Origin of the sequence: Actinoplanes oblitus, assembly GCF_030252345.1 — a bacterium.
GTDB lineage: Bacteria > Actinomycetota > Actinomycetes > Mycobacteriales > Micromonosporaceae > Actinoplanes > Actinoplanes oblitus.
Map to the genome: position 1 here is coordinate 2803903 of NZ_CP126980.1, position 230686 is coordinate 3034588.

General features: G+C 71.7%; 193 protein-coding genes, 2 pseudogenes and 1 riboswitch (1 of these 196 cut by a window edge). Of the genes and pseudogenes, 102 read left to right on the forward strand and 93 right to left on the reverse strand.

Annotation, left to right across the window (positions count from 1 at the left end; all coding sequences use genetic code 11):
- The 3 genes in view from Actob_RS12580 to Actob_RS12590 are tightly spaced (at most 2 nt apart) and all read left to right on the forward strand, a layout consistent with a single transcriptional unit that may run on beyond the window.
- Positions 1-1158 carry the 3' portion of an NtaA/DmoA family FMN-dependent monooxygenase gene (locus Actob_RS12580; protein WP_284920324.1) on the forward strand. Its footprint begins 117 nt before the window's first position, so only the last 1158 of its 1275 coding nucleotides appear in the window; its start codon lies beyond the left edge, outside the window; it ends in the stop codon at positions 1156-1158.
- Between the two features lie 2 nt (positions 1159-1160).
- Positions 1161-2249, forward strand: coding sequence for an LLM class flavin-dependent oxidoreductase (locus Actob_RS12585; protein ID WP_284920326.1), 1089 nt, complete (start codon positions 1161-1163; stop codon positions 2247-2249).
- Positions 2246-3124, forward strand: a complete 879-nt coding sequence (locus tag Actob_RS12590; RefSeq protein ID WP_284920327.1) for an LLM class flavin-dependent oxidoreductase — start codon at positions 2246-2248, stop codon at positions 3122-3124. The genes Actob_RS12585 and Actob_RS12590 overlap by 4 nt, the downstream gene beginning before the upstream one ends.
- Positions 3125-3184: 60 nt before the next feature.
- Here the strand turns inward: Actob_RS12590 and Actob_RS12595 are convergent, their stop codons facing one another.
- A complete protein-coding gene (locus tag Actob_RS12595) occupies positions 3185-4126 on the reverse strand; it encodes an NADP-dependent oxidoreductase (protein ID WP_284920328.1) in 942 nt (313 codons plus the stop codon).
- Between the two features lie 86 nt (positions 4127-4212).
- Here Actob_RS12595 and Actob_RS12600 point away from each other — a divergent pair, with 86 nt between their 5' ends.
- The gene (locus tag Actob_RS12600) at positions 4213-4572 is read left to right on the forward strand and encodes a winged helix-turn-helix transcriptional regulator (RefSeq protein ID WP_284920330.1); all 360 of its coding nucleotides are present in this window, start codon (positions 4213-4215) and stop codon (positions 4570-4572) included.
- Between the two features lie 47 nt (positions 4573-4619).
- Here Actob_RS12600 and Actob_RS12605 read toward each other — a convergent pair whose 3' ends face one another.
- Together Actob_RS12605 and Actob_RS12610 are read right to left on the reverse strand one after the other, a co-directional pair.
- Complete coding sequence (locus Actob_RS12605) at positions 4620-6035, reverse strand: glycoside hydrolase family 43 protein (RefSeq protein WP_284920332.1); 1416 nt, start codon at positions 6033-6035, stop codon at positions 4620-4622.
- A 15-nt stretch (positions 6036-6050) separates the two neighbouring features.
- Entirely contained in the window at positions 6051-6989 is a 939-nt protein-coding gene (locus Actob_RS12610; protein WP_284920333.1) for an aldo/keto reductase, read from the reverse strand.
- A 78-nt stretch (positions 6990-7067) separates the two neighbouring features.
- Between Actob_RS12610 and Actob_RS12615 the strand changes: the two genes are divergently transcribed.
- The 4 genes from Actob_RS12615 (at position 7068) to Actob_RS12630 (ending at position 10694) form a co-directional block, all read left to right on the forward strand.
- On the forward strand, positions 7068-7952 hold the full coding sequence (locus Actob_RS12615) for a LysR family transcriptional regulator (RefSeq protein WP_284920334.1): 885 nt from the start codon (positions 7068-7070) through the stop codon (positions 7950-7952).
- A 113-nt stretch (positions 7953-8065) separates the two neighbouring features.
- The gene (locus tag Actob_RS12620; RefSeq protein ID WP_284920335.1) at positions 8066-8914 is read left to right on the forward strand and encodes an ABC transporter permease; all 849 of its coding nucleotides are present in this window, start codon (positions 8066-8068) and stop codon (positions 8912-8914) included.
- Between the two features lie 12 nt (positions 8915-8926).
- Entirely contained in the window at positions 8927-9946 is a 1020-nt protein-coding gene (locus Actob_RS12625) for a taurine ABC transporter substrate-binding protein (protein ID WP_284920336.1), read from the forward strand.
- On the forward strand, positions 9933-10694 hold the full coding sequence (locus tag Actob_RS12630; RefSeq protein WP_284920337.1) for an ABC transporter ATP-binding protein: 762 nt from the start codon (positions 9933-9935) through the stop codon (positions 10692-10694). Before Actob_RS12625 ends, Actob_RS12630 begins: the two co-directional genes overlap by 14 nt.
- A 262-nt stretch (positions 10695-10956) precedes the next feature.
- Here Actob_RS12630 and Actob_RS12635 read toward each other — a convergent pair whose 3' ends face one another.
- The 4 genes from Actob_RS12635 to Actob_RS12650 all read right to left on the reverse strand — a co-directional run bounded on the left by Actob_RS12635 (position 10957) and on the right by Actob_RS12650 (position 18150).
- Positions 10957-13242 carry a putative bifunctional diguanylate cyclase/phosphodiesterase gene (locus Actob_RS12635; protein ID WP_284920338.1) on the reverse strand — a complete coding sequence of 762 codons (2286 nt, stop codon included), beginning with the start codon at positions 13240-13242 and terminating at the stop codon, positions 10957-10959.
- A 144-nt stretch (positions 13243-13386) separates the two neighbouring features.
- Positions 13387-15066 carry a glycoside hydrolase family 13 protein gene (locus Actob_RS12640; RefSeq protein ID WP_284920339.1) on the reverse strand — a complete coding sequence of 560 codons (1680 nt, stop codon included), beginning with the start codon at positions 15064-15066 and terminating at the stop codon, positions 13387-13389.
- Positions 15067-15148: 82 nt separating this feature from the next.
- Positions 15149-16141 carry a LacI family DNA-binding transcriptional regulator gene (locus tag Actob_RS12645; RefSeq protein WP_284920340.1) on the reverse strand — a complete coding sequence of 331 codons (993 nt, stop codon included), beginning with the start codon at positions 16139-16141 and terminating at the stop codon, positions 15149-15151.
- A 110-nt stretch (positions 16142-16251) separates the two neighbouring features.
- Complete coding sequence (locus Actob_RS12650; protein ID WP_284920341.1) at positions 16252-18150, reverse strand: glycoside hydrolase family 15 protein; 1899 nt, start codon at positions 18148-18150, stop codon at positions 16252-16254.
- A 108-nt stretch (positions 18151-18258) separates the two neighbouring features.
- Here Actob_RS12650 and Actob_RS12655 point away from each other — a divergent pair, with 108 nt between their 5' ends.
- Positions 18259-18432 (forward strand): CsbD family protein, encoded by a 174-nt coding sequence (locus Actob_RS12655; protein ID WP_284920342.1) that lies wholly within the window; start codon positions 18259-18261, stop codon positions 18430-18432.
- A 66-nt stretch (positions 18433-18498) separates the two neighbouring features.
- Here Actob_RS12655 and Actob_RS12660 read toward each other — a convergent pair whose 3' ends face one another.
- Positions 18499-19734, reverse strand: a complete 1236-nt coding sequence (locus tag Actob_RS12660; RefSeq protein ID WP_284920343.1) for a sulfite oxidase — start codon at positions 19732-19734, stop codon at positions 18499-18501.
- Positions 19735-19781: 47 nt separating this feature from the next.
- Between Actob_RS12660 and Actob_RS12665 the strand changes: the two genes are divergently transcribed.
- Positions 19782-20924 (forward strand): LLM class flavin-dependent oxidoreductase, encoded by a 1143-nt coding sequence (locus tag Actob_RS12665; RefSeq protein WP_284920344.1) that lies wholly within the window; start codon positions 19782-19784, stop codon positions 20922-20924.
- Here the strand turns inward: Actob_RS12665 and Actob_RS12670 are convergent.
- On the reverse strand, positions 20921-22915 hold the full coding sequence (locus tag Actob_RS12670) for an MMPL family transporter (RefSeq protein WP_284920345.1): 1995 nt from the start codon (positions 22913-22915) through the stop codon (positions 20921-20923). The genes Actob_RS12665 and Actob_RS12670 overlap by 4 nt on opposite strands.
- A 74-nt stretch (positions 22916-22989) precedes the next feature.
- On the opposite strand from Actob_RS12670, the gene Actob_RS12675 reads away from it, so the two are divergent.
- Entirely contained in the window at positions 22990-23478 is a 489-nt protein-coding gene (locus tag Actob_RS12675) for a MarR family winged helix-turn-helix transcriptional regulator (protein ID WP_284920346.1), read from the forward strand.
- 66 nt (positions 23479-23544) lie between these two features.
- Positions 23545-24399, forward strand: a complete 855-nt coding sequence (locus Actob_RS12680) for a tetratricopeptide repeat protein (protein ID WP_284920347.1) — start codon at positions 23545-23547, stop codon at positions 24397-24399.
- A 1279-nt stretch (positions 24400-25678) separates the two neighbouring features.
- On the opposite strand, the gene Actob_RS12685 is transcribed toward Actob_RS12680, so the two are convergent.
- Complete coding sequence (locus Actob_RS12685; protein ID WP_284920349.1) at positions 25679-26083, reverse strand: MarR family winged helix-turn-helix transcriptional regulator; 405 nt, start codon at positions 26081-26083, stop codon at positions 25679-25681.
- Positions 26084-26201: 118 nt separating this feature from the next.
- Between Actob_RS12685 and Actob_RS12690 the strand changes: the two genes are divergently transcribed.
- Positions 26202-27947 (forward strand): ABC transporter ATP-binding protein, encoded by a 1746-nt coding sequence (locus Actob_RS12690; protein WP_284922302.1) that lies wholly within the window; start codon positions 26202-26204, stop codon positions 27945-27947.
- A 3-nt stretch (positions 27948-27950) separates the two neighbouring features.
- Here Actob_RS12690 and Actob_RS12695 read toward each other — a convergent pair whose 3' ends face one another.
- Positions 27951-28715, reverse strand: a complete 765-nt coding sequence (locus Actob_RS12695; RefSeq protein ID WP_284920351.1) for a class I SAM-dependent methyltransferase — start codon at positions 28713-28715, stop codon at positions 27951-27953.
- On the reverse strand, positions 28712-29818 hold the full coding sequence (locus Actob_RS12700) for a citrate synthase 2 (protein WP_284920352.1): 1107 nt from the start codon (positions 29816-29818) through the stop codon (positions 28712-28714). The genes Actob_RS12695 and Actob_RS12700 overlap by 4 nt, the downstream gene beginning before the upstream one ends.
- Before the next feature lie 67 nt (positions 29819-29885).
- Between Actob_RS12700 and Actob_RS12705 the strand changes: the two genes are divergently transcribed.
- From Actob_RS12705 to Actob_RS12715, 3 genes are all read left to right on the forward strand, one after another.
- Complete coding sequence (locus Actob_RS12705) at positions 29886-31106, forward strand: citrate/2-methylcitrate synthase (protein ID WP_284920354.1); 1221 nt, start codon at positions 29886-29888, stop codon at positions 31104-31106.
- Between the two features lie 112 nt (positions 31107-31218).
- Positions 31219-31887 carry a hypothetical protein gene (locus Actob_RS12710; RefSeq protein ID WP_284920355.1) on the forward strand — a complete coding sequence of 223 codons (669 nt, stop codon included), beginning with the start codon at positions 31219-31221 and terminating at the stop codon, positions 31885-31887.
- 10 nt (positions 31888-31897) lie between these two features.
- On the forward strand, positions 31898-33133 hold the full coding sequence (locus Actob_RS12715; RefSeq protein WP_284920356.1) for an alpha-amylase family protein: 1236 nt from the start codon (positions 31898-31900) through the stop codon (positions 33131-33133).
- A gap of 39 nt (positions 33134-33172) precedes the next feature.
- On the opposite strand, the gene Actob_RS12720 is transcribed toward Actob_RS12715, so the two are convergent.
- The 6 genes from Actob_RS12720 to Actob_RS12745 form a co-directional block, all read right to left on the reverse strand.
- Positions 33173-33811, reverse strand: coding sequence for a nitroreductase family protein (locus tag Actob_RS12720; RefSeq protein WP_284920357.1), 639 nt, complete (start codon positions 33809-33811; stop codon positions 33173-33175).
- Between the two features lie 325 nt (positions 33812-34136).
- Positions 34137-34976, reverse strand: a complete 840-nt coding sequence (locus Actob_RS12725) for an alpha/beta fold hydrolase (protein WP_284920358.1) — start codon at positions 34974-34976, stop codon at positions 34137-34139.
- Positions 34973-35842 carry an SDR family NAD(P)-dependent oxidoreductase gene (locus tag Actob_RS12730; protein WP_284920359.1) on the reverse strand — a complete coding sequence of 290 codons (870 nt, stop codon included), beginning with the start codon at positions 35840-35842 and terminating at the stop codon, positions 34973-34975. The genes Actob_RS12725 and Actob_RS12730 overlap by 4 nt, the downstream gene beginning before the upstream one ends.
- Entirely contained in the window at positions 35843-37294 is a 1452-nt protein-coding gene (locus tag Actob_RS12735) for a flavin-containing monooxygenase (protein ID WP_284920360.1), read from the reverse strand.
- Positions 37287-37589, reverse strand: coding sequence for a DUF4873 domain-containing protein (locus tag Actob_RS12740; protein ID WP_284920361.1), 303 nt, complete (start codon positions 37587-37589; stop codon positions 37287-37289). Before Actob_RS12740 ends, Actob_RS12735 begins: the two co-directional genes overlap by 8 nt.
- Positions 37589-38266, reverse strand: coding sequence for a TetR/AcrR family transcriptional regulator (locus Actob_RS12745; RefSeq protein WP_284920362.1), 678 nt, complete (start codon positions 38264-38266; stop codon positions 37589-37591). Before Actob_RS12745 ends, Actob_RS12740 begins: the two co-directional genes overlap by 1 nt.
- A gap of 150 nt (positions 38267-38416) precedes the next feature.
- Here Actob_RS12745 and Actob_RS12750 point away from each other — a divergent pair, with 150 nt between their 5' ends.
- The 11 genes from Actob_RS12750 to Actob_RS12800 all read left to right on the forward strand — a co-directional run bounded on the left by Actob_RS12750 (position 38417) and on the right by Actob_RS12800 (position 51781).
- Positions 38417-39319 carry an AurF N-oxygenase family protein gene (locus Actob_RS12750; protein ID WP_284920363.1) on the forward strand — a complete coding sequence of 301 codons (903 nt, stop codon included), beginning with the start codon at positions 38417-38419 and terminating at the stop codon, positions 39317-39319.
- 300 nt (positions 39320-39619) lie between these two features.
- A complete protein-coding gene (locus tag Actob_RS12755; protein WP_284920364.1) occupies positions 39620-40672 on the forward strand; it encodes a hypothetical protein in 1053 nt (350 codons plus the stop codon).
- Positions 40673-40711: 39 nt separating this feature from the next.
- Positions 40712-41569, forward strand: coding sequence for a class I SAM-dependent methyltransferase (locus Actob_RS12760; protein ID WP_284920365.1), 858 nt, complete (start codon positions 40712-40714; stop codon positions 41567-41569).
- A 369-nt stretch (positions 41570-41938) separates the two neighbouring features.
- A complete protein-coding gene (locus Actob_RS12765; protein WP_284920366.1) occupies positions 41939-42121 on the forward strand; it encodes a hypothetical protein in 183 nt (60 codons plus the stop codon).
- Positions 42122-42607: 486 nt separating this feature from the next.
- Complete coding sequence (locus Actob_RS12770) at positions 42608-43708, forward strand: uroporphyrinogen-III synthase (RefSeq protein WP_284920367.1); 1101 nt, start codon at positions 42608-42610, stop codon at positions 43706-43708.
- A 456-nt stretch (positions 43709-44164) separates the two neighbouring features.
- Positions 44165-44842, forward strand: a complete 678-nt coding sequence (locus tag Actob_RS12775) for a sirohydrochlorin chelatase (protein WP_284920368.1) — start codon at positions 44165-44167, stop codon at positions 44840-44842.
- A 95-nt stretch (positions 44843-44937) separates the two neighbouring features.
- Positions 44938-47028: a molybdopterin oxidoreductase family protein gene (locus Actob_RS12780; RefSeq protein ID WP_284920369.1), complete on the forward strand. Its 2091-nt coding sequence runs from the start codon at positions 44938-44940 to the stop codon at positions 47026-47028.
- Positions 47025-49487 (forward strand): nitrite reductase large subunit NirB, encoded by a 2463-nt coding sequence (gene nirB / locus Actob_RS12785; protein WP_284920370.1) that lies wholly within the window; start codon positions 47025-47027, stop codon positions 49485-49487. The genes Actob_RS12780 and nirB overlap by 4 nt, the downstream gene beginning before the upstream one ends.
- Positions 49484-49807 carry a Rieske (2Fe-2S) protein gene (locus Actob_RS12790; protein ID WP_284920371.1) on the forward strand — a complete coding sequence of 108 codons (324 nt, stop codon included), beginning with the start codon at positions 49484-49486 and terminating at the stop codon, positions 49805-49807. Before nirB ends, Actob_RS12790 begins: the two co-directional genes overlap by 4 nt.
- A 1-nt stretch (position 49808) precedes the next feature.
- Positions 49809-51158 carry an MFS transporter gene (locus Actob_RS12795; RefSeq protein WP_284920372.1) on the forward strand — a complete coding sequence of 450 codons (1350 nt, stop codon included), beginning with the start codon at positions 49809-49811 and terminating at the stop codon, positions 51156-51158.
- 242 nt (positions 51159-51400) lie between these two features.
- The gene (locus Actob_RS12800) at positions 51401-51781 is read left to right on the forward strand and encodes a hypothetical protein (RefSeq protein WP_284920373.1); all 381 of its coding nucleotides are present in this window, start codon (positions 51401-51403) and stop codon (positions 51779-51781) included.
- A 190-nt stretch (positions 51782-51971) separates the two neighbouring features.
- On the opposite strand, the gene Actob_RS12805 is transcribed toward Actob_RS12800, so the two are convergent.
- Together Actob_RS12805 and Actob_RS12810 are read right to left on the reverse strand one after the other, a co-directional pair.
- On the reverse strand, positions 51972-54041 hold the full coding sequence (locus Actob_RS12805) for a hypothetical protein (protein ID WP_284920374.1): 2070 nt from the start codon (positions 54039-54041) through the stop codon (positions 51972-51974).
- Entirely contained in the window at positions 54038-54799 is a 762-nt protein-coding gene (locus Actob_RS12810; RefSeq protein ID WP_284922303.1) for an ABC transporter ATP-binding protein, read from the reverse strand. The genes Actob_RS12805 and Actob_RS12810 overlap by 4 nt, the downstream gene beginning before the upstream one ends.
- A gap of 89 nt (positions 54800-54888) precedes the next feature.
- Between Actob_RS12810 and Actob_RS12815 the strand changes: the two genes are divergently transcribed.
- Genes Actob_RS12815 through Actob_RS12830 form a run of 4 tightly spaced genes read left to right on the forward strand, consistent with a single transcriptional unit; the run spans position 54889 to position 62010 of the window.
- Positions 54889-57768, forward strand: a complete 2880-nt coding sequence (locus Actob_RS12815) for an FtsX-like permease family protein (protein ID WP_284920375.1) — start codon at positions 54889-54891, stop codon at positions 57766-57768.
- Positions 57765-60407, forward strand: a complete 2643-nt coding sequence (locus tag Actob_RS12820) for an FtsX-like permease family protein (RefSeq protein ID WP_284920376.1) — start codon at positions 57765-57767, stop codon at positions 60405-60407. The genes Actob_RS12815 and Actob_RS12820 overlap by 4 nt, the downstream gene beginning before the upstream one ends.
- A complete protein-coding gene (locus tag Actob_RS12825; RefSeq protein ID WP_284920377.1) occupies positions 60404-61336 on the forward strand; it encodes an ABC transporter ATP-binding protein in 933 nt (310 codons plus the stop codon). Before Actob_RS12820 ends, Actob_RS12825 begins: the two co-directional genes overlap by 4 nt.
- Positions 61333-62010 carry an ABC transporter ATP-binding protein gene (locus Actob_RS12830; protein WP_284920378.1) on the forward strand — a complete coding sequence of 226 codons (678 nt, stop codon included), beginning with the start codon at positions 61333-61335 and terminating at the stop codon, positions 62008-62010. Before Actob_RS12825 ends, Actob_RS12830 begins: the two co-directional genes overlap by 4 nt.
- A 78-nt stretch (positions 62011-62088) precedes the next feature.
- On the opposite strand, the gene Actob_RS12835 is transcribed toward Actob_RS12830, so the two are convergent.
- Complete coding sequence (locus Actob_RS12835; protein WP_284920379.1) at positions 62089-62460, reverse strand: MerR family transcriptional regulator; 372 nt, start codon at positions 62458-62460, stop codon at positions 62089-62091.
- Positions 62461-62523: 63 nt separating this feature from the next.
- On the opposite strand from Actob_RS12835, the gene Actob_RS12840 reads away from it, so the two are divergent.
- On the forward strand, positions 62524-63144 hold the full coding sequence (locus Actob_RS12840) for an NADPH-dependent FMN reductase (protein WP_284920380.1): 621 nt from the start codon (positions 62524-62526) through the stop codon (positions 63142-63144).
- Positions 63145-63706: 562 nt separating this feature from the next.
- On the opposite strand, the gene Actob_RS12845 is transcribed toward Actob_RS12840, so the two are convergent.
- The 4 genes from Actob_RS12845 to Actob_RS12860 form a co-directional block, all read right to left on the reverse strand.
- The gene (locus Actob_RS12845) at positions 63707-64618 is read right to left on the reverse strand and encodes a carbohydrate ABC transporter permease (protein ID WP_284920381.1); all 912 of its coding nucleotides are present in this window, start codon (positions 64616-64618) and stop codon (positions 63707-63709) included.
- Positions 64618-65601 carry a carbohydrate ABC transporter permease gene (locus Actob_RS12850; protein ID WP_407653623.1) on the reverse strand — a complete coding sequence of 328 codons (984 nt, stop codon included), beginning with the start codon at positions 65599-65601 and terminating at the stop codon, positions 64618-64620. The genes Actob_RS12845 and Actob_RS12850 overlap by 1 nt, the downstream gene beginning before the upstream one ends.
- Positions 65602-65691: 90 nt before the next feature.
- Positions 65692-67065: an ABC transporter substrate-binding protein gene (locus Actob_RS12855; RefSeq protein ID WP_284920382.1), complete on the reverse strand. Its 1374-nt coding sequence runs from the start codon at positions 67063-67065 to the stop codon at positions 65692-65694.
- A 359-nt stretch (positions 67066-67424) separates the two neighbouring features.
- Complete coding sequence (locus Actob_RS12860) at positions 67425-68789, reverse strand: UDP-glucose dehydrogenase family protein (protein ID WP_284920383.1); 1365 nt, start codon at positions 68787-68789, stop codon at positions 67425-67427.
- Positions 68790-69121: 332 nt separating this feature from the next.
- On the opposite strand from Actob_RS12860, the gene Actob_RS12865 reads away from it, so the two are divergent.
- The 5 genes from Actob_RS12865 (at position 69122) to Actob_RS12885 (ending at position 79108) form a co-directional block, all read left to right on the forward strand.
- Positions 69122-71785 (forward strand): cellulose binding domain-containing protein, encoded by a 2664-nt coding sequence (locus tag Actob_RS12865; protein ID WP_284920384.1) that lies wholly within the window; start codon positions 69122-69124, stop codon positions 71783-71785.
- An 11-nt stretch (positions 71786-71796) separates the two neighbouring features.
- Positions 71797-74718 carry a glycoside hydrolase family 48 protein gene (locus Actob_RS12870; protein WP_284920385.1) on the forward strand — a complete coding sequence of 974 codons (2922 nt, stop codon included), beginning with the start codon at positions 71797-71799 and terminating at the stop codon, positions 74716-74718.
- 4 nt (positions 74719-74722) lie between these two features.
- On the forward strand, positions 74723-75799 hold the full coding sequence (locus tag Actob_RS12875) for a lytic polysaccharide monooxygenase auxiliary activity family 9 protein (RefSeq protein WP_407653624.1): 1077 nt from the start codon (positions 74723-74725) through the stop codon (positions 75797-75799).
- 59 nt (positions 75800-75858) lie between these two features.
- Positions 75859-77208 (forward strand): SGNH/GDSL hydrolase family protein, encoded by a 1350-nt coding sequence (locus Actob_RS12880; protein WP_284920386.1) that lies wholly within the window; start codon positions 75859-75861, stop codon positions 77206-77208.
- Between the two features lie 148 nt (positions 77209-77356).
- The gene (locus Actob_RS12885; protein WP_284920387.1) at positions 77357-79108 is read left to right on the forward strand and encodes an AfsR/SARP family transcriptional regulator; all 1752 of its coding nucleotides are present in this window, start codon (positions 77357-77359) and stop codon (positions 79106-79108) included.
- Here the strand turns inward: Actob_RS12885 and Actob_RS12890 are convergent.
- Positions 79105-79728 carry an L-threonylcarbamoyladenylate synthase gene (locus tag Actob_RS12890; RefSeq protein WP_284920388.1) on the reverse strand — a complete coding sequence of 208 codons (624 nt, stop codon included), beginning with the start codon at positions 79726-79728 and terminating at the stop codon, positions 79105-79107. The genes Actob_RS12885 and Actob_RS12890 overlap by 4 nt on opposite strands.
- A gap of 45 nt (positions 79729-79773) precedes the next feature.
- On the opposite strand from Actob_RS12890, the gene Actob_RS12895 reads away from it, so the two are divergent.
- Positions 79774-80223 carry an NUDIX hydrolase gene (locus Actob_RS12895; RefSeq protein WP_284920389.1) on the forward strand — a complete coding sequence of 150 codons (450 nt, stop codon included), beginning with the start codon at positions 79774-79776 and terminating at the stop codon, positions 80221-80223.
- 565 nt (positions 80224-80788) lie between these two features.
- On the opposite strand, the gene Actob_RS12900 is transcribed toward Actob_RS12895, so the two are convergent.
- Together Actob_RS12900 and Actob_RS12905 are read right to left on the reverse strand one after the other, a co-directional pair.
- Positions 80789-81658, reverse strand: a complete 870-nt coding sequence (locus Actob_RS12900; RefSeq protein ID WP_284920390.1) for an NAD(P)-dependent oxidoreductase — start codon at positions 81656-81658, stop codon at positions 80789-80791.
- An 87-nt stretch (positions 81659-81745) separates the two neighbouring features.
- On the reverse strand, positions 81746-83200 hold the full coding sequence (locus Actob_RS12905) for an alpha-amylase family glycosyl hydrolase (protein WP_284920392.1): 1455 nt from the start codon (positions 83198-83200) through the stop codon (positions 81746-81748).
- Positions 83201-83265: 65 nt separating this feature from the next.
- Between Actob_RS12905 and Actob_RS12910 the strand changes: the two genes are divergently transcribed.
- Both Actob_RS12910 and Actob_RS12915 read left to right on the forward strand, forming a co-directional pair.
- Entirely contained in the window at positions 83266-84693 is a 1428-nt protein-coding gene (locus tag Actob_RS12910) for an NAD-dependent succinate-semialdehyde dehydrogenase (RefSeq protein ID WP_284920393.1), read from the forward strand.
- A gap of 597 nt (positions 84694-85290) precedes the next feature.
- Positions 85291-86430 carry a sugar ABC transporter substrate-binding protein gene (locus tag Actob_RS12915; protein WP_284920394.1) on the forward strand — a complete coding sequence of 380 codons (1140 nt, stop codon included), beginning with the start codon at positions 85291-85293 and terminating at the stop codon, positions 86428-86430.
- Here Actob_RS12915 and Actob_RS12920 read toward each other — a convergent pair whose 3' ends face one another.
- The 3 genes from Actob_RS12920 to Actob_RS12930 are packed head-to-tail and all read right to left on the reverse strand — an operon-like array spanning position 86431 to position 87949.
- Entirely contained in the window at positions 86431-87156 is a 726-nt protein-coding gene (locus Actob_RS12920) for an alanyl-tRNA editing protein (protein WP_284920395.1), read from the reverse strand.
- 11 nt (positions 87157-87167) lie between these two features.
- Positions 87168-87647 (reverse strand): SsrA-binding protein SmpB, encoded by a 480-nt coding sequence (smpB, locus tag Actob_RS12925; protein ID WP_284920397.1) that lies wholly within the window; start codon positions 87645-87647, stop codon positions 87168-87170.
- Between the two features lie 29 nt (positions 87648-87676).
- Positions 87677-87949 (reverse strand): hypothetical protein, encoded by a 273-nt coding sequence (locus Actob_RS12930; RefSeq protein WP_284920398.1) that lies wholly within the window; start codon positions 87947-87949, stop codon positions 87677-87679.
- A gap of 174 nt (positions 87950-88123) precedes the next feature.
- Between Actob_RS12930 and Actob_RS12935 the strand changes: the two genes are divergently transcribed.
- Positions 88124-90241 (forward strand): MMPL family transporter, encoded by a 2118-nt coding sequence (locus tag Actob_RS12935; RefSeq protein WP_284920399.1) that lies wholly within the window; start codon positions 88124-88126, stop codon positions 90239-90241.
- A 379-nt stretch (positions 90242-90620) separates the two neighbouring features.
- Positions 90621-90947: a putative quinol monooxygenase gene (locus tag Actob_RS12940; protein WP_284920400.1), complete on the forward strand. Its 327-nt coding sequence runs from the start codon at positions 90621-90623 to the stop codon at positions 90945-90947.
- Positions 90948-91037: 90 nt separating this feature from the next.
- On the opposite strand, the gene Actob_RS12945 is transcribed toward Actob_RS12940, so the two are convergent.
- Positions 91038-91628, reverse strand: coding sequence for an SGNH/GDSL hydrolase family protein (locus Actob_RS12945; RefSeq protein WP_284922306.1), 591 nt, complete (start codon positions 91626-91628; stop codon positions 91038-91040).
- Between Actob_RS12945 and Actob_RS12950 the strand changes: the two genes are divergently transcribed.
- The gene (locus tag Actob_RS12950; protein WP_284922557.1) at positions 91606-91908 is read left to right on the forward strand and encodes a hypothetical protein; all 303 of its coding nucleotides are present in this window, start codon (positions 91606-91608) and stop codon (positions 91906-91908) included. The two genes, Actob_RS12945 and Actob_RS12950, sit on opposite strands and share 23 nt — an antisense overlap.
- Here the strand turns inward: Actob_RS12950 and Actob_RS12955 are convergent.
- From Actob_RS12955 to Actob_RS12970, 4 genes and pseudogenes are all read right to left on the reverse strand, one after another.
- Positions 91800-92183: pseudogene (locus Actob_RS12955) on the reverse strand (cellulose binding domain-containing protein); the annotation flags it as partial. The gene Actob_RS12950 and the pseudogene Actob_RS12955 overlap by 109 nt on opposite strands.
- A gap of 284 nt (positions 92184-92467) precedes the next feature.
- Positions 92468-93988, reverse strand: a complete 1521-nt coding sequence (locus Actob_RS12960; RefSeq protein WP_284920401.1) for a (Fe-S)-binding protein — start codon at positions 93986-93988, stop codon at positions 92468-92470.
- Positions 93988-95163, reverse strand: coding sequence for an FAD-binding oxidoreductase (locus Actob_RS12965; RefSeq protein WP_284920402.1), 1176 nt, complete (start codon positions 95161-95163; stop codon positions 93988-93990). Before Actob_RS12965 ends, Actob_RS12960 begins: the two co-directional genes overlap by 1 nt.
- Positions 95163-96623 (reverse strand): FAD-linked oxidase C-terminal domain-containing protein, encoded by a 1461-nt coding sequence (locus Actob_RS12970; protein WP_284920403.1) that lies wholly within the window; start codon positions 96621-96623, stop codon positions 95163-95165. Before Actob_RS12970 ends, Actob_RS12965 begins: the two co-directional genes overlap by 1 nt.
- Positions 96624-96797: 174 nt before the next feature.
- Between Actob_RS12970 and Actob_RS12975 the strand changes: the two genes are divergently transcribed.
- Together Actob_RS12975 and Actob_RS12980 are read left to right on the forward strand one after the other, a co-directional pair.
- Entirely contained in the window at positions 96798-97487 is a 690-nt protein-coding gene (locus tag Actob_RS12975) for a hypothetical protein (RefSeq protein ID WP_284920404.1), read from the forward strand.
- Positions 97488-97822: 335 nt separating this feature from the next.
- Complete coding sequence (locus Actob_RS12980) at positions 97823-98233, forward strand: helix-turn-helix domain-containing protein (protein ID WP_284920405.1); 411 nt, start codon at positions 97823-97825, stop codon at positions 98231-98233.
- Here Actob_RS12980 and Actob_RS12985 read toward each other — a convergent pair.
- The gene (locus Actob_RS12985; RefSeq protein ID WP_284920406.1) at positions 98181-99284 is read right to left on the reverse strand and encodes an MAB_1171c family putative transporter; all 1104 of its coding nucleotides are present in this window, start codon (positions 99282-99284) and stop codon (positions 98181-98183) included. The genes Actob_RS12980 and Actob_RS12985 overlap by 53 nt on opposite strands.
- Entirely contained in the window at positions 99281-99751 is a 471-nt protein-coding gene (locus Actob_RS12990) for a hypothetical protein (RefSeq protein WP_284920407.1), read from the reverse strand. Before Actob_RS12990 ends, Actob_RS12985 begins: the two co-directional genes overlap by 4 nt.
- 193 nt (positions 99752-99944) lie before the next feature.
- Here Actob_RS12990 and ppdK point away from each other — a divergent pair, with 193 nt between their 5' ends.
- On the forward strand, positions 99945-102623 hold the full coding sequence (ppdK, locus tag Actob_RS12995) for a pyruvate, phosphate dikinase (RefSeq protein WP_284920408.1): 2679 nt from the start codon (positions 99945-99947) through the stop codon (positions 102621-102623).
- Positions 102624-102769: 146 nt separating this feature from the next.
- Here ppdK and Actob_RS13000 read toward each other — a convergent pair whose 3' ends face one another.
- Positions 102770-103687 (reverse strand): class I SAM-dependent methyltransferase, encoded by a 918-nt coding sequence (locus tag Actob_RS13000; RefSeq protein ID WP_284920410.1) that lies wholly within the window; start codon positions 103685-103687, stop codon positions 102770-102772.
- Positions 103688-103807: 120 nt separating this feature from the next.
- Here Actob_RS13000 and Actob_RS13005 point away from each other — a divergent pair, with 120 nt between their 5' ends.
- The gene (locus Actob_RS13005) at positions 103808-104215 is read left to right on the forward strand and encodes a VOC family protein (protein WP_284920411.1); all 408 of its coding nucleotides are present in this window, start codon (positions 103808-103810) and stop codon (positions 104213-104215) included.
- A 613-nt stretch (positions 104216-104828) separates the two neighbouring features.
- Here the strand turns inward: Actob_RS13005 and recQ are convergent.
- From recQ to Actob_RS13020, 3 genes are all read right to left on the reverse strand, one after another.
- Complete coding sequence (recQ, locus tag Actob_RS13010; RefSeq protein WP_284920412.1) at positions 104829-106841, reverse strand: DNA helicase RecQ; 2013 nt, start codon at positions 106839-106841, stop codon at positions 104829-104831.
- Between the two features lie 135 nt (positions 106842-106976).
- The gene (locus tag Actob_RS13015; protein WP_284920413.1) at positions 106977-108890 is read right to left on the reverse strand and encodes a SpoIIE family protein phosphatase; all 1914 of its coding nucleotides are present in this window, start codon (positions 108888-108890) and stop codon (positions 106977-106979) included.
- 41 nt (positions 108891-108931) lie between these two features.
- Positions 108932-109573, reverse strand: a complete 642-nt coding sequence (locus tag Actob_RS13020) for a GTP cyclohydrolase II (protein ID WP_284920414.1) — start codon at positions 109571-109573, stop codon at positions 108932-108934.
- A gap of 86 nt (positions 109574-109659) precedes the next feature.
- Between Actob_RS13020 and Actob_RS13025 the strand changes: the two genes are divergently transcribed.
- A complete protein-coding gene (locus Actob_RS13025) occupies positions 109660-110349 on the forward strand; it encodes a RibD family protein (RefSeq protein ID WP_284920415.1) in 690 nt (229 codons plus the stop codon).
- Between the two features lie 11 nt (positions 110350-110360).
- Here the strand turns inward: Actob_RS13025 and Actob_RS13030 are convergent, their stop codons facing one another.
- The 5 genes from Actob_RS13030 to Actob_RS13050 are packed head-to-tail and all read right to left on the reverse strand — an operon-like array spanning position 110361 to position 114784.
- The gene (locus tag Actob_RS13030; protein ID WP_284920416.1) at positions 110361-111467 is read right to left on the reverse strand and encodes a lysylphosphatidylglycerol synthase transmembrane domain-containing protein; all 1107 of its coding nucleotides are present in this window, start codon (positions 111465-111467) and stop codon (positions 110361-110363) included.
- A gap of 59 nt (positions 111468-111526) precedes the next feature.
- On the reverse strand, positions 111527-112279 hold the full coding sequence (locus tag Actob_RS13035; protein WP_284920417.1) for a class I SAM-dependent methyltransferase: 753 nt from the start codon (positions 112277-112279) through the stop codon (positions 111527-111529).
- A complete protein-coding gene (locus tag Actob_RS13040; RefSeq protein WP_284920418.1) occupies positions 112276-113442 on the reverse strand; it encodes a glycosyltransferase family 4 protein in 1167 nt (388 codons plus the stop codon). The genes Actob_RS13035 and Actob_RS13040 overlap by 4 nt, the downstream gene beginning before the upstream one ends.
- Positions 113439-113840 carry a 6-pyruvoyl trahydropterin synthase family protein gene (locus Actob_RS13045; protein WP_284920419.1) on the reverse strand — a complete coding sequence of 134 codons (402 nt, stop codon included), beginning with the start codon at positions 113838-113840 and terminating at the stop codon, positions 113439-113441. The genes Actob_RS13040 and Actob_RS13045 overlap by 4 nt, the downstream gene beginning before the upstream one ends.
- Positions 113841-113899: 59 nt before the next feature.
- A complete protein-coding gene (locus Actob_RS13050) occupies positions 113900-114784 on the reverse strand; it encodes a zinc-dependent alcohol dehydrogenase (protein WP_284920420.1) in 885 nt (294 codons plus the stop codon).
- 171 nt (positions 114785-114955) lie between these two features.
- Here Actob_RS13050 and Actob_RS13055 point away from each other — a divergent pair, with 171 nt between their 5' ends.
- On the forward strand, positions 114956-115726 hold the full coding sequence (locus Actob_RS13055; RefSeq protein ID WP_284920421.1) for a CDP-alcohol phosphatidyltransferase family protein: 771 nt from the start codon (positions 114956-114958) through the stop codon (positions 115724-115726).
- A gap of 7 nt (positions 115727-115733) precedes the next feature.
- Here the strand turns inward: Actob_RS13055 and Actob_RS13060 are convergent, their stop codons facing one another.
- Positions 115734-116615 carry an ABC transporter substrate-binding protein gene (locus Actob_RS13060; RefSeq protein WP_284920422.1) on the reverse strand — a complete coding sequence of 294 codons (882 nt, stop codon included), beginning with the start codon at positions 116613-116615 and terminating at the stop codon, positions 115734-115736.
- A gap of 135 nt (positions 116616-116750) precedes the next feature.
- Here Actob_RS13060 and Actob_RS13065 point away from each other — a divergent pair, with 135 nt between their 5' ends.
- Positions 116751-117347, forward strand: coding sequence for an HAAS signaling domain-containing protein (locus tag Actob_RS13065; protein ID WP_284920423.1), 597 nt, complete (start codon positions 116751-116753; stop codon positions 117345-117347).
- 1 nt (position 117348) lies between these two features.
- Here the strand turns inward: Actob_RS13065 and Actob_RS13070 are convergent, their stop codons facing one another.
- Positions 117349-118221 carry an alpha/beta fold hydrolase gene (locus tag Actob_RS13070; RefSeq protein WP_284920425.1) on the reverse strand — a complete coding sequence of 291 codons (873 nt, stop codon included), beginning with the start codon at positions 118219-118221 and terminating at the stop codon, positions 117349-117351.
- Between the two features lie 131 nt (positions 118222-118352).
- Here Actob_RS13070 and Actob_RS13075 point away from each other — a divergent pair, with 131 nt between their 5' ends.
- Entirely contained in the window at positions 118353-118685 is a 333-nt protein-coding gene (locus Actob_RS13075) for a hypothetical protein (RefSeq protein ID WP_284920426.1), read from the forward strand.
- Between the two features lie 66 nt (positions 118686-118751).
- Here the strand turns inward: Actob_RS13075 and Actob_RS13080 are convergent, their stop codons facing one another.
- A complete protein-coding gene (locus Actob_RS13080; RefSeq protein ID WP_284920427.1) occupies positions 118752-119117 on the reverse strand; it encodes a hypothetical protein in 366 nt (121 codons plus the stop codon).
- 189 nt (positions 119118-119306) lie between these two features.
- On the opposite strand from Actob_RS13080, the gene Actob_RS13085 reads away from it, so the two are divergent.
- Positions 119307-119576 (forward strand): hypothetical protein, encoded by a 270-nt coding sequence (locus tag Actob_RS13085; RefSeq protein ID WP_284920428.1) that lies wholly within the window; start codon positions 119307-119309, stop codon positions 119574-119576.
- A 181-nt stretch (positions 119577-119757) separates the two neighbouring features.
- Here Actob_RS13085 and Actob_RS13090 read toward each other — a convergent pair whose 3' ends face one another.
- On the reverse strand, positions 119758-122646 hold the full coding sequence (locus Actob_RS13090; RefSeq protein ID WP_284920429.1) for a discoidin domain-containing protein: 2889 nt from the start codon (positions 122644-122646) through the stop codon (positions 119758-119760).
- A gap of 201 nt (positions 122647-122847) precedes the next feature.
- Between Actob_RS13090 and htpG the strand changes: the two genes are divergently transcribed.
- A complete protein-coding gene (htpG, locus tag Actob_RS13095; protein WP_284920430.1) occupies positions 122848-124692 on the forward strand; it encodes a molecular chaperone HtpG in 1845 nt (614 codons plus the stop codon).
- A gap of 289 nt (positions 124693-124981) precedes the next feature.
- Here the strand turns inward: htpG and Actob_RS43990 are convergent.
- Positions 124982-125584 (reverse strand): annotated as a pseudogene (locus tag Actob_RS43990) (hypothetical protein); the annotation flags it as partial.
- A 64-nt stretch (positions 125585-125648) separates the two neighbouring features.
- The gene (locus Actob_RS13100) at positions 125649-125807 is read right to left on the reverse strand and encodes a hypothetical protein (protein WP_284920431.1); all 159 of its coding nucleotides are present in this window, start codon (positions 125805-125807) and stop codon (positions 125649-125651) included.
- Between the two features lie 133 nt (positions 125808-125940).
- Between Actob_RS13100 and Actob_RS13105 the strand changes: the two genes are divergently transcribed.
- Both Actob_RS13105 and Actob_RS13110 read left to right on the forward strand, forming a co-directional pair.
- Positions 125941-127452, forward strand: coding sequence for an MFS transporter (locus Actob_RS13105; protein WP_284920432.1), 1512 nt, complete (start codon positions 125941-125943; stop codon positions 127450-127452).
- A complete protein-coding gene (locus Actob_RS13110) occupies positions 127449-128051 on the forward strand; it encodes an acyl-CoA-like ligand-binding transcription factor (protein WP_284920433.1) in 603 nt (200 codons plus the stop codon). Before Actob_RS13105 ends, Actob_RS13110 begins: the two co-directional genes overlap by 4 nt.
- Here the strand turns inward: Actob_RS13110 and Actob_RS13115 are convergent.
- Positions 128022-128651: a TetR/AcrR family transcriptional regulator gene (locus tag Actob_RS13115; RefSeq protein ID WP_284920434.1), complete on the reverse strand. Its 630-nt coding sequence runs from the start codon at positions 128649-128651 to the stop codon at positions 128022-128024. The genes Actob_RS13110 and Actob_RS13115 overlap by 30 nt on opposite strands.
- Before the next feature lie 70 nt (positions 128652-128721).
- On the opposite strand from Actob_RS13115, the gene Actob_RS13120 reads away from it, so the two are divergent.
- The gene (locus Actob_RS13120) at positions 128722-129405 is read left to right on the forward strand and encodes an SDR family oxidoreductase (protein ID WP_284920435.1); all 684 of its coding nucleotides are present in this window, start codon (positions 128722-128724) and stop codon (positions 129403-129405) included.
- A gap of 530 nt (positions 129406-129935) precedes the next feature.
- Here the strand turns inward: Actob_RS13120 and Actob_RS13125 are convergent.
- The gene (locus tag Actob_RS13125) at positions 129936-130568 is read right to left on the reverse strand and encodes an FMN-dependent NADH-azoreductase (RefSeq protein ID WP_284920436.1); all 633 of its coding nucleotides are present in this window, start codon (positions 130566-130568) and stop codon (positions 129936-129938) included.
- A gap of 105 nt (positions 130569-130673) precedes the next feature.
- On the opposite strand from Actob_RS13125, the gene Actob_RS13130 reads away from it, so the two are divergent.
- The 7 genes from Actob_RS13130 to Actob_RS13160 are packed head-to-tail and all read left to right on the forward strand — an operon-like array spanning position 130674 to position 137059.
- The gene (locus Actob_RS13130; RefSeq protein ID WP_284920437.1) at positions 130674-131108 is read left to right on the forward strand and encodes a MarR family winged helix-turn-helix transcriptional regulator; all 435 of its coding nucleotides are present in this window, start codon (positions 130674-130676) and stop codon (positions 131106-131108) included.
- A 29-nt stretch (positions 131109-131137) separates the two neighbouring features.
- A complete protein-coding gene (locus Actob_RS13135; protein ID WP_284920438.1) occupies positions 131138-132580 on the forward strand; it encodes a GntP family permease in 1443 nt (480 codons plus the stop codon).
- A gap of 52 nt (positions 132581-132632) precedes the next feature.
- Positions 132633-133172, forward strand: coding sequence for an RNA polymerase sigma factor (locus Actob_RS13140; protein WP_284920439.1), 540 nt, complete (start codon positions 132633-132635; stop codon positions 133170-133172).
- On the forward strand, positions 133169-133969 hold the full coding sequence (locus tag Actob_RS13145) for a hypothetical protein (RefSeq protein ID WP_284920440.1): 801 nt from the start codon (positions 133169-133171) through the stop codon (positions 133967-133969). The genes Actob_RS13140 and Actob_RS13145 overlap by 4 nt, the downstream gene beginning before the upstream one ends.
- Positions 133966-134844, forward strand: a complete 879-nt coding sequence (locus tag Actob_RS13150) for an ATP-binding cassette domain-containing protein (protein WP_284920441.1) — start codon at positions 133966-133968, stop codon at positions 134842-134844. The genes Actob_RS13145 and Actob_RS13150 overlap by 4 nt, the downstream gene beginning before the upstream one ends.
- A complete protein-coding gene (locus Actob_RS13155; RefSeq protein ID WP_284920442.1) occupies positions 134841-136433 on the forward strand; it encodes a hypothetical protein in 1593 nt (530 codons plus the stop codon). The genes Actob_RS13150 and Actob_RS13155 overlap by 4 nt, the downstream gene beginning before the upstream one ends.
- On the forward strand, positions 136430-137059 hold the full coding sequence (locus tag Actob_RS13160) for a hypothetical protein (RefSeq protein ID WP_284920443.1): 630 nt from the start codon (positions 136430-136432) through the stop codon (positions 137057-137059). The genes Actob_RS13155 and Actob_RS13160 overlap by 4 nt, the downstream gene beginning before the upstream one ends.
- Positions 137060-137062: 3 nt before the next feature.
- Here the strand turns inward: Actob_RS13160 and Actob_RS13165 are convergent, their stop codons facing one another.
- Both Actob_RS13165 and Actob_RS13170 read right to left on the reverse strand, forming a co-directional pair.
- Positions 137063-137833, reverse strand: coding sequence for an LLM class F420-dependent oxidoreductase (locus tag Actob_RS13165; RefSeq protein ID WP_284920444.1), 771 nt, complete (start codon positions 137831-137833; stop codon positions 137063-137065).
- Between the two features lie 9 nt (positions 137834-137842).
- Positions 137843-138274, reverse strand: coding sequence for a hypothetical protein (locus Actob_RS13170; protein WP_284922307.1), 432 nt, complete (start codon positions 138272-138274; stop codon positions 137843-137845).
- Between the two features lie 209 nt (positions 138275-138483).
- Between Actob_RS13170 and Actob_RS13175 the strand changes: the two genes are divergently transcribed.
- Complete coding sequence (locus tag Actob_RS13175) at positions 138484-140190, forward strand: LamG domain-containing protein (RefSeq protein ID WP_284920445.1); 1707 nt, start codon at positions 138484-138486, stop codon at positions 140188-140190.
- Between the two features lie 29 nt (positions 140191-140219).
- Positions 140220-140849 (forward strand): DUF4241 domain-containing protein, encoded by a 630-nt coding sequence (locus tag Actob_RS13180; RefSeq protein ID WP_284920446.1) that lies wholly within the window; start codon positions 140220-140222, stop codon positions 140847-140849.
- Positions 140850-141387: 538 nt separating this feature from the next.
- On the opposite strand, the gene Actob_RS13185 is transcribed toward Actob_RS13180, so the two are convergent.
- Positions 141388-142788: an MFS transporter gene (locus tag Actob_RS13185; RefSeq protein WP_284920447.1), complete on the reverse strand. Its 1401-nt coding sequence runs from the start codon at positions 142786-142788 to the stop codon at positions 141388-141390.
- Between the two features lie 80 nt (positions 142789-142868).
- On the opposite strand from Actob_RS13185, the gene Actob_RS13190 reads away from it, so the two are divergent.
- Positions 142869-143435: a TetR/AcrR family transcriptional regulator gene (locus Actob_RS13190; RefSeq protein ID WP_284920448.1), complete on the forward strand. Its 567-nt coding sequence runs from the start codon at positions 142869-142871 to the stop codon at positions 143433-143435.
- A gap of 520 nt (positions 143436-143955) precedes the next feature.
- Here the strand turns inward: Actob_RS13190 and Actob_RS13195 are convergent.
- From Actob_RS13195 to folP, 3 genes are all read right to left on the reverse strand, one after another.
- Positions 143956-145182 (reverse strand): transposase, encoded by a 1227-nt coding sequence (locus Actob_RS13195; RefSeq protein WP_284920449.1) that lies wholly within the window; start codon positions 145180-145182, stop codon positions 143956-143958.
- Positions 145065-145553 (reverse strand): transposase domain-containing protein, encoded by a 489-nt coding sequence (locus Actob_RS43995; protein ID WP_407653629.1) that lies wholly within the window; start codon positions 145551-145553, stop codon positions 145065-145067. Before Actob_RS43995 ends, Actob_RS13195 begins: the two co-directional genes overlap by 118 nt.
- A 511-nt stretch (positions 145554-146064) precedes the next feature.
- Positions 146065-146922 carry a dihydropteroate synthase gene (gene folP / locus Actob_RS13200; RefSeq protein ID WP_407653703.1) on the reverse strand — a complete coding sequence of 286 codons (858 nt, stop codon included), beginning with the start codon at positions 146920-146922 and terminating at the stop codon, positions 146065-146067.
- A gap of 211 nt (positions 146923-147133) precedes the next feature.
- On the opposite strand from folP, the gene Actob_RS13205 reads away from it, so the two are divergent.
- A complete protein-coding gene (locus Actob_RS13205) occupies positions 147134-147658 on the forward strand; it encodes a hypothetical protein (RefSeq protein WP_284920451.1) in 525 nt (174 codons plus the stop codon).
- Entirely contained in the window at positions 147655-149244 is a 1590-nt protein-coding gene (locus tag Actob_RS13210; RefSeq protein WP_284920452.1) for a methyl-accepting chemotaxis protein, read from the forward strand. The genes Actob_RS13205 and Actob_RS13210 overlap by 4 nt, the downstream gene beginning before the upstream one ends.
- Positions 149245-149276: 32 nt before the next feature.
- Here the strand turns inward: Actob_RS13210 and Actob_RS13215 are convergent, their stop codons facing one another.
- The 4 genes from Actob_RS13215 to Actob_RS13230 all read right to left on the reverse strand — a co-directional run bounded on the left by Actob_RS13215 (position 149277) and on the right by Actob_RS13230 (position 156092).
- Positions 149277-149819: a TetR/AcrR family transcriptional regulator gene (locus Actob_RS13215; RefSeq protein WP_284920453.1), complete on the reverse strand. Its 543-nt coding sequence runs from the start codon at positions 149817-149819 to the stop codon at positions 149277-149279.
- Positions 149820-149828: 9 nt separating this feature from the next.
- Positions 149829-153521: a thiol reductant ABC exporter subunit CydC gene (gene cydC / locus Actob_RS13220; RefSeq protein WP_284920454.1), complete on the reverse strand. Its 3693-nt coding sequence runs from the start codon at positions 153519-153521 to the stop codon at positions 149829-149831.
- Between the two features lie 167 nt (positions 153522-153688).
- On the reverse strand, positions 153689-154669 hold the full coding sequence (gene cydB, locus Actob_RS13225) for a cytochrome d ubiquinol oxidase subunit II (protein ID WP_284920455.1): 981 nt from the start codon (positions 154667-154669) through the stop codon (positions 153689-153691).
- A gap of 10 nt (positions 154670-154679) precedes the next feature.
- Positions 154680-156092 (reverse strand): cytochrome ubiquinol oxidase subunit I, encoded by a 1413-nt coding sequence (locus tag Actob_RS13230; protein WP_284920456.1) that lies wholly within the window; start codon positions 156090-156092, stop codon positions 154680-154682.
- Positions 156093-156167: 75 nt separating this feature from the next.
- Here Actob_RS13230 and Actob_RS13235 point away from each other — a divergent pair, with 75 nt between their 5' ends.
- The 3 genes from Actob_RS13235 to Actob_RS13245 all read left to right on the forward strand — a co-directional run bounded on the left by Actob_RS13235 (position 156168) and on the right by Actob_RS13245 (position 158657).
- Positions 156168-156518, forward strand: a complete 351-nt coding sequence (locus Actob_RS13235; protein ID WP_284920457.1) for a BlaI/MecI/CopY family transcriptional regulator — start codon at positions 156168-156170, stop codon at positions 156516-156518.
- The gene (locus tag Actob_RS13240; protein ID WP_284920458.1) at positions 156515-157432 is read left to right on the forward strand and encodes a M56 family metallopeptidase; all 918 of its coding nucleotides are present in this window, start codon (positions 156515-156517) and stop codon (positions 157430-157432) included. The genes Actob_RS13235 and Actob_RS13240 overlap by 4 nt, the downstream gene beginning before the upstream one ends.
- 113 nt (positions 157433-157545) lie before the next feature.
- Positions 157546-157679: riboswitch (cyclic di-AMP (ydaO/yuaA leader) on the forward strand.
- 15 nt (positions 157680-157694) lie between these two features.
- Positions 157695-158657, forward strand: coding sequence for a C40 family peptidase (locus Actob_RS13245; protein ID WP_284920459.1), 963 nt, complete (start codon positions 157695-157697; stop codon positions 158655-158657).
- Positions 158658-158713: 56 nt separating this feature from the next.
- On the opposite strand, the gene Actob_RS13250 is transcribed toward Actob_RS13245, so the two are convergent.
- Complete coding sequence (locus tag Actob_RS13250; protein ID WP_284920460.1) at positions 158714-159145, reverse strand: MarR family winged helix-turn-helix transcriptional regulator; 432 nt, start codon at positions 159143-159145, stop codon at positions 158714-158716.
- Between the two features lie 53 nt (positions 159146-159198).
- Between Actob_RS13250 and Actob_RS13255 the strand changes: the two genes are divergently transcribed.
- From Actob_RS13255 to Actob_RS13270, 4 genes are all read left to right on the forward strand, one after another.
- Positions 159199-160272 (forward strand): epoxide hydrolase family protein, encoded by a 1074-nt coding sequence (locus Actob_RS13255; RefSeq protein ID WP_284920461.1) that lies wholly within the window; start codon positions 159199-159201, stop codon positions 160270-160272.
- A 228-nt stretch (positions 160273-160500) separates the two neighbouring features.
- The gene (locus tag Actob_RS13260) at positions 160501-161811 is read left to right on the forward strand and encodes an AAA family ATPase (RefSeq protein WP_284920462.1); all 1311 of its coding nucleotides are present in this window, start codon (positions 160501-160503) and stop codon (positions 161809-161811) included.
- A gap of 46 nt (positions 161812-161857) precedes the next feature.
- Positions 161858-162850 (forward strand): tetratricopeptide repeat protein, encoded by a 993-nt coding sequence (locus Actob_RS13265; protein WP_284920463.1) that lies wholly within the window; start codon positions 161858-161860, stop codon positions 162848-162850.
- A gap of 344 nt (positions 162851-163194) precedes the next feature.
- The gene (locus tag Actob_RS13270; protein WP_284920464.1) at positions 163195-163974 is read left to right on the forward strand and encodes a phosphatase PAP2 family protein; all 780 of its coding nucleotides are present in this window, start codon (positions 163195-163197) and stop codon (positions 163972-163974) included.
- Positions 163975-164048: 74 nt separating this feature from the next.
- Here Actob_RS13270 and Actob_RS13275 read toward each other — a convergent pair whose 3' ends face one another.
- Entirely contained in the window at positions 164049-164300 is a 252-nt protein-coding gene (locus Actob_RS13275; RefSeq protein ID WP_284920465.1) for a hypothetical protein, read from the reverse strand.
- Between the two features lie 498 nt (positions 164301-164798).
- Between Actob_RS13275 and Actob_RS13280 the strand changes: the two genes are divergently transcribed.
- Positions 164799-164960 carry a hypothetical protein gene (locus tag Actob_RS13280; RefSeq protein ID WP_284920466.1) on the forward strand — a complete coding sequence of 54 codons (162 nt, stop codon included), beginning with the start codon at positions 164799-164801 and terminating at the stop codon, positions 164958-164960.
- A gap of 63 nt (positions 164961-165023) precedes the next feature.
- Here the strand turns inward: Actob_RS13280 and Actob_RS13285 are convergent, their stop codons facing one another.
- Positions 165024-165548 carry an Lrp/AsnC family transcriptional regulator gene (locus Actob_RS13285; protein WP_284920467.1) on the reverse strand — a complete coding sequence of 175 codons (525 nt, stop codon included), beginning with the start codon at positions 165546-165548 and terminating at the stop codon, positions 165024-165026.
- A gap of 108 nt (positions 165549-165656) precedes the next feature.
- Between Actob_RS13285 and Actob_RS13290 the strand changes: the two genes are divergently transcribed.
- Positions 165657-166859 (forward strand): trans-sulfuration enzyme family protein, encoded by a 1203-nt coding sequence (locus Actob_RS13290; protein ID WP_284920468.1) that lies wholly within the window; start codon positions 165657-165659, stop codon positions 166857-166859.
- A 22-nt stretch (positions 166860-166881) separates the two neighbouring features.
- A complete protein-coding gene (locus Actob_RS13295; RefSeq protein WP_284920469.1) occupies positions 166882-169212 on the forward strand; it encodes a transketolase-like TK C-terminal-containing protein in 2331 nt (776 codons plus the stop codon).
- 32 nt (positions 169213-169244) lie between these two features.
- Here the strand turns inward: Actob_RS13295 and Actob_RS13300 are convergent, their stop codons facing one another.
- From Actob_RS13300 to Actob_RS13310, 3 genes are all read right to left on the reverse strand, one after another.
- Positions 169245-169703 (reverse strand): DUF4265 domain-containing protein, encoded by a 459-nt coding sequence (locus Actob_RS13300; protein ID WP_284920470.1) that lies wholly within the window; start codon positions 169701-169703, stop codon positions 169245-169247.
- 708 nt (positions 169704-170411) lie between these two features.
- Complete coding sequence (locus Actob_RS13305) at positions 170412-170804, reverse strand: SCO5389 family protein (protein ID WP_284920471.1); 393 nt, start codon at positions 170802-170804, stop codon at positions 170412-170414.
- A gap of 125 nt (positions 170805-170929) precedes the next feature.
- On the reverse strand, positions 170930-172030 hold the full coding sequence (locus Actob_RS13310; protein ID WP_284920472.1) for an FAD-dependent monooxygenase: 1101 nt from the start codon (positions 172028-172030) through the stop codon (positions 170930-170932).
- A 109-nt stretch (positions 172031-172139) separates the two neighbouring features.
- Between Actob_RS13310 and Actob_RS13315 the strand changes: the two genes are divergently transcribed.
- Positions 172140-172739, forward strand: coding sequence for a TetR/AcrR family transcriptional regulator (locus Actob_RS13315; RefSeq protein WP_284920473.1), 600 nt, complete (start codon positions 172140-172142; stop codon positions 172737-172739).
- 148 nt (positions 172740-172887) lie between these two features.
- Here Actob_RS13315 and Actob_RS13320 read toward each other — a convergent pair whose 3' ends face one another.
- From Actob_RS13320 to Actob_RS13330, 4 genes are all read right to left on the reverse strand, one after another.
- Positions 172888-173589: a GntR family transcriptional regulator gene (locus Actob_RS13320; protein ID WP_284920474.1), complete on the reverse strand. Its 702-nt coding sequence runs from the start codon at positions 173587-173589 to the stop codon at positions 172888-172890.
- Entirely contained in the window at positions 173576-174400 is an 825-nt protein-coding gene (trpA, locus tag Actob_RS44000) for a tryptophan synthase subunit alpha (protein ID WP_407653630.1), read from the reverse strand. Before trpA ends, Actob_RS13320 begins: the two co-directional genes overlap by 14 nt.
- Complete coding sequence (trpB, locus tag Actob_RS13325) at positions 174397-175566, reverse strand: tryptophan synthase subunit beta (RefSeq protein WP_284922308.1); 1170 nt, start codon at positions 175564-175566, stop codon at positions 174397-174399. The genes trpA and trpB overlap by 4 nt, the downstream gene beginning before the upstream one ends.
- Positions 175567-175664: 98 nt before the next feature.
- Entirely contained in the window at positions 175665-176819 is a 1155-nt protein-coding gene (locus Actob_RS13330; RefSeq protein WP_284922309.1) for a LolA family protein, read from the reverse strand.
- Between the two features lie 154 nt (positions 176820-176973).
- Here Actob_RS13330 and Actob_RS13335 point away from each other — a divergent pair, with 154 nt between their 5' ends.
- The 5 genes from Actob_RS13335 (at position 176974) to Actob_RS13355 (ending at position 181541) form a co-directional block, all read left to right on the forward strand.
- On the forward strand, positions 176974-177660 hold the full coding sequence (locus tag Actob_RS13335) for a response regulator transcription factor (RefSeq protein ID WP_284920475.1): 687 nt from the start codon (positions 176974-176976) through the stop codon (positions 177658-177660).
- Positions 177661-177748: 88 nt separating this feature from the next.
- On the forward strand, positions 177749-179131 hold the full coding sequence (locus Actob_RS13340) for a sensor histidine kinase (protein WP_284920476.1): 1383 nt from the start codon (positions 177749-177751) through the stop codon (positions 179129-179131).
- Positions 179132-179236: 105 nt separating this feature from the next.
- Positions 179237-179971 carry a YcnI family copper-binding membrane protein gene (locus tag Actob_RS13345; RefSeq protein ID WP_284920477.1) on the forward strand — a complete coding sequence of 245 codons (735 nt, stop codon included), beginning with the start codon at positions 179237-179239 and terminating at the stop codon, positions 179969-179971.
- 203 nt (positions 179972-180174) lie between these two features.
- Positions 180175-180888: a Pr6Pr family membrane protein gene (locus Actob_RS13350; protein ID WP_284920478.1), complete on the forward strand. Its 714-nt coding sequence runs from the start codon at positions 180175-180177 to the stop codon at positions 180886-180888.
- Between the two features lie 140 nt (positions 180889-181028).
- Positions 181029-181541, forward strand: a complete 513-nt coding sequence (locus Actob_RS13355) for a hypothetical protein (RefSeq protein WP_284922558.1) — start codon at positions 181029-181031, stop codon at positions 181539-181541.
- 172 nt (positions 181542-181713) lie between these two features.
- Here Actob_RS13355 and Actob_RS13365 read toward each other — a convergent pair whose 3' ends face one another.
- The 3 genes from Actob_RS13365 to Actob_RS13375 form a co-directional block, all read right to left on the reverse strand.
- Entirely contained in the window at positions 181714-182607 is an 894-nt protein-coding gene (locus tag Actob_RS13365) for a hypothetical protein (protein WP_284920479.1), read from the reverse strand.
- A 268-nt stretch (positions 182608-182875) separates the two neighbouring features.
- Positions 182876-183568 carry an MOSC domain-containing protein gene (locus Actob_RS13370; RefSeq protein WP_284920480.1) on the reverse strand — a complete coding sequence of 231 codons (693 nt, stop codon included), beginning with the start codon at positions 183566-183568 and terminating at the stop codon, positions 182876-182878.
- Positions 183569-183612: 44 nt separating this feature from the next.
- Positions 183613-184149, reverse strand: coding sequence for a carboxymuconolactone decarboxylase family protein (locus Actob_RS13375; protein ID WP_284920481.1), 537 nt, complete (start codon positions 184147-184149; stop codon positions 183613-183615).
- 109 nt (positions 184150-184258) lie between these two features.
- On the opposite strand from Actob_RS13375, the gene Actob_RS13380 reads away from it, so the two are divergent.
- Positions 184259-184870, forward strand: coding sequence for a CGNR zinc finger domain-containing protein (locus Actob_RS13380; RefSeq protein WP_284920482.1), 612 nt, complete (start codon positions 184259-184261; stop codon positions 184868-184870).
- A gap of 140 nt (positions 184871-185010) precedes the next feature.
- Here Actob_RS13380 and Actob_RS13385 read toward each other — a convergent pair whose 3' ends face one another.
- Positions 185011-185904 carry a helix-turn-helix transcriptional regulator gene (locus tag Actob_RS13385; RefSeq protein ID WP_284920483.1) on the reverse strand — a complete coding sequence of 298 codons (894 nt, stop codon included), beginning with the start codon at positions 185902-185904 and terminating at the stop codon, positions 185011-185013.
- 153 nt (positions 185905-186057) lie between these two features.
- Between Actob_RS13385 and Actob_RS13390 the strand changes: the two genes are divergently transcribed.
- A complete protein-coding gene (locus tag Actob_RS13390; RefSeq protein WP_284920484.1) occupies positions 186058-186780 on the forward strand; it encodes an SDR family NAD(P)-dependent oxidoreductase in 723 nt (240 codons plus the stop codon).
- Positions 186781-186801: 21 nt separating this feature from the next.
- Here Actob_RS13390 and Actob_RS13395 read toward each other — a convergent pair whose 3' ends face one another.
- On the reverse strand, positions 186802-187374 hold the full coding sequence (locus tag Actob_RS13395) for a CGNR zinc finger domain-containing protein (protein ID WP_284920485.1): 573 nt from the start codon (positions 187372-187374) through the stop codon (positions 186802-186804).
- Between the two features lie 103 nt (positions 187375-187477).
- On the opposite strand from Actob_RS13395, the gene Actob_RS13400 reads away from it, so the two are divergent.
- Positions 187478-188398, forward strand: a complete 921-nt coding sequence (locus tag Actob_RS13400; RefSeq protein ID WP_284920486.1) for a DMT family transporter — start codon at positions 187478-187480, stop codon at positions 188396-188398.
- Positions 188395-189255 carry a GNAT family N-acetyltransferase gene (locus Actob_RS13405; RefSeq protein WP_284920487.1) on the forward strand — a complete coding sequence of 287 codons (861 nt, stop codon included), beginning with the start codon at positions 188395-188397 and terminating at the stop codon, positions 189253-189255. Before Actob_RS13400 ends, Actob_RS13405 begins: the two co-directional genes overlap by 4 nt.
- A gap of 13 nt (positions 189256-189268) precedes the next feature.
- Here Actob_RS13405 and Actob_RS13410 read toward each other — a convergent pair whose 3' ends face one another.
- Positions 189269-189538, reverse strand: coding sequence for a DUF2277 domain-containing protein (locus tag Actob_RS13410; RefSeq protein WP_284920488.1), 270 nt, complete (start codon positions 189536-189538; stop codon positions 189269-189271).
- 78 nt (positions 189539-189616) lie between these two features.
- On the opposite strand from Actob_RS13410, the gene Actob_RS13415 reads away from it, so the two are divergent.
- Entirely contained in the window at positions 189617-190144 is a 528-nt protein-coding gene (locus tag Actob_RS13415; protein ID WP_284920489.1) for a Pr6Pr family membrane protein, read from the forward strand.
- A 31-nt stretch (positions 190145-190175) separates the two neighbouring features.
- Here Actob_RS13415 and mycP read toward each other — a convergent pair whose 3' ends face one another.
- The gene (mycP, locus tag Actob_RS13420) at positions 190176-191225 is read right to left on the reverse strand and encodes a type VII secretion-associated serine protease mycosin (protein WP_284920490.1); all 1050 of its coding nucleotides are present in this window, start codon (positions 191223-191225) and stop codon (positions 190176-190178) included.
- Between the two features lie 286 nt (positions 191226-191511).
- Here mycP and Actob_RS13425 point away from each other — a divergent pair, with 286 nt between their 5' ends.
- From Actob_RS13425 to Actob_RS13440, 4 genes are all read left to right on the forward strand, one after another.
- On the forward strand, positions 191512-201075 hold the full coding sequence (locus Actob_RS13425; RefSeq protein WP_284920491.1) for a LamG-like jellyroll fold domain-containing protein: 9564 nt from the start codon (positions 191512-191514) through the stop codon (positions 201073-201075).
- A 70-nt stretch (positions 201076-201145) separates the two neighbouring features.
- Complete coding sequence (locus tag Actob_RS13430; protein ID WP_284920492.1) at positions 201146-202135, forward strand: hypothetical protein; 990 nt, start codon at positions 201146-201148, stop codon at positions 202133-202135.
- A gap of 679 nt (positions 202136-202814) precedes the next feature.
- On the forward strand, positions 202815-203687 hold the full coding sequence (locus Actob_RS13435) for an IS5 family transposase (protein ID WP_328518443.1): 873 nt from the start codon (positions 202815-202817) through the stop codon (positions 203685-203687).
- A gap of 19 nt (positions 203688-203706) precedes the next feature.
- A complete protein-coding gene (locus tag Actob_RS13440) occupies positions 203707-204249 on the forward strand; it encodes a DnaJ family domain-containing protein (protein ID WP_284920494.1) in 543 nt (180 codons plus the stop codon).
- Positions 204250-204343: 94 nt separating this feature from the next.
- On the opposite strand, the gene Actob_RS13445 is transcribed toward Actob_RS13440, so the two are convergent.
- A complete protein-coding gene (locus Actob_RS13445) occupies positions 204344-205963 on the reverse strand; it encodes a DUF6114 domain-containing protein (protein WP_284920495.1) in 1620 nt (539 codons plus the stop codon).
- 82 nt (positions 205964-206045) lie between these two features.
- Positions 206046-206693, reverse strand: coding sequence for a DUF6230 family protein (locus Actob_RS13450; protein ID WP_284920496.1), 648 nt, complete (start codon positions 206691-206693; stop codon positions 206046-206048).
- 485 nt (positions 206694-207178) lie between these two features.
- On the opposite strand from Actob_RS13450, the gene Actob_RS13455 reads away from it, so the two are divergent.
- From Actob_RS13455 to Actob_RS13475, 5 genes are all read left to right on the forward strand, one after another.
- Positions 207179-209092 (forward strand): ATP-binding protein, encoded by a 1914-nt coding sequence (locus Actob_RS13455; protein ID WP_284920497.1) that lies wholly within the window; start codon positions 207179-207181, stop codon positions 209090-209092.
- A 305-nt stretch (positions 209093-209397) separates the two neighbouring features.
- Complete coding sequence (locus Actob_RS13460) at positions 209398-210186, forward strand: FAD binding domain-containing protein (protein WP_284920498.1); 789 nt, start codon at positions 209398-209400, stop codon at positions 210184-210186.
- Complete coding sequence (locus Actob_RS13465; RefSeq protein WP_284920499.1) at positions 210183-212798, forward strand: molybdopterin-dependent oxidoreductase; 2616 nt, start codon at positions 210183-210185, stop codon at positions 212796-212798. The genes Actob_RS13460 and Actob_RS13465 overlap by 4 nt, the downstream gene beginning before the upstream one ends.
- Positions 212799-212836: 38 nt before the next feature.
- Positions 212837-214513 carry an L-lactate permease gene (locus Actob_RS13470; RefSeq protein WP_284920500.1) on the forward strand — a complete coding sequence of 559 codons (1677 nt, stop codon included), beginning with the start codon at positions 212837-212839 and terminating at the stop codon, positions 214511-214513.
- A gap of 46 nt (positions 214514-214559) precedes the next feature.
- Entirely contained in the window at positions 214560-216140 is a 1581-nt protein-coding gene (locus Actob_RS13475) for an amidohydrolase (protein ID WP_284920501.1), read from the forward strand.
- A gap of 232 nt (positions 216141-216372) precedes the next feature.
- Here Actob_RS13475 and Actob_RS13480 read toward each other — a convergent pair whose 3' ends face one another.
- The 4 genes from Actob_RS13480 to Actob_RS13495 all read right to left on the reverse strand — a co-directional run bounded on the left by Actob_RS13480 (position 216373) and on the right by Actob_RS13495 (position 221442).
- On the reverse strand, positions 216373-216735 hold the full coding sequence (locus Actob_RS13480) for a helix-turn-helix transcriptional regulator (RefSeq protein WP_284920502.1): 363 nt from the start codon (positions 216733-216735) through the stop codon (positions 216373-216375).
- Between the two features lie 90 nt (positions 216736-216825).
- On the reverse strand, positions 216826-217794 hold the full coding sequence (locus Actob_RS13485; RefSeq protein WP_284920503.1) for an RICIN domain-containing protein: 969 nt from the start codon (positions 217792-217794) through the stop codon (positions 216826-216828).
- 526 nt (positions 217795-218320) lie between these two features.
- Complete coding sequence (locus Actob_RS13490; RefSeq protein ID WP_284920504.1) at positions 218321-220789, reverse strand: VIT domain-containing protein; 2469 nt, start codon at positions 220787-220789, stop codon at positions 218321-218323.
- Positions 220786-221442: a MerR family transcriptional regulator gene (locus Actob_RS13495; RefSeq protein ID WP_284920505.1), complete on the reverse strand. Its 657-nt coding sequence runs from the start codon at positions 221440-221442 to the stop codon at positions 220786-220788. The genes Actob_RS13490 and Actob_RS13495 overlap by 4 nt, the downstream gene beginning before the upstream one ends.
- Positions 221443-221500: 58 nt before the next feature.
- On the opposite strand from Actob_RS13495, the gene Actob_RS13500 reads away from it, so the two are divergent.
- The gene (locus tag Actob_RS13500) at positions 221501-222223 is read left to right on the forward strand and encodes a cyclase family protein (protein ID WP_284920506.1); all 723 of its coding nucleotides are present in this window, start codon (positions 221501-221503) and stop codon (positions 222221-222223) included.
- On the opposite strand, the gene Actob_RS13505 is transcribed toward Actob_RS13500, so the two are convergent.
- The 3 genes from Actob_RS13505 to Actob_RS13515 form a co-directional block, all read right to left on the reverse strand.
- Entirely contained in the window at positions 222166-224253 is a 2088-nt protein-coding gene (locus Actob_RS13505; protein WP_284920507.1) for a M6 family metallopeptidase, read from the reverse strand. The two genes, Actob_RS13500 and Actob_RS13505, sit on opposite strands and share 58 nt — an antisense overlap.
- A gap of 113 nt (positions 224254-224366) precedes the next feature.
- On the reverse strand, positions 224367-225113 hold the full coding sequence (locus Actob_RS13510) for an ABC transporter permease (RefSeq protein ID WP_284920508.1): 747 nt from the start codon (positions 225111-225113) through the stop codon (positions 224367-224369).
- A complete protein-coding gene (locus Actob_RS13515) occupies positions 225110-226009 on the reverse strand; it encodes an ABC transporter ATP-binding protein (RefSeq protein WP_284920509.1) in 900 nt (299 codons plus the stop codon). The genes Actob_RS13510 and Actob_RS13515 overlap by 4 nt, the downstream gene beginning before the upstream one ends.
- A gap of 145 nt (positions 226010-226154) precedes the next feature.
- On the opposite strand from Actob_RS13515, the gene Actob_RS13520 reads away from it, so the two are divergent.
- Both Actob_RS13520 and Actob_RS13525 read left to right on the forward strand, forming a co-directional pair.
- Positions 226155-227381, forward strand: a complete 1227-nt coding sequence (locus tag Actob_RS13520; RefSeq protein WP_284922310.1) for a sensor histidine kinase — start codon at positions 226155-226157, stop codon at positions 227379-227381.
- Between the two features lie 56 nt (positions 227382-227437).
- Positions 227438-228031: a response regulator gene (locus tag Actob_RS13525; RefSeq protein ID WP_284922311.1), complete on the forward strand. Its 594-nt coding sequence runs from the start codon at positions 227438-227440 to the stop codon at positions 228029-228031.
- Here the strand turns inward: Actob_RS13525 and Actob_RS13530 are convergent.
- Both Actob_RS13530 and Actob_RS13535 read right to left on the reverse strand, forming a co-directional pair.
- Positions 228028-228198 (reverse strand): hypothetical protein, encoded by a 171-nt coding sequence (locus Actob_RS13530; RefSeq protein WP_284920510.1) that lies wholly within the window; start codon positions 228196-228198, stop codon positions 228028-228030. The two genes, Actob_RS13525 and Actob_RS13530, sit on opposite strands and share 4 nt — an antisense overlap.
- The gene (locus Actob_RS13535; protein WP_284920511.1) at positions 228195-228461 is read right to left on the reverse strand and encodes a hypothetical protein; all 267 of its coding nucleotides are present in this window, start codon (positions 228459-228461) and stop codon (positions 228195-228197) included. The genes Actob_RS13530 and Actob_RS13535 overlap by 4 nt, the downstream gene beginning before the upstream one ends.
- A 108-nt stretch (positions 228462-228569) precedes the next feature.
- On the opposite strand from Actob_RS13535, the gene Actob_RS13540 reads away from it, so the two are divergent.
- On the forward strand, positions 228570-230405 hold the full coding sequence (locus Actob_RS13540) for an amino acid permease (RefSeq protein WP_284920512.1): 1836 nt from the start codon (positions 228570-228572) through the stop codon (positions 230403-230405).
- Positions 230406-230686: the final 281 nt, after the last annotated feature.

Genomic DNA, 230686 nt, shown 5'->3' on the forward strand with positions numbered 1-230686 from the left:
ACCGCCGAGCGGGGCAGATTCGACTTCTTCTTCCTGGCGGAGGGGCTGCGGCTGCGCGAGCAGCGCGGCCGGATCCACGACCTGGACGTGGTCGGCCGGCCGGACACGCTGACCGTGCTCGCCGCGCTGGCCGCGGTCACCGAGCACCTCGGGCTGGCCGGGACGCTGAACGCCACCTTCCACGAGCCGTACGAGCTGGCCCGCCAGCTGGCCACCCTCGATCACCTCTCCGGCGGCCGGGCCGCGTGGAACGTGGTGACCTCGCACGGCGCGTTCTTCGGCGAGAACTTCCGGCGCGGCGGCTTCCTCGACCACGCCGACCGGTACCGCCGGGCCGGCGAGTTCATCGAGGCGGCCCGCACGCTGTGGGACGCGGACGGCGGGGACTTCGCGGTCAGCAGCTCGCAGTTCGGCATCCGGGGGCGGTTCGGGGCGCCGCGCAGCCCGCAGGGCCACCCGGTGATCATTCAGGCCGGTGACTCGGCGGAGGGCCGGGAGACGGCCGCCCGCTACGCCGACGCGGTCTTCTCCCGGCACCATCGGCTCACCGACGCGCGGCGGTTCTACCGCGACGTCAAGGACCGGCTGGTCCGTTACGGGCGTGCGGAGCACCAGCTCAAGATCATCCCGGGGGTGTCCTACGTCCTCGGCGACACCGACGCCGACGCGCAGGAGCGGGCCCACCACATCCGGCGCCAGCAGGTCAGCCCGCAGACCGCGATCCTGCTGCTGGAGCAGCTGTGGAACCGGGACCTGTCCGGCTACGACCCGGACGGCCCGCTCCCGGAGATCGACCCGCTGCTCGACGAGGACGACACGATCAGCAAGGGCCGGGCCGGGATGTACCCGGACCGGCTGCGGACCGCCGCCGAGTGGCGGGCCCTGGCGGAGGCGAAGCGGCTGTCGATCCGGGACCTGATCATCGAGGTGACCGGCCGGCAGAACTTCATCGGCACCCCGGATCGGGTCGCCGCCGAGCTGAACGAGTACGTGCAGAGCGACGCCTGTGACGGCTTCATCCTGGTACCGCACCTGACCCCGACCGGCCTGGACGACTTCGTCGACCGGGTGGTGCCACTGCTGCAGGAGCGGGGCGTGCTGCGTACCGCCTACACGACCACGACGTTGCGGGGCCACCTCGGCCTCGGTGGGGACTGACCATGGGCGTACCGCTCTCTGTTCTCGATCTCGCGCCGCTGGTCGCGGGCGGCGACACCGGTGACGCCCTGCGGCGCACCCTGGACCTGGCCCGGCGGGCCGAACAGTTCGGCTACCACCGCTACTGGGTGGCCGAGCACCACTTCACGCCCGGTGTGGCGTCGGCGCAGCCGGCGCTGCTGCTCGGCCAGATCGCCGCGGTCACCGAGCGCATCCGGCTCGGCTCCGGGGCGGTGCAGACCGGACATCAGACGGCGTTGTCCATCGTGGAGCAGTTCGGGCTGCTGGACGCGTTGTATCCGGGGCGGTTCGACCTGGGGCTCGGCCGATCCGGCCAGGCCCGATCCGAGCGGGCCGAGGTGGCGACGGCCGGCGAGCGGGAGGTCGACGGGCTGCTCATCCCGCGGCACTTCTCCTGGGCGCCGATCCTCGCCTCCGAGCGCAGCGCCCTGGCCGCCCGGCTGCTCCAGCAGCCGGGCGCGGAGTCGCCGCCGCTCGGCGAGGTCCTCGACCAGATCGAGACGCTGCTGGCCGGGCCGTACCGGGACGGCAGGGGCAACGAGGTGACGGCGGTACCGGGGGCCGGCGCCGACCTGCGGCTCTGGTTGCTGGGCAGCAGTGGTGGGGAGAGCGCGCGCACGGCGGGGGCACGGGGCCTGCCGTTCGTCGCGAACTACCACGTGGCGCCGGCCACGGTGCTCGACGCCGTGGCGGCGTTCCGGTCGGCCGGCGGGACGTACCTGATGGTCTCGGCCGACGTGGTGGTCGCCGAGGACGACGAGACGGCCCGGCGGCTGGCGCTGCCCTACGCCCTGTGGGTGCACAGCATCCGCACCGGCCGGGGCGCGATCCCGTTCCCGAGCATCGAGCAGGCGCTCGCCCACGAGTGGACCGACGCCGACCGGCCCCTGGTCGCCGACCGGGTGGACACCCAGTTCGTCGGCTCGCCGGCCACCGTCGCCGAGCGGCTGCGGACCCTGCGCAGGGTGACCGGCGCCGACGAGCTGCTGATCACCACGATCACCCACCGGCACACCGACCGGGTCCGCTCGTTCGAACTGCTCGCCAAGGAATGGGGCTCGCTGCGATGACGATCCTGCTGGCGGTGGCCCTGGACGGCGACTCGTTCGCGGCCCGGGACTGGATCCAGGCGGTGCGGCACGCCGACGACGCCCGGATCGACCTGCTCACCTTCGACGACGACTTCGGCCGGTACGGACCGGACGCGGTGCTCACCGCGGCCCGGGTCGCGCCGCTGACCCGGCACGTCGGGCTGGTCCCGGTCGCCACCACCACGCACACCGAGCCGTTTCACCTGTCCACCGCGCTGGCCACGCTCGACCACGTCAGCCACGGCCGGGCCGGCTGGCAGGTGCGGGTGTCGGCCGACCCGGCCGAGGCGGCGCTGCTCGGGCGGCGGGCGCCGCTGGACCGCGACGAGCTGTTCGCCGAGGCCGCCGACGTGGTCGAGGTGGTCCGGCGGCTCTGGGACAGCTGGCAGGACGACGCGATCATCAAGGACGTCGCCACCGGCCGGTTCATCGACCGGGACCGGCTGCACCACGTCGACTTCGCCGGCCGGTACTTCTCGGTGAAGGGGCCGTCGACGGTGCCGCGCCCGCCGCAGGGCCGGCCGGTGCTGGCGGTGGCCGAGGGCGAGGCGCCGGACGCGGCGGCCGATGTGCTGTTCGTTCCCGCCGAGCGGGCCGAGGCGCGAGCCGGCCGGAAGGTTTTCGCGGACCTGACGGTCCGTGCGGGCCGGCATCGGGACGCCATGGTCCGGATCCTGGCCGCCGCGCAGCGCGGGGTGGACGGGGTGCGGTTGCGCGGCGACCTGCTCACGGTGATCCGCGAGCTGGTGCCGGAGCTGCGCTGGCGGGGCCTGTTCCGGCCGTCCGGGGCCGGCACGCTGCGCGACCGGCTCGGCCTGCCGGTCGCCGTCAACCGCTACCGGACCGCGGGCTAGCGATCGGTCCGCCCCGGCTTCCGGCCGCCGCTTTCCGGTACGCCCACCCGGCGAGCCGACTCAGATCTCCAGGACCAGCTTGCCCCGGGTCCGCCCGGTGGCCAGCCGGCGGTGCGCCTCGCCGGCCTCGGCCAGCGGCAACACCCCGGCGACCTCGACGTGCACCCGCCCGGCGTCGATCAGCGCGGCGATCTCGGCCAGCGCCGGCCCGTCCGGCTCGACCAGGAATCCGATGGCCCGTGCCCCGGCCCGCTCGGCGGCCTGCGACACCGCGGCGGAGACCCCGGACGGTACGGCGATCAGCAGCCCGCCCGGCGCCAGGGCGGCCACCGAGCGCACCCCGGTGTCCTCGTCGCCGACCAGGTCGAGGACCACGTCGACGTCCTTGGCCACCTCCTCGAACCGGGTGGTGGTGTAGTCGATCAGCTCGTCCGCGCCGAGCGAGCGCAGCCAGTCGTGCTTCTCGGCGCGCGCGGTGCCGATCACCCGCGCCCCGAGGTGCTTGGCGAACTGCACGGCGAAGTGCCCGACCCCGCCGGCCGCCGCGTGCACCAGAACCCGCTGGCCGGCGGTGATCGTGGTGGCCGCGGTCAGCGCCTGCCAGGCGGTCAGCGCGGCCAGGGGCACCGCGGCGGCCGCGGCGTGCCCGATGCTGGCCGGTTTGCGGGCGAACTGCCGGGACGGCGCGGTCACGAACTCCGCGTAGCCACCGGCCTGCCGGGGGAACCAGGGCATCCCGTAGACCTCGTCGCCGACGGCGAGGGTGTGCACGCCGAAGCCGACCTTCTCCACCACCCCGGAGACGTCCCAGCCGAGGATGAACGGCGGCTCCCCGAGCACCCCGGCCATCCCGGCGCCGGCCCGGGTCTTGTGGTCGACCGGGTTGACCCCGGCCGCGATCACCCGCACCCGCACCTCGGTGGGCAGCGGCTCGGGGATCGGCACCTCGGCGATCCGGAGCACCTCGGGCCCACCGAACTCCTGCTGTGTCACTGCTCGCATGTTGTCTCGCACGTCGCCGAAGCTATCCCGGCGACGGTAGTTACCCGCAAGGGAGGCTACTATCCTTTGGTAACCAAGGAGGTCGGATGACTGTCACCTGCGCCACCGGCGAGCACGACAAGCACGACGTCTTCGCCGCGCTGTGTCCCTGCCGCGGCCTGCTCGACCTGATCGCCAACAAGTGGACCACCCTGGCGGTCGGTGCGCTCGAGTCCGGGCCGCTGCGCTTCGGCGCCCTGCAGCGGCACCTGGAGGGCATCAGCCCGAAGGTGCTGACCCAGACCCTGCGCCGGATGGAGGACGCCGGCCTGCTGACCCGCACGGTCTACCCGGCGGTGCCGCTGCATGTGGAATACGAGCTGACCGCCGTCGGCCGCAGCCTGACCGTCCCGTTGCGCGGGCTGCGCGAGTGGGCCGAGCATCACCTCCACGAGCTGACCGTCTGAAAGCGGATTTTGGTACGGCGGGCAGCGTCGCGCCGGGTGGCGCTCGTTCAGCCCTCGCCGCGGTAGGTGAACGAGACCAGGCGTGTCTCGGACGTCCCCAGCGTCCCGATGCCCAGCATCCGCCCGGTGAAGCCGCCGGCCACCTCGGTGGACAGGTAGCGGCCGTCGAGCCGGGCCAGCTCGGTGCCGGCCGCCGACAGGACGATGTCGTCGGGGCCGGACGCCGAGGCGCTGTCGTCGCCGGCCGGGGCCACCGCGGAGATCCGCAGCGGGCCGGCCGGGGCGGTGCCGACCACCTGTTCCAGGTCCCCGATCCGGGCGATCGCGGTGGCCACGCCGTCCGACACGTGCAGGGCGTACCAGTGGCGGTGGTCCAGGCGCAGCACGAGACGCCCGGGACCGGCGAAGGTGGCGGTGGCGGTCCAGGACCGGTCGGTGACGCGTACGCAAAGAAGATCGGCGGACCGCAACAGCGCGCCGCCCTCCGGATGCGGCGCGGCGATCGCGGCCGGGTCCGCGCCTGGCGCCACCCAGCGCGAGTCGAACACGCCGTCGGTCACGCCGAACGAGTGGTCGGCCGGACCGCCCGGCCGGGAGACGGTGGTCAGCGCCGGCCAGCCGTCCGCCCAGTCGACCCGGGCCAGGAACGTCTCCCGGCCCAGCACGTGGAAGTGCGGCGTCGTGCCGCGCGGCCGGACCCCGAGGTGCACCGCCCACCAGCCGCCGTCGGCGGCCTGGACCAGGTCGGCGTGCCCGGTGTTCTGCACCGGGTGCCCGGTGCTGCGGTGACTCAGGATCGGGTTGGCCGGGCAGGCGGTGAACGGTCCGGCCGGGCCCGGGCCGCGGGCGATGGTGACCGCGTGGCCGCGTTCGGTGCCGCCCTCGGCCAGCATCAGGTACCAGGTGCCGTCGATCAGGTAGAGGTGCGGGCCCTCGGGGTGGGCCAGGCCGGTGCCCTGCCACACCGGGTAGTGCTCGCTGAGCTCGGCGCCGGTCGCCGGTGAGATCCGCACCTGGGTGATGCCGGCCGGCGCCCGCATCCCGTAACTGGCGTAGGTCAGGTAGCAGTCGCCGGCCTCGTCCCAGGCCAGATCCGGGTCGATGCCCAGCGCGCCGGGCACGTACACCGGGTCGCTCCACGGGCCGGCCGGGTTGGTGGCGTGCACGATGAGCTGCCCGGACATCATCCGGCTGGTGTTCGTGGTGACCATCCAGAAGCGGCCGTCGTGGTACCGCAGGGTGGGTGCGAAGATGCCCCGGGACGGGGTCAGCTCGTCCGGGTCGAGCTGCTCGGGGCGGGTCAGGATGTGCCCGATCCGCCGCCACGACGTCAGGTCCCGGCTGTGGAACAGCGGCACGCCGGGGACGTATTCGAACGACGAGGTCGCCAGGTAGTAGTCGTCGCCGACCCGGCACACGGTCGGGTCGGGGTGGAAGCCGGCGATGATCGGATCGAAGGACATGCCTCCGATCATGGATCAGGTGGATCGGGAGGTTCCATAGGCGGCGAACGAGCGGCGGTCGCCGTGCCATGCCAGCCCGTCGAGAAAGGCCAGGTCGGCGGGGCGCAGCACCAGCTCGGCGGCGGCCGCGTTCGCGGCGATCCGGGACGGGTCGCGGGTCCCGGGGATCGGGACGACGTCGTCGCCCTGGGCCAGTAGCCAGGCGAGGGCCAGTTGACCGGGGCTCACGCCGTACGCCGAAGCGGTGGACCGCAACGCCTCGACGACGGTGAGATTGGCCGCCAGCGTCTCCCCGGCGAACCTGGGGTCGCCGGCCCGGAAGTCGCCGGGCTCGAACGGCCCGGCGGGCAGCGCACCGGTCAGCAGTCCGCGGCCGAGCGGGCTGTAGGCGACGATCGCGGCACCGCCGGCCCGGGCCGCCGGGATGATGTCCCGCTCCGGCTCCCGCCAGGCGAGGGACCACTCCAGCTGGACCGCGGCGATCGGATGCACCGCGGCGGCCCGCGCGAAGGAGGCCGGATCGACCTCGGAGAGCCCGAGCCGGCCGACCTTGCCGGCGGCGACCAGGGCGGCCATCGCCCCGACGGTGTCCTCGATCGGCACCGTGGGATCGATCCGATGCAGGTAGTAGAGGTCGATCACGTCGACGCCGAGCCGCCGCAGGGAGGCGTCGCAGTAGTCGCGGACCCGGTCCGGGTGGGCGTCCAGGCGCACCCCGTCCGGGCCGCGGACGATGCCGAACTTGGTGGCCAGCACGGCCTCGCCGCGGCGACCGGCGATGGCGCGACCGACCAGCCGCTCGTTGTGGCCGGCGCCGTAGCTCATGGCGGTGTCCAGCAGAGTGACGCCGTGGTCCAGCGCCGCCCGTATCGTGAGGATCGACTGCTCGTCGTCGGCCGGGCCGTACGCCTGGGAGAACCCCATGCAGCCCAGCCCGATGCGCGTGGTGAACATGCGTCCAGCCTGATCCCGCCGGATTGATATGTCCAAGACACATGCACGATGGCATTCATCGTGCGGCACGATGAACCGGTGGAGCTTCGACAACTCAGCTACGTGGAGGCGGTCGCCCGGTACGGCGGGTTCACCAGGGCCGCCGAGCGGCTGCACGTCGCCCAGTCGGCGGTCTCCGCGCAGGTCCGCGCCCTGGAGACGGAGCTGGGCGTGACGCTGTTCGCGCGCACCACGCGCCGGGTCGCGCTGACCCCGGCGGGGGAGATGTTCGTGGCGCGGGCCCGCCGGGTGCTCGCCGAGCTGGACGGCGCCCGGCTGGAGATGGGCGAGATCACCACGGTGGTCACCGGGCGGGTCAGCGTCGGGGCCACCGCCGTGCTCGGGCCGTACGACCTGGCGCGCGCCCTGGCCCGGTTCCACGACCGGTTCCCCGGCATCGCGCTGCGGCTGCGGTCCGGGCTGATCACCGGGCTGCTCGGTGCGCTCGACGGCGGCGAGGTGGACCTGGTGATCGGCCCGGTGCACGCCGACCTGCCGGCCCGGTTCGAGGCGCTGCCGCTGGTCGAGGAGCAGCTGGTGCTCGCGCTGCCGGTCGGGCATCCGCTGAGCGGGACCGGGCGGCTCACCCTCGGCGAGTTCCGCGACGAGGCGTTCGTCTGCCTGCCGGAGGGCAGCGGACTGCGCTGGATCCTGGACGACGCGGCCCGGACCGCCGGGTTCACGCCGCGGGTGCAGTTCGAGACGCACAGCCCGCAGAGCATCCGGGAGCTGGTCGCGGCGGGTCTCGGGGTGGCGCTGCTGGCCCGCTCGGTGGCGGAGGGACCGGACGGGCCGGCGATCACCGTACGGCAGCTGCACGCGGCACCGGCCCACCCGCCGATCGGCCTGATCCATCATCGGGACCGGCCGCTCACCTCGGCCGTCCAAGCCTGCCGGCACGTGCTGACCGCCGACCCGCGGTGAGCCCGGCGGCCTGATTCCAGGGGGCGGGACGACGGCACCCCGGTATTGCCATTAACTCCATCGGCACGATAGGAATACTGGGCATTGCCCGGTACCTCTGCCTGGAGTTCCCCGTGACCACCTTGCTCGCCCCGGCCGCCGCGCCGGAGAGCGCCGCCACGCCGGCGCTCGCGCCCGGCGGTGGGTTGCGCCGCCGCATCGCCCTGCGGTTGCTGGCGCTGCTCGCACTCGGCGTGCTCTGGGAGATCACCGCGCGCTCGGTCGGCAACCCGGCCTTCATCCCGTCGCCCGGCGCGGTCTGGCGGCAGCTCGTCCTCACCTCGACCACCCACGACGGCGTCCGCGGCTACAGCGGCCATCTGCTCGTCGAGCACCTCGGCGTCAGCCTGCGGCGGATCGTGATCGGCTCGGCCATCGGCGTGGCCGGCGGCCTGATCGCCGGCGTGCTGCTCGGCACCGTCGCCTGGCTGCGGGTGATCGCCGAGCCGGTGGTCACCTTCGTCCGGGCGCTGCCCCCGCTGGCCTACTTCAGCCTGTTCATCATCTGGTTCGGCATCGACGAGACGCCGAAGCTGTGGCTGCTCTCGATCGCCGCGCTGCCGCCGGTCGCGGTGGCCACCGCCGCCGCCGTGCACGGCGCGCCGGCCGGGCTGGTCGAGGCGGCCCGGGCGCTCGGCGCCGGGCGCTGGCGGACGATCCGGGACGTGGTGCTGCCCAGCGCGCTGCCGGAGATCTTCACCGGGATCCGGCTGGCGGTCGGCGTCGCGTACTCGTCGGTGGTGGCCGCCGAGACGATCAACGGGGTGCCCGGGATCGGCGGCATGATCCGCGACGCGCAGCGCTACTCGCAGACCGACGTGGTGGTGCTCGGCCTGTTCGCCATCGGCCTCTCCGGCCTGCTCATCGACGCCCTGTTGCGGATCGCCGCGGACAAGCTGATCCCGTGGCGCGGCATTAGTTGAAGGAAACGATCAATGAAGAGAATTCTCGCCGTCGTCAGCATGTTTCTGCTCGCCGCCTGCGGTAACGGCGCGGCCGCCGGGGGCGGCGACGCCTCGCGCAAGTCGATCCGGATCGCCTACCAGGCCTTCCCCAGCGGCGACCTGATCGTCAAGAACCAGGGGCTGCTGGAGAAGGCGCTGCCCGACTACAAGATCACCTGGACCAAGTTCGACTCCGGGGCGTCGATCAACACGGCCTTCGTGGCGAAGAGCCTGGACATCGCGGCCATCGGGTCCAGCCCCGTCGCGCGCGGGCTGTCGGCGCCGCTGAACATCCCCTACCAGGTCGCCTTCGTGCTGGACGTCGCCGGCGACAACGAGGCACTGGTCGCCCGCGACGGCAGCGGCATCACCGGCGTCGCCGGTCTCAAGGGCAAGAAGGTGGCCACCTCGTTCGCGTCCACCTCGCACTACAGCCTGCTGGCCGCGCTCGACCAGGCCGGCGTCAAGGAGTCCGAGGTCGACATCGTGGACCTGGAGCCGCAGGACATCCAGGCCGCGTGGGCCCGTGGTGACCTGGACGCGGCGTACACCTGGCTGCCGGTCCTCGACGAGATCGAGAAGACCGGCAAGGTGCTGATCAGCAGCCGCCAGCTGGCCACGGCCGGCAAGCCCACCCTCGACCTGGGCGTGGTCGCCACCCCGTTCGCGCAGGCGCACCCGGAGGCGGTCGACGCCTGGCGCAAGGCCGAGGCGCAGGCCCTGGACCTGATCGCGAACGACCCGGCGGCCGCGTCCCGGGCGGTCGGCGCCGAGCTCAACCTCCCGGCCGGCGACGCGCTCCACCAGCTCAAGCAGGGCGTCTTCCTGAAGCCGGCGGACCTCTCGTCGCCGGAGTGGCTGGGCACCGAGGGCAGCGTCGGCAAGCTCGCCGACAACCTGGTCAGCGCCGCCGAGTTCCTCGAGGCGCAGCAGAAGATCGACGCCGTGCCGGCCCTCGCCGACGTGCGGAAGGCGATCTACGTCAAGGGCCTGCCCGGTGTCCTCGGCTGAACCCGCTGTCGTGCTCGACGCGGTGACCCGCTCCTACGGCGACGTCACCGCTGTCGGGCCGGTCGGCCTGACCGTGCCGGCCGGCGAGTTCCTGGTGCTGGTCGGCGCGTCCGGCTGCGGCAAGAGCACGCTGTTGCGCCTGGTCGCCGGCTTCGAGCAGCCGACCACCGGCACGGTCCGCACGGCGGGCGCGGCGCCGGTGCCGGGACGCGGGGCGGGCCTGGTCTTCCAGCAGCCGCGCCTGTTCCCGTGGAAGACGGTCGGCGGCAACATCGCGCTCGCGCTGCGCTACGCCGGGCAGCCGGCCACCCCGGCCCGGGTGGACGAGCTGCTGGCCCGGGTCGGCCTGCACGACGTCGCGCGGCGGCGCACCTGGCAGATCTCCGGTGGCCAGCAGCAGCGGGTGGCGATCGCCCGGGCGCTCGCCGTCGAGAATCCGTTGCTGCTGCTGGACGAGCCGTTCGCGGCCCTGGACGCGCTCACCCGGGAACGGCTGCAGGACGACCTGCGCCAGGTCAGCACGGCCGCCGGGCGTACCTGCGTGTTCGTCACGCACAGCGTCGACGAGGCGGTCTTCCTCGGCAGCCGGGTCGTGGTGCTCACCCCGCGTCCCGGCCGGATCGCCCTGGACCTGCCGATCGACCTGCCCCGCACCGGCGTCCCGGCCGGCGAGCTGCGCGGCTCACCGGAGTTCGCCGCGCTGCGCGCCGAGGTCGGCCACGCGATCCGGGACCGCGCCCCCGCCTGACACCCCTTTCCGGTACGCCCGGAGCCCCGTCCCGCCCGCGGCTGGTCCCCACGGTGGTCTCGGCGGCGTGGAGACCACCGTGGTGACCAGCCCTGGGCCGGGTGTGGCCGTGCGTTTCGGCTGGCTGGTCGTGAGGGTGGTGTCGGGGGCGTGGAGACCACCGTGAGGGCCAGCCGGGGGCGGGCGCGGCTGGGCCGGGGGCGGGGGCGGCCTCGCGGCGGGCTCGGGCGGGACGGTGCTGCGGGCGTACCGTAAAGGTCTTTCAGTCGGGGACCGCGGCGGATTCCAAGGCCTTGTCGATCAGGGCGGCGGGGCCCGGCTTGGCGAAGAAGTAGCCCTGGGCGTAGCGGTACCCGAGGGCCTCCAGGCGAGCGGCCTGGGCCTGGGTCTCCACGCCCTCGGCTACCGCGCGCAGGCCCAGGGTGGCCGCGATGGTGCTCAGCGAGGTGGCGATCGCCTCCTGCTCGGCGGTGCCGTTGAGCTCGTCGATGAACGACTTGTCCACCTTGAGGGTGGTGACCGGGCAGGTGCGCAGCAGGGTGAGCGACGACTGGCCGGTGCCGAAGTCGTCCAGGGCCACCCCGACCCCGAGGTCGCGCAGTTCGTGGACGGTGCTCAGGGCGGCGCCGCCACCGAAGACCGACGTCTCGGTGATCTCCAGAGTGATCTTGTCGGGGTCCAGGCCGTAGCGGGCGATGGTCGAGGCGACCTGGTCCGGCAGGTCCGGGTCGAGCAGCTGCCGGGCCGAGACGTTGATGTTGACCCGGGGCGCGTCCTTGCCGTGCCGCAGCTGCCAGCGCGACGCGTCGGCGCAGGCCGTCTCGATCACCCAGAGGCCGAGGTCGAGGATCAGCCCGGTCTGCTCGGCGACCGGGATGAACTCGGCCGGCGACACCGGGTCGCCGCCCGCGGGATGCCAGCGGACCAGCGCCTCGACCCCGGTGATCCGGCCGCCGGGCAGTTCCACGATCGGCTGGTAGACCAGGCGGAACTCGCCCATGTCCAGGCCCCGGCGCAGCGCCGCGGCCAGGTCGGCGTCGTGCTGCGCGGTGCTGTCCAGCTCGGCGGTGTGCTCGGCGTACCGGTTCGCGCCGGCCCGCTTGGCCGCCTTGAGCGCCAGCTCGGCGCGGCGCAGCAGGTCGGGCAGCGCCTCGTCGCGGCCGGCCGCCACCCCGACGGTCGCGGTGACCAGCAGGTCGTGGCCGTCCACCCGCAGCGGCATGCGGAACGCCCGGATCAGGCGCTCGCCCAGGTGCTCCTGGTCGCCGTCGATCAGCACGCCGAACTCGTCGCCGAGCAGCCGGGCCACGAACGCGTCCGGGCCGAACGTCTCGGTGAGCCGGGTCGCCGCGGCGCGCAGCAACTCGTCGCCGCGCTCGTCGCCGAGCCGGTCGTTGAGGGTGCCGAAACCGTCCAGGTCGCAGACGGCGACAACGGCCGGCGCGGTGCGGGCCTGCAGGGTGGCGGCGAACATCCGGCGGTTCGGCAGGCCGGTCAGGTCGTCGTGGTTGGCCTGCTCCTCGAGCCGGTCCAGCAGGTCGGTGTTGTCGGAGAGGGCGGCGAGCTGGCGGATCACCACCAGGGTGATCAGCACGACCGAGCCGCCGGCCAGGCCGGGCGGCAGGTAACCCAGGTGCAGGGTGACGGTGACCAGCATGCCCACGGTGATCGCGACGGCGGCGTACGGCACCACGCTGATCCGGCGCCACCGGCGTACCCAGCGGGCGCTGACCGCGCGGGGCGGCCGGCCGGCGTAGCGGACCTGCGAGCGGGCGGCCAGCGCGAACAGCACCCCGAGCGGCTGCATCGCCATCGCGGTGACGCTCAGGTGCGGGTGGTCCTCGACGACCGGGTAGATCAGCCAGCAGGCCGGGGCGAGCAGGCCCAGCGGGGCCAGGTACCAGAGCGCCGGGCCGTGCACCGGGCCGGCGCCGGTGATCCCGACCCGGACCACGGCGACCACCGCGGTGATCGCGGTGACCAGCACGATCAGCATCAGGCCGGCGGCCAGCCCGGGTGTCGGATGCCCGCCGGGGCCGTCCGGGCCGCCCGGCAGCGGCACCGGGAAGCTCCACAGGAAGTGGGTGGTGACCAGCGCGGCGGCCACCCCGACCACGGCGATGTCCAGGTACATGGCGAGGCTGGCCCGCCACGAGCGGGGCGGGTGCGGCAGGCGCACCATCGCGTACGCGATACCGGCCACCGAGCCCAGGTAGCAGGTCGCGCTGACCGCGTTCATCGAGGTGGGGTGCCCGGCCAGGGCGGTGGCCAGCCCGTGACCGACGGTGCCCAGGGTGAGCAGGCCGACGGCGGCGGCGAGGCGCTGCCAGAACCGGCGGGCCATCCCCTCGCCGGCCGACGCGGCGGCGACCAGGGCGGCGTAGCCGGCGGTGCCGGCCGCGGCGATCCCGGCCGGCCAGAGCAACCAGGCCGGTGGCGCGTCACCGAGCAGGCCGGCCACCCCGAGCAGGACGCTCAGCACCGCCCAGACGACCGCCAGGATCAGCACGCGCCCGGCAGTACGCGCCGTTCCGTCCACCGATCGCATGCTCCACCGCCTTCAGGTCATGTGCCTGATCGGTGGGCGCGAGCGTGAGCTGAGAGAAAGTGCGGGCGTGACACGTGCCCCCCGGTCCGTGTCACGCCCGCATCGCCCGCCCACCCGCACCGTCCGCGGGTGGGAGGGATGGATCTAGCTCGGGATCGACCACCAGACGGTGGTGTCCGGCGGCAGCACGACCTCGTCCGGGCCGCCCTCGACCGGGCCGCTGGCCAGCAGCAGCTCGCCGGGCCGGCCGACGGCGACCGGCTGGTCGCTCATGTTGACGGTGCAGCGGAACACCGGCGCGCCCTCGACCACCCGGTCGAACGCCAGCACCCCGGCGGGCGCCGTCACCCAGCGCAGGTTGTCGATCGGCTGGAGCGCCGGGTGGCCGCGGCGCACCGCCAGCGCCTTGCGGTACAGCTCCAGCGTCGAGTCGGGGACGTCGGCCTGCGCGGCCACGCTGAGCTTCGCCCACGACGCGGGCTGCGGGAGCCAGCTGGCGCCGCCCTCCGGGCCGAAGCCGTACGGCGCCACGTCACCACTCCACGGGATCGGCACCCGGCAGCCGTCGCGGTACCCGTCCTGCCCGGTCGCCCGGTGGAACGCCGGGTCCTGACGTACCTCCGGCGGCAGGTCCAGGACCTCCGGCAGGCCCAGCTCCTCGCCCTGGTAGAGATAGGCCGAACCGGGCAGCGCCAGCATCAGCGCGCTGGCCGCCCGGGCCCGGCGCAGCCCGGCCGCCTCGTCGACGGCGACCGCCTTGCGGCCGGCCACCTCGCCCTCGGCGGTCTGCATCAGCCGGGTGGTGTGCCGGACCACGTCGTGGTTGGAGAGCGTCCAGGTGGTCGGCGCGCCGACAGCGCTCATCGCCTCGAGGGAGGCGTCGATGATCTGACGCTGCTCGTGCGTGTTCCACGCGGTGCCCAGGTAGCTGAAGTTGAACGCCTGGTGCAGCTCGTCGTCGCGGACGTAGTTGGCGACCCGGGCCAGGTTCGGCGCCCAGGCCTCGGCCACCGCGATCCGCTCACCGGGGTACTCGTCGAGGATCTGCCGCCACGAGCGGTAGATCTCGTGCACGCCGTCCCGGTCGAAGCACGGGCTCTCGCCGACGCCGAGCAGGTGCCACTCGGCGTCCGCGCCGACGTCCGGCAGGCCGGCCTCCTTGACCATGCCGTGCGCCACGTCCACCCGGAAGCCGTCGACGCCCAGGTCGAGCCAGAACCGCAGGATGGTCTTGAACTCGTCACGGACCGCCGGGTGGTCCCAGTTGAAGTCGGGCTGCTCGGGGGCGAACAGGTGCAGGTACCACTCGCCGTCGGCGACCCGGGTCCAGGCCGGTCCGCCGAAGATGGACGGCCAGTCGTTCGGCGGCAGCTCGCCGTTCTCGCCCTTGCCGGGGCGGAAGTGGTAGCGCTCGCGGAACAGCGAACCGGGGCCCTCGGCGATCGCCTTCTGAAACCACTCGTGCTGGTCGGAGGAGTGGTTGGGTACCAGGTCGACGATCACGCGCAGGCCGAGCGCGTGCGCCCCGGTGATCAGCTCGGAGGCGTCCGCGACGGTGCCGAAGATCGGGTCGACGGTCCGGTAGTCCGAGACGTCGTAACCCGCATCCGCCTGCGGCGACGCGTAGAACGGGGAGAGCCAGACCGCATCCACGCCGAGATCTTTGAGGTACGGCAGACGGCTGCTGATGCCCGGCAGGTCACCGATGCCGTCACCGTTGGAGTCGGCGAAGCTGCGCGGGTAGATCTGGTAGATGACCGCGTTGCGCCACCAGGAAGCCGGCGGCGCCTCGACGGTGGGCGGTGCGACCAATTGATCTGTCATGGCGAGGAACGGTAGCAGGCAACTAACACGTGTTACATAGCCCGGCGGATGATTTCTTTCAGCAAGTTCTTGCAGCGTTGGCTTATGCCGGATTTGTCGCTGACTCCCGCACGATCAACGAGGTGCCGAGCATCTGGTGCGGGTGCTGGTCCTCGCCGCGGATGGCGGAGATCAGGAAGTCGGCGGCCATCCGCCCCTTGGTCACGATCGGCTGCCGGACCGTGGTCAGCCGGGGGCGGAACCAGGCGGACTCGGCCAGGTCGTCGAAACCGGTCACCGAGACCTCGCCGGGGACGTCGACGCCGAGGTCCCGCAGGGCGTCGACCGCCCCGTAGGCGAGGATGTCGGAGAGCGCCAGGATCGCGGTGGGCGGCGGCTCCGGGCCGGACATCAGGGTTTTCGTCGCCTTGTAGCCGTCGGCCCGGGTCACTGGCGCCTCGGCCAGCCGCACGTCGTCGAGGGTCATCCCCACCTCGGCGAGCGCGTCGGTGATCCCGGCCAGCCGCCGGGCCAGGGGTCCCCGATGCCCGGCGTCGGCCGCCGGCCGCGGCCCGATGGACAGCACCGCGAGCCGCCGGTGCCCGAGTTCCAGCAGGTAGCGCGCCACGTCCCGGGCCCCGCCCCGGTCGTCCACCTCGACGTGCGGGGCGCCCTCGTGCCGGTCCGAGTCGATCAGCACGAACGGGATGCCGCGCCGATCCAGTTCGGCCACCTCGCCGCGGTCGATCTCCAGCCCGCAGACCACGAACCCGTCCACCGCCGCGTACGGGATCGCCTTGAGCACCGAGTCCTGCAGCGGCGGCGTCAGCAGCAGGGTGTAACCCTCCCGGTCGCACACCTGCCCGGTGCCCATCAGGAACCGCGCGTAGTACGGGTTCTCCAGGATCTGGGCGAGACCCTGCGGCAGCAGCACCCCGATCGAGTTGGTGGTGCCGGCCTGCAGCATCCGGCCCAGGGTGTTCGGCGTGTACCCGAGCTGGTCGGCGACCGCGAGGATCCGCTCCCGGGTGGCCGTCGAGATCCGCTGCGGGTTGTTGAAGGCGAACGACACCGCGGAACGCGACACACCGGCCATTTTGGCCACGTCGGTTGAGGTCGGCTTGCCGCTTTTGAAAGTTTTTGCAGAGGCGCTGCTCGGCTTCCTCGACGGCATGCACGCTCCCTGGTCTGAGCGCTCACCATAACTCAGGCGGGTGCGGCGTCCCCGAGGCGTGCGGCGGGCAGCACCGTGTGCCGCCGGGCGGCGGCGCGCGGGAACCGGTCCAGCTGCCGGTCCAGGGTGACGGCGGCGTCGATCAGCGACAGGTGGGTGAACGCCTGCGGGAAGTTGCCGAGCTGCTCACCGGTCAGCCCGATCTCCTCGGAGTAGAGACCGAGGTGGTTGGCGTAGGTGAGCATCTTCTCGAAGGTGACCCGGGCCTTGTCCAGCTGACCGGCGCCGGCCAGCGCGGTGACGTAGGCGAACGTGCACAGCGAGAAGGTGCCCTCCGCGCCGCGCAGGCCGTCCGGGGAGGCGGCCGGGTCGTACCGGTAGACCAGGCTGTCGGTGACCAGCTCGTCCTCCATCGCCCGCAGCGTCGACAGCCAGCGGGGGTCGTGCGGGGTGATGAACCCGACCGTCGGCATCCGCAGCAGCGACGAGTCCAGCACGTTGGTGTCGTAGTGCTGCCGGAACGCCTGCCGGGCCGGGCTCCAGCCGCGCTCCATGATCTCGTCGTAGATCGCGTCGCGCTGCCGCCGCCACTCGTCCAGCGGCGCCGGACGGCCGTGCTCGGCGGCCATCCGCAGCCCGCGGTCCAGGGCCACCCAGCACATCAGCCGCCCGTACGTGAAGTCCTGCCGCCCGCCGCGGGTCTCCCAGATCCCCTCGTCCGGCTGCGACCAGTTGCGCGACACCCAGTCGAGCATGTCCCGGATCGCCAGCCAGCCCTCGTGCCCGGGCGCCAGGCCGTTGCGCTGTGCCACGTAGATGCTGTCCATCGCCTCGCCGTAGATGTCCAGCTGCAACTGCCCGGCCGCGCCGTTGCCGATCCGGACCGGGCTCGAGCCGCGGTAGCCGGACCAGTGTGGCAGCAGCTCCTCGACCAGGTCGCTCGACCCGTCGACCCGGTACATGATGTTGAGCGGGCCGTGGTCGCCCTTCTCGTCGCGCTCGTGCACCCGGTCGCGCAGCCACCTGCCGAGCGCCGCCGCCTCGTCGGTGAAGCCGAGGGAGAGCAGCGAGTACACCGAGAACGAGGCGTCGCGTACCCAGGTGTAGCGGTAGTCCCAGTTGCGCTCGCCGCCGACCTGCTCGGGCAGTGCCGCGGTCGGCGCGGCCACCAGGCCACCGGTCGGCGCGTAGGTCATCAGCTTGATGGTGATCGCCGCCCGGTGCACCATCTCCCGCCAGCGGCCCTGGTACGTGCAGCCGCCCAGCCAGGACTCCCAGAAATCCACCGTCTGGTCGAGCAGCCGCAGCGCCTCGGCCAGCGGGAACTGGGTCAGCTGGCCGGCCGGCCCGGTCTCCAGCACCAGGCCGCGTCGCTGGCCGGCGCGCAGCCGCAGCTCGGCCCGCACGTCACCGTCGGCGTCCACCCACGACCGGCCGGGCTCCTCGAACGGCTCGCGGATCAGGCGTACGGTAAGCGCCTCCCGATCGGTCTCGAAGAGCACCGCCTGATCGCTCGCCCGGGTCCGGAACGGGTCGCGCCCATACCCGAACCGCGGCGCGATGTGCACCGCGAAGGCCATCTCCCCGCGCACGCAGCGGATCAGCCGGACCAGCCGGTGCCGGTCGGTCGCCGTGGTGCTGTCCGAGATCGGCATGAAGTCGACGATCTCGCCGACCCCGGTGTCGGTCATGAATCGGGTGACCAGCACCGCGCTGTCCGGCAGGTAGAGCTGCTTGGCGGTGAACGTGGGCGCGGCCGGGCGGGTGGTGAGGTGGCCGCCGCGCTCGGAGTCCAGCAGCGCCCCGAAGACGCTGGGCGAGTCGAAGCGCGGCGCGCAGAACCAGTCGACGGTGCCGTCGGTGGCGACCAGCGCAGCGGTCTGCAGGTCACCGATCAGCCCGTGGTCGGCGATGAGCGGGAAGTCCGGCATGAGGCCAGCATCCGGCGCGGCGACCGATCCGGCCTCATGCGTTACGGATGAGCCGGGGGCGGGTATCACCAGGACGAGACAGAGACCAGTAGCCCCCGGAGGTGTGCGATGGCTTTCGACGACAAGGTCGACAACAAGGCCGAGGAGATCGGCGGCAAGGTCAAGGAAGGCGTCGGCAAGGCCACCGACGACGAGCAGCTCGAGGCCGAGGGCAAGGCCGACCAGGCCGGCTCGAACCTCAAGCAGGCCGGCGAGAAGATCAAGGACGCCTTCAAGTCCTGAGTGAGACGTGCGAGTACCGAGTGAGACGGGCGCGGGCCGGGGCACAAGCCCCGGCCCGCGCCCGCTTCAGGCGGCGCTGACCGGCACTCGCACCACGGCGTCGAACAGGTAGCCCAGCGTGTTGTAGCGGGCCACCTCGGGCTGGGTGGTGTCGTGCACGTCGGTGGCCCGGGCCAGCAGTTCGTGGGCGCCGGCGGCGGGCCGCCAGTCCAGCTCCCAGCGCTGCCAGGCGCCCTCCCGCGACGGCCCGATGAACCGGGCGCGCCGCCAGGTGGCGCCGCCGTCAGTGCTCACCTCGACCTTGCGGATCGGCCCACCGGCCGACCAGGACCGGCCGGTCAGCGTCGTCCGGCGGCCGGCCGCGAACGTGGTCCCCGCCTCCAGCTCGAACGCGCTCTTGATCACCTGCCGGTCGAACGGCTGCCCCTCGGCGGGGAATTCCGGACCGAACAACCGGTACCACTGGGTGTTCCACGGAGAGAAGAGCGGTTCGGCGGACACCTCGATCCGCCCGACCCACTTGATGCTGGCGATGCCCACCCAGTGCGGGACGATCACCCGGACCGGGTAGCCGTGGTCGGCGGGCAGCGGCTCGCCGTTCATCTCGTAGGCCAGCAGGACGTCGTCGAAGGCCTTGGCGATCGGGAAAGGGCGGCGGACCGGGCCCAGGTCCACGCCGCCGGTGACGTAGTCCGGGTCCAGGCCGCTCGGCTGCACGTCGACAGCGTCGCGGCGGATCCCGGCGCGGCGCAGCACTGTGGACAGGCGGACGCCGCGCCAGCGGGCCACGCCGACGGCGCCGAGGCCCCAGGCCGTACCGGAAACGGTCTGGCCTTGCTGCGAGCTGTAGTAGCCGCGGCCGTTGCCGGCGCACTCGACGGTGACCGTGTGGGTTTCCGCCGGCAGGCGGCGCAGGTCGCGCAGGGTGAAGTGGGCGGCGGCGCCGCGCAGGCCGGAGCCGGCGACCTCGAGGCTCCAGGTCGCGGCGTCGATGATCGGCGTGCTGGTGTGGTTGCGCACGAAGAAGCGGTCGATCGGGACGAGGTAGCCCTGATCCCTCAGCGCCGACCACCTCGTCTCCGCGTTGGTGCCGAGGATCCGGAACAGCTCCGGCGGCAGCGGCTTGACGATCGGCGACCCGGCGGCCGTGGCCGGGCTCGGCGGCAGGCCGGCGGTACCCGCGGCACCCGCCGCGCCGACGGCCGCGGCCAGGGCGAACAGGTCGCGGCGGGAGAATCCCCGGGCCCGGCCGGCCAGCCAGTCGCGCAGTCGGGCCTCGTCGTACGCAGCCTCATCGATCATGGGGGGCATCCTATCGAGCCGATGGGACTTGTGGGTAGTCTCCGCGGATGGACTTCCACTGGTTTCTGCCCACCAACGGCGACAGCCGCGACATCGTCGGCGGCGGGCACGGCACGCCGGCCGGCTCGGCGGGCGGGGTGCGGCCGCTGACCATCGGCTACCTCGGCCAGATCGCGCGCGGCGCGGAGCAGCTCGGTTTCGTCGGCGCGCTCACCCCGACCGGCGCCTGGTGCGAGGACGCCTGGCTGACCACGGCGATGCTGACCGAGGTCACCGAGCGGCTCAAGTTCCTGGTCGCGTTCCGGCCGGGGCTGATCTCACCGACCCTGGCCGCGCAGATGGCCGCCACGTTCCAGCGGCTCTCCGGCGGGCGGCTGCTGCTCAACGTGGTGACCGGCGGGGAGTCCAGCGAGCAGCGCCAGTTCGGTGACTTCCTGGACAAGGACGCGCGCTACGCCCGCACCGCGGAGTTCCTCGGCATCGTCCGGCCGCTGCTGCGCGGTTCGCCGGTGACCTTCGACGGCACCTATCTCCAGGTCGAGGGGGCGCGTCTCGCGCGGGTGCCCGAGGTGCCGCCGGCGATCTACTTCGGCGGCTCGTCGCCGGCGGCCGGCCCGGTCGCCGCCTCCTTCGCCGACGTCTACCTGACCTGGGGCGAGCCGCCCGCCCAGGTGGCCGAGAAGCTGGCCTGGATCCGCGGCCTGAAACCGGACATGCGGTTCGGCATCCGGCTGCACGTGATCACCCGGGACACCGCCGAGGAGGCCTGGGCCGAGGCGGCCCGGCTGCTGCGCAACATCTCCGAGCGGGACATCGCGACGGTGCAGGCCGGCCTGCGGCGCAGCGAGTCGGAGGGCCAGCGCCGGATGCTCGACCTGCACGGCGGCAACCGCGACGGCCTGGTCGTCTCGCCGAACCTGTGGGCCGGCATCGGGCTGGTCCGCGGCGGCGCCGGCACCGCCCTGGTCGGCAGCCACGCCGAGGTCGCCGACCGGCTGCAGGAGTACGCCGCGCTGGGCATCTCCGAGTTCATCCTCTCCGGATATCCGCACCTGGAGGAGGCGTACTGGTTCGGCGAGGGTGTGCTGCCCGAGCTGCGCCGCCGCGGCCTCTGGCGGCACCCGGCGGGGGAGAGGGACACCAGCCCCGCGGCGATCCCGTTCGCCGGTGTCCCGTCCGCCGCACGCTAGGCGCCGATCGGCTCCGGGTTCTTCGCCGCGGCGCCGCGCTGCGCCGCGGCGGGCAGCCGGCCGGGCCACCAGAACCGGTCACCGAGGATGGTGGCCAGGGCCGGCACCAGCACGGTACGCACGAGCAGGGTGTCCAGCAGCACGCCGATCATCACGATCACCCCGATCTGGGTCAGCGTGATCACCGGCAGCACGCCCAGCACCGCGAAGACCGCGGCGAGCAGGATGCCGGCGCTGGTGATCACCGCACCGGTGACCGCGACGGCGTGCACCATGCCGTCCCGGGTGCCGCGCTTGCCGGCCTCCTCGCGGGCCCGGGTGACCAGGAAGATGTTGTAGTCCACGCCGAGCGCGACCAGGAACAGGAAGGAGAAGAGCGGCACCTGGTTGTCCAGCGCGTGGCCGAACAGGAACGAGCCGGCGCCGAGCGCGGCCAGGAAACTGACGATCACCGTGACGATCAGCAGCAGCGGCGCGACCAGCGCCCGCAGCAGCACCACCAGGACCAGCAGCACCACCAGCAGGATCACCGGGACGATCACCCGCAGGTCGTGCCGGGTGGCGTCGCGGGTGTCCAGGCTGGTCGCCACGCTGCCACCGACCAGCGCGGTGTCCCCGAGATTCTCCCGGAGCGCGCGGATCGCGTCGAACGCCGCGCCGGTGTCCGGCGCCGCGTCCAGGATCACCTGGATGCCGGCCTGGGTGTCGTCGCGCTCGGCGATCCGGGCCTGCGCCACCCCCTCCGTGCGGGACACCGTGGCCAGCACCGCGTCGGCCCGCTCCGGGCTGGTCAGCACCACGGTCGGGCTGGCCGCCCCGGCCGGGAAGTACTTCGACAGCGTCTCCAAGCCGGCCACCGACTCGGACTTGACCCGGAACTGCTCGGTCTGCGACAGGCCGAGCCGGGTGCCGAGGCCGCCGGCCGACAGCACGCCCAGGACGATCATCGAGACGACGGTGACGGCGACCGGCTTGCGGGCGACCGCCCGGCCGACCCGGGCCCAGACGCCCTTCTCCGCCTCGACGCCGGCCCGACCGACCCGCGGCACGAACGGCCAGAACAGCCCGCGCCCGCAGACCACCAGCGCGGCCGGCAGCACCAGCAGCGCGAAGAGCGCGGCGACCGCGACGCCGGCGGCCGCCGTGACACCCAGCGACACGTTGCTCTCCAGGCTGGCCAGCAGCAGGGTGAGCAGGCTGAGGATCACCGTGCCGGCGCTGGCCGCGATGGCCGGCCCGGCGCCGCGCAGCGCCCGGCGCATCGCCTCGAACCGGTCCTCGTGCCCGTGCAACTCCTCGCGGTAACGGGAGATCAGCAGCAGCGCGTAGTCGGTACCGGCGCCGAACACCAGCACCGTCACGATGCCGGTGGTGGAGCCGCTCACCGGCAGGCTGGTGTGCTGGGAGATCAGCGCGATGACGCCGGTGCTGACCCGGTCGGCGAGCCCGACCACGGCGAGCGGGACCAGCCAGAGCAGCGGGCTGCGGTAGGTGATCAGCAGCAGCACCGCGACCACCACCACGGTGACCAGCAGCAGCCGGGTGTTCGCCCCGGTGAAGCTGTCGGCCAGGTCGGCGGTGAACCCGGCGCCGCCGGTGACCTGCGCGGTCACCCCGGCCGGCAGCCCCTGCCGCGCCTTGGCGCGCAGGTCGGCGACCTGCTTGATCGTCTCGTCGGAGGAGAGGTCGGCCGGCAGCGGCACCGAGATGATCGCGGCCTTCCGGTCCTGGCTGACGATCGGCCGGCCGAGCGGCGTGACGGCGGCCAGATCGGCGTCGGTGAGCGCCCGGCCGTCCTTGGCGACCACCACCAGCGCGGCGTTGGTCCGCCCGGACGGCAGCTGTTTCTGCAGCTGAGCCACCCGGGTGGACTCGGCCGACGACGGCAGCGACGCGTTCGGGTCATTGGTGACCCTGGTCGACCCCGCGAGGCCGATCACCAGGCCACCCAGCACCAGTGCCAGGAGCAGGGACGCCCATGCGCGTCTCATGAATCCTCCAAGGTAAAGAATCTCTATAGTCGAGATTCTTACCCACATGGGTGGGATCTGCAACACTTACCCTCGTGGAGGACCTGAAAGACCCAACGGCGGAACGGCAGCGGTTGCGCTCCCGGCTCGTCGACCTGCTCAACTCGTACGCCAGCGAGGCCAATCACATCGGGCACGCCTTCGCCGGGCGCAACCAGCTGCACGGTCCCGACCTGCACGCGTTGCTCGCGGTGATGCACGCCGAGCGGGCCGGCGCGCCGCTGACCCCGGGCCGGTTGGGTGAGGTGATGGGGCTCTCCTCCGGGGCCACCACCGCGATGATCGACCGCCTGGAGCGGGCCGGGCACCTGCGCCGCCTCCGGGAGAGCAACGACCGCCGGGTGGTCCACCTGCGGTACGGCGACACCGGGATGGCGCTCGCCCAGGCGTTCTTCACCCCGCTCGCGCCGCGTACCGACGAGGTGATGGCCCGGTTCGACGTGGCCGAGCTGCAGGTGGTGGAACGGTTCGTGCAGGGCATGGTGGACGCGCTGACCGGTTACCGCGACGAGCTGCGCTCGTAAAGACGCAACCGGGCCGCAACACGTGGTTCGCCAAAGTCGGCCCGGACCGAGCCGATCAACAGGCTCGTGCGAACCGAGCCCCTGCTTTCCCAGGCCGACGACCTGCTCGCCCGCGGTCGTGCGGAGAACGCCGCCCACCTGCTCGCGCCGATCGTCGGCCGGCAACCCGAGAACGTCGACGCCTGGCACCGGATGGCCCGCGCGCACCTGGACATGGGCGACCCGGACGGTGCGCTGCGCTCGGCCACCGCGGCCTGGCAGCTCGACCCGCACGGCCCGGAGACGCTGTACTGGCTCAGCCGGGCCGCCACCGAGCTGGGCCGGCACCGCGAGGCGATCGACGCCGCGGCCGCCGCCTGCCGCCAGGACCCGGGCAACCCGCGCCTGCACAACCGGCTCGCCCAGGCCCAGCTCGCGGCCGGCCGGGTCGGCGACGCCCTCGACGGCCTGCGGATCGCCGTCGAGCTGGCCGGCTACGACGCCGACCTGCACGTCAGCCACGGCCGCGCGCTGTTCGCCGCCGGCCGCCCGCTGAGCGCCCGCGAGTCGATCAACCGGGCGCTCGCCCTGGAACCCGGCCACCAGGGCGCGCACCGCGCGCTGGCCCTCTTCGAGATCGCCATGCGGTCCGTGGTGGACGCGTCGTCACTGGCCCAGGCCGCCGACGAGTTCGCCCAGTCGATGCGCGTCGGACCCAGCGGCCGCGTCGACGAGCGGGCCGTGCTGGCCCGCGACGCGCTCGGCTACGCCGCCCGGGTCACCGTGATCTGGTGCCTGGTCTTCCTGCTGGGCCTGGGCGTGCTGAGCGCCACCTCGATCGTCGCCGTCCCGGCCGGTCTGTACGTGGTCCTGCTCGTCCTGGGCGCCTCCGCGGCCTGTGCCGCAGTCCTGTTCCGCCCCGCCCTGCGCCGCCGCTTCTGACCCACCGAACCGTCGATACCACCGCGAGCGCCAGCCGCAGTCCCCGGCTGGTCGTGGTGGTGGTGTCGGGGGTTGGGATGCCACCGTGAGTGCCAGCCGGTAGTGCTCGGCTGGTTGTGGTGGTGGTGTCGGGGGTTGGGATGCCACCGTGAGTGCCAGCCGGTAGTGCTCGGCTGGTTGTGGTGGTGGTGTCGGGGGTTGGGATGCCACCGTGAGTGCCAGCCGGTAGTGCTCGGCTGGTTGTGGTGGTGGTGTCGGGGGTTGGGATGCCACCGTGAGTGCCAGCCGGTAGTGCTCGGCTGGTTGTGGTGGTGGTGTCGGGGGTTGGGATGCCACCGTGAGTGCCAGCCGGTAGTGCTCGGCTGGTTGTGGTGGTGGTGTCGGGGGTTGGGATGCCACCGTGAGTGCCAGCCGGTAGTGCTCGGCTGGTTGTGGTGGTGGTGTCGGGGGTTGGGATGCCACCGTGAGTGCCAGCCGGCAGTGCTCGGCTGGTTGTGGTGGTGGTGTCCGGGGCCCGGATACCACCGTGAGTGCCAGCCACGGACCGTGGCTGGCGCTGGCGGAGGGCTTCGGCGTACCGGGATCGGGGGCTCCTCGGGCACCTGCGGACAGCAATCCGGATCGCGGATCGCAACCCGGACCACCGCGACCACTCACGGGCCTCGGGTGGCGGCTGCCACGGTGACCTGGAGTAGCCGGGCTTGGCGCCCCACCGCGACCACTCACGGGCCTCGGGTGGCGGCCGCGACGGTGACCGTCGGCGGCCGGGCTTGGCGCCCCCACGGTGATCGGCCGCGGGCCGTGCGGTGGCGGCCGGGACGGTGACCGTCGGCGGCCGGGCTTGGCGCCCCCACGGTGATCGGTCGCGGGCCGTGCGGTGGCGGCCGGGACAGTGACCGTCGGCGGCTGGGCTTGGCGCCCGGGCGGTAACCCAGTCACGGGCAGTAGGTTGCGGCGATGACCGTCGGCGGCCGGGCTTGGCGCCCCGGGCGGTGACCAGTCGCGGATCGTGGGTGGCGGTTGCGGCGATGACCGCCGGCGGCCGGGCTCGGCGAACCCACCGGCGGTGACGGCCGGCGGCTTGGCTTGGTGAACCCGCTGATCGTGACGGCCGGCGGCTTGGCTTGGTGAACCCGCTGATCGTGACGGCCGGCGGCTTGGCTCGGCGAACCCACCGGCGATGACCGCCGGCGGCTTGGCTCGGCGAACCCACCGGCCGTGACCATCAGCGACCAGGCCTGGCCGACCCGGAACCGCCACCGCCCACTGACCCCCCGGCTCAGGCGAGCTTGCGCAGGATCCGCCCCAGCTCCGCCCGATCCTCCGCCGACAGCGTGCTGAACAACCGCTCACTGGCCGCCGCCCGAGCCCCCCGGACCCCCTCCCCGGTAGCCCGCCCCTGATCGGTCAGCGCGACCAGCGTCGCCCGCCGGTCGGCCGGATCCGGCCGGCGCTCGGCCAGCCCCCGCTGCTGCAGGTCGTCGACCACCTCGGTGGCCGAGCGCGGGGCGATCCGGAGATGCTCGGCGAGCGTGCTGAGCCGCATCTCGCCGTGCCCGAGCAGCACGTTCAGCGCGCGGAACTGGGACGGGGCGATGCCCCACGGCTCCATCTCGCGCTTGGCGTGCTCCCGCAGCCGCCGGCTGACCGCCCAGAACGCCTCGTGCAGTGACTCTTCCTCCACGGGAACAAGGTAACAGCGATTACCGTTGCTCCCTCATGTTGAGGTAACCTCAGCTTATCGCGTACGAGAAAGGTTTCTGCTCTTGGCTGGAGGACTAGGCCGGGGCGCGGGACGCACCGTGACCCCGGCGGAGCGGGCGCAGGCCCGCACGGTTTCGCTGCGCCGCGTCGGCGCGCTCTTCATCGGTCACCGCCGGCAGCTCGCGCTGGTCGTGGCGATCATCGTGGTGTCGTCGGTGCTCGGCATGGCGACGCCGTTCCTGCTTCGCGAGATCATCGACGTCGCCCTGCCGCAGAGCGACCTGCGCCTGCTGTCCTGGCTGGTGCTCGGCATGATCGTGGTCGCCGCGATCACCTCGGTGCTCGGCGTGGTGCAGACCTGGATCTCGACCACCGTCGGCCAGCGGGTGATGCACCGGCTGCGCATCGACGTCTTCCGGCACTTGCAGCGGCAGTCGGTCGGCTTCTTCACCCGGACCCGCACCGGCGAGGTGCAGTCCCGGATCACCAACGACATCGGCGGCATGCAGGCAGTGGTCACCTCGACCGCCACCAGCATCGCGGCCAACCTCACCACGGTGGTCGCCACCGTGGTCGCGATGGTCGCGCTGACCTGGCAGCTCACCCTGATCTCGCTGGTCGTGCTGCCGCCGGCGATCTACCTGACCCGCCGGGTCGCCCGGATGCGCCAGCAGATCACCACCGAGCGCCAGCGGGAACTGGCCGAGCTCAACGTGATCATTGAGGAGGGGCTGTCGATCAACGGCATCCAGCTCAGCAAGACGATGGGCGCGGGCGCCGCCCAGGTCGAGCGGTTCACCGCCTCGTCGACCCGGCTGATCGACCTGGAGCTGCGCTCCGAGCTGGCCGGTCGCTGGCGGATGGCGGCGATGAGCGTGATCTTCGCGGTCATCCCGGCGACCATCTACCTGGCCGCCGGGCTGCCGTTCGCCGCCGTCGGGATGAGCATCGGCACCCTGGTCGCCTTCACCGCGCTGCAGGGCAACCTGTTCCGCCCGCTGATGAGCCTGCTCGACGTGAGTGTGACGATGACCAGCTCGCTCGCCCTGTTCGCCCGGATCTTCGAATACCTCGACCTGCCGGTCGAGATCGCCGACCCGGTGCATCCGGTCCGCCTGAGCGAGGTGCGCGGCCACTTGCGGTTCGAGGACGTCACCTTCGCGTACGACGGAAGCACCGCCGCCGCCCTGGCCGGGGTGAACCTCGACGTCCCGCCGGGCACCTCCCTCGCGCTGGTGGGGGAGACCGGCTCCGGCAAGAGCACCATCGCCGCCCTGATCGCCCGGCTGCACGACCCGACGTCCGGGCGGGTCACCATCGACGGGGTCCCGCTCAGCGACCTCTCCCTCGCCGACCTGTCGGACATCGTGGGCGTGGTCAGCCAGGAGACCTACCTGCTGCACGCCACGATCCGGGAGAACCTGCGCTACGCGAAGCCGGACGCCACCGACGAGGAGATCGTCGCGGCTGCCCGGGCCGCGCAGATCCACCCGCTGATCGCCTCCCTGCCGGACGGCTACGACACCATGGTCGGCTCGCGCGGGCACCGCTTCTCCGGCGGAGAGAAGCAGCGCATCGCGATCGCCCGCACGCTGCTGCGGGACCCGCGCATCCTGGTGCTCGACGAGGCGACCAGCGCGCTGGACACCGAGACCGAGCGGGCCGTGCAGCAGGCCTTCGACGAGCTGTCGCGCGGCCGCACCACGGTCACCATCGCGCACCGCCTGTCGACGGTCCGCGACGCCGACCAGATCGTGGTCATCGACCACGGCCGGATCCTGGAGTCGGGCACCCACGACTCGCTGCTGTCCGAGGGCGGCCGGTACGCCACCCTCGCCTCCTGACCGTCAGCTCGTGGCCACCACCGCCCACACCCGGTGCGGGACGGCGAGCGGCTCGGCCGGGAACCGGTCGGCCAGCAGGGCGGTCAGCGCCGCCGAGAACCGCAGGACCTCGGGCGCCGGGAGGCTGGCCGCCACCCCGGCGCTGGCCCGGATCCGGCCGACCCAGCCGGCCCGGGTGTACGGGACGTCGACGTCGTAGGAGAACGTCTCCACCCCGGTGAACCCGGCGGTGCGCAAGTCGGTGAGCCAGCGCGGGTGCAGACCGGTGCCGCCGGCCAGCGACCAGGCCGGATTGTGCGCCAGGATCAGGCGTTCGGTGGCCTCGACCACGCTGCCCGGCAACGGCAGCCAGTCGAAGTGCGCGATCACGATCCGGCCGCCCGGCCGCAGCAGCCGGCGGGCCTCGGCGGCCACCTCGCCGGCGCGGAACCAGTGCCAGCACTGGCCGGCGCTGACCACGTCGAAGGCGGCGTCCGGCAACCCGGTGCGCTCGGCCTCGCCGACGACGTAGGTGACGTCCACGCCGGCCTCGCGGTCCAGCAGGCGGGCCCGGTCCAGCAGCGGCCCGGCCGGGTCCAGGCCGGTCACCGCCGCGCCGCCCAGCGCGAACAGGCGAGCCAGGCTGCCGGTCCCGGTTCCCAGGTCGAGGACGGCCTGCCCGGGGCCGCCCACGCCGTACGCCGCGAGCCGCCGCACCAGGCTCGGCGGGAAGCCGGCCCGATGCCGCGCGTAGTCCGCCGCCGTGCGCCCGAAGTCGACGGCGCTCATCGGTTGCGGTGCACCGCGGCCGCCCAGCCGGGCACCTCGGCGGCCTCCCGCGCGCCCGGCCCCACGTAGTCGGCGGACGGTCGGATGATCTTCCCGAGGCGCTTCTGCTCCAGCACGTGCGCGCTCCAGCCGGCCGTACGCGCGCAGGTGAACAGCGACGTGAACAGCTCGGCCGGCACCCCGGCGAAGTCCAGCACCACCGCCGCCCAGAACTCCACGTTCGTCTCGAGCACCCGGTCCGGCTTGCGCTCGCGCAGCTCGGCGAGCGCGGCCAGCTCCAGCTCGCGGGCCACCTCGAAACGCGGCGCGCCCAGTTCGAACGCCGCGTCCCGCAGGATCCGGGCGCGCGGGTCCTCCGCCCGGTAGACCGCGTGACCGAACCCCATCAGCCGCTGCCCGGCGTCCAGCACGCTCCGGACGTAACCGGCGGCGTCGCCGGACCGCTCCACCGCCTCGATCATGCCGAGCACCCGGGCCGGCGCGCCGCCGTGCAGCGGGCCGGAGAGCGCCGAGATCGCCGCGGACAGGCAGGCCGGCACGTCGGCGCCGGTGCTGGCCACGACGCGGGCGGTGAACGTGGAGGCGTTCATCCCGTGCTCGGCGGCGGACACCCAGTAGCGATCGAGGGCGGCCACGTGCCGGGGATCCGGCTCGCCCCGCCAGCGGATCAGGAACTGCTCGGTGGCGTTGCGGCCGGCGTCGACGAGGCGCTGCGGGACCGGTGCCGCGGTGCCTCGGGCGGCCTGGGCGACGTAGGACAGCACCATCGCCGACGTACGGGCCAGATCGTCGCGCGCCCGAGCGTCGTCGATGTCGATCAGCTGGCGCAGGCCCCACCGGGGGGCCAGCAGCGACACCGCGGCCTGCGCGTCGGCGCGGGCGTCGCCGGAGCGCACCGGGAGCGTCAGCGGCTCGGCCGGCGGCAGCGGCTGGTCGAAACCGCCGTCGGCGAGCAGCCCCCAGACGTCGGCGAAGGAGACGTGGGCGGCCAGGGAACGGATGTCGACACCGCGGTAGCGGAGCGAGCCGCCGTCGCGGTCCGGTTCGGCGATCTCGGTGTCGAACGCGACGACACCGGCGAGTCCTGGATTGACAGTCAACATGACTCCACGATTCGACTTGATCGCATGGCGGTCAATGTTGATCCAGTCAACATGAGATGATGTGCACATGGTCGCTCAGCTGCTCACCACGGATCAGGTCGCCGAGCGGCTCGGGGTCAAGCCGGCGACGGTCTACGCGTACGTGAGCCGGGGTCTGCTGCCCAGCCGCCGCAACGCGGCGGGCAAGGGCAGCCTGTTCGACAAGGCCGACGTGGACGCGCTGATCGCCGGCCGCAAACGGGTCACGCCGAACATCCAGACGGGCATCACGCTGATCCGCGACGGCGGACTGTTCTACCGCGGCCGGGATGCCACCGAGCTGGCCCGGACCAGCGGTTTCGAAGCCGTCGCCGGCCTGCTGTGGACCGGCGAGCCGGGGCACGAGCCGTTCCCGCGCAACCCCGCCCAGGTGGCCCTGGCCCGCCGGATCGGCGCCGAGCTGCCACCGGCCGCCCGCCTCGTCGACCGCCTCCGGGTCACCGTCGCCGCGATCGCCGCCGCCGACCCGCTCCGCTTCGACACCACGCCGGCCGCGGTCCTGGCCACCGGCCGCGCCCTGATCGCCACCATGGTCGACGCCCTGCCGCCGCGCTCCGCGGGGCCCGGCCCGGCCCGGCCAGGGGACGTCGAGCAGACGGTCGAGGCCCCGGAGAGCGAGCCGACCACGCTCGTCGAGTTGCTCTGGCCGAGGCTGACCGCCCAGCCGATCGACGACGCCGGGCGGCGGGTCCTGGAGGCGGCGCTGATCCTGCTGGCCGACCACGACATCGCCGCGTCCACGCTGGCCGCGCGGGTGGCGGCGTCGACCCGGGCGCACCCCTACGCGGTGGTCAGCGCCGGGCTCGCCGCCCTCGACGGCCCGCTGCACGGTGCGGCCAGCGAGCAGGTGTACCCGTTGCTGGCCGACGCGCTGACCGGCGCCGACCCGATCGGGATCATCTCCGAGCGGCTGCGTACCGGCGGCGACCTCCCGGGTTTCGGCCACCCGCTCTACCCCTCCGGCGATCCGCGGGCCACCACGCTGTTCGCCCTGCTCGCCGGCCACCCGGCAGCCGACGCCGCGCTCCGGCTGGCCGACGCCGTGCGCACCCGGTCGGGCATCCCGCCCAACATCGACCTGGCCCTGGCCGCCCTCGCCCTGCGCCACGACATGCCCGCCGACGCCGGCGAGGCGATCTTCGCGGTGGCGCGGACCGCGGGCTGGCTCGCGCACGCCCTGGAGGAGTACGCCAACCGGCCCGCCCGTTTCCGTCCGACCGGCCAGTATTCCGGCCGCCCACCGCGGTGACCGGCCGGCCCGCTGTGATCATGTGAACGCGAGGGCCGGAAACGGGGCGACATGTGGCATTCTCCGTGGGCCCGGCAGCCCGGGCGAACACCGCGAGCACGGGGGAATGTCGATGGACGAGACGGCAGCCGGCCAGGATCCGGGGACGAGCCCGATCCGGGCCACCGGTCCCACCGCGGCGGCGATCGGCCTGCTCGGTCTGCTCGTCGCCGGAGCCGGCTTCGGGCTCGCCCTGCGCCACGCCGGCACCACCGCCACCGAGATCCTGGCCGCGACCGGGATCGGCGCCGGCACCCTGGCCACCGCGGCCGCGGTCCTCGGCGGGCTCCGCGCGCTGACCCGGCCCCGGTCCGTCGCGAGCACCGTCACCGCCGGTGCCCTGAGCGTCGCCGGACTGGTGCTGATCGTCGCGTCCGGGCTGGTGACGGCGCTGGACCGGCCCGCGCCGGTCACCGCGGACGGTCCGCGGATCAGCGCGCAGACCACCGGCAAGGGCGACCCGGGCGGCGTGACCGTCCAGGTGGTGACGCCCGGCCTGAGCCCCGGCCAGCCGATGGACGTGCTGCTCACCGGCTACGCGTTCGACGGCAGCTCGTTCGCTCTCGGCCGCTCGCTGAGCCCGGCCGGCGCGGACGGCGTGGCCCGGACGGCGCTCGCCGCCACCACCGAGAACGAGAAGATCACCGTCGAGGTGCTCACCAAGGGCCGGATCTGCAGCCAGGACCTGCCGCTGAGCGACCCGGACGCCGCCATTCCGGCACTGCGCTGCCGGGACAACTAACATGGTCGCGATGACCGACTGGGTGCAGCACGTGATCTGGTGGCACGCCCACCCGCTGACGTTCACCGGCGCCGAGCGCGACGCGCTGCCGCCCGGCACCGCGCCGGTGCCGCGGCTGCGCCGCTTCGAGCCGTGGCTCGACTACCTGGTCGAGCTGGGCTGCAACGGTCTGGCCCTCGGCCCGGTCTTCGCCTCCGCCACGCACGGCTACGACACGATCGACCACTACCGTGTCGACCCGCGCCTGGGCACCGAGGAGGACCTGCGCCGCCTGTTCGACGAGTGCCACCGCCGCGGGATCCGGGTGCTCCTGGACGGCGTCTTCAACCACGTCGGCCGGGACTTCCCGCAGTTCCAGGACGTGCTGGCGCACGGCCGCGACTCGGCCTACGCGAGCTGGTTCAAGCTGACCTTCCACGACGACGGCGGCTTCGACTACGCCGACTTCGAGGGACATCGCCACCTGGTCGCGCTCAACCACGACGAGCCGGCCGTCGCCGACTACGTCACCGATGTCATGCGGCACTGGCTGGCCTTCGGCGCCGACGGCTGGCGACTGGACGCCGCGTACGCCGTCCCGGTCCCGTTCTGGCGGGACACCGTCTCGCGCACCCGCGCCGCCCACCCGGGCGCCTGGTTCGCCGGCGAGGTCATCCACGGCGACTACGAGTCGTGGCTGCACGACGGCGCCCTCGACGCGGTCACCCAGTACGAGCTCTGGAAAGCCATCTGGAGCAGCCTCAACGACCGCAACTTCTACGAGCTCGCCTGGGCCCTGGACCGGCACGCCAAGCTGTCCGAGCCGCCGCTCACCTTCGTCGGCAACCACGACGTCACCCGCCTGGCCAGCGTCCTCACCGACGTGCGGCAGCTGCCGCTGGCCCTGGTCGTGCTCTTCACCGTCGGCGGCGTCCCGAGCGTCTACGCCGGCGACGAGCAGGCCTTCCGGGGCGTCAAACGGGACCGGGAGTTCGGCGACGACGAGGTCCGCCCGCCGTTCCCGGACACGCCGGCCGACCTGGTCCCGTACGGCTGGCCCACCTATCACCTGCACCAGCAGCTGATCAGCCTGCGCCGCCGGCACCCGTGGCTGCACCGGGCCACCATCGTCCCGGTCCAGCTGAGCAACGAGCGGTTCACCTACGAGACGGTGTCCGCCGACGGCGAGCACCGCCTCGTGGTCACGCTCGACGCGACGGGCACCGGCGACGACGGCCCGAGCTGGTCGATCCGCGAGCCGGACTGACCGCGTCGCGGCGTCCGGCCACGCCGCGGCCCGGCCTAGCTAGCGCGCCGAGAACTTCTCGAAGTGCACGACCTCCTCCAGGGGCCGCCGCTTCGGCTGCGCCCACCGTCCCCTGGCCGGGTACCCGAGCGGCACGATCGCCATGGTCAGCGCGTCCTCCGGCAGCCCGAGCAGCTCACGGACGTCCGCCTCGTGCCCGATGTGCAGCGTGGTCAGCGTGGACCCGATGCCGTAGGCCCGGGCCGCCAGCATCAGCTGCTGCACCGCGCCGTAGATCGACGAGCCCAGCCGCGGGTTCTTCGAGGCCGCCGCGCCGAGCACCACCGGGACGATCCAGACCGGCGCCTCCTCGATGTGGTTGGCCAGGTGGTCGGCGGCCAGGAAGCTGCGGCTGCTCATCGGCCCGTCGGTGGCGTTCAGGATCTCCTCCCGGCGCGATCCGTAGTGCCGCTCCCAGCCCTCCCGGTACCACCCGGCGATCCGCTTCTTGACCTCCGGATCGCGCACCACGATCCACGCCCAGAACTGCCCGTTGCCGGCCGACGGCCCGCGGATCGCGGCGTCCAGGATGGCCCGGATGATCTCGTCGTCGATCGGCCGGTCCGACAGGTAGCGGCGGGCCGGGGTGGAGTGCAAGGCCTCCAGCAGGGGCAGTTCGTGCGGCGCGGGAGTGGTCATGCCCGCAGCCTAGTGAGCCCACCCGGCCGCCGGCCGCGAACCCTCCGGCCCGCTCACGGCCGCCTCTTCCCCGGACCGCCGCTTTCCGGTACGCCCGTCCCCTCCGGACCGCTGTCATCGCGGCCACCGCTTTCCGGTACGCCGCGAGCCGCCTCCCGGCGAGCACGGTCAGCGGGTGAGCCAGGCGAGTTCCGCCCCGGGCGGCGTGGCGACCAGCAGCCGGGCGCCCCCACCGACGCCCACCCCGGCGTGCCGGGTGGGCACCGCGCGGGGCGCACCGGGAGGGGCCGGGCGGCGCCCCCTTACCGCCGCCCGGCCCGGCTTCTCAGACGGCCACCTCGGCGAGCATCGGCCGGACCAGCCCGGCGAACTCGTCCGGCCGCTCGATCTGCGGCATGTGACCGGTGTTGGGGAACATGTGCGACTTGGCGTGCGGGAACGCCGCCCGGGCCGCGGCCAGGTGGGTGCTGGGCAGAATCATGTCCCGGTCGCCCCAGACGATCAGGGTCGGCTTGACCAGCTCGGCCAGCGACGCCAGCAGGGCGGTACGCCAGGCCGGCGCGACGCCGCGGAAACCGCCGAGCGCCTTGGCGACCTCCAGGTAGACCGGCGCGAAGTCCGGCTGCCTGGCGATCTTGATGGCCATCGCCACCCGCTCCGGCGTGACCAGGGCCCGGTCGCGGAACAGGGTCCGTTCCACCCGCGGCGCGGACACCCGGTTGATGTTGCGCAGCATCGCCCGGCCCAGCCCGGGCAGGGCCAGCACGCGCAGTGCCCAGGTCACCTCCTTGCCGAACCCGGCGCTGTTCACCAGGGTCAGCGTGGACACCCGCTCGGGGACCGACGCCAGCATGGTCATCGAGACCGCGCCGCCCAGCGAGTTGCCCATCAGGTGCACCGGGCGGGTCTCGCCGAGCGCGTCGAGCGTCGCCCACACCCCGTCGGCCAGCACCGGCAGCGTGGTCGGCGCCGGCATCCGCTGGGACAGCCCGAAACCGGGCATGTCGAGGCTGATCACCCGGTACCCGTCGTCGAACCGGGAGTGCTGCGCCGACCAGTCCTCCAGGCTGCGGCCGATGCCGTGCAGCAGCAGCACGGGCGGGGCGGCCGGGTCACCGGTCTCGTGGAAGCGGATGCGGCTGCCGCGTACCGTCACGTAGTTCATCGCCCGGCACCGACCCTGGGCCGCGTCGCGGCCTTGACCGAGGCGGCGGTCAGCGACCGGAGCACGTTGGCGGTGAGCACCGGGGCCAGCCTGGCGAAGATGTCCGGGCCCTTGGCGTTGGCCGCGATCAGCAGCCGGGCCTTGCGCTTCGCGACGGCCCGCAGGATCTGCTCGGCGGCCCGGTCGGCGGGGAAGGAGAGCAGCGCGGCGAAGAGCTTGCGGGTCGGCGCGACCTCCGATTCCGGTACGCCGTCGCCGATCAGCGCGCTCTCCGCGATCCGGGTCCGGATCCCGCCCGGGTGCACGGTGGTGACACCCACCCGGTTCTCGATCAGCTCGCCGCGCAGCGACTCGCTCAGCCCGCGCAGCGCGAACTTGCTGGCGCAGTAGGCGCTCTGCCCGGGCGGCGCGATCAGGCCGAACAGGCTGGACACGTTGACCAGGTGGCCGCCGGACTCCAGGCTGGGCAGCAGCGCGTGGGTGAGCAGCAGCGGCGCCCGGAAGTTGACGTTCAGCACCTGCTCGAACTGCTCCATGCTGACCTGGTCGAACCGTCCGCCGAGGGCGATCCCGGCGTTGTTGATCAGCAGGCCGATGGCCGGGTGCTCGGCGCGGACCCGGGTCGCGACGCCCTGCACGGCGGTCCGGTCGGCGAGGTCCGCGACGATGGTCCGCACGTCGAGGCCGGGGTGCGCGCCGCGGATCCGGGACGCGACCGGGTCGAGCCGGGCCGCGTCGACGTCCACCAGCACGAGGTGGCTGCCGCGCTGGGCCAGGCCGTAGGCGAGCTGTTCACCGATGCCGCTGGCCGCGCCGGTGAGCACCGCGGTGCGACCGGCGAACCGGTAGGGATCAAGACGGGCCATTCAGACCACCTCTGTGTGGGGGATGGGAGCGGTGTGCCGGGCGAAGGTCATGTCCTGCGTGACGTCGGCACGTGGCGTGGACACCACGTCCCGCAGGTAGTTCTGCCGGACCAGCCACGGGTCGCGGTCGCCCTGGCGCGGGAACTTGTCCAGGGCGCGCTGGACGTAGCCGGAGGAGAGGTCGAGCAGCGGCCGGCCGGAGCCGGCCGGCCGGGTCGGCGTCGCGACGGCGTACCCGTGCCGTTCCATGTGGTCGAGCAGCTTGAGCACGTACCGGGTGGAGAGGTCGGCGCGCAGCGTCCAGGAGGCGTTGACGTAACCGATGCAGTAGGCCAGGTTCGGCACGCCGGAGAGCATCAGGCCGCGGTACGCGGAGAGCTGCCCGAGGTCGACGGGTGTCCCGTCGACGCTGACCCGCACCCCGCCGACCGGCAGCAGGGACAGGCCGGTCGCCGAAACGACGATGTCCGCCTCCAGGACCGTGCCGGACCGGAGCCGGATGCCCTCCGGGACGAACGTGTCGATGTGGTCGGTCACCACCGAGGCCCGGCCGGAGCTGATGCTCCTGAACAGGTCGCCGTTCGGGATCACGCAGAGGCGCTGGTCCCACGGCTCGTAGTGCGGCGTGAAGTGCTCCTCGACGTAGCCCGGGTTCTTCAGGAACCGGGCGGCCAGGCCCTGCAGGACCTTGCGCACCTGCTTCGGGCGCTTGCGCGCCACCTGGTAGAAGAGCTGGGTGACCAGGACGTTCTTGGCGCGGGCGACCCGGTTCGCGGCGCGCGCCGGCAGGACGCGCCGGGCCACGTTCGCGATCAGGTCCTGGTCGGGCAGCGGGATCACGTACGTCGGGGAGCGCTGCAGCATGGTGACGTGCTGGGCGTCGCCCGCCATCGCCGGGACCAGGGTGACGGCGGTGGCGCCGCTGCCGATCACGACCACCCGCTTGCCGGTGTAGTCCAGGTCGGCCGGCCAGAACTGGGGATGGACGAGCCGCCCCCGGTACTGGTCCAGGCCGGGGAAGTCGGGCTGGTAGCCCTCGGCGTAGCTGTAGTAGCCGGCGCAGGCGTACACGAATCTGGCGGTGTGGACATCGCCGTCAGCGGTGGTGAGCGTCCAGCGGTCACCGGCCCAGTCGGCGCTGACGACCTTCTTGCCGAAACGGATGTGTTCCGAGATCCCCGCCTCGGCGGCGGTCTCCTCGATGTACCGGCGGATCTTGTCGCCGGACGCCAGGGATTCCGGCTCCCGCCACGGCCGGAACGGGTAGGACAGCGTGAACATGTCCGAATCGGAGCGGACCCCGGGGTAGCGGAACAGGTCCCAGGTGCCGCCGATCGCGTCCCGCGCCTCCAGGATCGCGTAGGTGTCCCGCGGCCGCTGCTGCTGCAACCGCCACGCCGCGCCGATCCCGGACAGGCCGGCGCCGATGATCAGGACGTCGAAGTCACTCACCGGCCACCTCCGGGAACCACGGCGGCGTGCCGGCGCCGCTGATCCGGACGCCACCCCACGGGTCCGGCTCGCTGAGCTTCACCGCGGTCTCCGGCGCGCCGGGGATCGCGATGGTCGCCTGGCGCAGCCCGCCGCTGACCCGCTCCCGCAGGTCGTCGACCGGGTTGGTGCGCCCGGCCCAGCGGAACCGGCCCTCGATCGGCTCGAAGTGCGCGGACATCCGCACCTCGACCGCCACCGGGCCGTCCGCCAGCCGCAGCGTGGCCGGACCCCGATACTCCTCTTCGTCCGTCACTATCTCGCCCACCCTTCTTGAGCCGCCAAACCACCCGGGATGTCGGCGGCCCGGCTGATCCCGGAGACACCGCCCCACAGAAACGCCGTCAGGTACTCGCCGAGCGCCTCGCGGCTGATCGGCTGCTGCTGCCGGAGCCACCAGTCGCCGACCGACTGCACGTAACCGACCACCCCGTACGCCCACGGCAGCGAGGCGCCGGAGTCCAGCCCGCGGGCCCGCAACCGGTCACCGAAGATCCGGGCCAGGCCGCTGGCCACGGTGTCCACCACGTCGGCGACCACGTCGCGGTGCCGGGCGATGTCCGGCTGGTGCACCACGAACCGGTACAGGTTCAGGTCGGCCTCGATGTGCGTGAGGTAGACGTCGATGGCGGCGGCGATCGCGGCGCGCTCCTCGCGCACCGACGCGACCGCCGGGATCATCGCCTCCAGCACCATCGCGCCGGCCGCCTGCCCGACCGCCAGCCACAACTCGGACTTGTCGGAAAAATATCTATAGAGGACTGGTTTGCTGACGCCGGCGTGCGCCGCTATCGCCTCCATGCCGATCTCCGGCCCGTGCTGCCGAATCGCCTCTATCGCGGCCGCTGTCAATTCGGCGCGGCGCTGCTCACGATGGCCGTCCCAGCGATTGCGGCGGCCGTCGGTGTTGACGGGCGGAGTGACCGAGTTCATAGTACTAGAAGTAACTGTTACCGCCGGTAACGTCAAGCTTTTGCTGGCACGTCAAGCTTTTGCCGGCACGTCAAGCTTTTCCGGCAACGTCAAGCCTTTGCCGGCTACGTCAAGCTGTTGCCGGGAACGTCAAGCCTTCTGGAGGGCGCGATGACGACTGTGACCCCGCCTGACCGGGACCGCACCGCCACCAGGCTGCTGCGATCCTCGGCCGAGCACTCCTACGACCCGCTGATCGAGATCGATTGGGAGGCCCCGTTCGCCGAGGGGAAGTACTTCGTCCCGCCGCACCGCTCCAGCCTCTACGGCACCGCGCTCTGGGACCGGCTCACCGAGGACCAGCGCATCGAGCTGACCAAGCACGAGGTGGCCAGCATCGCCGGTCTCGGCGTCTGGTTCGAGACGATCCTGATGCAGCTGCTGATCCGCGGTTACTTCAAGCAGGACCCGACCGCCGCGCACGCGCAGTACGGGCTCACCGAGATCGCCGACGAGTGCCGGCACTCGATCATGTTCGGCAAGATGATCGCCCGGCTGGACACCCCGGTCTACCGCCCGCACGGCATCGACCAACTGCTCGGCAACTGGATCGCGCACACCGCCACCGGCCCGCGGATGTTCGCCGCCATCCTGATCGCCGAGGAGATCCTGGACACCCTGCAGCGCGAGGCGATGGCCGACGAGAGCGTGCAGCCGCTGGTCCGGATGGTCTCCCGGATCCACGTGGTGGAGGAGGCCCGGCACGTCCGCTTCGCCCGCGAGGAGCTGGCCCGGCAGATCCGGGTCGCGGGGCGGTCCCGGCTGGCGTTCGACAAGATCGTGATCGGGCGGGCGGCGTACCTGACCGGCACCCGGCTGGTCGACCCGCGCGTCTACCGGGCGGTGGGCATCGATCCGGAGGAGGGGCGCCGGGCGGCCCGGGCCAACCCCTACCACCGGGAGACGATGCGCTGGGCGGGGGAGCGGATCGTGGCGTACCTGTCCGATCTCGATCTGATCGGCGGTGGCCCGGCCAAGACCCTGTGGAAGGCGTCCGGCCTGCTGCCCCGCTGATTCCCCGACGTCCCGGGTGACCGGCCCGGGACAGCGCCGGCCCGCGTCCTCCGAAGACGCGGGCCGGTGCCTTTCCGGCCCCGCTCCACTCGCCGGCGCGGTTTCCGGCTCCGTCCCCGCCGCCGGCGTCGCTGCGGTCCCGGCCTGCTCGCCGGTGCCCTGTCCGGACTCGTCCGTACCGCTGATGCCTTGATCGTCGGTGGCCGATATCGTCCTGGATGCCTCTGTGGACACCGGAGGCCCGGGGCGCCGGCGGGACTCCGCTCGCTCCACCGATCACATCAGCCGTGGGGAGGGCGTGTGACCGACGGGGGACTGGCCGGACCGGCGTGGAGTGGCTTCTCCGACGCCTTCCACCGGGGCTGGCAGGAGATCCTGGTTCTCAAGCTGCTGCGCAACGTCCGCCGCGGTGAGCCCCGCACCTGGTTGCCGTGGCTGCTCGCCTCGGCCGGGCCGCTGGTCCTCGCGCTGCTGCTGCCGCTCCTCCCGTTCGGCTGGGCCTGCTCGTGGTCGTCGATCCGCTGGGACCTGCTGGAGATCCTCGCCCTGCTCAACGGCGGCGCCCTCGCGGCGGCGGCGCTCGCCTGGAGCTTCGCGATGAAGAACGGCGCGTCCGTCGACGCCCTGTTGTCGACCTGCGCGGTGCGGGACAGCGCGATGCGGCCGGTGTACCGCGCGATGTCGGTGCGGGCGCAGCTGGTGCTGCCCCTCGGCCTCGCGCTCATCCCGCTGGGTGTCCTGCTGGACGGCCTGCTGCGCGGGCGGGCGGACCTGGTGTTCTGCTACGAGTGCCTGGCCGTGGCGTGGACCCTGCTGATCGTCGGGAACGACATCTGGTGGCTGCTCGTCCCGCCGCTGATCATCATCCGGATCGCCGGCCGGGACGACCTCAACCTGATCTGGCACGACCCCGCGCGGACACCGGGCATCCGTACCTTCGCCGAGGGGTACGGGTTCTCCGCCCTCTTCCTGATCGCCGGTGCGGTGTTCGTGGTGCTCCCCGGCGTCCCCTGGCACCCGCTGTTCGACAACGCGTTCGCCAAGTGGGTCTATGCCGCCCTGCTCCTGCTGAGCCTGTGGATCGGCGCCATGACGCAGACTCTCATCTACATGCTGACGCGCCGCAAGAAGCTGGCGGTGATGCGCTACATGGAGGTCGACCAGGATCTGTTGTGGCCGCAGGAGAGGTTCATGCGGCCGGCGCGGCGGAACACCACCGAACTCGCCGATTCGCTGACCGCTTATGCCGCCGTTGCGGCCGCGCCGAATCTTCCGTACGGATCGGCGGTGGTGGTGCAATATGTCGCCGCCGTTGTCGGTTCGGTGGTCGGCTTCATTCTTCAGGCGCGCTAGAGGCCGCATAGTATAATTTGCGGTGAAACGGAGGGTTTTATGAATGATGATGTCGACTCGGGTAACCTGGCGAAAGTCCGGCGATATTATGACCGGACCGAGTCGAGATTAGGTTATAACTACATTCTCGGCGGTACCAAGCATTTCGGCTGGTACGACGGGCGCCTGTCGATGTGGTCCTTCCGCCGCGCGCTCGAGCGGATGGAGGACGAGCTGGCCAGGCGGCTCGGCCTGCCGTCGGGCGCCAAGGTCCTGGACGCCGGGTGCGGGACCGGTGCGGTGGCGCGGGCTCTCGCCTCGCGGGCCGGCCTGCACGTGACCGGGATGGACATCCTGGACTGGAACCTGCGGATGGCCAGGGAGCGGGCCGCCGCGGCCGGGCTCCAGGACCGCACCGAGTTCCATCTGGGCGATTATCACAAGCTGCCGTTCCCCGATGAATCGTTCGACGGTGTCTACACCATGGAGACTCTGGTGCACGCCGCGGACCCCACGGCGGTGCTGAAAGAATTCCACCGGGTGCTCCGGCCGGGCGGCCGTCTGGTCCATTTCGAATATGCTCACCCGCCGCAGAATGCGATGCGCGCGTCCTCGTGGATCGCGTTGCAGGACGTGTGCCGGCTCGCCGCCATGCCCGCCTGGCTCGAATTCGAGGACGGCGTGCTCGACGAGCTCGTGAAAGCCGCGGGTTTCACCGGTGTCACCACCGAGGATGTCACCAGGCGCATGATGCCGATGGTGCGCGCCTTCTACATCATGGGTGTCTTCCCCTATTTCGTCGGCCGGGCCATCGGCAAGGTGGAGAAAACCGTGAACGCGATGAGCGGCGTGGAGATGTTCCAGCACCAGGACGCCTGGAGCTACAACATCACGGTCGCGACGAAACCGGAGGCCTGACCCGGTCATCGCCGGCCAGTCGTGGGCGGAGGCCGCGGCGGCGGTCCCGGATGGGAGAACCCGCCGCGCCCGCTCGCATCGGCCCGCGGTGACCGAGCCGCCGTCCCACCGATCAGTCCCCGCACCGAGCCCTCCGTCACAGGCGGCCGGCACTGGTCGCGGCCCCCGGCTCGCCTCGCCGGCGGGCCGGGAGTGAGCGACGTCGCCCGGGTGCGGGACGGTTTCAGCTCGGTTGCCGGTTGGCGGGCGCCGAGCGGGGGAGGGGGACCATCCGGCGGGCGGAGCGAAGGGGGCCGAAGAGCGGTGGGCCCGGCGGCCGGCGGCGTGCGAGATTGTCGCCCGACGCATGCCGGATGGGGAGAGGGATCGATGGACGACGCGCTGGTGGCCTACAACGCCGGACGGGTGGACGGGGCAGCCGGATTCCGCGACCCGCAGATCGCCGAGGACCCCGTGCTGGGCGCCGACTACCGGATCGGCCTGCTGGACGGCCGCATCGCCGCCTTCCACATGAAGAAGCAACTCCGCGGCATCCTCGACGACCCGCGCTGAGGCGGGACGACGTGCTGGGCCGGGCGACGTGCTGGGCCGGGCGGCGTGCTGGGCCGGCCGACGTGCTGGACCGGCCGACGTGCTGGACCGGCCGCCGCGCCGAGCCGGCCGCCGCGCCGAGCCGGGCGACGTGCCGAGCCGACGACGCGCGGCGAGGGCACGACGCGTGGTGAGACGTGACTCACCCCAGGCGCCGGGTGCTGCTGATGGAGCGGCTCCGGCGCCTTTCGTGCGTCCGGCCAGGAGTGTCGGCGCGACTCGGGTTCGTAACACGCCGGGCATCGTGGCGAGGGACGATGTGCGGGGCGCGGCACTGCGTGGCGGCTCCGCCGGATCGGCTTGTGGCCAGGAGATGATCAACAAGTCACACGGTGGAGGGCGCCGGAAGTGAGTGGCCGTTATCAGGGCGGAAACATTCGCTTGCCGGTCCCGAAATGAGGTCTTAGGACTCTTGCAGCGGAAACGGTGACATGGGATGGAGACCGGATGACCGAGGGTGCACTGGCCGGCTTCACCGTGGCGGTCACCGCGGAACGACGCCGCAGTGAGATGACCGCCCTGCTGGAGCGGCGGGGCGCGCGGGTGGTCAGCGCGCCGGCGATCACCATCGTGCCGCTGATCGACGACGAGGCGCTGCGCGCCGCGACCGAGGCCTGCATCGGGCTGGAGCCGCACCTGGTGGTGGCGACCACCGGGTTCGGGTTCCGCGGCTGGCTGGAGGCGGCCGAGGGCTGGGGACTGGGTGACGCGCTGCGCGCCTCGCTGCGCGGCGCGAAGATCATCGCCCGTGGGCCGAAGCCGTGCGGGGCGATCCGGGCGGCCGGGCTCACCGAGGACTGGGCGGCCAAGACCGAGGCGTCCGAGGAGGTCCTGGAGCGGCTGCTCAGCGACGGTGTGGCCGGGCGGCGGATCGTGGTGCAGGAGCACGGCGAGCCGCAGACCGAGTTCGTCGACGCGCTGCGCTCGGCCGGGGCGGCGGTGGTCGAGGTGCCGGTGTATCGCTGGGCGCTCGCGCCCGACATCGCCCCGGTGCGCAGGCTCGCCGAGCAGGTCGCGGCCGGGCAGATCGACGCGGTGACGTTCACCAGCGCCCCCGCGGTGAAGGCGTTCCTGCGGGTCGCCGGGGAGGGCGGCGCCGACGTGGCCGCCGCGTTCCGGGACAAGACGCTCGCGGCCTGTGTCGGTCCGGTGACCGCGGCCCCGCTGCTCGACCTGGACATCCCGGTGGTGATGCCGGAGCGCTACCGGCTCGGCGCGCTGATCAAGACGGTCACCGACGAGCTGCCCCGGCGGGCGGTGCGGTTGCGGGTCGCCGGTACCACGCTGGAGGTGCGCGGGCATGCGGTGCTGATCGACGAGGTCCCGCACGCTCTCGCGCCGGCCGCGATGGCGATCCTGGCGTCGCTGGCCCGCCGGCCGGGCGCGGTGGTCTCCAAGGACCAGCTGGCGGCCGCCCTGCCGCGCGGCAACGACGGGCACGCGGTGGACGTGGCGGTGGCCCGGCTGCGGGCCGCGCTCGGCTCCGGCAAGCACATCGAGACGGTCATCAAACGCGGCTACCGCCTCCGGGTGGACGAGGCCGCCTGACCGCGGCACCACGGAGAGCCGGAGTGAGTGCCCGACCGCCAGTCGGGGCCGCTGAGAAAGTGAAAACGGAGAGCCGGGAGTGAGTGGCCTGACCGCCAGTCGGGGCCGCTGAGAAAGTGAAGACGGAAAGCCGGAGTGAGCGGCCCGATGCCTGTCCGGGCCGCTGAGCGAGAGAAAACCCGTGCGGCGGAGCCTGATGACGATGCCAGGCCCGCCGAGGACCCCGGCGACGAAGCCGGATTGTTTCCCCGACGCCCGATGAGTTGCCGGGTTCTGACGTTCGGGTTCAGCACGTCGTGACCACCCGCGGACGTCGCCCTTGCGGGCTGAGCGTTCTGGACGCGCAGCGGCCAGCTCAGACCGGAAGGGTCCCTGGCGGGAGCGGCGATCGGTGATCAGCGCGGATCCGAGTCATCAATGTCGTGAATGTGACCCTGAGTGAGACCTGGAGGGCCGATGCCTACCTTGATCGCTGTCGCCCATGGCACCCGTTCGGCCACCGGGCGGCGGGAATTGCGGGAACTCGCCGCCGCGGTGGCCCGGCGCCGGCCGGGATTGGACGTGCGGCTCTGTTACGTCGACGTGCAGGAGCCGAAGGTCGCCGACGTCGTGCCGGCGGTGACCGACGCGGTAGTCGTGCCGCTGCTGCTGTCCTGCGGCTATCACGTGCGGGTGGACATCGCCGAGGCGGTGGCCGGCACCGGCATCCCGGTGACCGCGCCGCTCGGACCGGACCCGGTGCTGCTGGACAGCCTGATCGGTAACCTGCCGGCGGCCGACGCGGTCGTGCTGGCGGCCGCCGGATCGTCGGATCCGCGGTGGCGCGCCGATGTGGCGGGTGTCGCCGCGCGGCTGCCCGGGCCGGCCCGGGTCGCCTACGTGTCCGGTACCGGGCCGCGTGTCCCGGACGTGGTCGCGCAACTGCGCGCCGCCGGCGCGCAACGGATCGCGATCGCCGCGTATCTGCTGGCCGACGGGCTGTTCTACAGGTCGTTGCGGGATGCCGGCGCGGACACGGTGACCCCGCCCCTGTGCCACGATGTTGCGGTGGCCGACCTGGTCCTGAGTCGATTCGATGGCGAGTTTGTAAACGGCGGGAAACAGGTTCTCACAACCGTCGGTAGCCGCTTGTAGTCACATCGGTGGCGGCCCGGTTGTAGGGATTTCCGAACAACAGCGTCACCGCAAGTGGTCTTCCGGGTTAACGCCGGGCCGACAGAGTTCCTCTCGTGACGGCGACCCAGACGCATTGCCCCTACTGCGCTCTGCAGTGCGGGATGACGCTGACGCCCGGGATCCCTCGGGTGCGGCTAGAGCCGGCCGACTTCCCGGTCAACCGGGGCGGCCTGTGCGCCAAGGGCTTCACCGCGGCGGACCTGCTGGACCATCCGGACCGGCTGCTGACGCCGCTGGTCCGTAAGGAGCCCGGCAACCGGGACTCGCCCCTGCGGGAGGCGTCCTGGGAGGAGGCGTACGACCGGATCGTCTCGGCGATCCGGGACAGTCAGGAGCACTACGGGCCGGACAGCGTCGGCGCGTTCGGCGGCGGCGGGCTGACCAACGAGAAGGCGTACGCCCTGGGCAAGTTCGTCCGGGTCGCGCTGCGCTCCTCGGCGATCGACTACAACGGCCGGTTCTGCATGTCGTCGGCGGCGACGGCGGCGAACCGGGCGCTCGGCATCGACCGCGGCCTGCCGTTCCCGCTCGCCGACCTGGCCGAGGCGCGGACCGTGCTGCTGGTCGGCGCGAACCCGGCGGACGCCATGCCGCCGTCCATGCAGTACCTGGACGCCGGCCGGGCCAACGGCGCCAAGCACATCGTCGTCGACCCCCGGCGCACGAACACGGCGAACGGCGCGTACCTGCACCTGCAGCCGCTGCCCGGCACCGACCTGGCGCTGGCCAACGGCCTGCTGCACATCGCGATCCGGGAGGGCTTCCTCGACGAGGACTTCATCGCGAGCCGCACCGAGAACTTCGCGGCGGTGAAGGCGGCGGCCAACGCCTACTGGCCGGAGCGGGTCGAGCGGATCACCGGCGTCCCGGAGGTCCAGCTGCGCGAGACCGTGCGGCTGCTGGCCACCGAGGGCCCGGCGATCATCCTGACCGCTCGCGGCGCCGAGCAGCACAGCAACGGCACCGACACCGCGCAGGCCTGGCTCAACCTGGCCCTCGCGCTCGGCCTGGTCGGCCGGCCCTTCGCCGGGTACGGCACGATCACCGGCCAGGGCAACGGGCAGGGCGGCCGCGAGCACGGGCAGAAGGCCGACCAGCTGCCGGGTTACCGCCGGCTGGACGACCCGGCGGCCCGGGCACACGTCGCGAAGGTGTGGGGCGTCGACGCCGACGAGCTCCCGCAACCGGGGCGTTCGGCGTACGAAATGATCGATGCCCTCGGCGCCGAAGGCGGCGTCCGGGTCCTCCTCGTGCTGGCCAGCAACCTGGTGGTCTCCGCCCCGCACAGCAACAACGTGATCGAGAAGCTGCGCGGCCTGGACTTCTTGGTGGTCTCCGACATCTTCCGGTCGGAGACCGCGGAGCTGGCCGACGTGGTCCTCCCCACCGCCCAGTGGGCGGAGGAGGAGGGCACGATGACCAACCTCGAGGGTCGCGTGATCCGCCGCAAGATGGCGCTGCCGCCGCCGCCGATGGTCAAGACGGACCTGACGGTGCTGACCGACCTCGCCGGCCTTCTGGGCCGCGGCGAGTTCTTCACCGACGAGCCGCGCGCGGTCTTCGAGGAGCTGCGCCGGGCCAGCGCGGGCGGCGTCGCCGACTACGCGGGGATCAGCTACGAGCGGATCGAGGCGGAGGACGGCGTCTTCTGGCCGTGCCCCAGCGAGGACCACGCGGGCACGCCGCGGCTGTTCGCCGAGACGTTCCCCACGGCCTCCGGCCGGGCCAGGTTCATCCGGGTCGATCACCGCGATCCCGCCGAGGTCCCCGACGAGACCTTTCCGTACGTCCTGACCACCGGCCGCAACATGCAGCAGTACCAGAGCGGCAACCAGACCAGGCGGGTGAAGGCGCTCACCGTGGCGCTGCCCGAACCCCGCGCCGAGATCCACCCCGACCTCGCCCGCCGGCACGGCATCGCCGACGGTGACCTGGTCGAGCTCCGCAGCCGCCGAGGCGCCGCGACGTTGCGCGCCCGGCTCTCCGACGGCATCCGCCCGGACACGGTGTTCGCGCCGTTCCACTGGCCCGGCGCGAACGCGCTGACCAATCCGGCCTTGGATCCGCACTCCAAGATGCCCGCTTTCAAGGTGTGCGCGGTGGCCATCGCGCGTGCCGGCACACCAGAAGGGACCGACCAGTGACTCAGCGTTTAGTGGTGATCGGCAACGGCATGGCGGGCGCCCGCACGGTCGAGGAGATCCTCGCCCGCAACGGCGACTTCACCGTGACGATGTTCGGTGACGAGCCGTACGGCAACTACAACCGGATCATGCTCTCCAACCTGCTGGCCGGGGTGGAGACCGAGGAGGGCATCTTCCTCAACGATCTGGCCTGGTACTCCGAGAACGGCATCACGCTGAACGCCGGGGTCAAGGTCGAGCGGATCGACGCGAAGAAGAAGCTGGTGCACGACAGCAACGGGGTGGCCACCCCGTACGACAAGCTGATCATCGCGACCGGCAGCTACTCGTGGACGCCGCCGATGAAGAACGTGCACAACCCGAAGCGCGGCTACCACCAGGGCGTCTTCGCGTTCCGGACGCTCGACGACACCCGCGGCATGATCCGCTACGCCCGGGACCACGAGCGGGCGGTGGTGATCGGCGGCGGCCTGCTCGGCCTGGAGGCGGCGCGCGGCCTGCAGAACCACGTCAGCCAGGTGACCCTGCTGCACGCCATGGGCCACCTGATGGAACGCCAGCTCGATCCGAAGGCCGGCCAGATGCTGCAGGCCAGCGTCGAGGGCAAGCTCGGGATCAAGGTGATCACCAACGCGATGACCACCGAGATCCTCGGCAAGGACCGGGTCACCGGGGTGAAGCTGGCCGACGGCACGGTCATCGAGTGCGACGTGGTGGTGATCGCCGCCGGCATCCGGCCGAACACCGAGATGGTGGCGAACAGCGGGCTGCCGGTCGAGCGCGGCATCGTGGTCGACGACCAGATGCGGGTGCAGGGCGAGCAGGACATCTACTCGGTGGGCGAGTGCGCCCAGCACCGGGGCAACCTGTACGGCCTGGTCGCCCCGCTGTGGGACCAGGCGAAGGTGCTCGCCGACCACATCACCGGGCGCAACCCGGACGCGGCGTACCACGGCTCGAAGCTCTCCACCAAGCTCAAGGTGGCCGGCATCGACGTCGCCTCGATGGGCCTGATCGCCCCGGAGACCGACGACGACGAGGTGGTCGTCTACAACGAGCCCAAGAAGGGCGTCTACAAGCAGCTGATCATCCGCGACGACGTGCTGGTCGGTGCGGTGCTGGTCGGCGACAACAGCAAGGCGGCGTCGCTGATCCAGGCGTTCGACAGGGGTACCGCCCTGCCGGAGGAGCGGGCCGGGCTGATCTTCGACATCGGCGGCCCGGCCGGCGAGGTGTCGCCCGCCGAGATGGCCGACGACGCGCAGGTCTGCAACTGCAACGGGGTCAGCAAGGGCGCGATCTGCGGCGCGGTCTCGTCCGGGTGCAAGACGGTCAGCGGCGTGATGGACAAGACCCGGGCCGGCAAGGGCTGCGGCACCTGCAAGCCGCTGGTCCAGCGGATCGTGGAGTGGGCCAACGGCGGCGCGGTCGAGGAGGACCCGGCGGCGTCCTGGTACGTCCCCGGCGTCCCGATGCCCAAGCCGGAGCTGATGGCCGCGATCCGCCAGTACGAGCTCAAGAGCGTCTCCGCGGTCTTCGACAAGCTGGTCCCCGGCGGGCAGCACGACGCGAAGAGCAAGATGGGCCTGGCCTCGCTGCTCAAGATGATGTGGGCCGACCAGTACGAGGACGAGCGCGACGCCCGGTTCATCAACGACCGGGTGCACGGCAACATCCAGAAGGACGGCACCTTCTCGGTGGTCCCGCAGATGAAGGGCGGCGTCACCACCCCGGCCGAGCTCAAGCGGATCGCCGAGGTGGCCGAGAAGTACCGGGTGCCGATGGTCAAGCTGACCGGCGGCCAGCGCATCGACCTGCTCGGGGTGCCCAAGGAACAGCTCCCGGCGATGTGGGCGGACCTGGACATGCCGTCCGGCTACGCGTACGCCAAGAGCTTCCGCACCGTGAAGACCTGCGTCGGCTCGGACTTCTGCCGGTTCGGGGTCGGTGACTCCACCGCGCTGGGCATCGCCATCGAGGAGCGGTACCAGGGGCTGGAGGGCCCCGGCAAGATGAAGCTCGCCGTCACCGGCTGCCCGCGCAACTGTGCCGAGGCGTACGTGAAGGATCTCGGTGTCGTCGCCATCGACGGCGGCAAGTGGGAGATCTACGTCGGCGGTGCGGCCGGCGCCCACATCCGCAAGGGTGACCTGCTCACCACGGTCGACTCGGCCGAAGAGGTGATCAAGTTGACCGGGCGGTTCCTGCAGTACTACCGGGAGAACGCCAACTGGCTGGAGCGCACCTACGCGTTCGTCCCGCGGATCGGCATCGACCGGATCCGGGAGATCGTCGTCGAGGACTCGGACGGCATCGCCGAGGCCCTGGACGCCGCCGTCGAGGAGGCCGTGCAGGCCTACAAGGACCCCTGGAAGGAGCGGGCCGAGCCGGTCACGCCCGGCCAGTTCCGTACCTCCCTTCCCCTGACCGTTCTCCCCCAGGTTCCGGTGCGCGCATGACCATCACCACTGCTTCCTCGACCCCGACCGTTCTCGGCCCGGTCGCCGACATCCCGCTCGGCGAGGGACGCACCTACGCCGTGGACGGGGACATGATCGCCGTCTTCCGCCTGCGCGACGGCTCCCTGCGCGCGGTCTCCGCGGTCTGCCCGCACAAGGGCGGCCCGCTGGCGGACGGGCAGATCGACAACTCGATCGTCGTCTGCCCGCTGCACCTGTTCGCCTGGGACCTCGCCACCGGGTGCTCCCAGTCCGGCCAAGCCCCGATCGACGTCTACCCGGTCCGGGAAGACGACGGTCAGATCCTTCTGGGAGAGTGACATGACCGCGACTGTGCCCACCATTGAGACCACCCGGCCGTCCGCCAGAACCCTGAAGGGCCACTGGATCGACGAGTGGAACCCCGAGGACCGCACGTTCTGGGCCAACGGCGGCGAGAAGATCGCCAAGCGCAACCTGTACTTCTCGATCTTCTCCGAGCACATCGGCTTCTCGGTGTGGTCGCTGTGGTCGGTGCTGGTGCTCTTCCTCGGCCCGGCCTACGGCTTCGCGCCGGCGGAGAAGTTCCTGCTCACCGCGGTGCCGACGCTGGTCGGTGCCGGGCTGCGGATCCCGTACACGTTCGCGGTGGCCAAGTTCGGTGGCCGCAACTGGACGATCATCAGCGCGACGATGCTGCTCGTCCCGGCGGTGCTGACCGCGTTCCTGGTCAAGCCGGGCGTCTCGCTGAGCACCCTGCTGATCCTGGGCGCGCTGGCCGGGGTGGGCGGCGGCAACTTCGCCTCCTCGATGGCGAACATCAACGCCTTCTTCCCGGAGCGGCGCAAGGGCTGGGCGCTCGGTTTCAACGCCGGTGGCGGCAACATCGGCGTCGCCACGGTGCAACTGGTCGGCCTGTTCGTGCTCGCCGTCTTCGGCGCCGGGCACCCGGGCATCGTGGCCGGTCTCTACATCCCGCTGATCGTGATCTCCGCGGTCTGCTCGGCGATCTGGATGGACAACCTGTCCCAGGCCCGCAACGAGAAGCGGGGGATGCGCGACGCGCTCCGGGAGTCGCACACCTGGGTCATGTCGCTGCTCTACATCGGCACGTTCGGTTCGTTCATCGGCTTCGGCTTCGCGTTCGGCCAGGTGCTGCAGGTGCAGTTCGCCACCCAGTTCAACACCCCGATCAAGGCGGCCTACCTGACCTTCCTCGGCCCGCTGCTGGGCTCGCTGATCCGGCCGCTCGGCGGCGCGCTCGCCGACCGGCTGGGCGGCGCGAAGGTCACCTTCGTCAACTTCATCGCGATGGCGGCCGGGGCGAGCGTGGTGCTGGTGGCCGCGCAGCAGCGGTCCCTGCCGCTCTACATCGCCGGGTTCATCAGCCTGTTCATCCTCAGCGGGCTGGGCAACGGGTCCACCTACAAGATGATCCCGGCGATCTTCAAGTCGAAGTACGCCGGCGACGCCCACCAGGCACGGCGGATCTCCGGCTCGGTGATCGGCATCGCCGGCGCGCTCGGCGGCATCGGCGGGGTGCTGGTGAACCTGGCCTTCCGGCAGTCCTTCCTGACATACAAGGACGCGGACGCGGCGTACCTGGCGTTCATCGGGTTCTACGCGCTGTGCGTACTGGTGACCTGGACGGTCTACCTGCGCCCCGGCGCCCGCGAGACGATCGCGGTCTGATCTTCCGCACACCGGTGCGGCCCGGCGCGCACGCGCCGGGCCGCACCTGTTGTCCGGCAGATTGCTTGACACTGGGAAACTATTGAATGAGCTGCGGAAATGCTTTGTCGATCACGAGGCATCGAAGATCGAATTAGTCTCCGCATCACTCGATCGTGGTCGTGTGTCGCCAAGCCGAAAGCCGCCCGATCCATATGATCAGTTTGTCCGAAATTACCTTTCTTACCGAAAAGGTGATCCCTATGAACAAGCTGATGCGCGGTCTCGCGATGTCCGGCTTCGCCGTCGCCGCCGGCCTGGCGATCAGCGCCGGCCCGGCCACCGCGTCCTCCGCGGCGCCGCAGCCGGCGGCCAAGGCCTCGGCGAACGCCCACCTCCGGGACCGCATCATCGACTTCTACCGCAGCCCGATGGCGTGCCACCGGGCCGGTCGGATCGGCGAGTGGCGCGACCGCTGGGAAGACCACGACTGCATCCCGATCCGGCACGGCTTCCGCCGTGGCTACTGGGCGCTGAAGGTCTACTACGGCTGGGGTGGCGACTTCCACGACCGTGACCACCGCTTCCCGGGCGACTTCCCCGACCACGACGGCCCGGGCCACGGTCCGTGGCAGAAGAACTGACCAGCGCTTTTTCCGGCCGAGGGCCGCATCCGCGAGGATGCGGCCCTCGGCCATTTCCAGGACCTTTCCCGGTACGCCGGGAACCGTTCCGGTGCATCACGGTTTAATGTGCCTAAATCAGGGAAAATAGTACTTTCTTCGACCAATTCTGTCCGAATGGCCGATGGGGCATCCGCCGGGCGGCGACGCATTACTTCACCGGGCGGCGGCCCCACAGCACCAGGCCGGCCAGCAGCATGCCGGCGCCCAGCGCGACCATTCCGAGCGCGACCCCGGTGCGGGCCCCGCCGGCCAGGTGCGAGGCGACGATCCAGCCCCCGTGCGCGTCGAGGACCAGCACCAGCAGACCCTGCGGAAGCACCGGCAACCAGCCGGCGGTCAGCAGGAGCAGGGCCCAGGCGGTGGCCCGGTTCTCCCGGTACCACTGCGGATCCCAGGTGAGCGGTACCGCCGGGGCCGGCGGCGCGCTGCGGTCACCGGCGGCGGCCAGCACCTCGGTGCCCCGCCGCGCGAGCCGGTCGTCGGCCAGCCACAGCGCGCCCCGGCCAACAGCGACACCGGCGACCAGACCCACCACCGGGCCGAGCCACCGCAGCCCGTCCGGTCCCCAGACCACCAGGGCGAACGCCGGCGCCGCGGCGACCAGCGGACCGGCCAGGGCGAGCAGCACGCTGACGATGTCGGTCGGGTTGTCGGCGGCGGTCGGGTGCCGGGCGTCGAGCACCGGCTTGACCCGCAGCACCCCGACCCAGACCGGGGTGCTCGCCCCGGCGGCCAGCAGGGCGGGCAGCACGGCGAGCACCGGGAGCGGATCGACGTCCGGTGCGATCAGCAGCCCGGCGACGGTCAGCAACCCGCCGATCGGCAGCGCGAGGACCAGCCAGGCCAGTGCCCGGCCGCGGGTCTCGGCGGTCTCCCCGCCCGGAGCGAGCAGCGGGATCCACAGCGCGGTGCCGTCCAGGCCGACCAGGCTCGCCGCCATCGCGGAGGCCCAGAGCACGGCGAGCGCGCCGGCCCAGGGCGCCAGCAGGGTGACGTGGGCGGCCAGCGGCAACAGGGCGAGCAGCAGGCCGTAGACGACGGCGAAGGTGAGGTACTGGAGACGGAGGGGATGGCGTACCCAGGAGATCAGCTCGCGGACGGTGACGGCGCGCAGCGGTCCGGGGATGGTGGAGTTGGAAGCGGTCCGGCGGGTCGGTCGGGCGGGCGTGAGCCGTCGTTTCTGGGGGCCGGGTGTGACTGGGCCGGCTGTGACCGCGTCGGGCGTGGCCGGGCCGGTCGTGACCGCGTCGGGCGTGACCGCGTCGGGCGTGATCGGGCCGGCTGTGACCGCGTCGGGCGTGACCCGCCCTCCCTGGGGGCGCCCCCGCAGAACAGTGTGCCCGGTGTTCCCGCCGTCCGCCGCGCCCTCTGTGGACACCCCGCCACTGTGGACAACCGCTGATCCGCCACCCCCGCGCCGCCGGAACGGCGTGCCCGCCGCCAGCACCCGCCGCACCTGCACCGCATACCCGCCCACCAGCGCGCCGGCCAGTACCGCCAACCCGATCAGCCGTCCGGCCGCCACCCCCGGCGAAGCGGTCGCCGCCGCCAGCGGCCAGTCGCTGGGCAGCCGTTCCAGCACGGCGACGGCGCCCGGCGGCGGGCCGGTCTCCAGCAGCCGGCCGATCCACGGCGCCACCGCCCACACCGAGCCGGAGACGCCCATGACCACGCCGGTGAACGTGCCGGTGAGTACCGCGCCGACCGGGCCGGCGGCGCGCCCGACCGCCTCGACAGCCACCGCCGAGCCGGCGAGGCCGATCAGCCAGAGCAGGAGCGCGCCGGCCGCGGCGATCGCGGCCGGGCCGGCTCCGTGCCGGACGGCGGCGTGCACCGGCAGCGACGAGAGCGCGACCAGCGACACGGCCGGGCCGATGCCGACAGCGGCGGCGGCGAGCAGGCCGGCGGTCATCGGGCCCGCGGTGATCGGCTCCAGGCGCAGCTGGGTGGGACGCAGGCGGCCACGGGTGCCGCCGAGCAGCAGCGGCAGCACGATCCAGCCGAGCACCCAGGCGCCGCCGAAGACGGTGAGGGTGTGCGGGTCGCCGCGTACCGCGTACCGGATCAGCCAGGCGGCCGCGAGCAGGCCGGCGACCGCGGCCACCAGCGGTGCGGGGTTCTCGCGCAGCGCGCGCCGCAGCATCGTCGCGCGCATCCGGACCAGTGTCGCGACCGCCGCCGGCGGGCCGGCCGGCCGGACCTCCACAGTGGCGGTCATCCGGCGATCAGCCAGTCCAGGTCGGCCGAGCCGGGCGCGTCGGCGCCGACCAGTTCGACGAACCGCTCCTCCAGGCCCGCCTCGCCGGCCACCTCGGCGACCGTCCCGGCGGCCACCACCCGGCCGCGGTGGATCACCGTGACGTCGTCGCACATCTGCTCGACCAGCAGCATCGAGTGGGTGGAGAGCACCGTGCTGCCGCCACCGGCGACGAAGCGGCGCAGCACCCGCCGGATCGCTGCCGCGGACACCGGGTCGACCGCCTCGAACGGCTCGTCCAGCACCAGCAGGCGCGGCGCGTGCAGCAGCGCCTGGGCCAGCCCGACCTTCTTGCGGGTGCCGGTGGAGCAGTCGGCCAGCGGGGTGGCGGCGCCCTTGGCCAGGCCGAGCACCTCGATCAGCTCGGCGATCCGGCGCCCCGGGGAGGCGACGCCGCGCAGTCCCGCGCAGTAGTGCAGCAGTTCGGCGCCGGTGAGCCGTTCCGGGAAGTCCAGCCCGTCCGGCAGCACGCCGGTCAGCGCCCGGGCCCGCGCCCGGTCGGCGAGCGCGTCCTCGCCGAGCAGCCGGATGGTGCCCGCGTCCGGGGTGATCAGGCCGACCGCCATACCGATCGTGGTGGACTTGCCGGCGCCGTTGGGCCCGACGATCCCGTGGAACGTCCCGGGCCGCACCGTCAGATCGACGTGGTCCACCGCCCGGTAGGACCCGAAGGTTTTGGTCAGGCCACGGATCTCCAAAGCCGCTTCATTCACGGTGATCACCCTAGGCAAAGGCGCGCCACTGGAGGGGGCACCCGCGGCGTGATCACGTCTGGCAAGATCCGGCGCATGCTCGAACCGGAGCGCCGATGGCGCTGATCCTCCGGCGTGCGGCGGCAGCTCGGGGACTGCTCGCCGCGGCGGCCGCGGTCATGTTGGCCGCGGTGCTCCTGCTCACGGGGCTGACCGCGTACGCCACCGCCTCGGCCGGCGCGGGACTGCGCGCCGCGGTCCAGGCCGCCGACCCGGACGAACGGTCGGTGCTGGTGCGCGGGGCGCTCGGCACCGATCCGCAGGCCCGCGACGCCAAGGTGCGGCAGGCGTACGCGCCGGCGCGGGTGAACTCGGCGCGGTACGGCTCCGGCTGGGCCGTGCGTGGCGCCACCGGGACCGCGGTGCCGGACGCGGACGGCATCGTCTACGCGTCCCTGGTCCAGCTCGACGACCTGCACGAGCACGCCGACCTGGTCAGCGGTTCCTGGCCGGCCGGGAACGGCGACGTCGCGGTGGCCCAGCCGGCCGCCACCGCACTCGGGCTCCACAGTGGCGCGACGTTGCGGCTGCTCGACCGGAACACCAAGCGGACCGTGGCGCGCCGGGTCAGCGGCGTCTGGCGGCCGCGGGACTCGGCCGACCCGTACTGGCTGCTCACCCCGGACCTGTTCGCCGGGCATCTGCCGCAGACCGCGACGTACGGCCCGATCGTCGCCGCCGACCCGGGCTTCTTCACCGGGGCGTCCGGCGGCTGGCTGATCCGGCCCGCTCTGGACAGCCCGACACTCGCGTCGGTCCGGCGGGCGGTGGAGCACGCCGAGGCCACCGGCACGACCCTGCCGGAGACGACCGGCCTGGGTACCTCGGCGACGGTGAGCACCGGGCTGCCCGTCCTGGCCGACCGCCTGGTCCGGGCCGACCTGGTCCGCCGCTCCACACTGGTCACCCCGCTGCTGCTGGTGGTGGTCCTCGGCGGCTACGCGCTGTCGCTGGTCGCGGTGCTGCTGGCCGAGTCCCGGCGCGGTGAGACCGCGCTGCTGCGGGCCCGCGGCGCGTCCCGCCGCCAGCTCGCCGGCCTGGCCGCGCTCGAGGCGTCCGGGCTGGTGCTGCCGGGCGTGCTGGCCGGGCCGCCGCTCGCCGTGGCGCTGGTCCGGCCGCAGGCCCCCGACGCCCGGCTCGATGCCGGCGTCTGGCTGGTCGCGGCCCTGGTCGGGCTGGGCGGCGTGCTCGCCCTGAGCCTGCCCGCGATGCGCCGCGGCGGCACCTACGTCGCGGAGACCGCCGGTCGCAAACGCCTGTCGACGGTCCGCCGCGCCGGGCTGGACCTGGTCGTCGTCGCCCTGGCCGTGCTCGGCTGGCTGCAACTGCGGCAGTATTCGGCACCGACCGGCGCGGGTGGCCTCGGCATCGACCCGCTGCTCGCCGCCGCGCCCACCCTCGGCGTGCTGACCGGCGCGGTGCTGGCCGTCCGGTTGCTGCCGCCGGTGGCCCGGTTCGCGGCCGGCCGGCTGAACCGCGGCCGGGCCCGCTCCGCGCTGTTCGGCACCTGGCAGGCCGGCCGGCGCGCGCACGCCGGCCCGATGGTGATGGTCGCCCTCGCGGTCGCCGCGGCCACCGTCTCCTGGTGCCTGGCCGCCACCGCCCAGCAGTCCCGCGTCGACCAGGCGGTCCAGCAGACCGGCGCGGACCTGCGGCTGGTCGAGACCGGCGGGGCCGCACCGGCCGGCCGGGCCGGCGAGCTGGCCGCACTGCCCGGCGTACGCGCCGTGGTGCCGGCCTGGCGCGACTTCGTGCCGCTGACCGCCGGCGAGGAACCGGCCGAGCTGATCGCCCTGGACGCGGCGGCCGGCCGGGACGTGGTGCAGGCCCGCGACGACGCCCTCGGCGGCCCGCCCGCCGAGCTGCTCGGCAAGCTCGCCGCCGCCGGTGGCCCGGGCCAGGCCGGCACCCTGCGGCCGGGCCGGATCAGCAGTTCCGCGCCGCTGCACACGATCGCGATCCTCACCGGCGGGCGGCGCGTCGATCTCGGGTTCACCGACCGCGGCCGGCCGCGGTCGTTCACCGCCGCCGGGCCCGGCCTGCTCGGCTTCAAGGTGGAGGGGACCGGCCGCTGGCGGATCACCAGCCAGGAGGGCACCTGGCGGGCGACCGACCAGGCCGGCTCGCTGGTCGACCCGGTGGACGGCGCGTACCAGGTCACCGGTGGCCTCACGGTGGCGTTCCAGGCGGCCTGGAAGCCGGTCCCGATCGCGATCACCCCGGCGGTGCAGGCCGCGTTCGGCAAGATCAGCTTCCTGAACATCGGCCGGGCCGGCGTGCCGGTCACGGTGGTCGCCGTGATCAACCGGATGCCCGGCACCGGCGGTGGCGCGGCGATCCTGGCCGACCGGGCCGCGCTCGACGCCCGGCTCTTCGGGGGCTTCGGCGTCGTGCACGACACCAACGAGTGGTGGCTGAGCGGGACCGCTCCGGACGCCGCCGGGCTCTCCGGCCTGCGCGTGCTGGACCGGCGGCAGCTGGCGACCACCGGTGACGCGTACGGGACGGCCGCCCGGATCGCGCTGTCCGGGGCCGCGCTCGGCGCGATGCTGCTGGCCGTGGCCGGCATCGCGGCCGACGCCCGGGCCACCGCCCGGCACCGCTCGGTGGAGCTGGCCGTACTGCACACCCTGGGCGCCGGCCCGCGCCTGCTGGCTCGCTCCCTGATCGTCGAACAGGCACTGCTGGCCGGGCTCGGCGCGCTCGCCGGCCTCGGCGTCGGGCTGCTGGTCGCCGCCGCGATGGCTCCGCTGCTGGTGCTCACGCCGGCGGCCGGGCGCCCGGAGCCGGCCGCGCTGTTGCAGATCCTCTGGGGCCGCACCCTGGGCAGCGCCGCCCTGCTGGTCGCCGTCGCCCTCGCGGTCAGCGCCACCACCGCGCTGGCCGCCACCCGCCGGCTGCCGGCAACCCGTCTGCGACTGGGGGAGGACCGATGAGCGTGCTGCACCGGGTCCGTGCGTTCGCCGGTCAGCTCGCCCTGCTCGCCGTGCTCGGCGCGCTGGCCGCGTTCCTGGTCTCCGGGCCGGTCCGGCTGGCCAACGGCCGCACCGACGACGGCCTGCGTGGCGACATCGGCAAACTGCCGGCGGCCAGCCGGGACCTCACCTACTCCGGGATCCGGATGATCGGCGAGCCCAACCGGGCGACCGGCGCCACCCAGCTGGAGCCGATCCGCCGGGGGCTGCCCGCCCCGCTGCCCGGCCTGGTCAGCGACGGCTGGTACATCGCCGAGACGGAACTGTCCTCGATCCGCCCGGCCGGGATCGAGCCCGGCCAGTGCCCGGACCTGGTCCGGGTGCGCTGGCAGACCGGCGCCGACAGGGCCGTCGAGCTGGTCGGCGGCCGGGCCCCGCGGTCGCGGGCGACGCCCGAGCTGATGATCGGGCGGGACGCCGCCGCGGCGCTCGGCATCAAGGTCGGCGACCGGGTCAGCCTCGGGTCCCCGCAGGGCACCGCCGAGGCCGCGGTGGTCGGCGTGTTCGCCCCGCTCGACGCGGCGAACCCGATCTGGGCCGACCAGGAGCTGGCCCCGAGCGCCTGCCCGGACCCGCGCGAGGGGCAGCGGAGCGAGGCGGTGCTGCTCACCGACCAGGGCGGCGCCGTCGCGATCGGCGCCAGGCTGGAGAACCTGGGCGACCGGTGGCGGTTCCGGCTCGACGAGCGGAGGATCACCGCCGACCGGGTGCGGGACCTGACCAAGGCGGTCGCCGGCGCCCGGCGCCGGCCGCCGGAGCGGACCTCCCTGCAGAGCAGCCTGGACACCACGCTGGCCCGGTTCGACGAGCAGGTCCTCGCGGTGCGGGCGCTGCTGGCCGTGGTGCAGGCCGGGATCCTGGCCACCGCCGCCGGCCTGGTGCTGCTCGCCGCGCGGCTGATGGCCGATCGGCGGCGGGCCGAGTTCGCGCTGGTCCGGGCGCGGGGCGGGGCGGTACGCACGGTCGCCGGCCGTACCCTGCGGGAAACCCTGATCGTGGTCCCGATCGCGGTGGCCGCCGGCTGGCTGGCCGGGACCCAGCTGCCCGGCCGGCCCGCTGACGGGGAGCCGCTGCTGGTACTCGCCGTCGCGCTGCTCGCCGTGCTGGCCGCTCCGGGGTACGCCGCGCTGGTCGCCAGGCATCCGTCGTTCTCCGGGCACCGCTCCGACGTGGCGTCGCTGCGGCCGGGCCCGCGGCGGCTCACCGCCGAGGCGTTCCTGGTGCTGCTCGCGGCCGGCGGGATCGCCCTGCTGCGGCGGCGCGGGCTGGACGCCGGGGCCGGGGTGGACCCGTACCTGATCACCGTGCCGGTCCTGCTCGCCCTGGCCGCCTCGGTGGTGGCGCTGCGGCTGGTGCCGTTCCCGCTGCGCTGGGCAGGCAACCTGGCCGCCCGGGCCCGCGGTGCGATCGCCTTTCTCGGCCTCAGCGGCGCCGGCCGCGCCCCGCTGCACTCCGGTCCGCTCGCGGTACTGGTCGTGGCGATCGCCACCGGGCTGTTCACCGGCACCGTGACCAGCACCGTCGGCGCGGCCCGGGACCACGCGGCGGAGCTGGCCATCCCGGGCGACGCGACGGTCACCGGTTACCGGTTCGCCGCCGACACCGCCCAGCGGATCGCCGCGCTGCCGCACGTGACCCGCGCCAGCTCGATGCTGCTCTACCAGGGTGCCAGGGTGCGCGGCGACACCACGCCGCTGCTCACCCAGACCCTGGCGATGGTGGTGGACGCGGCGACCGCCGGACTGGACCTGCCGGCCGCGCTGACCGGCGCGCGACCCGGCGGGGCCGCGGTCCCGGCGATCGTCTCGCCGCGGCTGGCCGCGCAGCTCGCCGGCGGCGGGTTCGTCGAGGTGCAGGGGCGGGAGTACCGGTTCACCGTGGCCCAGGTCCGCTCGGCGGTGCCCGGGCTGGGCACCGAGGCCCGCGACTTCATGGTGCTGCCGCAGCAGGCCATGCCGATCCCGGACTTCCAGCCGATCCTGCCCAACCGGATCCTGGTCGCCGGCGACGGGTTCGACCCGGATCGGGTGCGGCAGACCGCCGACGACGGTCAGCGTGCCCAGCTGGCCTCGCTGACCGGCAGCCCGCAGAAGGACGGGAAGCTGGCGGTGCCGGCGGTGGTGACCACCCGGTCCGACTACCGCGCCTCGCTGGAGAAGCGCGGCGTCAACGGCGCGCTCAGCTTCACCTTCGCGGCCGGCATGATCGCCGCCGCGGCGCTGTCGCTGACCGCCGTGGCGCTCGCCGTGCTGACCGGCGCGCCGGCTCGCGGCCGGACGCTGTCCCGGCTGCGGACCATGGGCCTGTCCGCGCGGCAGGGCCGGCGCCTGCTGGTCTTCGAGATCCTGCCGCTGATCGGGGTGGCCGTGCTGGCCGGTGGCCTGGCCGGGTTCGCGCTGCCGGCGCTGATCGGCCCGGCGCTGGGACTGGGCGGCTTCACCTCCGGGGTGGCCGCCGGGACCACCCTGGATCCGTGGTTCGCCGGTGGGGTGCTGGCCGTGGCGGCGCTGGCCGTGCTGGCCGCGCTCGCCGTGGAGAACGTCGCCAACCGCCGCCTGCGCCTCGGCACGGTGCTGCGGCTCGGAGAGGAGCAGTCGTGACCGATCTCGCCGATCTGGAACGGAAGGCGGCCGAGCGCGCCGCCGCCCGGGCCGGTGGACAGGACCGGCTCAGCGGGCACATCGTCTGCGACGGCCTCGTCCGGATCTTCCGTACCGAGGGCGTCGAGGTGATGGCCCTGCAAGGCCTCGATCTGGTGGTCGACCGCGGCGAGCTGCTGGCCGTCGTCGGTGCTTCCGGATCCGGCAAGTCGACGATGCTCAACATCCTGTCCGGGCTCGACGAGCCGACCGCCGGCATCGCCAAGGTGGCCGGTTTCGATCTGCTGGGCATGACCGCCAGGAAACGCCTCGAATACCGCCGGAAGATCGTCGGGTTCGTCTGGCAGCAGACCGCGCGCAACCTGCTGCCGTACCTGACCGCGCGGGAGAACGTCGAGCTGCCGATGCGGCTGGCCGGCAACCGCAGGCGCAGGCGGGCCGAGGAACTGCTCGACATGGTGGGGGTGGGCGGCAAGGCCGGTCGCCGCCCGGCCGAGATGTCCGGCGGCGAGCAGCAGCGCTGCGCGGTGGCGGTGGCCCTGGCCAACGACCCGGAGGTGCTCTTCGCCGACGAGCCGACGGGTGAGCTGGACGAGGCCACCGCGGACGAGGTGTTCGGCGCGCTGCGCACCGTCAACGCCGAGCTCGGCGTCACCGTCGTGGTGGTCACCCACGACCGGAACGTGGCGGAACAGGTCCGCCGCGCGGTCGCGATCCGCGACGGCAAGACCGCTTCCGAGGTACGCCGGTCCGCCCGGCTCGCCGCGGACGGCACCGAGCAGCACGTCACCGAGGAGTACGCGGTGCTGGACCGGGCCGGGCGGCTCCAGCTGCCGGCCGCGTTCGTCGAGGCGCTGAGCCTGCGCGACCGGGTCCGCCTCAACCTCGAACCCGATCACGTCGAAGTCCGTCCCGGGGAGTCCGCATGAGCGTCGTCGAGGTGTCCGGGCTGTCCCGCGACTACGGCTCCGGCGAACGGGTGGTGCACGCCCTCTCCGCCGTCTCGTTCAGCGCGGAGAAGGGCGAACTCGTCGCGGTCCGCGGCCGGTCCGGCGCCGGCAAGACCACCTTGCTCAACCTGATCGGCGGCCTGGACCGGCCGACCGCCGGGACCGTCACGGTCGCCGGCCGGGACGTCACCGCCGCCTCCGAGGCCGACCTGCTGGAACTGCGGCGGGACACCATCGGCTTCGTCTTCCAGTCGTTCGGCCTGATCCCGATCCTGTCCGCCGCCGAGAACGTCAGCGTCCCGATGCGCCTGGCCAGGCATGCCCCGGGCACCCGCGACGAACGGGTGTCGGTGCTGCTGGAACTGGTCGGCCTCGGCGGCCAGGCGAACCAGCGTCCCGGCGAGCTCTCCGGCGGCCAGCAGCAGCGGGTGGCGCTGGCCCGGGCCCTGGCCAACGACCCGGACCTGCTGATCGCCGACGAGCCCACCGGCCAACTGGACTCGGACACCGGTCGCGCCATCATGGACCTGCTGCGTGCCGTCGTCGACGCCCGCGGCATGACCGCCCTGGTCGCCACGCACGATCCGAACCTGATCGACCGGGCCGACCGCGTCCTCACCCTGCGCGACGGCCGCCTGATCGAGTCTGTTTGAGACCCGTTTCCGGTACGGCCGACGCGCGGCCCGCGTCGGTCGTACCGGAAACGGATCCTGATCGTGAAGGGCGTCTCGTCAGAGCTCGCAGAGTCGCGCTCCCGAGCCCATCTCGGCGAGCTGCGCCTTGAGCGCGGCGGTGCGGGCCTCCGCCTCGGCGATCAGCGTCTCGGCGACCCGGCCCCAGTCGGTGCAGGCCGGCTCGTCCGGCAGGCTCGCGAAGATCTCGGCGATCTCGCGCACGGTCAGGCCGACCCGCTGGGCGAGTTTCGCCACCTTGATCCGGCAGGCCGCGGCGTCGTCGAACCGGCGCTGGTCACCGGCGGTGCGCTCGGCCCGGATCACGCCGTGCTGCTCGTAGAAGCGGACGGCGGACGGCGCGACACCGGCCGCCGCGGCCACCTCGCTCACCGTCAGCACGAAACCGGGCGACGTCAGCGTGAGGCTCATCGCCTCATCCTGCCCCGGGCACCGCTTGACTTCAACATATATTGAAGGCCGAGTGTGGTCCGCATGAGCGAAACGAATCTTGCCACCCGCCCCACCGTCCCGACCGGTACCGATCACGACAGCACCGAGCCGCTGCACCTCGCGGTGATCGCCGGCAGCGTGCGTGACCAGCGGATGAGCCGGGCCGTCGCGGAGTGGGCGGCCTTCCGCGCGGCCACCGGGGCCGTCGAGGTGGACCTGATCGACTGCGCCGAGGCCGGCCTGCCCGACGACGGCGCGCTGCGCCCCGGCGGCAGCGAGGCGTCAACCGTCGCCGGTCGCCTGGACGCCGCCGACGCCTTCGTGATCGTCACTCCGGAGTACAACCACAGCTATCCGGCCGGGCTGAAGCGGCTGATCGACTGGCACTACCGGGAGTGGATGTTCAAGCCGGCGACCATCCTCAGCTACGGGGTCCAGGGTGGCCTGCTGGCCGCCGAGCACCTGCGCGGCGTCTTCGCCGAGCTGCACGTGGTGACCACCCGCCGGGGCGTCGGCCTGTCCCGCCCGTGGGAGCAGCTGGGCCCGGCCGGCTTCCAGCCGCCGGCCGCCACCGGTGCCGCCTTCGACGCCGCCCTGCACGAACTCGCCTGGTGGGCCACCACCCTGCGCACCGCCCGCCGCGACCGCCCCTACGCCCGCTGACGCCCGTCGAGCCCCGCCGGAGCCGGGCAGCCGCCGGCGCCGCCTGCCGCGGCAACCGGGCAGCCGCCGGCGCCGCCTGCCGCCGGAACCGGGCAGCCGCCGGCGACGCCTCCCGCGGCAACCGGGCAGCCGCCGGCGCCGCCTGGCGTGGGGCGGCTCGGCTCGGGCGGCTGGCGTCCGCACCCGCCGTGATCTCGGGCCCCGCCGGTGCGCCGCCACCCCCGGCTGGTCGTGGTGGTGGTGTCCGGTCGCCGGAAAGAACCCTGAGGACCAGCCTGGAGTGGGGCTCGGCTCCGGCGGGGGACCAGCCGGGGGTGGGTTTGGTTTTTGGCGGGTCGTCACCACCCGCGGGCGTCGCCCTTGCGGGCCGGGCGTTCTGGACGCGCAGCGGCCAGCCCGGCCCGGAAGGGTCCCTGGCGGGAGCGACGATCAGTGATCAGCGCGGATCCGAGTCAGCAAGCCCTTGAATTTGATCTTCAAAGGCCGGACAGCGAGTGACCGGCGCAGAAGAGGAACGGGGCCGCACCAGACGGTGCGACCCCGGGCAAAGCGGAAATACCGACTACCCCTTGACGCTGCCGGCCAGCAGGCCGCGGACGAAGTAGCGCTGGAGCAGGAGGAACACGGTGACCGGCACGATGATCGAGACGAACGTGCCGGACGCCAGCAGGTGCCAGGCGGTGCCCCGGGTGCCGGTGAGGTTCGCCAGCTGGAGCGTGATCGGGGCGACGGTGTCACCGCCGCCGGCGAAGACCAGGGCCACCAGCAGGTCGTTCCAGACCCAGAGGAACTGGAAGATGCCGAAGGCGGCCAGGGCCGGGGTGAGCAGCGGCAGCATCACCCGGAAGAAGATCGCCACGTGGCCCGCGCCGTCCACCCGGGCGGCCTCGATCAGGCCGGCCGGGATCTCCTTGATGAAGTTGTGCAGCAGGTAGATCGCCAGCGGCAGGGCGAACGTGGTGTGCGCCAGCCACAGCGGCCAGAACGTGCCGGCGATGCCCATCTTGACGAACAGGGTCAGCAGCGGGATCAGGGTGACCTGCAGCGGCACGATCTGCAGGGCGAAGACCGCCACGAACAGGATGTTCTTGCCGCGGAAGTTGACCCAGGCGAACGCGTACGCCGCCAGGGCCGCCACCGACACCGGGATCAGCACCGAGGGGATGCAGATGATCAGCGAGTTGACGAAGTAGGTGCCGAGGTTGACACCGGTGTCGTTGTCGAAGACCGCGCGGTAGTTGTCCAGCGTGACCTGGGGGTCGGTGAAGAACGTCCACCAACCGGTCCGCTTGATGGCCAGCTCCGGGCGGAACGAGGAGAGCAGCAGCCCGAAGGTCGGCAGCGTCCAGAGGATCGCGATCACGATCGCGGCCAGGGACGCCCACGGCGAGCTGAGCCGCTTCTTCGCGACTGCGGCGGCGCTCAGCTGGACCGGAGTGATCTCCGGCGTGGTCGTCAGCGGGGTGACCGTCATCATGCCTCCTGACGGACTTGGCGGATGTTGTACACGATGATCGGGATGACCAGGACGAACAGCACCACCGCGAGCGCGGCGGCGAGGCCCTGGTTGCTGGCCCGGATCAGCTGGCTGTAGAACTCGTTGGCGATGACGCTGGTCTTGAAGTTGCCGCCGGTCATCGTGCGGACCACGTCGAAGACCTTGAGCGTGCCGATGGCCAGCGTGGTCAGCACCACCACGACGGTGGTCCGGACGCTGGGCAGCGTGATCCTGATGAACATCGTCCACGGGCTGACGCCGTCGAGGCGGGCGGCCTCCACGATCTCGTCCGGGATCGCCTTGATCGCCGCCGACAGGATCGTCATGGCGAAGCCGGCCTGGATCCAGATGAACACCACGATCAGCAGCAGGGTGTTCAGCTTGCCGGTGTCGGTGATCATCAGCTGGACCGGCTTGCCACCGAGCCAGACGATGACCTGGTTGATCAGGCCGATCTGCTTCACCGTGGCCTGGTCGGGGCGGTACTCGTACATGAACTTCCAGATGACGCCGGCCGCGACCATCGAGATCGCCATCGGCAGGAAGATCAGCGCCTTGGCGAACGACTCGAAGCGCGACTTGTCCACCAGGATCGCGTAGATCAGGCCGATCCCGGTGGCCAGCGGCGGGACGATCAGCACCCAGACGACAGTGTTGCCCAGCACCGTGAGCAGATCGCCGTCGGTGAAGATGGTCTTGTAGTTGTCGACGCCGATGAAGGCCTTGCCCGACGCGTCGAAGAACGATTGGTAGATGGTGCGCAGGCCGGGGTAGACCAAGCCGACGGCCAGCAGCAGCACGACCGGCAGCAGGTAGAGGTAACCGACCCAGTTGTCGGAGCGCTTGCCGCGCACCCGGCTGGCAAAGAACAGGACGACACCCAGCACGGCGGCGAACAGCAGCAGCGCCGAGAGCATCTGCAGAAGTTTTTCTGGGGTGGTGCTCGCAGTTTGAAACACGCGGCCCGGACCTCCTTCGTGATTCCGAGGGGAAAGAGGGCGAGGGCCGGCCGGGACGTGGCGTCCCGACCGGCCTCGGAGAAACTCAGATCACTTCTTGGGCCATGCGGCTTCGATGTTGTTCACCGTGGTGGTGGTGTCCTGGCCGGTGATCCAGGCGGTGGCCTGCTTCCAGAACGCGTTCGAGCCGACCGCGGCGGGCATCATGTCGGAACCGTCGAACCGGAACTGCGCGTTCGGGTCCTGCAGGGTCTCGGCCGACAGCCGGTCGATCTCGCTGCTCAGGTTCGAGACCTGGAGGCCCTTGTTGGCGCTCACCCAGCCGGTCGACGCCTTGGCCTTGATGTTGGCCCAGGTGTCGGTGGAGAGGTAGTACTGGAACGCCTTGACCTCGGGGCGGTCCGCGAACGCGAGGGTGAACTCACCGCCGCCGAGCACCGGCTTGGTGCTGGCGTCCTTGCCGGGCAGGTAGAAGGCGAAGATGTCGCCGTCCTTGCCGATCTTGGTGCCCTTGGGGAAGTTGGCCGCGTAGAAGCTGGCCTGGCGGTGCAGCGAGCAGTTGCCCTCGAGGATCTGCAGGCCGGCGTCCTGGAACGTGGTGGACGCGACCGACTTGACGTCGCCGAGACCGCCGTTGACGTACTTGTCGTTCTTCAGGTAGCCGCCGACCGCGTCGAACGCGGCGGTGATCTCCGGGCTGTTGAACGGGATCTCGTGCTTGACCCACTTGTCGTAGGTCTCGGCGCCCGCGGTGCGGAGCACGAAGTCCTCGACCCAGTCGGTGGCCGGCCAGCCGGTGGCGTCGCCGGAGCCGATGCCCGCGCACCACGGCTTGGCGCCGGTGGCGGCGATCTTGTCGCTGAGCGCCTTCAGGTCGTCCAGCGTGGTCGGGACGGTGTAGCCCTTGTCCGCGAACTCCTTCGGCGAGTACCACACGAAGGACTTCACGTTGGCACCGAGCGGCGCGGCGTAGAACTTGCCGTCGACCGTGCCGTACGCCTTCCAGTCCTTGCCCCACCACTTGTCGACGTTGTCCGAGACCTCCTTGGGGGCCTCGACCGCCTTGCCGGTGGCGACGAGCTGCTGCAGCAGACCCGGCTGCGGCACGAAGGCGACGTCCGGCGGGTTGCCCGCCTTGGCCCGGACCAGGACCTGGGTCTCGAAGGACTTGTCACCCTCGTACTTGACCGTGACGCCGGTGCACTTCTCGAAAGGCTCGTACGACTTCTTGTGCGGGGTGTCCTCCGGGGTCACGATGCCGGTGTAGATCGACACCGTCTTGCCCTTGAGGTCACCGAACGAGCTGAACTGCGAACAGTCGATACCCGCCGCTGCCGCCGTGTCGGTGGAACCCGAGTCCTTGTCCTTGTCGCCGCCACACGCGGCGAGGCTGAAGACCAGCCCGACGCCGAGGGCACCTGCGAGCGCGACTCGGGATCGCGAACTCCCACGTAGACCGAACATGCTGCTCCCTATGTCTTGAGCGCCTCCGGCGTCTGGCGACGCCGCCGTCCGAAGCGCTTCTTGACCAACAGTCAAGAGGTAACCGCCACGTTGCGCAATGATTTCCGCGTGATCGAGTCGGTAACGATATAGCTGCGACGGGCCCGCACCTTAACCGGTTAAGAAGATTGGCGGAAGAGTCTATTGGACCGCACGCCCTATAGGCCGTTTTAACCGGACATAGCGGTCATGATACTGCGGGTGAGTCGGTTTTGTTGAGCTTCGCGGGAACCGGCAGAATCGGCCCTACTCCGCAAAAAGGAAACCGCCGTGGCGGTGGCCACGGCGGTTGATCGTGCAACGGGACGACGGGCGGGCGGTCAGCCCGCCACGGCGACGTACTTGAAGCCGAGGCGGCGCATCCGGTCGCCGTCCAGCGCGTGCCGGCCGTCCAGCACCAGCGGGTTGCGCATCAGGCCGACGAACTTGCCCCAGTCCAGCTCCAGGTACTGCGCCCACTCGGTGACCAGCACCACCGCGTCGCAGTCGTCGAACACCCCGTCGAGGGTCTCGCTCAGGTACGGCGCGAGCTCCGGGTGCTCGCGGCGGAACCGCTCGCCGGCGATCGGGTCGTGCAGTTTCACCCGGGCGCCGCGGGCCAGCAGCAGGCTCGCGATGTCCAGCGCCGGCGCGTCACGCAGGTCGTCGGTGTTCGGCTTGAACGCCAGGCCGAGCAGGCCGATCTTGCGACCCTTGAGGATCCGCAGCTCGTCCTGGAGGCGCTCCACGGCGATCGCCCGCTGCCGCTGGTTGACGTCGCGGGCCGCCTTCACGATCGGCATCTCGAGGTTGTACTCGCTCGCGGTGGCCACCAGGGCCTTGGTGTCCTTGCCGAAGCAGGAGCCGCCCCAGCCGACGCCCGGCTGCAGGAACCGGGAGCCGATCCGCTGGTCCAGGCCCATGCCGCGGGCCACCTCGGTGATGTCCGCGCCGACCTTGGCGGCCAGCTGGCCGATCTCGTTCACGTAGCTGATCTTGAGGGCCAGGAACGCGTTGGCCGCGTACTTGATCAGCTCGGCCGAGGCCAGGTCGGTGGAGACCAGCGGGACCGCCGTGGCGTCCTCCGGCCGGGGCAGGAAGGTGGGCGGGGTGAAGGTCTGGTTGATGATCGGCCGGTAGAGCCGGTTCAGCACCTCGAGGCTGCGCGGGTTGTCCGAGCCGATCACGATCCGGTCCGGGAACAGGGTGTCGGCGATCGCGTTGCCCTCGCGCAGGAACTCCGGGTTCGAGGCGACGGCGAACTCGACGCCGGCCGGCCGGGCCGCGCGCTGCGCGAACGACTCGCGCAGGATCGCGTCCACCCAGTTGCCGCTGCCGATCGGCACCGTCGACTTGTTCACCACGACGGTGAAGTCGTGGTCCAGCGACTGGGCCACGCTCTCCGCGGCCGAGCGCAGGAAGCGCAGGTCCGGGCTGCCGTCGGCGGCGGACGGGGTCTGCACCGCCACGAACACCACGTCGGCGCCGGGCACGCCCTCGGCGTAGCTGGTGGTGAACCTCAGGTTGGCCGCCGCCTCGGCGAGCAGCTCCTCCATCCCGGGCTCGTAGATCGGGCATTTCCCGGCGCGCAGCATGTCGACCTTGTGCTGGTCGAGATCGACGCAGGTCACCTCGTGCCCGAGGAAGGCCAGGCTGACTCCGGTGGTCAGACCGACATAACCGGTACCGACAACGCAAACCTTCATGCAATCTCCTCCACCGCTACACCTGGCCGATGTCACGCCGTGTACCGGTACCTCTCCCGCCGACTGGCTGCGGACCGGTCCGTGGAGCGCTGGCCCGCGCGTTCCGCCGAATGATACACAGCCGCCCCTCCAGCACCTTGTCGCTGCTCACGACGCCTCCCTGAGGGTTTACCCAGGTCACAAAGATCGAATCGCGTCGTTCTCGCCGATTGTCGCGCTGCGTAGCCGTGCGGCGACCGGTGCCTGTTGTTTCCGACTCTTGACAGACAGGTGACGGGGACAGACGCTTTGGGAGCGCTCCCAGGCTCACGGTTGTCTATGAAGGGTCCCCCATGAGGAAAACCGTCGGCGGTTCGCTAGCCGCCGCCCTGGTGGCCGCCGCCACCGCGGTCGCCGTCATCTCCCAGCCGATCTCCGCCACGGCTGCCGGCACCGACCCGTACGCCTGGAAGAACGTCCGGATCGACGGCGGCGGCTTCGTCCCCGGCGTCGTCTTCAACCCGGGCGAGAAGAACCTGATCTACGCCCGGACCGACATCGGCGGCGCGTACCGCTGGAACCAGGCCGTCCAGAGCTGGACCCCGCTGCTGGACTGGGTCGGGCAGGACGACTGGGGGCACAACGGCGTGCTGAGCATCGCCGCCGACCCGGTCGACACCAACCGGGTGTACGCCGCGGTCGGCATGTACACCAACAGCTGGGATCCGAACAACGGCGCGATCCTGCGCTCCACCGACAAGGGCACCACCTGGCAGCAGACCGGCCTGCCGTTCAAGGTGGGCGGCAACATGCCGGGCCGGGGGATGGGGGAGCGGCTCGCCGTCGATCCGGCGAACAACAGAAATGTGTACTTCGCCGCCGAGGGCGGTAACGGACTGTGGCGCAGCACCGACTACGGCGCCACGTGGGCCAAGGTGGCGAATTTCCCCAATGCCGGAAATTACGTGCAGGATGCGACCGACACGAACGGCTACCTGAGTCAGAACCAAGGGCTGACCTGGGTGTCCTTCAAGGGGACGCAAATCTATGTCGGTGTGGCCGACAAGGCGAACCCGGTCTACCGGTCGCTCGATTCGGGGGCGACCTGGGAACGGGTGGCCGGACAACCTACCGGGTATATCGCTCACAAAGGCGTAATACAGGGCAAGTATCTGTATATCGCAACAAGCGACACCGGCGGCCCCTACGACGGCGCGGCCGGCCAGGTCTATCGCCTGGACACCACCACCGGCGCCTGGACGGACATCTCGCCGACACCGGTCGCCGACCGCTACTACGGCTACTCCGGTCTGACCGTCGACACGCTGCACCCCGGCACGCTGATGGTGGCCACCCAGATCTCCTGGTGGCCGGACGCGATCTTCTTCCGCAGCACCGACTACGGCGCCACCTGGACCCGCGCCTGGGACTGGACCAGTTACCCCAGCCGCTCCAAGCGCTACGCCCTGGACATCTCCGCCGACCCCTGGCTGGACTTCAACAGCACTGCCCAGGCGCCGGAGGAGAGCCCCAAGCTCGGCTGGATGAACGAGTCCCTCGCGATCGACCCGTTCGACTCGAACCGGATGCTCTACGGCACCGGCGCCACGCTGTACGGCACCACCGACCTGACCAAGTGGGACTCCGGCGGCACCATCACGATCAAGCCGGCCGCCCGGGGCATCGAGGAGACGGCGGTCCTCGACCTGGCCAGCCCGCCCAGCGGTGCACCCCTGGTCAGTGCGCTCGGTGACATCGGCGGCTTCTACCACGCCGACCTGGACGCGGTCCCCGCCAACTTCCACGACACCCCGAGCCTGGGCAGCAACACCAGCCTGGACTTCGCCGAGCTGAGCCCGTCGTTCTTCGTCCGGGTGGGCAACGCCGACGCCGCGCCGCACATCGGCGTCTCCAACGACGGCGGGAAGAACTGGTACCCGGGGCAGGAGCCGTCCGGCGTGACCGGCGGCGGCACCGTCGCGGTCGGCGCCGACGCCAACTACGTGGTCTGGTCGCCGGCCGGGACCGGCGTCCACTACTCGACCACGCGGGGGAGCAGCTGGACCGCGTCCACAGGCCTGCCCGCGGGCGCCGTCGTGGAATCCGACAGGGTCAACCCCAAGACCTTCTTCGCGTACGCCGGGGGCAAGTTCTACACGAGCACCGACGGCGGCGCCACGTTCACCGCTCAGTCGGTGGCCCTGCCCAGCACCGGCCGGCTGCACCTGAAGGCCGTTCCGGGGATCGCCGGCGAGGTCTGGGTGGCCGCCGGCACCGGGCTGTTCCGCTCCACCGACTCCGGCAAGACGTTCACGGCGCTTCCCCGGGTGACCGAGGGCGTCAACGTGGCCTTCGGCAAGGCCGCGCCGGGCGCCTCCCACCCGGCCGTCTTCCTGGTCGGCACCGTCGACGGCGTGGACGGGGTGTTCCGCTCCGATGACAGCGGCGCGACCTTCGTCCGGATCAACGACGACAAGCATCAGTACGGCAACGCCGGCGACGCCCTGGCCGGCGACCCGCGCATCTGGGGTCGTGTCTACCTGGGCACCAACGGCCGGGGGATCCTCTACGCCGACCGGACCGGCCCGGTGCCGTCCGCGTCCTCCGCGTCGCCCTCCAGCCCGGCACCGTCCAGTCCCGTACCGTCCAGCCCGGCACCGTCCAGCCCGTCGCCGTCGGCCTCGTCCAGCTCACCGGCTCCCGCCGGGGGTTGCACGGCGACCTACCAGGTCACCGGCTCCTGGACCGGCGGCTTCCAGGGCGAGGTCACGGTGACCAACACCGGCGCCACCGCCACCACCGGCTGGACCGTCACCTGGGCCTACACGGCCGGCCAGACCGTCACGCAGAGCTGGGGCGGCACCGCCACCCAGTCCGGCGCCGCGGTCACCGTCACCAACGCGTCGTACAACGGCGCCCTCGCGTCCGGGGCCTCCACCACTGTCGGATTCCTCGGCGGCACCACCGGCACCACGAACCCCGTCCCGTCTCCCGTCTCCTGCTCCCGCGTCCCCTAGGAGGACTTTCCGTGAGACCGAAACATCAGCGCCTGCGACGCAGGCTGGCCGTCCTCGGCGTCGCCGTCCTCGGCGCCGGCGCGGTCTTCGTCGCCGGCGGCCCGCCGGCCTACGCCGCCGCCGGCTGCACCGTCGTCTACAAGGTGCAGAGCCAGTGGAACGGCGGCTTCACCGGCGACATCGCGATCACCAACTCCGGCGACCCGCTGACGTCCTGGAAGCTCGAGTACGACTTCCCGGACGCCGCGCAGAAGATCAGTCAGGGCTGGAACGGCACCTACACGCAGAGCGGCAAGCACGTCACCGTGATGAACGCGTCGTGGAACGGCTCGCTCGGCACCGGCGCCACCACCAGCACCGGGTTCAACGGCACGTTCGGCTCGGCCAACCCGGTACCGACCGCGTTCAGCGTGAACGGGGTGGCCTGCAACGGCGCCACCGCCGCGCCGACCGTGGCGATCAGCAGCCCGGCGGCGAACACCCGGTACACCGCGCCGGCGTCCATCCCGATCAGCGCCACCGCCACCGCGGCCGGCGGGCAGAGCATCGCGAAGGTCGAGTTCTACCACGACGGGCTGCTGCTGGGCACCGACACCAGCGCGCCGTACGCGTACACCTGGTCCGGGGTGCCCGCCCAGACCGCCGCCTACCACCTGCAGGCCATCGCGTACGACGGCACCGGCACCAAGAGCAGCACCGCCGACGTCCCGGTCTTCGTGGACGCCGCCACCACGCCGGCGATCGTCGCGGACGCCACCTCGGCGACCGTCGAGCCGGGCGCGAGCGGGTCGTTCAAGCTGGCGCTGAGCGCCGCGCCCAGCGCCAACGTCACCGTCGCGGTGGCCCGCAGCGCCGGCAGCACGTCGGTCACCGCCACCCCGGCCACGCTCACCTTCACCCCGGCCAACTGGAGCACCGGCCAGGCCGTGACGATCGCGGCGGCCAGCTCGGCGACAGTCGGCGACACGGCCACCATCACGGCCACCGCCAGCGGCTACACCGCGGCCAGCGTCGCCGTCAACGTGGTCAAGGCGGGCGCGGTGGACGCCCGGTTCACCCAGATGTACAACGACATCAAGAACCCGGCGAACGGCTACTTCAGCCAGGAGGGCGTGCCCTACCACTCGATCGAGACGCTGATCGACGAGGCGCCCGACCAGGGGCACGAGACGACCAGCGAGGCGTTCAGCTACTGGCTGTGGCTGGAGGCCGAGCACGGCCAGGTGTCCGGGGACTGGGCGCCGTTCAACAGCGCCTGGTCGACGATGGAGAAGTACATCATCCCGTCGCACGCCGACCAGCCCACCAACGCCAACTACAACGCGTCGAAGCCGGCCACCTACGCGGCCGAGTACCCGTCGCCGTCGCAGTACCCGTCACAGCTGGACAGCAGCGTGTCGGTCGGGTCGGACCCGCTGGCCGCCGAGCTGAAGAGCACCTACAACACCGACGACATCTACGGCACGCACTGGCTGATGGACGTGGACAACGTCTACGGCTTCGGGCACTGCGGTGACGGGACCAGCCGGGTCACGTACATCAACACGTTCCAGCGCGGCCCGCAGGAGTCGACCTTCGAGACCGTCCCGCAGCCGTCCTGCGACACGTTCAAGTTCGGTGGCCCGAACGGCTACCTCGACCTGTTCACCAAGGACTCGTCGTACGCCAAGCAGTGGAAGTACACCAACGCCCCGGACGCCGACGCCCGGTCCATCCAGGTCGCGTACTGGGCCAACCAGTGGGCCACCGCGCAGGGCAAGCAGTCGCAGATCTCCGGCACCGTGGCGAACGCCGCCAAGATGGGCGACTACCTGCGGTACGCGTTCTACGACAAGTACTTCAAGCAGCCCGGCTGCACGTCCACCTCGTGCGCGGCGGGCACCGGCAAGAACAGCTCCAGCAACCTGCTGTCCTGGTACTACGCCTGGGGCGGCGCCTACGACACGTCGGCCGGCTGGGCGTGGCGGATCGGCTCCAGCACCAGCCACTTCGGCTACCAGAACCCGATGGCCGCGTACGCGCTCTCCAACGCCACGGCGCTCACCCCCAAGTCGGCCACCGGCAAGGCCGACTGGCAGGCCAGCCTGAGCCGGCAGCTGGAGTTCTACCAGTGGCTGCAGTCCAGCGAGGGCGCCATCGCCGGTGGCGCGACGAACAGCTGGAACGGCAGCTACTCGGCCCCGCCGGCCGGCACGCCGACCTTCTACGGGATGGCGTACGTCGAGGCGCCGGTCTACGCCGACCCGCCGTCCAACCAGTGGTTCGGCATGCAGACCTGGTCCCTGGAGCGGCTGGCCGAGTACTACTACGCGACCGGTGACGCCAAGGCCAAGACGGTCCTGGACAAGTGGGTGACCTGGGCGCTGGCCAACTCCACCATCACCGCCAGCAGCTTCGAGATCCCGTCCGACCTGACCTGGTCCGGCGCGCCGGCCACCTGGAACGCGTCCAGCCCGGCGGCCAACACCAACCTGCACGTCACGGTGAAGAGCAAGGGCACCGACCTGGGCGTGGCGGGCTCGTTCGCCAAGCTGCTGACCTACTACGCCGCCAAGTCGGGCAACACGGCGGCGAAGACGGCGGCCAAGGACCTGCTCGACGCGATCTGGACGCACAAGGACGCCAAGGGTGTCTCGGTCACCGAGACCCGGGCCGACTACAACCGGATGGACGACACCTACAACGCCACCACCGGCCAGGGCATCTACATCCCCAACGGCTGGACCGGCAAGATGCCCAACGGCGACGTGATCAAGCCCGGGGTGTCGTTCCTCGACATCCGTTCCTTCTACAAGAACGACCCGGACTTCCCGAAGGTCCAGGCGTACCTGAACGGAGGGGCCGCGCCCACCTTCAACTACCACCGGTTCTGGGCTCAGGTCGACGTCGCCACCGGCTACGCCGACTACGCCCGGCTCTTCCCGAACGGGTGATCACATGCGCATTGTCCGAATCATCGCGGCGATAGCACTGACCGCGGCGGCGGGCGTCCTGGCGATGCCCGGTGCCGCCCAGGCGCACGGAGCGATCCAGGTACCGGGCAGCCGGACGTGGTTCTGCTACCAGGACGGCCGCAACCCGACGACCGGCGCGATCGAGCCGAAGAACGCGGCCTGCGCCGCGGCGGTCGCCCAGAGCGGCGTCACGTCGCTGTACAACTGGTTCGCCGTGCTCCGCTCGGACGGGGCCGGGCGGGTGTCCGGGTTCATCCCGGACGGCCAGCTGTGCAGCGGCGGGACCGGCGGTCCGTACAACTTCACCGGGTTCAACCTGGCCCGGACCGACTGGCCGACCACCCACCTGACGGCCGGCGCCACCATGGAGTTCCGGTACAACGACTGGGCCAAGCACCCCGGCACCTTCTCGCTGTACATCACCAAGGACGGTTACGACCCGACCAAGCCGCTCGCCTGGGGCGACCTCGAGCCGACGCCGTTCGACCAGGTGACCAACCCGCCCGCGAACGGCGGGCCGGGCACCGACGACGGGCACTACTACTGGACCGGGAAGCTGCCGTCGAACAAGACCGGCAAGCACCTGATCTACTCGGTCTGGTCCCGCTCGGACAGCACGGAGACCTTCTACGGCTGCTCCGACGTGGTGTTCGACGGCGGCCACGGTGAGGTGACCGGGATCGGCACCACGCCGTCCAGCCCGTCGCCGTCCAGCCCGGCACCGCCCAGCCCGTCACCGTCCGGCTCGACGCCCGGCGGCACCGGCTGCACCGCCATGTACAACGTCGTCTCCTCGTGGAGCGGCGGGTTCCAGGGCCAGGTGATGGTGCACGCCGGCACCACCGCCGTCAACGGCTGGCACGTCAACTGGACCTGGCCGGGCAGCCAGACGCTGGCCTCGGTGTGGAGTGGCAAGGCCACCGCGAGCGGCTCACTGGTCTCGGTGAGCAACGAGACCTGGAACGGGACGGTCGCCGCCGGCGACTACACCACATTCGGGTTCCTCGGCTCCGGCACGGCGCCCGCCACCCTGCAGAATCTGTCCTGCTCGACCGGGTGATCCCGGGATCCGGGGGGTGACTTCGCGTCACCTCCCGGATCACATTCGCGGCGGCCGACTTGACGGGACTTGACCCCGTTTCCTACGTTGCGGCTATCTCACGAAAATCTTTTCCCCCCGGCCTGGGGCGCGCCACCACCCGGCGCGCCCTGCTCTTCGGCAGTGCCGCGGCGGCCGCGCTGGCGGCCACCCCGGGCATCGCCGGTCCGCTCGTCCCGGCCCGCGCCAAGCCGCGCTGGACCGGCGCCTGGACCACCGCGAACACGGCGACCCCGGCCGGCGAGCCGGTGCTGCCGGCCGGCCGGACGGTCCGTCAGGTCGTGCACCTGAGCCTCGGCGGCGTCCAGCCCCGGCTCACCCTGACCAACGAGTTCGGCCCCACCCCGGTACGCCTCGGCGAAGTGGCGATCGGGGTACGCGCCGGCGGCCCGGACAGCACCGCGATGCGTCCGGCCACCATCCGCCGGGTCACCTTCGGCGGCCGCGCCGACGCCCTGCTCCCGGCCGGCGGCACCCTGCTCAGCGACCCGGTCCCGGACCTGCCCCTGCCGCCCGGCACCGACCTGGTGATCGCCTACTACCTGCCCGACCCGACCCGGATCGGCACCGTCGGCACCCACGCCTACCAGCTCAACCGGATCGTGCCGGGCAACACCGCTGCCGCCCCCGACCCGGCCGGCGGCGTGGCCGGCACGCGTTACCTGCTGCTCGGCGGGGTCAGCGTGCGCACCACCGGGCACAGCGCCGCGGTCGTCGCGTTCGGCGACTCGATCACCTGCGGCGCGAGCACCACGCTCGGCGCGAACCATCGCTGGCCGGACCGGCTGGCCGACCGGATCCGCGCCGCCGGGCTGCCGCTCGGCGTACTGAACACCGGCATCAACGGTAACCGGCTGGTGGCCGGCCCGGACCTGCCGGCCCCGGCCGGCGCCGGCGGATCCGGCGGATCCGCGCCGACCGCCGTGGTCGACAACGTCAGCATCGGCCCGGCCGGGCTGCGCCGCCTCGACCGGGACGCGCTGGAGCAGCCGGGCGCCCGCTATCTGATCACCCTGATCGGGATCAACGACATCCGGCACGGCACCGCCGCGCCGCCGCTGATCGCCGGGCACCGCGAGCTGATCGCCAGGGCCCGGCGGGCCGGGTTCACCGTGCTCGGCGGCACCCTGCTGCCGATGGGCGGCAGTGGCCGCGACGCTCCGGCGTACCGGCTCGCCCGCGGCGCGCTCAACGAGTGGATCCGCGGCAGCGGTGAGTACGACGCGGTGATCGACTTCGATGCCGCGATCCGGGACGGCGCGCACCCGGAGCGGATGTGGCCCGGCTACGACAGCGGCGACCACCTGCACCCCAACGACGCCGGCATGCTGGCCCTGGCCTCCGCCGTCCCGCTCGCGCTGCTGCGCTGAGGCACGCCGCCGCCGGACCGCACCCGCTCGGGCGCCCACGGCCCCCCGTGGCCCGTGGACGCCGCGACATCCTGCCCAAGATCGTTTGCAAAACCATTGCACCTGAGGAATCGTGTGCCGCGACGGCGAGGACTCTTTGCGGGGGAACATGCGGTGGCGGCTCCTGGGCCCGGTACGCCTGATCGGCGACGACGGCTCCGAGATCGACCCGGGCACCGGCAAGCAGCTCTGCCTCCTCGCCGCGCTGCTGATCACCCCCGGCCAGGTGGTGCCGGCCGGCGTCCTGGTCGACCGGCTCTGGGGTGACACCCCGCCGCGCTCCGGGACGCCGCTCGCGCCGTACGCCACCCGCCTGCGCCGCGTCCTCGACCCGCTGCTCGGCCCGGACACGCTGCGCTGGACCACCGGCGGCTACCTGCTCGACGTGCCGCCCGAGCAGGTCGACCTCTACCGGGCCCGGGTCCTGATCCACCACGCCCGGTCGGCCGCCGAGACCGGCGACCACCAGCGCGCCGGCGACCTGCTGCTGACCGCCCTGGACGGCTGGGAGCCGATCACCCTGGCCGGCGTGCCCGGCGCCTGGGCCGACCGGGTCCGGATCGGCCTGGCCCGGGAGTTCCTGGACGCGCTCGCCCAGCTCGGCCGGGCCGGGTTGGCTGTCGGCCGGGCCGACGAGGTGGCCGAGCGGCTCGCCCCGTTCGCCGCCGAGCACCCGACCGAGGAGGGCCTGGTCGCGGTGCTGATGGCCGCGCTGGCCGAGGCGGGCCGGCCGGCGCAGGCGCTGGAGGCGTTCGCCCGCACCCGGGACGCCGTCGCCGACCAGCTCGGCGCCGCACCCGGCCCGGAGCTGACCGAGCTGCACACCCGCATCCTGCGCGCCCCGGCCACCCGCACCGTGACCCCGGCCCAGCTGCCCGCCCCGGCGCCCGGATTCACCGGCCGCACCGCCGAGCTGGACCTGCTCGACCAGCGGCCGCGGCTCACCGTGATCACCGGACCGCCCGGCGTCGGCAAGTCCGCGCTGGCCGTCGGCTGGGGGCACCGGGCCCGCTTCCCGGACGGCCAGCTGTACCTGGACCTGCGTGGCTTCGACAGGTGCGCGACGGCGATGAGCACCGAGGAGGCGGCCGGCACCCTGATCGTCGCGCTCGACCCGGGATGCCCGGTCCCGGCCGGGCTGGACGCCCGTACCGGGCTGCTGCGCAGCCTGCTGGCCGGCCGCCGGGTGCTGCTGCTGCTTGACAACGCCCGGGACGCCATGCACGTCCGGCCGCTGCTGCCCGGCGCGGCCGGCCCCACCGTCGTGGTGACCAGCCGGGACCGGCTCACCGGGCTGATCGCCTCGCACGGCGCCACCCCGATCACGCTGGACGCCCTCGACGAGCGGCACGCCCGGCAGCTGCTCGCGAACCGGCTCGGCAGCCGCCTCGCGGCCGAACCGGCGGCCGGGGCGGCGCTCGCCGCGGCGACCGCCGGGCTGCCGCTGGCGCTGGTCACGGTGGCCGCCCGGGCGGCGCTGCGCCCCGGGCAGCCGCTCGCCGAGCTGGCCGCCGAACTGGCCGCGTCCCGCCTGGACGGGATGCGCAGCACCGACGCGGCCACCGACCCGCGGACCGTGTTCTCCTGGTCCTACCGGTCGCTGAGTTCCGGCGCGGCCCGGCTGTTCCGGCTGATCGGCGCGGTCACCGAGCCGGACCTGGACCTGGCCGCCGCCACCGCGCTGGCCGGCGAGGACGTCACCGCCGAACTGGCCGAGCTGGTCGCGGCCAGCCTGCTCACCGAGCACCGGACCGGCCGCTGGATGATGCACGAGCTGCTCCGCGCCTATGCGGAGAGCCTGCTCAGCCCGGCCGAACGCGAGCCCGCGCTGAGCCGCCTGGCGGTGCCGGAAGAAGGCTAGGCGCTGAATCGGTCCGGATCGCCGGCGCCCACCCGGAGGACCTCGGGCGAGCCCTCGGACAGGTCGATCACCGTGGTCGGCTCGGTGCCGCACTCGCCGGAGTCCACCACCGCGTCCACCGCGTGGTCCAGGGCTTCCTTGATCTCCCAGCCCTGGGTCATCGGCTCCGGCTCGCCGGGCAGCAGCAGCGTGCTGGAGACCAGCGGCTCACCCAGCTCGGCGAGGATCGCCTGGGCGGTGGTGTGTGCGGTGATCCGTACCCCGACAGTCTTCTTCTTGGGGTGCAGCAGCCGGCGTGGCACCTCCTTGGTGGCCGGCAGGATGAACGTGTACGGCCCCGGCGTGCTCGCCTTCACCGCCCGGAACAGCGCGTTGTTGATCTGCACGAACTGCCCGAGCTGCGCGAAGTCGTGACACATCAGCGTGAAGTGGTGCCTGTCGTCAAGGTGCCGGATCGCCCGGATCCGGTCGAGACCGTCCTTGTTCCCCATCCGGCAGCCGAGCGCGAAGCACGAGTCCGTCGGATAGGCGATCAGTCCGTCCTCCCGGATCAGCCCCACGATCTGCTGGATGCTGCGCGGTTGCGGATTGTCCGGGTGCACGTCGAAGTATTTCGCCACTCGTCGCAGCTTATGCCCCTTCCCCCGGGCCGTAGGGTCAGGGTCATGGAGATCGCTCGCCGCCCCGCCGTGCGCATCGTCTGTTTCGACGCGGACGGCCGCGTCCTACTGCTGAACTGGCAGGATCCGATCGACGGGCACCGCCTCTGGGAACCGCCGGGCGGTGGCATCGACCCGGGGGAGACGCCGTTGCAGGCCGCCCGGCGCGAACTCACCGAGGAGACCGGCCTCGACCCGGACGCGATCGACCCGGCGTTCGTCGTGGTGGAGCGGGAGTGCGTGTGGAAGGGGCGCCGGATGGTCGGCCCCGAGCAGTTCTTCACCGCCCGGTACGCCACCGCCGAGCCGGTGATCGGGCAGGACGGCCTGCTCCCCTACGAGCGGGAGGAACTGCTCGGCCACGCCTGGATCCACCCGGACGACTTCGCCGGCCTGCCGGATGTCCTGGAGCCCCCGTCGTTGCCCGAGCTCTGCCGAGCTCTGGCCGCCAGCTGACCGCCCCACAATCTCCCCATTTCCGGTACGCCCACGGCCCCGTCCCAGCTGTTCGTGGCGGTGGTCTCCAGCGTGTTGAGACCACCGTGAGTACCAGCCGCGCGCGTGCGGGCCGGGGCTGGTCGTGGCGGTGGTCTCCGGCGTGTTGAGGCCACCGTGGGTGCCAGCCGCAGGCGTGCGGGCCGGGGCTGGTCGTGGTGGTGGTGTCCGGGGTGTTGAGGCCACCGTGGGTGCCAGCCGCAGGCGTGCGGGCCGGGGCTGGTCGTGGTGGTGGTGTCCGGGGTGTTGAGGCCACCGTGGGTGCCAGCCGCAGGCGTGCGGGCCGGGGCTGGTCGTGGTGGTGGTGTCCGGGGTGTTGAGGCCACCGTGGGTGCCAGCCGCAGGCGTGCGGGCGGCGGCTGGTCGTGGTGGTGGTGTCCGGGGTGTTGAGGCCACCATGAGTGCCAGCCGAGTTGTGCCGGGGCGTGACTCGACCAGGTGGGGCGGTGCACGGCGAGCGTGCTGACCGGCGTACCGAAAACTGGTCTGACGCCGCGGCAGACGCCTGGTTGTCATCGGACACGGGTCAGCCGCAGCGTGACTCCAGCGCGTGGATCACCGCGGCCATGTCCTGGGCGGCGTGCCCGGCGGACGCGGTCTCCGCGAAAAGCTCCAGGCAGGTGTCGAGCAGCGGGGACGGGATGCCTGCGGTCTCGGCGGCCTCGACGATCAGGTGGTTGTTGTAGAGCACGTCGCGGATCGAGGCCTGCACCGAGAAGTCCCGGTCGAGCAGCTTGCGGGCCTTGATCCGGGAGACCGGGCTGGCCATCGGCCCGGCGTCCAGCGCGGCCAGCAGGGTGGCCTGGTCCAGGTGATGGCGGGCGGCGAAGTGGAACGACTCGGCCAGCCCGGTCACCATGCTGATCAGGAACGTGTTGACGGCCAGCTTCATCAGCAGCCCGTTGGGCACCGGACCGCACCTGACGGTCTCCCGGCACATCGGGGCCAGCAGCGGCGCGATCCGATCCAGATCCTGATCGGTTCCGGCCAGCATGGCCACCAACTGGGCCTGCTCGGCGGGCACCCGGGATCCGGAGACCGGCGCCTCGACATAGCTGCCCCCGGCATCCCGGACCTGCTCGTCCAGCCCGCGCGACCAGACCGGCGAGGTGGTGCCCATGTGCACCAGCGTCCGCCCGGCGACGAGCCGTTCGAAGCCGGGCCCGTCGCGGTCCAGCACCAGGTCGGCCACCCGGTCGTCGGCCAGCATCATCAGCACCACGTCGCAGCGGGCGAACACCCCGGCCGCGTCGGCGGCGACCTCCGCCCCGGCCTCCCGCAGCGTCTCGGCGGCGGCCGCGGAACGGTTCCAGACCACCAGATCCGTCCCGGCCCGGGCCAGGTTGAGCGCCATCGGCCGGCCCATCACGCCCAGCCCGAGAAATCCCACGGTCACCCAGCTCACGCTAGACGTCGCCGGGAGCGCGCGAGAGGTCCAATCGGGGAAGCGTGGCAGCGGATCGCCAGGCTCGGTGCCCGGCGGCTACGGCTCGGACCGCAGCCAGGCCGCCGCGTCGGCGGGGAGCCGGCCGTCGCCGGTCAACGGGTCGCTGGCCAGCAGCAGTTCGCCGGGCGGCAGCGGGACCGGCCCGCTGCCCATCGCCACCACGAGGGTGAGAAGCGGGCCGCGGACGACCAGCCGGGCGTCCCGGCCGATCGACCAGTCGACCTGGTCGTCGCCGGTGACCAGCCGGCGACGCAGCTCGATCGCGCGCCGGCAGAGGGGGAGCGAGGGCGACCGGAGATGACTCTCCCAGCCGGGCGGCACCGGCAACCAGGGTGGCGCGCCGCCCGGCGACGCGAAACCCGGGAGTGGCACCCGGCAGCCGTCACGGCACATGCCGGAGCGCCGCCAGGCGGGGTCCTGCCGAGCCTCCGGGGGCACGTCCACCTGCGGCAACCCGTACTCCTGGCCCTGGTAGAGGTACGCCGCGCCGGGCAGCCCGAGGATCGTCAGCAGCGCCGCCCTGGCTCGCGCCGGGTTGCCGTACCGGGTGGGTGCCCGAACCACGTCGTGGTTCTCCACCACCCAGGTCACCGGCCGGTGGCGCAGCTGCCGTTCCCCGGCCGCCCGCCAGGCCTCGGCGTCCCACGCGGCGGTCAGGAAGCCGAAGGCGAACGCCTGGTGGAGGCGATCCGGGCCGACGTAGCGGGCGGCCCGCTCCGGTTCCAGGTTGACCTCGCCGATCAGTACCCGCGGTGGCCGGTAGTTGTCGGCGATCGCCCGCCAGCGCCGGTAGACGTCGATCACCTCGGGTTGGTCGCAGGCGAGCGGATTGCCGCGCAGCCGGCCCGGCTCCGGCGTGCTGCCGGGCGGCAGCGGCGGCAGCCCGGGCGCCTTGAACAGGCCGTGCGCGACGTCGACGCGCAGCCCGTCCACACCCCTGTCGAACCAGAACCGCAGCACCTCGTCGAAGTACGGCGCGGTGCGCGGCTCCCGCCAGTTCCAGTCCGGCTGCTCCGGCGCGTACAGGTGCAGGTAGTGGGCGCCGTCCGGGGTCCGGCTCCAGGCCGGACCGCCGAAGACGCTGGGCCAGTTGTTCGGCTCCGCGGCGAAGTGGAAGCGGGCGCGGGCCGACGGATCCCCGGCCAGCGCGGCCCGGAACACCGGGTGTTCGACGGAACAGTGATTCGGGACGATGTCGATGAGCACCCGCAAGCCGAGCCGGTGCGCCTCGGACAGCATCGCGTCGAAGGCGGCGAGATCGCCGAAAAGCGGATCGACGCCGGTGTAGTCGCTGACGTCGTACCCGTGGTCGGCCTGCGGCGAGGGCTGGAACGGCGTCAGCCAGATCGCGTCGACGCCCAGTCCGGCGAGGCGGCCGAGACCGGCGGTCAGCCCGGGAAGATCGCCTACCCCGTCTCCGCTGGCGTCCGCGAACGAACGAGGATAGACCTGGTAGACGACCCCGTCCCGCCACCAGGATCGATCGGCCATCAACGGGGTAAGTGCCCGGTCTGGCGCTTGCCAATCCCGGCGGAGCACTGCGTGAGGAGCATGTTGTGGAGACGGAACTTTTCATCGGCGGCAAGTGGGTTGCCGCCTCCTCCGGGAACCGGTTCGACGTGCTCGACCCGGCGACCGGCGACACGATCGCCTCGGTGGCCGACGGCGCCGAGGTGGACGCGATCGCCGCGGTGGACGCGGCCGCGGCCGCGGGCCCGGGCTGGGCCGCGACACCCCCTCGGGTACGCGGTGAGGTGCTCCGCAAGGCCTTCGAGCTGATGACCGAGCGGGCCGCCGAGCTGGCCGGGCTGATCAGCCTGGAGAACGGCAAGGCGCTCGTCGACGCCAAGGGCGAGGTCACCTACGCCGCCGAGTTCTTCCGCTGGTTCGCCGAGGAGGCGGTGCGGATCGACGGCAACCTCACCTCCGCGCCCGGTGGCACCAACCGGATCCTCGTCACGCGCCAGCCGGTCGGCGTGTGCGTGCTGGTCACGCCGTGGAACTTCCCGGCCGCGATGGCCACCCGCAAGATCGGCCCGGCGCTCGCGGCCGGCTGCACGGTGATCCTCAAGCCGGCCAGCGACACCCCGCTGACAGCGCTCGCGATGGCCGGCATCCTGGCCGAGGCCGGCGTACCCGAGGGCGTGGTGAACGTGCTGCCCTCGCGCAGCTCCGGCAAGGTCGTCTCGACGATGCTGCGGGACGCCCGGGTCCGCAAGATCTCGTTCACCGGTTCCACCGAGGTCGGCCGGATCCTGCTCGCCCAGGCCGCCGAGAACGTCGTGAACACCTCGATGGAGCTGGGCGGCAACGCGCCCTTCGTGGTCTTCGGCGACGCCGACCTGGACGCCGCCGTGGACGGCGCGATGATCGCCAAGATGCGCAACGGCGGCGAGGCGTGCACCGCGGCGAACCGGTTCTTCGTCGAGGCGAGCGTCGCCGACGAGTTCGCCAGGCGGCTGGCCCAGCGGATGTCCGCGCTGGTGGTCGGCCGGGGCACGGACGAGAAGACCCAGGTCGGCCCGCTGGTCAACGAGGACACCGTGGCGAAGGTGGACGCGCTGGTGCGGGGCGCCGTGGAGGCCGGGGCGTCGGCGCTCACCGGCGGCAGCCGCCCGGACGGGCCCGGGTTCTACTACCCGCCGACCGTGCTCACCGGCGTCGGCGCCGACGCGGCGATCCTGCGCGAGGAGATCTTCGGCCCGGTCGCCCCGATCGTCACGTTCACCGGCGAGGACGAGGCCGTCCGGCTGGCCAACGACACGGAGTTCGGCCTGGTCGCGTACGTCTACACCGGCGACCTGGCGCGCGGCCTGCGGGTCAGCGAGCGGATCGAGGCCGGCATGGTCGGGCTGAACCGTGGGCTGGTCAGCGACCCGGCCGCCCCGTTCGGCGGCGTCAAGCAGAGCGGTATCGGCCGGGAGGGCGGCCACGAGGGCCTCCTGGAGTACCTGGAGTCCAAGTACATCGCGGTGAACTGGTAGGTCAGCGGCGGCGGAGTAGCGCCTCCGCGTCGATCGCGAAGGGGAACGGCTCGGTCACGACGAGCCGTTCCCCGTGCATGTGCTCCTGCTAATGACTTCCGTCCAGACCGAACAGCCGCAGGTTGATCGTGTCCTGGTCCGGCTCCACCAGCAGGTACCACTCGATCCCGGCGGCGGCGTAAAGCGCCTGCCCCGCGTGGCGGGACCCGCAGCCGCTCCGTACCGAGCTGACCTACGTACCGGCCGCGAGGTGCTGGACCGTTCAGCGGCGTGGGTTCGGCCTTCTGGCGGCTCCGGCCTCGCCCTTTCGGCGTTCTCGCCCGGTTTGATCAGGCGCGGGTTGATCTGAGAGCGGATTCACGGCGGCCCGTGCGAGCGGGCCGCCGTCCCGGTTACCGCCCGGTTTCCCGGTTTCCGACAAAGGAAGTTGTCGATACCGACCGTGATGCCTTGCCGGTGACGCCGGGCCAAGTGAATAATCTTGCACTCAGGCCTACACCCGATGTTGCGGCCGCGGCGCGCTAGCCGATACTTGGCGGGCTTCCCGGCAACCCCCCACGCAGGTCGGGATCCACCCCTGAGAGGACTTCTACTGCCATGCGCAAGGCACTGCTCGCACTTGTCGCCGCCGGCCTGATGACGTCGGTCACGCTTACGGCCTGTGACGACGGCGGGGACGGCGGTGACTCCGGCGACAGCAGCACCACCTCGTCGAACGCGACCTCCTCGGGCAAGGGCCGGAACGGGGTCGGCGTGATCCTGCCGGACTCCAAGAGCTCCGCCAGGTGGCGGAACGACGACCCGAAGTACCTCAAGGCCGCGTTCGAGCGGGCCGGCGTGCCCTACGAGATCCAGAACGCCGAGGGCGACAAGGAGACGTTCAAGGGGATCGCCGACGCCATGATCAAGAGTGGCGTCAAGGTCCTGATGATCGCCAACCTGGACTCGGTCAGCGGCAAGGCCGTGATCGACAACGCCAGGTCGCACAAGATCCCGGTGATCGACTACGACCGGCTGACCCTCAACGGCGGCGCCGACTACTACGTCAGCTTCAACAACGAGACGGTCGGCAAGCAGCAGGCCCAGGGCCTGATCAGCTGCCTGAACGCGAAGAAGCCGGCCAAGGCGCCGGTCATCGCCGAGCTGAACGGCTCGCCGACCGACAACAACGCCACGCTGTTCAAGGCCGGCTACGACTCGATCCTGCAGCAGCAGTACGACAACAGCGCGTTCGTGAAGGGCCCCGACCAGTTCGTCCCGGCCTGGGACAACGACGAGGGCAAGGAGATCTTCGGGCAGATGATGAAGACCTGGCCGAACATCGGCGGGGTGCTCGCCGCCAACGACGGTCTCGGCAACGCGGCGATCGAGGTGCTCCGGGAGAAGGGCCTCAACGGCAAGGTCCCGGTCACCGGCCAGGACGCCACCGTCGAGGGCCTGCAGAACATCCTCACCGGTGACCAGTGCATGACCGTGTACAAGGCCACCAAGGACGAGGCGAACGCCGCCGCGGACCTGGCCATCGGGCTGGTCAAGGGCCAGAAGAAGGCGGCCCGGGACAAGGTCAAGGACCCCGAGTCGGGTGCCTACATCGCGTCCGTGCTGCTGGAGCCGAAGTCGATCACCGCCGCGAACATCATGAGCGTGGTCGTGGCCGACGGCTTCGTCACCACCAAGGACATCTGCACCGCCAAGTTCATTAAGGCCTGCAAGAGGTACGGCCTGCAAGCCAAGTGATCACGAGCGGGGGCCGGCGATCCGGATCCGTACCCGCCGGTTCTGCCGGCCCTTGCTCTCCACCTTCACCACCTCGACCCGGCCCACCTGGGCGGTCGAGGCCACGTGGGTGCCCCCGTCGGCCTGCACGTCCAGGCCGACGATGTCGATCACCCGGATCTCCGGGTTCTCCAGCGGCGGCAGCGCGTCCTGGGTACGCACCAGCGTCGGGATCCGCAGCGCCTCCTCCCGGGGCAGCACCCGGGCGACGATCTTGCGGTCCGCGACGATCTCCGCGTTGACCGCGTCCTCCAGCGCCTGCTTGAACCCGGCCGGCACCTCCGGCAGGTTGAAGTCCATCCGAGCCTCGCCGGGCTGCATGTTGCCGCCGGTCACCAGCGCGCCGAAGTCGCGGAACACCGCGCCGCAGAGGATGTGCAGGCCGGAGTGGGTACGCATCAGGCTGCTGCGGCGCTCGTCGTCGAGCGCGCCGCGCACCGTGGTCCCGGGTGGCGGCACCGGGTCGCCGGGTGCCGGGATCAGGTACTGGTCGTCGCCCTTGCGGGTGTCGACGATCCGGGTCTGCACGCCCTCCCAGAGCAGCACCCCGTGGTCCGGCGGCTGCCCGCCGCCACCGGGGTAGAACGCCGACCGATCGAGGACGATCCCGCCCTCGGGGTCGCTGGAGAGCACCGTGCAGTCCCACTCGCGCAGCGTGGGGTCGATCCAGTCGAGGCGTTCGGTCACCGGCTGATTATCTAGCGGCGGCCCTTCAGGCGGCGGCCCATCTCGCGGGCGATTTCCTTCTTGGCGTCCCGCTCGGCCATCACCTGCCGCTTGTCGTACGACTTGAGGCCACGCGCGATCCCCAGCTCGACCTTCGCCCAGCCGTCCTTGAAGTACATCGAGAGCGGCACCAGGGTCAGCCCGGTGCCGTCCCGCAGCGTGTTCAGGATCTTGACGATCTCGGTCTTGTGCAGCAGCAGTTTCCGGGTGCGCCGCGGGGCGTGGTTGGTCCAGCTGCCGAAGCCGTACTCGGCGATGTGCAGCCCGTACAGCATCAGCTCGCCCTCGTGCTCCTGGGCGAACGCGTCGACAAGCGACGCGCGGCCCAGGCGCAGTGACTTCACCTCGGTGCCGGCCAGCACCAGCCCGGCCTCGTACGTCTTGAGGATCGCGTAGTCGTGCCGTGCCTTCTTGTTCGAGGCGATCAGCTTGGTCCCGGTCTCCTTGGCCACCCCTAGAGGTTAGCGATCACCCGGGACCTTTACTCCAGGGGCGGGATCGGGCGGCGCATCGAATAGGTGACGCTGCTCAGCCGGTGTGGTTCGCCCTGCACATGGATCACCGCCCGGTTGTACGCCTGCCATCCGGCGGCGCCCGCCCGGTTCAGATGACGCAGGTCGTCGAAGCGTTCGTCGGTGCCCCACCGCAGCACCCCGCCCGGGTGATGGAACGTGGCCGTCCAGTCCATGAACCGGTCGGTGCCCAGAGTGCCCGCCGCGCGGTACTCCAGCCGCGCATACTCCCAATTGGTCACCCGATCGATTATGCCGCCCCGGACCGTACGCCGTCGTCCGTACTGGACACTCCGGCTCGTACGCCCGGTGGCTTACCCCGCCCCTGAGGTATCCCTGATTCGCCCGTCCCGGGGTTCTGATCGATCTATCGGCGTGCTTACGCTCCGCCCGTCAGAGTTGTTGGGGGGAAAGCGATGACAACCGGATCCTTCGCCCGGCTGGTCTGCGGGCGCCGCACCAAGTGGGTGGTGCTGGCACTGTGGATCGTGATTCTGGTGTTCGCCGGATCGCAGGCGGGCAAGCTCGGCAGCGTCGAGAAAAACGACAACGCCTCCTGGCTGCCCGGCGACGCCGAGGCCACCCAGGTGGCTGACCTGCAGAAACAGTTCCAGCCGGACGACATCGTGCCGGCCATCATCGTCTACGAGCGCACCACCGGGATCACCCCGGCCGACCAGCAGAAGGCCGCTGCCGACGCCCAGGCGATCGCCTCGGTGCCCGGCGTCTCCGGCCAGATCCAGGGGCCGTTCCCGTCGCAGGACAAGGCCGCGCTCCAGGTCATCGTGCCGATCAAGATCGACACCGACGGCTGGGACAAGATCGCCGGCACGGTCGACGAGATCAAGACCATTACCGGTACGGGGGAGAACGGTCTCGCCGTCCACCTCACCGGCCCGGCCGGCGTGGCAGCCGACTCGGCCAGTGCCTTCGAGGGCATCGACGGCACCCTGCTCTACACCACGCTGATCGTGGTCGCGGTGATCCTGCTGGTCACCTATCGCAGCCCGGTGCTCTGGCTGCTGCCCATCATCACGGCGGGCGTCGCGCTGACCACCGCCCAGGCGGTCATCTACCTGCTCGCCGAGCACGCCGGGCTGGTGGTCAACGCGCAGAGCGCCGGCATCCTCACCGTGCTGGTCTTCGGTGCCGGCACCGACTACGCCCTGCTGCTGGTCGCCCGCTACCGCGAGGAACTGCGCCGGCACGCCGACCGGCACGAGGCGATGATCTTCGCGCTGCACCGGGCCGGTCCGGCGATCATCGCGAGCGCCGCGACGGTGGCGATCGGCATGTCCTGCCTGATGCTCGCCGAGGTGAACTCCACCCGGGGCCTCGGTCCGGTCGCCGCGCTCGGCATCGCTGTCGGGCTGCTCGCCATGATGACACTGCTCCCGGCCATGCTGGTGATCTGCGGCCGGTGGCTGTTCTGGCCGGTCCGCCCGCGGTACGGCACGCCCGAGCCGACAGCGACCGGCCTCTGGGCGCGGATGGGCAACCGGATCGCCCGCCGCCCGCGCACCGTCTGGATCACTACCACGGTGGTGCTCGGCGCGATGGTGCTCGGCCTGCTCCAGCTGGACGCGAACGGCCTCAGCCAGGAGGACTCGTTCACCAGCGACCAGCCGTCGGTGACCGGCCTGCAGGTGCTGTCCCGGCACTTCCCGGCCGGGCAGGGCCAGCCGGTCGTGGTGATCGCGAACGCGCCGCACCAGCAGGCGGTGCACGACGCGTTCGCCGCGGTCCCCGGCATCACCGAGGTGAGCGACCCGGTGGTGAAGAACGACCTGGTCCAGTTCGAGGGGACGCTGCAGGCCGCGCCGGACAGCCAGGCGGCCGAGGACACCGTCGTCGCGGTCCGCGCGGCGGTCCATCCGATCCCCGGCGCGGACGCCAAGGTCGGCGGCATGACGGCGCTGACCCTGGACATCAACGAGGCGAACAAGCACGACAACCGGGTGATCATCCCGCTGGTGCTGCTGGTCGTGCTGGTCATCCTCGCGGTCCTGCTGCGCTCGCTGATCGCCCCGATCCTGCTGATCGCCACCGTGGTGCTGTCGTTCGCGGCGGCGCTCGGGGTCAGCGCGCTGGTCTTCCGGCACGTGTTCGGGTTCGCCGGCGAGGACACCGCGTTCCCGCTGTTCGTCTTCGTCTTCCTGGTCGCCCTGGGCATCGACTACAACATCTTCCTGATGACCCGGGTCCGGGAGGAGGCCCGCGAGCACGGCACCCGGCGCGGCGCCCTGATCGGCCTGGCCGCCACCGGCGGCGTGATCACCTCGGCCGGCATCGTCCTGGCCGGCACGTTCGCGGCGCTCGGCAGCCTGCCGCTCGTCGCGTTCGCCGAGATCGGCTTCGCGGTGGCCTTCGGCGTCCTGCTGGACACCCTGATCGTCAGGTCGGTCCTGGTCACCGCACTCAACCTGGACGTCGGCCGCTGGATGTGGTGGCCCAGCGCCCTGTTCCGCCACGATCCGGCCGTCGACGCGCCGGTCTCCCCGGCGCCGGCCGTCCTGACGCCGCACTCCGACTGACCCCGGAGACCGCCGGCCCGCGCGAGGTCCGCTCCGGCTTCCGGCCATCCGATTTCGGTACGCGCTGAGCGGCGTACCGGAAATCGGCGGCCCGAGCCGGAGCGGACCTCGCGCGTTGTCACAGTCTGAACGCGGGCTTGGACCGTGCGTGAGCGCCCAGCGGAGTCGCCGGAAGGGTTGAAGGCGGTCCGCGTACCCGCATACCGGAAACACCCCTCCGTCGACGACGTGCCGGAACCCGTGGTGGCCGGCCCGCTCGACGTGCTGGCCGAGGTCGGCGCCGCACCGACCCGCACGTCGTCGAGGGGCAGCCCGTCAGGCCGCGTCCGGGTCGATGATGGGGGAACCCGGGTAACCGATAGCGCGAAAGGACACAGCGATGATCTTCATTACCGCGAAGTTCCTGATCAAGCCGGAGCACGCCGACGAGTGGCCGCGGATCGCCGCGCCCTTCACCGAGGCGACGCGGGCCGAGTTGGGCTGCCTGTGGTTCGAATGGTCCCGCGGCGTGGACAACCCGCAGGAGTACGTGCTGGTCGAAGCGTTCAGGGACGGTGCCGCGGGCGCCGAGCACGTCGGATCGGCCCACTTCAAGCAGGCGCAGCAGGATCTGCCCCGCTACCTGATGTCCACCCCGAAGATCGTCAGCCAGTCGGTGGACCAGCAGGGGTGGGCCGAACTCGGCGAGATGGCAGTGGACCACTGACCCGGCCGCCCCCTCGACTCGCCCACGTCCCGGCAGCCCCGGCGGGTCTACGGTGGCCCGGCCGGGCCTCGCCGGGCCCGGCCGGGACCGTCAGGACAGGGCGGCGGCGACCGCCGGATACCAGCGGTTGGCGATCTTCACGTTGCCGGCGTCGTTGGGATGCACGCCGTCGTAGGTGTCGGTGGCCGTGTCGAAGCCGGTCCACTGGTCGACCACGGTGATCGGCGAGCCGGCCGTGGTGAGGCCGGCCGCCCAGGCCGGGATCGCGGCGTCGAGTTCGACCACCCGCTGGGCGCAATCGGCGCAGGTCGACGGGTTCATCGGAATGATCTTCGCGACCAGGATCCTCATGCCGGGGTTGCTGGCGCGCATCTGCCCGACCAGTGTGGTGTAGGCGGCCAGGATGGTCGAGGTGGGCAGGTTGCTCCACGCGTCGTTGGTGCCGAAATGCATCAGCACGACGTCCGGGTCGGTCGCCGCCAGCCAGCCGGCCAGCAGGTTCTGACTGGCGACGTTGGTGACCAGGTACCCGCCGTGCCCCTCGTTCTCCCCGTCGTAGGGAAAGCCGCAGCCCTGCCCCGGCAACGTCCCGACGAAGTCGACCCGCTCGGCCGGGAGTTTCTGCCAGAGCAGCGCGCGCCAGCAGCCGGGAGAGCCGGTGATCGAGTCCCCGAGCGCCATGATCTTGGTCTTCGTCGCGGGGGAGGGCGAGGTCGAAGCCGACGGCGAGGTGGCCGGTGAGGTCGACGGGGTGCCCGGGATGGAAGGCGACGACGGGGTCACCCCGCCGTTGCACGCCATGCCATTCACCGAAAAATCGGCAGGTACCGGATTCGACCCGGTCCAGGACCCGTTGAACCCGATCGAAGCCGTGCCGCCGGTGCCCAGCGATCCGTTCCAGGCGGCGTTGCGCACGGTCACCGCCGCGCCCGACTGGCTGACCGACCCGTTCCACAGTTGAGTGATGGTCTGCCCGCCGGTGAACCGGAACCCCAGCGACCATGAGGTCACCGGGTCCCCGAGGTTCGTGATCTCCACCGCGGCCCCGAACCCGCCCGGCCACTGACTGGACACGGTGTACTTCACCGCACACCCGGTCGCCGCCTCAGCCCTGGTGGCAGTGGCAAACAGCGAGCCGGCGAGAAGGACGCAGGCGCTGGCGAGGACAGCCAGCCGTCGTCGATGCATCGTCTTGACCTCCGCATTGCATGGCCTTGGGAGCGCTCCCATCAACATACATCGATGAGCGGACGTATCGCGCCTCCGCCGCAGCCCCGCGCGGCCAGCCGGTTTGCCGCCGGCCAGCTCTCAACGCCGGCCCGCTGAGTCGCCGGCCCCAACCGAAAGGCCCGATCGGCGGCCGGTGCCGAGCGGCAGGTCCGATGGACGGCAGGTCCGACGGGGCCGGTTCTGGCCGGTAGGTCCGATCGGCGGCAGGTCCGTCAGCCGCCGATCCGTTCGGCGGCAGGTCCGTTCGGCGGCAGGTCTGTCAGGGGCCGGTCCGTTCGGCGGTCGATCCGTCAGCGGCCGGTCAGGGCGGCCGCCCCCAGATTGCGCAGGGACGCGTCCAGGACCTGGGCGGTGTGCGCCAACGCGATCTCCCCGCCCCGCCGCCGGACCGCCGCCGCCACCTGCATGAGGCAACCCGGGTTGGCGGTGACCAGCACCGACGCCCCGGTGTCCAGGACCGCCGCGGCCTTGCGATCGCCCAGCTGAGCGGCCGGCTCGGGGTTCAGCACGTTCCACACCCCGGCCGAGCCGCAGCAGATCTCCGCCTCGGCGATCTCGCGCAGCTCCAGCCCCGGGATGCCGCGCAGCAGCGCCCGGGGCTGGGCCCGGATGCCCTGCGCGTGCCCCAGATGGCAGGCGTCGTGATAGGCCACGGTGACCGGCAGCGGATACCTCGTCGCGACCGGCCCCAGCTCATCGAGCAGCTCCGCCAGATCCCGCACCTTCGCCGCGAAGGCCGCCGCCCGCGCCGCGTAGGCCGGGTCGTCGGCGAGCAACTCGCCGTACTCCTTCAGCGACGACCCGCATCCGGCCGCGTTCACCACGAAGTAGTCCATGCCCGTGCTCTCGAACGTGTCGATCAGCCGCCGGGCGAACCGCTCCGCCTCGGCCCGCCGCCCGTTGTGCACGCTCAGCGCCCCGCAACACCCCTGCCCGGCCGGGATCAGCACGTCACAGCCCTCCGCCGAGAGGATGCGCGCGGTCGCCGAGTTCACGTCCGGGAAGAACGCCGACTGCACGCACCCGGTCAGCATCCCCACCACGGCGCGCCGGGTGCCCCGGGCGGCGACCCGGCGCGGCGGCCGTGGCACCCCGCGCAGCCGCGGCGCCAGCGCGTCCAGCGTGGCCAGGGTGGGTGCGAGCCGGTCCAGCAGACCGCTGCGCGCGATCAATTTCTGCAAACCCGATTTCTGGTACGCCCACAGCGGCCCCCGCAGAGCCCGCAGCCGCCGTGGGTACGGGAACACCGCGAAGATCGCCCCGCGCAGCGCCCGCTCCCGCACCGTCCGCGGATGCCGCCGCTCCACCTGCGCCCGGGTGTCCTCGATCAGCCGGTCGTACCGCACCCCGGACGGGCACGCTGTCACACAGGACATGCAGCCGAGACACCTGTCGAAGTGGGTGACCATCGACTCGGTCAGCGGCTCGCCCTCGATGCCCTGCGCGATCAGATGGATCCGGCCACGCGGGGAGTCCATCTCCTCCCCCCACAGGACATAGGTCGGGCAGGTGGTCAGGCAGAACCCACAGTGCACGCAGTCGGCGACCAGCGCGGCGCTCGGCGGATGCACGTCGTCGAACGCACCCACCCCGGCCCCCGCCTCGGCCGCCCGCAGCACGTCCGGTGCCGCCGGACCGCGGCCGGCCGCCAGCGCGTCCGATGGTGTCGCTCCGCTGCCGGTGGCTGCCGGCGTATCGGGTGGTGTCGCTCCGGTGCCGGCGGCGGCCGGCGCGTCCGATGGTGTCCGTCCGCCGCCGGTGGCCTCCGGTGGGATCGGCCCCGTGCCCCGGGTGGCGTCCACATCAGCCATCAGATGCCTCCCACGAAACGGCCGGGCGCGAACCGATGCCCCGGATCGAACTGGTCCTTCACCCGGCGCATCAGCGCCAGTCCGGGCACCGGCCCCCACATGTCGAGGGTCTCCCGCACCCCGGCCGGCGCGGTCAGCACCACCGCGTGCCCGCCGGCCCGGACCGCCGCCGCGCGCAGCAGCTCGACGGCTCGCCCGGCCTCGACACACGCGTCCGGGCAGGCGCCGCCGGGCGGGAAGCCGGCGTAGAGCACTCCGGCCCCGGCCGAGCCGCGGACCGTCGCGCCGGCCCCGACCGCCGTCGCCACCAGCGCCGGGACCTGTGACAGCGTGCCGGTCAGCTTGATCCCGACGCCGCCGGCGGGCCAGGGCAGCACGTCCCACCACTCCGGCCGGGTATCGGACACCTCGCCGCCGAGCACCGCGGCGACGGCGGCGGCCCGCTGCCGCACGCCGGTCGCGGTGCCCTCCAGGAGCACGGCGAGCTCCGGCTCCGCGCCGGGCGCCGCGTTCACCTCGCACGCGCTGGCGGCGAACTGGCCACCCAGGATCCGGGCGGCGTGGCCGGGCGGGGCGGTAGCGCGTACGAAAAGGGCGGCGGCCGGAACCGGATGCAACCGGAAGACGCACTCGGTGATCAGCCCGAGGGTGCCGAAGGCGCCGGTGTAGAGCTTGCCCAGGTCATAACCGGCGACGTTCTTGACCACCTTGCCGCCGGCCCTGGTGACGGTCCCGTCCGGGCGCACCACGGTGATGCCGATCAGCAGGTCGCGGGCCGTGCCGTAACGCAGGCGGCGCGGACCCGACGCGTTCGCCGCGACAGTGCCGCCGGCCGTCGCGGCGGGTGGCGCGTCCAGCGCGAGCTGCTGGTCGGGCAGCTCGTGCAGCTCGGCCATCGGGGTGCCGGCCCGGACCACGGTGATCAGGTCGCCGGCGGCGTGCTCGACCACCCCGGTCAGCCGCCGGGTGTCGATGATCAGGTCCAGCTCGCGGGGCGGGACACCCCAGTCCAGCTTGGTCCCGCCGCCGCGGATCACCACGCTGAGCCCTCGGGCGGCGGTGATCAGCGCGGCCGCCTCGGCGGTGTCCCGCGGCGCGGCCACCAGCCGGGCCGGCACCCCGCCGACCGTGTCGCCGGCGCCGGCCGGGGTGGTCAGCTCGTCCAGGGCCGGCATCAGAAGATCTCCGCGACGTCGGGGGTGTGCCGCGGATGGGTGCCCTGCCGGCGGCCGGGGCGCTCCCCGCACAGCCGGGGGGTGGGGAACACCTTGCCCGGGTTGGCGATCCCGTCGGGGTCGAAGGCGCACCGGAGCAGCTGCATGGTGTCCAGGTCGGCGTCGCTGAACATCCGCGGCATGAAGGTCGCCTTGTCGACGCCGACGCCGTGCTCGCCGGTGATCGAACCGCCGTGCTCGATGCACAGCTCGAGGATCGCCCCGGACACCGTCTCGGCGCGCTCGGCCTGGCCGGGCACGGCGTCGTCGAAGAGCACCAGGGGATGCAGGTTGCCGTCGCCGGCGTGGAACACGTTGGCCACCCGGACGCCGTGCTCGGCGGCGACCTCGCCGATCCGGCGCAGCACCTCGGGCAGCGCGGTCCGCGGGATCACCCCGTCCTGCACGATGTAGTCGGGGCTGATCCGGCCGACAGCGGCGAACGCCGACTTGCGGCCCCGCCAGATCAGCGCCCGCTCGGTGTCGTCGGCGGCGATCCGGGTCTCGAACGCGCCGTGCTCCACGCAGAGCGCGCTGACCTCGTCGAACTGGGCGTCCACCTCGGCGGCCGGCCCGTCCAGCTCGACGATGAGCACCGCGCCCGCGCCCGCCGGATAGCCACACCTGACGGCGGCCTCGGCGGCCTCGATGGCCAGCGCGTCCATCATCTCGATCGCGGCCGGGACCACGCCGGCCGCGATGATCGCCGAGGTGGCGGCGCCGGCCTGGTCGGTGGAGGCGAACCCGGCGAGCAGGGTGCGGACCGCCTCGGGCAGCCGGGTCAGCTTGACCGTGACCTCGGTGGCCACCCCGAGCGTGCCCTCCGAGCCGACGAACGTGCCGAGCAGGTCGTAACCCGGGACGTCCGGCGCGAGGCCACCGAGCCGGACCGACTCGCCGTCCGGGGTGACCACCTCGACGCCCGTGACGTGGTTGGTGGTGAAGCCGTATTTCAGGCAGTGCGCCCCGCCGGAGTTCTCCGCGACGTTGCCGCCGATCGAGCAGATCTGCTGGCTGGACGGGTCGGGGGCGTAGTAGTAACCGTGCGGGGTGGCGGCCTTGGTGACCTGCAGGTTGATCACGCCGGGCTGGACGACGGCACGCTCGTCGTCGGGCCGGACGTCGAGGATCTCGCGCAGCTGGGAGGTCACGATCAGCACGCCCTCGGCATGGGGGAGTGCCCCGCCGGACAGGCCGGTGCCGGAGCCACGGGCCACGAACGGCACGCCGGCCGCGGCGCACTCCCGGACCACCGCGGCGACCTGAGCGGCGGTGGCCGGGAGGGCGACCAGGGCCGGGATGACCTTGTAGTGAGCGAGGCCGTCGCACTCGTAGGTCCGCAGCTCCTGCCGGTCGGTCAGGACCCGGGACGAACCGATGGCGGCCCGCAGCCGAGCCGCCAGAGCATCGATGCTGGTCATCGCAGGCCTCCTCGCTGACGCCTACCGCCACGCTATCGGTGATCGCTGCGGCGCGCGATGGTCGTCTCGCGCTCTGTGGAAAACCCGGCAGCCCTCGGTGGGCGTGGCGTCACGCCGTGTCGAAGCTGTGGACAGGCTTTTCGCGGGGCGGCCGCGGTCTGTCACTATGGCCGGATGCTCGTGACCGCCAGACCGCTCCGGGTCGCCGTCGCCGCCGCCTTCGCCCTGGTCGCGGTGGCCGGCTGCAGCTCGGACGACGAAGCGCCGGACGCCGGCCGGATCGAGGTGACCACCATGCGGGGCGCGTTCCTGCAGGCGGCCGACGTCGGCCCGACCTGGAGTGCGCCGGAGACCAGCGCCGACCCGCAGCAGATGGTGAGTTTCTGCGGCGGCGCCAGCACCCCGCCGGCGCTGCCGCCCGGCGCCGACCCGGTGTCCTCGTCGCTCGCCGACGAGGGCGAGACCGGCGCGCAGACCCTGGAGCAGCTCGCCCTGGTCTATCCGGATCAGAAAGCGGCGCAGGCCGGGCAGGCGCTGCTGCGCGCTGTCGCCGACGGCTGCCCGCCCACCGTCTCGGTGCCGGCCACGGCGACCACCGGCAAGTCGGAGCCGGCCTATGCCGAGACGGTCGACGTGCAGGAGCTCGACGAGGGCGGCTGGTCCGGGTTCGTGCTGATCCGGCACAAGAAGTACGAGGCGGCCCACCCCGGCACCGCGGACACCGCGGTGGCCGTGCTGACCACCCGTAACGTGGTGCTCGTCGACACCTACGCGATCTACCAGCTGAACAAGTCGGTGACCGCGCCCGGCTTCGAGGCGGACTGGCGCAAGCTGGTCGGATCAGTCGTCCAGCGGGTGGGATAGACAGGCGGACGCGCTTGGTCTAATGTTCGCGGTGCGCCGTTGCGAGTTCTTCCCCCGTGGAATTCGCAGCGGCGCCCTTATTGTGCCCGCCGCCGGGCGCGGTGGCGAAACTTGGTGCCACCATCGGACACTCCGGTGAAACTTTTCCCTCTCCCGGGCACTTCCTCGCGGCGAACCTTGAGCAGCGCTCAACCGTCGCCTAGGCTCATGCCTGGCTCATCAACCTCAGTTTATGGGCGCCGGCATCGGGGGATGTGCATCAGCCCGCCCGCACAGGGCGTCGTTGCTGCTCATGGCGTCCATCTGGGAGAGTCACCGGTGGGGGGTGGTGCGGAGTGGCCGCTGCAGGGGGGGTCTTCTCGATCGCGGGGAAGCTGGACCGGCTCTTCCGCACCACGGGCGGTGCGGAGCCCAGCCACATGGCCGTCGCCGAGGCGATCCGGGACGGACAGGGTGTCCCGATCTCGCACACCTACATCTGGCAGCTGCGCACCGGCCGCCGCGACAACCCGACGGTGCAGCACCTGACCGCCCTGGCCACCTATTTCGGCGTCCCGGTCGCCTACTTCCTCGACGACGAGCTGGCCGAGCGGGTCGACGCCCAGCTGGAGCTGCTGCGCAGCCTGCGCGCCGCCGGGGTCACCGAGATCGCGTTGCGGGCCGCCGACGTGTCGCCGCGGGGCCGGGCCACGATCAGCGAGGCGATCCGGCAGGTCTGGGAGTCCGAGCACCCGCCGGCCGGCTGAGTTCGCGGTACGCCGTGCTCACCCGGGACAGCCAGGCCACCTCGTCGGCCATCTCGGGGCCGACCGCCGCCCAGGAACCGTCCGGCTCGGCCGGTGGTTCGCCGAGCGCCCGCCGGCGCAGCGCCTCGATCAACGCCCGGGCCTCGGTCACCGCCGGGTCCTCCCCGGGTGGCGCGGCCGGGCCGGCCGGCAGGTGCTCGCGCAGCGCCAGCATGCCGTCCCGGATCTCGATCACCCGGCGGTACACCCGCAGCCGGGCACCTGCCGAGCCCGGGAAGGTCAGCGCCGACCGGGCCGGGGGCATCAGCACCACCTGGGGGAACGCCTGCCGGATCGCGTTCCACAACGGCCGCAGGACCGCCAGTGACCGGTACGCGTCGAACGTCGCCCGCAGCCGTGCCATCGGTGGAGCGGTGCCACCGGCCACGAACAGCACCACCCCGGCGGCGCGCAGCGCGTCCGGGTACACCTCCCAGGTCCCGAAGTCCACCCGCACCCCGCAGCCCCGGCCCAGCACCAGCACCAGGGTGCCGACGGAGTACCCGGCCAGCAGCAGGCTGCCGGCGCCCATCGCGAGCAGCCCGTCGCGCAGTGCCCCGGCCGGCGCGGCCCGCCGGACCGTCGCGCACGCCCAGCCGGCCAGCAGCAGCACCAGCGTCAGATAGCCCTCGAACACCACCCAGTACGCCGTCTGCAGCGGGGTCACCCCGGCGGTGAGCCGGTCCGGGCTGGCCGGCATCCCATGCCACCCGGCGAGCCCCAGGAAGACCAGCACCGCCGCGGTCAGCGCCCGCTGCCGGGACGCCCGCCCCGACCCGGTGACCAGCGAGATCAGTCGCAGCAGCAGGTACGCGGAGAGCACCCCGAACAGATGCGCCGGCACCGGCACGTCCCGCCCGGCGTCCAGCGCCGGCAGCGCCGCGGTGACCGCCAGCGCGCCGGCCAGCAGGCTGCCCCAGAGCAGCCGCTGCCGCCGGTTCTGCCGGATCGCCGGCAACCGGGCCAGCACCCCCAGCCAGAGAACGGCGGCGAGTGCGCTGCCCGCTGTCACAACGGGTGTGCGCCCAGGGCGCCGGCGAACCGGCCGAGCGGATCGTCGCGCTCCGGCATGGCGGCCGTCCTGATCATCGAGGCCAGCATCTCGGCCTCCCGCTCGTCGGCGGTGGTGTGCCCGCTGCGGCCCAGCGCCCGGACCACCAGCTCCGGGTCCAGATCCGGGAAGAGGTGCGCGAACGCCGGGCCGGCCGAGTGGTCACAGAGGATGTGCGCGATCTCGTGCAGCACGATGTGCTCGGCGTGCAGCGGGGTGGTGCCCGGATCGTAGAAGACGTGGTCGGCCGAGGGCAGCGCCAGCCACAGTCCGCAGGGCGCGCCGGTGCCCAGCCCGGACAGCGGCCGCCGATGCAGCGGGCGGCCGCGCCGCGCCGCCACTTCAGCGCTGAAAAGGTCGAGGTCGAAGGGGTGCGGGACGCGGATGCCACGCAGCCGCCGTTCGCAACGCCGGCGCAGACCCTCCATTACCGAAACGGTACCCGGTGGGTGCTCGATGCTCGTAACTGCGCGGAGAGAGCGTGATCTGATCAGGGACCTTCGCAGGGGTGTGGAAAAGTCCACGCGACTGTTAACTATTCGCCGTAGACGTGCTTAGCCTTACGAATCTCGGGGCACGAACGTATTCGGCCGCGGATTCTTAGGTGGAGGTGGGTGCGGCATGAAGTTCGTCTACGACTTCCATGAGGGCAACAAGGACCTCAAAGACCTGCTGGGTGGCAAGGGCGCCAATCTCGCGGAGATGACGAACCTCGGCCTGCCGGTGCCGCCCGGTTTCACCATCACCACCGAGGCCTGCCAGGAGTTCCTGCGCCACGGTACGCACGTGCCCGGGCTGGCCGCCGAGATCGACGAGCACCTGGCCGCGCTGGAGCGGAAGATGGGGCGGCGGCTCGGTGACCCGGACGACCCGCTGCTGGTGTCGGTGCGCTCCGGCGCCAAGTTCTCGATGCCCGGCATGATGGAGACCGTTCTCAACGTCGGGCTCAACGACGCGTCGGTGGCCGGGCTCTCCCGGCAGGCCGGCGGGAACGACCGGTTCGCCTGGGACTCCTACCGGCGGCTGATCCAGATGTTCGGCAAGACCGTGTGCGACGTGCCGGGCGACGAGTTCGAGGACGCGCTGCACGAGGCGAAGGCGGCCAAGGGTGTCAAGGACGACGTCCAGCTGGACGCTGACGATCTGAAGGCGCTGGTCACGGCGTACAAAAAGGTCTTTGTGAAACACACCGGGCATGACTTCCCGCAGGATCCGCGCGAGCAGATGGATCTGGCCGTGGCGGCCGTCTTCCGGTCGTGGAACGCGGACCGCGCGGTGTTGTACCGGCGGCAGGAGCGGATCCCGGCCGACCTGGGCACCGCTGTCAACGTGGTCGCCATGGTCTTCGGCAACCTCGGCACCGACTCCGGCACCGGCGTGGCGTTCACCCGCGACCCGGCCAGCGGCGAGCAGGGCGTCTACGGCGACTACCTGGCCAACGCGCAGGGCGAGGACGTGGTGGCCGGCATCCGCAACACGCTCGCGCTGGCCGAGCTGGAGAAACTGGACAAGCGCAGCTACGACGAGCTGATGCGGATCATGGCCACCCTGGAGGGCCACTACCGCGACCTGTGCGACATCGAGTTCACCATCGAGCGCGGCAAGCTGTGGATGCTGCAGACCCGGGTCGGCAAGCGGACCGCGGCGGCCGCCTTCACCATCGCCGCGCAGCTGGTCGACGAGGGCGTCATCGACCTGGACGAGGCGCTCACCCGGGTCACCGGCAGCCAGCTCGGCCAGCTGATGTTCCCGCGCTTCGACCTCAGCGGCGATCCCGCGCCGCTGACCCGCGGCATCGGCGCGTCCCCCGGCGCGGCCTACGGCGAGGTGGTCTTCACCTCGAAGCGGGCCACCGAGGTCGCCGCCTCGGGCAAGGCGGCGATCCTGGTCCGGCGGGAGACCAACCCGGACGACCTGCCCGGCATGATCGCGGCCAACGGGATCCTGACCAGCCGCGGCGGCAAGACGTCACACGCCGCGGTGGTGGCGCGCGGCATGGGCAAGACGTGTGTCTGCGGCGCCGACGAGATGGAGGTCGGGCCGGACTACTTCACGGTCGGCGCACAGCGGGTCGACGAGGGCGACGTCATCTCGATCGACGGCACCACCGGCCGGGTCTACCTCGGCGAGGTGCCGGTGCGGCCCAGCGAGGTGGTGCAGTACTTCGAGGGCGACCTGGACCCGGCACAGGCCAACGACCCGCTGGTGGCGGCGGTGCACCGGATCATCACGCACGCCGACGAGAAACGCCGGCTCAGCGTGCGGACCAACGCGGACACCGGCGCCGACGCGGCCCGGGCCCGCCGGTTCGGTGCCCAGGGGATCGGGCTCTGCCGTACCGAGCACATGTTCCTCGGCGACCGCCGCGAGCTGGTCGAACGGCTGATCCTGGCGCGCACCGACGCGGAACGGGAGGACGCGCTGGCCGCCCTGCAGCCGTTGCAGCGGGCCGACTTCCTGGAGATCTTCCGGGAGATGAACGGGCTGCCGGTCACCGTCCGGCTGATCGACCCGCCGCTGCACGAGTTCCTGCCGTCCCTGGAGGAGCTCGCGGTCAAGGTCGCCGTCGCGCACGAGCACGGCCAGCGGGTCGAGCACGACGAGCAGATGCTCGCCGCGGTCCGCCGGATGCACGAGCAGAACCCGATGCTGGGCCTGCGCGGAGTCCGGCTCGGCCTGGTCATTCCCGGACTCTTCGCCATGCAGGTCCGGGCCATCGCGGAGGCCGCCGTGGCGCTCGCCGCGGAGGGCGGCAACCCGCGGCCGGAGATCATGGTGCCGCTGGTCGGCGCGGTGCAGGAGCTGGAGACGGTCCGCGCCGAGGCCGAGAAGATCATCGCCGACGTGATCGGGGACTCCGGCGTCGAGGTGCTGATCGGCACGATGATCGAGGTACCGCGGGCGGCGCTGACCGCCGGGCAGATCGCCGAGGCGGCCGAGTTCTTCTCCTTCGGCACCAACGACCTGACCCAGATGGGCTGGGGCTTCTCCCGCGACGACGTGGAGGGCGCGTTCTTCTGGCGCTACCTGGAGCTCGGCATCTTCGGGATCAGCCCGTTCGAGTCGATCGACACCGAGGGCGTCGGCCGACTCGTCCGGATCGCCGCCGAGGAGGGCCGGGCCACCCGGCCGGGACTCAAGCTCGGGGTGTGCGGCGAGCACGGCGGTGACCCGGACTCGGTGCACTTCTTCCACGAGGTGGGGCTGGACTACGTGTCCTGCTCGCCGTTCCGGGTACCGATCGCGCGGCTGGAGGCCGGGCGGGCGGCGGTCGAGTCGGAGGGTTCCGACCACCGCTGATCAAGACCGGGCGGCCCCGCGACCATACGCGGCGGAAGCGGGGCCGCTCTTCGAAAGGGATCTCACCCGCGTTTTGGCACCCACCAGGCGGGTGAGATCCCTTTTCCTTCCGGGCCTGCTTGCTTCCTTCCGGACCCGCTCGTTTCTTATCGGGCCTTCGCGCCCAGCAGGGCGAAGAAGAGGGGCAGGCGTGGCTGGTCGTCCGGCAGCCGCCAGAAACCGTCGCCGGCCGGGACCATGTGCGGCCAGCGCGGCCAGGGGATCCGATCGCTTTCGCGCATCTTGCGTACGCCGATCCCGGCACCCACCAGCGCCGAAACGATCTCCCCGAGCCCGTGCTCCCACTCGTAACTGGTCGTCGCGGCGGTCAGCGGCGGCCCGTCGGTGTAGGTGTACGTGGCGTCCAGCTCGATGGCGCCCCGTCCCTCCAGATAGTCGTTGCGCAGCACCAGCGCCCGGTCGTCCTCGCCGCGCGGGACCAGGCCGAGCGAGCGCAGCACCGGGTGGAACTCCACGACGTACACCCGGCCGCCCGGCTTGAGCAGCGCGGCCACCGTCCTCGCCCAGCGGTCCAGGTCGGGCAGGTAGCAGAGCGCGCCCTTGCCGGTGTAGACCACGTCGAACGTGCGCCCGTCCAGCGCCTCCCGGGCGTCGTACACGTTGGCCCGCACGTACTCGACGTCGACATCGGACGCGGCGGCCAGCCGGCGGGCCTCCCGGATCGCCGCCTCGGAGAGGTCCAGCCCGACCACCGAGCGGGCCCCGCGCCTGGCGAACGCGGCGGTCTCGGTGCCCAGGTGACACTGCAGGTGCAGCACGTCGGCATCGGTCAGGTCGCCGAGGTCGTCCCACTCGTAGTCGGCGAACCAGCTCTCCGGGGCGCGGTGCGCCACGTCGTAGAACCGGCTGTTCAGGTGGATGGGGGTGCGCTCGTCCCAGTTCGCGGCGATGGCCGCCATGCGTTGCTCGGTCGCCTCGTCGAAGGTCGCCTCGTGCTGGGTCACCTCGTGCTGGGTGGCCTCGTCGAAGGTCGCCTCGTCGTGGATCGTCTCGTCGTGGGCCATCCGGCCTCCCTGGTCTCGTCCGGGTTAGGGCTGCGTCGATCCGTCGAAAAATGTCGGGGGGTCGGTCTAGCGTCCGGGGTGACAGCGTTCGACGGCAACTTCTACGCAAAGGAGCCTGTGATGGCGTCACGCCTCAACCCGTACCTGTCCTTCGACGGCAACGCCCGCGAGGCCATGGAGGCCTACCAGCGGATCTTCGGCGGTGAGCTGCGGGTCAGCACGTTCGGCGAGTTCGGCGCCCCCGACGAGTCGATCAAGGACAAGGTGATGCACGCGATGCTGGAGACGCCGCAGGGCTACACCCTGATGGCCTCCGACACCCCGCCCGGCATGCCGTTCAACCCCGGCACCACCAGCACGGTCAGCATCTCCGGCGATGCCGGCGACAACCTGCGCCAGTTCTGGGACAAACTCGCCGAGGGCGCCACCATCAACGTCCCCTTCGAGAAACAGATGTGGGGCGACGAGTTCGGCCAGCTGACCGACCGCTTCGGCGTCCCCTGGATGATCAACGTGGTCGCCTCCTGACAGGAACCGCTTTCCGGTACGCCCGGAGCACCGCCCCACCCGCACCAGCCCGGTCCCGTGGCCGCCCACGCGAGGCCGCGCGCCCCCAGACCGCTCCACGCCGCATGCCCCACCCACGCCAGCCCAGTCCCGTGGCTGCCCACAGGAGGCCCGCGCCCTCAGACCGCCCGCGCCGCACGGCCCAGCCGCCGCCGGCCGGTGTGCGGTCCGTGCCCGCGGGGCCAGGCAGTCCGCAGGTGCGGCGGATCCGAGCGGTCTGAGCGTGCGGCGGATCCGGGCGGGTCTGGGCGTGCGGCGGATCCGGGCGGGTCTGGGCGTGCGGCCGGTCTGTGCGGCCTGCCCGTGCGTGCGGCCCGCACGCGCGCCTGCGTGCATGGGCGGCGGCGTGCATGCGTGCGGTCCGGCCCGGGCGTGTGGCCCGGCCTGGGCGTGCGGTCCGGCTCGTGCATGCGGTCCGGCCCGTGGTCTCGGCCCGCCCGCGCGCCTGCGTGCAGCGTGCCCGGGCGTGCGGCGTGCGCCTGCGTATGGCCCGGCCTGGGCGTGTGGCACGGCACGGGCGTGTGGCCCGCGTCGACCGGCCCTTCGGCCGAGCCGACGCGCGTGCTCGGCCGGGCTACTCCTCCGGGCCGTCGTAGTAGTCGTAAGGCTCCTCGGGCGGCGGGAACAGGTCGTCGGCCGGCTGGTCGTCGTCGCGGGCGTAGGAGAGCGAGCCGGGGGAGTCACTCGCGGCGTCGGCGGCCGAGGCGCCGGCCTCGGCCGGGTCGTCGCCGCGGATCACCGACAGGACGTCGTCGCCGAACTTGGTCAGTTTGCTCTGGCCGACGCCGCTGACGGTGCCCAGCTGGTCGAGGGTGGTGGGGGACAGGACGGCGATGGCTCGCAGGGTCTTGTCGTGGAAGATGACGTAGGGCGGGACGCTCTGCTCCTTGGCGGTGGCGGCGCGCCAGGCACGCAGGCGTTCGAAGAGGGGCTCGGCCTCGGCGGGGAAGTCGGCCGGGGCCACCGCGGCGGCCCGGGACGACGAGGACGAGGACGAACCGCGGGAGCCGGCGCGCAGGCGCTGGGCCGGGATCTCGCGGCGCATCATGACGGTGGCCTCGCCGCGCAGGATGGTGGTGCTGCGCTCGGTGAGAACCAGGGTGCTGTACTCGCCCTCGACGGCCAGGTAACCGCCGGCCAGCAACTGGCGGACCACGCCGCGCCACTCGGTGTCGCGCAGCTCGGTGCCGATGCCGAAGACCGAGAGCTGGTCGTGGCGGAACTGGACGACCTTGTCGGTGCGCTTGCCCAGCAGGATGTCGATGGCCTGGCCGGCGCCGAACTTCTGGTTCCGCTCCTTCTTCAGCCGGAAGACGGTGGACAGCAGTTTCTGCGCGGCGACCGTGCCGTCCCAGGACTCCGGCGGGGTCAGACAGGTGTCGCAGTTGCCGCACGACGCGGCCGGCGCCTCCTGATCGAAATACGCCAGCAGCTGCCCCCGGCGACAGGAAACCGTCTCGCACAGGGCGAGCATCGCCTCCAGATGCCGGGCCGCGTTGCGGCGGAACGCGAGATCACCCTCCGAGCTGTCGATCATCTTGCGCTGCTGCACCACGTCCTGCAGCCCGTACGCCAGCCAGGCCGTCGACGGGAGCCCGTCGCGGCCGGCCCGCCCGGTCTCCTGGTAGTAGCCCTCCACGGATTTCGGCAGGTCCAGGTGGGCCACGAACCGCACGTCCGGCTTGTCGATGCCCATCCCGAAGGCGATCGTCGCGACCATCACCAGGCCCTCCTCGCGCAGGAAACGGGCCTGGTTGCGCGCCCGGGTCCGCGGGTCGAGGCCGGCGTGATAGGGCAGCGCGGGAATCCCGTTCTGGGTGAGGAACTCGGCGTGTTTGTCCACCGACGCCCGGGACAGGCAGTAGACGATCCCGGCGTCGCCCGGGTGCTCGGTGCGCAGCAGGTCGAGCAGCTGCCGTTTCGGCTCGTTTTTCGGAACGATCCGATACTGGATGTTGGGCCGGTCGAAGCTGGCGGTGAAGTGCCGCGCCTCGGTGAGTCGCAGCCGGGACGCGATCTCGTCGCGGGTGGCGGTGGTCGCGGTGGCGGTCAGCGCGATCCGCGGCACGTCCGGCCAGCGCTCGTGCAGCATCGACAGGGCCAGATAGTCGGGCCGGAAGTCGTGACCCCACTGCGACACGCAGTGCGCCTCGTCGATGGCGAACAGCGAGATCTTGCCCCGGTCGAGCAGCCGCTGCACGCCCGGCGTGCCGAGGCCCTCGGGCGCCACGTAGAGCAGGTCGAGCTCACCGGCGACGAACTCGGCCTCGACCAGGCGGCGCTCGTCGAGGTCCTGGGTCGAATTCAGGAAGTTCGCCCGGACGCCGAGGGTGCGCAGCGCGTCGACCTGGTCCTGCATCAGGGCGATCAGCGGCGAGATCACCACGCCGGTGCCCGGCCGGACCAGCGCCGGAATCTGGTAGCACAGCGACTTGCCGCCGCCGGTGGGCATCAGGACGAGGGCGTCGCCACCGTCGATCACGTGCTCGACGATCTCGCGCTGCTGCCCGCGGAACTCGGGGTAACCGAAGATGCGGTTGAGCGCGTCGGTGGCACTGGACACGGGAACGGGGGGAGCCGAAGTCACCCCGCGATAGTAGAGAGCCGGACCGACATTCTGCCCAGCCCTGTGGATAACCCGGGAGAGTGACGGGACGCCCGTGGAGGAGGCCGGCCGGAGTGAGGGGATGGCGGCAAGCGGCGTCGAAGGCCCGGCCAGGCGTCACGGGCTGGCCGGCAGGCCGACCAGGTCGAGGATCTGGCGGGCGGGGCTGCCCGGCGCCGCGATCAGCGTCAACGGCGCCTTCTGCTCGTGGTGACGCTCGGCGATCTGGAACAGCGCCGCCACCCCGGCACTGGCCAGGTGGGTCACCCCGGTCAGGTCCACGGTCATCGGCACCGTCCCGCCCCGGCTGCGCCGCAGCAGATCCTGGCGCGCCAGCACCGCCGACTCGGCGTCCATCGGCCCGTCCACCCGCACCCGGGCCTCGTCGTCCCCGGGCAGCTCGGTGATCGACATCTCGGCCGGCAGCGAGGCGGTGCCCGGGGCGTCGCCGAAGCGGGCCAGCAACCGGGCCGGCCGGTTCAGCGGGTGCCGCACGGTGGCCACCGTCCCGTGCTCGCCCGGTTCCACCCGCAGGCTCTCCACCAGCTGCGCGGTCAGCGCCAGGCCCCGGCCGCGGATCGGCTGCCGTTCCGGCGCGCGCCACCCGCCGTAGTCGGTGACGGTCGCCTCGACGCGGCCCGCGGCGGTGAGCACCGCCCGTACCCTGATCTTGTCCGTGCTGCCCGCGTGCTCGATGGCGTTGGTGGTCAGCTCGCCGAGCGCGTGCTGCAGCACGAAGGCGTCGTGCTCGGCCGCGCCCAGCGCGCTCAGCCAGGCGCCGAGCTCGGCTCGCGTGCCGCGCAGGGCCGCCGGGTCCGCCGGCAGATCGACAACCAGTTCCGGTACGACCTCGACCCGCTGCGCCGCCAGCAGGGTGATGTCGTCGGCGTGCCCGCCGGTCCGCACCAGCAGCTCGATGGTCTGCCCGCAGACCCGTTCCGCGGCGGTCGCCCCGGGGTCGTGCAGCGCCCGGCCGACCGCCGCGTCGGTGGCCACCCGGGTCAGGTCGGCGATGGACGAGGCGCCGCCCAGCGGCCGCTCCACGATCCCGTCGCTGTAGAGCAGCAGCAGGTCGCCGAGCGCCAGCCGGTCCTGCCGCACCGGGAACACCCCGCCGGTCCCGAGCGGCGAGCCACCGGTGGGCGGCAGGAACCGGCTCCGGCCGGCCGCCGAGATCACCAGTGGCGGCGGGTGACCGGCGGTGCAGTAGGTGAGTTCGCCGCTGACCGGGTCGAGCAGCGCCAGGCAGACAGTGGTGGCGTGGGCGGCCCGGATCCGGCCGGCGAACCGGTCGGCCGCCGCGAGCGCCTCGCCGATCGACGCGCCGGAGTCCAGCCGTTCCTGGAGCACCGCTCGCAGCTGCCCCATCGCCCCGGACGCGGTGATCCCGTGCCCGACCACGTCGCCGACCAGCAGGGCGACCAGGCCGTCGGCGCGCGGTACCGCGTCGAACCAGTCCCCACCGGCGGCGGTCTCCGCGTCGGCGAGCAGATAGCTGGCCGCCAGCTGGAGCCCGGGCAGCACCGGCAGCCCGGCCGGCAGCAGCTCCCGCTGCAACTCGGTGATCACGTCGCGGCTCTGCTCGTAGCGCCGGCGCAGCTGGGACGCCTCGGTCTCGGCGGCCTGCCGGGTCCGGGCCAGCTCGGTCACGTCGAACGCGGCGCCGATCACCCCGCGCACCGACCCATCCGGGTCCCGCCAGGGCACGATGGTGAACGTCGCGAACATCTCGTGCACCGAGCCGTCCGGCTGGTCCAGGTGCGCCCGCCACTGCCGCCCGGCGATCGGCTCACCGGTGCGGTAGACCTCGTGGTACGCGTCCACGAACTGCTGCCCGACCAGGTCGGACAGCACCTCCTCGATCGGCCGGCCGATGGCGTCCCGACCCGGTACCACCGCCCGGGTGGCCGCGTTCCAACCGGCCAGCCGCAGCTCGTCACCCTCGAAGACCGCGACGATGAACGGCAGCTGGTCGACCGCGGCCAGCATGGCGTCCAGATCGCCCGCCTCCGGTATGTTCACCTCGGTCACGATGCCATCGTGCCGGAAATGCCGCTAGCCGGACCCAAGCGTCACTCTGCCAGGGGCAGTTCGATGGTGTGCGAGGTGTGCGACGCCTTGGTCCGCAAGTAGCGGACGTTGGCCGCCGACACGTGCACCCCGGTGGGCACCCGCTGGGTCACCTCGACGCCGAGCGTCGCCAGCTGCCGCGCCTTGTCCGGGTTGTTGCTCAGCAGCCGGATCCGGTCCGCGCCGACGGCCAGCAGCATCTGCGCCGCGGCGGTGTAGTCCCGCTCGTCCTCGCCCCGGCCCAGCGCCACGTTCGCCTGGTAGGTGTCCATGCCGTCGTCCTGCAGCGCGTACGCGTCCAGCTTCGCGTACAGCCCGATGCCGCGGCCCTCCTGGCGCAGGTAGAGCAGGAAGCCGCCCTGCTCGGTGATCCGCTCGGCGGCCTCGCGCAACTGCGGGCCGCAGTCGCAGCGCTGGCTGCCGAACACGTCACCGGTCAGGCACTCGCTGTGCGGGCGGACCAGCGGTGCCCGGCCACCCGCGGCGGACTTGGTCAGCGCCCGCCGCCAGTCACCGAGACCGAGCAGCAGGTGCTCCCGCCCGTCCGCGAGCGAGTCGAAGGTCATCACCTGCGCGGTGGTGGCGTACCCGTCGGAAAACCGCAGCGGAACGGTCACCTGCCGCCGGACGGTGGCCTTGATCATCGGTCCTCCCCATTCATTGATGCCGCAAGCGGAAGCTGTGCCCGAAGACCGGTCGCCGCACACCGCGGATTATCGTGGACGCCACGATGGCTGAGCGTCCTTACACCTTGTTGAGTTGTGGGATGTCGATCGACGGATATCTCGACGACACCACCGGGGAGCGGCTGCTCCTGTCGAACGATGCTGATTTCGACCGGGTCGACGAGGTGCGCGCCGGCTGCGACGCCATCCTGGTCGGCGCGGCCACGATCCGCCAGGACAATCCGCGCCTGCTGGTCCGCTCGGCCGCCCGCCGGGCCGCCCGGGTGGCCCGCGGCCTGCCGGAGAACCCGGTCAAGGTAACCGTGACCAGCCGCTGCGACCTGGACCCGGCGGCGTCGTTCTTCGGCGCCGGCGACGCGGAGAAACTCGTGTACTGCGCCACACCGGCGCTGGGGCAGGCTCGTGAGCGGCTCGGCGCGGTGGCCACCGTGGTGGACGGCGGTGACCCGGTCGACGTGCACCTGGTCAGCGCCGACCTGGCCGCGCGCGGGGTGCGCCGGCTGATGGTGGAGGGCGGCGGCACCATGCACACCCAGTTCCTCACTCGCGACCTGGCCGACGAGTTGCAGCTGGTGGTGGCGCCGTTCTTCGTCGGTGACTCGCGGGCGCCGCGCTTCGTGCACGACGGCGCCTTCCCGGCCGGGCCGCAGAACCGCGCGCGGCTGGCCGAGGTGCGCCAGATCGGCGACGTCGTGCTGCTCCGCTACGGGCTCTCCGACCGCTTCGAAGCCTGAGGACTCCCGGGTCAAACCGCGACCCGTTCGCGCGTCGAGGACCGGTGGAGGCGGCGGCGCGAGGCGGGCGCCGGAGTCCGTACCGGAAGAATGACCCGGACCGGGATCGGCGCGGACGCCGCGGCAACCGGCCGGACCGGGGCGGACGTCGCGGGCGTCGCCGCGGCCGGCGGTGTGGGGGCGGGCCGGCGCAGCCTGCCGGCGGCCCGGACGGCGACCACTATCGCGCCCGGCGCCGCCGCCACGAAGGCGCAGATCCCGTAGGCGACGGCGATCGTCACACCCTGCTCGGCGCTCAGCCCGGCCGCGCCGAACGCCCAGGCCAGCACGCCCTCGCGGGGTCCCCAGCCGCCGACGTTCAGCGGGATGCCCATCGCCAGCAGCGCCAGCAGCAGCATCGGGGCGAGCTTGAGCAGCGACGCGCCGTTGCCGGCCACCCGGGCCGCGACCAGGAACGTCGCCAGGTGCCCGGCGAGCACCACGGCCGAGGCGAACAGCACGCCCGGCCAGTTGCGCCGGGCCAGCAGCCCGGAGCGGATCTCGGCGGCACCGGTGCGCACGCCGCCGGACAGCTTCGAACCGCCGCGCCGCATCCGCTTCGTCACCGCGATCAGGGCCAGCGCGAGGACCGCGACACTCGCGGCGGTCACCGCGACCACCGGCCCGTGCTCCCCGATCAAGGTCAACACCGGCGACGGTACGGTCACCAGCACCGCCCCGCCGACGACCAGCAGCACGACCTGCCCGGCGGTACGCTCCAGCACCACCGCGCGCACCCCGCGCCCCACGTCGCCCTCCTCGCGCCCGTGCGAGACGGCCCGGCCGACGTCGCCGAGCACCCCGCCGGGCAGCGCCGCGTTCAGGAAGAGCGCCTGGTAGTAGTCGGCGGTCGCGTCCTTCAGGGACAGGCGCAGGCCGAGCCCGCGGGCCACCAGGCACCACCGCCACGCGCTGAGCACCGTGGTCAGCACGCCGATCCCGAAGGCCAGCGCGAGCGTGCCGGTGTCCAGCACCCGCAGCCCGGCCAGGAAGGCGCCGGTGCCCAGTCGCCAGAGCACCAGCGCGATGATCCCGGCGCCGCCGAGCAGGCGGACCCAAGCCCAGAACGATCGGCTCACTTTGTTTCGTCCCCTCGTCGATCCTCAGGGACTAGTACGCCCGACCGCCGGGCCTTGGTTCACTCGAAGATCGCTAAAACATCCTTGTGCCCGACCGTGACGTGCGGCAGGGCCGCCGACCGGTCCGCCAGGAACGCCTCGAACCCCTGGTCAGGGCGCTGCTCGGCGGCGGCGCCGACCCAGCCGCGCAGCCACTCGGCGGTCAGTTCCGGACACTGCGGGCCGAGCCGCCACGGGCTCTCCCGGATGGTCACCCGGGCCCCGGCCTTCTCGAACGCCGCCGCCGCGTAGTCCCCGGCGTCCGGCCCGAGCAGCGAGTCCCGCCGCTGGTGGGCGTTGAACGCGTCGCGCACCGCGGCGTCCCGGGGATCCTCCGGGGTGAACCGCACGTCGCCGGTGACCGATAGGGTGAACAGCGCGTTCGTCCGGGCCTGGGCGCACACCTCGACCAGCCGGTCGATCTGCGCGGCGGTCAGCAGGTCCAGCAGCGCCGAGCAGGTGACCAGGTCGGCGCCGGTCAGGTCGTCGCGGGTGAGCGCGGTGACGTCCCGCTCGTCGATCGCCACGTTGACGCCCTCGGGCATCCGGTCGGCGGCGATCTCCAGGAGGTCGTGGTCGCGGTCGGTGAGGATCCAGAACTGCGGGACCGGCAGCCTCGGCGCCAGCCAGCGGCCCAGCGAGCCGGTGCCGCAGCCCAGGTCCCGGATCACCTTGACCGGTCGCGGCAGCAGGCCGAGCAGGTCGAGGGAGCGGGCGTCGGCGTCGGCGGGCTCGCGCAGCGCTAGCCAGTCGGGGCTGAATTCTCCGGTCATGTGGTGCCTTTCTCGATGTCGTCCAGGATGACGGCCAGCCGGCGGGCGGTGTCGTCCCAGCCGGTGAGGGTCGCGCGGCGGGCTCTCGCCCGGGCTCGCCAGCGCGCGCGCAGGTCAGGATCGGTGAGCCAGGTCCGCAGGACGGCCGCGAGGCGGTCCGGGTCGTCCGGCGGCACGAGACTTCCCGGTACGGCGGGTCGCTCCCGGCCGGCGGCCGCGCGCGGTCCGCCGGATCGGGTCTCGCCGTGCGACCAGTCTGCCTCGCCGACGGCGCTGCCGGCTTCACCGTGCATCTCGTCGCGCACCTCGCCGAGCGCCTCCGGGACGCCGCCGACCGCCGTCGCGACGACCGGGAGGCCGTGGGCGAGGGCTTCGGTGATCACCATGCCGTAGGTCTCGGCGCGGGAGGGCAGCACGAAGAGGTCGGCGCCGGCGTAGGCGGCTTCCAGTTCGGCACCCGCCAGCGGTCCGGCGAACCGGATTCGTCCGTCCTCAGGGTGATCGGGGATGGTGCCGGCGCCGACGAAGGTGCATTCCCAGGCGAGGTCGCCCAGCTGTGCCAGCGCCTGGATCAGCAGGTCCTGGCCCTTGCGGTGGGTCAGCGAGGCGACGCAGAGCAGGCGGTGGCCGGCCGGGCTGGGCTCGGCCGGTTCGGCGAGGTCGACACCGGGCGCGGCCACGTGCACCCCGGTGCGGTCGTGCATCGCCGCCACGTGTGCCGCCGCCTGCGAACTGGTGGCGATCACGCCGGCCGCCAGGTGCACGGCACGGCGTTCCATGGCGCGCAGGCCGGCGGCCCGCTCGGGGGAGAGGCCGGTCTCGTCGCTGAGCGGCAGGTGGACCAGGATCACCAGGCGCAGGCGGGCGGCGTGCGGTTCCAGCACCTCCGGCACCCCGCCGGCCACCAGGCCGTCGAGCAGCACCGTCGCGCCGTCCGGACAGCCGGCGAGCACCCGGGCGAGGTGGTCGCGGTCGGCCGGGGCGGGGCTCGGCCAGGCGCCCGGGACGGTGCTCTCCGCGATCGGGCGGGGCCCGGCGCCGGTGATCTCCGCGAAGGCGGCCGGCAGGCGGTTGAGGACCTCGCGGTCGTAACGGTTGCCGCCGCTCGGTGCTGCCGGGTCGTCGACGCCGGCCGGCAGCACCACGTGGAGCGGAGGTCTCACCGCAGGGTTCGCTCGTAGCTGGCCCAGGCGATGTGCGACTCGTGCAGGGTGACCTGGAGGCCGGTCAGGCCGGTCGCGCCCGGGCCGAACTCGCCGGCCGCGATCCGCACGGCGAGCCGGTCGGCGATCACCTTGGCCAGGAACTCGGTGGAGGTGTTGACGCCGGAGAACTCCGGGTCGTCGTCCAGGTTGCGGTAACTCAGGCCGGAGCAGATGGTGTGCAGCTGTTCGCTTGCCTTGCCGATGTCGACGACGATGTTGTCCTCGTCCAGCTCCGGGCGGCGGAACGTGGCGTCGACCACGAAGGTGGCGCCGTGCAGCCGCTGCGCGGGTCCGAAGACCTCGCCGGAGAAGCTGTGCGCGATCATGATGTGGTCGCGGACGGTGACGCTGAACAAGGGCTCACTCCTCGATTGGCGGATCTCTACTGCACTAACGGGTACCCGTACCCGGAAGATCAATTCACTCCGGGGTAGTCGATCACGTGGCACAGCCCGGGCCGGCTGCCGTCGGCCAGCGCCGGCATGACCTCGGGCAACTCGTCGAAGGCGGAGCGGCCGGTGATCAGGGCGTCGAAGCGGTCGTCGCGCAGCAGGTCGAGGGCGAGCCGCAGGCGCTCGGCGTAGGAGCGGTCGCGGGCCGGGGCGATGCCGCCGACCTGGCTGCTGCGGATGGTGAGCCGGCGGGAGTGGAAGTTCTCGCCGAGCTGGAGCGGGACCGTCCGGTCGCCGTACCAGCTGAGTTCGACGACGGTGCCCTCGGTCCGGAGCAGGTTCAGCGAGGTGGCCAGCCCGGCCGGGTTGGCGCTGGCGTGGATCACCAGGTCGCGCTCGCCCGCCGCCCGTTCCGGTACGGCGAAGGCCACCCCGAGCGCCTCGGCGACCGCCGCGCGGGCCGGGTCGGCGTCCACGAGCTGCACGTCGGCGGCCGGGTAACCGGCCAGGATGGCGGCGACCGAGGAGCCCACCATGCCGCCGCCGACCACGGTGATCCGGTCGCCGAGCTGCGGGTTCGCGTCCCAGACGGCGTTCACCGCGGTCTCCACCGTGCCGGCGAGCACGGCCCGGGCGGCCGGGACGCCGTCGGGGACGACGGTGACCGACTCGGCCGGGACGACATATCGGGTCTGGTGCGGGTACAGGCTGAAGACCGTCCGGTCCCGCAGCTCGGCGGGGCCGGCCTCGACCACGCCGACGTTCAGGTAGCCGTACTTCACCGGGGCCGGGAAATCCCCTGCCTGGAACGGTGCCCGCATGGTGGCCCACTGGTTCTCCGGAACCCGGCCCTGGAAGACCAGCGTCTCGGTGCCACGGCTCACTCCGGAGTGCAGAGTGCGCACCATCACCTCACCGGGAAGGGGATCCGGCACCGATCCGGTGCGTATCTCCCCCTTACCGGGGGAAGCCAACCAAAAGGCCCTCGCGTCGAACACGAACCAACTCCTCTGAACCGAAAGTCCTCGACAAGCGTGTGAGTGGAGGACAGCGGTTAGACCCTATGTCCAGGAGGCACGGTGACCATCAGTACCGCCACCACGACCACCCCGTCCCGGGCGCCCTTCGCCGGGTTCGCGGCGCAGTTGGTGCTGCTCGCCGTGCTGGCCGGGACAGCGGGACTGACGCTGGGCGGGGGGATCGCCGGGATCGCGTACGGTGTGGTCCTCTGCGGCGTGCTCGGCGCCGCCCTGCAGCGCGCCGGGATGACCTTCCTCGGCTGGGCCAACCTGGTCACCTACGGCCGGGCGATCCTGGCCGGCGGGGTGACCGCGCTGGTGACCAGCGCGGTGCTGGGCCACCAGGTGCCGGTCTGGCTGCTGGTCACGCTGGCCGCCGTGGCGCTCGCCATGGACGGGGTGGACGGGCAGGTGGCCCGCCGGACCGGGACCAGCTCGGCGTTCGGCGCGCGGTTCGACATGGAGGTGGACGCGTTCCTGATCCTGGTGCTCAGCGTCTACGCGGCCGTGCAGTACGGCTGGTGGGCCCTGGCCATCGGCGCGTTCCGGTACGCCTTCGTCGCCGCCTCGTGGGTGTGGCAGTGGCTGAACGCCGCCCTGCCGCCGCGTTTCTCCCGCAAGGTCGTCGCCGCCCAGCAGGGCGTCCTGCTGGCGGTGGTCGCCACCGGCCTGCTGCCGGCCTGGGCCGCCGTCGCCGTGCTGGCCGTCGCGCTCGCGTCGCTGACCTGGTCGTTCGGTCGCGACGTCGTCTGGCTCCAGCGCGCCCAGCGGATCCGCGTCGCCGCCCAGTCCCGCTGGTCGGCACCCCGGCACCCCGCCCTGGCCCGCTGAGCGACAGTCACCGGACCCGGGCGACGGTGCCCGGCCTGGCGGCCGGAACGACGTCCGGATGCAGGATCGCCGCGATCGCCTCGACGCCGTCGATCAGGCGCGGACCCGGCCGGACGACCAGGCCGTCCCCGTCGATCGCCCACACCTGGGCGTCCGGGAAGTCCGGCAGCGCCTCGGCCTGCCGCACCGCGCCGTCCAGGTGATAGCCGCACGGCGTGACCAGCACGATCTCCGGCCGGGCGGCGGCCAGCTCCGCCCAGGAGACCCGGACCGACCGCTTGCCGGGTCGCGCGGCCACCGCCTCGCCGCCGGCCGCGGTGATCAGATCCGGCACCCAGTGCCCACCGGTGAACGGCGGATCCACCCACTCCACGATCGCCACCCGCGGCCGCGGCCGGCCGGCGACCGCCGCCGCCACCGCGGCCAGCCGGCTCTCCAAGGCGGCGACCAGCTCCCGGCCGCGGTCCGGTACCCCGGTCGCCGCACTCACCTCGACGAAGCTGGCCAGCACGTCGGCCAGCGAGTACGGATCCAGGCTGAGCACCTCGGCCTTGCAGCCCAGATGGTCCAGCGCCTCGCCGACGTGCCCGGACGGCAGCGCGCACACCCGGCACAGGTCCTGGGTGAGGATCAGGTCCGGCGCCAGCCCGGCGAGCGCGTCGGCGTGCAGCGTGTACAGGTCGCCGCCGGCCGCCATCTGGGTGCGCACGTAGTCGTCGATCTCGGCAGGTGTCATCCCGCTGGTGTCCCGCCCGCCGACCACCACCGTCTTCGACGAGCGCGCGGCCGGTGGCTCGTCGCACTCGAACGTGACACCGACCAGGTCGTCACCGAGCCCGAGGGCGTACACGATCTCGGTGGCGGAGGGCAGCAGGGACACCAGGCGCATACCTCGACAGTAGGCCTTCGGGTAGGCCAAAAGTCTGATATGGGCTCCCCGGATTCTGTCTCCGGTGCGATGTGCGCGCGCGGTGACGCGGTGATGCTGAGGTCCACCGTTCGCACGCTCGAAGGGGGAACCGAGATGACGACCGCGCCACTGGCCCACGCTGACACCCTGGTGCTCGACTACCTGGCCGCGCTCTGGGCGGCGAGCGAGGACCTGCCGCCCACCCGCCGCGACGAGCTGATGAAGACGGTGACCGACTACCTGGCGATGCGGCACGAGCCGGGTGCCGACCCGACGCCGGTGCTCACCCGGCTGGGCCCGCCGGACGAGCTGGCCGAGGTCACCCGGCGCGGGTACCTCCCGCTGCACCTGCGCCTGCCCGCGCCGATCGCCGCGCCGCCGGCCGGGTCGGCGCCGGCCCGGGTGTCGGTGGTCGGCGGCTCCGAGGCGGCGGCGGTCGCGCTGCTGATCGGCGGCACGTTCCTGATGCCCGGGGTGAGTCCGGCCGCGGGCATGCTGATCGCCACCGGGTCGCCCCGGTGGACGGTGGCGCAGAAGGCGGCCGGGTGGCTGCTGACCGCCGGGTCGGCCGGGGTCGCGCTGCTGGTGACGCTGGTGCTGGCCGGGTGGGGAGCCGGGGCCGGGGTCGCACTCCTGCTGGGTTACCTGGTGGCCTGTGGTGGTTCGGCGGTGGCCGGCCTGACGCTGCTCGCCGGCATGCGGCGGCCCTGACTCAGGCCGGCCCGAGGATCTCGCTGAGGACCCGGCCCCACACCGCGCGGGGCGGGACCTCGTGGCCGACGCCCTCCAGCCAGACCAGCCGCGCGCCGGGGATCACCCGGGCCAGCTCGCGCGGGTGCTCGGCCGGGAACCGCTGGTCCAGCGTGCCGTGCAGGATCAGGGTGGGCGCCTCGATGGCGGCGAGCCGGTCGCGCACCGGCGCGCCGTAACCGGCCCGGCGGTGGTTGAGCCGGGCCGCGCCCAGATCGGCGGACCTGTCGAAGACCCGCTCGGCGAGCCGGCGCAGCTGCGGGTCGTCGGGGGTGAACGGGCCGCCGCGCGACTTGATCTCGGCGACCAGCCCGGCCACCGCGGCCCGCCGGTCCGACCAGTCGACCTCGCCGGTGGCGGGGCGCACGCGTACCTCGGTGGCCGGTGGGGTGCGCACCGCTACCGGGCCCACGCCGGCCAGCACCGGGACGCTGTCCGGGCCGAGGCCGGCGCTGGTCGCGATGAGCGTCAGGGTGAGCACCCGGTGCGGATGCTCGACGGCGATCCGCTGGGCCAGTGCGCCGCCCAGGGAGAGGCCGACCAGGTGGGCGGCCGGCACGCCGAGAGCGTCGAGGAGGCCGAGCGCGTCGTTCATCAGGTCGGCACCCGAGTACGCGGCGCCGGCCGGGAACGCCGTGGACCGGCCGGTGTCGCGATGGTCGTACCGGATCACGAAGCGGCCACCGGCGGCCAGCCGCCGGCAGAACTCATCGTCCCACCAGTCCATCGAGCTGGCCTCCCCGGCGATCAGCAGGAGAGGCGGGTCGGTGCGTTCGCCGAAGGTTTCCAGGCACACCTGGATGCCGTTGACCGGCATCATCGTCTCGGTCACCACCAGGCCATTGTGGGCGCGCTTACCGACAGTCAGGTTAAAACCGGATCACAACGGATGACGAGATCGATGTGACCGGGTGCGCCAGCACAAAGCGCCGGGTGTGGTTGACTCGGCTCGTGGAATTACCCGAAATGTCGGAATTTGTGGCGCATCGGACCGAGGATGACGCGGCCTTCGAGGGCCGGCGGGTGCCCGGGCTGCGCGCCGAGTTCTTCCGCCGCGCCGAGGGCGACCGGATCGCCAGCGTCGGCCGGTACTCGCTGGGCGACCGGGAGTTGCTGCTCGCCTGGGGCTACGTCGACGAGGAGCACTGCCGGCACAACGCCGTCCGGGACGCCGCGGGCGGCTGGCACCCGGCGGCCGACGGCTGCCCGGAGGTGGAGCTGATAACGAACGGCCAGGCCGTGGTCGGCCTGGCCGTTCGCGCGTCCACCGGGGACTGGGTGCGCGCCCTGCGGAACTAGGCCGGACTCCGAACACGACCTAGTCCTCAGCGGGCTCGCCCTCGATGGGCTCCGCCCTGAGCGGGTTCAGCTCTGGACCGGGGCCACGGCCGCGGCGCGGGCCTGGTTGCGGACGATCCGCAGCGACACGGCGGTCATCGTGATCGCCGTGACGAAGAGCGCGAGGTGCAGGTACGGGTTGACGATCGGCACGAAACCGATCACCGCGACCGGGATCTGCACCACCGCGATCAGAGCCGCCAGCAGCCACTTGCGGTGGCCGCTCCACAGCATCGCGGTCCACACCGGCGCCGAGACGACCAGCAGGGTGAGGCCGTCGAGCACCGCGTGCAGGTAGGTGTTGTGGACGTTGTTGTGGGCGAACGCCTGCGCCGGGGAGGCGATCCAGAGACCGGCGAGGACGAGGGCGAGAACGACAGCGGCACGACGCATGGGATCCTCCAGCGTTATCAGACCGTTGCTCCGAGTAATCAAGGTACGAAAGCGGCAGCCGTCGCGTAAAGGCTCACGAGCATTCATTCCTCCGGAATGGCACGCCCGTACGCTGCGTTGCTTTCTGTACCGATGATCTCGCCCGAACGGGCCAGTGTTACGCCCTGTGATCGTCAGTAGCCTGCATCCGTGCGCTTGATCGAGATGGCAACGGCCTGTGCGGTGACGATGAGTATCTCCGCTGCTTCTTACTCTGCGTTGAACCCGGCTCAGTTGGAGGCGCAGGCCCGGCTGGTCGCGAACAAGGCGACCTGCCGGACGGTGAACACCGCCATCGTCGGCTTCATCGCGATGAACGGCACCGATCCGACGTCGATCACGCAGCTGCGCCCGTATGTCGACGGCGACATCTCCCGCTATCGCATCGTCAAGGGAGTGGCGGCCGGTCCGGGCTGCTGACGGGTTCGGCTACCGCGCGGGAGCAACTTCCAGATCTTCATCTTCGCGGGTCCGCCCGGGTGCGGATCGCATGCTCCCGCGCGGGGCGGGCGGGCTGATCTGGCCGCTGCGCGGCCAAGACGATCAGCCCACCCTTCACCGTCCGCGGGTGGTTCCGGAGATCGAAACCCCGGACCCGGCGTCAGCCGATGTGGATGGTCTTGGCGATGCTCGGGACGCCCTTGGCGTCCAGGGCGAACAGCATCCAGTAACCCGGCACGGCGATGCCCGGGTCGGCCGGGATGGTCAGCCGGTAACCGCCGGTGACCGCCGTCGGTGCCAGCGACAGGCGCCGCTGGTCGGTGTCGACGCTGTGGGTGGCGGTGCCCATCCGGACGATGGCGAACGACTTCACCGCCTTGTCGGTGCCGACCGTGATGGTGGCACCGTTCGCCGCGGTGGCCGGGGCCGTGGTGATCGACGGCCGGGCGGCCGGCTTGCCGTCCTCGGTGAGCAGGTACGGCGGCGTGAAGATCTCCGCGTCGAAGTGGTTCGTCGCGCACCCCTCGCCGCACAGCCCGCCACCACCGGTGAAGACCCGGCCGTCCGGCATCAGCAGCGCCACGCTGTGGTAGGTCCGCGGGATCGCCGCCGGTGACAGCGTGCTGAACGACTCGGTCACCGGGTCGAACAGCTCGGCGCTGAGCACCGCGGTGTTGTCCGAGAACGGCACCGGATAGTTCTCCCCGCCGAAGACCGCCACCTTGCCGTCCGGCAGCACCACGCTGTTGTGGAAGGCGCGGGCGTTCGCCATCGGTGCGACCTTGCGGGTGGTCACCGAGGTCCCGTCGATGCTGACCACGTACGCGTTGGCGGTGGCGTTGTTGTTCTCGTAACTCGGCGCCCCGCCCACCGTCAGGATCTTGCCGGTGTCGAACATGACGGCGTTGCCGTTCATCGCGTCGGCGTCGTCACCCCGCGTCCCGGCCGGGCTCACCCCGCCGGTGCCGCTGGTGGTGTACCAGTTCATCGCCTTGCTCGGCCCGGCCTGCAGCACCTTGCCGCCGGACCAGGCGAACAGCCACGCGTGGTTGTCCTTGCGGTAGTCGCCGTTCGGATTGGCGTCGGCGGTCAGCATCGGCGCGGCGTCGGCACCGGGCAGCGCGGTCCACCCGGCCGACGGCGACCACACCTCACCGGCCTTGTGCGGGCTGCCGTTGTAGCCGCCCCAGCCACCGCTCCACGAACCGCCGATGGTGAACACCCGGCCGTCGCCCAGCGTCGCGCTGGCCTGGTAGCCACGCGGGGTGGTCATCGCCGGCCCGGCCGTCCAGGCGTCCGTGGCCGGGTCGTAGATGCTGGTCTTCTCGCTGTTGTTGCCGCCGGTCACCACGACCCGGCCGTCCGGCAGCGTGGCGATGCCGGGGCAGAACATGTCGTGCCCGGTGTCGGTGACCATCCGCTGGGTGACCACCCCGGTCGCCGGGTCGTAGGTGGCGGTCAGGGTCTGCCCGGTGCCGCCGCTGAACGAGTCCGGCCGGAACGCCGACCAGGTGAGGATCTTGCCGTTGGGCAGCTGCGCGGCGGCCACCGGGACCAGCGGGAAGCCGACCGGCGCGCTCCACACGCCGCGCTTCGCGACGACCGATCCGCTCGGGCCGAGCAGATCCAGCTCGGCGGCGCTGCTCCACGGGCCGCGGTTGCCGGCCTCGCTGAGCGCGGTCAGCCGGACGTACCGGGCCGTCGCGGGCGGGAAGATCACCGTCTGGCGGGCCGGGCTGTCCGCGAACGCGCCACCGGTCAGCCGGTCGGTCCAGGTGCTGCCGTCGGTGGAGGTGGCGATCTCGTAGCGGCCGATCCGGCCGTTGGCCGCCGGGGCCGGGCGCGGCAGGTAGGCGAGGCCGCCGACCAGCGTCGACGCGTGCAGGTCGACGGTCACCGTGTGCGGCAGCGGCGCGGGCGGCGTGCTGCTCCACGCGCTGTGCCAGATGGTGGCCGGGTCGCCGTCCAGCACGTTGGCCACCCGCCCGTTCTCCTGGGCGGTCTCCTCGCTGTCGGTGGCCACCGTCCAGCCGGTGCGGGCCAGCGTCGGGTCGGGCCGGCCGAGCAGGTTGATCTCGGCGGCGCTGCTCCACGGGCCGCGGTTGCCGGCCTCGCTGAGCGCGGTCAGCCGGACGAACCGGGCCAGCGCCGGCGCGAAGGTCACCGTCTGCGCGTCCTTGCTGTCCAGGAACGCGCCGGTGGCCGCGGACGGCGCCCAGAGCGCGCCGTCCATGCTGGTCTCGATCCGGTACTGGCCGATCAGCCCGTTGCGGGTGCCGTCCTGCCGGGGCAGGTAGCTCAGCCCGGACACCAGGTTGGTGACCCGCATGTCCACGGTGAACGTGTGCGGCAGCGCGGCGGGCGGCGCCACACTCCAGGCGGTGTGCCAGATGGAGGCGGTGTTCCCGTCCAGGGCGTTCGCCGCGGCGCCGCTCTCGGCGGCGGTCTCCTCGCTGTCGGCCACCGCGGCCCACCCGGTCCGGGGCAGCGCCGGATCGGTGCCGCCGAGCAGGTTGACCTCGGCGGCCGCCGAGCGGGTGCTGCGCCCGCCCGCCTCGGTCACCGCTGTCAGCCGGACGTACCGCGTGATCACCGTGCCGAACGTGACGGTCTTGAGTGTCGCGTCGTCGGCGAACGTGCCGGTGGCCACCGGTGCGCCCCACGTCGTCCCGTCGTCGCTGGTCTCCACCCGGTACTGGCCGATCCGCCCGTTCGCGATGCCCGGCCGCGGCAGGTAGGTGAGCCCGCTGACCGCCACCCGGTTGCCGGTGTCCAGAGTCAGCCGGTGCGGCAGGGCGCCGGTCCCGCTGAGCCACGCGGTGGCGCTGTCCCCGTCGAGCACCCGGGCGGCCGTCGACTGCCCGCTGTCCGCCGTCACCACCCAGCCGGTCCGCGGCAGCGGCAGCGGTGTGGTCACCGCCACCGGCACGGCCCGCGGCATGATGTGCCCGGCGTGCGGATCCGGCGTGGCCGGCGGGCCGGCCGGCCCGGGCCGGTGCAGTGCCACGGCGATCCCGGCTATCAAACACATGACCAGGGTGGCCGCCATCCTGGCCCACCACCCACCATGTACACGCATGTATGTCCCCCCAAAGTCGATCTGGGAGAACCCCATCGCAGTCGTCGATGTCTGGCTATCGGCGAACGGACAGAGTGATGTGGTTCGACGGGTCTTTGCCGTGGTGCTCACCGGACGGTCCGGCGGTCGTCATACGATCGGCCGGGAAACACCGGACAAGGACGGAAACGGGTGACGATGGAGACGTTGGAGTTCCAGGCCGAGGCGCGCCAGCTGTTGCAGCTGATGGTCCACTCGATCTATTCGAACAAGGACATCTTCCTGCGTGAGCTGATCTCGAACGCGTCCGACGCGCTGGACAAGCTGCGCCTGGCCAAGCTGCAGGACGGCCTGGAGGCGGACACCTCCGATCTGCACATCGAGATCGAGGCGGACACCGAGGCGCGGACGCTGACCGTCCGGGACAACGGCATCGGCATGACGCGCGAGGAGGTCGTGGCGCTGATCGGCACGATCGCCAAGTCCGGCACGGCCGACCTGCTGGCCAAGCTCAAGGAGGCGACCGAGAAGAAGGGTGAGGCGGAGCTGATCGGCCAGTTCGGCGTCGGCTTCTACTCGACGTTCATGGTCGCCGACAAGGTGACCCTGGTGACCCGCAAGGCCGGCACCGAGGGGCACGGCACCCGCTGGGAGTCCGCGGGCGAGGGGACGTACACGATCGACGACGCGCCGGACGCGCCGATCGGTACCACCGTCACCCTGCACCTGCGGCCGAAGGACGAGGAGGACGCGCTCTACGACTACGCCGACCAGTGGCGGATCAAGCAGATCGTCAAGCGGTACTCGGACTTCATCTCGTTCCCGATCCGGCTCGGCGACGAGACCCTGAACTCGCAGAAGGCGCTCTGGGCCCGCCCGCGCAGCGAGGTCACCGACGAGGAGTACCACGAGTTCTACAAGCACATCAGCCACGACTGGACCGACCCGCTCGAGATCATCAACATGAAGGCGGAGGGCACCTTCGAGTACGAGGCGCTGCTCTTCATCCCGTCGCGCGCCCCGCACGACCTGTTCCAGCGGGACGCCCGCCGTGGCCTGCAGCTGTACGTCAAGCGCGTCTTCATCATGGACGACAGCAAGGAGCTGATCCCGGACTACCTGCGCTTCGTCAAGGGCGTGGTGGACGCGGCCGACCTGTCGCTGAACATCTCCCGGGAGATCCTGCAGCAGGACCGGCACATCCAGATGATCCGCCGGCGGCTGGTCAAGAAGGTCCTGTCCACGATCAAGGACCTGATGACCAGCAACCCGGAGAAGTACGCCACGTTCTGGCGCGAGTTCGGCCGGGCGGTCAAGGAGGGCCTGCTCAGCGAGCCGGACAACCACAAGCCGATCCTGGAGATCGCGTCGTTCGGCACCACCGCGCAGGACGAGCCGACCACGCTGGCCGCCTATGTGGAGCGGATGAAGGAGGGCCAGGAGGAGATCTACTACCTGACCGGCGAGTCCCGTTCGCAGGTGGTGAACTCCCCGCACATGGAGGCGTTCGCCGAGCAGGGTTACGAGGTGCTGATCCTCACCGACCCGGTCGACGAGATCTGGGTCGACGCGGTGCCCGACTACGAGGGCAAGAAGCTGCGCTCGATCGCGCGCGGCTCGGTCGACCTGAAGAAGGACGAGGAGGAGAAGGAGCCGGAGGGCGACTTCGGCCCGCTGCTCGGCTTCCTCAAGGAGAAGCTGGACGAGCAGGTCAAGGAGGTACGCCTGTCGCACCGGCTGACCACCTCGGCGGCGTGCCTGGTCAGCGACCAGGACGACATCACGCCGGCGCTGGAGAAGATGTACCGGGCGATGGGCCAGGAGGGCCCCCGGGTGAAGCGGATCCTGGAGCTGAACCCGAGCCACCCGCTGGTCGCCGGTCTGCGCACGGCCTACGAGCGGGGCGCCGACGACCCGGCCCTGCCGGAGACCGCCGAGCTCCTGTACGGCACCGCCCTGCTCGCCGAGGGCGGCGACCTGGACGACCCGGCCCGCTTCGCCAAGCTCCTCGCGGACCGGCTGGCCCGCACGGTCTGACCGCCCGCCCACCGAACGCAAGCGCGGCCCTCCGGGGCCGCGCTTCGCCGTCCCGTCCCGCGTCCGGGCAGCCCTCTCTCACCGAGGGCGACGATCGCTCGCTCCGCCGGGCGGCCCCGGGGCACTCCATGCCGAACCAGCTCTGTCCCGCCGCCCAGTGCCGAACCCAACCGGCGAAACCCGGCTCACCGCCGCCGCGGCCGAACTCCGCACCGAACGGGACCGCGCCCTCCCCGGTGATCATCCAGATCTGGCCACGGTGCGGACCGGTGACCACGAGATGCCAATACATCCCGCAGCCGTCCGTGCCGAGCACGATCGAGCCGTTGTTATAGACCCGCTCGATCGCCTGGTAGTCGGGATCGTCGTCCTCCTCCCACAGCCACTCGGCGGTCAGCGGGAACGGCTCCGCCAGGACCCGCGCGGGCCGGTCGTCACCCCAGTCCGCCGGCAGCTCGGCGAGCGCGACCAGCCCGTAATCCGGCGGGCCGGCGACCGACCCGTCGGAGACCTCGGCGACGAATGTGCGGTAGGGCTCCGGAAGGCTCACCCGGTGCGCCGCCTCGAAGGCGTGCACCGCGGGCCAGCCCAGCGCGGAGGCGCCGCCGTCGTCAACGTGCAGGGCCTCCCGCAGCTCGGCGATGACGGCCGGATCGGCGTGCTCGGTTTCCATGCGCACAGAGATACCAGCCGGGTCCGACACTTCCGCGCGCCCGGGGCCGGGATGAGCGGTGGTTCCGGGCCGGGATGAGCGGTGCCCGGGGGTGGCGAGCCGGCTCGCTCGCTCGGGCGGTCCAGGGTTTTCGGTGACCACCCGCGGACAATGAAGGGCACGGCGATCGCTTTGGACGCGCAGCGGCCAGATCGCCGTGCCCGGCCCGCGCGGGAGCATGCGGTCCGCACCCCGGCGGACCTGCGTAGATGAAGATTTTGAAAGGGTTCTCGGCCGTCGGCGGTCAGCCCTTGGCGAGCTCGACGAAGAACGTGCCGATGTTCGTGAAGATGTTGGCGATGCCGTCCCAGATGCCGCGCGCCACGTCGGCGGCCGGTCCGGGGCTCGTGCCGATCCAGAAGATCAGCAGGAACAGCAGGACCCAGCCGAGCACCTTCTTCATGGCAATCCCCACCCCCCACATGGCCATCCAAGATCTTCACACAGCCCGGGAGGACTCCGGGGGAGGCACGCCAAACCTGAGAGGACTCTGAGGAAACTGGAAGTAGCTCCGATTTGATAGTTACTGTCATTTCATGGCTACTTCCAAGGCGCGCTGGTTCGCGCTCGCCGCACTCTGCTTCTGCACCCTGGCCGTCGGACTCGACGGCACGGTGCTCAGCGTCGCGCTGCCGACTCTGGCCCGCGACCTCGGCGCCTCCACCGGTGACCTGCAGTGGTTCACCAACTCCTACCTGCTGGTGCTGGCCGCGGTGCTGCTGCCGGCCGGGATGCTCGGCGACCGGTACGGGCGCAAGCGCTTCCTCCTCGGCGCCCTGGCGCTGTTCGGCGCCGCCTCCGCGTGGTGCGCCTACGCGACCACCAGCGGTCAGCTGATCACCGCTCGGGCCGTGCTCGGCCTCTCCTCGGCGGTGATCATGGCGCTGATCGGCGCGGTGCTCACCGTCGTCTTCGACGAGAAGGACCGCCCGCGCGCCCTGAGCATCTGGGTCACCGCGAACGCGCTCGGCATCCCGCTCGGCCCGCTGCTCGGCGGCTGGCTGCTGGACAACTTCTGGTGGGGCTCGGTCTTCCTGATCAACCTGCCGATCGTGGTGTTCGGCCTGCTGGCGATCATGGCGTGGGTGCCCGAGTCGCACGGCGACCGCCACCGCCGCCTCGACCTGCCGGGCGTGCTGCTCTCCGCGGCCGGGCTGGTCGGGCTCACCTACGGGATCATCGAGGCGGGCGAGCGCAGCCTGACCGACCCGCGCGCGCTGTACCCGGTCGCCGGTGGCCTGGTCGCGCTGCTCCTGCTCGCCTGGTGGCAGCGCCGCGCCGCCGCGCCGCTGATCGACCTCGACCTGTTCCGCTCGCGCGGCTTCACCGGCGGGGCGGTGCTCGCCACGGTGGCCAGCTTCTCCTTCTTCGGCCTGCTGTTCGCCCTGCCGCAGCTGTTCCAGGCGGTCGGCGGCGCGGACTCGTTCGGTTCCGGGCTGCGCCTGCTCCCGGTGATCGGTGGCCTGCTGGTCGGCGCGCGGCTCAGCGACAGGCTGGTCGAGCGGTTCGGCGCCCGCCTGGTCATCGGCGGCGGCCTGGCCCTGATCGCCGCCGCCCTGCTGGCCGGCTCGCGTACCGGCGCGGCCACCGGTTACGGCTACGTCGCCGCCTGGATCACGGCGGCCGGCATCGGGCTCGGCTTCACCCTGCCGCCGTCGATGAACGCCGCCCTCGGCGCGCTCGTCCCGGAGCGCAGCGGCGTCGGCAACGGCCTGATCCAGGCGATGCGCCAGGTCGGCAGCGCGATCGGAGTGGCGGTGCTCGGCACCGTGCTCAACGCCGGGTACCGCGACCGGGTCGACGCCGCCGGACTGCCGGGCGCCGCCCGGGACAGTGCCGCCTCCGGGGTCGCTGTCGCGCAGCAGTCCGGCGACCCGGGGATGCTCGACACGGTCCGGCACGCGTTCGCCCACGGCCTGGACGTCGCGCTGGTCACCACCGGCGCGGTCGCCGCCGCCGGGGTGCTGCTGGTACTGATCCTGCCCCGGCACACCCGCCGCCCGGCCGGGACTGCCGAGCCGGCCGCCCTGGCAGAATCGGGGGTATGACAGCGACCCCCAGCCTGCGCGAACGCAAGAAGGCGAAGACCCGGATCGCCATTCGCGAGCACGCGATGCGGTTGTTCGAGGAGCAGGGGTACGCGTCGACCACCGTGGACCAGATCGCGGAGGCGGCCGAGGTCTCGCCGAGCACGTTCTTCAGGTACTTCCCCGCCAAGGAGGACGTGATCCTGATCGACGAATACGACCCGATGCTGGTCGAGGCGGCCCGGGCCCAGCCGCCGGAGGTCCCGCCGATCGAGGCGATCCGGCGCGCGATGCGCGAGGTCTTCGACAGCCTGACCCCCGAGGCGTGGGAGAGCGAGCGCCGCCGGCAGAAGCTCTTCGCCGAGGTGCCGGAGCTGCGGGCCCGGGCGATGAACCAGATGGCGGCGGCCCTCGACCTGATCGGCGACGTGATCGCCGAGCGGTCGGGGCTGCCGGCCGACGATCTCCGGGTCCGGGCGATGAGCGGCGCCATCGGCGGGGTGGCGCTGGCGATCCTGCCGCCCGGCCGGATGACCGGGCAGCCCGCCATCGGCATCGCCGACTTCGACCGGCTGATCGAGGCCCTCGGCCTACTCCAGCGGGGCCTCCCGCTCACCTAGCGCGGCGCGGGCGGCGCCGAGGATCCGCTCGGAGAGCGCCGTGCCGGCCGTGGCGCGGGCCAGCAGCAGTGCGCCGACCATGGTGCTGACCGCTGCCAGATCCGGTTCGCCGGTCGTGCCGAGCAGCCGGGCGTAGGCCTCGACCCCGGCGGCGTAGGCCTGCCGGGCCGCCTCGCCGCCCGCTGCGCGTGCGACATCGCCGGCGAATCCGGCGGTCGGGCAGCCCACGGCGGGCTCATCCCGATGTTCCCTGGAGAGGTACGCGTCCAGCAGCGCCCGCCGCGCCTCCGGTCCCAGCGCCTCCGGTTCGTCCAGCTTCCGCGCCTCGTGCTCCGGCGTCTCCCGTGCCGCCGGCTCCTTTCCTGCCGGGCCTTCCGTGAGCCGGGCGGCCTGCTCGGCGAAGGCATACGCGATCGCCTCGCCGACCAGGGCGTCCTTGGACTCGAACTGCTTGTAGAACCCGCCATGCGTGAGCCCCGCGGCCGCGCTGATGTCGGCCACGCTCACCCCGGCGATGCCCCGCTCCCGGAACAACTCCGCCGCGGTGGCGACGACCCGCTCCCGGTTCTCCCTGGCCTGCGCCTGCGATACCCGTCCCATGCCCCCACTATAGATGACGTGTGTCATCTATTACTTGCGCAACTTAGATGACGCCCGTAATCTAAACCGCATGGAACTCACCACCGCCATCGCCGTCGTCACCGGAGCCAACCGCGGCTTCGGTCGCCACCTCGCCGCCCAGCTGCTCGAACGCGGCGCCAAGGTCTACGCCGCGGCCCGCCGCCCGGAGTCCGTCGACCTGCCCGGGGCCGTCCCGCTGCGCCTCGACGTCACCGACCCGGCGTCGATTGCCGCGGCCGCCGCGACCGCCGCCGACGCCACCCTGCTGATCAACAACGCCGGCGTGTCCACCGGCCAGCCCCTGCTCGGCGGGGACCTCGACCTGATCCGAGCCGAGCTGGAGACCAACTTCTTCGGTGCGCTCGCCGCCACCCGAGCCTTCGCCCCGCTGATCGAGGCGAACGGCGGGGGAGCGGTGCTGAACGTCCTGTCGGTGCTGTCCTGGCTGCACCCGGCGGCCTACGGTTCCTACTCCGCGGGCAAGGCGGCCGCCTGGGCGCTCACCAACGCGACCCGCGAGCAGCTGGCCCCGCGTGGCATCACGGTGACCGGCCTGCACGTGGCCTACATGGACACCGACATGGCCGCCACTGTCCCCGCCGACAGCAAGACCGACCCCGCCGTCGTCGCCAAGCTCGCCCTGGACGCGGTGGCCGCCGGTGCCCCGGAGGTCCTCGCGGACGATGTCACCCGTTCCGTCAAGGCCGCCCTCGCCGGTGTGCCGTCCGCCTGATTGTGGCGGGGCCGCTGTGGCTGTTCGCGCCGGTATGCGGTCCGCCTGATCGTGGCGGGTCGCTGTGGCTGTTCGCGCCGGTATGCGGTCCGCCTGATCGTGTGGGTCGCTGTGGCTGATCTCGCTGGTGTGCGGTCCGCCCGATCGTGCCGGCGCCGGGAAAGGCCGTCCTCGTCGGTGTGCGGTCGATCTGATCGCTGCCGTGCCCGCCGCTCGTGCGTCTGACCGGACGACGTCGGCAAATCCGGCGAAAATCCCGATCGTCGCAAAGCCTGCCAAAGGCCCGCCCTCCCAGGGGGAGCCCCCGAAAGTCAGTGTGACGGGAGATCGCGGGTCGCGCCCGGCGGCCTGTGGACAACTCCCAGTTGTGGATACGCGCTGGTGATCAGGGCGACCCGGCTCCCGCCGTACCGAAAATCGGTGAGCGCAAGCCGAAGCGGACCGCACCCCGCCCGCCGGCCCAGCCGATAGCTGACCGCTCCCGATCAGCGGTCCCTCGGCCGGGCCGGACGCGGCGTCTCCGCGGGCGATCAGGGCTGCACGAAGAGCTTGGCCTGCTCCCGAGCCCGATCGTGGGCTGCCGCCCGGTCCGTCTCGGCGTCCGCCGTGGCCAGGTTCGGCCGGAAGTGGATCTCGGTCTGGTCGTGGATGCCGGTCCAGTGCAGCCAGTCGGCGAAGTAGGTGGATTGGAAGTCGCTGCCGAACGCCGGCGGGCGGTCCGGGCCGTAGACCGCGCTGGTGTACACCACCGTGGCCTTCTTGCCGTGCAGCAGGCCGGAGTAGCCGGCGGCCGGGTCGAAGCCGAAGACCAGGCCGGGCTGACTGATCACGTCGATGAACTGCTTGAGGATGTACGGGATGCCGGCGTTCCACATCGGGACGCTGAACAGGTAGTGGTCGGCGGCGTCGAAGCGGCGGAACGTGGCGAGCGCCGCGGCCCATGCGTCGGCGGCCGCGCCGGTCGGCTCCTGGCCGCCGAAGATCGTCATCTTCGCGGCGGCGGCGTCCGGGCCGAAGGGCGGCAGCGTGCCGTCCCACAGGTTCCATTCCTCGGTGTCGAGGTCGGGCCGGGTCGCCCGGGCGGCGGTCAGGAAGGTCTGGGCGATGGCGAGCGACTCGGACCGCTCGCCGCGCGGGGAGGCGGCGATGTGCAGCAGTTTCATGATCTCTCCTAGGTGACCGGTTCCGCTGTCGAAGCGGAGTGCGTGCGCACGCACATTTCTACGCCCAGTGCGTGCGCACGCACAAGATTTGGGTACGCTGTGGTGATGAGCGACACCGATACCGCCGCGTGGGCCGCCCTGCTGCGGGTGCACGCCACCGTCGTGCCGGTCCTCGACCGCGCCCTGCAGTCCGCCTGTGGCCTGCCGCTGACCTGGTACGACGTGTTGCTGGAGCTGCACCACGCGCCGGACGGCCGGCTCGGCATGGGCGAGCTGGGGGAGCGCGCGGTGGTCAGCCGCACCCGGGTCAGCCGGGTCGTCGACCAGCTCGTGGCGGCCGGCCTGGCCGTCCGGGAGACCAACCCGGACGATCGCCGGTCGGCGCACGCCGCCATCACCGAGGCCGGGCGGCGGCGGCTGCGCGAGGCGGCGCCGGTCTACCTGGACGGCATCCGGCGGCACTTCACCGGGGCGATGTCCGCCACCGAGGCGGCAACCGTCGCGAAGGCCCTGGGAAAGGTGCTCGGCGAACAGGAGTGAAAACTTCGCCGGATGGGTAACCGCGCGGCATGTCGACCATCACCGATGCCGGCACCGGCCAGCTGATCGTCGCCGCGGTCCTCGGCATCGCGGCGGTGGTCCTGCTCATCGCCTGGGCGAAATGGCATCCGTTCCTCGCCCTGATCACCGGGTCGGGGGTGCTCGGCCTGGTGGCCGGCGCGGCGCCCGGCAAGGTGATCACCTCGTTCACCACCGGCCTGGGCAACACCACCGGCAGTGTGGGCGTCCTGATCGCGCTCGGCTCGATGATCGGGGTGCTGCTGGCCGAGTCGGGCGGCGCCGACGGGGTCGTGCGCCGGATCGTCGTCGGCGTGTCCGGCGCGGCCCTGCCCTGGGCGATGGCCGGCGTCGCGGCCCTGGTCGGCCTGCCGCTGTTCTTCGAGGTCGGCGTGGTGCTCCTGGTGCCGATGGTGCTGCTCGTCGCCCGGCGCACCGATGTCCCGCTGCTGCTGATCGGCATCCCGGCGCTGGCCGGCCTGTCGGTGCTGCACGGTCTGGTGCCGCCGCACCCGGGACCGCTGGTCGCTATCGACAGCCTGCACGCCGACCTCGGGCTGACCCTGATGTTCGGGCTGATCTGCGCGATCCCGACGGTGATCCTGGCCGGACCGGTGTACGGCAAGTGGATCGCGGCGCGGGTGCCGGTCACGGTCCCGGAGCGGGGGATCGTCCGGCAGTCCGCCGACAACGCCGACGTGGACGCGAACCGCGCCGCCGGCGGGCCCGGCCACCCGGCCGACCTCGACGCCGACGGCGTCCCGGACCGCGCCGAGGGGGTCCGGCGGGACCCGGGCTTCTGGCCTGCCATCCTGACCGTCCTGCTGCCGATCGTGCTGATGCTGGCCCGCGGCGTCGCCGAGCTGACGATCGACAAGGGCAACGACGTACGCGACGTCCTCGAGGTGCTCGGCCAGCCGGTCGTCGCCCTGCTCTTCGGTGTCTTCCTGGCGATGTGGACCCTCGGCCACCGGGTCGGCATGGACCGCCGGCAGACCAACGCGGTCCTCGGCGGGGCGCTGCCGCCGATCGCCGGCATCCTGCTGATCGTGGCCGCCGGCGGCGGCTTCAAACAGGTCCTGGTCGACAGCGGGGTGGGCAACGTGATCGCCGACGCGGCCCGCGACGCGAACCTCAACGCGCTGGTGCTCGGCTGGCTGGTCGCGGTCGGGATCCGGGTGGCGACCGGGTCGGCCACGGTTGCCACCATCACCGCCGCCGGCATCGTCGCCCCGCTCGCCAGCACCCTGGACAACCCCACGGTGGCCCTGCTGGTGCTGGCCATCGGATCCGGCTCGCTGTTCTTCTCGCACGTCAACGACGCCGGGTTCTGGCTGGTCAAGGAGTACTTCGGGATGACCGTCGGGCAGACCATCAAGACCTGGTCGGTGATGGAGACGATCATCTCGGTGGTGGGCTTCGCCTGCGTGATGCTGCTCAGCCTGGTGGTCTGAGAAACTCCCGGCGACCGTGAACCGTTGGCAGCGGTCGATCCGATGATGGGGTATGACCGGGACGACCGACGCTGAGTTGCTGGCCCGCATCGGGGCCGGCGACCGCAGCGCCTTTGAGGCGTTCTACCGGCGCCACGCGGCCTGGCTGGTGCTGCGCCTGCGCTACCGCTGCCTCGACACCACCCTGGTCGACGACGTGGTGCAGGAGACCTTCCTGGCCGTGTGGCGGGGTACCGCCCGGTACCGGGAACAGGGCGACGACGTGGCCGGGTGGCTGTGGCGGATCGGGTCGCGCCGGCTGGTCGACTCGCTGCGGGGGCACGGGGCCCGGCAGCGACTGGCCGGCTTGCTGGCGCGCCGGCGGTCCGCCGAGGCACCCTCCGCGGAGGAACAGGTGCTGGTCGGCGTGGAACACGGCGACCTGGGCGGGGCGCTCGCCCGGCTCTCCCCGGAACTGCGCGCGGTGGTGCAGGCGACGGTGCTCGACGGGCTGAGCACCGCGGAGGCGGCGGTGCTGCTCGGCATCCCCCGGGGGACGGTCAAGACCAGAGCCATGCGGGCCCGCCGGCAGTTGCGCGAGGAGCTGACATGACCGACGAATCCTGGCACCTGCCTGACGAACAGTTGCGACGGTACGGCGAACGGACCCTGGCTCCGCCGGTGCTCTGGTCGGTCGAAGCGCACCTGGTGGCGTGCGTGCCCTGCCGGGACCGGCTGGCCGCGGACCAGCCGGAGCTGGTGCGGGCCGGCTGGGAGCGGCTGGACGCCGAGCTGGACGCGCCGGTGCCCGGTGCGGTCGAGCGCCTGCTGATCCGGGCCGGCGTGGCCGGGCACACCGCCCGCCTGCTCGCCGCGACGCCGGTGCTACGGCTGTCCTGGCTGGCCGCCGTCGTGTCGACGCTGGCGCTCACGGCGCTGCTCGCCGCCGTCTCGCCGCCGGTGGTCTTCCTGGCGGTGGCGCCGCTGCTGCCGGTCTGCGGGGTCGCGCTGTCGTTCGGCCCGCGGGTCGACCCGACGTACGAGATCGCCGTGGTCGCGCCGACGCACATGTTCCGGCTGCTCCTGCTGCGCTGCGCGGCAGTGCTGTCGGTCACCACCGCGCTGAGCGCCGTGGCCAGCCTCGCGGTGCCGCACGTCGGCCTGGCCGCCCTCGGCTGGTTCCTGCCGGCGCTGACGCTGACCCTGCTCAGCCTCACGCTCACCGCCCGGCTCGGCCCGGTCCTCGCCGCCGCCTCGGTCGGTGCCGGCTGGCTCGCGGTGCTGGTCGCCACGCACGCCGCCGTCTTCGTCCCGGCCGGTCAGCTCGCGTCGGCGATCGCCGCGGTGCTGGCCGCGATCGTCCTCGTACGCGTCCGCCAAGCGTTCGACACCCCTAGGAGGTCCTGGTGACCGTCGTCGCGGCCACGTCAGTGGTCCACGCGTCCGGCCTGACCCTGCGGTACGGCCGCACCACCGCCCTGTCCGACGTGTCAGTCACGCTGCACGGCGGGGTGACGGGCCTGCTCGGCCCGAACGGCGCGGGCAAGACGACGCTGCTGCGGATCGTCGCCACCGCGCTCGTGCCCGATCGGGGCGCGCTCAGCGTGCTGGGCGCCGACCCGCGGACCCCAGCCGGCCGGCTCGCCGTGCGGCGGCGGCTGGGATACCTGCCGCAGGACCCCGGCTTCCACCCGGGCTTCACCGCTTTCGAGTTCGTCGACTACGTGGCGATCCTCAAGGAGCTGACCGACCGCCGGGCCCGCCACCAGGAGGTACGCCGGGTCCTGGACGCTGTCGGGCTGACCGGCCGGAGCGGCCGGAAGATCCGGGCGTTGTCCGGCGGGATGCGCCAGCGGGTGGCGCTGGCCGCCGCCCTGGTCGGCGACCCGGACCTGCTCATCCTCGACGAGCCGACGGTGGGCCTCGACCCCGAGCAGCGGCTGCGGTTCCGCGAGGTGATCGCCGAGCTGGGCGAGGGCCGCGCGGTGCTGCTCTCCACCCACCAGACCGAGGAGGTGATGGCGCTCTGCCAGCGCGTCGTCGTGCTGGACCGGGGCACGGTCCGGTTCGAGGGCACGCCGGCCGGCCTCGCCGCGCACGCCCGCGGACGGGTGTGGACTAGCGGCTCCCGGGCGCCCGGCGCGCTCGCGTCCTGGCGGGCGGGCGACGGGCGGTACCGCAATGTCGGTGCTCCGCCGGACGGGGCCGAGCTGCTCGAACCGACCGTCGAGGACGGCTACCTGACGCTGGTGGACTCGCCGGCCGGCGAGGAGGACCGGCGATGACCGCCGCGCTGGCCGAGCGGCCGGTGCACGCCCCGCAGCGGCCGGGCGACCCGCGCCGGGCCATGCTGGCGCTCGCCCGGGTCGAGGCGGCTCGGCTGCTGCGCCACCCGGCGGTGCTCGCCGGCCTGCTGCTGTTCGCCGGTCCGGAGGTGCTCCGGTGGCTGACCGGGCGGGCCGACCGATTCCCGGTGCTGCAGGACGCCGACTGGTCCCCGCAACTGCTCGCCCTGCTGGTGCTGGGCGGTGGCGCGCTGATCGGGGCCAACCTGGCGGCGTTGCGCGCCGACCGGCACGCCACCACCGGGTGGTACGACACGCTGGTACTGCCGCCGTCGTGGCGTACCGGCGGGTTCCTGCTGTCCGTGGTGCCGTTCGCGGTAGTGGTCGCGGCGCTGGCCGGTGCCCGGATCGCCCTGCTCGCCGCGCTGCCCGGTGCGGCCGGCCGGCCCAACCCGTACGAGCTGGCCCTGCTCCCCGCGGTGGCGCTGCTGTTCGGCGCGGCGGGCGTGCTGCTGGCCCGGCTGGCCCGCACGATGATCGCGGCACCCCTGCTGCTGCTGGCCGCGGCCGTCGTGGTCTTCGCCGCCGGCCTGTCGTCCGGGGCGAGCCGGGTGCGCTGGCTGCTCCCGGTGGCGGTGGAGGAACCGCCGATGCCGGTGCCGGTCGCGCTGATGTCCCGGCCGGCCGGCTGGCATCTGGCGTACGTCGCTGGCCTGGTCACCCTGGTCTCGGTGGCGGCGCTGGCCGTCGCCGGCGCGCGGGGGCGCCGCCTGATGGTGGCCGGTGCCGCCGGTCTGGCCGCTGCCGTCCTGGCCGGATCGGTCCAGTTGCTGCCGATGAGCGGCGCGGTCCGCGACGCCCGGGCCACCGCCGCCGAGCGTCCCGCCGCGATGCAGCGGTGCCGCCCGGTGGGCTCGGTCACCTACTGCGCGTTCGGTGACTTCGCGTCCTGGACCGGCGGGTGGGACGCCGTGGTGCACGGCGTGCTGCGCGCGGTACCGGCCGAGGTGGCCGGCCGGCCGCTCGTCGTCAGGCAACGGCTGTCCACAGTCGATCAGCTGACCAACGGCCGGATGGTGTCCGCCGAGGAGGGCGCCGCCGCGGCGCTGGCGTGGCAGCGGGTGGAGGCGGGCGCGGGCACCCCGGACGCGGTCACGGTGGGCACCCGGTGGGGCGACGACCTGTCCGAGGTGGGGCTGGCCGGCCTGGTCGCGCACCGGATCGTCACGCGGCAGCCGGCACCGGCGCACGGCCCGGTCTGCGGCGCGCGGGGTGTGCTGATCGCCTGGCTGGCCGGGCAGGCGACCCCGGAGACGGCCGCCGGCCTGCGCGAGGCGGACGCCACCAGCTGGGGCGGCGTGCCGTTCGGCGACATGCAGTTCCCGGTGGGGTTTTCGGTGCCGGACCGCGAGATGGCGGTGGCGTGGGCCCTGCTGAAGCGCCCGACCGGCGATGTCGCCGCGGTGGTCGCGCGTTCCTGGGGCGAGCTGACCGCCGCCGGCACGTCCGCCGACCGGGCCGGGGAGCTGTTCGGCGTTCCGGTGCCGCCGCTGCCGCGGGCCGAGGAGCGGATCCGGTGCGACGGATGAGCGTGCGGGTCCTCGCCCTGCTGCTGCGCCCGGCCGCGCGGGCCACGCCGTGGGTGGCGTTCCTGGCCGCGGCCGGCGTGGGGCTGGCGATCGTCGCCGTGCCCGCCGTCCTCTCGGTGACCCTGTCCCCAGCGGATCTCGTGGGGCTGCTGCGGGCCGCGGCGGTCTGCGGGGCGCTCGGCGTCGCGTTCCTCCTCGACGACCCGGCCGCGGCCACCATCGCGACGGTGCCCACCCCGCGCCCGGTCCGGTACGCCGCCCGGGCCGGCGTCGCGCTGCCTCCGCTGGCGGCGTGGTGGGCGCTGACCCTGGCGGTCACCGTGGCCGGTGCCGAGCACGGGACCGCCGCCGGCCTCCCGCTGGGCGGCGTCACGGTGGAGGCCGCCGCGCTCGGCGCCGCCGCGTTCGCCGTGGCGGCCGTCCGTCCCCGGGGCGGCGTCGTGGCCGCCCCGGCCGTGCTGGCGCTGGTCGCGGCGGCCAGCCAGTTCCCACCCGCGCTGGCGTTCTACGTGCCGCCCGGCGACGACCGGTGGGCCGCCGCCCACGGCCGGTGGGGCGTGCTGCTGGCGCTGGCCGTCGCGGGCGCGGTGAGTGCGGTCATGGAGCCCGCGCGACGGCGGGCGTAGCCGCTACTTGTTGACGTCGTCGCGCCAGGTCAGCCACTCGCGCAGTTCGCCCAGGTCCGGCTTGGGGCCGCCGACGTGCACGGTGAACATGCGGGCGCCCAGCTCGCGCGCGGCCTCCCGGGTGTCCGGCTTGGCGACCACCGAGACCTCGATCTCGTCGCGGTCGCGACCGATCGCCGCGCAGTGCTCCCCGAGCACGGTGAGCTTGTGCTCCAGCGCCTCGCCGGTCGCGAACGAGTGCCAGATGTCGGCGTGCTTGGCGACCAGGCGCAGGGTCTTCTTCTCGCCGCCGCCGCCGATCAGCACGGGGATCTTTCGGGTGGGCGGCGGGTTGAGCTTGCCCCAGCGGGACTCGATGCGGGGGAGAGCTTCGGCCAGGTCGTCGAGGCGGCCGCCGGCGGTGCCGAACTCGTAGCCGTACTCGGTGTAGTCGCGCTCGAACCAGCCCGAGCCGATGCCGAGGATGAGGCGGCCCTCGGAGATGTGGTCCACCGTGCGGGCCATGTCGGCCAGCAGCTCCGGGTTGCGGTAGCTGTTGCAGGAGACCAGGGCGCCGATCTCCACCCGGGAGGTGGACTCGGCCCAGGCGGCGAGCATGGTCCAGCACTCGAAGTGCAGCCCGTCCGGCTCGCCGCTGAGCGGGTAGAAGTGGTCCCAGTTGAACAGGACGTCCACCCCGGCCTCCTCGGCCTCGGCGGCGGTGCGCCGGATGGTGGGGTAGTCCATGTGCTGCGGCTGCAGTTGCAGCCCGATCCGAACCGGCCTATCGATCATGGAGAAAGCCTACGGGCAGGTGTTGTCGATTTTCTGCCCGACGGTCACGAAGTCGCCGTTGAGGAATGCCTTCGGGTCCTCGGACTGGCTGCCCCGGGTCAGGGCGGCGGCCACCTCGTCGACGGCGGCCCGCTGGGCCGGGTCGGAGCTCTGCGCACCGGCCGCGGTGACCTGGGTGGCCATGTCGGCGAAGGTTTTCTGCAGGCCGGCCTTGGCGTCGTCGCCCTTGTGCGTGGCCCAGCCGGCGGCCTTGACCGCGCCGTCCGTGAGGATCTTGTAGACCGCGGTGCACACGTATTTCGGCTGACCGGCCGAGGCGGAGGGCACCGGCGCGACGCTGAACGGCGCGGGGATGGAGTCGGGGTTGAGCTCGATCTCGCAACCGGCGGCCAGGGCCGCGGTCGCCAGCAGGGTGACGGACGCGGCGACACGGCGGAGCATCGGCACGGCATTCCCCTTTCTCTATCGCGTACGCGGCAGCATAGTTCCACCCGCCGGCAGTCGCCCATCCTGTGCGCCACCTTTGCCCGGATGGGAAGTTAGCTACGGACGTGGCCAGTTTCCCGAAAAAAGCCCTTATCGCCGGAATAGCGACTACCCTCGTCGCGGCCGGTGGCACTGCCTTCGCCGAGATCGTCTCGTCCAGCCCGGTGACGTCCCCCTCCTTCAACGGATCGGTCTACGCGGTCGCCTACCGGGGGAGCACCGTCTACGTCGGCGGCGACTTCACCCGGGCCATCGTGGACGGCCACAACGTGGCACGCACCCGGCTCGCCGCGTTCGACTCGCGCACCGGTGCCCTGCTCGACTGGAAGCCCAGCGCCGACGCCAACGTGCGCGCCCTCGCCGTGGACGGCGACACGGTGTACGCCGCCGGTGACTTCGACCGGATCAACGGCGAACCCCGGGACGCGATCGCCGGGCTGACCGCCGCCGAGGGCGCCCTCACCCCGCTCCAGCACACCGTCAACGGCCAGCCGAACGCCCTGGCCACCGGGCACGGCCGGGTCTACCTGGGCGGCCGGATCACCGCCGTGGACGGGACGCCCCGGGCCAACCTGGCCGCGTTCGACACCGCCACCGGGGCGCTCGACGGGTGGGCGCCGACCACCGACGACACGGTGAACGCGCTCGCGGCCGGGACCGACCGGATCTACCTGGGCGGGCGCTTCCACAAGACCAACGGGGCCCGGTCGACGCTGCGGCTGAGCGCGGTGCACCCGGAGACCGGGGTGCTCGACCGCACGTTCCTGCCGAAGCCGGTGTCCCAGGTGTTCGCCCTGGCCACTAACGACATCGCCGACGACGGGGTGTACGCGGCGCTGGGCGGGCAGGGCGGCCGGGCGGTCTCCTACACCCGGGACGGGGCGACCCGCTGGACCCGGGTGTTCGACGGGGACGCGCAGGCGATCACCGTGCTGGGCGGGACCGTCTACGTCGGCGGGCACTTCGACAAGGCGTGTACCACCACGAACAACGGCGTCAAGGGGATCTGCACGGACGGATCGGCGATCCGCGGGAAGCTGGCCGCCGTCGACCCGCAGGGCAACCTCCTGGAGTGGGCGCCGCAGGCCAACGGCGTCGCCGGGACCCGTTCCCTGGCGGCCAGCCCGGAACTCGGGTCGATCAGCGCGGCGGGAGACTTCACCGTCGTCGGCGGGCTGCCGCGCAAGCGCTACGCGGAGTTCGGCGCGCTCGCCCCGCGGACCGAGGACGCGCCGGCCACCCCGCAGTACGTGGCCGCCTACAACTTCGACACCACGATCGCGGACGGGACGTTCGACGACGGGTCGGGGCGGGGACACCTGCTGCGGATGGTGGCGCGCGCGGGTGGCGTACCGAAATTGGTGTCGCATGGCAACGGGCAGGCCTTGCAGTTCCCGGCCACATGCACCGGCGCGGCCTGTCCGCGCCTGGTGTTGCAGGGCGAGAGCTCACCGGATCTCAATCCCGGGACCAAACCCTTACGGTACGGCGCGGGCGTGCTGCTCTCCCCGGCCGAGACGTCCAGCGGTGAGAACATCATGCAGAAGGGCTACTCGACCGGCGGTGGCCAGTACAAGCTCCAGGTCGACGGCGTCTCCGGCAAGCCCAGCTGCGGTTTCGGCGCCGACACCGTCTATCTGGCGCGCAGCCGGGTGTCGGTGGCCGACGGCAACTGGCACAGCCTGGAGTGCCGGCGCACCGGCCCGACCCTGTCGATCCTGGTCGACGACGTGCTGCAGGCCGGCGTCCCGGTCCCGGTCGACGCCGGGGTGGACACCAGCGCGCCGTTGACGGTCGGTGGCAAGGGGGTCGGCGTCAACAACGATCAGTTCCACGGAACTCTCGATGACGTCTGGGTGCACATCGGATAACTGTCACACCGGTCCGGTACCTTGCGCGCATGCCTGATCTCGACCGCCTCCTCCAGGCCGGTGCCCGCCACGTCCAGGACGACGTGACCTACGTCGTCGAGTCGCACCCGCTGGGCCACCTCACCCTGCCCACCGGGCAGCTCGCCGCCTTCGACCCGGGTGTCACCGACGAGGACGACGAGCCGTTCACGATCGCCGTGCCCCCGGGGCGGTATCGCACCGTCGGCTGGGTCGCGGTCCTGGAGAAAGAGGACCGCGAGTGGCAGCGCCGGGTCGCCGCCCTGCAGCTGGTGATCCGCGACGAGCCGGTCGTGTCGTGGGAGCTCGCGCTGGTCGACGGCGACGACCCGGACGGGCTGGAGGAGGGCGAGTTCTACGGCTACGGGGTGGACACCGGCGCCGGCGCGTTCGCCGACATCACCGTGTCGCAGGCGCTGGCCCGGTGGGACGCCGAGGAGTTCGAGGAGGTGTTCGACCCGGACGAGTTCCCCGACGAGCCGGTGCCCGGCCACTTCGACTGGGTGATCGACAAGCGGACCGGAGGCAATGTGATCATGGTGGAGTCGGGGTGGGGGGACGGCTACTACCCGACCTACGTCGGCCGGACCGCCTCCGGCGAGGTGGCGTCCTTCGTCACCGACTTCCTGGTCCTGCCCTGATCCGTCGCGCCGGGGCCGGCCTTGATCCGTCCCGCCGCGCGCGGCCTTGATCCGTCCCGCCGCGCGGCCTTGATTCGTCCCGGGCTTCCTGCCTCGATTCGTCCCGCCGCGCGGCCCGGGGGAGGCGCGGCGTGTGCCGATCGGGGTCCGGGCCGGGCTCGGGAAAGATACAGCGTGTGCCGGTCGGAGGTCCGGCACACGCTGTCTTCGCTCGCCGGGGGCGGTGAGCGGCGCTCCGTGCCGCAGGCGGTCGGTGCGGGGCTCAGGGGTGGGACCGGCCGGACGAAGCCGGTGTCCTCGCGGTGACCAGGCGGCTCGGAATTGATGGTCATCGTTGCAGCCATGTTGCGCGAGTGCAACAGTTCGCCAGGCGATTGTTTCGGCTTGACTCATTTCGATCAGTCGGCGCGAGGCGGTTGCCGGGCGGCCGGGGTGGAGCGGCGCGAGGCGGCTGCGGCGGACGCCCGGCGGTGAAGGCGGCGCGAGGCGGCCGGAAGTCCGGGCCGCCTCGCGCCGTACCGTGAAGCCGGTCCGATCCTCAGGCGCGGCGCGGCAGGAAGAGCGCCGCCACCGCGCCCACCGCGATGATCGCGGACCCGGTCAGCACCGCGGGCCGGGTCCCGTCCAGGAATGAGTCCAGGCTGGTGTATCCGCCGAGCGAGCTGAAGATGGAGGACAGCGCCGCCACCCCGGCCGCCACGCCGAACTCGCGGATCGTGTTGTTGGTGCCCGAGGCCACGCCCTGCTCGGTCACGTCCACGCTGGCCAGCACCATCGTGCTGGTCGGCGCGAAGGTCAGCCCCATCCCGATGCCGGCCAGCACGAACGCGCCGATCAGCGACGGGTAGGAGGCGGTCACCGACAGGTCCAGGGCCATCCAGAGCAGGCCGCCGGCCAGGAAGACCTGACCCGCGAAGATCAGTACGCGCTGACCGACGCGACCGGCGAACAGGCCGGCGAGCGGGGCGACGATCATCGGGGCCGCGGTCCACGGCAGCGTCCGCAGGCCGGACTCCAGCGGGCTCAGCCCCTGCACCACCTGGAAGAACTGGGCGAGCAGGAAGACCGAACCGAACGCCCCGGCGGAGAACGTCAGGGTCACCGCGTTCACCAGGCTGAACCCGCGACTGCGGAACAGCCGCAGCGGCAGCATCGGGGTGTGGTTGCGGGCCTGCCAGAACAGGAACCCGGCGAGCAGCGCGACCGCCGAGCCGAGCATGGTCAGCACCCGCGCCGAGGTCCAGCCCTTGTCCGGGCCGTCCACCACGCCCCAGATCAGCAGCAGCATGCCGCTCGCGGAGAGCACCAGGCCGAGCGGGTCGAGCCGGCGGCCGTCGCCCCGTGACTCGTCGAGCACCGTGGTGGCCAGGACCACCGCGACCACGCCGACCGGGACGTTCAGCCAGAAGATCCAGGACCAGTGCAGGCCGTCGACGACAGCGCCACCGACCACCGGGCCGACCGCGACGCCGAGCCCGGTGATGCCGCCCCAGATGCCGACGGCGGCGTTGCGCAGGCGTGGTGGCACGGCGGTGGCCAGCAGGGTCAGTGCCAGCGGGGTGATCGCCGCGCCGCCCAGGCCCTGCACCGCCCGCGCGGCGGTGAGCTGCCACGCCTCGGTGGAGAGCGCGGCCGCCGCGGAGGCGAGCGTGAAGATGAGGATGCCGCCGAGGAACATCCGCCGCCGGCCGAGCCGGTCGCCCAGCGCCGCCGCGGTGAGCAAGAACGCCGCGAACGGCAGCGTGTACGCGTTGACGAACCACTGCAGGTCGGTGATCGACGCGTGCAGCTCGGTGCGGATCACCGGCAGCGCGGTGCTGACCACCAGGTTGTCCAGCGAAACCATGAAGGTCGGGATGCCGACCGCGGCGAGCACTGCCGCGAGCGGGCGGGCGGCTCGGGCCCGGGTGACGGGCTTGTCCGAAACGAGAGTGGTCACGTCTTCCCCCTGAAGCGCGCCGAGAAGTTGTTATCGGCTGATAACTAAGCACGGTAAGCATCGACTGATAACATGTCAACATGACTCGGAGCCGCCTCACCGCATCGGAACGCCAGGAGCAGATCGTCCACGCCGCCCTGCAGGCCTTCGCGCAGGGCGGATACATCGGCACGTCCACCGACCAGGTGGCGCGACTGTCCGGTGTGTCACAGCCGTACGTGATCCGGATCTTCGGCTCGAAGCAGGAGCTGTTCCTGGCCACCGTCCGCTACGCCGGCCGGCGCATCGAAGCCACCTGGCGCGCCGCCGCCGAGCGCGAGCCCACGCTGGCCAGCCTCGGCAGCGCCTACCAGGACCTGCTGGCCGAGCGGGAACTCCTGGTCGTCCTCCTGCACGGCTTCTCCGCCGCCGAGGAACCGGTCGTCGGCGACGCCGTCCGCGCCTGCTACGGCAGTCTCTATCAGACGGTTCGCGACCTCACCGGCTGCTCGCCGGAGGACGCCCGCGACTTCTTCGCCATGGGCATGCTGATCACCGTGCTGGGCGCCATGCGGGTGCTGGGCCCCGACTCGGTCGCCCCGCAGCCCTGGATGACGTCCCTGCTCAGCACCTTCCACGACCAGACCGACCCGCCCGCCGAGCACTAGAACCACCCCGCCCCCTCACGGCCGTCTCCCCTCACGACCGCCCATTTCCGGTACGCCCGGAAGCCCCGCCCCCTCACCCCGCACCCCGTCCCGCCTCGTCGTCACCGCCCGCCTTGTAGGCCGCATGCCACCGTCACGCCCAGCCGACCGTCTCCGGCTGGTCCTCGCGGTGGTGTCCCGAGCCTGGATGCCACCGTCACGGCCAGCCGGCCGTCTGCGGCTGGTGCTCGCGGTGGTGTCCCGGGCCTGGATGCCACCGTCACGCCCAGCCGGCCGTCTCCGGCTGGTCCTCGCGGTGGTGTCCCGGGCCTGGATGCCACCGTCACGGCCAGCCGGCCGTCTCCGGCTGGTCCTCACGGTGGTGTCCCGAGCCCTGATACGACCGTCACGGCCAGCCGGCCGTCTCCGGCTGGTCCTCACGGTGGTGTCCCGAGCCCGGATGCAACCGTCGCGCCAAGCCGGGTGTCTGCGGCTGGTGCTCGCGGTGGTGTCCCGGGCCCGGATAGGCAAGGCCGCGCAGTTAAGGGCTGTGGGTGGTTGTCGACACTCGTGTTGGTGATGCTGTGAAGTGGCCGCGGCGGGGTCTGGTGATGTAGTTCCTTTTGATCATGTCGTGGAGTTTGTTGCGGGCTTGGGTGTAGCTGATACCGGCGTGTTCAGCGATTTCGTGGATGCTGTATGGCTGGTCAGGGCGGGTGGTGAGGTAGTCGAGGATGTGCCGTGACAGCATGCCGGTGGGTTGGCGGCGGTGGGGCCGTTCGGTGGGCGCTGGGGTGTGGGTTCGGGTCTGGATCGTGTAGGTGCGCTCGATGATGGTGGTGCTGGCGGTCGGGCGTGGATCGAGGGCGGCTTTGCCGCTGTGGCGTGATACCGGGCATTTGACACTGCGGTCGCTGGTGCGGTCGCGTCGTTGGCCGAGTGTGTTGCGGCTGGCCGTGCCGGTCAGGGTGGGCCCGGTGCTGTCGGGCAGGATGCCGTCGGCGTGGATGACCTGGTCACGGGCGTGTTCCAGAGCGGTGGTGAAACTGCAGCGGTCCGGGTCGGTGCGGTGTCCGTGTTCGGCGGCCTCGACCATCGCGGCGCGGATCATCTGGTAGAGGGTGAGCAGGGCCCAGAGTTCCTGTGCCAGCCCGGACGGGCTGCCCGAGCGCAGGACACGGCCGGCGAACAGGGTGTGTTTGAGGGCGTAGAACGCCGATTCGATCTCCCAGCGTTCGTGGTAGAGCCGTAGCAGCACCACTGCCGGGTGCCGGTGGTGATCCAGCAGCGTGGTGGCCAGCCGGTAACCGGTGTTGATCGTGGTGCCGTCGGCCATGACACTGCTCACGCCGGCTTCGATCACTCGTACCCGCAGGTCACCGAAGCGGGTCAGATAGCAACCGTCGGGCAGTGGCTGGTCTACTCGCGGGCGGCGGTTCCCGCCGATGCGGACCAGGAACTGGGCCCCGGTCGCAGCGATCTGGGCCAGCAACTCGTCGCCGTCGAACCCGCGGTCGGCCAGGACCAGCATGTCCGCGGTGAGCAGGTGCAGCAGCCGGCGGGCATAGCCGGGCTCGCCGCCAGGACCTTGCGGCCCGAACCTGACACCGAGCAGTCCCCGGGTGCCGGTCTCGACCAGCGCCATCAGCATCAGCTGGGGATACCCGGCCCAGCCCAGCCGGTGATGGACCTTGCCGAGCCAGCCCCGCTGCCGCGGATTGTCCGCACTCTTGAACGAGCAGCAGCCGTCGAATGCCACCGTCCGCATCCCTCGATACGACACCCCCGGCGTGTCCGGCCGGGCCAGAGCACCGGCCACGACCTCGAACAACGCCCGTAACGGCGCCGGACCGACCGCCGGCGGGCCTGCCGTAACGCCGACTCCGACGGCGACGGCAACGACAGCTGTTTGAGCCCGGACACCATCTTCGCCCACACCAGCGCGTACCCCAGATGAGGGAACATCCCCAACGCGATCACGAAATAGACGACCACCCGTGACGGCAGAACCCGTACCCGCCGCTGCACCCGCCCGGTCCCCGCCAACACATCATCCACCAGCTCAAACGGCAGGAAACGAGTCAACTCCCCAGCATGCCCGGGCGCGAACACACCCGCCGCGACAGTGACAGAACGCATCAAGGTGACCGTGACAGACTCGACAGACAACGGGACCTCCCGGACAGCAGATAGATCTTGGTCGACTACCTGCCTACCGCGAGGTCCCGTTCCTCATACAGCCCTATCCACCGAACGAGTGTCGCCAACCACCCAAACCCCTTAACTGCGCGGCATTGCCCGGATAGGACCGTCACGGCCAGCCGGGCAGCGCTGCGGCCGGGCAGTGGGCTACGCCGGGACTCGGTGCGCACGGGAACCGACCGGGTCAGCGACGGATCGCCACCGGCGGCCGGGACCGTGACCAGCAGCCCACGGTGGCCTGGCGCTCGGACCCTGACCGACCGCGGACCGCTGGCGAGGCGCTGATCCGGAGCGGCGCGGTGTCCCCGACCCGGGATTCAGCCCGGGGTAGCGTCGCGGTCATGAGTGGGGCGGACGTCGCGGGCAGGCACGGGACGGGTGGGTGCGCCTGTCTCGGCCCGAGAGCGTACAAAAGCGGGTTGAGCCTGATCGGAAGCGGTCTGAGAGTTCAGATGTTGTGGCGGAGGTAGGCCGGTTCGCGCCAGCCGAGCATGGCCTCGGTCATCCGGATGGCGTCGGCGGCGGCGCGGACGTCGTGGACGCGCATGATGCGGGCGCCGCGGAGGATGCTGAAGACCACCGTGGCGAGCGTGCCCGCGAGGCGTTCCTGCTGCGGGCGGTCCAGGGTCTCGCCGATGAAGTCCTTGTTGCTGAGAGCGGCGAGCATCGGGTAGCCGATGGCGGCGATCTCGTCGAGGCGGCGGGTGAGCTCCAGCGAGTGCAGGGTGTTCTTGTTCAGGTCGTGGCCCGGGTCGATGATGATCTGTTCCGGTCGGACACCGCGGGAGAGGGCCAGTTCCACCTTCTCCCGGAGGAAGGCGCCGACCTCGGCCGTCACGTCGTCGTAGCGGGGGCTGGGGTACAGGGTGCGCGGCGCGGCCAGGCTGTGGCAGATGACCAGCTGGGCGTCGGTGCCGGCGACCACGTCGGCCATCTCCGGGTCGCGCAGGCCGGAGGTGTCGTTCACGACGCCGGCGCCGTGCTTGATCACCTCGGCGGCAACCTCGGGACGGAACGTGTCGACCGAGACCACGGCGAGGTTCTGGGCGGCCTCGACCACCGGCAGCACCCGGTCCAGCTCCTCGGCGGCGGTCACCTCGGGGCCGGGCGCGAACGGCACCCCGCCGATGTCGATCCAGTCGGCGCCGTCGGCGGCCGCGGCCCGGACCGCCTCGGTCGCCTTCTCCAGCGCGAACGTGCGGCCCTTGTCGTGGAACGAGTCGGGCGTCCGGTTCACGATCGCCATCACGACGACCTGCCGGGAGAAATCGAAGGTCCGGTCGCCGATGACCCGGGCGCCACTGATGTCGCTCACGGTCGCCGACCCTAACAAGAGCCGATGACCGCTGGCAGCCGACCCTGACAAGAGCTGGTCGCCGACCTGACGAGAGCCGATGACCGCTGGCAGCCGACCCTGACAAGAGCTGGTCGCCGACCTGACGAGAGCCGATGACCGCTGGTAGCCGACGTGACAAGAGCTGGTCGCGGACCCGGGCCGGGCTGGCTAGCGTTTGCGCATGCGGATCCCTCTCGCGCGCACCAGCACCGAGACGACGCTGTTCCTGGAACTGTCCCCGTGCGCCTGCGGCAACGGCGAATTCCCAGGTCGCGGCCTGCCCTGGAGTGCCACGGTGCTGGACGTGGGTGAGGAGAACACCCTCCGGTACGACTGGAGCTGCCCCGGCTGCGGACGGTATCGGGAGTACTCGTTCCGTACCCCGGGCGAGCCGGAACCGTTCCCCCGGCAGGGGGAAATCTTCCGCTGGGGCGACGGGGTCACCCCGTCCCAGCTGCTCGACCCGGGCCAGTGGATGCTGGTCGCCGACCGCTTCGCCGAGCAGGACCGGGCTCGGGCCGCCGCGGCGGTCGACGAGGTGCTGCTCTTCGTCCGGAGACGGATGCTGGGGAGCTGGGCGGTGCCCCGGTCGGCGTTCCGGACCGCTGCCGGCCGGGCCCGGTATCGCCGGGATCCGCGCGAGTTCACCCGGGATCGTCTGGAGATCGCCCGCGACGGCTACCGGGATGCCACTGTGAACGGGTGACTCGTCTGCTCGCCGACCGGCGGGTCGGTACCAAGATCATGTTCGCGGTGCTGGTCGTCGCGCTGCTCAGCGTGGCCGACGGCCTGTTCGCGATGGACAGTTTGGGCACGACGAACGACCAGGTCAAGGCCGGTTATCAGCACAGCCTGGAGCTGGAGGCGATCGGGAACCTGCGCAGCGCGGTGAACCGGGTGTGGCTGGCGGTCGGCGACGATCTGCTGGCCGCCGACAGTGCCGGGCGGTCGGCCGCGACGTCCACGCTGAGCACCGCGGAGGAGCAGGTCGATCAGTACGCCACGAAGTACGGCAGCTATCCGATCGGCGATGCGGCCTCGTCGGCGCTGACCGCCTTCAGCGCGGTGTGGGTGAAGTACCGGGATCTGGTGGGTGGCACGCTGCTGCCACTGGCGCGGACCGGTGACCGGGCCCGGGTCGACGCGGTACGGGCGTCGCAGGTCGCCCCGCTGATGACCGAGGTACGCACCCAGCTGACCACGCTCTCCGACCTCACCGTCCAGGCCACCGCGGTCCAGGAGACGGACGCCGAGAGCCGCTATCAGTCCACCAAGTGGCGGGTACTGATCATGCTGGCGCTCTCCGCGCTCGTCGGGGTGGCGCTGGCCGTGACGGCGAGCCGGATGATCGTACGGCCGCTGTCCCGCTGCGTCGCGGTGCTCGACCGGCTGCGTGACGGCGACCTGACCGCCCGCGCCGACGTGCACAGCCGCGACGAGGTGGGGCGGATGGCGGAGGCGCTCGATCACACCGCCGAGGCGATGGACGGCATGGTCAACCGGGTACGCACCAGCGCCGACGTGCTCGCCTCCGCCGCCGAGGAGCTGTCCACCGTCTCGGCCCAGCTCTCGGTCTCCGCTGAGGAGACGTCGGCGCAGGTCAGCACGGTTTCCGAGTCGGCCGGCCGGGTGTCCGAGGGGGTGCAGGCGGTCTCCGCCGGTGCCGAGGAGATGGGCGTCTCGATCCGGGAGATCGCCAACAGCGCCAACGAGGCGGCCGGCGTGGCAGCCGATGCGGCCCGCACCGCGGAGCACACCAACACCAGCGTGTCCCGCCTCGGCGAGGCGTCCGCGCAGATCAGCACGGTGGTCGCGCTGATCACCTCGATCGCCGAGCAGACCAACCTGCTCGCCCTGAACGCGACCATCGAGGCCGCCCGGGCCGGCGAGATGGGCAAGGGGTTCGCGGTGGTGGCGGCCGAGGTCAAGGACCTGGCGCAGGAGACCGCGCGGGCCACCCAGCAGATCACCGCTCAGGTGGCCGCGATCCAGACCGAGACGGACGGCGCGGTGCACGCCATCCAGCAGATCGCCGCGGTGATCGCCACGATCAACGACTACGCGACGACGATCGCGGCGGCGGTGGAGGAGCAGACCGCCACCACCGCGGAGATCGCCCGCAGCGTCGGCCAGGCGGCGGAGGGTTCCACGGCGATCGCCGGGACCATCGCCGGGGTGGCGCAGGCGGCGGCCCAGGTGACCTCGGGCGCCACCGAGACGCAGCAGACGGCTGCCGAGCTGGCCCGGACCGCCGCGGACTTGCAGGCCACGGTGGCGGCCTACCGGACGTGAGGGGATCGCCGCGTGCCCTCACCCACGGGAGGTCACCGGCGGACCAGCTCGGTGATCCAGTCCAGGGCTACCCGCGCCTGCTCCGGCGGCCCGCTGTGCAAGCCGTCCACGATCAGCCAGATCCGATCGGCCAGCAGGGCGTCGCCACCCAGCTCCGCCACCAGCCGATCCACCACCGCGCGGCTGTCCGCCAGATAGCCGCGGGCCACCCGGGCCGGCTCGTCGGTCGCCCCCGGGAACTCGGTCAGGTAGTTGCGGAAGGCGCAGCCGCGATACCCCGGGCGGCGGGTGCTCTCGGCGATCTCGGCGACCAGGGCGACGAGCTGCTCGGCGGGGCCGTTCGCCCAGCGCAGCGCGGCCGCGGTGGCCTGCTCCCGCTCCCGCCGGGCCAGCGTGAGGTAGGCGGCGGCCAGGTCCGCCTTGCTCGGGAAGTGCCGGTAGAGCAGGTTCTTGCCGCAACCCGCGACCTCGACGACCTGGGCCATGCCGACGGCGCGGACGCCGTACCGGTAGAACAGCCCGGCGGCCGCGGTCAGGATGGTGTCGCGGGTACCCGGGACCGGCGTACGTGCCATGATCCCAGCCTAGATGACTCCGACATTTAGCTTAGCGCTGGACAGTTCGTAAATTTCGTCCACAAGGTCGAGGCCCTCCGCCCGGTGCGCGAAGACCAGCACGGTACGTCCGGACGCCGCGTCCAGCAGGTCGGCCATCAACTCGCGCGCCCCGGCCTCGTCGATGCCCTCGGTCGGCTCGTCCAGGATCAGCAGCGCCGGATCGGCCAGCAGCGCCCGGGCCGTCGCCAGCCGCCGCCGCTGCCCGCCCGACATCGTGCTGCCACCGGCACCCAGCCAGGTGTCCAGGCCGTCCGCCAGGCCGGCCAGCCACGGGCCGAGACCGACCCGCCGCAGCGCGGCGACAAGCTGCGGATCGGTCGCGGCGGGCATCGCGAGACGGAGATTTTCCCGTACGGTGGAAGCGAACACATGCCCGGTCTCGCCCCCGACCAGCAGGGCCTTCCCTCCGACCCGGACATCGCCGGCCCGCGGCGCCAGCAGCCCGCCGAGCACCGCCCCGAGCGTCGACTTCCCCGAACCGGACCGGCCGGTGATCGCGACCTTGGCGCCGGCCGGCAGGGTCAGGTCCAGGCCGTCGAGCGCCGGTTCCGCGGCGGGATCCCAGCCCGCCACCAGCCCCGATACCCGGACCACCCCGTCCGCGACCCCCGCGCCGTCTCGCCGCGATCCGTCGTCTCGCCGCGATCCGTCGTCTCGCCGCGATGCGTCGTCCGGCCGCGATCCGGCATCCAGCTGCGCTCGGTCGTCTCGCCGCGATCCGTCGTCCGGCCGCGATCCGGCGTCCAGCGGTGCGAGGGCCGTCGTGGGTGCCGGGTCCGGGCCGGGAAGGCGCCGGTCGGTCGTGGTCAGGGCGGCGACCCGGCGTTCGGCGCCGGCCGCCCGCCGCCGGGCGATCGCCGCGTCGGGCAGCGCCACCACCGGCTCGCCCAGAGCGATCACTCCGAGCAGCAGCACCGCACTCCACTCCGCCGAGATCCCGGCCCCGGCCAGAAGCAGGGCGGTCCCGCCCGCCGCCACCGCCCACCCGAGATGCGCGATCGCCGTGGCCAGTCCGGCAGTCCGCGCCGCTCGCGCCTCCAGGTCCGCGAGGGTGCGGCTGCGATCCTCCGGTACGCCGGAGCGCCCGCCGCCGGCCGCCAGCTCCTCGACCCCGTCCACCGTCTCCACCATGGCGTCCCGCAGCGCGGCCCGCGCCACCGCCGTCGCCGCCTCCTGCCGGTCCGCCTGCCAGCCGGCCACCAGCGGAGCGATCACCCCGGCCGTCAGCAGCCCGATCGCGAGCGGCGCGATCACCGCCGGCGAGATCAGTACCGCCGCCGCGGCGGCCACCACCACGGTCACCGCCGCGGTCCAGGCCGGCAACCAGCCCCGGAGCAACCCGTCCACCCGCGCGTCCACGTCGTCGACCAGCCGGGTCAGCAGGTCCCCGCGCCGGTGCAGCAGCGGCCCCGGCACCCGCGGGATCAGACTCGCGTAGATCCGGGCCCGCCGCCGCCCCAGCCGCGCGAACGCCACGTCGTGCGCCACCAGCCGCTCCAGGTACCGCAGCAGCGGCCGGGCCACCGCACTCCCACGCACCAGCACCACCGCCGCGGACAGCGTCAGCACCGGCGGCAACGACGCGGCCCGCACCAGCAGCCACGCCGCGGATCCGGTCAGCACCAGCCCGCCGAGCACCGCCGCCGCCCCCAGCGCCACCGCCACCCAGACCCGCCGCCACCACGGCGCCGCGGCCTCGCCCGTGCCCACGTCGCCACGCCGGTCGTCCCCAGCCGGCCCGGCGTCCGGCCCGCTGTTCGCCGCCGCGGAGAAAGCAGCCGGCATCACGCCCGTCTCGCGAGCCGGTGGCCGCAGGTCGACGACGCGATCGGCGGCGGCGAGCAGTGCCGGCCGGTGCGCGACCACCAGAACGGCGCATCCACGTTCGGCGAACTCCCGCAACCGCGCGATCACCACCCCCTCGGCATCCGGGTCCAGATGCGCTGTCGGCTCGTCGAGCAGCAGGGTGACCACCGGCGCCGGGCGGCGTCTCGGCCCGGCTCCGTCGCGGTGCCGACAGTCGGCAGCCCGCTCGGCCGGGGCCATCGCGCGCCCGGCCCGGTGCAGCAGCGCGGCCAGCGCCAGCCGCTGCCGCTGACCGGCGGAGATACCGTTCCCGTGCTCGCCGAGCGGCGTGGCCGGGGTGACCTCGCCGTCCAGCCCGACCATCCGCAGCGCATCCCGGACCTCGTCGTCGGTGGCGTCCGCGGCGAAGGCCTCACCGATCGTCCGCGCATACGGCAACGCCGGACGCTGCGACAGATGAAACGCCCGCCCCACCGCGATCGCCCCCGAGCCGGCCGGGTGCAGCCCGGCGAGCACCCGTAACGCCGTGCTCTTGCCCGCCCCGGACGGTCCCCGCAGCGCGACGATCTCGCCCGCCCGGACCGCCAGTTCGCGAAGGTGCAGCGCGTCGCCGCCCACGCCGGGGTAGCCGGCGCGCACCCCGGCCGCGAGCACCCCCCACCGCCCGGTCGCCGCCAACGCGGCCCAGTCCGCAGCCCCCACCCCGGCCGCAGACCCCCGGCTGGTCGTCACGGTGGTCTCCGGCGCCTTGTTACCACCGTTCGTGCCAGCCGCGTGGTTCTGGCTGGTCGTCAGGGTGGTCTCCGGCGCCCTGATGCCACCGTGTGTGCCAGCCGCGTGGTTCTGGCTGGTCGTCACGGTGGTCTCGGGTGTGTTGATACCACCGTGAGTGCCAGCCGCGAGGATCTCGTCTACGTCGGCGATCACAGCGGTGGCGTCGGTGGCGGCGTGGTAGCGGGCGGCCATCTCGCGCAGCGGCCGGTACGCCTCCGGCGCCAGCAGGATCGCCAGCAGGGCCGGGGCCAGCGGCATCGAGCCGTCGGCCACCCGGACGCCGGCCTGCACGGCGATCAGCCCCACCGACAGGGTGCCGACCAGGTCCAGCGCTGTCGACGACAGGAACGCCACCCGCAGCACGCGCAGGGTGGCCCGGCGGTGCCGGTCGGTCAGGCCGGCGATCACGGCGATCTGGCGTTCGGCCCGGCCGAAGACCCGGAGGGTGCCCAGGCCGCGCACCACGTCGAGGAAGTGGCCGGCCAGGCGGGCGTCGGCGGCCCAGCGTTGCCGGGCGCGGGACCGGGTGGCCCAGCCGATCAGGGCGCCGAGCAGCGGGACCAGCGGCAGGGTGAGCAGGGCGATCACCGCGGAGGCCGGGTCGGCCAGGGCCATCACGACGATCACCGCGGGTGGCAGCAGCACGCCGAGGACCAGGGACGGCAGGTAGCCGGAGAACCACGGGCGCAGCGCGTCCAGCCCGGTGCCGAGGACCGTGGTGAGCCGGCCGGCGCCGTAGGAGGCGACCCAGGCCGGGCCGCGCCGGACGACGGCGGCGAGTAGGGAGCGGCGCAGTTCGTCGGTGACCCGGGCGGCGGTGCGACGGGCCACCACCTGTTCGGCCCAGGAGAGCAGGCCGCGCGCCGCGAAGGCCCCGGCCAGCAGGGCGATCGCGGCCGGCCGGGACCCGCCGAGCGGGAACGACCGGGAGAGCGACGGGGCGACCACCCAGCAGAGCGCCACAGCGATGGCGAGCGTCGCGCCCGCCTGCCCGGTTCCGATCAGGGCGAGCGCGGCGACTCCGGCGCGCCCCGACCGCGCGTGACGCAGCAGACGCGGGTCGACCGGTCCACGCGCCACGCGGCGGCCGGGTGCTGTGGGCGTACCCCGATCGGGGTTTGCGGAGACGGCCCGCGAGCGGGAAGCGAGCCGGGGGCGGGAAGCGGTCCGGAGGCGGGACACGAGACGGAGGCGGGACACGAGACGGAGGTCGGCGGAGCCGGCGGCCCGCACCGCCGCCCGAGGGCTCACGACGGCACCCGCTCGCTCGCGATCCGGCGCCGGAAGACCCAGTAGGACCAGGCCTGATAGGCCAGCACCCCGGGCAGGATCAGCACACCCGCGACAGTGATCAGTTTGAGTGCCGACGGGCTGGCCGCGGCCGCCTCCCGGGTCAGCGACCACCGCGGGTCGAGGGTGCTGCGCAGCACCACCGGCCCGTGCGCGGTGAAGACCGCGACCACCGCCCCGGCCACCCCGGCCGCGGTCGCCGCGAACGCCGCGCCCTCCCGCCCGCGCCGGGCCAGCATCCCGGCGACGAAGCACAGCACCGCCGCGACCAGCGCGAGCCGTGAGCCGGTGGCGATCCCGGCGAGCAGCAGGCCGGCGGCGCCGGCGTTGCCGCAGTGCCGGGCCAGGGTGGTCGCGCGGCGCCGCACCGGCCCGGTGGTACGCAGGGCCAGGAAGGTCCCGCCGAGCAGCACCGTGGCGAGCAGCGCCGCCAGCGCACCGAGCCCGGCGGCCGGGGTGAGCAGCGGGGAGAGGCTGCGGCTGAGACCGTTCCCGATCACGACGCCGTCGGCGCCCAGCCGGAGACCGTCGACGAAGACGCCGAGCTGGGCGCCCCAGAGCAGCACCACGCCGGCCGACGAGCCGGCCAGCAGCAGGTCGCAGCGGCGGCGCCAGGCGGGGGAGTCGTGCTTGCCGCGGAACTCCAGGGCGGTGCCGCGGACCGCCAGCAGCAGCAGGATCCCGACCATCGGCAGGTAGAGGGCGGAGAGCAGGACCGCGTACCAGTCGGGGAAGGCGGCGAAGGTGACGCCGATCGCCGCGACCAGCCACACCTCGTTGCCGTCCCAGAACGGGCCGATGGTGCGGATCGCGGCGCCGCGCTCGTGCTCGTCGCGGCCGAGGAACGGGGCGAGCACGCCGACACCGAAGTCGAAGCCCTCGAGGACGAAGTAGAGCACCCAGGCGAGGACGAGGATCGCGAACCAGAAGGTGATCATGCGCGGGCTCCTAGTAGGCCGGGGCCGGTTCGGCGACGGGCGATTCCGCCGGCACCTCGGACAGCGGCTTGCGGGCGAGATGGACGACGAGCCGGTACCAGGCGATCGCGAGCAACCCGTAGACCACCGTGAACCCGGCCAGCGACGCGATCACCTCGGCGCCGGTCAAGCCGGGCGAGATCCCGTCGGACACCTTGGAGATCCCGAACGCGAGCCACGGCTGCCGCGCCGTCTCGGTGAAGATCCAGCCGAACGTGTTCGCCGCGGCCGGCAGCAGCGGCGCGAGCAGCAGGATCCGCCTGGCCCAGCCGGGTACTCCGGCGCCCATCTGCAGGACCGCCGGGAGGAACGCGAGCCGCACCTTCCGGTCCGACGAGGCCCAGAGGTAGTACGCCGCCAGCACCATCCCGGCGATCCCGGCACCCATCATCAACCGGAACGTCCAGAACGCCACCGGGATCATCGGCACGTAGCTGCCCGGCCCGAACTGCGTCACGTACTGCGCCTGGAGGTCGTCGATCCCCTGCACGGTCCCGTCGAACGACCCGGTGCCCAGGAAGGACAGCAGCCGGGGGATCTCCACGGTGAGGAACGGCTTGTCGTGCCCGAGCTTCCCGAGTGCGAGCACCGAGAACGGCGCCCCGGTGGTGGTCTCGTAGAGCGCCTCGGCGGCCGCCATCTTCATCGGCTGCACCGCCGTCATCACCTTGCCGAGGTGGTCACCGGTCAGCGCGGTGAGCGCCCCGCCGATCAGCGTCAGCCACGCGCCGAGCCGGGCCAGCTGCCGGAAACCGGCGTCCGCGGACAGCCGCCACACCCCGATGGCGAGCAGCAGGCCGCCCCCGGCCATCGCCGCGCCGGCCATCGTGTGCGGGAACGCGGCGAGCACCACCTCGTTGGTCATCAGCGCGGCGAAGCTGGTCAGGTGCGCGCGCCCGGTGGCGGCGTCCAGCTCGTAGCCGACCGGGTTCTGCATGAAGGAGTTGGCCGCCAGGATGATGTACGCCGACAGCAGTGTCCCGGCCGCGACCACGACGATGGTCGCCGCGTGCAGCTTGCGGGGCAGCCGTCCCCAGCCGAAGTACCAGAGCGCGAGGAACGTCGCCTCCAGGAAGAACGCGAGCATCCCCTCGACGGCGAGGGTCGGCCCGAACACGTCGCCGTAGAACTTGGCGAACGCGCTCCAGCCGAGCCCGAACTGGAACTCCTGGACGAGCCCGGTGACCACGCCGACCGCGAACGTGACGATCAGCAGCTTGCCGACGAACTTCGTCAGGTCCTGATACCTCTGCTCGCCGGAGCGCAGCCAGGCCAGATGCAGCCCGGCCGCGACCGCCGACAGGCTGATCGACAGCGGCACGAACAGGTAGTGATAGATCGTCACCACGGCGAACTGCAGCCGGGTCAGGTCGAGCACGTCCATCGGGTGTCCCCTCTACGACTCTTCGTAGTAGATACTACGAGACGTAGTACTACTGGCCCTAGTAGGATGGGTCACATGGCACTTGGAGATCTTGAGCGGGAGGTCATGACGCAGTTGTGGGACGCTCCCGAGCCGCTGACAGTGCGACAGGTGCACGAGAACATAAGTAAGAGTCGGGATCTGGCGTACACGACGGTCATGACGGTCCTGGACCGGCTGTCGAAGAAGAAGATGGTCGTCCAGACAAAGGCCGACCGGGCGTACCGGTACGCCGCGGCGCAGACGCGCGAGGAGATGACGGCGGCCGTCATGCTCGACGCCTTGAGCGCGTCACCCGATCGGGACGCCGCGCTGGCATACTTCCTCGGTCAGCTACCGCCCGGCGCGATCCGAGCCGCCCTGGACGCCACACCGAAAGAGACGTGACAGCACTCCTCCTGGGAGCCCTCGGGCTGACCCTCTCGCTGGTCGTCCCGGGCATCCTGGCCGGCGCCCGCTGGCCGGACCGTGCCCCGGTCGCCGCCGTCCTGCTCTGGCAGGCGCTCACCCTGACCGCTGTGCTCTGCGCGCTCGGGGTGGTGCTGGCCGCCCCGGAGGAGCTGACCCGGGCGGCCGGTGCCGATCACCCGTGGACCGTCGCGGCGCTGCTGTTCTCGCTGGCGGTGGCGGCCACCATCGTGATCCGGCTGCTGATCTCACTGATCCGGGTGAGCGTCCGGGCCCGTGCCCGCCGGGAGCGGCACCGGACCCTGGTCGACCTGCTGGACCGGGTGGAACGGCACCGGGAGCTGGGCGGTGCCGAGGTGCGGGTGCTGGACGGGGCGCTGCCCCTGGCGTACTGCGTGCCCGGCCGGGAGCCGCGGGTGGTGCTCAGCGACGCGGTGCTGCGGATCCTCGACCGCGAGCAGGTGGACGCGGTGCTCGCGCACGAGCAGGCGCACCTGCGGCACCGGCACGAGCTGGTGATGGAGTCGTTCACCGCGTTCTACCGGGCGGTGCCGCGCCCGCTGCGGTCCCGGGCGCCGCTCGACGCGGTGCACCTGCTGCTGGAGATGGTGTCCGACGACGCTGCCCGGCGGCGTACCGGGGCGGCCCCGCTGCGCGCCGCGCTGGCCCGGCTCTCCGACGCCGTACCGCTCGCGGAGGAGGTCCCGGACGACCCGGCGGGTGAATCCCGCTCCCGCAGGCTTGCCCGGCTGACCGGTCCGGCACCCACCTCGACGGGCCTGTCGGTGCTCGCCGGACTCGCCGCGGCCGGTCTCCTGGTGTTACCCACGGTGATCCTGGTGGTGCCCTGGCTCGGCCAGGCCCTGGAGGCGTGGCCATTCCGGTCACTGTGAGTGCCGGGCGCTGTGCGCGCGGTTTCGCCGCGCGGGCAAGCTTCATTTGCCCGCATGATCCGAGTACGGTGGTCCCCGGTTCGGCAGCCCCCCATCGTCCATCCGGCCGATCTGACGAACCACCGCCCAATCGCCGCGACGGCGAGCCGGGGACCCAGGTAGGTGGGGTGAAGCCGTTGGAGAGCGGCCGGGCGTGCTTCCCGCCCGAACCCGTCAGCTAACCCGGTCGGCGGCCGAGTGGAAGAAAGGACAACGCACCTACGTGAAGCGCGTACTACGCGGCCTGCTCTGTGCGGTTGCCGCTGCCGGACTCGTTGTCACCGGACCTGTCGTTGCCCACGCCACGCCCTCGCCGTCCAGCGTCGAGGACCAGATCGACAAGCAGTGGAACGAACTCGAGCCGGTGATCGAGGACTTCAACGACACCCACGGGAAGCTGCTCAAGCTGCAGAAGCAGCAGAAGCAGCTGAACAAGACGCTCGCTCCGCTGCAGAAACAAGTGGACGTGGCACTGGCCGAAGTCCGCGGCCTCGCGTCGGACGCCTACATGCAGGGTCCGCCGAGCGCCATGGGCGCGATTCTGAGCGGTTCGCCGACCGGCCTGACCGAGAAGCTCTCGCTCCTCGAGCAGCTGGCCGCCAACCGCCGCGAGTCGATCAGCGGTGTCGTGAAGCTGCGCGACAAGTACGCCGCTGACAAGGAGAAACTGGACGCTCTGGCGTCCGAGATCGCCACTCGGGACACCGACCTCAAGACCAAGAAGTCGGCGATCGAGAAGGAGATCACCGCCCTGCAGAAACTGCGGGTGAAGGCGTACGGCAAGGCCGACGACGGGCCGTACAAGACCGGGCCGTGCCCGGTCGACTACACCAACGACATCGGTGGCCGGGCCGCGCAGAAGGCCTGCGACCTGATCGGCAAGCCCTACGTCTTCGGTTCCGAGGGTCCGGACAGCTACGACTGCTCGGGCCTGACGAAAGAGGCGTGGGCGTCCGTCGGCGTGCACCTCGAGCACTACACGAAGGATCAGTGGGGTTCCACGAAACCGGTGAGCCGCAGTGAGTTGAGACCCGGTGACCTGGTCTTCTACTACTCCGATGTGCACCATGTGTCCATCTACATCGGTGGTGGCATGGTGGTGCACGCGCCGCACACGGGCGACCACGTGCGGATGGCGACCATCGATCGTGGTCCGATCGCCGGCTATCGCCGGCCCGCGGGCTAGGCCCTCGGTCCAGGTGACACAACCGCTCCCGGTTTCCGCCGGGAGCGGTTGCTTTTTCAGACCCTTCGCGTACGGCGGGAAGCCCCGGCCAGCACCTTGCGCAGCAGCGCCGCCAGCTCGTCGCGCTCTCTCGCGCTCAGTGGCGCCAGCAACTCGTCCTGGATCGCCGCCGCCCGCTCCGCCAGCTCGTGCGCCCGCTCCCGGCCCGGCTCGGTCACCGTGATGACGTTGCGCCGCCGGTCGCCGAGATCGGGGGAGCGCGCCACGTAGCCGTCGGCGGCCAGCTCGTTGAGCGCGCCCACCAGGTCGCTCAGGTGGACGCCGGTCCGTCGCCCGAGGGCCGCCTGGCTGGCCGGGCCGTCGGCGATCAGCGACTCCAGCAGCCGGTAGTGGTAACCGCGCGCGCCCACCTCGGCGAACCCGTCGCCGACCAGCCGGTGCGCGTGCGCGGCGGCCTGTGTCAGCAGCCAGCTCGGTAGATGGTCCATGTGTCCACCATAACATTGGACGAACTAACGTTAGGCCGACTAACGTTAGCCGCATGAATGAATTCCGGATCCGGCTGCCGCAGTCCGACCTCGACGACCTCACCGACCGGCTCTCCCGCACCCGCTGGCCCGACGAGCTGCCCGGCGCCGGCGACGAGTACGGCATCCCGCTCGCCCGGGTTCGCGCCCTCGCCGACCAGTGGCTGACGTTCGACTGGCGCGCCCACGAGACCGAGCTCAACGCGTACCCGCAGTTCGTCACGGAGATCGGCGGCGACCGGGTCCACTTCATGCACCTGCGCAACGCCGACCCGCACGCCCTGCCGATAGTGCTGACCCACGGCTGGCCCGGCTCCACCGTCGAGTTCCTGGACGTCGTCGACCGGCTCGCCGAGCACTTCCACGTGGTCGTCCCGGCCATCCCCGGCTTCGGGCTGTCCGGGCCCACCACCCGGCGCGGCTGGAGCCAGCAGCGGGTCGCCGGAGCCTGGGCCGAGCTGATGGCCGCCCTGGGCTACCGGCGGTACGGCGCGCAGGGCGGCGACTGGGGCTCCGGCATCTCCCGGCACCTGGCCGCCCTGGCGCCGGAGAACGTGGCCGGTGTGCACGTCAACTACCTGCCCACGGCCGGCTCGCCGGACGGGCTGTCGCCGTCCGACCAGGCGCGGCTCGCGAAGACCATGGAGCTGGCCAAGAACCGGCACCCGCACCAGATGCTGTTCGCCACCGGGCCGCAGACCCCGGCGTACGCCTTCACCGACTCGCCGACCGGCCTGCTCGCCTTCTGGGCGGACAAGTTCGACCGCTGGGCCGACCCGGCCACCCCGGTGCCCGACCACCGGATCCTGGCCGACGTCGCCCACCACTGGTTCCACCGCACCGCCGGCTCATCCGCCCGGCTGGTCAAGGAGAGCGGCGTGAACGTGCCGGTGACCTGTGCCGCGCCGCTCGGCGTCGCGGTCCTGCCCGGCGACATCACCCAGGCGATCCGGCCGCTCGTCGAGCAGCGCTACGACGTCCGGCACTGGACGGAGTTCCCGCGCGGCGGCCACTTCGCCGCCCTGGAGGTCCCCGACCTGTTCGCCACGGACGTCATCAGCTTCTTCCGCACCCTCGACAACCGCTGAGTGCGAGGTGGCCCGCCACTCTCGAGTCCCCGCCGCTCTCGAGTCCCCGCCCGCCCTGGGGGCCGTCCCAGGAGACAGTGTGGCGCGGAAACGGGCCCTCCCGGGGCGGGGCTGTGGACAACGCGCTGGTGTGGACGACTCGCCGCCGTCCCGGAAGCGGCCGGCGGACTCACCCCGGGCGCCAGCCGGAGGCGGTGCGCGGGCCGGACGCGGGCATAATCGCCTCTCATGAGCGACGCCCTGATCGAGAGCCTCACCGCGGCGGTCCAGGCCCGCCCCGACGACCTGCCGCTGCGGCTGCACCTGGCCGAGCTCCTGGTCGCGGCCGGGCGGGGCGCGGAGGCGATCGAGCATGCCGCTCAGGTGCTCACCCGCGAGCCGGGCAACGCGGCAGCCCGCACCCTGATGGCGTCCGCCCTGGGCGGCGGCCCGGCCCCGGCTCCCGCGGCGCCGTCCGATCCGGCTCCCGCGTCCGCCGGCCAGGCCCCAGCCGCGGCCGCCCCGCCGCCGGCGACCGCCTCCGGTTCGGCGGCGGATCCGGGGAAGCCGGCCGGTGGCGTCGACTGGGCGGCGCTGGAGCAGCAGTTCGGCGACGCGGTGCCGCCGAGGTTCGCCCGCTCCGGCGACGAGCCGGAGCCGGTGGCCGGCCACGCCGACCGCGCCTTCGACGTCGAGCGGTCCACCGTCACCCTCGCCGACGTCGGTGGCATGGCCGAGGTCAAGAAACGCCTCGAGGTCTCCTTCCTCGGCCCGCTGCGCAACCCGAAACTGCGCAGCCTGTTCGGCAAGAGCCTGCGCGGCGGCCTGCTGCTCTACGGCCCGCCCGGCTGCGGCAAGACGTTCCTGGCCCGGGCGGTGGCCGGTGAGATGGGCGCGGCGTTCGTCTCGCTCTCGATCACCGACGTGCTCAACATGTGGGTGGGCAGTTCGGAGCGCAACCTGCACGACCTGTTCGAGTCGGCTCGCGGGCACGCGCCCTGCGTGCTGTTTCTCGACGAGATCGACGCGCTCGGCCACAAGCGCAGCCAGTTGCACTCCTCGGCCATGCGTACCGTGGTCAATCAGCTGCTCACCGAGCTCGACGGCGTCCAGGGCGGCAACGACGGCGTCTTCGTCCTGGCCGCGACGAACGCACCCTGGGACGTGGACGCCGCCCTGCGCCGGCCGGGGCGCCTGGACCGGACCGTGCTGGTGCTGCCCCCGGACCGGCCGGCCCGCGCGTCGATCGTCGAGTTCCACCTGCGCGACCGCCCGGTGGCCGGCGTCGATCTGGACGCGGTCGCCGCGGCCACCGACAACTTCTCCGGCGCCGACCTGGCCCACCTGTGCGAGACCGCCGCCGAGTTCGCGATGCGCGACTCCATCGCCACCGGCGAGATCCGCATGATCAACCAGGCGGACATGCTGGCCGCCGCCGCCGAGATCCGGCCCTCCACCGACGCCTGGTTCAGCACCGCCCGCAACGTGGCCATGTTCGCCAACCAGAACGGCGAGTACGACGACCTGGCCGCCTACCTCAAGAAGCGCAAGCCCCGTTGATCCCCGCCCCGTCCCCGACCCGGCGGCGCGTGCGGCCGGCCGCCGCGTGACCGAGGCGGCCTCGCGGGCGCGGCTGCTCGCCGAGCTCGGCCGGCTCGACCAGGCCGAGGCCGAGCTGCGCCTCGCCCTGCTGGACCGGCCCGGCGATCCGGGACTGCTGACGCTGCTCGCCGCGGTACTCCGGCTGGCCGGCCGCCCGGACGAGGCCCTGGCCGCCGCGGACGCCGCGATCGTGGCGGAACCCGGCGCGGCGGGCGGGCACGCGGAACGGGCCGAGACCCTGATCGTGCTCACGCGTACCGGAGAAGCCGTCGCGGCCGCGACCGAAGCGGTCCGGTCGTGTCCGGGCGAACCTGAGGCGCACCGCGTCCTGGCCCGCGCGCACGCCGCGGCGCGAGATTTCCGGCGGGCCCGGGCCGCCGCCCGGCAGGCGCTCGCCGTCGACCCGCGTTCGGTGCCGAGCCTGCTCACGCTGGCCGACGTGGAGCGGGTCGCCGGCCGGCGCCGGGCCGCCGCGCGCGCGACCCGGGCGGCCCTGGCCGAGGATCCGGCGAGCCCCGGCGGACGCTGGCTGGCCGCGCTGCTCGACGCGGAACGGCTGCACGTCGCCGACGCCATGCGCGGTCTGCGCGAACTGGCCGCGGATCAGCCGGCCCGGCTCGGCGGCGAAGCGCTGGCGTGGCCGATCCTGGGCGTGCTGGCCGGGCTGCGTCACGGGCTCGCGGCCGGCGTGCCGCTGGTGCTCGGGGTGCGTCTCGCGGCCGTCCGCTGGCCGCTCGCCGCCTTGCTCGCGCAGGGCGTCGCGCTGGTCGTGGCGGTGGTCATGGTCGCCTTCACGGCCCGGGTGCTGCTGCCGGCCGGACGCCTGCCGTGGCGGTGCCTGCGGTTCCTGCCGCGGCGCGCGGTCATCGGCGGAGGGGTTGCGGCGGGTTTGTCGGTCGCGCTCCTTGTCGCGTACGCGATGAGCGCGATGTGGCTGCCGCTGGTGGCCGCCGGGGTCGCGACCGTGGCGCTGGTCGTCTCGGGTCGTCGGTTCTGAGCGTCTCCGCCGTTCGGTTCCGAGTGTCTCGGCTTTGTGGTTTCGAGTGTCTCGGGCGCGAGGGGAACGTCACTATTCGCCCGATGAATCTTGCACTCCCGGCAAGATCGACCGATGCTGGGCGTCATGGTTGATTCAGGTTCCGCTTGACCGGTGGACACCCGGGCTTCGCCCTCCTGAAGAAACCGCACGTCAGCGGTGGTGTTGCGAGTCGGTACTAGGGTCGCGCCGGTGTCCCGCCAGGTCGCCCTCCGCCAGCGATGTAGCGACTTTCCCGGTTTCACCAGCTCCTGCCCCGCTTCATCGTCACCTTCAACGCCTTTCTCGCCGCCGAGGAGCCTGGTGTGACCGTCGCCCCACCTGCCGCCACCCGGTCCCGATGGCTCGCCGCGCTCCGCGAGCTCGGCCTGGTCGCCGTCATGTTCGTGATCTACAAGATCGGCCGGCTGGCCGCGAACGGGCACGTGGGCGAGGCGTTCGGCAACGCGCGCCGGGTGTGGGATCTGGAGCGGTGGCTGCATCTGCCGGGTGAGCTGAGCGTCCAGCACCGGCTGCTCTCCTGGCACGCGCTGGTCGAGGTGGCGAACTGCTACTACGCGTACATCCACTTCCCGGCCACCGTGGCCTGCCTGATCTGGCTCTACCTCCGCCGGCCGGCCCACTACCGCTGGACCCGCAACGTGCTCGCCCTGGTGACCGGCGCGGCGCTGCTGGTGCACTTCGTGATGCCGCTGGCCCCGCCCCGGATGCTCGCCGACACCGGCATGCTCGACCTGGGCCGGCTCTACGGTCCCGCCGTCTACGGCGCCCCGGAGACCGACCAGCTCTCCAACCAGTACGCCGCGATGCCGTCGCTGCACGTCGGCTGGGCCGTGGTGGTGGCGGTGGCCCTGATCGCCGCCACGTCGGGACGGTGGCGCGGGTGGTGGCTCGCGCACCCGGTGGTGACCCTGCTGGTCGTGGTGGCCACCGGCAATCACTACTGGCTGGACGCGATCGCCGCCTTGGTCCTGCTCGCCCTGGCGTACGCGGTGGTGCGCGGCCATCGGCCGGTGGCCGGAGCGGGGACCGTGGTGGTGCCCCGGCAGCGTGCCGAACTGCGCGAGCCGGCGCTGCGCGGCTAGCCCGTTACGCCGAGCGGCGTCCTCGCCCGAGCCGGCGGCCACGCCGCAGCCCCGGTCGGACTCCGAAACGCGGGCTAGCTGTGTCGGTCGAGGCCCAGGGCTGCGCACGCGGCATCGACGGCCGCCCGGCGGAGGTCGTCCTCGGGCGCGTCGGGGAACTGCAGCGCGCAGTCCTGGAGGCCACCGACGGCGACTGCGGCCCGGGTCGCCTGGGCGAGGGTGGGTTCCGGGCCGTGCAGCAGCTTGCCCAGCCGGGCGCGCCAGTCCAGGACGAGGCCGATGAGGCCCAGGTCGGCGAGCGTGGTCAGCTCGCGGAGCATGAGCATGAGCTCCTCGCGGTGGCGGTAGAGGAAGTCGAAGTAGCCCTCCAGCAGGGCTCGGGGCTCGACCTCGCCCCGCGCCTCCTGCGCGGCCAGGAACGCCTAGTGACCGTGAGCTCGACTACCACCGCCACGACGCGCACCGGCAGAAGGAGTTGCTGCGCGGCGCGTTCACGGGCCTGCACGCCGACGTGGACCGCTGGCTGGACGAGCTCGACCGCACCCCGGCGTTCTACTTCGACTCGATCACCCAGGTGCGGATGGACATCTGGTCGCGGGGGAGGGTGCCGCTGGTGGGCGACGCGGGCTATTGCCCGGGCCCGGCGGTCGGCGGCAGCACCAGCCTGGCCGTCGTCGGCGCCTACGTCCTCGCCGGGGAACTGGCGCGGGCGGGCGGCGACCACGAGCGCGCGTTTCCCGCATACGAGCAGGCGATGGCGCGGTACGTGCCGGGCGGCCGCGCTGAGTGCGGCGAGGACCCTGATACCCAGGTCCCGCCTCGGGGTGTCGGGACTGGTCCAGGGCGCTCGCCTGCTGTCCGCGCTGCCGGCCGCGCCCGGCCGGGCCCTGCTGCGCCTCACCACCAAGACCGCACGGCTGCACAACTCGATGAGCATCGACGGCTATCCGGAGCCCGGCGCCCGAGGCGTCTCGCCAAGGGGATGAACGCCGGTGAAGGGTACCTGCGACAAAGATCTCGACCGGCTCGGGAAACGCGCGGTGGCGCCGTCACCGCTTCCCGCGGTCACCGCCGCCGGCGAGCACCCCGGCACCCCGCCGCACCTCGAAGACCAGGTGGGTCTCGGTCTGCCGCACCACCCGATGCGTGGTGACGTGCCGTAACACGAAGTCCCGCAGCGCCTCGGCGTCCTCGACCGCCACGTGCAGGTGGAAGTCGTCGGCGCCGGCCAGGTGGAAGGCCTGGATCACGCCCGGGGCGGTGGCCAGGGCGTCGTACAGCTGACTGACGTTGGCCATGGTGTGGCTGCCCAGCCGGACCTTGACGATCGCCTGCAACGGGTAGCCCAGCAGCGCCAGGTCCAGTTGCGCCCGGGTGCCGGTGATGACCCCGGCCTCGCGCAGTGCCCGGACCCGGTAGGCGCAGGTGGACTCGGCCAGCCCGAGGCGATCGGCGAGGGCCTTGTTGGTCACCGCGGCGTCCTCGGTGAGCAGGCTCAGCAGGAGCCGGTCGAGATCGTCGACGGTGCCCGCCGGAGCGGCGCCCCGTGCCGGTTGCGCATTCCGCAATGACATCGCTCCCAACTCCGGTCGAACTTGCTCGAAAAGACAGGTTCGGCGTACCTGTTCGTGGATTCCACGAAGAGTCTAGGAAAACTTTGCGATAAGCGGAAACCTCCTGGCATGACCAGCTCACTGCACAGCGATTCGCTCGCCGTGCACGCCGGCCGTGAGGATCTCACCGCGCTCGGCGTCCACGCCCTGCCCCTCGACCTCTCGTCGACGAACCCGCTGCCGGACATCCTCCGCGGCGGCGAGTCCTACGAGGCCATGGCGACCGGCGGCCATCCCCTCCCGGAGGGCGGCGCCGTGTACGCCCGGCTCTGGAACCCGACAGTGGCCCGGTTCGAGACGGCGCTGGCCCAGCTGGAGCACACCGAGACCGCCGTCGCGTTCGGATCCGGGATGGCGGCGATGACCGCGGCGATCCTGGCACACACCACGATGACCGGCCGGCGTCATGTGGTGGCGGTACGCCCGCTGTACGGCGGCACCGACCACCTGCTCGCCACCGGCCTGCTCGGCACCGAGGTCAGCTTCTGCGACGAGGCGCACGTCGCCGCCGCCATCCGGCCGGACACCGGCCTGGTCATCCTGGAGACCCCGGCCAACCCGAGCCTGGACCTGGCCGACATCGCGGCCGTCGTGGACCGGGCCGGAAGCGTCCCGGTGCTGGTCGACAACACCTTCGCCACCCCGATCCTGCAGAACCCGGCGGCCCTCGGCGCGGCGATGGTGCTGCACAGCGCCACCAAGTACCTCGGCGGGCACGGTGACGTGGTCGCCGGCGTCATCGCGTGCGACGAGGACACCGCCGCCCGGCTGCGCCAGGTCCGCGCGGTCACCGGCGGCCTGCTCCACCCGCTCGGCGGCTACCTGCTCCACCGCGGCCTGACGACGCTGCCCATCCGGGTACGCGCCCAGCAGGGCACCGCGGCCCGGATCGCCACCTGGCTGGCCGGGCACCGGGCCGTCGACCAGGTCTTCTACCCCGGTCTCGACGGCGACCCCCGGGGCCTGTTGGGCCGGCAGATGCGCGGCACCGGCGCCATGCTGTCGGTCACCCTGCGCGGCGGGTTCGACGCCGCCGCCGCGCTCACCACCGGCACCCGGCTGTTCACCCACGCCGTCTCCCTGGGCGGGGTCGATTCCCTGATCCAGCACCCGGCCTCGCTGACGCACCGGCCGGTCGCCGCCGACGCGCGGCCGTGCGCCGCACTGGTGAGACTCTCGGTTGGCCTGGAACACTGCGACGACCTGCTGCAGGATCTAGATCAGGCGCTCGCGGCCACCGCCGGCGCGCCCGTACACGCTGCCACCCGATAGCGACCACCCACCGGAGACACCGATGACCCACCTGCCGACCGCCGTGCAGCCCGACGCCGCGACCCTGCGCGAGATCGCCCGCCGCGTCCTGTGGCTGGCGGCGTCGATAGTCAACGCGGCGAACGCCGGCCGGCCCAACGACTCCGGCGTCAAGGTGGGCGGCCATCAGGCGTCCAGCGCGTCGATGGTCGACATCATGGTCGCCCTGTGGTTCGCCGAGCTGACCGACCGGGACCGGGTGTCGGTCAAACCGCACGCCTCGCCCGTGCTGCACGCGATCAACTACCTGCTCGGTGACCTGGACGAGTCGTACCTGCCGAGGCTGCGCGAGAAGGGCGGCCTGCAGTCCTACCCGTCCCGGCGCAAGGATCCCGGCACCGTCGACTTCTCCACCGGCTCGGTCGGCATCGGGGCGACGGCCGCGCTGTGGGCCGCCATGGCGCACCGCTACCTCGGCTCCCGGTTCCCCGGCGCGCCGGCCGGTGGCCGGTTCGTCAGCCTGCTCGGCGACGCCGAGCTGGACGAGGGCGCCATCTGGGAAGCCGTAATGGATCCGGCGGTCGCCAAGCTCGGTGAGCTGCTCTGGGTGGTCGACCTCAACCGGCAGTCGCTGGACCGGGTCGTCCCGGACATCCAGATCGCCAAGCTGCAGGGCATGTTCGCCGCCGCCGGGTGGCAGGTCGTCGTCCTCAAGTGGGGCCGGGTCATCTCGCGGCTGTTCGAACGTCCCGGCGGTCCGGCGCTGCGCGCCCGGCTGGAGGCCATGCCGAACGAGGAGTACCAGCGGATGCTGCGGGTCGGGCCGGCGCAGATCGCCGAGCGGATCCTCGCCGGCGGCGACGACCCGCAGCTCAAGGAGCTACTGGCGGAGATCTCGCCGGAGGAGCTGGCCGAGGCCGTCCGTGACCTCGGCGGTCACGACCTGGAGCTGCTGGTCGACACCTTCCGCGGCGTCGACCAGCACCGCCCCAGCGTGGTGTTCGCCTACACGGTCAAGGGACGCGGCCTGCCCACCGAGGGGCATCCGAACAACCACTCCGCGTTGCTGTCCGCCGTACAGATGGATGCCCTCGCGGTCTCCTGCGGCATGGACCGACAGGCGCCGTGGCAGCGCTTCCCGGCCGGCACCGCCGCCGGTGAGCTGTGCCGGCAGCGGGCCGGCGCGCTGCGCCGGGAGAAGGTCGCACCCACCGCGCCGATCCCGGTGCCGGCCGAGCTGGGCCACGGATACCGCAAGCCGGTCAGCACCCAGGCCGCCCTCGGCCGGCTCCTGGCCGACCTGCCACGCGACGCCCCGGAGGCCGCCGCCCGGGTGGTGACCTGCTCGCCGGACGTCGCCTCCTCCACCAACCTGGGCGGCTGGATCAACAAGACCGGCGTGTGGTCGGTGGAGGACCGGCACGACTGGTTCGCCGACGACGCCGAGCGCGTGCTGCGCTGGCAGGAGAACAGCAACGGCCAGCACATCGAACTCGGCATCGCCGAGGTCAACCTGGTCTCCCTGGCCGGCGAGCTCGGTGCGACCTGGTCCCGCTGGGGTGAGCGGCTCATCCCGATCGCCACGCTCTACGACCCGTTCGTCAGCCGCGCCCTCGAACCCTGGTCCTACGGCATCTACGCCGGCGGGCAGTCCATCCTGGTCGGCACGCCGTCCGGGGTGACCCTGGCGCCGGAGGGCGGGGCGCACCAGTCCATCACCACCCCGTCGATCGGGCTGGAGCAGCCCGAGTGCGTCGCCTGGGAGCCGGCGTTCGCCCAGGACCTGGAGTGGTGCTTCCTGCACGCGATGAGCGGGGTGGGCGTGGAGGGCGGCTCGTCCGCCTACTTCCGGCTCTCCACCCGGCCCGTCGACCCGCGGCTCGCCCAGGTGCCCGACGACCCGGCGCTCCGCGAACGCCGCCGGCGGCAGGCGGTCGCCGGTGGCTACCGGCTCCCCGCCGGCCACCCGCCGCAGGACGAGCAGGTCACGCTGGTCGGCGTCGGCGCGATCATGCCCGAGGTGATCGCCGCCGCGAACGCGCTGGCGGACCAGCACGTCAAGGCCGGCGTGGTCTGCCTGACGAGTCCGGATCTGGTCTTCCGCTCCTTCCAGCAGCGCGGCAGCCGGACGGCCGGGCTGGGCGGCGGCATCCTGGACGAACTGTTCCCGGCCGCGCATCCGGCCGCGCTCGTCACCGTGCTCGACGGTCACCCGCACACGCTGGCCTTCCTCGCCGGCGCCCGGGGCGACCGGATCCGGTGTCTCGGGGTGACCGCGTTCGGCCAGTCCTCCAGCCTCGCCGAGGCGTACCGCCTGCACGGCATCGACAGCGGCTCGATCGTCGACGCGGCGCTGACCGTGCTGGGCCGCTGAACCCGTCTCGTCCGCGCTCGTAGCTGCCTGGCTCAGTCCCACCAGTTCAGGGGGTTGCCGTCCGGGTCGTAGACGTTGCCGTACTCCCAGTGGTCGCCACGCGGGGTGGTCCACGCGTCGATGGCCGCCTCGACCGCGTCGAAGCCCGCGGCGGCCGGCACGGTGATCACGATGAACCGGCGGTCCGCGGGCAGCTCGACGATCCCGCCCAGGTCGTCGAAGCTGTCCCGGAGCGGGGCCAGGTCCTCCGGCGCGGGCGGGTCGCCGGGGACCACCAGCAGGCAGATGTTCCCGCCGCGGTGGACGACCTCGAAGCCGCCGCCCGCGCGTACCCGGATCTGATCGCCCGCCGCGATCCCCTCGACGAACGCGGGCGTGCCGAGCACCAGGTGCAGATCCGGCTCGATGGTCCGGGTCAGCACCGTCTCGTAGACAAGCTGGCCACCCGATCCCAGCCCGGCCACCAGCCGGACGTGCGTTTGCTCCGCCATTTTTTCAACGGTCACGCCGGGCATTCTGGGGCATATTGGTCATCGGTACGCGATCAACCCGCCGAAGTCTCGCATATCGTTGCCTACCCGCGATCTTTCCCAGCCAACCCGCCGTCTCCCGGTCTTCGCCGTGTCCGGGTTCCCGCCGTGCCGCGGTTCTCGCCGTCTCCGGGTCCCCGCCGAGTTTCGGTCTTCGCCACCTCCCAGTCCCGCCACCTCCCAGTCCCCGCCACCTCCCAGTCCCCGCCCACCCAGGGGGCCGTCCCCGAAGACAGTGTGGTGCCGGAGGCGGGCCTTGCGCGGGTGGGCTGTGGACAAGGCGCTGGTGTGGATAACCCACGGCTATGGCGGCGGTCGGCTATTCGCTTCGGGGTCAGTCCTGCGGACCAAACGACGGTCTGGCGGAGGAGGCGTCGGCGGGCGAGGGGCTGCTCGTGGAGAAAGGCCCAGCGGAGCGAGGGGCCGCTCGCGTGGGCGCGGGTTGGCCGGGCGGTTCCCTCCGGCTGGGCAGTCGAGGCTGTGGTGGCGGTGGAGGGCGCGGGCCGGGCGGTTCCCTCCGGTTGGGCGGTCGACGGGTGTGGTGGCGGTGGAGGGGTGCGGGCCGGGCGGTTCCCTCCGGTTGGGCGGCCGACGGATGTGGCGGCTTGAGGGGTGCGGGCCGGGTGGAAGGGTGCGGGGCCGGGCGGGTGGGCCGCCCGGCCCGGCTCATCAGCAGTTGCGCAGCTCAGGGGACTGGTTGAGCAGCTGGCCGCGTGGGGAGACGAAGCGCTGGAACCGCTCGCTGCCCACCGCCGAGAAGTCGAAGGCGGCCACCCGGTGGCAGTTCTGGAATGCCAGCTTGGCGCCGAAGTGGCGTTCCAGGCCACCGCGGATGGCGTCGCTGGCCAGCGCCCGCAGCAGCTGGCCGCGCTCCAGGTCGGAGGGCGGCGGGACCTCATGATCGGCGAAGTCCGCGCCGTTGGCCCGCAGGTCGGTCACCACCGTGGTGACCACCTCCCATGCGTACGGCAGTGACTCGCGCACGCACGCGACGAACTCGGCGTCGGTGACCTCTCCGCGTTCCGCGACGGCGAGCAGATCCGGCGACACGTTGAGCGACATGACTGTTTCCTTTCGACGGTGAACCCGATGCACCCATCTTGTTGGAAACGGTTTTCATTTCAAAAACGCCACGCCGCGTGATGCCCGGGTGCGCGCTGATCGCCGTACCGGAAATCGGTCTTGATCTAGGCGCGGCTGAGGACTCGGGCGACGGTGTTGCGGGTGGCGAGGGTGAGGCGGTGAGCCGGGACCAGCAGGGTGGCGGCCAGGTGGACGCGGCGCTGTTTCGGGGTGGTCAGCTTGCGGTGCTCGGCCTCGTAGCGGCGCAGCGCGGCCCGCGGGTCGGCGGGGCTGCCGGCGAGCGCGGTGGCCAGGCGGTGTGCCCCGGCGATGGCCAGCGTGGAGCCGTCGCCGAAGAGCGAGACGCAGGACGCGGCGTCGCCGAGCAGGGTGATCCGGCCGCGGGTCCAGGAGTCCAGGCGGACCCGGACGACCGCGTCGAAGTAGATGTCGTCGGCTTCCCGCAGGCGGTCGAGGATTTCCGGTACGCGCCAGCCGACGCCCCGATAGGCCTTCGTGATCACCCGCTGCTGTGCCGCCGTGTCGCGCCGGTCGGCGGCGGTCAGCTCCGGGTGCCGGAAGATGAACGCGGCGCCGGCCTCGCCGCGTGCCGGGTGCAGCGCGAGCAGGCGGCCCGGAACGTTGAGCAGTTCCACCTCGTCGGGGTTCGCCGGCGGGCCGCCGAACTGGACGGTCGCCACGTAGAGGCCGAGGAACTCGGAGAACCCGGGCTCCGGGCCGAAGGCGATCCGGCGCACCGCCGAGTGCAGGCCGTCGCCCCCGATGACCAGGTCGAACCGGCGCGGGGCGGACCGCTCGAAGGTGACGTCGACGCCGTCCGCGTCCTGATCCATCGCGGTGATGGTGTCGTCGACGATCAGCTCGGTGTCGTCCCGGGCGGCCGACCAGAGCACCCCGGCCAGGTCGCCGCGCATGATTTCGACGTCACCGTCGTCGGAACCCATCGGGAGGCGGGCGATCGGTCGGCCGCCGGGGTCCAGCACGCGGATGCCCCTCGCGTGGGTGGCGAGGGCGCGCAGGCTCGGCAGGATGCCCATCCGGTCGGCGACCGGGAGGGCCGGTCCGCGCACGTCGACCGGGTTGCCGCTGGAGCGGAGGCCGGCGGCCCGCTCGACGATGGTGGTCTGCCAGCCGTGACGGGCCAGCCAGTAGGCGGCGGTAGTGCCGGCGATGCCGGCGCCGGAGATGAGTGCGGTGCGCTGCACGGTGTCCTCCCGTGGGGGTGTCGATCCCGCATGGCGACTTCAGAAAAACGCATCGAGTGCAGAAATGCAACCAGTGCCGATTTGCAGTTGATGCGGTAAAGTGCGAAGCGTGTCTCTCCGTGATCGCAAACGCACCCGCACCCGGCAGGCCCTCGTCACCGCCGCAGCCGACCTGTTCGAGTCGCGCGGCTATGACGCGACGACCATCGCGGACATCGCGGCGGCCGCGGAGATCGGCACCCGGACGTTCTTCAGCTACTTCGCCAGCAAGGAGGATCTGCTCTTCCCGGAGACCGACGGGCGGCTGCGGGCCGCGGTCGAGGCGATCGCCCATCGCGGCCCGGCGGACGGACCGGCCGAGGTGCTGCTGGAGGCGCTGCGCCGGGTCGGGGAGGACACCGACGACCTGACCGGGCGGATCGGCGTGCTGCGGATGCGGCTGATCCGGACGGTTCCCGCGGTGCGCGGGCGTGGGCTGCAGGTCCAGATGGACATGCAACGGGAGATCGCCCGCCGGCTGGCGGCGGCATTCCCCGGCGAGATCGACGAGGTTCGTGCGGCGGCCCTGACCGGTGCCTTCGTCGGCGCGGTCACCGGGGCGCTGCAGGTCCTGATGGAGGACGTGGAGCAGCCGACCGACCCGGCCGCCGTCCAGCGGGCGGTCGAGGTGGCGGTGGAGGTGGCACTGACCCCGTGGTTCCGCAAGTGACAGCTCGCTCAGCCGCTCGCTCAGCCGCTCGGCTCGCCGCTGGCCGGGGGACCGGTTCCCCGTGTGGGGTCGTCAGGTGACCGTTGAGCTGGTTGTCGCCGGCTGGCCGGTGACGCGCCGATCGGCACGATGAACGTGTAGTGGCTGGTCAGGTCGTGGGGCGGCTCCAGTGGACGGACAGGCCGGAAGCGGCGCGCTCGGTGCGGATCTCCATGGCTGAGCCGAGCATGGTGGCGCGGTCGACGACCAGCGCCGAGCCGTCCAGGGCATAGGTCACCCGCTCGGAGACCAGCACCGGCTCGCCCGAGGGCCGCCGCAGCAGGCCGGCGACCGGCTCGGCGAGCAGGCCGGGCCGCACCACCTCGGAGGCCCGGTGCACCAGGTGGCCGTGGTCGACCAATACCGCGTAGAGCGAGGTGTCGCTCAGGTCCGCGGTGACCAGCTCGGTGCCGCGCACCCAGGACATCTGGTGCACGGCGGGCCGCCCGGCCACCAGCCGCACCCGCTCCAGGCGCAGCGCCGGCCGGTCACCGAGCGCCGCGGCTGCCCAGTCCGGCGGGGTGCCGACGGCCTGATCGAGGATCTCCGTGGTCACCGTGTGGCCCTGGGCCCGCAGGTCGTCGGCGAACCCGTGCAGCGTGGTGAGCTGGTATTTCGCCCGGGGGAACACGAACGTGCCCCGCCCCGGCTCCTGCGACAGCAGACCCTCGTCCTCCAGCCGCTTGAGGGCCTGCCGCAGCGTCGCCAGGGTGACCCCATAACGCGTGCTGAGTTCCTTCTGCGGGGGCAGCGCGGTCCCGGGCGGCCACTCACCGTCCTTGATCTTGCTGGTCAGGTCATCGGCGATCACCTGATATTTGGGCGTGCGCGTGGGCAGCGGGCACCTCCTGGTCGACCTGGTCGAGAGCGGCGCGGAACGCGGCGACCTCGCCTCGCAGGTCATCGGGTGACGCACCGTCCAGAACCCTACGCATCAGGGCGGCGCCGATCACCACCCCGTCCCCGGCTCGCGCGGCCGTGGCGGCCTGGTCGGGCGTGGAGATGCCGAACCCGAGCAGCACCGGCAGGTCGGTGACCGCTTTGATCCGCGCGGCGAGAGGCGCCGCGGTCGTGGCGAGGGCATCGCGCTCCCCGGTGGTGTCCATGACGCTCACGGCGTAGATGAAGCCGCGACTGCGCCGGCCGATCTCGGCCAGCCGATCGGGTGGGGTGACCGGCGCGGCCAGCAGCACCAGGTCGATGCCGGCGGCCGTGGCGGCCGCCTCGAGGCGGTCCACCTCGTCGATCGGCACGTCGGGCACGATGAGACCGGAGAGTCCAGCGTCGGCGAGCCGCCGGCAGAACGCCTCCGGGCCGCCGCCCGTGGCGGGGCTGGTGGTGAACGGGTCACCGCGGAAGACGAGGTTGGCGTAGGTCATCGCGATCAGCGGGAGGTGGATGCGCTCGCGAGCCTCGGTCAGGTCGGTGAGAATGGACGCCACCGTGGCGCCGCGCCGCAACGCCTGATCGGAGGCCTGCTGGATGGTGGCACCGTCGAGCATCGGGTCGGAGAACGGCAGCCCGATCTCCACCGCGTCGGCGCCGGCCGCCTGGAAGGCGAGCAGGTAATCGATCCAGTCCGGGGTGATGCCGCCGGTCAGATAGGGGTTGAGCCGTTTCACTGGACCTCACCCGCCAGCGTCGCCATGTCCTTGTCGCCGCGCCCGGAGAGGGTCAGCAGCACGGTGGAGCCGGTCGGCAGGTCGGGGGTGCCGGCCGCGCGCAGCACCCAGGCCACCGCGTGTGCCGACTCCAGCGCGCAGATGATCCCCTCGCTGCGGGCCAGCCGGCGCAGCGCGTCGAGCACCTCGGCGTCGGTGACGGTCCGGTACTCCGCGCGGCCGCTGGTGCCCAGATGGGCGTGCTCCGGGCCGACGCCGGGATAGTCCAGGCCGGCCGCTATCGACTCGGCCTCGCGCACCTGCCCGTGGGTGTCCTGCAACACCAGGGAGCGATATCCGTGCACGACGCCGGGCGTGCCGTTGGTCATCGCCGCGCCGCCGGCCGCCTCCACGCCGATCAGCCGGGCCGGTGTGTCGACGAACCCGGCGAACGTGCCGGCCGCGTTGGAGCCGCCGCCGACGCAGGCCACCACCACGTCGGGGATCACGGGTGTCTGCGCCCGGGCCTCCTCGCCGATCACCCGCTGCAACTCGCGGACCAGCCATGGGTAGGGATGCGGGCCGGCCACCGAGCCGAGGCAGAAGTGCGCCTCGTCGACAGCGGCGACCCAGGCTCGCATCGCCTCGTTGGTGGCGTCCTTCAGCGTGCGGCTGCCGCTGGTCACCGGAACGACCTCGGCGCCGAGCAGCTCCATGCGGAACACGTTGAGCCGTTGCCGGGCGATGTCGCGCTCGCCCATGTAGACGGTGGCCCGCATGCCGAACAGGGCGGCGGCGGTGGCAGTGGCGACGCCGTGCTGACCGGCGCCGGTCTCGGCGATCAGGCGGGTCTTGCCCATCCGCTGGGCCAGCAGGGCCTGGCCCAGCACGTTGTTGATTTTGTGGGAGCCGGTGTGCGCGAGATCCTCCCGCTTGAGCAGGAGCGTCACACCGAGCTGGGCGGACAGGGTCTCCGCCGGGGTGAGCGCGGTGGGGCGGCCGGCATAGTCCGCACGCAGGCGGGCGAGGCGCTCATGGAACGCCGGGTCGGCCCATGCCTCGCGGAAGGCCGCCTCCAGGGCGGCGCAGGCCGGGACCAGGGACTCCGGCACATATCGCCCGCCGAACTGCCCGAACCGGCCGGCTGCGGTCGGCGCGCTCATGGTTGCCACTTCGGTCCCTGACATTACTGTTCCTGACATCTGCCGCTCCAAAGTTATAGAACTCTGCCGCCCAAGCATGCCATGCTGGGCGACAGAGTTCTATAACTATTTCGGGGAGGGGGTCAGGCGACCTTGTACAAGGCCTCCGGCGTCACCAGGCCGGCCAGCACCTGGCCGTCATCGGTGATCAGCACGCTGAAGAGCGAGCCGCTCAGCAGCCGACCCTTGCCCCACGACCCGCTGACCTCGGGCAGCATGCTCAGCAGCGCCTGGACCTGCTGGGCCTCCTCGCCCTTGCCCTTGCCGGCCTTGGTCAGCTCGGCGAGACCGTCCTTCGGCACCGAGGCGGTGACGATGGTGGTCCAGCCCTTGCCGATCACCTTCGGCTCGGCCTGGTTCGACCCGGCGGGCGCGGCGGGGTGCGGGACCGGCTTCTTGACGGTGCCCGGGGAGCCGAGCTCCTTCGGACCGGTCTCGTCGATCTTCGCCCCCGGCGGCGGGTTGAAGGTGAACTGCTCCGCGTCCGGCACGGCGAAACTGATCGTGTCGAAGGCGACCCGGATCGCCGGCTTCACCGCGTTCTTGGCGTACACCTCGACGCGCAGCGGGATGTGCTGCTCCGCGTCGATCGCCAGCCGCACCTGGCCGACCAGTGACTCGGTGTCCTTCGGGCTGAGCACCAGTTCGTACGCGTTGCGCCCGGCCACCTGCGCCGCGCCGGTCGTCTCCACCTTGGTGGTCGGGTCGATCGCGGCGAGCGCCGCGTCGGCCGCCTCCTGCGGCGTCGACGGCACCGCGCTGGGCAGCGAGTGCTTCGCCGGCTTGCCGGCGTCGGCCGGCAGTGTGAGGTGCCGGCCGGTGTTGTCCGAGCTGCTCCACTGCCACACGTCCGACCCGTTGCGGATCACGTCGGTCTCACCCTGCGTCCCCTGCAGGGCGACCCGCACCTTGTCCTGTCCCGCGTACCAGACGCGGGCGGTGTTGCTCCCGGCGATCAGGCTGGTCAGGCCGTTGCCGCCGGTCGATTTGCCGAGACTGCCGGCCAGCCCCGCGACGCCGGGCAGGCCCAGATCGGCGCTCTGCACCACGGTGCCGGAGAGCCCGGCCGGGTTGGCGCCCTGCAGATCCACCAGCAACTGGGCCGCGCTGCGGTCCGGCAGCGACGGGTCGGCACTGGCCACGATCGTGCCGGCCGCCGCGCCACCCCCGATGACGACCAGCGCGGTGGCCCCCGGCACCAGCCAGCGGAGCGCCGGCCTCGATTTCCACACGGACACGATGTCCACCTCCCGTTGGTATGCAGCAATCGTGCTTCGGCACCGCTGTGACCAGGCTGAGAGGGACCCGTAAGGGCCGGGCTCTAGGGGACCGGGCTGTGAGGTGACTGAGAGCCGATGTACCGAGCGGAAGGCGGCGTGCCAAGGTGGGTGCGTGCGGTTGCTGGTGGTGGAGGATGAGGAACGGCTGGCCGCCGCGCTGCGTCGCGGTCTGCAGGCCGAGGGTTTCGCGGTGGACGTCGCCCACGACGGCCAGGACGGCCTGGAGATGGCTCGGCACGGCGGTTATGACGCGATGATTCTCGATGTCATGCTGCCCCGGCTCTCCGGATACCGGGTGGTGCGGCAGTTGCGCGCCGAGCGGCACTGGTTGCCGGTGCTCATGCTCTCCGCCAAGGACGGCGAGTATGACCAGGCCGATGGCCTGGACTGCGGCGCCGACGACTATCTGACCAAACCTTTTTCGTACGTCGTGCTGCTGGCCCGGCTGCGCGCCCTCCTGCGTCGTGGCACCCAGGCCCGCCCGGTGGTCCTCGCGTGTGGTGACGTCGAGCTCGACCCGGCGGAGAAACGCGTGCTCGTCGGCGGCACCGAGGTGACCCTGACGACCCGCGAGTTCGCCCTGCTGGAGTACCTGATCCGCCGCCCCGGCGAGGTGGTCTCCAAGACCGAGCTGCTCGACCACGTCTGGGACGCCGCACTGGACACCGCGCCGAACGCCGTGGAGGTGTACATCGGCTACCTGCGCCGGAAGATCGGCCGGGAGCGGCTGGAGACGGTCCGGGGCGCCGGCTACCGGTTGGTCGCCGCGGCGGCGACGGTGCCGGATGCGCGGGCCTGACGGGCTTCGGGTGACGGTGACCGACCAGGCTTGGTGACGGTGAGAGGTGGCGGCTGTGGGTGCCGAGACGCTGAGAGCGGGGCGCTAGATGCGCCGGCGGGTGCGGGAGCTGAGCTTGCGGGCCCGGCTGTTGCTGATCTCGACGGCGGCACTGGCGTTCGGGCTGGTCGCCGGTGGGGTGCTGCTCGTCGCGGTGCTGACCTTCGCGCAGGGGCGGGCGGTGCACGCCGAGGCGCTGGAGACGGCTGAGGGGGTGGCCCGGCTGGTCGACCAGGGGCAGCTCACCGACCCGATCCCGGTCACGCCCGGAGTGCAGGTGCAGGTCATCGACGAGCAGGGGCGGGTCCGGGCGGTGTCCGCGACAGCGGACCGGCTGGTGCCGATCCTGTACGAGGACGAGCTGCGGGACCTGCCCGACAAGGCGGGCAAGGTCATCCCGGGGGAGCGGATCGGCTTCGACGGGGCGGCCCGGGTCGTCAAGGTCACCGCCGGGCCGGCGACGCAGCCGTTGCGGATCCTGGTGGCGCGGTCGACCAGCCAGCTCACCCAGGGCGTGCACCTGCTCCGGGTCACGTTGCTGATCGCGTTCCCGCTGTTGGTGGCGCTGCTCGCGGCGATGATGTGGCGGGCGCTGGGAGCGGCGCTGCGACCGGTCGACGCGCTGCGGGCCGGGGCCGAGGAGATCACCGGAGGCACCCGCGCCGGACGGTTGCCGGTGCCGGGCTCGCACGACGAGATCGGGCGGCTCGCGATCACCCTGAACGACATGCTGCAGCGACTGGACACCGCGCGGGCGCGGCAGCGGGCGTTCGTCGCGGACGCGGCGCACGAACTGCGCAGCCCGCTCACCAACATGCGTACCGAGCTGGAGGTGGCGCAGCGGCTGCCGGACGACACCGACTGGCCCGCGCTCACCGACGACCTGCTCGCCGACGTGCAGCGGCTGTCCCGGTTGGTGGACGACCTGCTGTTGCTGGCCCGCTCGGACGACGGGGCGGGCCGGGCGGTCGCCGGGCGGCCGGAGGAGATCGACGTGGGGCAGCTGGTGGGGGAGGTGGCGGCGCGTTACCCGGAGGTGGTGCACGAAGACGCCGCCGGGCCGCTGCCGCTGGTGGCCGAGCCCGACGCGCTCGCCCGGGTGGTGGCGAACCTGCTGGACAACGCCTGCCGGCACAAGCGGTCGGCGGTGACGGTGCGTACCGTGGCGGACGGCGGCGACCTGCTGATCGCGGTCACCGACGACGGACCGGGCATCCCGGCGGCCGATCGGGAGCGGGTCTTCGACCGGTTCACCAGGCTGGACGATGCGCGGGCGCGGGACGCCGGCGGGTCGGGGCTGGGGCTGGCCATCGTCCGGGAGCTGGTGCGCCGGCACGGCGGTTCGGTCACCCTGGGCGACGCGAACCCGGGTCTGCGGGTGGAGGTACGCCTGCCGCGGCGCTGCGGGCGCGGTGGTAGCACGGACGAGTGATCGGTGCGGAAAACGCCGGGATCCGCGGGAACTTTCCGGATCATCGGGCCGACCAAGGAGCGTGCCCGTCAGCGGGCGACGATACGACGGAAGGTTCCCCCAACGATGTCGCTGCTCAAGCGTTCCGCAGTGGTGGTTGCCGCAGCCGGCTTGCTGACCCTGGCGCTGGCCGGGCCGGCCTCGGCGCACGTGACGGTCAACCCGAGCACGGCCACCGCCGGTGGATACGCGAAGGTCTCGTTCCGCGTGCCGAACGAGTCGGACAGTGCCGCCACGACCAAGCTGGAGGTGAACCTCCCCGCCGACCAGCCGGTCGCCTCGGTCTCGGTGAAGCCGATCCCGGGCTGGACCGCGGTCGCGGTGAAGAGCAAGCTGGCCACGCCGATCAAGGCGCACGACACCGAGATCACCGAGGCGGTCTCGAAGATCACTTGGACCGCGGCGAAGGGTTCGGAGATCAAGCCGGGGCAGTTCCAGGAGTTCGACGTGTCGATGGGCGCGCTGCCGGAGTCGGGGCAGCTGGTGTTCAAGGCGCTGCAGACCTACTCGGACGGCAACGTGGTGCGCTGGATCGACGAGCCGACCGCGGACGGCACCGAGCCGGAGAGCCCGGCGCCGGTCCTGAAGATCGTGCCGGCCGCGAACGGCAGTGCCGCGCCTTCGGCGGGCGCGGTGGCGCCGGCCGCGAAAACGGCTGACGACGACTCGGACAGCGGGAAGGGCCTCGCGCTGGCCGGGCTCATCGCCGGTCTGCTGGCGCTGGTGCTGGCCGGTCTGGCGTACGCGAAAGCCGGTCGCAAGCCGGAAACCGCCGCGCCGGGCAAGCCGTCCGCGAGCTGAAGCGGACCCTGGCCGATCCGCCGCGCAGCGGGTCGCCGGGGAGCTCGGCCGGCGGTCCGTGCCAGAGCGGGTCGTTTGCCGGTCTTCCGGGAGGCGGGTCGGGGACTGCCCGGACCCGCCGGCCCGTTGACCTGCGTTACGCTGCCGCGGAAGATCAGCACGAAGATCATCAAGGGTGATCGACGACGGCGCCGGGAGAGAACATGAAGTCGCGCATCTGGCACGGCACGCTGGCGTTCATCGTTCTCGCGTCACTGCTGACTCAGATCGTGCTGACGGCGACGGACACCGCGCCGCACGCCGGTCCGGTGGTGCACGAGGCGGCGGTGACCCGGTTCGTGCGGCTGTTCAGCTACTTCACCATCCAGAGCAATCTGCTGGTGCTGATCGCCACTGTGGCGCTGGCCCGTGATCACGGCCGGGACGGGCGGGTCTGGCGGGTGATCCGGCTGGACGCGCTGCTCGGCATCGTGATCACCGGGATCGTCTACGCCACCATCCTGGCCGGGCAGGTCGAGCTGCACGGCGCGGCCTATCTCGCCAACCTGGGTTTCCACTACATCGCGCCGTGGGTGGCCCTGCTCGGCTGGCTGCTGTTCGGCCCGCGGCCGCGGATCGACGCCCGGACCCTGGCCTGGGCGTCGCTCTGGCCGGCGCTGTGGATCGGCTACACGCTGGCGCACGGCGCGGTCACCGACTGGTACCCCTACCCGTTCACCGACGTGACGACGCTCGGGTACGCCCGGGTGCTGATCAATCTGTCCATGGTGGTGCTGATCGCGGCGGTGCTGGCCACCGCGCTGCGCCTGCTCGACAGGCGGCTGCCGGCGGGGGCGCCGGAGGCCGCGGCGCAGGCGGCTCCGGTGGTACCGCGTTCCCGGTCCGGCGCGGAGTCTGTCTCCCAGCGCGACACATGATGCCTGCGCTGAACCTGTTTTTCGTGGTGCCGATGTTGCCTGGGGATGTCTGCGCCAGTCGGGCCGGCATCCGCGGTGATACCCGTTGATCTGACGCTGACGATTCGATCATCTGCTAGGTCATCTTGTAGCCTCCGGCGATGTACATGCGCTCCGTCATCGCCGGAACCGTGACCGTTTTTCTGCTGGCGGCTTGCGGCTCCGAGACCGACTCCTCGGATGCGGCGGCCGTTCCGAGCTCTCTGGCCGCTACTGCGAGTTCGGCCGTTGCTTCGCCGTCAGCCGGGGCCACGTCGGTCGCTGCGGCTACCCCGGCTTCGTCCAGTGTTGCCTCCGGCAGCCGGGCGCAGTGCGCCGCGATCAAGAAGGTCTACACCGCATGGGCGAAGATGAACACGTCCCTCACCGCGCGCGGCGTCGATGCGGCGATCGGGGCGGGGGACGCGTTCGCCGATGTGGTGCGTGCCTACGACGACCAGGCGTCGAAAGAGCTGAAGCGAGAGGTCACCGGCTACAACGTTCAGGTGCTCATCGCCCGGGCGCAGATCGCCCAAGGCACGCTGGACTCGACCACGCGGGAGAACCTCAAGGCAGACCACGACGATGTCGTCGCGAAGTACGACGCGTTCCGGACGGCGGCGGCCTGCACATGAGTCATCGCCGGCAGCATGGCCCGGCCCCGTGGTGTCCTTCTTCAGATCGCCGGGCTCGTCGACCACCAGAACGCCGTCGGGGTCACCCAACCGGTCGACGACGACCTGCCCCAGATCGGCATGCACCGCGTCGGCGTCCCACTTCGCCCGGTGGCGCAGCCGCCGCATCGCATCATCGTGGCCGTAGCACCGCCACTCTGATCCGCAGGAAGGGGTCCCCGTCCCGCGGCCGGCTCAACATTATGATCATCAATCGGTGACCCTCCGAGGTCGTCACGCATGCCTGCGCGCCCACCTTGGTGAGCGTGGCATCGAACGAGTCACCGCGGGTGGCGACCGCGCCGGTCTTCCCGCAGTCGGCGGGCATGGCCTGCTCATCCATCACCTGGAAGGCCGCTGGATTCTTGTCGCGTTTCGGCGCCCGGGGCGCGTAGACCTGCCAGGCGATCAGCTCCGTTTCGCCGCCGCTGCGATACAGATCGTCGCTGACCGCGTCGCCGCCGCCGTTGATGACCGGCGCCCGGCCGGGATCGACGTCGAGGTCGTAGGCGTGACCGCCCCGCATCGGGAACTCGAAGACGCGCTCGACGTGCGGATCATCGGTCCAGGTGTCCGGCCTGTCCTGGCCGGCGCTCTCCGTGATGCCGGTTCTCCCGGATGCGGCTCCGGCTGACGGCCGCTCCGCCAGCCGCATCCCGACGCCGACCACGACCGCCATACAGAGGCCGGCGACCAATCCGCTGCAAACAGGACGGCGAACGTTGAGCTGACGCCGATCGGGCGTACGCCGCACCCAGATCCAACTGCCGCTGGCGAACAGGAGGGCGCCGATCCCCACGAGCGTGCCCCACTGGGAGGACGCCTTGTCGAACGTGTCGAACAGGCCGGCGATCAGTGGTGCGTCCAGAATGCCGACCTCATCGGCGACGGCCAGAGCCGGGAAGGTGACAACAGCGGTGACCACCAGGAACACCGGCCAACTCCACTGACGAGAGTCCGTCCGGTCTGCCGCGCTGGGTTTCTCCTGGTCGGCCGGAGCTCGTGTTTCCTGGGTCTCGCGCGGCATCGATGCTCCTACCTCGGACCACGGGGACGATGTAGGCCCAACGAGCGAGAGGGCCGCTGGACACGGCGCGCGATCGGTCGACCTGCGGTGCCGCAGCGGGACCGCGCGGCACCGCCAAAATGCGTGCCGCCCGGTGCGCGGGCTTCCACCTCAGGCCGGATCCGGCCTGTCCGGCGCCACGCCGGTATGGCTGCCGGAGAGCGGCGGCGGCCAGGTGGACGTCTTCGCCGGGGCGCCGTGCGGGCCACCGGCCGGCGATCTGGGCCGATCACTCTGGATAGGGTGCGCCGACGATCCAGCCGCCCAGGTGGTCCGGAGTGGCGTCGGTGTCGACGAGCCGGGCCTGGTCGCCGACGCGGACGGTGCCGGGTGCGATGACCCAGGCGTTGAGGGCCAGCCGGCCACCGAACTCCCCGCGCAGGCGACGGAACACGTCGAGATCTTGACGGCCGGTGTCCGGGTCGATGGTGGTCACGACGCATCGCATCCGCAGGGAGTGCAAGCCGATCACGGCATCGCCGATCCGCAGCGCCCGGCCGGGCCAGGTGGCCTCGGCGTCGGCGTGGACGCCGGCCAGGAGAAGGTTGGGGCGGAGCCGGCGTACGTCGTGCCCGAAACGGGAGACGGCACCGTCGGTCGCGACGAGCAGGTTGCCGATGTCGAAGCGCTCCGGACCGGCGTAGGCGCGGAGTCCCGCCGTGTCCCCGGCGCGCCGGCGGACGAGTGCGGCGGCGGCCTGGGTGTCCCACGGGTGGCCGGCCACCCGTGGGACACCGTCCGCGCCGGTGCTCGCCGGCAGGGTGAGCAGCCCGGGCCGGGTCCGCCCGGTCAGCGGGCCCCGATGGTTCCGGACGTGCACGAGGCGGTCGCCGTGGACACCGTCGATGGTGAGCCGGGCCTGCTCCAGTTCCTCCCCGGACAGCGATTTGATCGGGTAACGCCACAGCGCAGCGACGTGCACGAGAACTCTCCCTGCTGGCGAAGGTGCCGGTCGGAAAGGCCGGGCTAGGCGGTCACGACCGGGAAGTCGATGTCCACGGCGGCGGCCTTGTTGAAGTAGTTGGTCAGCACGTTGAGCGCGACATGGCCGATCACCTCGGCGATCTCCTGGTCGCCGGCCCCGGCCGCCCGCACCGGGTCGATGTCGTCGGCGCTGACATCACCACGGGTGGCATTGACCTTGACCGCGAAGGCGAGGAGCGCCGCGGTCTTCGGATCGTCGTTGTCGCCCTTGCGTGCGGCGGCGATGTCGTCGGCGGACAGCTTGGCGGCGTGTTCGGCGAGGTAGGAGTGCGCCGACAGGCAGTAGTCACAGGCATTGTCCTGCGCCACGGCCAGGGCGAGGCGCTCCCGGGTGGCGGCCTTGAGCGCTCCCCTGCCGAGCGCGCCGGAGAGGGCGAGGTAGCCGTCGAGCAGGGCGGGGGCGTTCGCCATCGCCCTGGTCATGTTCGGGACGACGCCGAGGCCCTGCCGCACCGCGGCGAGCAGATCGGCGGCCTTGCCGGTGGCGGTGGCCGGGTCGATCAGGGGGAGGGTGCTCATGGTTGCTCCTCGGTGCGATGAGTTCTTCTAACGGGAAGCGTGGTCGCTTGCCGTTAGAAGTTGTAGCAGACAAGTTCTCACGGTGACAAGGTGGTGTTACCGTTAGAAAATGGATGAGGGAAGCGCTGCGGACGTGAGCACGGTGCTGTTGCTGCCGTCCGAACCGCGGCCGGTCCGCCTGATGAACACCGTCTGGGCCGACCGCGGCGGGGTGCACGACGCCCTCGGGACCCCGGCCGACCTCGGACGATGGCTGGCGGCAGCGGATCTTCTGCCGGCCGATCCCGTCGTGACGGCCGCCGGCCTGCGAGCCGCGATCAGCCTGCGCGACGCGCTACGACGTCTGGCGGCCCTGCGAACCGCGGATTCCCGCTCCACGGCACGGTCCGCGATGCCGGACCTAGAGGTCGCCGTGTGGGTGGTCAACGAGGCGGCGGCCGCCGTCCGGCCGGACGCCCTGGACCTGGTCGGCGATCGGCTCCGCCGCCGTCCCGCCGCACCTGCCGCGGACCCGGCCGCCGCGCTGGCAACCGTGGCGGTCGAGGCCATCGCGCTGCTCACCGAACCCGACGGCGTGCTGAACGCCTGCACCGCGCCCGGCTGCGTGCTCTATTTCGTCAAGGATCATCCCCGGCGCGAGTGGTGTTCCGCAGCGTGCGGCAACCGCGCCCGGGCGGCACGCCACTACCAGCGCCACCGCGCTGCCCGTGGCGACTCCTGACGAGGTCCGTCCTCTCCGGTCGACGGGCTCACTCCGCAGTGGTGCTGGTGCCGATGATACGACCCACGTCGTCGACGTGGCCGAGGGCCGCGGTTCGATGGCGGCCAGGTCACCGGTGCGACCGTTCACCGGTCGGGGAGTCATGACCAGGGATCGGCGGTGGTGGCTCCATCGGGCGCGGCGGACCTGCGAGCGGGCCGGTCGGCGTGCAGTGACCCGAGCAGACGCAGGGCCGCCGCCGCCGGGGAGCCGGCCGCCGCGCTGTAGGTCACCACGAACTGGTCGGGGTCGCCCGGGATCCGGAGCGCCTCGTAGGACAGGTCCATCGTGCCGACCATCGGGTGGCGCAGCCTGGCCTCGGTGTGGCCCTTGTCGTGCACCGGGTGCTGCGCCCACAGACGCCGGAACAGCTCGCTGCGGATGGCGAGGTCGCCGATCAGCTCGGCCAGCTGCGGGTCATCGGGCCGGCGTCCGGCGTCGACGTGGAGGAAGGCCACCAGGTCGCGCGCTTTCGCCGGCCAGTCCACGAAGATCGCCCGGGCGGCGTCCTCGTCGGTGAACAGCAGCCGGGCGAAGTTACGCTGCCGGACCGGCAGCGTGGCGAAGTCCGCGATCAGCGCGGCGCCGAGGGTGTTCCAGGCCAGCACGTCAGTGCGGCGTCCCACCACATAGGCGGCGGCGTCGGTCATCGCGTCGAGCAGATGGCGCACCTGGGGTCGCACCCGTTGCGGTGGGACCGGCCGGCGGGACTCGCGGCCGGGCCGGGCCAGACGGAGCAGGTGAGCCCGTTCGCCGTCGTCGAGTCGCAGCACCCGGGCGACGGCGTCCAGGATCGCCTCGGAGACGTTGGTGGTGCGTCCCTGCTCGAGACGTACGTAGTAGTCGACGCTCACCCCGGCGAGCTGGGCCACCTCCTCGCGTCGTAGTCCGCTGACCCGTCGCCGCCCGTGGTACGCGACGACGCCGGCGGCGTCCGGAGCGATCCGGGCTCGGCGGGTGCGGAGGAACTCGGAGAGTTCGGTGCGCCGGTCCATGCGGCGATTATGGCTCCGGCCGGTCGCCGCAACGTGGTTCTGTCAGACCTACGGTCGGCGCGAACGACGGTCGGACGGAGCCCTGGGTGGACCCGGTGACCGGCGCGACGGTGGTGGGGTGAACCCGGCATCCATCGCTCTGAGGAGACTCCCATGCACGTGAACGGCAGTATCGCCGTCGTCACCGGCGCGAACCGCGGGATCGGCCGCGCCCTCGTCGAAGCGCTCCTGGCCGGTGGCGCATCGGTCGTCTATGCGACGGCCCGGCGGCCCGAGACGGTCGAGGACCTGGTCGCCCGCGACCACCGGGTCCGGCCGTTGAGGCTGGACGTGACCGACCCGGAACAGGTCACTCGAGCGGCGCGGGTGGCCTCCGACGCCACCCTGCTGATCAACAACGGCGGCTCGCTCGGCTTCGCCGACCCGCTGACCGGGGACCTCGCCACGATCGAGGTGGACCTGCGGACCAACTTCATCGGTACGCTGTCGGCAACCCGCGCGTTCGTCCCGGTGATCGAGCGGAACGGTGGCGGCGCCATCGTCACCATGCTCAGCCTGGTCGTCTTCGGCGCGGTGCCGGCGATGAGCGGCTACAGCGCCGCCAAAGCCGCCGCTGCCTCGGCCACCCAGGCGCTGCGCGCCCAGTTGCTCGATCGCAAGATCAGTGTGCACGGGGTCTTTCCGGGAGCCGTGGACACCGACATGATCCGCGGCATGGCGATGCCGAAGGCCACACCGTCCAGTGTGGCGACCGCGATCCTCGACGGGGTCGAGGCGGGCGCGGAGAACATCTTCCCCGATCCCATGGCGCAGGCCGGGCACCAGGCCTGGCGGGCGGACCCGGCGGCGTTCGAACGCCGGATGGGCTCGATGTAGACGGCGTACCCGCGCCGCGCGTCAGTGCGGCGCGGGACGCACTGAGCGCGCCGGCCCGCCTCGATGGCGGGTGCGAAAGGCGGCGATCTTGGCACGGTTGCCGCAGTCGGCCATGGCGCACCATCGCCGGGAGGAGTTTCGCGAGGCGTCGAGGAAGACCCACCGGCAGTCCTCGCCGCGGCAGGCCTTGATCCGTGGCCAGCTCGGCCGGGCGCTGGCACGCAGCAACGCCGCCACGGTCGCCGCGCAGACGTCCCGGGCGAGGTCGCCGGGCTCGTCCGCGCGGAGCGACGGCGCACCGCTCAGGTCCAGCCGCAAGGAGAGCGCGTCCAGGCCCGAGGTGTCGCCCGGATCGGGCTCGAGGCCGTTGTTGCGCAGCGCCAGGGCGCGGATCAGACGGCGCAGGGCGCGGAGCATCGCGACGCCCTCCGGCGCCACCGGAGCCCGCTCGGCCGCCGACGCGGTCAGCCCGCCCCACCAGTCGCGCACCGACGCGGCGTCGGTGAACTCGTCCGCCTCGGCATGAGCGGTGTTGGCGACGGCGATGAGCAACTCCTCGTCGCCGAGTTCGGGCCGGGGGGACGGGAGTGCCATGTAACCACCGTACAGGGTTAATCGGTTGCTCCTGTCGGTAACCGGTGTAACGGTTTCAGTGGTTGCCGGGCCGCGACGGCGCGGCCGGTCAGGGGAGGTCGACATGGTGGGTTGGACAGGATGGCGCTCGGGCGAGCCCACGCTGCTGTTCTCCGCCGCGGTGTACGGCGTGAGCACCACCCTCTCGGTGGTCGCGCTGCGCGCGGTGCGCCCGGCCGACCTGCTGGCCGTCGAGGTCGGCGGCGCGGCGGTGACGTTGCTGGTCACCGCGGCCGTCCGCGGGCGGCTCCGGTGGCCGGGCGCACCGCGGCAGATGCTGATCGGCGTCCTGGTGCCGGGCCTCGCCTTCCTCTTCGGCGACCTGGGCCTCGCCCGCACGAGCGCGTCGAGCGGCAGCCTGCTGCTGGCCGCCGAGCCGCTGCTGTCGGTCCTGCTGGCGGTGGTCGTGCTCGGCGAACGGCTGACCGGCCGGGCCGCCGGGGCGATGGCCCTCGGCCTGGCCGGCGGGGCGATGGTCGCGGTGCGGCCCGGCGGCCCGTCCGGCGCCGACACGACGCTCGGCAACGGGCTGGTCCTGCTGGCGGTGGTGGCGGTCGGGTTCTACCTGGTCGCCACCCGCCGGTTCAACACCGGCGACGGGCTCGGCGAGAGCGCCTGGCAGAACGCCGGCGGCGCGCTGAGCGTGGTGCCGTTCCTGGTGGTGTCCTGGTCCACCGGCGGCACCCGGCTGGACACCGCCGGCCCGGCCGGGTGGCTGGCCTGTCTCGCGGTGGTCGGCTGTGGTGTGGTCGGTGGCGTGACGTTCAATCGGGGCATCGCCCGCGTGCCGGCGGCCCGCGCCGGACAACTGGGCAACCTGACCCCGGTGGTGGGCACGTTGACCGCCGTCGTCTTCCTCGGCGACCGGCCCTCCCCGGCGCAGATCGCCGGCGGAGCGGCCATCGTGATCGCGCTCGCCCTGCTGCTGGGCGGCCCGGTGGGTCGAGCCGGCGAACCCGTCTTCGAACTCGAGGAGCGCCGATGAACGAGCAGACCGCCCGTACGCCACTGTTCTGCGATGTCACGCTGGCCGGCCGCATCGAGCGAGCCGAGGCGCGGTTCATCGCCGCCTGCGGCGAGGCCGCCGCTCGCCGCCGCGGCGATCGGCGCGGCTTCCGCATGCCGATCGGGGGAGGGGTCGCCGGCTACGCCGAGCCGGACTCGCCACTGAACAAAGTGGCCGGTCTGGGGTTCGCCGGCCCGCCGGACCCCGCCGCCCTGGACGCGGTCGAGCAGGCGTACGCCGCTCGGGGTGCGCCGGTCCAGGCCGAGGTCGCGAGCCTCGCCGACCCCGCGGTCCTCCAGCTGCTGGCCGAGCGCGGTTACCGGCTGGTGTCCGTCGAGAACGTCCTGGGCCACGCCCTGGGCGGAGGAGCTGCCGGCCCGGTGACCCCGCCCGGGGTCGAGGTACGCCCCAGCGACGATGCCGAACTCGACACCTGGCTGGACGTGGTCGTGGAGGCGTCCCTGCACCCGGACGCTCAGGGGGTGCCGTGGCAGGAGGAATTCCCGCGCGAGGTGCTGGAGAACGCCGAGCGTGACGCCGCCGGCCTGGTCCGGCGTTACCTGGCCCGGCTGGACGGCGTGCCGGCCGGTGGCGGCAGCATGCACCTCACCGACGGCGTCGCCCAGCTGACCGGTGCCGGGACCGCGCCCGGGTTCCGCCGCCGTGGCATCCAGAGCGCCCTGCTGGCGGCCCGGCTCGCCGACGCCGCGACCGCCGGCTGCGACATCGCTGTGGTCACCGTCCAGCCCGGCTCCGCGTCGCAGCAGAACGCCCAGCGCCGCGGTTTCGACCTGCTCTACGTCCGCGCGGTGCTGGTGCTGGAACCGGGGCGATGAGGCCGCCCGGGGGTCAGGACGCGTAGCGCTTCTCGGCGCGGGCCCGGGCCTTGGCGGCCTCCACCTCGCGGTCCTTGGGCGGGGCGGTGGTGACCAGGCCGTCCAGCAGTTCCTGGGTGGCGGCGGCGATCGCGGCCACAGCCTGGTCGAAGACGGCCTGGTTGGCCTGGGACGGGCGGGTGGAGCCGGCTACCTTCCGGACGTACTGCAGCGCGGCGGCATGCACCTCGTCCGGCGTCGCTGGGGGTTCGAAGTTGTGCAGCTGGTGAATGTTGCGGCACACGGGTGTCTCCCTCGGCAGTGACCGTACGTCTTCGTGAATCTATGCGATGCCGGGAAGCCGTGCCGGCGCTGATCGCCAATGTCGCGCCAGCCCGTGAAACATGGCCGGGACGGGCGGGTCTGGCGGGTGATCCGGCTGGACGCGCTGCTCGGCATCGTGATCACCGGGATCGTCTACGCCACCATCCTGGCCGGGCAGGTCGAGCTGCACGGCGCGGCCTATCTCGCCAACCTGGGTTTCCACTACATCGCGCCGTGGGTGGCCCTGCTCGGCTGGCTGCTGTTCGGCCCGCGGCCGCGGATCGACGCCCGGACCCTGGCCTGGGCGTCGCTCTGGCCGGCGCTGTGGATCGGCTACACGCTGGCGCACGGTGTGGTCACCGATTGGTATTCCTACCCGTTCGCCGACGTCACGGACCTCGGATATGTGCAGGTGCTGATCAACCTGGCCATGGCCGTGCTGATCGCGGCGCTGCTCGGAACCGTGCTGCGCGTGCTCGACCCGCGACTGCGCCTCGGCTCGCCGGCGGTTGCGGCCGAGTCGGCTCCGGTGAGCCTGCCGAGGCGGCGCGAAGCCGCCGACCGCGCCGCCGATCAGGAAGCCTAATGCAGGAAGGTTCCGACCTAGGTCGAGGTCGTTAGCGACGCGGTTGCGGTCGCCCCTTGGATTCTGCGCTGCGTCCTCGCCGGATGAACGCCAAGGCTCCAACCGTCAGAAGAACAACTGCGGTAGCAGCGACCCACACGGTCCAGTAGGTTGTCTGAGGCTCACTTACCGCGGGCTCGGCGGCTGCAATCGGGTCCATTAAGGGATTTGGGGCCGACGATGCAGGCTCCGGGGTCGTCAGTGCCGCGTAGGGGTCTATGAGCCCGAATCCCCAATTTTGGCTGCGTCCCGGCGAGGGGGAGTGAGCAGTACTCGTGAGCCGGGCGATGATCTGATTCGCCGTCTCGGCCGGGTACTTCGCGCGCAGCAGTGCGACTACAGCCGACACTTGAGGGGCAGCGAAACTGGTTCCAGTCATCGATGTGCGCGATCCCTCCCGGCCGGCGGTGTAGATGTTGACGCCGGGTGCGGCGACCCCCAGGTACGGGCCGGACGAAACATCGGACCAAAGGTGGCCCGTTTCATCGGTTGCGGTGACCGCGACAATGCCGGGAAAGGCGGCTGGATACTGCGGCAAGTTGGTGGACGAGCCCTCATTCCCGGCAGCCGCGACCACAACGACATCTTTCCCGATGGCATCAGCGATCGCTGCCCTGACCTGGGGATTAGCGATCGGTGAGCAAACCGAGATGTTGATTACCCTGGCACCGTGGTCGACCGCATATGCGATGCCCTGTGCCTCGGCTGTCGGGGAGCTAGCCAGATCGTCGGAGATACGGACCGGCAGGATCATCGCATTGGGTGCGAGGCCTACGACGCCGTCGGGGCCGTTGCCTGTGCCGGCAATGATGCTGGCGACGGCTGTTCCGTGCCCGGTGCTCGAGATGTCCACCCGGCCGCTGGTGCCTTGACCGGTGAAGTCTGCACCTGTTAGGACTCGGCCGTTTAAGTCCGGGTGCTGGGCGTCAACGCCGCTATCGATGACGGCAACTGTGACCTTATGGCCGGTGCTCAGCGGCCATAGGCGCTTGACGTCGAAGTGTTGATCGTCTAGCGGCCACTGATGGGAAGAGGGATTCAAGGGGTCACGGTGACCGCTAGGCCTTGGGTGTGCCATCGCAGGATGTCCGCTCACCTGGACTGCCATAAGCGCGACTGCGGCCCATGCCGCCAGGCGGAAGCGTGGGTGCATCAGGTGAACATAAAGGTTTTCGGATGGGCGCAGCAAAGTGATTTTCATCACTGACCCGAGGTTGACCTCGGGTGATCCGCAAATGGCAAAGTGCGAGCAGTCTGCCGTGCGGGACTCTTCTTGCGGCCAAGTGGCGGGCACTTAGGCGTCACTTAGGCTTCGGCCGTATGGGGGAGTGAGCGACGTGCGCGGTAGCGTTCGCAGCATCCGAGTTGGGCTGTCATTCCTGCTGACATCGTGCCTGGTGCTGGCGATGGAGCCAGGCGCGGTAGTTGCCGCGCCGCTTGCGTCGCCAAATGCCCCGTCGGGCAGCCCGGATACCCCTGACCAGGTGTACGGAACTGCGGCCAATAAGGCGCACCGTACGACGGCTGCTGCTACTGCGCCTCGTAAAGGAGCCAAGGTCGCTCCTGGCGCCAAGGTCGCGCGCCCGGCCGGGGCCGTGCCGGAGGTCACGCTGCACGAGCCGAAACGCAAGCCCGTGTCATCTGGCTCACTTCTGCATGAGGACCCGGCTGCCAAATCGGTGCCTCAATCAAAAGCCCGTGCATTCAGCAGGCAGAGGAGCCGCAACCGGCCTGACCTGAGCACTGCGACCACGACCGTCTTCGAGAACACTGATGGCACGTTCACCGCAGAGATCCACCGCGCCGCAGTCAACCGACCGGACAGTGCTGGCGGATGGGTCCCAGACAAGGCACTCACAGGATCGGCGACCCAGGCGGCCTCGGCAACCACGCTGGCCGCAGCGGTGACGAATCCGACCGGGCAGAGGACCACCTCCGACAGCACCTACGTGAAGTCCGGCGTCAACGAGAACTTTAGCAGTGACAATGCCCTTTATGTTGGTACGCACGACGGGCACAACTACAACTCGTTCATTAAATTTGACGGTTTTGCCACGCAGTTCCAGAATGCCTACATCCTCAACGCCAACCTGTATCTGGACACTGAGTTCGGCGACACCAGTGCCGGGTTCTGCCAGGCAGCGCCAGTCAGCGTTGCTCCCGTCACTTCCTCCTGGAATCCGGCCACGCTCAAGTCCTATCCCGGCCCGTCCAGCGGGACGGCTATCGGCAGCAGCACCTTCATGGGTGGTGTTAACTGCCAGAACGGCCGGGTCTGGGCAGGTATCGCCTTGAAGCCACGGACCTTTACCAACTGGGCTCACGGTTGGGCCCCGAACTACGGGCTTGCGATCACCGCGCCGTATACGGCGACAGCGTGGAAGGAATTCAACCCGGACGACGCTTACCTGGCAATCGAATACGCTGCGGATGGCGCTGGTGCGTCGTACTCCGAGACCCTGTATGCATCGCCATGGAATAATAAGACCGGTTGGGCCAAGGTGACGATCCAAAACGAAGGATCGGCCACCTGGACACCGACCAACGGTTACAAACTTGGCTACCAGATTTACACCGTCGCTAATGGTGCGCGTACCCTCTATTCCACGTCGAACTACTTGACCGCAATGCCTAGGAATGTGGCACCGAACACCTCAGTCACGGTAACGGCTACGCTGCCGGCGCTGTCTCCTGGAGAGACCTACCAGGTTTGCTGGGACATGGTGCACAACGGTCAGTACTTCTCTGGTCTTGGAATCCCGCAAGCCTGTTACGCGCTGGATGTCGTTAACAATCCGCCGGTCATCGACTCATTGTTCCCGTACAACAACTCGACTCAATATTCGCTGACGCCGAAGTTGTACATGACCGCCCATGACGTCGACGCCTATCCCAACACTGGGCTGAAGTATACCTATAACCTTTACATCAACGGCTCCGCCACGGTTCTCGCCACCTCTGGAACAACCACTTCGGCGAGTTGGACTGTTCCGGCTGGGAAACTATCTTGGGGCAGCACCTACTACTGGCGTGCCCAGGTCACTGACGGCACTACGGCCTCCGCGTGGTCGCAGCCCGGCTACTTCAGCGTTCCAGCACCGCCGCAGCCCTTGGTGACTAGCCACCTTGGTGCAGCTTCGGCCAGCTCGACTGTCAACGGCGCATCAGCGACCGCAGGCAACTATTCCACCGAGGTCGTCGACGCTTCCTCGCCTGCAGGGCTTGCAGCGCAACAGCTCGAGATCCGGCGTACCTACAACAGCATGGATCCCAGGCTGGAGAACGCTTTCGGCGCCGGGTGGTCCTCGCTGCTCGACTCGCGACTGATCCCTGATAACGACGGCACCAGCAGTGTAGTCGTGGTCTTGCCGAACGGCCGCGAAGAGCGTTTCGGACTCAACGCGGACGGCAGTTACACGTCGCCGCCCGGTGCACGACAGAAACTCGTACAAACCCCTGCGGGTTCCGGCCACTACCAGTTGAGGGACCCGTCTGGTCTTGTCTACGAGTTTGCAAACGAGCGCGTCGATTCTGTTTCCGGCCAAACCTATGTCAGCCTACAAAGGGTTGTGGACGGAAACGGGCGCGCCGTTTCTTTGTCGTACGACACGTTCGAGGTGGCTGGCGCGGACGGGGTAACGGCATCGATGTTGCTGCCCAGCTCCATTATTGGTGGTTCAGAAAAACGCGGTGCGTTCGGCTCGCGCAACGAATTGGACTTCAGTTGGGGTGCCGCAAGCATTGTCACCGGTTCGGGCAGAATGGCCCTGGCCCCGCATGTCAGCAAGGTCAGCCTAGTGACACTCAAGTATGGCCTGGGCGGCAAATTCCGGGTCAGGGAGTGGACGTATGGTTATGACGCTGCAAATAACCTTACGTCGGTGTGTCCACCGGACAACGGCGCCGCCTGCACGGGTTATTCGTATACCTCTGGAAGTAATTCCGGTTCGCATTTCTCGGCGATGGTTACCGACGCGTCCCCGCTTGGCTACTGGCGCCTGACTGATGCTGGGGGGACTACTCGCGCCGTCGACCAGGTCGCTGCCAATGTTGGCACCTTCGATGCGATGTTGACCAGCGTCACGCTCGGCCAGCCAGGCGCATTACCGGGGACTCCGGCTACGTCCGCAGCATTTAACGGCACCAGCTCCAAGATGAGCCTGCCGAACGACCTGGTTTCCGGTAGCAATATGACGGTGGGCATGTGGTTCAAGACCACTCAGGCTGGTGGGACGCTGTTCAGCTACCAGAGCCAACCGGCCGGTACGGCAGCTCCCGTTTTCACGCCGGCTCTCTATATCGGCACTGAAGGTAAACTCCACGGCAAATTCTGGGACGGCAGTGCCACCCCACAAGCTGTCACCACGAAAGCAGTCAACGACGGTAAGTGGCACTATGCGGTACTGGCCGGAGCATCCACCAAACAGAAGCTGTACTTGGACGGTGCGGAAGCCGCGTCATTGAGTGGTGCGACGATTGCCTCGTCGGGTCAGCCATACGTTACGGTGGGCGCGGGCCGATGCGCCGGCGGCTGGGCGGCATGCCCGACCAATAACTCGCTTGGCTGGTTCGCTGGGCAGATCCAGGATGTCTTCTACATCAACAAGCCGCTTGGTCTGCCGGCGATTCAGCAGCAGTACGCCGCTGGAATCACGGCGGCTCGGGAGCTGGTGACCGCCAAACTGCCATCAGGCAAGACCGCTGCTGTAGTCACGTACGACGCACTTGCCGATCGGGTGAACTCCGTGACAACTGGAGACGGTGGGACAACCCGATTCAGCCTTCCATCGACGTCCGGCTCAACGAATTACTACCGCGGTGCCGTTCTGAGCACCCGGCCGATCCTCGGCTATCCGCTGAACGAAGAATCCGGCACGGTTGCTCGCAACCTGCTGGGCCTCAACCCGTCAACCGATGATCATCAGGATGGCGTCTACAACGATGTGGTTCTCGGCGTTCCCGGCATCTTCGGTGACGATGGTGACACCGCAGCATCCTTCAACGGCTCCTCCTCATACCTATCGCTACCGCCAGGCTCCGTCGACGTCAACACCAGCGCATCAGTCGGTCTGTGGTTCCGAACCAAAACTGCCGGTGGAGTCCTTTTCTCGTACCAGAACACCCCGATCAACGACACCGTGCCGCAATACTTCACTCCGCTGCTTTACATCGGGACCGACGGCAAGCTGCGCGGCCAGCAATACGACGGCACCGCCTCGCCGATCACCTCACTCGCCGCAGTCAATGACGGCAATTGGCATATGGCGTTGATCACGGCGGCTGGTGCAACGCAGAAGCTGTGGCTTGATGGGGTAGCACAGGGTACCCGGACGGGCAGCGCCGCCCGCCCGAACGCTGCCGCTCAGAACGTTGTCGCCGTCGGCGCTGGCTACCTCGGAGGTGGATGGCCGTCCCGTCCTGCAACCGCCGGTCAAAGCAGGTTCAATGGCGACATTGCTCAGGTCGCTGTCTATAGCTTGGACATTGACCAGATTACGCCCGGCGTGGCGGCCTACCTGTTTCAGGCGAAGGGCTCGGCGATGAGCCCGATGCCTACCACCACCGTTACAATCACCGACCCGAATAATGCAACCTCCACGGTCGCCATGGATCCGGTCAACGGCATGCGTATCACCGCTGTCACTAATGCTCTTGGGCAGACGACGGCGTACACCTATGACACTCTTGGCAACCGGGTCGGTATTACCGACCCGGCAGGACATTCCATCAGCCGAGTGTTCGACAAGAATGGCAATGCGGTTCAAGAAACGACCTGCCAAACCGCTAAATCTTGTCAAACAACGAATTACACCTTTTACTGGGACAATGCAAACCTAGCTGATCCGCGCAACGGCAAAATCCTGACAAAGATTGATGCACGTGCCGGGACTTCCGGGGCTGCAAATACCACATATCGCACCACCTATGCCTACACCGCTACTGGTGATGTCGCTTCGGTCATAACACCGCCTACAACTGAGGCGCCCAACGGCCGTAAAACCACCTACAGTTATACAACTGCTGATAGCAAGACTTTTGACAGCGCGGTGAAAACGACCGAACCTGGCTTGCTCGAGTCGGTCACCGACCCCCGTGGGCAGAAGACCGTATACGGCTACGACGAGTTCGGCATGCTGCGTCGGGTTGTCGAGGCTTCTGGGCTCACGAGAGAGTATTTGTACAACGCGCTCCGCAGCACTGTTCAGCAGGTCACTGTAACTTCGGATACTTATCCCAACGGTGTCCGAACCATATTCAACTACGACGATCGCAATCGACTGACATCCCAGCTCGGGCCGACCACGACGGACGCCGTGACCGAGCGAACACACACGCCCCATGTGATCCTGCAGTACGACGTCGACGGCAACATCACCAAACAGGCTGCTGAGGACTGGGGACAACTCGAGGACCAGTACCTCGCCCACGACCCCGACTTCGTCGACGACAGAATCACGTCAATCAAGGCTTCGGTTCCGGGCCAGTCCGGCCTGGACGCGCCACGTAGCACCAGCTTTACCTACAACGCGGGCAACCGGATCGAGACGCTCACCGACCCACTCGGGAATGTTACTCGGCACAGCTACGACACCAACGGCTGGAACACCGAAAGCACCACGCCAGACGGGAATGTCTACCGCAATACCTACTCTGGGGTCGGGGAAGTGCTTACCACCACACTGACCGGCTGGATTGGTGACCCCAACGCGCCTAGTACGGCAAACGATCTCGTCCTGGAATCACGTGCCTACGACCCGGCAGGCAGGCTAGCCTCGGTCACCGACGCCATGGGCCGAACCACGGCCTATACCTACTTCGACGATGACCGTCTCGAATCCGTCACTAAGGCCGCCAGCACACCCGACGCCATTGTCGCCGCACGGTACGGCTACGACGCTGCCGGGCATCTAATCAGCGAATGCCTGAACGCCACCAATGCTGGATGCGCCCGGCAGGTCAACTACACCGTCGACAACGCCGACCGGATCACCGGCACCGTCATCGACCCGGCGGGTTTGAAGACCAGCATTACCAGCACGTTCGACAACAACGACAACGTGCTCACCCAAACGCTGACGGGTGCGGGCGCATCCGACTCTCGCAGAAGAATCTATACCTATGACACCGCGGGACGCTTGGCCACCAGCTCGGTTGACACCGGCGCCCAGACAATCACCACGAAAAACACGTACGATCAACGTGGCCTGCTCACCTCTCAAATCGATCCGCGGGGCAACCTGACCGGTGCGACACCCTCGGACTTCACTACCAGCTATCGTTACGACGAGGTTGGCCGGCAGATTGCAGTCAGCAGCCCACCGGTAAAAACAGAGAACGAAGGCGGCACCGCCGTTAAGGCCGTGGCCACCGTGCTGACCGGTTACAACACATTCGGTGAGCAGGTTGAGACGAAGAGCCCAACCGGCAAGATCCAGGCGAACACCTACGACGTTGGCGGTCGGCTAACTGCTAGCGCCTGGGCGGCCTATACCGCGCCTGGCACGAGCACCACAGTCACCCCGGTAGTCCGTTATGCCTACGACAAATTGGGTCAGCTGATCACTCAGACCGACCCTTTCGGAAACGAGCAGTCCTACCAGTACGATCAGCTCGGCAACCGGGTCACCCAAACATTGCAAGATGGCCGTACCACCCGAATCACCTACGACACCGTTGGTGAAGCGCTTTCGGTGACCAACCCGCTCGGAGCACGTAGCGAGGCTACTTACAACGCCCTTGGCCAGACGGTCACCGCCACCCAGATCGAACGCGGTACCCCGCCGGCGGCTTACACCACCTCTTACGGGTACGACGCGGCGGGTCATCTGACCAGTGTCAAAGATCCGCTCGGCAAGACAGTCCACCGTACTTACAACGGTGTCGATCTGCTCACCGCCGAAACCGACGCGCTCGGCAACGAGTCAACGACCGACTACAACTACGCCGGCCAGCCGACTAGAACGACTGCAGCCGACGGCACCGCCACCACCTATGCGTATGACCTAGCCGGACGGCTTACCAGCTCCGCCCAGCAGGACGCCAACAGCAAGATTTTGCGCACGAACTCGTTCGATTACGACGTCGCCGGCAACCAAACCTCGACGACCGATCCGCTCGGCAAGACCATCACCACGACCTACGACGCCCGTAACCGCATCGTCAGCCAGGTGCAGCCGAGCACCCCAGGTCAGACCATCACCACCTCCTTCGGCTATGACGCGGACGGCAATACCACCCGCTACACCGACCCGAACAACAACGCCACCACTTACACCTTCAACAACCTCGGACTTCCCGAGTCGACGATGGTGCCGGCTGTGGCAGGGCAGACGGCAGCCGCTGATCGCACCACATATTTGCGCTACGACGTCGGCGGCCGACAAACCTCGATCACCCGACCGGGCAACGTCACCATCGCCTACACCTACGACAAGACCGGGCGGCTCATCACCGAAAGCGGTAGTGGCGCCGAAGCCGTCACCGAAACGCGGACCTACGGCTACGACGCCGCCGACCACCTCACTACAGCCACCGACCCGACCAGCACCTCGGCCTACACTTACGGTGATCGCGGCCTGATGCGAACCGCCAGCATGGCTGGTTGGGACACGACCTTCAATTACGACGACGCCGGTCGCCTGATCGGCCAGACCGACCCGTCCGGAATTACCCGGTACGGTTATGATGACGCCAACCGGCAGACCAGCCAGACGGACCCGATTACTGGCAAGACTGTCACCTTCGCCTACGACAAAGTCGGCCAGGCAACTGGTGTCAGCTACGGCGACGGCGGACCCACGCGCACGTATTCCTACGATCCGCTGCACCAGCTCAAGACCGACGTGCTGAAGAACGCCGGGGGCGAGATCATGGCCTCCGTTGCGTACGGCTACGACGACGCTGGGCACCTCACCTCGAAAACCACCGCCGGCGTTGCCGGAGCCGGAAGCAATACCTACACGTACGACGATGCCGGCCGACTTGCCTCCTGGACTGCCGGAGCCGTAACCACCCCGTACACCTACGACTCTGCTGGTAACAGGACTCGGGCTGGGCCGACCAGCTACACGTACAACGCCCGCTCGCAGCTCACCTCAGCCACCACCGGGTCAACTAACACGGCCTACAGCTACACCAGTCGCGGTACCACCTCAGCGATCACTAGTGGCAGCACTACCACTGCTATCGCTTCGGACGCGTTCGACCAACAGATCACTGCAGGCGCAGCTCGCTACGACTACGACGCGCTCGGCAGAGTAGCCACCCGAGTCGACGGCAACACGACCAGGACATTCAACTACCAGGGGCAGTCCAACAACGTCGTCAATGACGGCACGCAGATCTTCGGGCGCACCGTCGGCGGTACTCCACTGTCGGCCAAGGTCGGTGGAACGGCATCGTTCTTGAACGTCGACCAGCACGGCGACGTCACCGGCACCTTCGCCGCGGACGGGACTAGTCTCAGCAGCTCGGCCACTTATGATCCATACGGCAAGGTCACCAACGCGGCGGGCACTCGAGTCAACCTCGGCTATCAGGGCGGCTGGACTGATCCCACTACGAACTTCGTTAACGCCGCATCTCGCTGGTACAACCCGGGAACCGGCGGCTTCACCAGCGCTGACACACAGCAAAATCCGCCGACGCCAGCAGTCAACGCGAATCCGTATGCCTACGGCAACGATGACCCGTTAAGTCACGCTGACCCCACCGGTCACGATGCCTGCGGTACGTACAACGCCACCGTTGCTGCCATGAAGGCGGCTATCTATGCGGGTCTGCACCCAGACTGGCGGAAGTTCTGGCTGTCGCCCCTCCGGAAGCAAGCCATCGGGCCTCCGGTCGAAAGGAATACCAGTGGCGGCGGTGGAAACGGAGGTAGCGGCTCCAACCCTTCCAGTGGCAACGCGGACGCAGGAAGCGGGGGCTCAAGCACTAGCTCCAACAATGGCAGCGGGTACACCGGCGGCTCTTCGTCCTGGGGTAGCCTTTACGAGCCTCCCACTTATGATGCGAGTGACGCTTGGAATGATATAAAGAGCGTCGCTACGAACAAGACCTTCTGGAATGCGGCAGGAACTGTTGCCTTCGCCGTTGGCGCGACAGCTTCAGTTCTTTACCAGTCGATGTTCGGGCTTGCCGCGGGAAAAACTGCTAGTTGTGTGTCTGGCAATGCGCCCGAAAAGCCAAAGCAGAAGGCTAAGGGAAGGTCCAAGGGGCCAGTCAAGGCTACAGGCGCAACAGGAAATGCTGATCGAGCGCCTGGTCAGCAGGCTCAGCAGAATATCGCGCCCGGTGAAGACCCGTCTGCCGATGCAAGCTCTATCTCATCGCAGCCCCTTCCCAGTGAAGACGACTGCTTTCAGGGGGCATATCAGCGCACCGACGGCTCCCGTTCTGGCGGCATGTGGGTTTGTGATAGCCCTGATTTCGTCACTGATGCCCTCGAAGATATCAAAGGGGATTATAGGACGACGGGGCGTCTTTTTGATCAGGATGGCAACCTGATAGACGAGGACATCTACGGAGGACCTATTGACTTCTGGGAGGTTACAAGTGGAGACATGAAAGGCTCCACCGCGCAGGCGGCGAGTCGCTATCTTCACCAGCATGCGAATACCAACGGTGTCCCTCCTCAAGCGTTATATCCGGCCTCGTCGGATGTGGAGACGAAATTCGCCTGGTTGATTCGAGTGAACTCTAGAAGGCTTCCAGGTACCCATTTCAATGTTGTCATAAATCACCCGAGAGGGCCATGTCCATACGATGGTTACGATAAGGGATGTATGCAGAACACCGAGGCTATTCTGCCGCCAGGCTATAGTATGGATATCTGGTACCCTGGCCCAATCAAGGCCCCGACCCGTTACGGGAGAGGTCTGTTAGAGTGAAGTGTGACCTGCCGCCACGGCCTCTTGCCGAAGCGCGTGAGTCGGCCAGCTGCGACTATGGAGCTTCGGTGTGGGAATGACTCAAGGCGACTGGGAAAGGGATTCAACCTTTGATGGGTGGGGGCCGGCTTTCGACGTACGTGAGATAGTTTTTGTCGAGGGCGCCTCATCAGAAATAGAAGATTTTCCCTGGAGCGGGACGCCTGGGGCTGCGCAGGTACTGCCGGAAATTCTTGATGCCCTTCAAGGATTGTCTTCCGCTGAAGATGGACCCTTATTTGAGTGTGTCGAGAGGATTCGGTATCTCACTTGCAGTGATGGCATAACTCGTATTTTCGGAGCCTATGTTGTGGCATCCTTGATTCGCTTTGCGGATGCCAATAGATCCGTAGCGCGCGCCAGCGTTTTGCAGCTGGTTGGAGACCTGGCACGTCTCGATAGTGCTCGCATCCCGAATCGTGAGGTGTTTCTGCAGGTAACTTTTCCATTCGCTGTTTTCGATCAATCCGGATATCTGGCGAATTGGTCTGTCGAGGCGGTTCGGATGATGATAGGGCGGAACCGGGGACGGCTGGTGGCCGGACTTGATGATGCGGATCCGGCGGTGCGAAAGACTGCATCCTACGTGATTGCCGCTTGTTTGCCTGCGGACGGAATTATTTCCGAGATCATCAAGGCGAGGCTCGAAACCGAGGCCGACGCGGTTGTGCAGATGAGTCTCGTCATTGCCGCTGCGCAGCATGACCGCGAATGTGGCCGTATTGATGAATCGACAGCGTGGGTGCAATCGCTATGGTCAAATAGCGAAGCGCCTGCTGGTGTGCGGGTGGGGGCAGCTTTCGCCTGGCTTGGCTTGAGCGGCGACGATGCGCCACGACCGCTGCAGATGTTGCTGGCAGAATTGCCAGCACCCGTGACATATCGGCTAGTGGCTCAGCTTCCATGGGTTCGGTTTGCTGCGCAAACCGGGGCGATGTTCAATTGGTGGCGTGGTTTCGTCGGTGCTGCTCGAGGGGAGCAGATGGTACGCCCACCTTCCAGCGACGTTGATCATTTCTGACGAATGTCTTAGGGTTTGGAGGGAGACTCCTGAATCGGAGTCGACCGTGCCGCGATCTAGAAGCCTAGATCCCCAATGCAGTCTGGTCAGCTGATTGATGGTTGTCATCGCTGGCTGGCGAGGATCAGTACAGCTCGGGGATTTTGTCGTCAATCTAGGCGCCGGCGGGCATGGCAATTTCTTCACTGCGCTCCGTGGCGTTCGGCAAGCCCCTTTTGGTGGATGCTTGAGAAAATTCGCCAACATGATCTGTTGAATCGGAGTTGATCATCATCGTGAGGTGAAGATCGAGCTCGTTCGGCAGTCGTGAGCAAGGCGCGGGCTGGTCGGCAGAGCCTACAGCAGCAAAACCTTCCGCCAGGCCTGCTGCGAACGCGGCACCGGACCAATCGTCCCGAAGTCCAGGGCCGCCGGAATCGGGAGCCTTGGCGGGCTGCGCTAGGTCGTTTTACCAGACCTTCATCCTGCTCCATCAGTTGCGCCGGCTGCCGTTCGCTGGAAACGCCGACTCGACATTCACGACAGCCTCATGAGCACCCGTCGGCGTCTTGATCTGCTGGCGCAGATTGATCAACTGGACCCGGTCGGAGATCCTCTTAGAGGGCGTCTGATCCTCTAAGGGGATAGTTCACGTTTGCGCACGTCATCGGCTGTGATCGTTCGTTGGTCAGGCATGGGGATGGAGCGAATTCCATATCGAACGGACCTGTCGGATGCCCGGTGGGCGTTGATCGAGCCCGTGCTGGTGCAGTGGCGTGAGGCCCGGCGGGGCCTGGGGATCAAGCCGCCGGTGCACGATCTACGGGAGATCGTCAACGCGATCTTGTACGTAGCGAGGACCGGCATGGCATGGGAGTGCCTACCGCACGACTTCCCGCCAGCGAAAACCGTCTATGACTACTACGCCAAGTGGGAGGCCGACGGCACAACGGCTCGCATCCACGATCTTCTGCGGTCTCAGGTGCGCGAGACCAAGGGCCGAGATGCTAAGCCGAGCGCTGCGGTGCTGGACGCCCAGAGCGTCAAAACGTCTTGCAACGTAAAGGAGTCCGAGCAGGGCATCGACGCGGCGAAGAAGATCAAAGGACGCAAACGGCACATCGCCACCGACACCCTCGGACTTCTGCTGGCGGTCGTGGTCACGGCGGCGTCGGTATCCGATTCGGCCGCCGGCAAGGGCCTGCTGAGCACCCTCGCTGCCGAGCATCCGACGGTGAGCAAGGTCTGGGTCGACGGCGGCTACCAGAACACGGTGCTGCGCCACGGGGCAGGACTCGGCATCGACGTCGAGGTGGTGCCACGCCGTGCCGAGAAGGGGTTCCATGTCCTTCCGCGTCGATGGGTGGTCGAGCGGACCTTCGGGTGGCTGATGCAGCACCGTCGCCTGGTCCGCGACTACGAGGCACTCCCGCAGCGTTCGGTGGCGATGGTCCAATGGGTGATGTCTAGCACAATCATGCTCAGACTGACCGAAGAATCCCCCCCAAACCTGGCGCTGAGTAACTCGAATTTCCCCATTGTACGGATATGTCGGGATCGGACGCCCTCTTAGGAGCTTTAGCCTCATTGGCATGGGCGCGTACTGGTACGAGTCGTCGATCGACCGGCAGTTGCGGGAGGCCACCGAGCGCGGTGAGTTCGAGACCCTGCCCAGCGCGGGCAAGCCGCTCGCCGGGTACGGCGGGGAGTACGACGAGGACTGGTGGGTCAAGGACTGGCTGCGACGCGAGGGCGCGACGGCCGGGGTGATCCCGCCGACGCTGGCGTTGCGCCGGGCCGTGGAGGACCTGGAGACGGTGGTCGACCGGCTGCACACCGAGCGAGCGGTCCGGGAGCACGTGGCGGAGCTGAACGTGCGGATCGGCAAGGCGCGGCGTGGTCACCTCGACGGGCCGCCGGTGATCCTGCCGGCGCTGGACGCCGACGCGGTGGTCGCGGCCTGGTCGGCCCGTGCCAGCCCCCGTGCCATCGGGGAGTCCGGGCCGTCGCCCGCCTTACCGAGACGGCGACGTCTCGCCCGCCTGCTCGGAAGCAAAGCCGAGCGAGCGCGAAGGGAGAGGGCCGCGCCGGGCGAGGAGCGTCCGCCGGAGGGAAGGGACCCCGCTGAACAATGAGCGCGGACGAGGGCGATGAGCGCGTACGAAAAAGGCGCCGGATACGAGAACGGCCCGGCTGTGATCAGCCGGGCCGTCGGTGAACTGGTGGGGATCAGCTCTCGGTGATGGTGATCGGGGAGGCGGTCAGCGTGTCGCAGCTGACGTAGGCCAGATCGATCGTCACGTTGGTGAACCAGAGCAGCGGCAGGGTCAGCGGCGGCGGCTGCTCCGGGGTGAAGGTGATCGGGATCAGGCCGAACAGGTTGCCGGTCATCTTCGGGGTGAAGAACTTGACGTTGCCCTCGGTGACCAGCTTCTTGCTCTTGACCGTGGTGACCGCGTTCCCCGGCTCGTCGATCTCCAGGCTGAACGGCTCGTTGACCGCCTTGGTCATGTTGAGCTGCAGAGCCTTGATGACGCCGTTCTGGGTGGGCACGTCGGCGACGCCCTCGTAGGTCGAGTTGTACAGGGTCAGCGAGCTGACCTTCATCTTGCCGGGCTTGATCGCCGACTTCGGGATGCCGCCGTCGTCGGCAATCTTGTTCTCCTGGCGGGCGCCGAGGCAGGGGATCACGTCGGTGCTGGCGCTGACGCTCGGGGTCGCGCTGGTGCTCTTGGCCGGGGCGCTGGTCGCGGCAGTGGCGCCGCCGGTCGCCGGGGTGGTGGTCGCGGCGTCGGTCGGCTCGGTGGTGGGCTTGGCCGTCTCGGTCGCCGACGGCGACGGCGACGCGCTCGGAGAGGACGACGCCTCGTCGTCGCCGAGGCCGAGCAGGTTGCCGACGCCGTCGACCACGTCGGAGATGCCGTCCAGGATCGGGTTGCCGTCGTCGTCCGTCGCGGCGGAGGCGGACGCGGACGCCGAGGCGGAGGCCGGGGTGGTGTTCTCCTTGCCCGAGTCGGCCGCGCCGGTCGTGGTCAGCTTGCCGTCCGGTTTCGCGGAGGCCGGCGAGTCGGCGGACTTGGTGGCGGACGCCTTGGTCGAGGCGGTGGCCGACGGGGAGACCGAGGTGGCGATCGACGGCAGGCCCTCGGGGCAGTCGTCGGCGCTGGCCGGGACACGGCTGCCGATCACCACTGTGGCGCCGACGAGCGCCGGCACCATGATGATGGCGAGGGCCTTGCGGTTGAGACCGCGGCGCGGCCCGGGGAGGTCGCCCCGCGGCTGATCAAAACCGGGCAGGATGCTCGAGTCGCTCTGCGCCGGCGGGCGCACCGCGGAGGTCTCGTGCGGGCGGTCGTCGTGGCCGGCGATCTGGATGGCCTCGGTGTTCTCACCCGGGAACAGCGGGTCGCCGGAGGGGCCCTGCGCGTGGTTGTCCGGGCCGGTGGCGTCGGTCGGACCCAGCTTCGGGACGTCGGGCCGGGTGGGACGGGGGGTCCAGGAGATCGCCAGCGCCCCGCCGATGATCCCGTTCAGCATGCCGATGAACCAGCCACCGAAGTTCAAGCCGATGAACGAGTAGACCGCGGTGAGCAGGCCGATGATGCCGTAGAACATGCGTTGGGCCGGGGTGAACCAGACCAGGAGGCCGCAGAGCAGCATCAGGACGGGCAGCACGTAGGACAGGAAGCCCTGCGGCCCGACGTGGATCTCCAGCCGCATCTCGGTCAGAAGCGAGAGGTTCGAGCTCAGGAACAGGAAGAAGGCGGACCACAAAAGGAACAGGCCACCCCAGAACGGCCTGCTCCGCCGCCACCGGCGGAACTTGCCCCAGAAGTTGTCCGTCGCCACTCTTCCTCCAGTGTTTCTCTTGCCGTCTCGCAAAGGGATGGGGCTCGCGGAACACTGCTCCACGAGCCCCGGTAAAGCTAGATCAGAAGCATTCCTGCTTGCCGCCGAGCAGCTTGAGGCTCATGCCCTTCAGCTTGAAGCTCGACGCGGTGGTGAGGTACGCCTGCTGCTGCAGCTTGTCGATGCTCACGCCGCTCGCCTGCTGGGCGAAGCCGCCCTTCGCGCCGTGCTCCTTCGCGCCGTCAGCGTCGACCAGGGAGGCGTCCCGGCCGATCTCGATGTCCTTGAACGTGGCGTCGCCGCCCAGCTCCGACATGCCGATCAGCAGGTCGTCAGCCTGCACCGCGTTCGCCGCCGAGCCATTCGGGTTGCCGGCGTCGAACTTGGCGGTCGTGGCAGCCGTGATCTTAAGGGTGGCGATGCCGCCCGGCGCAAGAACCGACTGGCACAGGTTGTAGATGTCGGCGTGGTTGATACCGGACATGGCCGCCAGGATCGGCTTGCCGTCAGCGTCCTTCAGCTGCCCGCTGTACTGGGTGAAGCCACTGCCCTCGAGGTGGTCCGCCGTCAGCTTGAACTGCGTGCCCGACACCGTGATGTTCGCGGCAAGGGCGCCCTGAGCAAGAGCAACGACGAGACCGGTGGCCACGGCGGTGGGAACGCCCACGGCCACCGCGAACCGGCGCCAGTTGGTGCGCCCGGCGGCGGTGACGCTCTGCGAATCCTCCACGGATCCTCCTATCAAAGAGATGACGGCTGTTCAAACCACACCGCCAAGGGCTCGTATCGACGGGCGACACTTCTGCCAACCGCCGACAGTGAGGCAAGTCGATGCCGTCGTCGTAACGTTCGGGAAATGTTGCCGCCCCTGCACGGTGACTACAAGGGCCGGAGCTACTAGTCAGTAACCCACATCACTTGATCTTGCTTACGCAGCGTGATGTTGCTGTCCGCCGTGTCCGAAATTCCAGCTACAAAGCGGACAACCAGCCGATATTCATGGGTGTGGCGGTAACCACAGGTAATGCCGCTCGACCGGTCACGGATCGGTAACGAAATCCAGTGAACTCTCAGCAACCGGTTTCTCGGGCCGCTAAGGCGAGTCGGCCCACCGATTCGGCGGAGGCCGATCTCCGCTGAATGGCCGGGCCGCCTCATCTCCGGCCCGGGCCCTGCCGATGTGAGGAACATGATCGCCTCAGAGGAGCGCGGCCGGTGAGGCTGCGGCGCCGGCTCAACCGGGGCTTCGCCGCCCTGCTGGCGTTGTTCACGGCGTTCCTCGTGGTGCAGGTCGGCATGGGCGCGCGGCTGCGCGACGACCACGACCGGCGCTCGGCGCGGATCGACGCCGCTCGTGAGGCCAACCGGCTCGCCCTGCAGCGGATGACCGACGCCGAGACCGGGGTGCGCGGCTTCCAGCTCACCGGCGAGCGGCTCTTCCTGGAGCCGTACCAGAGCGGCCGTGGCGCCGGCCTCGCGGCGCTGGCCCGGGCCGCCGCGCAGACCTCTGACCGGCAGACCCGCGACCTGCTGCGCGCCGAGCAGCAGGCGGCCGACGACTGGCTCCGTGAGTTCGCCGACCCCGCCGCGAGCGGCGGCGCCCGGGACAACCCCCTGGGCAAGCAGCTCTTCGACCGGCTCCGGGCGATCAACGCGGCCGCCGACGACGCGATCCAGGCCGAGTGGCGGGCCGAGAACGCCGCCGCCCGGCGTACCGGACGACTCCTCGCCGTCGTCTCCGGCGTCCTGGTGCTCGCCGTCCTGGGCGCGGGCTACCTGCTGGTCCGGGTCAGCCACCGGCAGCTGCTGGTCCCGCTGGCCCGGGTCGGCGACACCATCCGGCGGCAGGCGGCCGGCGACCGGTCGGCCCGCGCCGAGGCGGCCGGTGCGGCCGAGCTGCGCACCGTGATCGAGGCGCTCAACGACCTGGCCGCGCAGACCGAGGAACTGCTCGCCGCCGAGCAGGCCCGGACCGCCCGCGCCTGGCTGTCCCAGGCGGTGGTCGCCGAGCTGCAGCGGGAGGGCGTCGACCCGGCGGTCCTCGGCAACCGGGTGGCCGCCCGGATCGGCGGCGCGCTCGGCGCCGACGCGGTGTACGGCGACCTGTTCGTGCCGGGCACCGGCCAGGTCGCGGTGCGCTGGCCGGACACGGCGCCGGAGCTGCCCGCGGTGGCCGGCGCCGAGCTGCGGGCCGTGCCGCCCGGCCGGCCGGTACCGTGCGCCGGCGGCCTGGCCGTGTCGATCGGCGGCGACGCCGAGTGCCCGGGCGGCCATCTGCTGGTGGTCCGGGACTTCCTGCCGGGCTTCACCGAGCCGGAGCACCGGCTGCTGACCAGGGTGGGGCGGGAGATCGAGCGGGCGCTGCGGCAGCTGAGCATCCGGACCCAGCAAGACCTGCTGATCAGCGAGCTGCGGATGCTCGACCAGCGCAAGGACGTCTTCATCCAGACCGTCACGCACGAGCTGCGCACGCCGCTGACCAGCATCCTCGGGTACGCCGAGATGATCGCCGACCAGGACGACGAGCTGAACCCGATGCAGCGCCGCTCGGTCAACGCCATCCTGCGCAACGCGCACCGGCTCCAGGACACCATCGGCGACCTGCTGCTGCTGGACCGGCCGGCCGACGCGGCGGGCGCCGCCACCGAGCCGCTCGACGTGGCGGTGCTGGCCACCGCGGTGCACGCCGAGCTGGAGGCGGCGGCGCACGCCAAGAACCTCACGGTGAGCTTCGAGGCCGAGCCGGCCTGGGTGCGCGGCGACCAGACCCAGCTACGGCGGGCGCTGCGCAAGCTGCTGGAGAACGCGATCAAGTTCACCCCGGCCGGCGGCAGCGTGACCTGGCACTGCGACGCGGACGAGCGGGCCGTGACGGTCGCCGTCACGGACACCGGCATCGGTATCCCGCCGGAGGACGTGCCCGGCCTGTTCACCCCGTTCCATCGAGCCGGCAACGCGATGGACCAGGCGGTGCAGGGGCCCGGTCTGGGCCTGGCGATCGTCCGGGACATCGTCCGGGACCACGGTGGCAGCATCGCCGTGCAGTCGGTGGTCGGCCGGGGCAGCACCTTCACCATCACCCTGCCGGCCGTGCCGGTGCCCGCCCCGGTGCCGATGCCGGCGTCCTGACCGGTCCGGAGATCCCGCACCGGACGATGAGAGCGCCGTCACGGTTTCCGAGCCGGATTCGCATCCGGAGCCACCGGTCGGCCGGTCCGGGGCGGCAGCGTGGCTCTCAGGGCCGCTACGCAACGGTTCCGGCGCGGCGCCGTCCCCCGGCAAGGGGGTGGCGGACTCCGGCGTCATCGAAGACGATCGGGCCCGGAGACCGGCGTCCGGCTCCCGCGCTCCGGCGCCGGCCTCCCCTGAACGCCCGGCCGGATGCGCCGCGCGGAGCGTCATGATCGGAAACACGCGGCGCGTAGCGTGCGAACGTGGACCTGCACACCGTGACCGAAGTGATCACCTCGGCCGGACCCGGGATGTGGCGGCCCGGTGACGTCTGGCTCGGCGGCGGGACGGCGCTGTTCGGCGAGCCACGCCCGCACCTCACCCGGCTGCTCGACCTGCCGTCGGCCGGCTGGCCCGCGATCACCGTCCGGGACGACGGGGTGGAGATCGCGGCCACCTGCACGATCGCCGCGCTGGCCGGGCACTTCCGCGAGCACGAACTCGTCCAGCAGTGCTGCCACTCGTTCCTGGCCTCGTTCAAGATCTGGAACGTCGCCACGGTCGGCGGCAACCTGTGCGCCGCGCTGCCGGCCGGGCCGATGATCTCGCTGGGCGCGGCGCTGGCCGGGGTGTGCACCCTGATCGGCGCGGACGGCCGGGTCCGGCGGGTGCCGGTGGCGGACTTCGTGACCGGCGAGGGGCGGACCGTGCTACGGGACGGGGAGCTGCTGCGTTCGCTCTTCCTGCCCGGGTACGCGCTGGCCGGCCGGACGTCGTACCGGAAAGGGTCGCTGCATCGGCATGGGCGGTCCGCGGCCTTGCTGATCGGCCGGGCCGAGCCCACCGGGGGTCTGGCCCTGACCGTGACCGCCGCGACCCGCCGGCCCTGGGTCCTGCGCTTCCCGGAGCCGCCGCGGGCGGCGGAGCTGGAAGCGGCCCTGGCCGGCATCCCGGCCGGCGCCTTCACCGACGACGTGCACGGCAGCCCGGCCTGGCGCAGGCACTTGACCGGGCACTACGCGGAGCAGATCAGAGCGGAGTTGAGCGCGTGAGCGTGGAGATCAACGGAACGCCGCACGAACGCGCACCCCGCCCCGGCCAGTGCCTGCGCACCTACCTGCGCGAGGAGGGCTGCTTCGGGGTGAAGAAGGGCTGCGACGCCGGCGACTGCGGAGCGTGCACGGTGCACGTCGACGGCGAACCGGTGCACTCCTGCGTCTACCCGGCCTTCCGCGCCGAGGGCCGCTCGGTGACCACCGTCGAGGGCCTCGGCACGGTGGACGACCCGCACCCCGTACAGCAGGCCTTCCTGCGGGCGCAGGGTTTCCAGTGCGGTTTCTGCACGGCCGGCCTGATCATGACGACCGCCGCGCTCACCGAGGAGCAGCGCGCCGACCTGCCCCGCGCGTTGAAGGGCAACCTGTGCCGGTGCACCGGGTACCGCGCGGTCGCCGACGCCCTGGCCGGCCGGTGTCACGTGTGGACCGAAGGCCCGGCCGTCGGCTCGGCGCTCGGTGCCCCGGCCGGTCCGCAGGTGGTCACCGGGACTGCCCGGTACACCTTCGACGTCGAGGTGCCCGGCGTGCTGCACCTCAAGGTGCTCCGGTCGCCGCACGCGCACGCCCGGATCGTGGCCGTGGACACCGCGGAGGCCGCCCGGGTCCCGGGCGTCGAGCTGATCCTGACCCACCAGGACGCCCCGGACCGGCTCTTCTCCACGGCGCGGCACGAGAACGTGGCCGAGGACCCGGCGGACACCCGGGTGCTCGACGACGTCGTGCGGTTCGCCGGGCAGCGGGTGGCGGCCGTCGTGGCGGTCAGCGAGGCGGCCGCCGAGGAGGCCTGCCGGCGGCTGCGGGTGGAGTACGAGCCGCTCCCGGCCGTGCTCGACCCGGTCGCGGCACTCGCCCCGGACGCGCCGCTGGTGCACGGCGACAAGCGGGACCGCAACGTGGTGGCTGAACTGCACGCGACGATGGGCGACCTGGCCGCCGGGTACGCCGCGGCGGACGAGGTGTACGAGGCGACCTTCCGCACGCCCCGGGTGCAGCACGCCGCGCTGGAGACGCACGGGGCGGTCGGGTGGCTCGACGAGGACCAGCGGCTGGTCATCCGGACCAGCTCGCAGACGCCGTTCCTGACCCGGCGGGCGCTGGCCGCCCTCTACGACCTACCGCTGGACCGGGTCCGGGTGCTGACCGGGCGGGTCGGCGGCGGGTTCGGCGGCAAGCAGGAGATGCTGGCCGAGGACCTGGTGGCGCTGGCGGTGCTGCGGACCGGACGGCCGGTGAAGTGGGAGTTCACCAGGTCGGAGCAGTTCGCCGCGGCCACCACCCGGCATCCGTTCACGGTGCGGGTGAAGGCGGGGGCGCGGCGGGACGGGACGCTCACGGCGGTGGAGCTGGACGTGCTGGTGGACACCGGGGCGTACGGAAATCATGGTCCTTCGGTGATGTTCCACGGGTGCCACGAGTCGGTGGCGGTGTACCGATGCGCGGCGATGCGGACGGATGCGCGGTGCGTCTACACCAACACGGTGCCGGCCGGGGCGTTCCGTGGGTACGGGCTGGGGCAGGTGACGTTCGCCGTCGAGTCCGTCCTCGACGAGCTGTCGCGGAGGATCGGGATGGATCCGGTCACCTTCCGTGAGGTGAACGTGGTCCGGCCCGGGGACGACCTGACCGCTCCCGGCGATCACGTCGACGATCTCGGGATCGCCTCCTACGGGCTCGATCAGTGCCTGGCCAGGATGCGGACCGCCGCCGGCTCGGCACCGGAGGCGCCGGCGGGCTGGCTGACCGGCGACGGCATGGCGATCGCGATGATCGCGGCCGGGCCGCCCGGCGGGCACTTCGCCGACGCGACGATCCGGGCGCTGGGGGAGGGGCGGTACGAGCTGTCCGTGGGCACCACCGAGTTCGGCAACGGCAGCACCACCGTGCACGCGCAGATCGCCGCCGACGAGCTGGGCACGACCCCGGACCGGATCGTCATCCGGCAGTCGGACACCGACGTGGTACGCCACGACACCGGCGCCTTCGCGTCGACCGGTGTGGTGGTCGCCGGGCAGGCGGTGCTGCGGGCGGCGCGGGCGCTGCGGCTCACCGGCGGCGAGGTGGCGCACGGGCACTGCGACGGTACGCCGCGGTCGGTGGCGTTCAACGCCCAGTGGTTCCGGGTGGCGGTCGACCCGGCCACCGGGGAGCTGCTGATCCTCGGCAGTGTGCACAGCGCGGACGCCGGGACGGTGCTGAACCCGCTGCAGCTGCGCGGGCAGATCGAGGGCGGGGTGGCCCAGGCGCTGGGGGCGACCCTGGCCGAGCATCTGGACATCGGCCCGTCGGGCGCGGTGACGACCACGACGTTCCCGGCAGTACCACCTGCCGACGTTCGCCGACACGCCGGTCACCGAGGTGCACCTCGCCGACACCTCGGACGCGATCGGGCCGCTCGGCGCCAAGTCGATGAGCGAGAGCCCGTTCAACCCGGTGGCTCCGGCGCTGGCCAACGCGCTGCGCGACGCCATCGGGGTGCGGATGACCGAGCTGCCGTTCACCGCCGACCGCATCTGGCTCGCGATGCGCGGGGGCGCTCCGGGCGTACCGGGGACGACCTGACGGCGGGCCGCGGCGGACCGGTTTCGTTTCCGCGGGGCACGGGCTAGATTGCGGGAAAGGTGATCGACATGTCTGGATGGCTGCCATGGCGGATGCCCTGCTCGCGGAACAGTTCCAGATCGTCACCGATCCCGTCGCGGACTCCGTGGCGCTGTCGGCGATCTTCGCCGTGCTCTCGCTGCTGACGCTCTTCCTGCTGCTCGGGGTGTTCCGGGTGCGGGCCTGGCTGGCCGGGCTGGTGGCGCTCGCGGTGGCGCTGATCGTCGCGGTGACCGTCTACTCGATGCCGGTCGGGCAGGCGCTGCTGTCCGCTTCGGAGGGTGCGGCGTTCGGGTTCTTCCCGATCCTGTGGATCGTGATCAACGCGATCTGGGTCTACAACCTGACGGTGGTGAGCGGGCACTTCGACGTGCTGCGGCGCTCGATGGAGCGGGTCAGCCCGGACATGCGGATCCAGGCGATCATCGTGGCCTTCTGTTTCGGCGCGCTGCTCGAGGCGCTCGCCGGCTTCGGCACGCCGGTCGCGGTGACAGTGGTGATGCTGATGGCGCTCGGGTTCCCGCCGATCCGGGCGGCCTCGGTGGCCTTGATCGCGAACACCGCACCGGTCGCCTTCGGGGCCCTCGCCACGCCGATCACGACGCTCGGGACGGTGGCGTCCGGTGCGTCGGGCGACCCGCGGCTGACCCCGGACACGATCGGCGCGATGGTCGGGCGGCAGACGCCGATCCTGGCGGTCATTGTGCCGCTGGTCCTGGTGTCGGTGGTGGACGGCCGCCGCGGCGTCAAGCAGACCTGGCCCGCCGCGGTGGTCGCCGGGGTGGTCTTCGCGGTCGGGCAGTTCGTGGCGTCCAACTACATCTCGGTGCCGCTCACCGACATCATCGCGTCGCTGGCCGCGGCCGCCGCTGTGGTGCTGCTGCTGCGGGTGTGGCGGCCGCGGGAGAGCCCGCACCTCGCTGAGGGCGCGGTGGAGACCGGCGGCGTCCGGACCGCGGTCCGGCGGGATGCCGGCGTCGAGGTGCTGCGCGCCTACGCCCCGTACCTGATCATCATCGTGATCTTCGCGATCGCCAACCTCGGGCCGATCAAGCGGGCCCTCGCCGAGGAACCCTGGACCGTCGTCGTCAAGTGGCCCGGCCTGGACGTCCTGGGTGCCAACGGCAAGCCACTCGCCTCCACCAACTTCACCTTCGGCTGGCTGGCCGCGGCCGGCACCCTGATGGTCTTCGCGGGCATCCTCACCGCCATGGTGCTGCGCGTCGGTCCCGGCGCGGCGCTGCGCGCCTACGGGCGCACCTACGTGGAGCTGCGCCACGCGATCGTCACGGTGATGGCCGTGCTCGCCCTCGCCTACGTGCTCAACCAGTCCGGCCAGACGAACACCCTGGGCGCCTTCCTGGCCACCGCGGGCAGCGTCTTCGTCTTCCTCTCCTCGATCCTCGGCTGGATCGGGGTGGCCGTGACCGGCTCGGACACCTCGTCGAACGCGCTGTTCGGGGCGTTGCAGGTGCAGACCGCCGGGAAGGCCGGGCTCGACCCGCTGCTGCTCGCCGCGGCCAACTCCTCCGGCGGCGTGCTCGGCAAGATGGTCAGCCCGCAGAACCTGGCGATCGCCGCGGCAGCTGTCGGCATGGCCGGCCGGGAGGGCGACATCTTCCGCAAGGTCGTGTTGTGGAGCGGCATCCTGCTGTTCTTCATGTGTGTGCTGGTCACCCTGCAGGGGACGCCGGTGCTGGATTGGATGATCCCCGCGGGATGAGGTCGCCGGGTTACCGTGTGACCACCCTCGGTGAGGAGTCCTCCGCATGACCGCCGCTGACCTGATCCTGATGGCGGACCGGATCCACACCATGCTGCCCGGTCCACCACCGACCGCGATCGCCGTCGCCGGCGGGACGATCACCGCGGTCGGCGGGCGCGCGGACGCCCGCGACTGGCGTGGCCCGGGCACCCAGGTGCTCGACCTGGGCCCGGCCACCATCACCCCCGGCCTGGTCGACGGGCACGCGCACCCGGTGATGGGCCTGAGCATGACCCGGGGCGTCGACCTGTCTCCGGTGCGCACCCGGGACCAGCTCGTGCGGACGCTGCGGGCGGCACCCGCCCCGGACGGCTGGATCGAGGGCTACGGGCTGAACCCGGACGCGTTCGAGGGCGCCCCGGTCACGCACGCGCCGCTGGTCGAGGCGCTCGGACCGGACGTGCCGGTCTTCCTGGTGCTCTTCGACGCGCACTCGGCACTGGTCAGCCCCCGAGCGCTGGAGATCGCCGGGATCACCGGCCCGCGCGCGTTCGCCTCCGGCGCCAGCGTGGTGTGCGACGCCGACGGCACGCCGACCGGGCACCTGCTCGAACTGGAAGCCGCGATGGTGGTGCACGAGATGCTCCCCGAGGATCCGCCCGCGGACCGGCGGGCCCGGCTGCGCGACCTGATGAACCGGATGGCGGCCAGCGGACTGACGGCGGCGAACGCCATGGATTTCGGGCTGGACTCGCTGGAGCTGTTCACCGCCCTCGAGGCGGACGGCGAGCTGCCGCTGCGCTGGCGGTGCGCCCCGTTCGTGATGCCCGGCGACGGCCTGGCGAAGGTGGTCGAGCAGCAGCGGCTCAGCGGCCGCCGCTGGCGGGTCGAGGGCGCCAAGTTCATGATCGACGGAACCATCGACGGCGGCACCGCCTGGCTGAAGGAACCGGACACGCACGGCGAGTCGACCGCCTGCTTCTGGCCCGACCCGCGGGAGTACGCGGCGGCCGTCGAGGTGCTGGCCGGCCGCGACATCCCGATCGTCACGCACGCCATCGGCGACGCCGGCATCCGGTTCGTCCTGGACACCCTCGGCCGCCTGCCGCGCCCGCGCCTCCCGCACCGCGTCGAACACCTCGAGACGATGCCCGCCGAGCTGCTCGGCCGCTTCGCCGAACTCGACGTGACGGCGAGCATGCAGCCCACCCACTGCACGCACTACACCCGCGCCGACCACACCGACAACTGGTCCCAGCGTCTCGGCGACAAGCGCGCCGACCGCGGCTTCCGGGCTCGTGACCTGCGCGAGCACGGGGCGCGGCTGGCCCTCGGCTCGGATTGGCCGATCGCGCACTTCGACCCGCGCGGCATCATGGCGGCGGCCCGGCTGCGCCGCCCGGCCGGCGAGCCGTCGATCGCACCGGTGCTGCCCGAGCAGGCGCTGACCGCCCGGATGGCCCTGGAGGGCTTCACGACACAGGCCGCGGAGGCGGCGGGCCAGTCCGACGCGGGCCGGATCGCTCCCGGCTTCCGCGCCGACCTGTCGGCTTTCGAGGTGGATCCGCTGACCGCCGGCCCCGATGAGTTCGCCGAGTCCCCGGTGCCGCTCACGGTGGTCGGTGGGAGTGTTTACCGCTTTTAACCCCTTTTCGGTACGACCTGGGGCTCCCCCAGGCGCACCGAGCCCGTCCCGGGCCAACCCGCGAGGCGGTGCCACCCGGGGCCGACCAGCGACTCACGGGTGTGTCTGTGGGTTCGCGGGTGTGGCTCGCGGCTGTCGCGGGTGCGTGCTGGTGGTCGCGGTCGTCCTATTCAGCATCGACGTGCCGGTCGGTGTGGGTGCGTGCCGCCCGGACCGGGAGCGGCCGGTGCGGTCACGGGGCGAAGCGGGCGGGCGTGACACCCAGGATGCGTTTGAAGTGGCGGGTCAGGTGGGGCTGGTCGTAGAAGCCGCTCCGGGTGGCGGCTGTGGAGAGCGGCTGACCGGCGAGGATCAGGCGGCGGGCCCGGTCGACCCGGCGGGAGATGACGTACTGGTGTGGGGTCATGCCGAACTCGTGGCGGAACGAGCGGACCAGGTGGGCCGGGGCGAAGTGCAGCCGGTCGGCGGCGGTGCGCAGCGGGAGGCCGGCGACGATGTGGGATTCGAGCAGGTCGCGGAGGCTGTGTGCGGCGCCGCGGTGGGGTGGTGGGACCGGGTGCGCGCCGAGGTGCACCCGCAGGCGCTCCAGGGACACCGCGAGCAGGTCGTCGGCGGCCGGTTCGTCGCCGGGGGCGCCGACCCGTCGACAAGGTGCTCAAGGGCGCGTCGACGCACGGGTGAGCGGTCAGCGCAGGGACCACCGCTGGTGCGACTCGCCGGTGCACCTGACGACGACGACCCGGGTGCCGGGGCGGGCGCCGCCGGACGGGTCGGTGAGGCACTCGTTGCTCGCCATGTTGATCACCTCGTGGGCGCCGGTGGTCCGCCACAGGGACGGGGTACGCCTGTCGCAGTCGGCCAGGTGCACCGTGTCGTCGCCGACCAGCAGCGCGCACCTGCCCATCACCCGCAGCGTCCCGTCGTCGGCGAGTGTCCACACCTGGGCGATCGAGCCGTTGCAGTCGAAGACCTGCATGCTGTTGTCGTCCGACGGGATCGCGTTCGGCACGTCCAGGCAGAGGCCGTTTCCGCTGACCAGCGCGCCGGTGCCGGCGGTCAGCGGGGACGGCGCGATCGCCGCCGGCAAAGGGGCGGTGGTCCCGGACCCGGCGGTCGAGCCCGCCTCGGCCGAGGCGGTCGTCCGCGTAGCAGGGGTGGTGGCCGTGGTGGCCGGTCCGGAGCTGGCCGCGACCGAGGCGGTCGGCTTCGGGTCCCGGGTGTGGCCGCTGTCGCCGCCGGTCCCGGTGCTGCCGGCGCTGCCGGTGGTCGCCCCGGCCGCGTCATCACCCGGGGACGGTGACGCCGAGGCGGCGGCCGGGCCGGTCACCGCGGGCAGTGGACGGTCGGGCAGGTCGGCCGAGAGGGTGGGCTCGAACACGGGGCGCAGCGCGGTGTACCCGGCCACCGCCAGCACGGTGACCACCCCGGCGCCGACGCCCGCCACCAGCAGCGGCCGCCGTCGTCGCCGCGGCCCGCGCGGCTTACGCGCCGCGGTGCCGGAGAACACCGGAAGGATCTGGGTGGGCGAGTCGGACGCGGTGCCCGCGGGCCAGGTGGCCCCGGACGAACCAGACTCCGTCGGCTCGCCGTCCTGAACGACGAACGGACGCACCAACAACGGGTCTCGGTCGGTACCGAAGTCCTCGTCGTCCACGGTGTGCACCCCCGGTCGGCAATCGATGAACCAACTTACCGGCACCGGCGGGCCGGCGTGGGGTCCGTCCGCCGGAGCGGGCCTCGGCCGAGCCGCCCAGCCGGGTCCGCCGGCTGTTCCGGCGGTGGCCGCCGGAGGGTACGGCCGGGGTCGTGAGCTGCGAGCATGCGGCCCGGTCGCGCAGCCACCCCCGATGCCGGAGTGGCCTGCATGACACCGGCAAAGTCAGGTCGCCGACAGGCGTGTCAGTGGAACCGGTCAATATTCCGAAGGCCGGTCGGCGGGCCGGCCGGCCAGCGTGGTGAGAGGTGGCCAGCGAGCCCAGCCGGAGCCGGCCGGCGTTTCGGGAAGCGGGCCAGGGAGCCCATCCGGAACCGGCCGGCGTTTCGCGAAGCGGGTCAGCGAGCCCAGCCGGAGGCGGCCAGCGTTTCGGGAAGCGCGCGAGCGGGCCTGGCCGGAGTCGCGTTCAGGCGGCCGGGCGCCTCCAGGAGGAGAAGCCGCCCGGCCGTTCCGTGTCGGCGGTCCGTCAGCGTTTCCAGAAGGGTTTGGGGCCGGGCTTGCCCGGCGCCGCGCCGAAGTCGGTCAGCACGCGCACGGCCGTGGACCACTTCTCGTCGAGCGGGGCGTCCCCGGTCAGCAGGCCGGCCAAGGCCCGCAGCGGGGAGAACTGCTCGTCGGTCAGTGGGGTGAGCAGCACCGTGAGCCGGCTGGCCAGATCGTCGAGCAGGTCTCGGCGCTCGTGAGCGGGCCGGTCGGCGGCGTCGCGCAACCGTCCCACCTCGACCGCCACCAGGTCACGGACCTCGGCCAAGGACATCTCGCCGGCGCCGGCGGGACGACGGGACCGGCCGAAGCCGCGAACGCCACCGGCAACCGGCGGCCGTCCGGCCTGACCGGCCGGGGAGGCGGCCGCCGGAGCGGGGCCGGCCAGGAACTCGGGTGCCCCCGCGTCGTCGAAGCTGGTGGGGACCGACTTGGTGTGCCTGGTGCTCTCGGCCCGGGCCGCGGCGAATCGCGGCGCGCCCGGTGCCGGCGGCGACGGTGGCATGATCCGCGGAGCGACGCCGGCCGGGCCACCGGGGAATGGCGACTGAGCGGCGGACAGGATCATCCCGGCGGCGGCGATCGGCGCAGCCGGCGGCTCCCAGCCGGACGGCATCTCGACCGGCTGGGTGACCTTGCGGACCTGACCGCCCTCGTTCACCACCCGCTCGTCGACCGCCACGAACGCGGTGAAGCGGCACAGCACGCCGAACCGCAGCGAGGTCGCGACGATGCGCGGCTCCAGCGTGTCGTCGCCCGCCGTGTACGCGTCCTCCATGTCCCGCAGCCGCGCCCGCGCCCACTGCGTGGTGACCGCCGGCTCGGCCCGCTCCCGCACCGCGACCGTGGTGCGGAAGTCCTGGTCGTCCCGGGTCCGGCCGGTGACCGTGAGGTTGCCCGCGGCGGCGCCGGCGAAGCGCCCGGAGAGCACCAGCGGGACACCGGGGTAGAGCCCGGGCAGCCGCTGCGGCGTCCGGGTCCCCTCGATCGGGAGGAATCCGTCGGCCGCCACGGACAGGCCGGTGACCAATGGGGCGCCGATCCGGCGGTGGATGTGCTCCATCGCCTCGTCCAGCCGGTCCTCGCTCTCCACCAGCTCGGCCCGACCGGCGCCGAGCGCGGCCAGCCGCCCGAGGAATCCGGCGTTGACCGCCCGGTCGATGCCGATGGTGTGCAGCCGGGTGCCGCCGATCAGCGGGGTGACCTCGTGGACGATCTGGTCCTCGTTGCCCACCTGACCGTCGGTGACCAGCACCAGCACCCGGTCGCGCCCGGCGCTGTCGGCCAGCAGGCCGAGGCCGGTGGCGAGCGGGCTGAGCAGCTCGGTGCCGCCGCGGGCGTCGGCGCGGGCCAGGTGCTCGACCGCGCGATAGCGGTTGCGGTCGGTGGCCTCGCTCAGCCCGGACTCCAGGCCGGCCGGCCGCTCCACCTGGTGGTCGAAGGTCAGCACGGCGAACCGGTCGGCGGTGGTGAGCGTGTCGATCACCCGGGCCGCGGCGCGCCGGGCGGCCACCATCTTCCAGCCGCCCATGCTGCCGGACCGGTCGAGCAGCAGCACCACGTCCTTGGGGCGCGGCGGCGTGGCGTCCTCCGGCGGGAGCACGACCAGCTGCCAGGTGCCCTCGTCGCCCTCCTCGTCGGGCACCGCGATGGCGGTCTGGCCACCAGGCGCATAGGCCAGGCGTAGGACGAAGTCGCGATCGGCGCGCTCACCGGGGGTGATCCGCAGGGTCCCGTCCTGCTCGGTGACGGCGTGCAGGCTGGAACGCACCTCGCCGAGCTCCAGACCGGCCGGGTCCACGGTCACGCTCAGCGACAGGCGCAGCGGGTTGGGGAAGCCGGGGAGCAGCACCGGCGGTGAGATGCGGGAGGCGTCCGGCACGGCGTCGGTGTCCGGGGTCTGGCCGTCGCCGGCATACGGTCCCGGCAGGGCCGCGCCCGGGATGTAGCGCGGTGCCACCACCAGCGGGAACCGGAAGGTGGCCGCGCCGTCCTCGAACGGCAGCGGGCCGACCAGCCGCAACCGCACCACGATCCGCTCGCCGGGCAGGATGTTGCCGGCCCGCATGGTGAACACGTCGGGCCGCTCCTCCTCGGCGATCGAGGCGCGCCGGCCGGCCGCGATCGCCGACTCGTACTGCTCGCGGGCGGCGCCGCGCTCGTGCAGCTCGGCGGTGACGGTGCGGTCGTCGGCGGTCATCGTCATGCCGGTCACCGCGGCACGGTCGGGCAGCGGGAAGACGTAGGTCGCCTCCAGCGGGGTGTCGTGCGTGTTGACGAACTCGGCGGTGACCTCGGTGCGGGCGACCAGACCACTGATCGCTGCCGACACGTCGAGCCGGTCCAGCGGGAGGTTGCCCCGCTCGGTGCGCATCGAGCCGAAGCCGGACTCCGGCACCTGCCGGACGCGTTCCAGCTCGCCCGCGCCCATCGGATTGACGTAGATGATCACTGATCTCTCCTATCGGTGAGCCCACGGGACGCGAGCAGGTCGAGCAGTGGCCGGGCGGCGGTGGCGAGCTCGGCGCGATCGAGCCGGCCGGCGTGCAGGGCGCCGGGCACCAGCAGGATCACGCCCAGCCCGAGGGGGACGCCGGTGAGCAGGGCGTCGGCGGCGAGCGGGGCCAGGCCCGGATCGGCGGGCGGTGGGAGGACGTCGGGTGCGCCTGGTGGCGTACCGAAAGGGGGGTTGTGATCGGCGGGGAAGGCCCAGTCCGCTGCCGGCGCGGCGGGCGCTGACTTCCAGAACGGTGGCCGGGCCGCCTCCGGCGCGGGTGGGGGATCGGTGCTGAGCAGCTCGGCGGGCACGCGGGCGACCTCGGTCAGGGTCTGCTCCGGTGCCCCGGCCAGCTCGGCCTGGATCTCGGCGAGGGTGCGGCCGGCGGCCTGCCGCCGCTTGATCGCCACCAGCTGGAGCAGGTGCCGGGGACCGTAGAGCGCGTTGCGCCCGCGGGTGCCCAGCGGCCGGTCGACCAGGCCGATCGTCGAATACCACCGGATCGAGCGGGGGTCCGGCAGATCACGGACGCGGCCGTTGGGCGCCCCGGAATACTCCGCGGCGAGCGCGGCACGCACCCGATCGACCAGCTCCTCCATCGTCCACATGCGGCGAGTCTGACACTGTCATGGTGACAGTGTCAATGTCTCGTGCGAGGATGGCGGCATGCTGGATCGGTTGCGGCTGGTGAGCCTGTCCCACGTCAACGATCCCGGGCGGATCAGTGTCTTCCCGGGTGATCCGCCCTTCGAGCTGGAGCCGGTGGCGACCCTGGACGAGGACGGCTTCTATCTGCAGGCGGTCCGCGGCGCCGAGCACACCGGCACGCACTGGGGCGCCCCGGGGCACTTCACCGCGGGCGGCCGGCTCGCCGACGACCTGGAGCCGGCTGATCTGTTCCGGCCGGCGGTCCGGGTCGACGTCCGTGCGGCCTGCGCCGCCGACCCGGATTACGCGGTGACCGTCGCCGACCTGCGGGCGTGGGAGGAGCGGCACGGCCGCATCCCGGACGAGTCCGTGGTGATCATCTGGACCGGGTGGGAGGAGCGGTTCGGCACCGCCGGTTTCGGCCGCCACCCCGGCTTCGCGCCGGAGACGGTGCGCTGGCTGGTGGAGACCGGCCGGCTGGGGGAGCGGGGTGGCACCGGCACCGACGCGTTCAGCCCGGATGTCAGCACCGACGCCGATTTCACCGTCTCCAAGCTGGTCTATCAGCGTCGCCGGATCAGCCTGGAGGTGCTCGCCCACCTGACGGATCTGCCCGCCACCGGAGCCTGGGTCCTGTGTGGCGGGCAGATCAACCGAGCCGGTTCCGGCTCGACGGCGCTCATCTACGGCGTGCTGCCGCCGCCTCCGGGCTGCACCACCCCGTCCACCGTCAGCGTGTAGGGGGCGTATTGGGTGACCGTGCCGGTCGGGTCGTCCTGACCCACGATCGCCACCACCTTGGAGTAACCGCGCAGTTCCGCGACGTCCTCGAGCGGCACCACCGCGGCCCGCTTCTCGCCCAGTCCGACCAGCGTGACGTGCCAGCCCCGCACCGCCACCGGGTACCACTGGGTTGGTGACTTCCACCCGTCGACCGATCCGGTCGGCACGGCGTTGGTCCCGATCGACACCTCGCCCAGGTGCCACCCGCCCAGTTGCACCGCGGCGTCACTGACGTAACGGAAGCCGAGCAGCACCTTCTTGCCGGCGTACGCCTTGAGGTCGTAACTGAGCTTGACGTCGGCGGCCACCCCGGTGATGGCGGGGCCCAGCGGTCCCTTGACCGTCCGGTCGCCGGCCACCGCCTGGTAGGTCCGGCCGCCGTCCGCCGAGATGGTCACGTAGCCGTAGTCGAAGTTCTTCTCCAGGCCGTACGTCGTGGTGAACCGCAGCACCGGGTCGTCGGCCGGCACCTCCACCTGGCGCGCCGCCGTCTCGTCGGTGCCGGGCGTGTTCCCGGAGAAGAACAGCCCCGAGTCGGGCTTCCAGGCCAGCGGGGTGGGCGGCAGGGTGGCCGCCCCGCTGAAGGTCACCGACGACAGCTTGCCGCGCGGCAGCCGGACGAAGTCGGCCCCGTTCGGCGCCGCCCCCGGCTTGTCGTACGACGCCTTGTTCGCCAGGTTGACCGTCGAGCGCAGCCCGGCCGCGGTGACCCGGTCCCGGGCCACCCCGGTGATCGTCCCGCCGGGCTTGCCGACCTCCTTGTCCACCAGCGTCATCACCTGGAAGTCGTGCAGCACGTCGGTCAGCTTGACGCCGTCGGGCAGTACCGACTGGACCGCGTCGAGCGACTGGTGGTCCTTGTCCCGGTGCAGCTGGGAGAGCAGCTTCGCGCCGAACCGGTCGCGCAGGTACACCATCAGCTCGTAGCTGATCCCGTAGTCGGCGAGCACCTCGTTGGCGTCGCCCTCGTCCCAGAGGTTCAGCGAGTTCTGCGGGCCGCCGCACTCCCGCGGGTTCGCGTTGTAGATCGTCTTGACGTTGCCGAACCCCTGGTAGCACGCGAGGTGGCTGTCGTAGCCGGCGTGGTGCACCCCGAGCCGGGCGTCGACGTACCCGACCACGGTCTGGGCGTAATCGGACAGTCCCTCGTTGAGCCAGTCCGACTCGCTCGGGTCGGCGTAGTACTCCAGCAGGTGCTGCCACTCGTGGGCGAAGGTGCCCTCGTACATCCGCGGCCGGGCCGGCCGGCTGGTGCAGAGGTCGTCGGTCGGCTCGTTCTTCGGATCGGCGCCCAGCCGGTGCTGCCAGTCGTAGGCGTCGATGGTCATCACGTTGCGGTCGAAGAGCTCGTTGAGCTGGGCCGAGAAGAACCCGGCGATGTACGTCGGCCGCTCCGGGAAGTGAAAGTAGTTGTCGTCCCGGACGTTGTCGACGAGCGTCACCGTCTTGTCGCCGTCGCCGGTGAAGTCGCCGTCCATGCTCGCGTTGGCGCCCGCCCGGTCCGGCGGCGTGCTGAACGCCGCCGTCTCCTTCGGGTAGATCGCCGTGTCGAACTGCTCGACCAGATCGGCCACCTGCGCGTCGGTCACCTCGGTGGCGTTCTGCCGGCAGTCGCCGGCCGGGAACGCGATGTCCTTGGCCACCCACACCTCGATGTGCCGGCCGATCGCCCGCAGCGTGTAGTCCTTGCGGTAGAGGTCACCGTCGATGTCGTTCAGCCCCACCCAGCTGCGCACCGTGCCGATCGCCGGCGTCCCCGCGATCGCGCGGCGGGCGGTGGGTTGCGGCCGATAACGCGCCGCCGGCAGCGCTTTTCCCCGCAACTTCAGATGCGTACGGGTGAGCCCCCGGCCGTCCTGCGCCGGGAGCACCCCCGCATACCGCGGTGCGGCGGTGGCGTGCGGCCGCGGCTCTGCCTCGGCCGGGCTGGTGAGAAGCGGGGTCAGGGCCACGAATACCGCGACGCTGGCAAAACCGGTGCGATTCACGAAGCGGACGTTACCTGCATAAAGGTGCGAATGACCCCAACACGCGCAGTCGATCATGAACACCGGCCACCTCTCAGGATGGCACCGCACTGGCCACGCCGACCCGGAATCGATCAGGTCACCTCGCGCCGCAACACCCGGACCGCCCCGGCGGCCAGCGGCAGCAGCACCCACACCGCGACCGAGACGCCGAGCCGGGCCCACTCGCCGGAGGTCATGTCCGGTTCGGACAACGGGGTCGTGGTCACGTTGATGTCCAGCCACCCGGACGCCGACTTCAGCCCCTTGACCATGCCGCCGAGCACCGACCAGATCATCGGCAGCGCGAAGTAGAGCACGATGGCCAGGGGAGTGTTCTGCAGCAGCGCGCCGAACCCGATCCCCATCAGCACGAAGATCACCTGAAGCAGCAGCCCCTGCCAGAGCAGCGACGCGTCCACGTGCCAGGAGCCGTCGCCGCCGGCCGCCCGGCCGATGACGTTGGCGACCGCGCTGAGCGCCGCGGTCGCCACGGTGGCCGCGACGGCGATCAGCACGCCGGCGGCGATCTTCGCGAGCAGCACCCGGCTCCGCGCCGGCACCAGGGTGAACGTGGCGAGCGCGGTGCGCTGCGACCACTCGCTGGTGATCGACAGGGTGCCCAGCACCGGCAGCAGCACCGCGGACGGCACCAGGCCGAAGGCGAAGAAGTCGCCGAAGGTCATCTGCTCGTCCGGCGCCCATCCCAGGATCACCGCCGAGGTGCCGGCGGTGGCCAGCCCGACCACCACCAGCAGCCAGAAGCCGGCTCGGGTGTCGGCGAGTTTGCGCAGCTCGACCACGGTGAGCCGGGTCGGCGGCAGGGATGCGGTGACGGTCATCGCGCTACTTCCTCAAGGTCGGCGCCGCTGGTCAGGCGCAGGAACATCTCCTCCAGGCCACCGGCGCCGGCCGGCCGCAGCTCCAGCAGCACCACCCCGGCCCCGGCCGCGGCCCGGGCGATCGCCGCCGGCTCGGCCGGTACCAGCACCGTGCCGTCCGCCGAGCGGGTGCCGGCCAGGTCCAGCGTCCGCAGCACCGCGTCGAAGGCCGCCGGGTCCGCCGGCCGGACCACCGTCCCGGCCGCGCTGAGCAGCGCGTTCTTGTCACCCTGGGTGAGGATGCGGCCCTTGCCGATCACCACCAGGCGGTCGGCGACCGCCTCCACCTCGCGCAGCAGATGCGAGGAGAGCAGCACCGTGCCGCCGCGGTCGGCGAACTCCCGCAGCAGCCCGCGCATCCAGTAGATGCCCTCCGGGTCCAGCCCGTTGGCCGGCTCGTCCAGGATCAGCACCGCCGGGTCGCCGAGCATGGCGTAGGCCAGCCCGAGCCGCTGTCGCATGCCCAGCGAGTAGGCACGCAACCGGCGCTTGCCGGCCGTGGCGTCCAGCCCGACGCGGGTGAGCCGCTCCGGCACCCGGGCGGTGTCCAGGCCCATGGTCAGCGCGGCCAGCGCCAGGGTCTCCCGCCCGGTCCGCCCGGCGTGCTGGGCCGACGCGTCGAGCAGCACGCCCACGTGCCGTCCCGGGTTGCCCAGCTGCCGGTAGGGCCGGCCGCACACGGTGGCCGAGCCGGCGGTCGGCGGGGTCAGGCCGCAGATCATCCGCAGGGTGGTGGACTTGCCGGCGCCGTTCGGGCCGAGGAAGCCGGTGACGGTGCCGGGCTCGCAGGTGAACGACACGTCATCGACGGCACGCTGGTCGCCGTACCGTTTGGTGAGGTTCTCAACCGCAATCATGGCCTTAGCCTGCGGGGCGGCCGGCGGCCGCCGCTTCGGCCGTCGGTCGACACCCGGAAACCTTCGGCTACCGGCCGATTACGACTTTGGTCGGTATCGGGCGTCGTCGAGGTACTCGTAGAGTCGACGTGTGGGAACGGTGGAGATGAGCTGGCTGCTGCCGGCCGCGTTGTCCGCCGAGCCGGACGCGCCGGCCCGCCGCTCCACCCGCGACTGGGTCGTCGACAGCCTCTGCTTCGTGCTCGGTTTCGGCTTCACCGTGCTCGCCACGGCCGACCTGCTCGGGTGGCGCACCGGCGTGGTCCGCGAGTGGTACCCCGACGCCGGCTGGGTGATCTGGATCGACGGGCTGCTCAGCGGCATCGCCGGGATCGGCCTGTGGTGGCGCCGCCGCTTCCTCCGGCAGCTGGCGCTCCTGGCCCTCGTGCTCTCCACGTTCAGCGTGGCCGGCGCGGTGACCCTGATGATCATGATGCTCACGGTGGCGGTGCACTGCCGGTTCCCGGTGCTCGCCGCCTACGTCACGGCCGGCGCCGCGACCAACCTGATCTTCGCGGCGATCCGGCCGGACCGCACCAGCGGCTACTGGGAGACCGTGTGGTGGGGCGTGACGATCGTGGTGATCATCTCGCTCTGGGGGATGGTCGTCCGGGCCCGCCGCGAGCTGCTCGCCTCCTGGCGCGAGCGGGCCGCCCGCGCCGAGGCCGAGCAGCAGCTGCGCGTCGAGCAGGCCCGCACGCTGGAGCGCACCCGGATCGCCCGGGAGATGCACGACGTGCTGGCGCACCGAATCTCCCTGCTCAGCCTGCACGCCGGCGCCCTCGAGTTCCGGCCGGACGCGCCACCCGCGGAGATCGCCGGGGCCGCCTCGGTGGTCCGGGCCACCGCTCACCAGGCGTTGCAGGACCTGCGCGCGGTGATCGGCGTGCTGCGTGCCGGGCCGGCCGGCGCGGACGCCGCCCCGGAGCGGCCCCAGCCCACGCTGAGCGGGTTGCCCGCGCTGGCCGGCGAGGCGCGCCTGGCCGGTGACAAGGTCGACCTCGACATCCGGGTCGACCTCGGCGAGGTGCCCGCCGGGACCGGGCGTACCGCGTACCGGATAATCCAGGAAGGCCTGACCAATGCCCGCAAGCATGCGCCGGGCGCGGCGGTCCGGGTGACGGTCGGCGGCGCCTGCGGCGCCGGCCTGCACATCGAGGTCGCCAATCCGCTTCCGGTCGGCATCCCCCGCAGACCGCCGATTCCCGGTACGGGTGTCGGCCTGATCGGCCTCGCCGAGCGGGCCACGCTGGCCGGTGGCAGCCTCACCCATGGCCCGGACGGTGCCGAGTTCCGGCTCACCGCCCACCTGCCCTGGGCGGCCACCAGGTGACCCCGGTCCGGGTGCTGATCGTCGACGACGACCCGCTGGTCCGGGCCGGCCTGTCGATGATCCTCAAGGGCGCCGGCGACGTGCGCGTGGTCGGCGAGGCGAGCGACGGCGGCGAGGTGCCGGCCGCTGTCGCCGAGCACCGGCCGGACGTCGTGCTGATGGACATCCGGATGCCCGGGGTGGACGGCCTGACCGCCACCGAGGCGCTGCGCCGGCGTCCCGGTGCGCCCGAGGTGCTGGTGCTCACCACCTTCGACGCCGACGAGTTCGTGCTCCGCGCGCTGCGGGCCGGGGCCGGCGGTTTCCTGCTCAAGGACACTCCGCCCGGCCAGATCCGGGACGCGGTGCTGCGTGTCGCGCGCGGTGAGGCCACCCTGTCGCCGAGCGTCACCCGGCAGCTCATCACCCACGTCACCGCCGGGCCGTCCCCGGATCGGGGCGAGGCCGGCCGCCGGCTCGATCAGCTGAGCACCCGGGAGCTGGACGTGGCCCTGGCGGTGGCGCAGGGCAAGTCGAACGCGGAGATCTCCGCGGATCTGTTCATGTCGGTCGCCACGGTGAAAGCGCACGTGTCGCGGCTGCTCACCAAGCTCGGCCTGAACAATCGGGTGCAGATCGCCCTGCTGGTGCACGACGCCGGCCTGGCTTAGCCGGCATCCGCGCTGCCGGCATCCGTGCTGTCGGCATCCGTGCTGTCGGCAAACGCGCTGTCGGCATCCGTGCTGTCGGCATCCGTGCTGTCGGCAAATGCGCCGTCGACATCCTTGCCTGTCGGCAAACGCGCCGTCGGGATCGGCGGCTCGTGGCCGGGGCTCACTCGAAGAGGCTGTGCCCCTTGCCGCCCTCGGCGCGGCTCCGGGCCCGGCGCCGGAGCTGGATCACCACCAGGTCGGCGACGGCGGCCACCGCCCAGGCGGCGAGCAGCCAGCCCGGCACGGTCCAGCCGGCGCGGAACAGCAGGACCGACAGGACGGTGCACACCACCAGGCCGACGGCGGCGAGGACGAGCCGTAGGTTCAGCGGACTGTACGGCTCCTCGACGGTGCCGCGGCGACCGCGCGGCTGCGGGCCGATGGGCATGGGCAGAAATCTACCCGTGTGGGGCGGAGCGGAAACAAGCCGCCCCAAGATCGGGTAACTTCGATATGTTCGGCGTCTGGCACTGATCCGCTGTGGACAGGAGGCGCCGTGTCGGATACGGGGCTCACCGAGCTGAAAACCCACAAACTCGGCACCTGGTCCGTGTTCGTCATCGCGGTCTCCGCGATGACGCCACTCACCGTCGTCGCCGGAGCGCTGCCCCTGGGCTATGGGGAGGTGAAGGAGAAAGGCATCCCGGTCGCCTACGTGCTGGTGGCCGCGGTGCTGGCGATCTTCACGGTCGGGCTGGTCGCGATGGCCCGGCACGTGTCGAATCGGGGCGCCTTCTACGCGTACGCGGCCAAGGGCCTGACCCGGCCGGCCGGCGTCGGCACCGCGTTCATCGCGCTGCTCGCCTACAACGCCATGCAGATCGGTCTCTACGGCGCGTTCGGTGTGGCCGCGCACAACGCCGCGGCCATCTTCGGGCTGAGGATGTCGTGGATCGTCTGGGCGCTGCTCGGCTGGGCGGTGATCGCCGTGCTCGGCCTGCGGCAGATCGATTTCAACGCGCGCATCCTGACCGTCCTGGTCTGCGCGGAGGTGCTCATCGTGCTCACCCTCGACCTGGTGATGGTGGCGCACCCGGCCGGCGGATCGGTCGCCTTCGACACCCTCAATCCGGGGCTGATCGCCAGCGCCGGCGGGGTGTCGCTGCTGGTCGGCGCGGTCGCCGGGATGGTCGGCTTCGAGGCGCCGCTGGTCTACGCCGCCGAGGCGCGCGACCCGAGGCGCACGGTGGCCCGGGCGATCTTCATGACGCTGGGCGTCGCCGCGATCCTGTACGGCGGGTCGGCCTGGGCGATGTCGGTCGTGGCCGGCCCGGAGAACATCATCGACGTGGCCGCGCGGTACCTCAACGACCTGTTCTTCGTGCTGCCCGACCCGTTCCTGCCGAGCGCGATCACCGACCTGGCCCGGGTGTTCTTCGCGACCAGCCTGTTCGCCGCGATGCTCGCCTTCCACCACACGGTCGCCAGGTACGCGTTGACCGTCTCCCGTGAGGGCGTGCTGCCGCCGGCGCTGGCCCGCACCCGCGACGACGTGCCGGTCGCCGCCTCGATGGCCCAGTCCGGGCTGGCGTTGGCGGTGCTGCTGGTCTTCGCGGCGCTGGTGCTGAACCCGACGAGCGACCTGTTCTTCTTCGGTACGGTCTCCGGCGGCCTGGGCGTCCTCGCGCTGATGACCATCGCGTCGTTCGCTGTGGTCCGGTTCTTCCGCCGGGACGCGTACGGCGAGACGCGGTGGCGCCGCTCGGTCGCGCCGTGGATCGCCACCGTCTTCCTGACCCTGATGCTGCTGCTGTCGGTGGCGTTCTTCGGCGACCTGCTGGACTCCGACAACCCGCTCAAGGTGTGGTCGCCGCCGCTGGCGTTCCTGATCGTCTACCTGCTCGGCGTCTGGTGGGGCCGCCGGCTGCGCCGTGACCGGCCGGCGGTCTTCGCCGCGATCGGCAGCGGCCTGCCGCCGGAAACCGTCCCGTTCCGGGAGGAGTCGCCGGAGGCTGCTTCGGTGGCTCGTGCGGAGTCGCCGGAGGCTGCTTCGGTGGCTCGTGCGGAGTCCCCGGAAGCTGATTCGACCGCACGTGCGGAGCCCTCGGAGGCTGGTTCGGTCGTGCGCGAAGAGTCGTCGGAGGCGGCGTCAGGCAGCCGGGCGGACGTGCCGGGCATCCGGGCGGATGCGCCGGGCAGCCGGGCGGACGTGCCGGGCAGCCGGGCGGATGCGCCGGGCAGCCGGGCGGATGCGCCGGGCAGCCGGGCGGACGTGCCGGGCAGCCGGGCGGACGTGCCGGGCAGCCGGGCGGACGCGCCGAAGGCCGCTCCCGCGCCGCGCAAGCCGGTGGCCGAGGGCGAGGCGGCCGCGGAGGACGATCACTCAAAGTGAGATGTCGTGCGGTGTGCGTGGGGACCGGCACCCCTCCGAGCGCTGCCATCGGCCCGCACTAGAGTTCTCTGCCGTAAGCATCGTCACTAAGCGCTACCCACAGCTGGACCCGCCGCCGGAAAACCATATGATCTTCATCGTCGAGCGGGCCACACCGCTCGTCATCCGGCAGTCGTCGTGAAACCCAAGAAGTTTTACGGTGGTGAGTCGGCTGATCCGCCGGTGTCCCCGGCATCCGAACCCACCAGTCGGGCCCCGGCGGATCCGTAAACTTCCGGCCC

Bases quoted from the DNA above. Each gene is read 5' to 3' on its own strand.
- Actob_RS12795 (WP_284920372.1), top strand. From the start codon at position 49,809: ATGACCGCGACTGTGCCCACCATTGAGACCACCCGGCCGTCCGCCAGA.
- Actob_RS12830 (WP_284920378.1), top strand. From the start codon at position 61,333: ATGAGCGTCGTCGAGGTGTCCGGGCTGTCCCGCGACTACGGCTCCGGC.
- Actob_RS13300 (WP_284920470.1), bottom strand. From the start codon at position 169,703: ATGGCGGAGCAAACGCACGTCCGGCTGGTGGCCGGGCTGGGATCGGGT.
- Actob_RS13035 (WP_284920417.1), bottom strand. From the start codon at position 112,279: ATGACCGGAGAATTCAGCCCCGACTGGCTAGCGCTGCGCGAGCCCGCC.
- Actob_RS12745 (WP_284920362.1), bottom strand. From the start codon at position 38,266: ATGAACTCGGTCACTCCGCCCGTCAACACCGACGGCCGCCGCAATCGC.
- Actob_RS12750 (WP_284920363.1), top strand. From the start codon at position 38,417: ATGACGACTGTGACCCCGCCTGACCGGGACCGCACCGCCACCAGGCTG.
- Actob_RS12610 (WP_284920333.1), bottom strand. From the start codon at position 6,989: ATGTTCACCACGCGCATCGGGCTGGGCTGCATGGGGTTCTCCCAGGCG.
- Actob_RS13025 (WP_284920415.1), top strand. From the start codon at position 109,660: ATGGCTGAGCGTCCTTACACCTTGTTGAGTTGTGGGATGTCGATCGAC.
- Actob_RS13515 (WP_284920509.1), bottom strand. From the start codon at position 226,009: ATGATTGCGGTTGAGAACCTCACCAAACGGTACGGCGACCAGCGTGCC.
- Actob_RS13060 (WP_284920422.1), bottom strand. From the start codon at position 116,615: ATGCGCCTGGTGTCCCTGCTGCCCTCCGCCACCGAGATCGTGTACGCC.
- Actob_RS12635 (WP_284920338.1), bottom strand. From the start codon at position 13,242: ATGCGATCGGTGGACGGAACGGCGCGTACTGCCGGGCGCGTGCTGATC.
- Actob_RS12765 (WP_284920366.1), top strand. From the start codon at position 41,939: ATGGACGACGCGCTGGTGGCCTACAACGCCGGACGGGTGGACGGGGCA.
- trpB (WP_284922308.1), bottom strand. From the start codon at position 175,566: ATGTCAGGGACCGAAGTGGCAACCATGAGCGCGCCGACCGCAGCCGGC.
- Actob_RS12935 (WP_284920399.1), top strand. From the start codon at position 88,124: ATGACAACCGGATCCTTCGCCCGGCTGGTCTGCGGGCGCCGCACCAAG.
- Actob_RS13435 (WP_328518443.1), top strand. From the start codon at position 202,815: ATGGAGCGAATTCCATATCGAACGGACCTGTCGGATGCCCGGTGGGCG.
- Actob_RS13520 (WP_284922310.1), top strand. From the start codon at position 226,155: ATGAGCTGGCTGCTGCCGGCCGCGTTGTCCGCCGAGCCGGACGCGCCG.
- Actob_RS12600 (WP_284920330.1), top strand. From the start codon at position 4,213: ATGACTGTCACCTGCGCCACCGGCGAGCACGACAAGCACGACGTCTTC.
- Actob_RS13495 (WP_284920505.1), bottom strand. From the start codon at position 221,442: ATGTGGACGATGGAGGAGCTGGTCGATCGGGTGCGTGCCGCGCTCGCC.
- Actob_RS13235 (WP_284920457.1), top strand. From the start codon at position 156,168: ATGGCACTTGGAGATCTTGAGCGGGAGGTCATGACGCAGTTGTGGGAC.
- Actob_RS13405 (WP_284920487.1), top strand. From the start codon at position 188,395: ATGAACGAGCAGACCGCCCGTACGCCACTGTTCTGCGATGTCACGCTG.
- Actob_RS12695 (WP_284920351.1), bottom strand. From the start codon at position 28,715: ATGAGCGCCGTCGACTTCGGGCGCACGGCGGCGGACTACGCGCGGCAT.
- Actob_RS13155 (WP_284920442.1), top strand. From the start codon at position 134,841: ATGACCGCCGCGCTGGCCGAGCGGCCGGTGCACGCCCCGCAGCGGCCG.
- Actob_RS13065 (WP_284920423.1), top strand. From the start codon at position 116,751: ATGACGACCGCGCCACTGGCCCACGCTGACACCCTGGTGCTCGACTAC.
- Actob_RS13500 (WP_284920506.1), top strand. From the start codon at position 221,501: ATGCTGGATCGGTTGCGGCTGGTGAGCCTGTCCCACGTCAACGATCCC.
- Actob_RS13145 (WP_284920440.1), top strand. From the start codon at position 133,169: ATGACCGACGAATCCTGGCACCTGCCTGACGAACAGTTGCGACGGTAC.
- Actob_RS12835 (WP_284920379.1), bottom strand. From the start codon at position 62,460: ATGAGCCTCACGCTGACGTCGCCCGGTTTCGTGCTGACGGTGAGCGAG.
- Actob_RS12805 (WP_284920374.1), bottom strand. From the start codon at position 54,041: ATGACCGCCACTGTGGAGGTCCGGCCGGCCGGCCCGCCGGCGGCGGTC.
- Actob_RS43995 (WP_407653629.1), bottom strand. From the start codon at position 145,553: ATGCGTTCTGTCACTGTCGCGGCGGGTGTGTTCGCGCCCGGGCATGCT.
- Actob_RS13180 (WP_284920446.1), top strand. From the start codon at position 140,220: ATGCCTGATCTCGACCGCCTCCTCCAGGCCGGTGCCCGCCACGTCCAG.
- Actob_RS12840 (WP_284920380.1), top strand. From the start codon at position 62,524: ATGAGCGAAACGAATCTTGCCACCCGCCCCACCGTCCCGACCGGTACC.
- Actob_RS12725 (WP_284920358.1), bottom strand. From the start codon at position 34,976: ATGAACTACGTGACGGTACGCGGCAGCCGCATCCGCTTCCACGAGACC.
- Actob_RS12670 (WP_284920345.1), bottom strand. From the start codon at position 22,915: ATGAGACGCGCATGGGCGTCCCTGCTCCTGGCACTGGTGCTGGGTGGC.
- Actob_RS13290 (WP_284920468.1), top strand. From the start codon at position 165,657: ATGACCAGCTCACTGCACAGCGATTCGCTCGCCGTGCACGCCGGCCGT.
- Actob_RS12790 (WP_284920371.1), top strand. From the start codon at position 49,484: ATGACCATCACCACTGCTTCCTCGACCCCGACCGTTCTCGGCCCGGTC.
- Actob_RS13305 (WP_284920471.1), bottom strand. From the start codon at position 170,804: ATGTCGCTCAACGTGTCGCCGGATCTGCTCGCCGTCGCGGAACGCGGA.
- Actob_RS12865 (WP_284920384.1), top strand. From the start codon at position 69,122: ATGAGGAAAACCGTCGGCGGTTCGCTAGCCGCCGCCCTGGTGGCCGCC.
- Actob_RS12875 (WP_407653624.1), top strand. From the start codon at position 74,723: ATGCGCATTGTCCGAATCATCGCGGCGATAGCACTGACCGCGGCGGCG.
- Actob_RS13395 (WP_284920485.1), bottom strand. From the start codon at position 187,374: ATGGCACTCCCGTCCCCCCGGCCCGAACTCGGCGACGAGGAGTTGCTC.
- Actob_RS13380 (WP_284920482.1), top strand. From the start codon at position 184,259: ATGGATGAGGGAAGCGCTGCGGACGTGAGCACGGTGCTGTTGCTGCCG.
- Actob_RS12720 (WP_284920357.1), bottom strand. From the start codon at position 33,811: ATGACCACTCCCGCGCCGCACGAACTGCCCCTGCTGGAGGCCTTGCAC.
- Actob_RS12640 (WP_284920339.1), bottom strand. From the start codon at position 15,066: ATGACAGATCAATTGGTCGCACCGCCCACCGTCGAGGCGCCGCCGGCT.
- Actob_RS13170 (WP_284922307.1), bottom strand. From the start codon at position 138,274: ATGCTCCGCCGTGTCGCCGCGTCCGTCACCCTGCTGGCGACCGCGGCC.
- Actob_RS12855 (WP_284920382.1), bottom strand. From the start codon at position 67,065: ATGTTCGGTCTACGTGGGAGTTCGCGATCCCGAGTCGCGCTCGCAGGT.
- Actob_RS12800 (WP_284920373.1), top strand. From the start codon at position 51,401: ATGAACAAGCTGATGCGCGGTCTCGCGATGTCCGGCTTCGCCGTCGCC.
- Actob_RS13165 (WP_284920444.1), bottom strand. From the start codon at position 137,833: ATGATCGATAGGCCGGTTCGGATCGGGCTGCAACTGCAGCCGCAGCAC.
- cydB (WP_284920455.1), bottom strand. From the start codon at position 154,669: ATGATCACCTTCTGGTTCGCGATCCTCGTCCTCGCCTGGGTGCTCTAC.
- Actob_RS13160 (WP_284920443.1), top strand. From the start codon at position 136,430: ATGAGCGTGCGGGTCCTCGCCCTGCTGCTGCGCCCGGCCGCGCGGGCC.
- Actob_RS13350 (WP_284920478.1), top strand. From the start codon at position 180,175: ATGAAGTCGCGCATCTGGCACGGCACGCTGGCGTTCATCGTTCTCGCG.
- Actob_RS13285 (WP_284920467.1), bottom strand. From the start codon at position 165,548: ATGTCATTGCGGAATGCGCAACCGGCACGGGGCGCCGCTCCGGCGGGC.
- Actob_RS13275 (WP_284920465.1), bottom strand. From the start codon at position 164,300: ATGCTCATGCTCCGCGAGCTGACCACGCTCGCCGACCTGGGCCTCATC.
- Actob_RS13440 (WP_284920494.1), top strand. From the start codon at position 203,707: ATGGGCGCGTACTGGTACGAGTCGTCGATCGACCGGCAGTTGCGGGAG.
- Actob_RS12625 (WP_284920336.1), top strand. From the start codon at position 8,927: ATGAAGAGAATTCTCGCCGTCGTCAGCATGTTTCTGCTCGCCGCCTGC.
- Actob_RS12860 (WP_284920383.1), bottom strand. From the start codon at position 68,789: ATGAAGGTTTGCGTTGTCGGTACCGGTTATGTCGGTCTGACCACCGGA.
- Actob_RS13195 (WP_284920449.1), bottom strand. From the start codon at position 145,182: ATGCGGACGGTGGCATTCGACGGCTGCTGCTCGTTCAAGAGTGCGGAC.
- Actob_RS12710 (WP_284920355.1), top strand. From the start codon at position 31,219: ATGGACGAGACGGCAGCCGGCCAGGATCCGGGGACGAGCCCGATCCGG.
- Actob_RS13230 (WP_284920456.1), bottom strand. From the start codon at position 156,092: ATGGACGTGCTCGACCTGACCCGGCTGCAGTTCGCCGTGGTGACGATC.
- Actob_RS13340 (WP_284920476.1), top strand. From the start codon at position 177,749: ATGCGCCGGCGGGTGCGGGAGCTGAGCTTGCGGGCCCGGCTGTTGCTG.
- Actob_RS12845 (WP_284920381.1), bottom strand. From the start codon at position 64,618: ATGACGGTCACCCCGCTGACGACCACGCCGGAGATCACTCCGGTCCAG.
- Actob_RS13140 (WP_284920439.1), top strand. From the start codon at position 132,633: ATGACCGGGACGACCGACGCTGAGTTGCTGGCCCGCATCGGGGCCGGC.
- Actob_RS13295 (WP_284920469.1), top strand. From the start codon at position 166,882: ATGACCCACCTGCCGACCGCCGTGCAGCCCGACGCCGCGACCCTGCGC.
- Actob_RS12905 (WP_284920392.1), bottom strand. From the start codon at position 83,200: ATGGCCGATCGATCCTGGTGGCGGGACGGGGTCGTCTACCAGGTCTAT.
- Actob_RS12645 (WP_284920340.1), bottom strand. From the start codon at position 16,141: ATGGCCGGTGTGTCGCGTTCCGCGGTGTCGTTCGCCTTCAACAACCCG.
- Actob_RS13110 (WP_284920433.1), top strand. From the start codon at position 127,449: ATGACAGCGACCCCCAGCCTGCGCGAACGCAAGAAGGCGAAGACCCGG.
- Actob_RS13375 (WP_284920481.1), bottom strand. From the start codon at position 184,149: ATGAGCACCCTCCCCCTGATCGACCCGGCCACCGCCACCGGCAAGGCC.
- Actob_RS12895 (WP_284920389.1), top strand. From the start codon at position 79,774: ATGGAGATCGCTCGCCGCCCCGCCGTGCGCATCGTCTGTTTCGACGCG.
- Actob_RS12820 (WP_284920376.1), top strand. From the start codon at position 57,765: ATGAGCGTGCTGCACCGGGTCCGTGCGTTCGCCGGTCAGCTCGCCCTG.
- Actob_RS12775 (WP_284920368.1), top strand. From the start codon at position 44,165: ATGCCTACCTTGATCGCTGTCGCCCATGGCACCCGTTCGGCCACCGGG.
- Actob_RS12945 (WP_284922306.1), bottom strand. From the start codon at position 91,628: ATGGCGCTCGGGGACTCGATCACCGGCTCTCCCGGCTGCTGGCGCGCG.
- Actob_RS12665 (WP_284920344.1), top strand. From the start codon at position 19,782: ATGGACTTCCACTGGTTTCTGCCCACCAACGGCGACAGCCGCGACATC.
- Actob_RS13510 (WP_284920508.1), bottom strand. From the start codon at position 225,113: ATGACCGTCACCGCATCCCTGCCGCCGACCCGGCTCACCGTGGTCGAG.
- Actob_RS13215 (WP_284920453.1), bottom strand. From the start codon at position 149,819: ATGGCACGTACGCCGGTCCCGGGTACCCGCGACACCATCCTGACCGCG.
- Actob_RS12885 (WP_284920387.1), top strand. From the start codon at position 77,357: ATGCGGTGGCGGCTCCTGGGCCCGGTACGCCTGATCGGCGACGACGGC.
- Actob_RS13400 (WP_284920486.1), top strand. From the start codon at position 187,478: ATGGTGGGTTGGACAGGATGGCGCTCGGGCGAGCCCACGCTGCTGTTC.
- Actob_RS13000 (WP_284920410.1), bottom strand. From the start codon at position 103,687: ATGGCCCACGACGAGACGATCCACGACGAGGCGACCTTCGACGAGGCC.
- Actob_RS13205 (WP_284920451.1), top strand. From the start codon at position 147,134: ATGCGGATCCCTCTCGCGCGCACCAGCACCGAGACGACGCTGTTCCTG.
- Actob_RS13120 (WP_284920435.1), top strand. From the start codon at position 128,722: ATGGAACTCACCACCGCCATCGCCGTCGTCACCGGAGCCAACCGCGGC.
- Actob_RS12770 (WP_284920367.1), top strand. From the start codon at position 42,608: ATGACCGAGGGTGCACTGGCCGGCTTCACCGTGGCGGTCACCGCGGAA.
- Actob_RS12960 (WP_284920401.1), bottom strand. From the start codon at position 93,988: ATGGCTGATGTGGACGCCACCCGGGGCACGGGGCCGATCCCACCGGAG.
- Actob_RS13190 (WP_284920448.1), top strand. From the start codon at position 142,869: ATGACTCGGAGCCGCCTCACCGCATCGGAACGCCAGGAGCAGATCGTC.
- Actob_RS13385 (WP_284920483.1), bottom strand. From the start codon at position 185,904: ATGGACCGGCGCACCGAACTCTCCGAGTTCCTCCGCACCCGCCGAGCC.
- Actob_RS12990 (WP_284920407.1), bottom strand. From the start codon at position 99,751: ATGGAGGGTCTGCGCCGGCGTTGCGAACGGCGGCTGCGTGGCATCCGC.
- Actob_RS13080 (WP_284920427.1), bottom strand. From the start codon at position 119,117: ATGCGTCGTGCCGCTGTCGTTCTCGCCCTCGTCCTCGCCGGTCTCTGG.
- Actob_RS12760 (WP_284920365.1), top strand. From the start codon at position 40,712: ATGAATGATGATGTCGACTCGGGTAACCTGGCGAAAGTCCGGCGATAT.
- Actob_RS13470 (WP_284920500.1), top strand. From the start codon at position 212,837: ATGGCGGATGCCCTGCTCGCGGAACAGTTCCAGATCGTCACCGATCCC.
- Actob_RS13020 (WP_284920414.1), bottom strand. From the start codon at position 109,573: ATGATCAAGGCCACCGTCCGGCGGCAGGTGACCGTTCCGCTGCGGTTT.
- Actob_RS13105 (WP_284920432.1), top strand. From the start codon at position 125,941: ATGGCTACTTCCAAGGCGCGCTGGTTCGCGCTCGCCGCACTCTGCTTC.
- Actob_RS12585 (WP_284920326.1), top strand. From the start codon at position 1,161: ATGGGCGTACCGCTCTCTGTTCTCGATCTCGCGCCGCTGGTCGCGGGC.
- Actob_RS12940 (WP_284920400.1), top strand. From the start codon at position 90,621: ATGATCTTCATTACCGCGAAGTTCCTGATCAAGCCGGAGCACGCCGAC.
- Actob_RS12595 (WP_284920328.1), bottom strand. From the start codon at position 4,126: ATGCGAGCAGTGACACAGCAGGAGTTCGGTGGGCCCGAGGTGCTCCGG.
- Actob_RS13390 (WP_284920484.1), top strand. From the start codon at position 186,058: ATGCACGTGAACGGCAGTATCGCCGTCGTCACCGGCGCGAACCGCGGG.
- Actob_RS13100 (WP_284920431.1), bottom strand. From the start codon at position 125,807: ATGAAGAAGGTGCTCGGCTGGGTCCTGCTGTTCCTGCTGATCTTCTGG.
- Actob_RS12660 (WP_284920343.1), bottom strand. From the start codon at position 19,734: ATGATCGATGAGGCTGCGTACGACGAGGCCCGACTGCGCGACTGGCTG.
- Actob_RS13250 (WP_284920460.1), bottom strand. From the start codon at position 159,145: ATGGACCATCTACCGAGCTGGCTGCTGACACAGGCCGCCGCGCACGCG.
- Actob_RS12975 (WP_284920404.1), top strand. From the start codon at position 96,798: ATGCTCGTGACCGCCAGACCGCTCCGGGTCGCCGTCGCCGCCGCCTTC.
- Actob_RS12970 (WP_284920403.1), bottom strand. From the start codon at position 96,623: ATGACCAGCATCGATGCTCTGGCGGCTCGGCTGCGGGCCGCCATCGGT.
- Actob_RS12705 (WP_284920354.1), top strand. From the start codon at position 29,886: ATGGTCGCTCAGCTGCTCACCACGGATCAGGTCGCCGAGCGGCTCGGG.
- Actob_RS12650 (WP_284920341.1), bottom strand. From the start codon at position 18,150: ATGCCGGACTTCCCGCTCATCGCCGACCACGGGCTGATCGGTGACCTG.
- Actob_RS13125 (WP_284920436.1), bottom strand. From the start codon at position 130,568: ATGAAACTGCTGCACATCGCCGCCTCCCCGCGCGGCGAGCGGTCCGAG.
- Actob_RS13345 (WP_284920477.1), top strand. From the start codon at position 179,237: ATGTCGCTGCTCAAGCGTTCCGCAGTGGTGGTTGCCGCAGCCGGCTTG.
- Actob_RS13050 (WP_284920420.1), bottom strand. From the start codon at position 114,784: ATGGTGCGCACTCTGCACTCCGGAGTGAGCCGTGGCACCGAGACGCTG.
- Actob_RS12605 (WP_284920332.1), bottom strand. From the start codon at position 6,035: ATGTCCTTCGATCCGATCATCGCCGGCTTCCACCCCGACCCGACCGTG.
- Actob_RS13475 (WP_284920501.1), top strand. From the start codon at position 214,560: ATGACCGCCGCTGACCTGATCCTGATGGCGGACCGGATCCACACCATG.
- Actob_RS12590 (WP_284920327.1), top strand. From the start codon at position 2,246: ATGACGATCCTGCTGGCGGTGGCCCTGGACGGCGACTCGTTCGCGGCC.
- Actob_RS12730 (WP_284920359.1), bottom strand. From the start codon at position 35,842: ATGGCCCGTCTTGATCCCTACCGGTTCGCCGGTCGCACCGCGGTGCTC.
- Actob_RS13260 (WP_284920462.1), top strand. From the start codon at position 160,501: ATGAGCGACGCCCTGATCGAGAGCCTCACCGCGGCGGTCCAGGCCCGC.
- Actob_RS12915 (WP_284920394.1), top strand. From the start codon at position 85,291: ATGCGCAAGGCACTGCTCGCACTTGTCGCCGCCGGCCTGATGACGTCG.
- Actob_RS13535 (WP_284920511.1), bottom strand. From the start codon at position 228,461: ATGCCCATCGGCCCGCAGCCGCGCGGTCGCCGCGGCACCGTCGAGGAG.
- ppdK (WP_284920408.1), top strand. From the start codon at position 99,945: ATGAAGTTCGTCTACGACTTCCATGAGGGCAACAAGGACCTCAAAGAC.
- Actob_RS13075 (WP_284920426.1), top strand. From the start codon at position 118,353: ATGTCGGAATTTGTGGCGCATCGGACCGAGGATGACGCGGCCTTCGAG.
- Actob_RS13525 (WP_284922311.1), top strand. From the start codon at position 227,438: ATGATCCTCAAGGGCGCCGGCGACGTGCGCGTGGTCGGCGAGGCGAGC.
- Actob_RS12655 (WP_284920342.1), top strand. From the start codon at position 18,259: ATGGCTTTCGACGACAAGGTCGACAACAAGGCCGAGGAGATCGGCGGC.
- Actob_RS12715 (WP_284920356.1), top strand. From the start codon at position 31,898: ATGACCGACTGGGTGCAGCACGTGATCTGGTGGCACGCCCACCCGCTG.
- Actob_RS13365 (WP_284920479.1), bottom strand. From the start codon at position 182,607: ATGCCGCGCGAGACCCAGGAAACACGAGCTCCGGCCGACCAGGAGAAA.
- Actob_RS13130 (WP_284920437.1), top strand. From the start codon at position 130,674: ATGAGCGACACCGATACCGCCGCGTGGGCCGCCCTGCTGCGGGTGCAC.
- Actob_RS12815 (WP_284920375.1), top strand. From the start codon at position 54,889: ATGGCGCTGATCCTCCGGCGTGCGGCGGCAGCTCGGGGACTGCTCGCC.
- Actob_RS12965 (WP_284920402.1), bottom strand. From the start codon at position 95,163: ATGCCGGCCCTGGACGAGCTGACCACCCCGGCCGGCGCCGGCGACACG.
- Actob_RS13355 (WP_284922558.1), top strand. From the start codon at position 181,029: ATGTACATGCGCTCCGTCATCGCCGGAACCGTGACCGTTTTTCTGCTG.
- Actob_RS13135 (WP_284920438.1), top strand. From the start codon at position 131,138: ATGTCGACCATCACCGATGCCGGCACCGGCCAGCTGATCGTCGCCGCG.
- Actob_RS13005 (WP_284920411.1), top strand. From the start codon at position 103,808: ATGGCGTCACGCCTCAACCCGTACCTGTCCTTCGACGGCAACGCCCGC.
- Actob_RS13115 (WP_284920434.1), bottom strand. From the start codon at position 128,651: ATGGGACGGGTATCGCAGGCGCAGGCCAGGGAGAACCGGGAGCGGGTC.
- Actob_RS13255 (WP_284920461.1), top strand. From the start codon at position 159,199: ATGAATGAATTCCGGATCCGGCTGCCGCAGTCCGACCTCGACGACCTC.
- Actob_RS12700 (WP_284920352.1), bottom strand. From the start codon at position 29,818: ATGTTGACTGTCAATCCAGGACTCGCCGGTGTCGTCGCGTTCGACACC.
- Actob_RS13090 (WP_284920429.1), bottom strand. From the start codon at position 122,646: ATGGCGGCCACCCTGGTCATGTGTTTGATAGCCGGGATCGCCGTGGCA.
- Actob_RS13415 (WP_284920489.1), top strand. From the start codon at position 189,617: ATGTCGCGCCAGCCCGTGAAACATGGCCGGGACGGGCGGGTCTGGCGG.